Annotated in this window: 206 protein-coding genes, 2 tRNA genes, 2 rRNA genes and 13 pseudogenes (1 of these 223 only partly in view); 107 read left to right on the forward strand and 116 right to left on the reverse strand. The window is 62.6% G+C overall.

The window, feature by feature from the left end; translation table 11 throughout:
- From AC56QP_RS22820 to AC56QP_RS22830, 3 genes are all read left to right on the forward strand, one after another.
- Positions 1–2416 (forward strand): 23S ribosomal RNA (locus AC56QP_RS22820); it begins 394 nt to the left of the window's first position.
- A 154-nt stretch (positions 2417–2570) separates the two neighbouring features.
- Positions 2571–2685 (forward strand): 5S ribosomal RNA (gene rrf, locus AC56QP_RS22825).
- A 160-nt stretch (positions 2686–2845) separates the two neighbouring features.
- Positions 2846–2922 (forward strand) — tRNA-Met (locus AC56QP_RS22830).
- 338 nt (positions 2923–3260) lie between these two features.
- On the opposite strand, the gene AC56QP_RS22835 is transcribed toward AC56QP_RS22830, so the two are convergent.
- From AC56QP_RS22835 to AC56QP_RS22865, 7 genes are all read right to left on the reverse strand, one after another.
- Positions 3261–4550 carry an NAD(P)/FAD-dependent oxidoreductase gene (locus tag AC56QP_RS22835; protein ID WP_489863388.1) on the reverse strand — a complete coding sequence of 430 codons (1290 nt, stop codon included), beginning with the start codon at positions 4548–4550 and terminating at the stop codon, positions 3261–3263.
- On the reverse strand, positions 4543–5292 hold the full coding sequence (locus AC56QP_RS22840; protein ID WP_489863387.1) for an ABC transporter ATP-binding protein: 750 nt from the start codon (positions 5290–5292) through the stop codon (positions 4543–4545). The genes AC56QP_RS22835 and AC56QP_RS22840 overlap by 8 nt, the downstream gene beginning before the upstream one ends.
- A complete protein-coding gene (locus tag AC56QP_RS22845; protein WP_489863386.1) occupies positions 5216–6046 on the reverse strand; it encodes an ABC transporter ATP-binding protein in 831 nt (276 codons plus the stop codon). The genes AC56QP_RS22840 and AC56QP_RS22845 overlap by 77 nt, the downstream gene beginning before the upstream one ends.
- Entirely contained in the window at positions 6043–7038 is a 996-nt protein-coding gene (locus AC56QP_RS22850; RefSeq protein ID WP_489863537.1) for a branched-chain amino acid ABC transporter permease, read from the reverse strand. Before AC56QP_RS22850 ends, AC56QP_RS22845 begins: the two co-directional genes overlap by 4 nt.
- On the reverse strand, positions 7038–7988 hold the full coding sequence (locus AC56QP_RS22855) for a branched-chain amino acid ABC transporter permease (protein WP_244529853.1): 951 nt from the start codon (positions 7986–7988) through the stop codon (positions 7038–7040). Before AC56QP_RS22855 ends, AC56QP_RS22850 begins: the two co-directional genes overlap by 1 nt.
- 127 nt (positions 7989–8115) lie before the next feature.
- Positions 8116–9228, reverse strand: a complete 1113-nt coding sequence (locus AC56QP_RS22860; RefSeq protein WP_489863385.1) for a branched-chain amino acid ABC transporter substrate-binding protein — start codon at positions 9226–9228, stop codon at positions 8116–8118.
- A gap of 140 nt (positions 9229–9368) precedes the next feature.
- Positions 9369–10142 (reverse strand): GntR family transcriptional regulator, encoded by a 774-nt coding sequence (locus AC56QP_RS22865; RefSeq protein WP_091583545.1) that lies wholly within the window; start codon positions 10140–10142, stop codon positions 9369–9371.
- Positions 10143–10252: 110 nt separating this feature from the next.
- Between AC56QP_RS22865 and AC56QP_RS22870 the strand changes: the two genes are divergently transcribed.
- Positions 10253–11005, forward strand: coding sequence for a pyrroline-5-carboxylate reductase family protein (locus AC56QP_RS22870; RefSeq protein WP_489863384.1), 753 nt, complete (start codon positions 10253–10255; stop codon positions 11003–11005).
- A 28-nt stretch (positions 11006–11033) separates the two neighbouring features.
- Here AC56QP_RS22870 and AC56QP_RS22875 read toward each other — a convergent pair whose 3' ends face one another.
- The 7 genes from AC56QP_RS22875 to AC56QP_RS22905 form a co-directional block, all read right to left on the reverse strand.
- The gene (locus AC56QP_RS22875; RefSeq protein ID WP_489863383.1) at positions 11034–11783 is read right to left on the reverse strand and encodes an SDR family oxidoreductase; all 750 of its coding nucleotides are present in this window, start codon (positions 11781–11783) and stop codon (positions 11034–11036) included.
- 24 nt (positions 11784–11807) lie between these two features.
- Positions 11808–12731: a 3-hydroxyacyl-CoA dehydrogenase NAD-binding domain-containing protein gene (locus tag AC56QP_RS22880; RefSeq protein ID WP_489863382.1), complete on the reverse strand. Its 924-nt coding sequence runs from the start codon at positions 12729–12731 to the stop codon at positions 11808–11810.
- Positions 12731–13597, reverse strand: coding sequence for a hypothetical protein (locus AC56QP_RS22885; RefSeq protein WP_489863381.1), 867 nt, complete (start codon positions 13595–13597; stop codon positions 12731–12733). The genes AC56QP_RS22880 and AC56QP_RS22885 overlap by 1 nt, the downstream gene beginning before the upstream one ends.
- Before the next feature lies 1 nt (position 13598).
- Positions 13599–13922, reverse strand: a complete 324-nt coding sequence (locus AC56QP_RS22890; RefSeq protein ID WP_256751702.1) for an NIPSNAP family protein — start codon at positions 13920–13922, stop codon at positions 13599–13601.
- Positions 13923–14026: 104 nt separating this feature from the next.
- Positions 14027–15313 carry an acetoin dehydrogenase dihydrolipoyllysine-residue acetyltransferase subunit gene (locus tag AC56QP_RS22895; protein ID WP_497101016.1) on the reverse strand — a complete coding sequence of 429 codons (1287 nt, stop codon included), beginning with the start codon at positions 15311–15313 and terminating at the stop codon, positions 14027–14029.
- A gap of 11 nt (positions 15314–15324) precedes the next feature.
- Positions 15325–16299 carry an alpha-ketoacid dehydrogenase subunit beta gene (locus AC56QP_RS22900; RefSeq protein WP_489863379.1) on the reverse strand — a complete coding sequence of 325 codons (975 nt, stop codon included), beginning with the start codon at positions 16297–16299 and terminating at the stop codon, positions 15325–15327.
- A 1-nt stretch (position 16300) separates the two neighbouring features.
- Positions 16301–17272, reverse strand: a complete 972-nt coding sequence (locus AC56QP_RS22905; RefSeq protein ID WP_489863378.1) for a thiamine pyrophosphate-dependent dehydrogenase E1 component subunit alpha — start codon at positions 17270–17272, stop codon at positions 16301–16303.
- Positions 17273–17375: 103 nt separating this feature from the next.
- On the opposite strand from AC56QP_RS22905, the gene AC56QP_RS22910 reads away from it, so the two are divergent.
- Positions 17376–18122: an SDR family oxidoreductase gene (locus tag AC56QP_RS22910; protein ID WP_489863377.1), complete on the forward strand. Its 747-nt coding sequence runs from the start codon at positions 17376–17378 to the stop codon at positions 18120–18122.
- A gap of 30 nt (positions 18123–18152) precedes the next feature.
- Here AC56QP_RS22910 and AC56QP_RS22915 read toward each other — a convergent pair whose 3' ends face one another.
- The 4 genes from AC56QP_RS22915 to AC56QP_RS22930 are packed head-to-tail and all read right to left on the reverse strand — an operon-like array spanning position 18153 to position 22017.
- The gene (locus AC56QP_RS22915; protein WP_489863376.1) at positions 18153–19892 is read right to left on the reverse strand and encodes a cobalamin-dependent protein; all 1740 of its coding nucleotides are present in this window, start codon (positions 19890–19892) and stop codon (positions 18153–18155) included.
- Complete coding sequence (locus tag AC56QP_RS22920; protein ID WP_489863375.1) at positions 19882–20694, reverse strand: alpha/beta fold hydrolase; 813 nt, start codon at positions 20692–20694, stop codon at positions 19882–19884. Before AC56QP_RS22920 ends, AC56QP_RS22915 begins: the two co-directional genes overlap by 11 nt.
- Entirely contained in the window at positions 20694–21470 is a 777-nt protein-coding gene (locus AC56QP_RS22925) for an aspartate dehydrogenase (protein WP_489863374.1), read from the reverse strand. Before AC56QP_RS22925 ends, AC56QP_RS22920 begins: the two co-directional genes overlap by 1 nt.
- A 10-nt stretch (positions 21471–21480) precedes the next feature.
- The gene (locus AC56QP_RS22930; RefSeq protein ID WP_256751695.1) at positions 21481–22017 is read right to left on the reverse strand and encodes a cupin domain-containing protein; all 537 of its coding nucleotides are present in this window, start codon (positions 22015–22017) and stop codon (positions 21481–21483) included.
- Between the two features lie 148 nt (positions 22018–22165).
- On the opposite strand from AC56QP_RS22930, the gene AC56QP_RS22935 reads away from it, so the two are divergent.
- Positions 22166–23770: an FAD-dependent oxidoreductase gene (locus tag AC56QP_RS22935; protein ID WP_489863373.1), complete on the forward strand. Its 1605-nt coding sequence runs from the start codon at positions 22166–22168 to the stop codon at positions 23768–23770.
- 159 nt (positions 23771–23929) lie between these two features.
- Here the strand turns inward: AC56QP_RS22935 and AC56QP_RS22940 are convergent.
- Together AC56QP_RS22940 and AC56QP_RS22945 are read right to left on the reverse strand one after the other, a co-directional pair.
- Positions 23930–24016, reverse strand: a pseudogene (locus AC56QP_RS22940) (hypothetical protein); the annotation flags it as partial.
- 64 nt (positions 24017–24080) lie between these two features.
- Positions 24081–24863 carry a hypothetical protein gene (locus tag AC56QP_RS22945; RefSeq protein ID WP_489863372.1) on the reverse strand — a complete coding sequence of 261 codons (783 nt, stop codon included), beginning with the start codon at positions 24861–24863 and terminating at the stop codon, positions 24081–24083.
- Positions 24864–25081: 218 nt separating this feature from the next.
- Between AC56QP_RS22945 and AC56QP_RS22950 the strand changes: the two genes are divergently transcribed.
- Positions 25082–25864, forward strand: a complete 783-nt coding sequence (locus AC56QP_RS22950; RefSeq protein WP_489863371.1) for a DeoR/GlpR family DNA-binding transcription regulator — start codon at positions 25082–25084, stop codon at positions 25862–25864.
- A 27-nt stretch (positions 25865–25891) separates the two neighbouring features.
- Here the strand turns inward: AC56QP_RS22950 and AC56QP_RS22955 are convergent, their stop codons facing one another.
- The 6 genes from AC56QP_RS22955 to AC56QP_RS22980 all read right to left on the reverse strand — a co-directional run bounded on the left by AC56QP_RS22955 (position 25892) and on the right by AC56QP_RS22980 (position 31600).
- Positions 25892–26140 (reverse strand): L-2-amino-thiazoline-4-carboxylic acid hydrolase, encoded by a 249-nt coding sequence (locus AC56QP_RS22955; RefSeq protein ID WP_489863370.1) that lies wholly within the window; start codon positions 26138–26140, stop codon positions 25892–25894.
- Between the two features lie 337 nt (positions 26141–26477).
- Entirely contained in the window at positions 26478–27254 is a 777-nt protein-coding gene (locus AC56QP_RS22960; RefSeq protein WP_489863369.1) for an ABC transporter ATP-binding protein, read from the reverse strand.
- On the reverse strand, positions 27251–28048 hold the full coding sequence (locus tag AC56QP_RS22965) for an ABC transporter ATP-binding protein (protein WP_489863368.1): 798 nt from the start codon (positions 28046–28048) through the stop codon (positions 27251–27253). Before AC56QP_RS22965 ends, AC56QP_RS22960 begins: the two co-directional genes overlap by 4 nt.
- Complete coding sequence (locus AC56QP_RS22970) at positions 28045–28875, reverse strand: ABC transporter permease (RefSeq protein ID WP_489863367.1); 831 nt, start codon at positions 28873–28875, stop codon at positions 28045–28047. The genes AC56QP_RS22965 and AC56QP_RS22970 overlap by 4 nt, the downstream gene beginning before the upstream one ends.
- Positions 28872–29858: an ABC transporter permease gene (locus AC56QP_RS22975; RefSeq protein ID WP_489863366.1), complete on the reverse strand. Its 987-nt coding sequence runs from the start codon at positions 29856–29858 to the stop codon at positions 28872–28874. The genes AC56QP_RS22970 and AC56QP_RS22975 overlap by 4 nt, the downstream gene beginning before the upstream one ends.
- A gap of 131 nt (positions 29859–29989) precedes the next feature.
- Positions 29990–31600, reverse strand: a complete 1611-nt coding sequence (locus AC56QP_RS22980; RefSeq protein ID WP_489863365.1) for an ABC transporter substrate-binding protein — start codon at positions 31598–31600, stop codon at positions 29990–29992.
- A gap of 66 nt (positions 31601–31666) precedes the next feature.
- Between AC56QP_RS22980 and AC56QP_RS22985 the strand changes: the two genes are divergently transcribed.
- Positions 31667–31888, forward strand: coding sequence for a hypothetical protein (locus AC56QP_RS22985; protein WP_489863364.1), 222 nt, complete (start codon positions 31667–31669; stop codon positions 31886–31888).
- 62 nt (positions 31889–31950) lie between these two features.
- Complete coding sequence (locus tag AC56QP_RS22990; RefSeq protein WP_489863363.1) at positions 31951–33141, forward strand: M24 family metallopeptidase; 1191 nt, start codon at positions 31951–31953, stop codon at positions 33139–33141.
- 102 nt (positions 33142–33243) lie between these two features.
- On the opposite strand, the gene AC56QP_RS22995 is transcribed toward AC56QP_RS22990, so the two are convergent.
- The 3 genes from AC56QP_RS22995 to AC56QP_RS23005 are packed head-to-tail and all read right to left on the reverse strand — an operon-like array spanning position 33244 to position 35731.
- Positions 33244–33663: a cupin domain-containing protein gene (locus AC56QP_RS22995; RefSeq protein ID WP_489863362.1), complete on the reverse strand. Its 420-nt coding sequence runs from the start codon at positions 33661–33663 to the stop codon at positions 33244–33246.
- A gap of 6 nt (positions 33664–33669) precedes the next feature.
- Positions 33670–34524, reverse strand: a complete 855-nt coding sequence (locus AC56QP_RS23000) for a phosphoenolpyruvate hydrolase family protein (RefSeq protein ID WP_489863361.1) — start codon at positions 34522–34524, stop codon at positions 33670–33672.
- 10 nt (positions 34525–34534) lie between these two features.
- Positions 34535–35731 (reverse strand): Tm-1-like ATP-binding domain-containing protein, encoded by a 1197-nt coding sequence (locus AC56QP_RS23005; RefSeq protein WP_489863360.1) that lies wholly within the window; start codon positions 35729–35731, stop codon positions 34535–34537.
- A 110-nt stretch (positions 35732–35841) separates the two neighbouring features.
- Here AC56QP_RS23005 and AC56QP_RS23010 point away from each other — a divergent pair, with 110 nt between their 5' ends.
- From AC56QP_RS23010 to AC56QP_RS23040, 7 genes and pseudogenes are all read left to right on the forward strand, one after another.
- Positions 35842–36525, forward strand: coding sequence for a TetR/AcrR family transcriptional regulator (locus AC56QP_RS23010; RefSeq protein WP_489863359.1), 684 nt, complete (start codon positions 35842–35844; stop codon positions 36523–36525).
- A 359-nt stretch (positions 36526–36884) separates the two neighbouring features.
- Positions 36885–38201, forward strand: coding sequence for an ABC transporter substrate-binding protein (locus AC56QP_RS23015; RefSeq protein WP_489863358.1), 1317 nt, complete (start codon positions 36885–36887; stop codon positions 38199–38201).
- A 68-nt stretch (positions 38202–38269) separates the two neighbouring features.
- A complete protein-coding gene (locus AC56QP_RS23020) occupies positions 38270–39175 on the forward strand; it encodes a carbohydrate ABC transporter permease (RefSeq protein ID WP_091583477.1) in 906 nt (301 codons plus the stop codon).
- Position 39176: 1 nt separating this feature from the next.
- A pseudogene (locus AC56QP_RS23025) lies at positions 39177–40135 on the forward strand (carbohydrate ABC transporter permease).
- Positions 40132–40353, forward strand: coding sequence for a hypothetical protein (locus AC56QP_RS23030; protein WP_256751676.1), 222 nt, complete (start codon positions 40132–40134; stop codon positions 40351–40353). Before AC56QP_RS23025 ends, AC56QP_RS23030 begins: the two are co-directional and overlap by 4 nt.
- Positions 40350–41453 carry an ABC transporter ATP-binding protein gene (locus AC56QP_RS23035; RefSeq protein WP_489863356.1) on the forward strand — a complete coding sequence of 368 codons (1104 nt, stop codon included), beginning with the start codon at positions 40350–40352 and terminating at the stop codon, positions 41451–41453. The genes AC56QP_RS23030 and AC56QP_RS23035 overlap by 4 nt, the downstream gene beginning before the upstream one ends.
- Before the next feature lie 106 nt (positions 41454–41559).
- Positions 41560–42645: an ABC transporter ATP-binding protein gene (locus AC56QP_RS23040; RefSeq protein WP_489863355.1), complete on the forward strand. Its 1086-nt coding sequence runs from the start codon at positions 41560–41562 to the stop codon at positions 42643–42645.
- 40 nt (positions 42646–42685) lie between these two features.
- Here the strand turns inward: AC56QP_RS23040 and AC56QP_RS23045 are convergent, their stop codons facing one another.
- Positions 42686–43672, reverse strand: coding sequence for an AraC family transcriptional regulator (locus tag AC56QP_RS23045; protein ID WP_489863354.1), 987 nt, complete (start codon positions 43670–43672; stop codon positions 42686–42688).
- A gap of 184 nt (positions 43673–43856) precedes the next feature.
- Here AC56QP_RS23045 and AC56QP_RS23050 point away from each other — a divergent pair, with 184 nt between their 5' ends.
- Complete coding sequence (locus tag AC56QP_RS23050; protein WP_489863353.1) at positions 43857–45071, forward strand: MFS transporter; 1215 nt, start codon at positions 43857–43859, stop codon at positions 45069–45071.
- Between the two features lie 109 nt (positions 45072–45180).
- Here the strand turns inward: AC56QP_RS23050 and AC56QP_RS23055 are convergent, their stop codons facing one another.
- A complete protein-coding gene (locus AC56QP_RS23055; protein ID WP_489863352.1) occupies positions 45181–45528 on the reverse strand; it encodes a GFA family protein in 348 nt (115 codons plus the stop codon).
- A 121-nt stretch (positions 45529–45649) separates the two neighbouring features.
- Here AC56QP_RS23055 and AC56QP_RS23060 point away from each other — a divergent pair, with 121 nt between their 5' ends.
- Positions 45650–46945, forward strand: coding sequence for an amidase (locus tag AC56QP_RS23060; RefSeq protein ID WP_489863351.1), 1296 nt, complete (start codon positions 45650–45652; stop codon positions 46943–46945).
- Positions 46946–46970: 25 nt separating this feature from the next.
- On the opposite strand, the gene AC56QP_RS23065 is transcribed toward AC56QP_RS23060, so the two are convergent.
- The 5 genes and pseudogenes from AC56QP_RS23065 to AC56QP_RS23085 all read right to left on the reverse strand — a co-directional run bounded on the left by AC56QP_RS23065 (position 46971) and on the right by AC56QP_RS23085 (position 51223).
- Positions 46971–47360 carry a hypothetical protein gene (locus tag AC56QP_RS23065; protein ID WP_489863350.1) on the reverse strand — a complete coding sequence of 130 codons (390 nt, stop codon included), beginning with the start codon at positions 47358–47360 and terminating at the stop codon, positions 46971–46973.
- Positions 47361–47401: 41 nt separating this feature from the next.
- Positions 47402–48381: pseudogene (locus tag AC56QP_RS23070) on the reverse strand (hydroxyacid dehydrogenase).
- A 2-nt stretch (positions 48382–48383) separates the two neighbouring features.
- Positions 48384–49103, reverse strand: a complete 720-nt coding sequence (locus tag AC56QP_RS23075; RefSeq protein ID WP_489863348.1) for a FadR/GntR family transcriptional regulator — start codon at positions 49101–49103, stop codon at positions 48384–48386.
- A 2-nt stretch (positions 49104–49105) separates the two neighbouring features.
- Positions 49106–50275 carry a mandelate racemase/muconate lactonizing enzyme family protein gene (locus AC56QP_RS23080; RefSeq protein ID WP_489863347.1) on the reverse strand — a complete coding sequence of 390 codons (1170 nt, stop codon included), beginning with the start codon at positions 50273–50275 and terminating at the stop codon, positions 49106–49108.
- 60 nt (positions 50276–50335) lie between these two features.
- Positions 50336–51223, reverse strand: coding sequence for a sugar phosphate isomerase/epimerase family protein (locus AC56QP_RS23085; RefSeq protein ID WP_256751665.1), 888 nt, complete (start codon positions 51221–51223; stop codon positions 50336–50338).
- Between the two features lie 400 nt (positions 51224–51623).
- On the opposite strand from AC56QP_RS23085, the gene AC56QP_RS23090 reads away from it, so the two are divergent.
- The 3 genes from AC56QP_RS23090 (at position 51624) to AC56QP_RS23100 (ending at position 55119) form a co-directional block, all read left to right on the forward strand.
- Positions 51624–52679, forward strand: coding sequence for a sugar phosphate isomerase/epimerase family protein (locus AC56QP_RS23090; protein ID WP_489863346.1), 1056 nt, complete (start codon positions 51624–51626; stop codon positions 52677–52679).
- Positions 52680–52825: 146 nt separating this feature from the next.
- Positions 52826–54013 carry a Gfo/Idh/MocA family protein gene (locus tag AC56QP_RS23095; protein WP_489863345.1) on the forward strand — a complete coding sequence of 396 codons (1188 nt, stop codon included), beginning with the start codon at positions 52826–52828 and terminating at the stop codon, positions 54011–54013.
- Positions 54014–54258: 245 nt separating this feature from the next.
- On the forward strand, positions 54259–55119 hold the full coding sequence (locus tag AC56QP_RS23100; protein WP_489863344.1) for a sugar phosphate isomerase/epimerase family protein: 861 nt from the start codon (positions 54259–54261) through the stop codon (positions 55117–55119).
- 351 nt (positions 55120–55470) lie between these two features.
- Here AC56QP_RS23100 and phnE (AC56QP_RS23105) read toward each other — a convergent pair whose 3' ends face one another.
- The 13 genes from phnE (AC56QP_RS23105) to phnG all read right to left on the reverse strand — a co-directional run bounded on the left by phnE (AC56QP_RS23105) (position 55471) and on the right by phnG (position 66384).
- Positions 55471–56838: a phosphonate ABC transporter, permease protein PhnE gene (phnE, locus tag AC56QP_RS23105; RefSeq protein WP_489863343.1), complete on the reverse strand. Its 1368-nt coding sequence runs from the start codon at positions 56836–56838 to the stop codon at positions 55471–55473.
- A gap of 3 nt (positions 56839–56841) precedes the next feature.
- Entirely contained in the window at positions 56842–57798 is a 957-nt protein-coding gene (gene phnE / locus AC56QP_RS23110; RefSeq protein ID WP_489863342.1) for a phosphonate ABC transporter, permease protein PhnE, read from the reverse strand.
- 159 nt (positions 57799–57957) lie between these two features.
- Complete coding sequence (gene phnD / locus AC56QP_RS23115; RefSeq protein ID WP_489863341.1) at positions 57958–58866, reverse strand: phosphonate ABC transporter substrate-binding protein; 909 nt, start codon at positions 58864–58866, stop codon at positions 57958–57960.
- 169 nt (positions 58867–59035) lie between these two features.
- Entirely contained in the window at positions 59036–59893 is an 858-nt protein-coding gene (gene phnC, locus AC56QP_RS23120; RefSeq protein ID WP_269907379.1) for a phosphonate ABC transporter ATP-binding protein, read from the reverse strand.
- Between the two features lie 135 nt (positions 59894–60028).
- The gene (locus AC56QP_RS23125; protein WP_489863340.1) at positions 60029–60739 is read right to left on the reverse strand and encodes a DUF1868 domain-containing protein; all 711 of its coding nucleotides are present in this window, start codon (positions 60737–60739) and stop codon (positions 60029–60031) included.
- 151 nt (positions 60740–60890) lie between these two features.
- Complete coding sequence (locus AC56QP_RS23130) at positions 60891–61508, reverse strand: DapH/DapD/GlmU-related protein (protein ID WP_489863339.1); 618 nt, start codon at positions 61506–61508, stop codon at positions 60891–60893.
- Positions 61505–62212: a phosphonate C-P lyase system protein PhnL gene (gene phnL, locus AC56QP_RS23135; RefSeq protein ID WP_489863338.1), complete on the reverse strand. Its 708-nt coding sequence runs from the start codon at positions 62210–62212 to the stop codon at positions 61505–61507. Before phnL ends, AC56QP_RS23130 begins: the two co-directional genes overlap by 4 nt.
- A gap of 68 nt (positions 62213–62280) precedes the next feature.
- Positions 62281–63057, reverse strand: coding sequence for a phosphonate C-P lyase system protein PhnK (gene phnK, locus AC56QP_RS23140; RefSeq protein ID WP_091583414.1), 777 nt, complete (start codon positions 63055–63057; stop codon positions 62281–62283).
- Positions 63054–63953 carry an alpha-D-ribose 1-methylphosphonate 5-phosphate C-P-lyase PhnJ gene (locus AC56QP_RS23145; protein ID WP_489863337.1) on the reverse strand — a complete coding sequence of 300 codons (900 nt, stop codon included), beginning with the start codon at positions 63951–63953 and terminating at the stop codon, positions 63054–63056. The genes phnK and AC56QP_RS23145 overlap by 4 nt, the downstream gene beginning before the upstream one ends.
- A 5-nt stretch (positions 63954–63958) precedes the next feature.
- Positions 63959–64192: a hypothetical protein gene (locus tag AC56QP_RS23150; RefSeq protein WP_489863336.1), complete on the reverse strand. Its 234-nt coding sequence runs from the start codon at positions 64190–64192 to the stop codon at positions 63959–63961.
- 5 nt (positions 64193–64197) lie between these two features.
- On the reverse strand, positions 64198–65310 hold the full coding sequence (locus tag AC56QP_RS23155) for a carbon-phosphorus lyase complex subunit (protein ID WP_489863335.1): 1113 nt from the start codon (positions 65308–65310) through the stop codon (positions 64198–64200).
- Position 65311: 1 nt separating this feature from the next.
- A complete protein-coding gene (phnH, locus tag AC56QP_RS23160; RefSeq protein ID WP_489863334.1) occupies positions 65312–65923 on the reverse strand; it encodes a phosphonate C-P lyase system protein PhnH in 612 nt (203 codons plus the stop codon).
- Positions 65923–66384, reverse strand: a complete 462-nt coding sequence (phnG, locus tag AC56QP_RS23165) for a phosphonate C-P lyase system protein PhnG (protein WP_489863333.1) — start codon at positions 66382–66384, stop codon at positions 65923–65925. The genes phnH and phnG overlap by 1 nt, the downstream gene beginning before the upstream one ends.
- 121 nt (positions 66385–66505) lie before the next feature.
- On the opposite strand from phnG, the gene phnF reads away from it, so the two are divergent.
- Entirely contained in the window at positions 66506–67255 is a 750-nt protein-coding gene (phnF, locus tag AC56QP_RS23170) for a phosphonate metabolism transcriptional regulator PhnF (RefSeq protein WP_489863535.1), read from the forward strand.
- 101 nt (positions 67256–67356) lie between these two features.
- On the opposite strand, the gene AC56QP_RS23175 is transcribed toward phnF, so the two are convergent.
- The 6 genes from AC56QP_RS23175 to AC56QP_RS23200 all read right to left on the reverse strand — a co-directional run bounded on the left by AC56QP_RS23175 (position 67357) and on the right by AC56QP_RS23200 (position 75019).
- Positions 67357–68376 carry a zinc-binding alcohol dehydrogenase family protein gene (locus AC56QP_RS23175; RefSeq protein WP_489863332.1) on the reverse strand — a complete coding sequence of 340 codons (1020 nt, stop codon included), beginning with the start codon at positions 68374–68376 and terminating at the stop codon, positions 67357–67359.
- A 72-nt stretch (positions 68377–68448) separates the two neighbouring features.
- Positions 68449–69414 carry an ABC transporter permease gene (locus AC56QP_RS23180; protein WP_489863331.1) on the reverse strand — a complete coding sequence of 322 codons (966 nt, stop codon included), beginning with the start codon at positions 69412–69414 and terminating at the stop codon, positions 68449–68451.
- Positions 69411–70964 (reverse strand): sugar ABC transporter ATP-binding protein, encoded by a 1554-nt coding sequence (locus tag AC56QP_RS23185; protein ID WP_489863330.1) that lies wholly within the window; start codon positions 70962–70964, stop codon positions 69411–69413. The genes AC56QP_RS23180 and AC56QP_RS23185 overlap by 4 nt, the downstream gene beginning before the upstream one ends.
- Positions 70965–71118: 154 nt before the next feature.
- Positions 71119–72111 carry an ABC transporter substrate-binding protein gene (locus tag AC56QP_RS23190; protein WP_489863329.1) on the reverse strand — a complete coding sequence of 331 codons (993 nt, stop codon included), beginning with the start codon at positions 72109–72111 and terminating at the stop codon, positions 71119–71121.
- A 344-nt stretch (positions 72112–72455) separates the two neighbouring features.
- The gene (locus AC56QP_RS23195) at positions 72456–73454 is read right to left on the reverse strand and encodes an aldo/keto reductase (protein WP_489863328.1); all 999 of its coding nucleotides are present in this window, start codon (positions 73452–73454) and stop codon (positions 72456–72458) included.
- Between the two features lie 59 nt (positions 73455–73513).
- A complete protein-coding gene (locus AC56QP_RS23200; protein WP_489863327.1) occupies positions 73514–75019 on the reverse strand; it encodes a UxaA family hydrolase in 1506 nt (501 codons plus the stop codon).
- Between the two features lie 266 nt (positions 75020–75285).
- Between AC56QP_RS23200 and AC56QP_RS23205 the strand changes: the two genes are divergently transcribed.
- The 6 genes from AC56QP_RS23205 to gnd all read left to right on the forward strand — a co-directional run bounded on the left by AC56QP_RS23205 (position 75286) and on the right by gnd (position 81144).
- On the forward strand, positions 75286–76188 hold the full coding sequence (locus AC56QP_RS23205) for a GntR family transcriptional regulator (protein WP_489863326.1): 903 nt from the start codon (positions 75286–75288) through the stop codon (positions 76186–76188).
- A 117-nt stretch (positions 76189–76305) separates the two neighbouring features.
- Positions 76306–76662 carry a hypothetical protein gene (locus AC56QP_RS23210; protein WP_489863325.1) on the forward strand — a complete coding sequence of 119 codons (357 nt, stop codon included), beginning with the start codon at positions 76306–76308 and terminating at the stop codon, positions 76660–76662.
- A 98-nt stretch (positions 76663–76760) separates the two neighbouring features.
- The gene (locus AC56QP_RS23215; protein ID WP_489863324.1) at positions 76761–77312 is read left to right on the forward strand and encodes a copper chaperone PCu(A)C; all 552 of its coding nucleotides are present in this window, start codon (positions 76761–76763) and stop codon (positions 77310–77312) included.
- A 29-nt stretch (positions 77313–77341) separates the two neighbouring features.
- On the forward strand, positions 77342–77860 hold the full coding sequence (locus AC56QP_RS23220; protein WP_489863323.1) for a YcnI family copper-binding membrane protein: 519 nt from the start codon (positions 77342–77344) through the stop codon (positions 77858–77860).
- A 52-nt stretch (positions 77861–77912) separates the two neighbouring features.
- Positions 77913–79550, forward strand: coding sequence for a copper resistance CopC/CopD family protein (locus AC56QP_RS23225; protein WP_489863322.1), 1638 nt, complete (start codon positions 77913–77915; stop codon positions 79548–79550).
- Positions 79551–79716: 166 nt separating this feature from the next.
- A complete protein-coding gene (gene gnd, locus AC56QP_RS23230) occupies positions 79717–81144 on the forward strand; it encodes an NADP-dependent phosphogluconate dehydrogenase (protein WP_489863321.1) in 1428 nt (475 codons plus the stop codon).
- An 18-nt stretch (positions 81145–81162) separates the two neighbouring features.
- Here gnd and AC56QP_RS23235 read toward each other — a convergent pair whose 3' ends face one another.
- A complete protein-coding gene (locus tag AC56QP_RS23235; RefSeq protein ID WP_489863320.1) occupies positions 81163–82215 on the reverse strand; it encodes a LacI family transcriptional regulator in 1053 nt (350 codons plus the stop codon).
- A gap of 394 nt (positions 82216–82609) precedes the next feature.
- On the opposite strand from AC56QP_RS23235, the gene AC56QP_RS23240 reads away from it, so the two are divergent.
- The 7 genes from AC56QP_RS23240 to mgrA all read left to right on the forward strand — a co-directional run bounded on the left by AC56QP_RS23240 (position 82610) and on the right by mgrA (position 89954).
- The gene (locus tag AC56QP_RS23240; RefSeq protein ID WP_489863319.1) at positions 82610–83848 is read left to right on the forward strand and encodes an ABC transporter substrate-binding protein; all 1239 of its coding nucleotides are present in this window, start codon (positions 82610–82612) and stop codon (positions 83846–83848) included.
- A gap of 81 nt (positions 83849–83929) precedes the next feature.
- Complete coding sequence (locus AC56QP_RS23245; protein ID WP_256751635.1) at positions 83930–84817, forward strand: carbohydrate ABC transporter permease; 888 nt, start codon at positions 83930–83932, stop codon at positions 84815–84817.
- Complete coding sequence (locus AC56QP_RS23250) at positions 84814–85746, forward strand: carbohydrate ABC transporter permease (RefSeq protein WP_489863318.1); 933 nt, start codon at positions 84814–84816, stop codon at positions 85744–85746. Before AC56QP_RS23245 ends, AC56QP_RS23250 begins: the two co-directional genes overlap by 4 nt.
- A 5-nt stretch (positions 85747–85751) precedes the next feature.
- Positions 85752–86846, forward strand: coding sequence for an ABC transporter ATP-binding protein (locus AC56QP_RS23255; RefSeq protein WP_489863317.1), 1095 nt, complete (start codon positions 85752–85754; stop codon positions 86844–86846).
- Between the two features lie 40 nt (positions 86847–86886).
- Positions 86887–87633: a sugar phosphate isomerase/epimerase family protein gene (locus tag AC56QP_RS23260; protein WP_489863316.1), complete on the forward strand. Its 747-nt coding sequence runs from the start codon at positions 86887–86889 to the stop codon at positions 87631–87633.
- An 11-nt stretch (positions 87634–87644) separates the two neighbouring features.
- A complete protein-coding gene (locus AC56QP_RS23265) occupies positions 87645–88787 on the forward strand; it encodes a Gfo/Idh/MocA family protein (RefSeq protein WP_256751631.1) in 1143 nt (380 codons plus the stop codon).
- Positions 88788–88907: 120 nt separating this feature from the next.
- Positions 88908–89954, forward strand: coding sequence for an L-glyceraldehyde 3-phosphate reductase (gene mgrA / locus AC56QP_RS23270; RefSeq protein ID WP_489863315.1), 1047 nt, complete (start codon positions 88908–88910; stop codon positions 89952–89954).
- 78 nt (positions 89955–90032) lie between these two features.
- Here mgrA and AC56QP_RS23275 read toward each other — a convergent pair whose 3' ends face one another.
- A complete protein-coding gene (locus AC56QP_RS23275) occupies positions 90033–91127 on the reverse strand; it encodes a S1 family serine peptidase (protein ID WP_489863314.1) in 1095 nt (364 codons plus the stop codon).
- A 399-nt stretch (positions 91128–91526) separates the two neighbouring features.
- Here AC56QP_RS23275 and AC56QP_RS23280 point away from each other — a divergent pair, with 399 nt between their 5' ends.
- Together AC56QP_RS23280 and AC56QP_RS23285 are read left to right on the forward strand one after the other, a co-directional pair.
- Positions 91527–92621, forward strand: coding sequence for a trypsin-like serine peptidase (locus AC56QP_RS23280; RefSeq protein ID WP_489863313.1), 1095 nt, complete (start codon positions 91527–91529; stop codon positions 92619–92621).
- Positions 92622–92790: 169 nt separating this feature from the next.
- Positions 92791–94605: an MORN repeat-containing protein gene (locus AC56QP_RS23285; RefSeq protein WP_489863312.1), complete on the forward strand. Its 1815-nt coding sequence runs from the start codon at positions 92791–92793 to the stop codon at positions 94603–94605.
- A gap of 35 nt (positions 94606–94640) precedes the next feature.
- On the opposite strand, the gene amrB is transcribed toward AC56QP_RS23285, so the two are convergent.
- The 5 genes from amrB to AC56QP_RS23310 form a co-directional block, all read right to left on the reverse strand.
- Positions 94641–96407: an AmmeMemoRadiSam system protein B gene (amrB, locus tag AC56QP_RS23290; RefSeq protein ID WP_497108994.1), complete on the reverse strand. Its 1767-nt coding sequence runs from the start codon at positions 96405–96407 to the stop codon at positions 94641–94643.
- 108 nt (positions 96408–96515) lie between these two features.
- Positions 96516–99548 carry a caspase family protein gene (locus AC56QP_RS23295; protein ID WP_489863310.1) on the reverse strand — a complete coding sequence of 1011 codons (3033 nt, stop codon included), beginning with the start codon at positions 99546–99548 and terminating at the stop codon, positions 96516–96518.
- Positions 99549–99550: 2 nt separating this feature from the next.
- Positions 99551–100255: a DUF4760 domain-containing protein gene (locus AC56QP_RS23300; protein WP_489863309.1), complete on the reverse strand. Its 705-nt coding sequence runs from the start codon at positions 100253–100255 to the stop codon at positions 99551–99553.
- Positions 100252–100575, reverse strand: coding sequence for a hypothetical protein (locus AC56QP_RS23305; RefSeq protein ID WP_489863308.1), 324 nt, complete (start codon positions 100573–100575; stop codon positions 100252–100254). The genes AC56QP_RS23300 and AC56QP_RS23305 overlap by 4 nt, the downstream gene beginning before the upstream one ends.
- Before the next feature lie 162 nt (positions 100576–100737).
- A complete protein-coding gene (locus tag AC56QP_RS23310; RefSeq protein ID WP_489863307.1) occupies positions 100738–102942 on the reverse strand; it encodes a caspase family protein in 2205 nt (734 codons plus the stop codon).
- Between the two features lie 242 nt (positions 102943–103184).
- Here AC56QP_RS23310 and AC56QP_RS23315 point away from each other — a divergent pair, with 242 nt between their 5' ends.
- Positions 103185–103589: a transcriptional repressor gene (locus tag AC56QP_RS23315; protein WP_489863306.1), complete on the forward strand. Its 405-nt coding sequence runs from the start codon at positions 103185–103187 to the stop codon at positions 103587–103589.
- Positions 103590–103760: 171 nt separating this feature from the next.
- On the opposite strand, the gene polA is transcribed toward AC56QP_RS23315, so the two are convergent.
- A complete protein-coding gene (gene polA, locus AC56QP_RS23320; protein WP_489863305.1) occupies positions 103761–106724 on the reverse strand; it encodes a DNA polymerase I in 2964 nt (987 codons plus the stop codon).
- Positions 106725–106905: 181 nt separating this feature from the next.
- On the opposite strand from polA, the gene AC56QP_RS23325 reads away from it, so the two are divergent.
- The 10 genes from AC56QP_RS23325 (at position 106906) to AC56QP_RS23370 (ending at position 116694) form a co-directional block, all read left to right on the forward strand.
- Entirely contained in the window at positions 106906–107370 is a 465-nt protein-coding gene (locus AC56QP_RS23325) for a DUF2231 domain-containing protein (RefSeq protein WP_489863304.1), read from the forward strand.
- A gap of 329 nt (positions 107371–107699) precedes the next feature.
- Positions 107700–109085, forward strand: a complete 1386-nt coding sequence (locus AC56QP_RS23330; RefSeq protein ID WP_489863303.1) for a M20/M25/M40 family metallo-hydrolase — start codon at positions 107700–107702, stop codon at positions 109083–109085.
- 79 nt (positions 109086–109164) lie between these two features.
- Positions 109165–109785: a ribonuclease D gene (locus AC56QP_RS23335; RefSeq protein ID WP_489863302.1), complete on the forward strand. Its 621-nt coding sequence runs from the start codon at positions 109165–109167 to the stop codon at positions 109783–109785.
- 84 nt (positions 109786–109869) lie between these two features.
- Positions 109870–110073, forward strand: coding sequence for a hypothetical protein (locus AC56QP_RS23340; protein WP_489863301.1), 204 nt, complete (start codon positions 109870–109872; stop codon positions 110071–110073).
- Positions 110074–110183: 110 nt separating this feature from the next.
- On the forward strand, positions 110184–110438 hold the full coding sequence (locus tag AC56QP_RS23345) for a GlsB/YeaQ/YmgE family stress response membrane protein (RefSeq protein ID WP_091583325.1): 255 nt from the start codon (positions 110184–110186) through the stop codon (positions 110436–110438).
- Between the two features lie 25 nt (positions 110439–110463).
- Entirely contained in the window at positions 110464–110610 is a 147-nt protein-coding gene (locus tag AC56QP_RS23350; protein ID WP_091583322.1) for a hypothetical protein, read from the forward strand.
- Positions 110611–110681: 71 nt separating this feature from the next.
- Positions 110682–112643: an acyltransferase family protein gene (locus AC56QP_RS23355; RefSeq protein WP_489863300.1), complete on the forward strand. Its 1962-nt coding sequence runs from the start codon at positions 110682–110684 to the stop codon at positions 112641–112643.
- A 217-nt stretch (positions 112644–112860) separates the two neighbouring features.
- On the forward strand, positions 112861–113244 hold the full coding sequence (locus AC56QP_RS23360) for a hypothetical protein (RefSeq protein WP_489863299.1): 384 nt from the start codon (positions 112861–112863) through the stop codon (positions 113242–113244).
- 372 nt (positions 113245–113616) lie between these two features.
- Complete coding sequence (locus AC56QP_RS23365) at positions 113617–115884, forward strand: transglycosylase domain-containing protein (protein ID WP_489863298.1); 2268 nt, start codon at positions 113617–113619, stop codon at positions 115882–115884.
- A 57-nt stretch (positions 115885–115941) separates the two neighbouring features.
- Positions 115942–116694: an SDR family NAD(P)-dependent oxidoreductase gene (locus tag AC56QP_RS23370; protein ID WP_091583310.1), complete on the forward strand. Its 753-nt coding sequence runs from the start codon at positions 115942–115944 to the stop codon at positions 116692–116694.
- Between the two features lie 3 nt (positions 116695–116697).
- Here the strand turns inward: AC56QP_RS23370 and AC56QP_RS23375 are convergent, their stop codons facing one another.
- Positions 116698–117879 (reverse strand): MFS transporter, encoded by a 1182-nt coding sequence (locus AC56QP_RS23375; protein WP_497101015.1) that lies wholly within the window; start codon positions 117877–117879, stop codon positions 116698–116700.
- Positions 117880–117969: 90 nt separating this feature from the next.
- A complete protein-coding gene (locus AC56QP_RS23380; RefSeq protein ID WP_489863295.1) occupies positions 117970–118890 on the reverse strand; it encodes a zinc-binding dehydrogenase in 921 nt (306 codons plus the stop codon).
- 91 nt (positions 118891–118981) lie between these two features.
- Here AC56QP_RS23380 and AC56QP_RS23385 point away from each other — a divergent pair, with 91 nt between their 5' ends.
- A complete protein-coding gene (locus AC56QP_RS23385) occupies positions 118982–119791 on the forward strand; it encodes an AraC family transcriptional regulator (protein WP_489863294.1) in 810 nt (269 codons plus the stop codon).
- A 39-nt stretch (positions 119792–119830) separates the two neighbouring features.
- On the opposite strand, the gene ybaL is transcribed toward AC56QP_RS23385, so the two are convergent.
- Positions 119831–121624 (reverse strand): YbaL family putative K(+) efflux transporter, encoded by a 1794-nt coding sequence (gene ybaL / locus AC56QP_RS23390; protein WP_489863293.1) that lies wholly within the window; start codon positions 121622–121624, stop codon positions 119831–119833.
- A gap of 487 nt (positions 121625–122111) precedes the next feature.
- Between ybaL and cysG the strand changes: the two genes are divergently transcribed.
- The 7 genes from cysG (at position 122112) to AC56QP_RS23425 (ending at position 129556) form a co-directional block, all read left to right on the forward strand.
- A complete protein-coding gene (gene cysG / locus AC56QP_RS23395; protein ID WP_489863292.1) occupies positions 122112–123563 on the forward strand; it encodes a siroheme synthase CysG in 1452 nt (483 codons plus the stop codon).
- A complete protein-coding gene (locus AC56QP_RS23400) occupies positions 123560–123853 on the forward strand; it encodes a DUF2849 domain-containing protein (RefSeq protein WP_489863291.1) in 294 nt (97 codons plus the stop codon). Before cysG ends, AC56QP_RS23400 begins: the two co-directional genes overlap by 4 nt.
- A gap of 48 nt (positions 123854–123901) precedes the next feature.
- On the forward strand, positions 123902–125572 hold the full coding sequence (locus AC56QP_RS23405) for a nitrite/sulfite reductase (protein ID WP_489863290.1): 1671 nt from the start codon (positions 123902–123904) through the stop codon (positions 125570–125572).
- On the forward strand, positions 125547–126311 hold the full coding sequence (locus tag AC56QP_RS23410) for a phosphoadenylyl-sulfate reductase (RefSeq protein ID WP_489863289.1): 765 nt from the start codon (positions 125547–125549) through the stop codon (positions 126309–126311). The genes AC56QP_RS23405 and AC56QP_RS23410 overlap by 26 nt, the downstream gene beginning before the upstream one ends.
- A 172-nt stretch (positions 126312–126483) precedes the next feature.
- On the forward strand, positions 126484–127017 hold the full coding sequence (locus AC56QP_RS23415) for a DUF934 domain-containing protein (protein ID WP_091583281.1): 534 nt from the start codon (positions 126484–126486) through the stop codon (positions 127015–127017).
- Between the two features lie 117 nt (positions 127018–127134).
- Entirely contained in the window at positions 127135–128742 is a 1608-nt protein-coding gene (locus AC56QP_RS23420) for a GMC family oxidoreductase (RefSeq protein WP_489863288.1), read from the forward strand.
- A gap of 193 nt (positions 128743–128935) precedes the next feature.
- Complete coding sequence (locus tag AC56QP_RS23425; RefSeq protein ID WP_489863287.1) at positions 128936–129556, forward strand: DJ-1/PfpI family protein; 621 nt, start codon at positions 128936–128938, stop codon at positions 129554–129556.
- Positions 129557–129601: 45 nt separating this feature from the next.
- Here AC56QP_RS23425 and AC56QP_RS23430 read toward each other — a convergent pair whose 3' ends face one another.
- The 3 genes from AC56QP_RS23430 to AC56QP_RS23440 all read right to left on the reverse strand — a co-directional run bounded on the left by AC56QP_RS23430 (position 129602) and on the right by AC56QP_RS23440 (position 131983).
- The gene (locus tag AC56QP_RS23430) at positions 129602–130555 is read right to left on the reverse strand and encodes a phosphoribosylaminoimidazolesuccinocarboxamide synthase (RefSeq protein WP_489863286.1); all 954 of its coding nucleotides are present in this window, start codon (positions 130553–130555) and stop codon (positions 129602–129604) included.
- 75 nt (positions 130556–130630) lie between these two features.
- Positions 130631–131653 carry a fatty acid desaturase gene (locus tag AC56QP_RS23435; RefSeq protein WP_489863285.1) on the reverse strand — a complete coding sequence of 341 codons (1023 nt, stop codon included), beginning with the start codon at positions 131651–131653 and terminating at the stop codon, positions 130631–130633.
- 132 nt (positions 131654–131785) lie between these two features.
- The gene (locus AC56QP_RS23440; protein WP_489863284.1) at positions 131786–131983 is read right to left on the reverse strand and encodes a hypothetical protein; all 198 of its coding nucleotides are present in this window, start codon (positions 131981–131983) and stop codon (positions 131786–131788) included.
- A 240-nt stretch (positions 131984–132223) separates the two neighbouring features.
- Here AC56QP_RS23440 and grpE point away from each other — a divergent pair, with 240 nt between their 5' ends.
- Both grpE and AC56QP_RS23450 read left to right on the forward strand, forming a co-directional pair.
- Positions 132224–132859 (forward strand): nucleotide exchange factor GrpE, encoded by a 636-nt coding sequence (gene grpE / locus AC56QP_RS23445; protein ID WP_091583265.1) that lies wholly within the window; start codon positions 132224–132226, stop codon positions 132857–132859.
- 95 nt (positions 132860–132954) lie between these two features.
- Complete coding sequence (locus tag AC56QP_RS23450; protein ID WP_489863283.1) at positions 132955–133587, forward strand: trimeric intracellular cation channel family protein; 633 nt, start codon at positions 132955–132957, stop codon at positions 133585–133587.
- Between the two features lie 86 nt (positions 133588–133673).
- Here the strand turns inward: AC56QP_RS23450 and olsB are convergent, their stop codons facing one another.
- From olsB to AC56QP_RS23480, 6 genes are all read right to left on the reverse strand, one after another.
- Complete coding sequence (gene olsB / locus AC56QP_RS23455; RefSeq protein ID WP_167365238.1) at positions 133674–134549, reverse strand: l-ornithine N(alpha)-acyltransferase; 876 nt, start codon at positions 134547–134549, stop codon at positions 133674–133676.
- A gap of 185 nt (positions 134550–134734) precedes the next feature.
- Complete coding sequence (locus tag AC56QP_RS23460; protein WP_489863282.1) at positions 134735–137023, reverse strand: response regulator; 2289 nt, start codon at positions 137021–137023, stop codon at positions 134735–134737.
- A gap of 143 nt (positions 137024–137166) precedes the next feature.
- Positions 137167–138156 (reverse strand): acrylyl-CoA reductase (NADPH), encoded by a 990-nt coding sequence (acuI, locus tag AC56QP_RS23465; protein ID WP_489863281.1) that lies wholly within the window; start codon positions 138154–138156, stop codon positions 137167–137169.
- A 56-nt stretch (positions 138157–138212) separates the two neighbouring features.
- Positions 138213–138695 carry a signal peptidase II gene (lspA, locus tag AC56QP_RS23470; protein ID WP_489863280.1) on the reverse strand — a complete coding sequence of 161 codons (483 nt, stop codon included), beginning with the start codon at positions 138693–138695 and terminating at the stop codon, positions 138213–138215.
- A 13-nt stretch (positions 138696–138708) separates the two neighbouring features.
- Positions 138709–139566: a TrmH family RNA methyltransferase gene (locus tag AC56QP_RS23475; RefSeq protein ID WP_489863279.1), complete on the reverse strand. Its 858-nt coding sequence runs from the start codon at positions 139564–139566 to the stop codon at positions 138709–138711.
- Positions 139567–140649, reverse strand: coding sequence for an RsmD family RNA methyltransferase (locus AC56QP_RS23480; protein WP_489863278.1), 1083 nt, complete (start codon positions 140647–140649; stop codon positions 139567–139569). It abuts the gene before it with no gap.
- Positions 140650–140785: 136 nt separating this feature from the next.
- On the opposite strand from AC56QP_RS23480, the gene AC56QP_RS23485 reads away from it, so the two are divergent.
- From AC56QP_RS23485 to AC56QP_RS23495, 3 genes are all read left to right on the forward strand, one after another.
- On the forward strand, positions 140786–141475 hold the full coding sequence (locus tag AC56QP_RS23485; protein ID WP_489863277.1) for a helix-turn-helix transcriptional regulator: 690 nt from the start codon (positions 140786–140788) through the stop codon (positions 141473–141475).
- A 75-nt stretch (positions 141476–141550) separates the two neighbouring features.
- On the forward strand, positions 141551–141946 hold the full coding sequence (locus AC56QP_RS23490) for a VOC family protein (RefSeq protein ID WP_489863276.1): 396 nt from the start codon (positions 141551–141553) through the stop codon (positions 141944–141946).
- Positions 141943–142380 carry an EVE domain-containing protein gene (locus tag AC56QP_RS23495; protein WP_489863275.1) on the forward strand — a complete coding sequence of 146 codons (438 nt, stop codon included), beginning with the start codon at positions 141943–141945 and terminating at the stop codon, positions 142378–142380. Before AC56QP_RS23490 ends, AC56QP_RS23495 begins: the two co-directional genes overlap by 4 nt.
- Here AC56QP_RS23495 and lhpI read toward each other — a convergent pair.
- The 4 genes from lhpI to sppA all read right to left on the reverse strand — a co-directional run bounded on the left by lhpI (position 142377) and on the right by sppA (position 145117).
- Positions 142377–143342 (reverse strand): bifunctional Delta(1)-pyrroline-2-carboxylate/Delta(1)-piperideine-2-carboxylate reductase, encoded by a 966-nt coding sequence (gene lhpI / locus AC56QP_RS23500; protein ID WP_489863274.1) that lies wholly within the window; start codon positions 143340–143342, stop codon positions 142377–142379. The genes AC56QP_RS23495 and lhpI overlap by 4 nt on opposite strands.
- Before the next feature lie 36 nt (positions 143343–143378).
- Complete coding sequence (locus AC56QP_RS23505) at positions 143379–143735, reverse strand: DUF1049 domain-containing protein (RefSeq protein ID WP_489863273.1); 357 nt, start codon at positions 143733–143735, stop codon at positions 143379–143381.
- Positions 143736–143793: 58 nt separating this feature from the next.
- Complete coding sequence (locus AC56QP_RS23510) at positions 143794–144078, reverse strand: integration host factor subunit beta (RefSeq protein WP_006200394.1); 285 nt, start codon at positions 144076–144078, stop codon at positions 143794–143796.
- Between the two features lie 82 nt (positions 144079–144160).
- Positions 144161–145117, reverse strand: a complete 957-nt coding sequence (gene sppA, locus AC56QP_RS23515; RefSeq protein ID WP_489863272.1) for a signal peptide peptidase SppA — start codon at positions 145115–145117, stop codon at positions 144161–144163.
- Positions 145118–145516: 399 nt separating this feature from the next.
- Between sppA and lptC the strand changes: the two genes are divergently transcribed.
- The 6 genes from lptC to ptsN all read left to right on the forward strand — a co-directional run bounded on the left by lptC (position 145517) and on the right by ptsN (position 150819).
- Positions 145517–146230: an LPS export ABC transporter periplasmic protein LptC gene (gene lptC, locus AC56QP_RS23520; protein ID WP_091583233.1), complete on the forward strand. Its 714-nt coding sequence runs from the start codon at positions 145517–145519 to the stop codon at positions 146228–146230.
- On the forward strand, positions 146217–146798 hold the full coding sequence (locus AC56QP_RS23525; RefSeq protein ID WP_091583230.1) for an LptA/OstA family protein: 582 nt from the start codon (positions 146217–146219) through the stop codon (positions 146796–146798). The genes lptC and AC56QP_RS23525 overlap by 14 nt, the downstream gene beginning before the upstream one ends.
- A complete protein-coding gene (gene lptB / locus AC56QP_RS23530) occupies positions 146798–147616 on the forward strand; it encodes an LPS export ABC transporter ATP-binding protein (protein ID WP_091583228.1) in 819 nt (272 codons plus the stop codon). The genes AC56QP_RS23525 and lptB overlap by 1 nt, the downstream gene beginning before the upstream one ends.
- Positions 147617–147914: 298 nt before the next feature.
- Entirely contained in the window at positions 147915–149441 is a 1527-nt protein-coding gene (gene rpoN, locus AC56QP_RS23535) for an RNA polymerase factor sigma-54 (RefSeq protein ID WP_497101014.1), read from the forward strand.
- Positions 149442–149709: 268 nt separating this feature from the next.
- Complete coding sequence (gene hpf, locus AC56QP_RS23540) at positions 149710–150294, forward strand: ribosome hibernation-promoting factor, HPF/YfiA family (protein WP_091583223.1); 585 nt, start codon at positions 149710–149712, stop codon at positions 150292–150294.
- 60 nt (positions 150295–150354) lie between these two features.
- Positions 150355–150819, forward strand: a complete 465-nt coding sequence (gene ptsN, locus AC56QP_RS23545) for a PTS IIA-like nitrogen regulatory protein PtsN (RefSeq protein ID WP_091583220.1) — start codon at positions 150355–150357, stop codon at positions 150817–150819.
- A 65-nt stretch (positions 150820–150884) separates the two neighbouring features.
- Here ptsN and AC56QP_RS23550 read toward each other — a convergent pair whose 3' ends face one another.
- Both AC56QP_RS23550 and AC56QP_RS23555 read right to left on the reverse strand, forming a co-directional pair.
- Positions 150885–151139 carry a BQ00720 family protein gene (locus AC56QP_RS23550; protein WP_013529590.1) on the reverse strand — a complete coding sequence of 85 codons (255 nt, stop codon included), beginning with the start codon at positions 151137–151139 and terminating at the stop codon, positions 150885–150887.
- Positions 151140–151202: 63 nt separating this feature from the next.
- Positions 151203–151628 (reverse strand): Hsp20 family protein, encoded by a 426-nt coding sequence (locus tag AC56QP_RS23555; RefSeq protein ID WP_023760739.1) that lies wholly within the window; start codon positions 151626–151628, stop codon positions 151203–151205.
- Between the two features lie 315 nt (positions 151629–151943).
- Here AC56QP_RS23555 and AC56QP_RS23560 point away from each other — a divergent pair, with 315 nt between their 5' ends.
- Positions 151944–152885 carry a nucleoside hydrolase gene (locus tag AC56QP_RS23560; protein WP_489863270.1) on the forward strand — a complete coding sequence of 314 codons (942 nt, stop codon included), beginning with the start codon at positions 151944–151946 and terminating at the stop codon, positions 152883–152885.
- A gap of 9 nt (positions 152886–152894) precedes the next feature.
- Here AC56QP_RS23560 and AC56QP_RS23565 read toward each other — a convergent pair whose 3' ends face one another.
- From AC56QP_RS23565 to AC56QP_RS23590, 6 genes are all read right to left on the reverse strand, one after another.
- Positions 152895–153155 carry a hypothetical protein gene (locus AC56QP_RS23565; protein WP_489863269.1) on the reverse strand — a complete coding sequence of 87 codons (261 nt, stop codon included), beginning with the start codon at positions 153153–153155 and terminating at the stop codon, positions 152895–152897.
- A 185-nt stretch (positions 153156–153340) separates the two neighbouring features.
- Positions 153341–153616, reverse strand: a complete 276-nt coding sequence (locus tag AC56QP_RS23570; protein WP_489863268.1) for a hypothetical protein — start codon at positions 153614–153616, stop codon at positions 153341–153343.
- Between the two features lie 155 nt (positions 153617–153771).
- A complete protein-coding gene (locus AC56QP_RS23575) occupies positions 153772–154386 on the reverse strand; it encodes a LysE family translocator (RefSeq protein WP_489863267.1) in 615 nt (204 codons plus the stop codon).
- Between the two features lie 113 nt (positions 154387–154499).
- The gene (locus AC56QP_RS23580; RefSeq protein ID WP_489863266.1) at positions 154500–155951 is read right to left on the reverse strand and encodes an amidase; all 1452 of its coding nucleotides are present in this window, start codon (positions 155949–155951) and stop codon (positions 154500–154502) included.
- 1 nt (position 155952) lies between these two features.
- The gene (locus AC56QP_RS23585; RefSeq protein WP_489863265.1) at positions 155953–156858 is read right to left on the reverse strand and encodes a ribokinase; all 906 of its coding nucleotides are present in this window, start codon (positions 156856–156858) and stop codon (positions 155953–155955) included.
- A gap of 187 nt (positions 156859–157045) precedes the next feature.
- Positions 157046–157924 (reverse strand): methylated-DNA--[protein]-cysteine S-methyltransferase, encoded by an 879-nt coding sequence (locus AC56QP_RS23590; protein ID WP_091578030.1) that lies wholly within the window; start codon positions 157922–157924, stop codon positions 157046–157048.
- A gap of 116 nt (positions 157925–158040) precedes the next feature.
- Between AC56QP_RS23590 and AC56QP_RS23595 the strand changes: the two genes are divergently transcribed.
- Positions 158041–158856, forward strand: a complete 816-nt coding sequence (locus tag AC56QP_RS23595; RefSeq protein ID WP_489863264.1) for a class I SAM-dependent methyltransferase — start codon at positions 158041–158043, stop codon at positions 158854–158856.
- Between the two features lie 2 nt (positions 158857–158858).
- On the opposite strand, the gene AC56QP_RS23600 is transcribed toward AC56QP_RS23595, so the two are convergent.
- Entirely contained in the window at positions 158859–159353 is a 495-nt protein-coding gene (locus tag AC56QP_RS23600; RefSeq protein WP_489863263.1) for a DUF2244 domain-containing protein, read from the reverse strand.
- A 22-nt stretch (positions 159354–159375) separates the two neighbouring features.
- On the opposite strand from AC56QP_RS23600, the gene nth reads away from it, so the two are divergent.
- Entirely contained in the window at positions 159376–160188 is an 813-nt protein-coding gene (gene nth / locus AC56QP_RS23605; protein ID WP_489863262.1) for an endonuclease III, read from the forward strand.
- On the opposite strand, the gene AC56QP_RS23610 is transcribed toward nth, so the two are convergent.
- Positions 160176–160631, reverse strand: a complete 456-nt coding sequence (locus AC56QP_RS23610; RefSeq protein WP_489863261.1) for a DUF2214 family protein — start codon at positions 160629–160631, stop codon at positions 160176–160178. The genes nth and AC56QP_RS23610 overlap by 13 nt on opposite strands.
- Positions 160632–160951: 320 nt before the next feature.
- Here AC56QP_RS23610 and AC56QP_RS23615 point away from each other — a divergent pair, with 320 nt between their 5' ends.
- On the forward strand, positions 160952–161056 hold the full coding sequence (locus tag AC56QP_RS23615; protein ID WP_497104090.1) for a hypothetical protein: 105 nt from the start codon (positions 160952–160954) through the stop codon (positions 161054–161056).
- Positions 161057–161154: 98 nt separating this feature from the next.
- A complete protein-coding gene (locus tag AC56QP_RS23620; protein ID WP_489863260.1) occupies positions 161155–161727 on the forward strand; it encodes a GNAT family N-acetyltransferase in 573 nt (190 codons plus the stop codon).
- Positions 161728–161922: 195 nt separating this feature from the next.
- Here the strand turns inward: AC56QP_RS23620 and AC56QP_RS23625 are convergent, their stop codons facing one another.
- From AC56QP_RS23625 to ubiE, 5 genes are all read right to left on the reverse strand, one after another.
- Positions 161923–162399 carry an NUDIX hydrolase gene (locus tag AC56QP_RS23625; RefSeq protein ID WP_489863259.1) on the reverse strand — a complete coding sequence of 159 codons (477 nt, stop codon included), beginning with the start codon at positions 162397–162399 and terminating at the stop codon, positions 161923–161925.
- Between the two features lie 130 nt (positions 162400–162529).
- On the reverse strand, positions 162530–162817 hold the full coding sequence (locus AC56QP_RS23630) for a hypothetical protein (RefSeq protein WP_489863258.1): 288 nt from the start codon (positions 162815–162817) through the stop codon (positions 162530–162532).
- Between the two features lie 220 nt (positions 162818–163037).
- On the reverse strand, positions 163038–164507 hold the full coding sequence (gene coaBC / locus AC56QP_RS23635; RefSeq protein ID WP_489863257.1) for a bifunctional phosphopantothenoylcysteine decarboxylase/phosphopantothenate--cysteine ligase CoaBC: 1470 nt from the start codon (positions 164505–164507) through the stop codon (positions 163038–163040).
- 88 nt (positions 164508–164595) lie between these two features.
- A complete protein-coding gene (gene ubiB / locus AC56QP_RS23640; protein WP_489863256.1) occupies positions 164596–166170 on the reverse strand; it encodes a 2-polyprenylphenol 6-hydroxylase in 1575 nt (524 codons plus the stop codon).
- A 70-nt stretch (positions 166171–166240) separates the two neighbouring features.
- Complete coding sequence (ubiE, locus tag AC56QP_RS23645) at positions 166241–167017, reverse strand: bifunctional demethylmenaquinone methyltransferase/2-methoxy-6-polyprenyl-1,4-benzoquinol methylase UbiE (protein WP_489863255.1); 777 nt, start codon at positions 167015–167017, stop codon at positions 166241–166243.
- A 134-nt stretch (positions 167018–167151) separates the two neighbouring features.
- Here ubiE and AC56QP_RS23650 point away from each other — a divergent pair, with 134 nt between their 5' ends.
- From AC56QP_RS23650 to AC56QP_RS23660, 3 genes are all read left to right on the forward strand, one after another.
- Positions 167152–168126 (forward strand): adenosine deaminase, encoded by a 975-nt coding sequence (locus tag AC56QP_RS23650; RefSeq protein WP_489863254.1) that lies wholly within the window; start codon positions 167152–167154, stop codon positions 168124–168126.
- Positions 168127–168274: 148 nt separating this feature from the next.
- A complete protein-coding gene (gene upp / locus AC56QP_RS23655; RefSeq protein ID WP_010911460.1) occupies positions 168275–168904 on the forward strand; it encodes a uracil phosphoribosyltransferase in 630 nt (209 codons plus the stop codon).
- Between the two features lie 115 nt (positions 168905–169019).
- A complete protein-coding gene (locus tag AC56QP_RS23660; RefSeq protein WP_489863253.1) occupies positions 169020–169583 on the forward strand; it encodes a TIGR02281 family clan AA aspartic protease in 564 nt (187 codons plus the stop codon).
- Here AC56QP_RS23660 and deoA read toward each other — a convergent pair whose 3' ends face one another.
- The 6 genes from deoA to AC56QP_RS23690 form a co-directional block, all read right to left on the reverse strand.
- Positions 169584–170903 carry a thymidine phosphorylase gene (gene deoA, locus AC56QP_RS23665; RefSeq protein ID WP_489863252.1) on the reverse strand — a complete coding sequence of 440 codons (1320 nt, stop codon included), beginning with the start codon at positions 170901–170903 and terminating at the stop codon, positions 169584–169586.
- Between the two features lie 142 nt (positions 170904–171045).
- Positions 171046–171855 (reverse strand): purine-nucleoside phosphorylase, encoded by an 810-nt coding sequence (locus AC56QP_RS23670; protein WP_489863251.1) that lies wholly within the window; start codon positions 171853–171855, stop codon positions 171046–171048.
- A gap of 13 nt (positions 171856–171868) precedes the next feature.
- Positions 171869–172261, reverse strand: coding sequence for a cytidine deaminase (cdd, locus tag AC56QP_RS23675; protein WP_489863250.1), 393 nt, complete (start codon positions 172259–172261; stop codon positions 171869–171871).
- 176 nt (positions 172262–172437) lie between these two features.
- Complete coding sequence (locus AC56QP_RS23680; RefSeq protein WP_489863249.1) at positions 172438–173409, reverse strand: ABC transporter permease; 972 nt, start codon at positions 173407–173409, stop codon at positions 172438–172440.
- Between the two features lies 1 nt (position 173410).
- Positions 173411–174550 carry an ABC transporter permease gene (locus AC56QP_RS23685; protein ID WP_497101012.1) on the reverse strand — a complete coding sequence of 380 codons (1140 nt, stop codon included), beginning with the start codon at positions 174548–174550 and terminating at the stop codon, positions 173411–173413.
- Complete coding sequence (locus AC56QP_RS23690) at positions 174547–176079, reverse strand: ABC transporter ATP-binding protein (protein ID WP_489863248.1); 1533 nt, start codon at positions 176077–176079, stop codon at positions 174547–174549. The genes AC56QP_RS23685 and AC56QP_RS23690 overlap by 4 nt, the downstream gene beginning before the upstream one ends.
- Positions 176080–176291: 212 nt before the next feature.
- Between AC56QP_RS23690 and AC56QP_RS23695 the strand changes: the two genes are divergently transcribed.
- Together AC56QP_RS23695 and AC56QP_RS23700 are read left to right on the forward strand one after the other, a co-directional pair.
- Positions 176292–176501 carry a SlyX family protein gene (locus AC56QP_RS23695; protein WP_489863247.1) on the forward strand — a complete coding sequence of 70 codons (210 nt, stop codon included), beginning with the start codon at positions 176292–176294 and terminating at the stop codon, positions 176499–176501.
- Positions 176502–176519: 18 nt separating this feature from the next.
- Entirely contained in the window at positions 176520–176909 is a 390-nt protein-coding gene (locus tag AC56QP_RS23700; protein WP_489863246.1) for a hypothetical protein, read from the forward strand.
- A gap of 63 nt (positions 176910–176972) precedes the next feature.
- On the opposite strand, the gene AC56QP_RS23705 is transcribed toward AC56QP_RS23700, so the two are convergent.
- From AC56QP_RS23705 to AC56QP_RS23720, 4 genes are all read right to left on the reverse strand, one after another.
- On the reverse strand, positions 176973–177962 hold the full coding sequence (locus tag AC56QP_RS23705; protein ID WP_489863245.1) for a BMP family lipoprotein: 990 nt from the start codon (positions 177960–177962) through the stop codon (positions 176973–176975).
- A gap of 212 nt (positions 177963–178174) precedes the next feature.
- A complete protein-coding gene (msrA, locus tag AC56QP_RS23710) occupies positions 178175–178840 on the reverse strand; it encodes a peptide-methionine (S)-S-oxide reductase MsrA (RefSeq protein ID WP_489863244.1) in 666 nt (221 codons plus the stop codon).
- Between the two features lie 38 nt (positions 178841–178878).
- Positions 178879–179202, reverse strand: coding sequence for a hypothetical protein (locus AC56QP_RS23715; protein ID WP_489863243.1), 324 nt, complete (start codon positions 179200–179202; stop codon positions 178879–178881).
- A 122-nt stretch (positions 179203–179324) separates the two neighbouring features.
- The gene (locus tag AC56QP_RS23720; protein WP_489863242.1) at positions 179325–180044 is read right to left on the reverse strand and encodes a hypothetical protein; all 720 of its coding nucleotides are present in this window, start codon (positions 180042–180044) and stop codon (positions 179325–179327) included.
- Positions 180045–180410: 366 nt separating this feature from the next.
- On the opposite strand from AC56QP_RS23720, the gene AC56QP_RS23725 reads away from it, so the two are divergent.
- Positions 180411–180500 (forward strand) — tRNA-Ser (locus tag AC56QP_RS23725).
- Positions 180501–181317: 817 nt separating this feature from the next.
- Here the strand turns inward: AC56QP_RS23725 and AC56QP_RS23730 are convergent.
- Positions 181318–182048 (reverse strand): annotated as a pseudogene (locus tag AC56QP_RS23730) (putative bifunctional diguanylate cyclase/phosphodiesterase).
- A pseudogene (locus AC56QP_RS23735) lies at positions 181988–183417 on the reverse strand (diguanylate cyclase domain-containing protein). The pseudogenes AC56QP_RS23730 and AC56QP_RS23735 overlap by 61 nt, the downstream one beginning before the upstream one ends.
- Positions 183418–183801: 384 nt before the next feature.
- Between AC56QP_RS23735 and AC56QP_RS23740 the strand changes: the two are divergent.
- The 8 genes from AC56QP_RS23740 (at position 183802) to AC56QP_RS23775 (ending at position 194125) form a co-directional block, all read left to right on the forward strand.
- Complete coding sequence (locus AC56QP_RS23740) at positions 183802–184002, forward strand: hypothetical protein (RefSeq protein ID WP_489863534.1); 201 nt, start codon at positions 183802–183804, stop codon at positions 184000–184002.
- A 531-nt stretch (positions 184003–184533) separates the two neighbouring features.
- Positions 184534–184695 carry a hypothetical protein gene (locus AC56QP_RS23745; RefSeq protein ID WP_489863241.1) on the forward strand — a complete coding sequence of 54 codons (162 nt, stop codon included), beginning with the start codon at positions 184534–184536 and terminating at the stop codon, positions 184693–184695.
- Positions 184696–184965: 270 nt separating this feature from the next.
- A complete protein-coding gene (locus tag AC56QP_RS23750) occupies positions 184966–185421 on the forward strand; it encodes a helix-turn-helix domain-containing protein (RefSeq protein ID WP_489863240.1) in 456 nt (151 codons plus the stop codon).
- 196 nt (positions 185422–185617) lie between these two features.
- Entirely contained in the window at positions 185618–191848 is a 6231-nt protein-coding gene (locus AC56QP_RS23755) for a calcium-binding protein (RefSeq protein ID WP_497101011.1), read from the forward strand.
- A gap of 7 nt (positions 191849–191855) precedes the next feature.
- On the forward strand, positions 191856–192413 hold the full coding sequence (locus AC56QP_RS23760) for an invasion associated locus B family protein (RefSeq protein WP_489863237.1): 558 nt from the start codon (positions 191856–191858) through the stop codon (positions 192411–192413).
- Positions 192414–192426: 13 nt separating this feature from the next.
- The gene (locus AC56QP_RS23765) at positions 192427–193098 is read left to right on the forward strand and encodes a hypothetical protein (RefSeq protein WP_489863236.1); all 672 of its coding nucleotides are present in this window, start codon (positions 192427–192429) and stop codon (positions 193096–193098) included.
- 32 nt (positions 193099–193130) lie between these two features.
- Complete coding sequence (locus AC56QP_RS23770; RefSeq protein WP_489863235.1) at positions 193131–193592, forward strand: DUF4189 domain-containing protein; 462 nt, start codon at positions 193131–193133, stop codon at positions 193590–193592.
- Positions 193577–194125 carry an invasion associated locus B family protein gene (locus tag AC56QP_RS23775; protein WP_489863234.1) on the forward strand — a complete coding sequence of 183 codons (549 nt, stop codon included), beginning with the start codon at positions 193577–193579 and terminating at the stop codon, positions 194123–194125. The genes AC56QP_RS23770 and AC56QP_RS23775 overlap by 16 nt, the downstream gene beginning before the upstream one ends.
- A gap of 748 nt (positions 194126–194873) precedes the next feature.
- Here the strand turns inward: AC56QP_RS23775 and AC56QP_RS23780 are convergent.
- Entirely contained in the window at positions 194874–196217 is a 1344-nt protein-coding gene (locus tag AC56QP_RS23780; RefSeq protein ID WP_489861397.1) for a transposase, read from the reverse strand.
- Between the two features lie 107 nt (positions 196218–196324).
- Here AC56QP_RS23780 and AC56QP_RS23785 point away from each other — a divergent pair, with 107 nt between their 5' ends.
- The 7 genes and pseudogenes from AC56QP_RS23785 to AC56QP_RS23815 all read left to right on the forward strand — a co-directional run.
- Positions 196325–196684 carry a toxin-activating lysine-acyltransferase gene (locus AC56QP_RS23785; RefSeq protein WP_489863233.1) on the forward strand — a complete coding sequence of 120 codons (360 nt, stop codon included), beginning with the start codon at positions 196325–196327 and terminating at the stop codon, positions 196682–196684.
- 281 nt (positions 196685–196965) lie between these two features.
- On the forward strand, positions 196966–197463 hold the full coding sequence (locus tag AC56QP_RS23790; RefSeq protein WP_489863232.1) for a hypothetical protein: 498 nt from the start codon (positions 196966–196968) through the stop codon (positions 197461–197463).
- Between the two features lie 450 nt (positions 197464–197913).
- A complete protein-coding gene (locus AC56QP_RS23795; protein WP_497104091.1) occupies positions 197914–199242 on the forward strand; it encodes a hypothetical protein in 1329 nt (442 codons plus the stop codon).
- A complete protein-coding gene (locus AC56QP_RS23800) occupies positions 199173–199796 on the forward strand; it encodes a hypothetical protein (protein WP_489863230.1) in 624 nt (207 codons plus the stop codon). The genes AC56QP_RS23795 and AC56QP_RS23800 overlap by 70 nt, the downstream gene beginning before the upstream one ends.
- A gap of 648 nt (positions 199797–200444) precedes the next feature.
- Positions 200445–201311, forward strand: coding sequence for a class I SAM-dependent methyltransferase (locus AC56QP_RS23805; protein WP_489863229.1), 867 nt, complete (start codon positions 200445–200447; stop codon positions 201309–201311).
- A gap of 267 nt (positions 201312–201578) precedes the next feature.
- Positions 201579–204233: a bifunctional diguanylate cyclase/phosphodiesterase gene (locus AC56QP_RS23810; protein ID WP_489860850.1), complete on the forward strand. Its 2655-nt coding sequence runs from the start codon at positions 201579–201581 to the stop codon at positions 204231–204233.
- A gap of 82 nt (positions 204234–204315) precedes the next feature.
- Positions 204316–205133 (forward strand): annotated as a pseudogene (locus AC56QP_RS23815) (IS630 family transposase); the annotation flags it as partial.
- Positions 205134–205166: 33 nt separating this feature from the next.
- Here the strand turns inward: AC56QP_RS23815 and AC56QP_RS23820 are convergent.
- The gene (locus tag AC56QP_RS23820) at positions 205167–206783 is read right to left on the reverse strand and encodes an ATP-binding protein (protein ID WP_489863228.1); all 1617 of its coding nucleotides are present in this window, start codon (positions 206781–206783) and stop codon (positions 205167–205169) included.
- 17 nt (positions 206784–206800) lie between these two features.
- Positions 206801–207601: an alpha/beta fold hydrolase gene (locus tag AC56QP_RS23825; protein WP_489863227.1), complete on the reverse strand. Its 801-nt coding sequence runs from the start codon at positions 207599–207601 to the stop codon at positions 206801–206803.
- Between the two features lie 300 nt (positions 207602–207901).
- Here AC56QP_RS23825 and AC56QP_RS23830 point away from each other — a divergent pair, with 300 nt between their 5' ends.
- The 5 genes from AC56QP_RS23830 to AC56QP_RS23850 all read left to right on the forward strand — a co-directional run bounded on the left by AC56QP_RS23830 (position 207902) and on the right by AC56QP_RS23850 (position 214800).
- Positions 207902–210076 (forward strand): PAS domain-containing sensor histidine kinase, encoded by a 2175-nt coding sequence (locus AC56QP_RS23830; RefSeq protein WP_489863226.1) that lies wholly within the window; start codon positions 207902–207904, stop codon positions 210074–210076.
- Entirely contained in the window at positions 210073–210456 is a 384-nt protein-coding gene (locus tag AC56QP_RS23835; protein ID WP_489863225.1) for a response regulator, read from the forward strand. Before AC56QP_RS23830 ends, AC56QP_RS23835 begins: the two co-directional genes overlap by 4 nt.
- A gap of 47 nt (positions 210457–210503) precedes the next feature.
- The gene (locus tag AC56QP_RS23840) at positions 210504–210914 is read left to right on the forward strand and encodes a response regulator (protein WP_489863224.1); all 411 of its coding nucleotides are present in this window, start codon (positions 210504–210506) and stop codon (positions 210912–210914) included.
- Positions 210915–211075: 161 nt separating this feature from the next.
- Positions 211076–211609, forward strand: a complete 534-nt coding sequence (locus tag AC56QP_RS23845; RefSeq protein WP_497103672.1) for an MEDS domain-containing protein — start codon at positions 211076–211078, stop codon at positions 211607–211609.
- Positions 211610–211644: 35 nt separating this feature from the next.
- Positions 211645–214800, forward strand: a complete 3156-nt coding sequence (locus AC56QP_RS23850; RefSeq protein ID WP_489863532.1) for a GAF domain-containing protein — start codon at positions 211645–211647, stop codon at positions 214798–214800.
- A 67-nt stretch (positions 214801–214867) separates the two neighbouring features.
- Here the strand turns inward: AC56QP_RS23850 and AC56QP_RS23855 are convergent.
- Positions 214868–215331: pseudogene (locus AC56QP_RS23855) on the reverse strand (transposase); the annotation flags it as partial.
- Between the two features lie 916 nt (positions 215332–216247).
- On the opposite strand from AC56QP_RS23855, the gene AC56QP_RS23860 reads away from it, so the two are divergent.
- A complete protein-coding gene (locus AC56QP_RS23860) occupies positions 216248–216478 on the forward strand; it encodes a hypothetical protein (RefSeq protein WP_489863222.1) in 231 nt (76 codons plus the stop codon).
- Positions 216479–216542: 64 nt separating this feature from the next.
- On the opposite strand, the gene AC56QP_RS23865 is transcribed toward AC56QP_RS23860, so the two are convergent.
- On the reverse strand, positions 216543–218342 hold the full coding sequence (locus AC56QP_RS23865; protein WP_497101010.1) for a bifunctional diguanylate cyclase/phosphodiesterase: 1800 nt from the start codon (positions 218340–218342) through the stop codon (positions 216543–216545).
- A 719-nt stretch (positions 218343–219061) separates the two neighbouring features.
- On the opposite strand from AC56QP_RS23865, the gene AC56QP_RS23870 reads away from it, so the two are divergent.
- Positions 219062–219286 carry a hypothetical protein gene (locus AC56QP_RS23870; protein WP_489863219.1) on the forward strand — a complete coding sequence of 75 codons (225 nt, stop codon included), beginning with the start codon at positions 219062–219064 and terminating at the stop codon, positions 219284–219286.
- Between the two features lie 490 nt (positions 219287–219776).
- The gene (locus tag AC56QP_RS23875; protein ID WP_489863218.1) at positions 219777–219974 is read left to right on the forward strand and encodes a hypothetical protein; all 198 of its coding nucleotides are present in this window, start codon (positions 219777–219779) and stop codon (positions 219972–219974) included.
- Positions 219975–220059: 85 nt separating this feature from the next.
- Here the strand turns inward: AC56QP_RS23875 and AC56QP_RS23880 are convergent, their stop codons facing one another.
- Positions 220060–220908, reverse strand: coding sequence for a GGDEF domain-containing protein (locus tag AC56QP_RS23880; RefSeq protein ID WP_489863217.1), 849 nt, complete (start codon positions 220906–220908; stop codon positions 220060–220062).
- Between the two features lie 269 nt (positions 220909–221177).
- On the opposite strand from AC56QP_RS23880, the gene AC56QP_RS23885 reads away from it, so the two are divergent.
- Entirely contained in the window at positions 221178–221372 is a 195-nt protein-coding gene (locus AC56QP_RS23885) for a hypothetical protein (protein WP_489863216.1), read from the forward strand.
- 13 nt (positions 221373–221385) lie between these two features.
- On the opposite strand, the pseudogene AC56QP_RS23890 reads toward AC56QP_RS23885, so the two are convergent.
- Positions 221386–222138: pseudogene (locus tag AC56QP_RS23890) on the reverse strand (IS5 family transposase).
- A gap of 274 nt (positions 222139–222412) precedes the next feature.
- On the opposite strand from AC56QP_RS23890, the pseudogene AC56QP_RS23895 reads away from it, so the two are divergent.
- A pseudogene (locus AC56QP_RS23895) lies at positions 222413–222756 on the forward strand (curlin); the annotation flags it as partial.
- Positions 222757–223457: 701 nt separating this feature from the next.
- On the opposite strand, the gene AC56QP_RS23900 reads toward AC56QP_RS23895, so the two are convergent.
- A complete protein-coding gene (locus tag AC56QP_RS23900; protein WP_489863215.1) occupies positions 223458–223880 on the reverse strand; it encodes a hypothetical protein in 423 nt (140 codons plus the stop codon).
- Positions 223881–224138: 258 nt separating this feature from the next.
- Here AC56QP_RS23900 and AC56QP_RS23905 point away from each other — a divergent pair.
- Positions 224139–224588: pseudogene (locus tag AC56QP_RS23905) on the forward strand (IS630 family transposase); the annotation flags it as partial.
- A 95-nt stretch (positions 224589–224683) separates the two neighbouring features.
- A pseudogene (locus AC56QP_RS23910) lies at positions 224684–224770 on the forward strand (ABC-type transport auxiliary lipoprotein family protein); the annotation flags it as partial.
- A gap of 201 nt (positions 224771–224971) precedes the next feature.
- Here AC56QP_RS23910 and AC56QP_RS23915 read toward each other — a convergent pair.
- On the reverse strand, positions 224972–225232 hold the full coding sequence (locus tag AC56QP_RS23915) for a transglutaminase-like domain-containing protein (protein ID WP_489863214.1): 261 nt from the start codon (positions 225230–225232) through the stop codon (positions 224972–224974).
- A 24-nt stretch (positions 225233–225256) separates the two neighbouring features.
- On the opposite strand from AC56QP_RS23915, the pseudogene AC56QP_RS23920 reads away from it, so the two are divergent.
- Positions 225257–226456, forward strand: a pseudogene (locus AC56QP_RS23920) (IS256 family transposase).
- A 110-nt stretch (positions 226457–226566) separates the two neighbouring features.
- On the opposite strand, the pseudogene AC56QP_RS23925 reads toward AC56QP_RS23920, so the two are convergent.
- Positions 226567–227418, reverse strand: a pseudogene (locus AC56QP_RS23925) (transglutaminase family protein).
- A gap of 360 nt (positions 227419–227778) precedes the next feature.
- Between AC56QP_RS23925 and AC56QP_RS23930 the strand changes: the two are divergent.
- Entirely contained in the window at positions 227779–227973 is a 195-nt protein-coding gene (locus AC56QP_RS23930; protein WP_489863213.1) for a hypothetical protein, read from the forward strand.
- The last annotated feature ends 55 nt before the right edge of the window (positions 227974–228028 follow it).

Raw genomic sequence — 228028 nt, forward strand, 5'->3', positions numbered from 1 at the left:
ATGCAAATCATCGTCCTCGAGTAAGGCGGGACACGTGAAATCCTGTCTGAAATTGGGGGGACCACCCTCCAAGCCTAAGTACTCGTGCATGACCGATAGCGAACTAGTACCGTGAGGGAAAGGTGAAAAGCACCCCGACAAGGGGAGTGAAAGAGTACCTGAAACCGGTTGCCTACAAACAGTGGAAGCCCAAGGTTCGTCCTGGGTGACCACGTACCTTTTGTATAATGGGTCAGCGACTTAGTGTGACGAGCAAGCTTAAACCGCTAGGTGTAGGCGCAGCGAAAGCGAGTCTGAATAGGGCGTTCAGTTCGTCGCATTAGACCCGAAACCGAGTGATCTAGCCATGAGCAGGTTGAAGGTAAGGTAACACTTACTGGAGGACCGAACCCATAACTGTTGCAATAGTTCGGGATGACTTGTGGCTAGGGGTGAAAGGCCAATCAAACTCGGAAATAGCTGGTTCTCCGCGAAATCTATTTAGGTAGAGCGTCGACCGAATACCCCAGGGGGTAGAGCACTGGATGGGCTAGGGGTCCTCACCGGATTACCAAACCTAACCAAACTCCGAATACCTGGGAGTACTAGTCGGCAGACACACGGCGGGTGCTAACGTCCGTCGTGAAAAGGGAAACAACCCTGACCTACAGCTAAGGTCCCCAAGTTATGGCTAAGTGGGAAAGGATGTGAGGATCCCAAAACAACCAGGATGTTGGCTTAGAAGCAGCCATCATTTAAAGAAAGCGTAACAGCTCACTGGTCTAAATAAGGGTCTTTGCGCCGAAAATGTAACGGGGCTAAAGCCATACACCGAAGCTTAGGGTTTGGTCCGCAAGGGCCAAGCGGTAGCGGAGCGTTCTGTAAGCTGATGAAGCCATACCCGTGAGGGGTGGTGGAGGTATCAGAAGTGCGAATGCTGACATGAGTAACGTAAGGGGAGTGAGAGACTCCCCCGCCGAAAGACCAAGGGTTCCTGCTTAAAGCTAATCTGAGCAGGGTTAGCCGGCCCCTAAGACGAGGCGGAAACGCGTAGTCGATGGGAACCACGTTAATATTCGTGGGCTTGGAGGTAGTGACGGATCATTGAGGTAGTCCAATCTTATCGGATTGAACGGGCTGCTGCGTGGTTCCAGGAAATAGCTCCTCCTTATAAACCGTACCCGAAACCGACACTGGTGGTCTGGTAGAGTATACCAAGGCGCTTGAGAGAACTATGCTGAAGGAACTCGGCAAATTGCACGCGTAACTTCGGAAGAAGCGTGACCCTTTTCTACGCAAGTAGAGGAGGGTGGCACAGACCAGGGGGTAGCGACTGTTTATCAAAAACACAGGGCTCTGCGAAGTCGCAAGACGACGTATAGGGTCTGACGCCTGCCCGGTGCTGGAAGGTTAAGAGGAGGGGTGCAAGCTCTGAATCGAAGCCCCAGTAAACGGCGGCCGTAACTATAACGGTCCTAAGGTAGCGAAATTCCTTGTCGGGTAAGTTCCGACCTGCACGAATGGCGTAACGACTTCCCCGCTGTCTCCAGCATAGACTCAGTGAAATTGAATTCCCCGTGAAGATGCGGGGTTCCTGCGGTTAGACGGAAAGACCCCGTGCACCTTTACTATAGCTTTACATTGGCATTCGTAGTGGCATGTGTAGGATAGGTGGTAGGCTTTGAAACCTGGGCGCCAGCTCAGGTGGAGCCACCCTTGAAATACCACCCTTATTACTATGGATGTCTAACCGCGGCCCGTTATCCGGGTCCGGGACAATGTATGGTGGGTAGTTTGACTGGGGCGGTCGCCTCCTAAAGAGTAACGGAGGCGCGCGATGGTGGGCTCAGAACGGTCGGAAATCGTTCGCTGAGTGCAATGGCATAAGCCTGCCTGACTGCGAGACTGACAAGTCGAGCAGAGACGAAAGTCGGTCATAGTGATCCGGTGGTCCCGCGTGGAAGGGCCATCGCTCAACGGATAAAAGGTACGCCGGGGATAACAGGCTGATGACCCCCAAGAGTCCATATCGACGGGGTTGTTTGGCACCTCGATGTCGACTCATCGCATCCTGGGGCTGGAGCAGGTCCCAAGGGTATGGCTGTTCGCCATTTAAAGCGGTACGTGAGTTGGGTTCAGAACGTCGTGAGACAGTTCGGTCCCTATCTGCCGTGGGTGTAGGAATATTGAAAGGATCTGTCCCTAGTACGAGAGGACCGGGATGGACGGATCTCTGGTGGACCTGTTGTGGCGCCAGCCGCATAGCAGGGTAGCTATATCCGGACGGGATAACCGCTGAAGGCATCTAAGCGGGAAACCCACCTTAAAACGAGTATTCCCTGAGAACCGTGGAAGACGACCACGTTGATAGGCCGGGTGTGGAAGAGCGGCAACGCTTGAAGCTTACCGGTACTAATAGTTCGATCGGCTTGATCGTTCTCATTCCTTATGCCCATCTGACAAAGTCAGATGGATGGCACAACAAGACCAGCGAACAGCTCCGAGAGAGCACCCGGATAGGATCTCCCTATTGGCTACTCCCTCATCGCTCTTCGCTCAAAAAGCTTCTCGAATAACGTGCGTTTTGCCGACCTGGTGGTTATGGCGGAGCGGCTGCACCCGATCCCATTCCGAACTCGGCCGTGAAACGCTCCAGCGCTGATGGTACTTCGTCTCAAGACGCGGGAGAGTAGGTCGCTGCCAGGTCTGCCAAACGCACGTTAAACTCACATCCAGGATCAAAATGACCCCGGATGAAGAGAAATCTTCTCTCTACGAACAGGCCCGCCAACGGGATCCCGGGCCGCGTAAGCGGCCCTTTCATTTGGCGACATGCTTTCCAGGCAGCGATCGCTGCAAAGGTTGACGCGGGGTGGAGCAGCCCGGTAGCTCGTCAGGCTCATAACCTGAAGGTCACAGGTTCAAATCCTGTCCCCGCAACCAACCTTTCCCTCATAAAATCCAACGAGCTTCGTTGCCTGGCGCATCGGCGCAGCCGATGCTGGACAAGGTAGCTCCTCGTCCCGCGGACCATAACCTGAAGGTCACAGGTTCAAATCCTGTCCCAGCTACCAAATACAACAACAGCCCGGCCCAGCCCGGGCTGTTCTTGTATCTGGCCCACGCTGGCCATCGAACCGGTGGCCATCGATTTGCTCCGGCTCAGGAGCCCGCAAGGAGCCGTCAGACGACGCCGCGGGACAAAAACAAAAACAAATCCTGTCCCCGCTACCAGGCAGCCAAGGCCGACAGGCTTTTTGCCTTGCGACCGGCCAAGGGCTCTAGGAGCCTTGATCCTGCAAGCGGTTCCAGGCGTGCATCCGGTTGGCAACCTGCACCGCGATCGGATGGAACGGGACCGGTTTCATGTTGGTGACCGGCAGCGGCATCTGCCCGTCCGTACGCCGGCCTGCCGCCCAGCGGCCGATGTCCTGGCCAAGCGACATCGAAAGTGCCACGCCACGGCCGGAATAGACGCCACCAAACACAAGACCGGGCGCCAGGCGATAAAGGCGCGGCCTGCGGTCAGGCACCACCGCGAAAGTCCCGTGCCAATACTCCACCATCTCGGGCGCGCCGCCCAACGCCGGAAATGCCTTGCCCAGCATGCGCGAGACCTTGGTCCGGCCGCGATCGGCTTCGTCAAACCAGAAAGTATGCGTACCGCCGCTGACCAGCCGATTGTCGCGGTCATAGTGGAAATAGCGGATGTCGTTGCGCATGTCGGAGACGGCCGGATTGCCGACAAGGATTTTGGCGCGCACCTCCTCCGGCAGCGGGTTAGTCGCCGCCTGGAACACCTTGAGCGGCACCAGCGTCTTCTTGAGCCCTGGCCATATGTCGCCGGTCAGCGCGTTGGTCGCCAGCACGACCTCGGGCGCGGTGACGCTTCCCGACGCGGTGAAGACGCGCCAGCCACCTTCCACCTTCTCGATGCGCGTTGCACGGGAGTTCTCGCAAATAGTCACGCCTTCGCGCTCCAGCGCGTCCGCAAGCCCGATGGTCATGGCAAAGGGATTGATATGGCCTGAATTGTGAACCATCCAGCCGCCGAGATACGGACTGCCGATGCGTGCGGTGGCTTCGGCGCGGTCAAGGCTGGAGACATTCGCGCCGAAGGCCTTCCATTCCTCGTAGAACTGGCGCGTGCGGGCAAGCGTCGCCTCGGTGTGCGCGGGCTGGATCCAGCCTTCCTGCACCTGGTGCGCATCGATGTTGAAACGCTGCATCAGGCCGAAGGCCACACCCGCCGCATCCGCCACCATGCGGTTGTAGCGGGTGCCAACGGTCTTTCCGTATGCCGCCTCGAACTCTGAAGGTGATGCCTTGGAATGGTGGGAGATGACGAGGCCGTTGTTGCGGCCGGACGCCGCCGAACCGATCTCGTTGCCTTCGAGGAGGATCACGTCGACGCCGCTGTCGCGCGCGCCGAGTGCCGCGGCCATGCCGGTGAAGCCGCCGCCGACGATCAGTACATCAGTCTTCAGGTCACCCTGGAGTGCCGGTGCCGTCTGACGAAGATTTGCGGTCTTGCGCCAGAGATGCGGCGTCTTCCAGTCGACGTCAAACATGAAGAACGTCCGTGTTTGCCCCGCCGAGATAGTGCTCGCTCAACGCGGAATGCTCGGCCATTTCCTGTGCAGGGGCGTGAAGCTTCACCTTGCCGGTGTTCAGCAGATAGGCGTAGTCGCCGCATTCAAGCGCGAGCTGAACGTTCTGCTCGACAAGCAGGATGGAAATGCCGTTGCGCGACAGGTCGAGGATGATGCGGAAGATCTGGTGAACGATCTTCGGGGCAAGGCCGAGCGACGGTTCATCGAGCATCAGAAGTTTCGGCTCGGCCATCAGCGCCCGACCAATCGCAAGCATCTGCTGCTGGCCGCCGGACATGCGGCTTGCCATGCCATTGCGTCGCTCCTTCAGCACCGGAAAGAGATCGAAGGCCTCGGCGCGCAGCGCTTCAAAGCTCTTGCCGCCGCGGCCGATATGGGCGGCGACCAGGTTTTCTTCCACCGTCAGCCGCTGAAAGATCTGGCGGCCTTCCGGGCAATGGGTGATGCCGAGGCGCACGACCTGCTCCGGCCGCATGCCGGCGATGTCGCGCCCTTCGAAGGTGATGCTGCCGGCGGTCGGACGGGCAACGCCGGAGATGGAGTTGAGCAGCGTCGTCTTGCCGGCGCCATTCGGGCCGAGAACAACGACGATCTCGTGCGGATCGACGTCGATGTTTATGTCTTCAAGAACGCCGACGCGTCCGTATCCCGAGCTGAGCCCGGCGATCCTGAGCAGCGGCTCGGATGTCGTCGATGTCATTGGCGGTTCCCAGATAGGCGAGTTGGACGTCGGTGCTGGCCTGCACCTCGGCGGGTGTGCCCTGAAAAAGCAGCTTTCCGTGATGCATGACGATGATGTTGTCGCAGAGCGCCATGACCAGATCCATGTCGTGCTCCACGATGATCGTGATCCGGTCGGGCGAGCGTTGGGCGGCGAGCCTGGCGGTCAATTCCGCCGTCTCGTGATGGTTCAGCCCGGCGGCGGGCTCGTCAAGCAGCAGCACGCGCGGATTGCAAACCAGCGCGCGGGCGATTTCCAGCATGCGCTGCCGTCCATAGGGCAGGCTGCCTGCTTCCGCGTCGGCATGGCCTTGCAGGTCGAAGAAACGCAAGATCTCCATGCATTTCTCGCGCCGATGGTCGCGCCGGGACGAGGCATAGGGCGGCCACAGCACTTCTTTCCAGGTGCCGCCGACATCGGTCGGGTAAAAGCAGACCTCGAGGTTTTCGAGCGCCGTCATCTGGTCGAAGAGACGGATGTTCTGGTACGTGCGGGCGACTCCCGAATTGGCGATCTGATATTTCTTGAGCCTGTCGAGGCGTTTTCCGTCGAGCACGATCGATCCGGAGGAGACGGTGTAGGAGCCGGCGGTCATGTTGATGAGCGTCGACTTGCCGGCGCCGTTGGGTCCGATCACACCATGGATCAGCCCGGGGGCGAAAGAGGCCGTCACGTCATCGATGGCGATGACCTGGCCGTATTCCTTGCGCAGTCTGTCAAAGACCAGGGTCATTTGCCGATCAGCCTCCGGATGAGCTTGTCTGGCCCGAAGCTGCGCGGAACGATGCCGGCAGGGCGCACGATGATCAGGAAGATCATCAACAGCCCGAGGAACAGGATCCGCCATTCGGCGAATTCGCGCAGCACTTCCGGCAGCAGGATCAGGATCGCCGCACCGGCGACGATGCCGAGAATGTTGCCGATGCCGCCGACCACGATCATCAGCACGATCAACACGGATTCCTGAAGCGTGAAACTTTCCGGGCTGACGAAGCGCTGGGAGGCACCGAAGATTGCTCCCGCGATCGAACCGATGGTCGCGGAGGTGGCGAAGGCGGCAAGCTTGGCGTTGGTCGTATTGATGCCGATACCGCGCGCGGCGTCCTGGTCTTCTCGGATCGCTGCCCAGGCCTTGCCGAGGATGGAGCGCTCCAGCCGCCAGGCCACAAGTCCGGCCAGCAGCACGACAACAAGCAAGAGCCAGAAGAAGTCGACGGGCCGCGCGATCTGGATGCCGAGGATCGAAGCCTTGTCGAGGCGGGCTATGCCCTTCGGCCCGCCGGTGAGCCAGTCGAGATTGTTGATGATGATGCGGACGATCTCGCCAAAACCGAGCGTGACGATGGCAAGATAGTCGCCGCGCAGCCTCAACACCGGAATGCCAAGCAAAATGCCCGTGATCGCGCCAAGGCAGGCGGCGACGAGCAGAATGAGCAGGAAGGGCAAATGCAGGTCGAGCTGGGGGCTGGCGAGCAGTGCGTAGCTGTATGCACCGACCGCATAGAAGGCGACGAAGCCGAGATCGAGCAAGCCGGTATAGCCGATGACGATGTTCAGGCCGATGCCGAGCAGGATGTAGATCAGCAGGCTGTCGATGACGCGGATGTAGTAGTTGGGCAGGAAGGGCGTCACCGCGATCAGCGCGATGGCGATGGCAAAGACAAGGAACGCGACGGCCCGGCTTGAACGCGGCCTGACAGAAGCGAGGGTCTCGGCGACGGACATCAGAATTCCCTCTTGTACACGATGCTTTCCTCGGACACGGCCTCGCCCAATATGCCGGCGGGACGAACGAGAAGCACGAGTATGAGGATGGCGAAGGTGAGCACGTCGCGATATTCGGTGCCCAGCACGCCATGGGTGACGATGGGCAGCAAGGCGGTTCCACCAACTTCGACGAAAGCGAGGATGAAGGCGCCAAGCATGGCGCCGGGAATGGAGCCGATGCCGCCGAGGATCGCCGCGGTAAAGGCCTTCAGGCCAATGACGGCACCCATGGACGGCGACATGATGCCGTAATAGCTGGCATAGAGGATGCCGCCCGCCGCGCCGAGCAGCGGGCCGACGAAGAACACCATGGAGATCGCGCCGTTGACGTTGATGCCGAGAAGCTGCGCGGTGGGGCGGCTTTCCGACACGGCGCGCACGATGATGCCGATACGGCTGCGGTTGACGAGGAAATAGAGGCCGAACATCAACACGAAGGCGGCAACCAGGATGCCGATCTGCATCGAGGTGATTGTGCCCCCCATCACCTCGTAACGGACGACGGGGAAGAAGCTCGGAAAGGCGACCGGCTGTGGCCCGGCAAGAATCTGTATTCCGGTGACCAGCGAGAGCGAAACGCCAAGCGACGACAGCATCGGCGCAAGCCGGGTCGAGTTTCTCAACGGCTTGTAGGCGACGCGTTCAATGCCGACGCCAATGAAGCCCACCAGGAAGATAGCCACGAGAAAGGCCACGGTAAGCGCGATCGCACCCGCCATGCCGACATCGCCAACGAGCATGCTGAGGACCAGAAAGGCGACATAGGCGCCGAGCATGAACATCTCGCCATGGGCGAAATTGATCATGCGCAACACGCCATAGACCATGGTGTAGCCGAGCGCGATCAACGCGTAGATCGAGCCGATGGTCAACGCGTTGACCGTCTGCTGAATGAGGTTTCCCAGCATGGGCTGGCGTCCTGTGCAATGAGTTCCGATCGACCAGTCGAACCGGCCATCGCATTCTTGTCAGTCGCGGCCGTCAAGAGGCAAGAGGAGCCGCCTTCAAAAGGCAGGCGGCTCCCGCGCCCGGCTGCTATTTTGAGCCGACAAGCTGGAAGGCCGAGCCCTCCACCTTGTAAAGGTAGGATGGGGCGACTTTGAGTTCGCCTGTGTCGTCGAATTCCAGGTCACCCACGGCGGTCTTGACCTTGACCGCGTGCAGCGCCGCGTTGATGTCCTCGCGCGTCAGGCCCTTGGTTGTCTTGAGCACCTGTTCGAGGATCTGCCCCTGCACATAGCCGTAGATCGAGTAGGGACCGGCGTCCTCGCCGTACTTGGCCTTGTAGAGCTTGGCGAAATCGGCGATCGCCGGTGAGGCATCCATCGGCGGCACCTGGATGGCGACGAGCGCGCCCTGGACGTTGGGCTCGCCAGCCTGCTTGATGAAGTCCGGTGTATAGCCACCGTCCGGCACGATCAGCGTGGCAGTGATGCCTTGCTCATGCATCTGCTTTGCAAAGAGCGCCAGCTGCGGCATGACGGCACCGAGATAGATCACGTCTGGTTTCTTCGGCTTGATCTGCGCCAGCACGGCGGCGAAGTCCACGTCGCTCGGCGCGACGGCAATCGTGTCGAGGACCTTGCCGCCACCATCCTGGAAGTTCTTGGCGAAGATCTCGGAGATTCCCTGCCCGAACACCTGCTTGTCGTTGACGATCAGGGCCGTCTTGGCGCCAAGCTTGCCAAGCGCGTATTCAGCCGGCAGCAGCGCGCCCGCCAGATCGTTAGCGACCGGACGCACCATGAACTTGTAGCCCTGCTTGGTCAGCGAAGGGTTGGAGCCGAAGGTCATCGTCGGCAGCGAGCAATCCTCGTAGATCGGCAGGGTGGACTGGGCGACGCCGGAATTGAAGTTGACAAGGCCAAGCACCACCTGGGCATTGTCACAGAACTTCTGCGCAACGAGCGTTCCCTCGCGCGGATCCGCCTTGTCGTCTTCCTGTTCATAGGCAATGGTCACGCCATTGACCCCGCCTTCGGCGTTCAGCTTGTCGATATAGAGCTTGAAGCCGTTATGCCATGTGGTGCCGAAATAGGCCTGCGGGCCAGAGAGTGGAGCGGAGAGACCAATCGTGGTCTGCTCAGCCATGGCCGGGCCTGCGAACAGCGATGCTCCGAGAAGGAGCGTGGCGGTAAATTTCCTCATGATGGTTCCCCTTGGCTACTGGTCACGACAGGAGCGGCCGTTCCGGTCTTCTCTCCCTTGGAACCCATCGAAGCAGACAAAGAGACCGTCGTCAAGAAAGTGTCGACACTATTGCGTTCAATTTTGTGCTCAGATATCGATTATGCGTCGCGAGCCCTTCGCCGGCGCTTCAGGTCGGCGCCGTTGTCGGGCGCGAAAACCTTGAGCAGGGCGTCCTTGAGCGCCTGCTGCGTCGCGGAGACGGTCATTTCGATATGTTCGCGCAACAGTTTCGCGCCGTTCTCGGCATCCCGCTTGACGGCGGCTTCGACGATCGCCGAGTGAGAGGTGATCTGCGCCTTGTCATGCGAGGGGTGCTCGATCTGGATGCGGCGGATGAAGCGGATGCGCGCATTGATGGAGGCGAGCTGGCCGACAAGTTCCGGATTTCCGGACAGTTCGGCGATGAGCAGATGAAAACCTTCGTCCTCGGCCAGGATGATGTCCGGGGGCTGGTCGCGATAGCCATCGACGATCGCCTCCCAATACTGCCGCAAACGGTCGATCTCGCTGTCTTCCGCGCGCTCGCACATCAGCTTGAAAGCCGCCGATTCAATGATGGAGCGCAGTTCGTAAAGGTCGAGCAGACCCTCGGTGCTGAGGCTCCTGACGAAAAAGCCGCGATTGGGTGTGAGCGAAACGAAGCCCTCGGAAGCGAGCCGGTTCAGCGCCTCGCGGATTGGCGTGCGCGACACGCCGAGGCTGCGCGAAAGCTGGACTTCGTTGATGCGTTCGCCAGGCTTCAGCTTGAACTCGACCAGAAGCTTGCGGATGGTGGTGTAAGCGCGCTCGCTGCTGTCGGCGCTGCGGCGCGTCTCGGCCTCATTCGCAAGGGACGGGTCGCTGTCGGCGCTGGTCTCGGCTCGTTCGGTCATGAAGATTCCAATCTGATTTGTCTGCAGGCTGTGTCGACACTTTATGGTGCCTCTTTCTTTCCCAACTTCACGGGAATGGCAAGCCGCAGGTTGCAACCGGGGAGACAACGATGATCATAGGCATTCTTGGCGTCGGGCATCTGGCGGCGTCCATGCTGGCTGGTTTCCTGCGTTCCGGGCTCGACCCTGAAACAATCCTGTTGTCTCCGCGCGGCAAGGCCGCCGCGCTTGCCGCCCAGCATGGCTTTCGGCTGGCGACCGACAATCGCGATCTCGTCGAGCGGGCCGATGTCGTGATTGTCGCCGTACGGCCGGCTCAAGCGCCGGAGACGGTCATGGGCCTGCCCTGGCGAGAGGGGCAACTTGTGGTTTCGGTGTGCGCCGGCGTGCCGCTGTCACGGCTTGAGGTCGCGCCCGCGCGCACTGTGCGCGCCATGCCATTCACCGCCTCCGAGATTGCCGCCAGTCCGACAGTCTATTTCCCCGACCTTGAGCGGGCGCGGGCAGTTCTCGACCGGCTCGGCCCCGCGATTGCTCTCGCCAGCGAAGCGGACTTCGAAGTGGCGACGGTCATCGCCGCCGTCTATGGTTGGGCGCAGGATCTGATCCGCAAGACGGCCGAATGGTCGAGTGCCGAAGGTCTCGATCCGGCAATCGCCCGCCGGCTGGCGGCCTTGACCTTCGTGGCGGCCGGGCAGTTGATCGCGGACAAGAGCGAACCGATGGACCAGATGCTCGAAGAGCTGGTGACACCGGGTGGCATCACCGAGCGGGGCCTGCAGGTTCTTTCGGCACGCGGCGTGCCAGCAGCCTGGGAGGAAGCTTGCGCGGCGGTGCTTGACAAATTGACCGGGCAAGGCTGATGCGCGGCGTCGCTGACGCCACGCGCGCTCACCGCTGCGGCGCGGGCGGATAGACCTGGCCGCCGGCTGCCTGTTCGCTCGGCGCGACGGTCAGTTCGGCGATGTCGACATGGTCCGGCATCCGCAGCGCGGCGACAAGCACCGCGGCAATGTCTGCCGGGCCGAGTGGCCGCTGTTGGGAGTACATGCGTTTGCGCAGGCCCTCGCGGTCGCCGTCGAAGGCCTTCAGGTAGAAGTCGGTTTCAACACGGCCAGGCGCGATCTCGGTCAGCCGCACGCCCGTGCCCGCGAGATCAAAGCGCAGAATACGGCCGGCCTGGGAAAGGCCGGCCTTGGCCGCACCATAGGCTGTCGTGCCGGGAAAGACGGCGCTGGCCGCCGTGCTGGTCAGGTTGAAGATGTGGCCATGCTTGCGTGCGATCATGCCAGGCAGCAACAAGCGTATGAGCTGCAACGGCGCGGTGAGGTTAAGCGCCACCACCTCGGCTGTTTCTTCCGCGCTCTGTTCATGAAGCGGACGCACGGTTGCCAGACCGCCGGCATTGTTGACCAGCACATCGATTTCCGTCGAACCGAGTGCAGAGGCGATCGCCTCGATGTCGCGTACATCGGCGACAAGCGGCTTGACGCTTAGTCCGAGCCGCGCCTGCAGCACCTGCAGTGCGTCGTGGTTGCGCGCCAGCGCATGGACGGTCAATCCTTCCGTGACCAGGCTCTCGACGATCGCCGCGCCGATGCCCTTCGAGGCACCGGTCACGAGGGCAGTACGGTAGTTCATTGCCGTTCTCCTGAACCGTGACGATTAGAGCGCGCCGCGTTCGGCCACCGTTTTCAGAATGCCGACCAGGCCAACCTCCCGCGCGGCCTTCAGGTCGTCCTGGCTGCGTCCGTCCACCGCCGCATTTGTCGAAGCCGTGATCGCGCGAATCGTGTTGTCGTCGAGCTTTGCGTCGAGCAGCGTGTCCCAGATCGCCTGATAGGTCGGGCCATATTTGCGCAGGAAGTCCTCAATGCCATCGGCGTTGAGGCTGTTGGAAATGAACGAGCCTTGCAGGGTCCATTTCGCACCCGGCCCATACATGAAGGCACGATCCACGTCCTCGACGGAGGCGACGCCGTCGCGCACCAGCGCGATTGCCTCGCGCCACATCGCACCCATCAGGCGCAGGGCGATATGGCCGGTCACTTCCCGGTTGAGCGTCACCGGCTTCTTGCCGATTGTTTCATAGATCGCGCGTGCCCGGGCGATGGCTTGTGGATCGGTCGCCTTGCCGCCGACGATCTCGACCAGCGGCATCAGATGCGCCGGGTTGAAGGGATGACCGAGCACGATGCGGCCGGGCCGGCGGCACTCGCCCTGCATGTCGGACACCAGCAGGGCCGAGGAGGAGGAAGCAATGACGACTTCGTCGCCGACATGGCCTTCGATCTCGGCCAGCAGCCGGCGCTTGAGCGGCAGATCTTCCGGGCCGTTCTCCTGCACGAAATCGACGCCTTGGAGCGTCTCGGCCAGCGTCGGGAAAAGATGGATCGCACCGGGCGCGGACGAGGGTCCCTTCAACGCATCGAGATCGGCCATGAGTGCAGGCAGCGCCTCGCTGAAAGCTACCTCGCGCCGCTCCGTCGGGTCGAACACGCGCACCTTGTGGCCGGCATGGGCAAAGCAAGCCGTCCAGCGCTGCCCGATCACGCCGAAACCGACAATGCCGATGGTCAGCTTTTCCACTACCCGGCCCTCCTTCCGTCAAGCGCGGCGCGGAAGGCCTCGTTGAGGTCGTTCCACGGGATGAGAAGATCGAGCCAGGCGCCGATCCGTCCGGCAACCAGGATCGCCTCATCGATCAGGGCATGGAAAGGATAGCCGTCGCCCATCGCCGCCTCGAGCCGGAAAAGCAGCGCGGGCGTTTCGTCCATGTGGCAGAAGTCGCGCAGGCGGGTCGCGGTCTTGTCGAGCGCCAGCGCGGCCGTCTGGCGTCGCACGGCCTCGTCCTTGCCGCGCGCCGCGCGTATCCACCACAGGAACTCGTGCAGCACCCGCGCTTCCGACTCCGCCATGAAGACAGGACCCGCAGGGTGCATGATGGCGCGGGACGCGGTGACCCGGCTGATGTCGGTGGGACATGCCGCCCACAGTGCCTTGCGCGCGGCGATGATGTCCTGCGGCAGTAGCGGTGGTGCCGATGGCTCCGGCACGCCGCCATCGGCTCGGCCGAGTGTGCCTTCCAGGATGCGGCGGCCCTGGTCGCGTTTCAGTGTCGCGGCAAGCTCGGCAATGCCTTCCACCGGCGCGTCGAGGTGGCCGAGAACGGTGATCTCGGCATTTTCCGCCTGGAGCGGCGCGAAGGTGATTTCGAGGAATTGCCGCACCGGCCAGTAGATGAAGGCGCCGGCGGCGGCGGCAAGCACATGCGTCGCCCCCTCCAGATCCTCGACAAAGGGGGCATGCCAATAGATATGGCTGCCGGCGATCTTAGGGGTATGGAGCTGCAGGCGCATGGGCAGGACCGAAAGCAGTGCATAGCGGGTGCGCTCGGCATCGCCGGTGAGGCGCAGCGGCCAGCTGCGTCCCTCGGCAGAGAAAATCAGGTCCATCTTACTTTCCGGGATTGAAGAAGGAGACAGGTTTGAGGATTTGGTTGCGCATGTCGAGAAGGTAGTCGGTCTCGATCACCTTGCGTCGATAGGCCTGCCATTCGGGATCGGCTTCCATGCGGTCGCGCCGCTCTTCCCGATCGGCAAGGCTATCATATTTCCACAGATGCACGGTGCGCGAGAGGTCGCCGATATGCGTCTGGAAGAAGCCGAAGGGTTCGCCCAGATAATGTCGCTGCATCGGCAGGCCGACCTCCTCGTAGAGCGTGAGGAAATGCGACAGCTTGTTCGGGCGGGCGGTGTAGGTGCGATGGTCGAAGATCATCCTGAGCACTCCTTCTGGCATCTTGCTCCGGCGCCCTCGGCGCCGGCGTAACGTGGTCTTGTCTGCCCCCGCGACCGATCCGCGGGATCAAGCGAACTGCCGGCTCAGCCGGCGCTCCGCACGGTCTCGGAGATCAGCCGGGCTGTGAGCGCCGGCGCCTCTATCTGCGGTACATGGCCAATGCCATCGAGAAGATGAACGGCGGCGAAACCCGGCGCGCGGGCCGCATGGGCGACCGGGATGATGCGATCGAGCCTGCCCCAGATCAGCCTTGTCGGGACGTCGAGTTCGGCGAGCGCGGTCGCCAGGTCGAAGCCCTGAGTGCCGTCCGGGAACAGGCTTTCGGCCATCGCCGTGAGTGCCTCTCGGTTGCCGGTCTTTTCCATTTGCCTGAGTGCAGCCTGCGCAAAGCCAGCTGGCAAGGCCGAGGGGGCGCCGACCATGACCGTCAGCCACCGCTCGAGGGCCTGCGCCGTGGTCGCGCGGGCAAGGCCGGCAAGGAAGCCTGCATTGATCTCGGGGCCAAGCCCGCCGGGTGCGAGAAGCGTGACCGAACGCACGGCGAGACGGCCGAGCCGGACGAGCGCGAGAGCCGCCGCACCGCCGAGGGAATGGCCGACGAGATGGGCATTGCCCACGCCCATGGCCTCCAGCCGGTCGGAGAGGTGGAAAGCGATCTCTTCGATGGTACTCGCCGTCCTGACGGCTTCGGTGCCGTGGCCGGGCAGGTCGAGACTGATTGTCTCGATCCCAGGTCCGAGCAACGGGACGACCTGCCGCCATACGGAACGGTCCGCCCCGAAGCCATGGATGAGGACCACGGGTACCGCCCGTCCGGCCGCCGGCGCCGCAACGGTCTGGACCGCGGCTGGAGTCCGCTGGACCATGCCGCCGTGTTCATTCGGGAGGGCGGCAAGCCTGGCATCGATGTCGCGCTTCTTGATGCGTCCGTGGGGACCGCTTCCCGAAATGGTGGCAAGGTCGAGCCCGGCTGCGGCGGCAAGCCGCCGGGCAAGCGGGCTGGCGATCGGGCGGCTGCCGGGCTGCCGGTCGGAGGTACGGTCTTCGTCAGCGGCAGGCTCGCGCGGCTTGGCGGCAGCGGCGGCAGCTATGGCCGGTGCGAGCGAGGCTGGCCCGCCAGCCATCGGCTTCTCGTCCGCGATCGTGCCGAGCACGGCGCCCACCGGCGCTTCCTGCCCCTCCGCGAAGAAGATTTCGGCCAGCCAGCCGTCGCGATCGGCTTCGATCTCGGTCGCCGCCTTGGCTGTCTCGACGGTGACGACGAGATCGCCGGCCTTGACCGGATCGCCTGGCTTCACCGCCCAGGCGATCACCAGCACGGCTTCCATGTATTCGCCGCCGGCGCTGTCGATCGTGATCGGATGGGTCATCGCCGCCTCCGTCACTTGAGCGTCTTCAGCGCGGCGGCGCGGATCTTTTCGGCATTCGGCAGCATCGCCGTTTCCAGCGGTTCGGAGTACGGGATCGGCATGTCCGGCAGCGTGACGCGCGCGACCGGCGCGTCGAGCTCGTCGAAAGCGTGGTCCATGATCGTTGCCGAAAGCTCGGCGGCATAGCCGCAGAAGCGCCAGCCTTCGTTGACCACCACGGCATGGTGCGTTTTCGAGATCGAGGCGACAATGGCGTTGACGTCGAGCGGGCGCAGCGACCGGAGGTCGACGATCTCGGCCGAAACGCCGTCAGCTGCGAGAAGGTCGGCGGCCTTCAGCGCCTCCACCACCATCTTGGAAGTGGCGAAGATCGAGATATCGCTGCCCTCGCGCATGGTCGCGGCCTTGCCGAGCGGCACCGTCACATCGCCGTCAGGCACCTCGCCACGGGTGTTGTAGAGCAGTTTGTGTTCGAGGAAGACCACCGGCTGGTCGTCGCGGATCGCGGCCTTCAGCATGCCCTTGGCGTCGGCGGGCGTAGAAGGGGCAACCACCTTGATGCCGGGTATGTGGGCGAGCATGGAATCGAGCGCCTTGGAGTGCTGTGCCCCGGCCCCGGCTCCGCCGCCGCCCTGCGTGCGCAGCACGAAAGGCATCTTCACCTGGCCGTTCCAGATGTAGTTGTAGATCGAGGCCTGGTTGACCAGCGCGTCGAGTGTCAGCGGAATGAAATCCGCATACATGATTTCCAGCACCGGCCGCGTGCCGGTCATGGCGGCGGTCACGGCCATCGCGGTCATCGCCTGTTCGGAGATCGGCGTGTCGCGCACCCGTGTTTCCCCGAATTCCTCCATCAGCCCTTTCGTCACCTTGAAGACGCCGCCATAGCGGCCAATGTCTTCACCGAAGAGGAAGACGGAGGGGTCGGCCTGCATCTCTTCGCGCAGCGCCGCGTTGAGCGCTTCGGCGTACCGCATCATGGCCATGTCAGTGCGCCTCGCTATAGGGGTTGCACGCCTCGTCGACGGAAAATTCCGGCATGGGATCGGACAGCGCGGTCTCGAAAGCCTCGGCCACCTCGGCCTTGGCCGCCGCCTCGATCGCGGCGAGCTGGGTTTCGCCGACCTTGCCCAAAAGCACCTTGCGCGAGACGAGCAAAGGGTCGCGCGCTTTCCAGGCGGCGATGTCCTCGGGCTTCTGGTAGCCGCCCATGTCGGACGTGGAAAACCCCTCGATGCGGTAGGTCTTGCATTCAACCATGCCGGGACCCTCGCCGCGCCGGGCACGCTCGACCATGGCCGACACGGCGCGGTAGACGGCGACCGCATCATTGCCGTCGACGATCTCGGCGGGCATCGCGTAGCCGGCGGCGCGGATCGACAGATCCTCGACCGGCGACTGGACGTCGGATGGTACGGTCAAGCCGAACTGGTTGTGCTCGAGCACGAAGACGACGGGCAGCTTCCACAGCCCCGCCATGTTCATCGCCTCGTGGCAGATGCCGGTCTGGGCTGCGCCATCGCCGAAGATGCACATGGCGACGTTGCCGTTGCCAAGGATCTGCATGGACAGCGCCATGCCGGTTGCCGCCGGGATGCCGGCGCCAACGATGGCGTTGCCGCCGATCACGCCCTTTTCGGCATCGGCTATCAGCATGTGGCCGGCGCGCCCGCCGCAGGCGCCGGTGGCCCGCCCAAGGATTTCGGCAACCACGGGACGCATGGCCATGCCCTTGCCGATGTAGACGGCATGGCCGCGATGGGTGGTGGCGACCTTGTCGCCCGTCTCCAGCGCCGCCGTGGCCGCGACCCCGACAGCTTCCTGGCCGTCGCAACGATGGATCGGACCGCGCGTGCGCCCTTCCTTGTGGAGCGCGCCAAGGCTCTCTTCCAGATGCCGCACCAGCAGCATCCGGCGATAGATTTCCAGATGTTGTTCGACGGAAGGAGTGTTTTTCACGGCTGTCCCCGATCTCATGCCGAAATTAAATACAAAAGTGTCGACACTTTGCAAGGGCTTCTGCAAGATGGGGGCGAAACAACTCGGGAAAACAGGATCGACAATGCGTTTGAAGGACAAGGCAGCAATCGTGACAGGCGCGGGAGCCGGGATCGGCGCGGCCGTGGCGGAACTGTTCGCGAAGGAGGGCGCGCGCGTTCTGGTCACTGACCTGGATGGCGCCAGGGCGCACGATGTCGCGCGGAGAACGGGCCAACTGGCGATGCAGGTCGATGTCTCGGACGAGGGCTCCGTCGCCGCCATGGTGCGGCGCGCGCAGGAGGCATTCGGGCGGATAGGTGTGCTCGTCAACAATGCCGGTTACGGCATACGCGGCTCTGTCGTCACCACCGCGGCGCAAGACTGGGACGCTCTGATGGCCGTCAACCTCAAGGGTGTCTTCCTTTGCTCCAAATATGCTGTTCCGATCATGGCCGCGGGCGGCGGCGGAGCGATCGTGAACACCGCCTCCAACGTTGCCCATGTCGGGATTGCCGACCGGGCGGCCTATGTTGCATCGAAGGGTGGCGTCGCGGCGTTGACACGCGCCATGGCGCTCGACCACGCGGCGGAGAAAATTCGCGTCAATGCGGTGGCGCCGGGCACCACCTGGTCGAGCTATTTCGACAAGATTCTCGAAACCCATTCCGACCCCCAGGGCTTCGTCACGGCGTTGAATGCACGCGCGCCGATGAACCGTGTCGCCCAGCCGCTCGAAATCGCACAGGCGATCCTGTGGCTTGCCAGCGACGAATCCTCCTTTGCGACCGGTTCGATCCTGACGGTCGACGGCGGCATGACGGCCTGGTGAAGTGAGCGCCCGCCTAGGCCGTGGCAGGTTTCACGGGCCGCTCGGGATCGTACGCAGGGCGCCGAGCATCGCATCGAGATCGGCGCATGGCACGCAACCGAGCTTTGCGATGTCCTGGGTCACATCCACCGGCAGGCCGGAATTGGACTCTTTCGGCACTTCGTTCAGCCGCCCGCCGATGAGTACTGGCAGGACGAGTCCGCGCGCCGCCATCGCTGCCTTCACCGCCTGGACATAACGGAGCGCCACGCCATTGTAGGTGCTGATGGCTATGGCATTGGCCCCGGTCTCCGCCGCGCGGGCAACGAGCGCTTCGGGGTCGACGGCCACGCCGGCATCGGCGATGGCAACGCCCAGGCCTTCCAGCGCCTGTTCGACGAGATACTTGCCGTGTTCGTGGACGTCGGTCGTACCGATGCAGACGGTCAGGGGTTCTTGCCTTGCCAGCGGTCTTTGCGTCGAAACCCAGCTTGCAGCCTTATGATTGAGTTCGCGAGCCCATTCGGCATGGATCAGTGGCGTGCGTCCGCGCGCGCTTGCCGCGCCCGGGCCGAAGAGCGCCTCCATGCGCTTTGGCCCCGTGCGGCGGACGGCGAGCATCAATGCGGCCGGGTCCCCGGTATCCACCCCGCGCTCGGCCAGCCCTTTCATGGCGGCATCGGCAAAGCGGCGTCCGCCCGCGACAAGTACATCGGCCATTGCCTCCACCTTGGTCCAGTCGAAGACCGGATCGTAGAAAGGCGCGTGCAACGTGAGCCGATGCGCGAAGGTCTGTGCGTCGATGATCTCGTCGACATCGGGAATGCGCTGGTTTTCGGTCACCGGCACGGGATTGATCGCATGGCCGGACGGCCATCGCCCGACGGCCAGTATGTCGGCCAGCAGATAGCTTGCCAGGCTTGCGTAATTGCCTGCCGGGGTCGACTGGTAGGAGACGGTGTTGCCGAAAATCATGGTGCCTGGCGTGTCGCTGACCCGCACCAGTGCGGCATGGAACGCGGTGCGCGACAGCGGATCGCTGAAATGGTGGCCGTAGCAATGGGCGAGCCGCGCGCCGATCAGATCCTCGACGATGTGCTTTTCGATCAGCACCATGCCGAGCGCGCAGGCCATGTCGATGAACAGTCCCGCGAATCCGTCGTCGAGATTGGAATGGACAAGGATTTCGGCATCCTGCGCGGCAATCAGGCCGAGCGCGGTGACGGTCGCTTCGGTGGTCGCCACGTCATCGTCCCAGTAAGGCAGCCGGAACGTGAAATACTGCCCCAGATTGCCGACGGCCGTCGCTCCGGCGGCGATGGCGGCGCGGGTGTTTTCCAGAGCGCCCGGCAGTCCGAGCATGAAGTCGCCGAAATGGGCGGCGGCAGGCGCGGCATTGGTGATACGTGCAAAATCCTCGGGGCCGGTGAGCACGATGCCGGTGCCGCGCGCAGCCTTGGCGCGCATGGCCTGCGGATAGCCCATCGACCAGTCGAGGGTGATGCCGAAACGGTCTACTGTCACCCCTGCCTTGCGGCATTGCCCGTGCACCTCGCCGATCGCCGCAATGGTGCGGTCGACGCTTCTGAAGCCGATATGGGCATGCTGCATGACGCGCCTCTCGGCCGCCGCCTTGCGTTTCCATGCGGCCTCGGAAGGCATTCCGGTCTCGGTGAGGAAGCGGCAGCCGCCGAGGCGCCAGTCGCGCGCCATGGCGCGCCCTTCGGCGAGGAGCTCGGCACCCGGCCTGAGGCGTGGGTCGATGAGAGGGGGGACGAGTTCAGCGGTCATGATATTTGCTGTCTGCTACGGCAATGAAACGGCGAATGATGGTGGCAAAACCCTCGGGATCGGCGAGAGGATGAAAATGCGCGCCGGGAACGACCACATGGTCCGCACCCGGTATCGCGGTGGCGATGGCTTCCGAAAGAGCCGGCGGTGTCAGAACATCGCCAGCGGCCGCAATCACCTGGACCGGGGCGGCGATGCGCGGCAGGTCGGCAAGGCGGTCGTGGTCGAGCAGCATGCGCACGCGCGCGGCGCTGATGGCAAGCGGCGCCAGGGTCCGAGGAGCGGCGGCGACCGCCGCCTCGAGCTGCCCGGCATGCGCTTCGAGGTAGGACGGTTCGTGGCAGAGCACATGGCCGAGGCGCTGGTAGGTACCGGCCATGCCGGCCTCCAGCAGTTCGGCGCGAGCGCTGAAGAGCGCACGGAAACGGCTGTCGGCCCGTGCCCAGGAACTGCTGATCGTGTAGCTCAGGCCGAGTTCAGAATGATCGAGCGCCAGCACCTGAGCGATGGCGCCACCGGTGGAGTGCCCGACAATGTGCGCCGGTCCGCCCGTCCGTGCCAGCAGGCCGGCAGTGTCGCTGGCGATCAGGGGGATGGAGTAGGGGCTAGTCGGGCGATCGCTACGGCCCGCGCCGCGATGGTCGGTGACGAGGATGCGATGGTCGGCCTCGAGCAGCCCAACGACGCCGGCCCAGAAGCGGCCGTCGCCGCCGAGCCCGGGGATGAGGATGAGGCGCGGGCCATGGCTGCCGAACGTCTCGTAGTGAATGCGGCAACCATCGGCGGCGGTGAAGAAGGTCATCAACGATGGCTTTCCAGATCAAGCAGTTCCCCAACGGCCGCGACGAGGCTGAGTGCCGTGAGCGCGGAAGTCTTGGGATTGCCGGGCGAGGGCGCGTTAACGAAGCGAAAGGAGGCGGTGCCGGCGGCACTCTCGGCCTCGATTTCGTGTGTGTTGCCGGCCGCCTTCGGATCGGCAATCACGCGCACCGTCACCTTTCCGGCGCCCGCCGCGAGTGCCACGGTGAAAGCCGCGTTGAGGTTTCTCGGATAGAGTCTCGCCGCTTCGGCGGGCGCACCCTCGAAAAGGGTAATGGCGCCATTGTCGGCTGACAGGCCGAGAGCGGCCAGCTCCGCCGCCCAGGCGGCAGGCGGTTTGCGCGAGGTATAGCGCACCCGCGCATCGGGAAGTGCCGCTATGGCTCGCAAATAGTCGAGGCCGCCCAACGCGCCTGATGGCAGGACGAAGCGCGCGCCTCCGTTGCGTGACGCCCCGGCTAGCCGGGCGGCAAGCCCCGGATCGGACAGTGCGCCGACCGAAGCGATGACAGTCGGGATGCCGGCTTCAAGAAGCGCGGGTACGTAGGCTGCAACGGCCTCCTGGCCCGCCGCCTCCACCACCGCCGTGGGGCGCGCGCCGATCAGCGCGTCAAGCTGTGTGACCGCGCCGACATTCGGCGGCAGGGCCGGGCATGCGCCTTCGCGCAGCAGAACCACCCAGCGAACCGAACCCTTTGGGAAAGCGGAGACGATCTCGCGCGCGATCGTGCCGTAGCCGATAAGGCCGAGCGTCACCATCAGGGTTTCTTCAGGGGTTCTGTTTCACGGGATCGAACTTGTCGGCGAGGTCGGCTCCGAAGACCGTCTTGCGCTCGATTTCCAGGACGTTCTCCGGGCGCGGAAAATTGGACGGCACGCGGTCGCCCGGTTTGCGCGGCTTGCCGATAAGGCGAAAGAAGTCCTCGAGCCCGTTCGGCACGATCAGCCAGAGCCAGCGCAGGCGTGTCTCGCCATCGTTGATGAACATGTGCCTGACATTCTTCGGCAGGAACACCACGCTGTCCGGGCCCAGCGGATATTCCTTGCCCTCGACGACGGCGCGGCCATGACCCTCGATGACATAGATCGCCTCCTCGTTGCGGTCATGCGTGTGTTCGCGCACATAGCCGCCCGGCGCGACCGATTGCGTGCCCAGCGCGAAGGGGTGCTCCATGCCGACGATGTGCGGCGCGAGCGCCACGTCGATATGGCCGTTTGCCGGCACCGGCTGCCAATAGCTTTCACGCGTTTGGGAATCGGAAATATGGATGCCGGAGGGTGCGGTTGGAAGGCGGGTATCGTCCATGGTTCTGCCTGTCGAAAGGGCTACGAAGATCATGCCGGGCACGCTGCTGACTTGCACGAGGGTACAGCGCAAAAAGTGTCGACACAAGAGTAGACAGATTTAATTTTCTGCTCCTATAGTGCCGTGGCGATGCAGCAGGGGACCGCCAATGGGTGAATTCGACGTTCTGGTCATCGGGTCGGGGTCGGCGGCCTGTTCGGCGGCATTGAGGGCCGCCAAGGGCGGCCTCAAGGTGCTCGTCATCGAAAAGAGCGAATGGCTGGGCGGCACATCGGCCATGTCCGGTGCCGGGGTCTGGATACCCGCCAATCATGTCGCGGCCGAAGCCGGCGTCGCCGACAGCCGCGAGGACGCGCTCACCTATCTGCGCGCGGTCGCGCCCGAAGGGTGGAAGCCGAAGGAGGACGCGCTCTGGTGTGCGTTCGTCAGGGCCGCGCCGGACATGCTACGCTTCCTGTCCGGCAACACGCCGCTCGATTTCCGCCTGATCAACGAGCCCGACCCCTTTACCGAAGCGCCGGGCGGCAAGCTCTACGGCCGCATGGTGTCGCCGAGGCCGCTCAGCCGCCGTATCCTGGGCAGGTTCGCGCGGAGCCTGCGCCGCTCCACCCTGCCGCACAGCTTCACTTACCAGGAGATCGTCGGCCTGGATCTCTATCACCACCCTGTCCGCGCCGGATTCAAGGTCTGGCCGAGGCTTCTTTGGCGATGGCTGACGAATTCCGGCGGCCAGGGCACGGCCCTGATGACCGGGCTCATCAGGGGCTGCCTCGATGCCGGCGTCACCTTCCGGCTGGAAACGCGCGCCGTGGCCCTGCTTCAGGATCCGGACTCGCGCATCACCGGCGCGGAAGTGGAGAATGAGGGCCGACGAACGAAGATTGTCGCGCATCGCGGCGTCGTGATCGCAACCGGTGGCTTCGAATGGGATGCCGAGATGCGTGGACACCATTTCCCCGGTGCATTCGACCGGATCGGCAGTCCGCGCGGCAATGAGGGCGACGGCCAGAAACTTGCCGCTTCCGTGGGTGCGCAGCTGGACCGCATGGATCAGGCGAACGTCTACCCCTGCCTGCCGACGCGCTACCAGGGAAAGCCGCACGGCTTGCCGATGACCTTCCAGGCCGAGCCGCATTCGATCGTGGTCAATCGCGGTGCAAAGCGCTTTCTCAGCGAAAACGCCTTCAACATCGGCGAGGCGATCGATGCGCGCGGGCCGGACGGCGCCCCCGTCAATCTGCCCTGCTATCTCATTGGCGATCATCGGTTCCTGAAAACGTCACTGCCTTTCCGCTGGTATGCCTCCTATGAGCGCGATTGGGTCAAGAAGGCCGATACAATCGCTGGCCTTGCCGCCAAGCTCGGGCTGCCGGCGGCGGCGCTCGAGGAGACGATCGCCCGCTGGAACGGCTTTTGCGCCAAGGGGCACGATGCGGATTTCCGCCGTGGCGAGAACGGTTGGGAGGACTACAAGGCGCATGGCCCCGAGAACCGGCTGAAGCCGATCGACAAGCCTCCCTATGTCGGCATGACGATCAATCGTTCGATTCTCGGTACCAAGGGCGGCGCCCGCACCAACGAACGGGCGCAGGTGCTGAGGCCGGACGGCTCGATCATCCCCGGCCTTTATGCGGCGGGACTTGCCATGGCCAATCCCATCGGCACACGCGCCGTGGGAGCCGGCACTACCCTCGGCCCCAACATGACCTGGGGCTACATCGCTGCCGAGACGATCCTGCATCAGAACCGATGATCGCGCGGGGCGCTGCAGCCTCGGCGTCACGCCACGGCGACGCCGCGAGATCGCTTTTTTCGGCGGCCGCGAGCAGATCGACGAGGGCGCGCGCCTTGGCGGGCCGGAACCGGGCCGGTGGAAGACGGCATGCATGCCGCCGGTGGCCAAGCTCCAGTCGACAAACACCGGCACCAACCGCCCCTCGGCGATATCGTCGCTGACGCTGTAATCCGGAAACACGCCCAACCCGATGCCGGCGAGCACGCAGGCAAGGGCAGCGGGGCTCTTGTCGCAGATGACGACCGGGTTGGGTTCGGTCAGCCCAGGTTCAGCCGCGCCCGGCCGATGCCAGACGCATCAACGCTTCACGAACGCCGACACGTCGGTAGGTTTCGCTGACGAGGCCGTCCTTTCTCAGCTCTTCGCGGCGGCGTTCGACAAAGGCGCGTTCCTCGCCGGTCAGGTCATGTTCCCGCTTGCGGAGCCATTCCTGGTAGGACGGATCAACTTCCTTGACCGGCTTGGCCGCGGTGGAAACCGAAACCGGCCGGCTGTCGGTGTAGCGCGGCCGCAAGGCACTGTTGGGATTGTATTCGGTTCGCTTGTCGTTGCCTGAAATGACGAGGTCGGGATCCGCTACCCGGCCCGACGGGCTGTAAACGAATGCCGAGGCGATGCGGTCGAGCGCCGCGTCGACTTCCTTCGGCCGATGCACCACCTCGCGCGGCTGGCGATCGGGGACGGCCAGCCGGGTGATGCCGCGATCATTAATGGCATCGAGAACCTCGCGATGATCGCGCGAGGTGATGACCTCGCGCCGGGCAGGCCAGAAATCATAGGGCGCATGCGCCCCGTGGCCCTTGCCGATATGGAAGGCATAGATTTCCGGGTAGACCGTCAGTTCGGTGCGCCGGCTCGGCTTGACGTCGTAGAACGAGGTGATGGCGATCTGCAGCAGGTGGGTGGCGCCGATGCCGCCAAGTGCATCGTCGATCACCAGCCCGAACCGGTCATGTGGGTTCCAGTCCGGCAAGGCCTGCGCGATCGAAGCCGGCTTGCCGTCGATCTCGACGTCGAACATATCCGCCTTCAGCAAAGTCACGACATGCATTGTGGTTTCCCTTCATGAGGCGCTGAGCGCCGATTCGTGCGTCCAATCAGACCAAGGAAGGGTCGCACTGTCATCCTTGTTCGGCTTCTTTCCCAACGGCGCCGGGATCGCTAATGTCTTCGGGTTCGGGATATGGGCCGGGCACCATCTGCCTTAACGCTGGCAGGAATTGATGGATAGGCGGGGCTGCGAACGCGCTGATTGCGGGAGGGGGCGTCATGGAGCAGGGTCGGCTGACGAAAAAGGAGCGGCACGAGCTCATCCTGTCGGAAGTGCGCCGGTCGGCGTCGATCCGCATCTCGAAGCTCGCCAGGCGCATCGGTGTCGCCGGCGAAACGATCCGCCGCGATCTCATTGAGCTTGGCGAGGCCGGGCTGCTCAACCGTACCTATGGCGGCGCGACGATTTCGCTGGTGACGTCCGAACCGGCCATTTCCGAACGTGGCCTGACCATGGTCGAGGAACGTGCCCGGATCGGGCGCGGCGCGGCCGGCCTGATCGAAAAGGGCCAGATCGTCATGATCGACGGCGGTTCGACAACCTACGAGGTGGCGCGCAATCTGTCGCAACTGGCGCGCAACCTGACCGTCATCACCAACTCCACCGGCGTGGCGTCGGTGACCGGCGCCAACCCGACGTTCCGCGTCATCCTTTGTCCGGGAACCTATGACAGCCGCGAGGGCAGCGTGCTGGGCGAAGACACCGTCGAATTCGTCCGCCGCTACAATGCCGACATCGCCATCATCGGCGCGTCTGGTCTGACGGTCGATGGCCCGAATGACATGATATCAGGCGCGGCCGCCGTCAAGCGGGCGATGATCTCGCGCGCGCTGTCGACAATGCTGGTGGTCACCAACGACAAGCTCGGCCGTGCCAGCCTCGAGCGCGTGTGCACGCTAGGCGACATCGCCGACATCGTCACTGACGTCGAGCCCCAGGCCGAGTTGCGCGCGGCGATCGAAGAAGCCGGAACGGAGCTGCATGTTTTTGCAGGCAGCTGACAGCGAGGCACAGGGCAGTGCGCCTGTTCAGGCGCCGTCCCGGTTCGTCAGTGCAATATGGCAACAGCCGGAGCCGTGGCCCGGCGTCCAGGTGACATTTTCGAAACGCACGCCAGTCGCCTCGAACAGGCCACGGTCGAAGGCGCCGGCGATGCGGCAGAGGGTGGCGAGCTTTTCATCACCGAGCCCAGCCTCGATCCAGGCGTCCTTCAGCGGGCAGCGTTCGACCTTGAAGGCGATGCGGTCGTCGCCGCGTTCGACATCGGTCGGGTACATGCGGCCGCCATCCGGGCTGACCGCCAGGAAGGCTTCGCCGATCGCGCCGGCGTCATTGGGGGGCCGAACGCGGCGAACGCAGCCGCGGCCACCTCCCTGCCGCGCTGTTCGATGGCGCGGATCATGATGGCCTCGGCCTTTTCGGCGCCCAGTTCTCCGGTCAACTCATCGAGGAACAAGCGGTAGAGATCGGCCCGGTTGCGAAAGGCGGAATCGAGTTCGCGCGACAGTCTTTCGGCTCTGGCTTCGGGGTCGGTCATTCATGCGTCCTGGTTTTGTTGTCTGCTTGTCCGAAAACCGGATCCCACTTCTCGCTGGCGCGGTCCTTCTTTCGGGATCATGGCCTGGTTCTGTGCAATCTTGGCGCGGTCGCCACCAGCGCCTTGCCAATGGCCGATCGCGGCGCGTCGATGACGGCTCGGGCAGCGCCGCTCTCGGCAATCCGCCCGGCATCGAGGAGGATGACGCGGTGGGCGACTGCCCGGACCACGCCGAGATCATGCGAAATGAAGAGATAGGCGATCCGTTCCTGGTGTTGCAGGTCGAGCAAAAGGTCGAGGATCTGCCCGCGCACCGAAACGTCGAGGGCAGACACCGCCTCGTCGAGTACGATCAGCGACGGTTTCGTGGCGATGGCGCGAGCGATGGCGACGCGCTGCCGCTGGCCACCAGAGATTTCATGGATGGCGCGCGAGGTAAGCCCCGCCCCCAGTCCGACGCGCTCCAGCAAGGCGGCGATCCGGCGCGGGCGCTCGGAACGCGAGGCGATGCCATGGATGCGCAAGGGATCGTCGAGCACGCGTGCCACGGTGGCGCGCGGGTTGAAGGCGGAAAGCGGATCCTGGAACACCATCTGCAGGCGCGCGCGGCGCGCACGCAAGGCGGCGCCACTCAAGGCGAGGAAATCATTGTCTTCGAATTCGATGCGTCCGGCGTCCGGCTCGATCAAGCGCAGCACCAGTCGCGCGATCGTCGACTTGCCGCTGCCGGAGGGCCCGGCCAGTGCCAGCGTTTCGCCGGGGTCGATATGAAAGGAGACGTCGTCGACGGCGGCGATGCTCTTGCCGCCGCGACGGTATCGTTTGGTGAGATTGGAAACCGCCAGCAGGCTCATGTGGCGAGACCGCTTCGGTTCAACAACGGTTCGGCGTCGAGGCCGATATGGGCGTCGAGCAGCGCGCGTGTGTAAGGCTGGGCTGGGGCGTCGACAATCCGCGCCGTCGCGCCAAGCTCGACCAGTTGGCCGTGGCGGAACACGGCGATGCGCTCGGCAAGCTCGGCCGCCAATGCGATGTCGTGGCTGATGAACAGCAGCGTCATGCCGTCCTCGGCCACCAGCCGCCGGATCAAGGCGACGATCTCGGCCTGCACGATGGTGTCGAGCGCGGAGGTCGCCTCGTCGGCGATCAGCAATTTCGGACCGGCCGCAATCGCGGCGGCGATCGCCACACGCTGTTTCTGGCCGCCGGAGAGCTGATGCGGGAAGGCCAGCAGGGCTGAGTCCGGGTCCGGCAGACGGACGCGTTCCAGCAAGTTTTTTGTCCTCGTGTACGCCCGCGGCCATGTGAGGCCGAGATGCGTGCGCGCCACTTCGGCGATTTGCTTGCCGATTGGCATCACCGGATCGAGGCTGGCGGAGGGATCCTGGAAGACGAAGCCGATGTCGCGGCCGCCGAGGAGTGCCCGGCCGAGGCCGGGCCACTCGATCCGCCCATCGATCTGAGACGCCGCCGGCAACAGCCCGGCAATGGCCAATGCCAGCGTGCTCTTGCCCGAACCGCTTTCGCCGATGACGGCGAGGCGTTCGCCAGCGACGATGTCGAGGCTGATGTTCCTCAGCGCCGCCACCTCGTTGCCGTCGCGGCGGTAGGTCACCGTCAGGTCGCGGATCGACGCCAGCGCGGTCACGACAGGCCTCTTCTCACGGCCGTCGTCTCGACGACGCCCTCACCAGCGAGATAGACGCCCAGCACAGTCAGCACCAGTGCAATGCCCGGGACGATCGACAGGAAGGGGGCGGTGCGCAGCACGGCGCGGCCTTCGGCGATCATGCCGCCCCAGGTGACCCGGTTGGGGTCGCCGAGGCCGAGAAAGGACAAGGCCGCTTCGGTGAGGATCGCGGCGGCGACGATCACCGAGGACATCGCAAGCACCGGCGGCAAGGCATTGGGCAGCACCTCGCGAAAGGCGATCTCGAGCGGATGCATGCCGATGGCGCGGGCGCTGGCGACATAATCGCGCTCACGGATGGAGAGGACTTCGGCGCGCGCGACTCGAGCAGGCCCAGTCCAGGTGCCAAGCGCGATGGCAATCACCACGATGCCGAGCGACGGCCCGACGACGCTGACGAAGGCCAGCGCCAGCAGGAAGCTCGGCACGGTCTGGAAGGCATCGGTGATGCGCATCAGCACCTCGTCGATGAGGCCGCCGGCAAAGCCGGCCAGCGTGCCGACCACAGAGCCGACGACGAGCGCCGCCGCTGCCGCCGCGAGCCCGACGGCAAGCGAAGTGCGGGCGCCATGGAAAAGCTCGGCCAGAACGTCGCGGCCGAGCCGATCGGTGCCGAGCGGCAGCGACCAGTCCTGAAATGGTGGCAAAAGTGCGGGGCCGGCGATCGCTTGCGGGTCGCCGGGAAACAGCAGCGATGCCGACAGCGCCATGGCGATCAGCGCCGCCAGGATGACGGCGCCCGCAACTGCCTCAGGCGTGCGCAGAAAGCGGCGGAAGCGTCTCATGCATCGGCCTCGCCGGCGCCGACGCGCGGATCGAGGAAGGCATAGGCGATGTCGACGAGCAGGTTGATGACGACGACCAGCACGGCACTGACGAGGATGATGCCGAGCAGCAAGGGCGTGTCGCGCGCAGCCACCGCTTCCTGCGCCAGCCGGCCGAGGCCGGGCACGGAAAAGACGCTCTCGATGACGACGCTGCCGCCGAGCATCTGTGCCGACTGCAGGCCGAGCATGGTGACCAGCGGCAACAATGCGTTGCGGGCAACGTGGGCGAGCACGATGCGGCGGCGCGAAAGCCCCTTGGCGCGGGCGGCCAGCACAAAGTCCTGGCGCCAGACCTCGGCCATGCCGGCTCGCATCATGCGCAGATAGAGCGCGAGGTAGATGAAGCCGAGCGCCGCCACCGGCAGGACGAGATGGATGGCGATGTCGGCGGCGCGGTCGAGGCCGGTCTTGTCGGAAGCCAGGGTTTCGATGCCGCCGATCGGCAGCCAGCGCAGGTCGACGGCAAAGATGACGATCAGCACCAGGCCGAGCCAAAAGCCCGGCACCGCATAGAGCGCCAGCGAGCCGATCGACAGGATTCGGTCACGGACGCTGCCGGGTCTGGCGCCTGCATAGATGCCGAGTGCCGAGCCCAGCCCGAAGGAAAGCGCTGTGGCGCTGACCATCAACAGCAGCGTGTTGGGCAGCCGTTCGAGGATCACGTCGCGGATCGGCCTGGAGAACGTCACCGACTGGCCGAGATCGAGGTGCAGCAGCGCCCAGAGATAGTTGGCCAGCCGTGTCAGTTCCGACTGGTCGAGGCCCCAGCGGTGGCGCAACAGCTCGATCATGCCGGCATCGCCGCCGGTCGAGACGATATAGGCGTCGACGGCGTCGCCGGGTGCGGCTTCGAGCAGCAGGAAGGTGCCGATGACGACGATCAGCAGCACGAAGATGCTGCCGACGAGGCGGCGACGGAGGAGGATGAGGGCGCGAGTCATGCCACTTTCACCCTCCCCCTTGTGGGGAGGGTGAACCCGGCGGAGATATGAGGCAGGACAGAGGCGGGCGCGAAGGAACTTTCATTATCGAACCTGAGCACCCGGATAGACGTTCTGCAAGCCTGGAGAGGTCAGCCCGCCAGATAGGTGTCCGCCCAGTTCGACACCGCCCAGCGCGGATTGTTGGCGATGTTGCCCACGGTGTCACGAGCGACGCTGATAAAGCTCCATTCGGCGACGTTGATCAGCGGCAGGTCGGCGGCGACCTCCTTCTGGAATTCCTTGTAGAGATCGGTGCGGGCAGATGTGTCGAGGGTTTCCGATGCCTTGGCGATGAGGGCGTCGAGCGCGTCGTTCTTGTAGCCGCCTTGATTGGAGAACGGCACGCCGTCGGGAATGCCGCTCTGCACCAGGATTGTGGTCGAGATCGCCGGGTCGCCGCGGAACACCGGCGGGCCGACGGCAAGGTCGAAGGCGTGGTCGGTGTAGACGGCCTTGATGTGCGCGGCCGAGTCGTTGTTGACCAGTTGCGCGTCGATGCCTATTGCCGCGAGCGCCTGGCGCAGATAGTCGCCGAACTGCTTGGTCTCGTTGAAATAGGGCGCCGGCAAAAGTTTTAGCGTAAAGCGCTTGCCGTCCGGGCCTTTCTTGTAACCGGCCTCGTCGAGCAGCGCGTTGGCCTTGGCGACGTCGAAGGTATAGGCGGGCACGTCGGCGGAGTAGAACTGCGGATCGTTCTTCGGCACCGGGCCGGTGGCGGTGGCGGCATAACCGAGGAACACCGTCTTGACGACGAAATCCTTGTCGATGGCGTGCGCGATCGCTTGGCGCACTTTGAGATCGGCCAATTCCTTGCGGCGATGATTGATCTCGACCACGAGCTGATAGGTCAGCCCTTCATAGCCCTTGGAGATCACCTTCAGGCCGGGCACCTTGGAGATGCGGTCGAGATCGGCAAGCGGCACGGCAGAGAAAGCCGCGAGCTGGATTTCTTCCGCTTCAAGCGCGCTCGCCGCCGACGTGCGGTCAGGCAATACCTGATAAATGATCTCGTCGAGATAGGGCTCGTCCTTGCCCCAGTAATCGGGGTTCTTCGTCAGCCGGTAATATTGGCCGGCCTTGTATTCGCCGAACTTGAACGGCCCCGTGCCGATGGGCGCGTTGTTGGCCGGGTTGTCCTCGATCTTGCCGACCTCGTAGATATGCCTGGGCACGACGCTGCTCAGCGCCGGCAGCGCGTTGCGGATCAGCTGGAATGGTGTCGGCTTGGCGAATTTGAACACGGCGGTGAGATCGTCAGGGGTGTCGACGCTAGCCAGATCCTTGAACACGGTGCGGCCGAGATTCTGCAGCGGCTTCCAGATCTGCAGCGCCGAGAAGGCGACGTCGGCCGAGGTGAACGGCTTGCCGTCATGCCATTTGACGCCATCGCGCAATTTGAAGGTCACCGACAGCCCATCGGCGGAACCTTCCCAGCTCAGCGCCAGTCGCGGCGTGAGCCCGTCCTTGCCGTCGAAGGAGGCTTCGGCCAGCGTTTCGACGATCTTGCTGGAGATGAAAAAGACGCCATTGGAGGCGACAATCGCCGGGTTGAGGTTGCGCGGCTCGGAATCGGCGGCGAGCACCAGGCGGCCACCCTTCTTCGGCGTTTGCGCCCAGCCGATAACAGGCATGGCGGTGGAGGCTAGCAGCATCGCTGAACCGGCAAGCATCGTGCGTCTGGAAATCGTGAAACCTGACATGATCGAACTCCGTCCTCTCCGCGACCCGAACGGGTGCGCCAAGCCAGCATCCTGGCGGTGGCGATTATGAGCCTTGCCGAGGGTTTCGCCAGAGACGGAATTGGCGCATCCTCGCGTGGCTTTGAAATTTTCGTCCGCTGGACCAGTTTGGAGGAAGCGGCTCAATTCGATCAATCTGGTAGGACCAGATTTGTTGGATTGGCGACGGATGGCGCCATGGCGACCTCAGCCGGGGCAGTTTTTCCTATTTCTGGCTGGACCAGAGTGGGCAAGATGGTGCAGATTTGATCTACAGCTTGAGGATCGGGAGCAGAACAGCCGGCGATCCCAGGCAATTCAGGGAGAGAGAGATGAACATTGCCCCGGGCAAGAGTGCCATCAGCAATATCCCGTTCGACCAGGCAAGGGTCGACCGGCTGATGGAGGAGGCCGGCATCGATGTGCTGCTCGCCACCTCCAAGCACAACACGCAATATCTGCTTGGCGGCTACAAGTTCATCTTCTTCGCCGCCATGGATGCGATCGGCCACAGCCGTTATCTGCCCGTTGTCATCTATGAGAAGGGCGGGCCCGATCATGCCGCCTATATCTGCAACCGAATGGAAGGCGGCGAGCACCAGAACAATCCGTTCTGGACGCCGACGCTGCACGCCGCCTGCTGGGGCACGCTGGATGCCGCCAACCTCGCGGTCGAGCACCTACGGAAGATCGGCAAGGCTGGTGCCCGCATCGGCATCGAGCCGGGCTTCCTGCCGTCGGACGCCTTTACGCTGATCCGCAAGGCGCTGCCGGATGCCAAGCTGATCGATGCGACGGCCATGCTGGAAAGCATGCGCGCCATCAAGACCGATGCGGAGCTGGAGAAGCTGCGCACGGCCTCCGAACTGATCACCGATTCCATGCTGGCAACCATTGCCTGGGCACGTGAAGGCACGACCAAGACCGAGATCATCGAGCAGCTGCGGCGTGAGGAAACCAATCGCGGCGAGCATTTCGAATATTGCCTGCTGACGCTTGGCTCCAGCCACAACCGCGCCGCCTCGCCGCAAGCCTGGAAGAAGGGCGAGGTTCTATCGATCGATTCCGGCGGCAACTATCACGGCTATATCGGCGACCTCTGCCGGATGGGCATTCTCGGCGAACCGGATGCCGAACTCGAGGACCTGCTTGCCGAGGTCGAGACGGTGCAGCAGGCGGCCTTTTCGAAGGTGAAGGCGGGCACGCTGGGCGGCGACATGATTGCTCATGCCGAGGGCGTGCTGAAGAAATCCAAGGTCGCGCCCTACACGGATTTCTTCGCCCACGGCATGGGACTGATCACGCACGAAGCGCCATTCCTGATGACCAATCATCCAGTGACCTATGAAGGCACCTACGCGGCAAAGCCGTTGGAAAAGAACATGGTGCTGTCGGTCGAGACGACGATGCTCCACCCGACGCGCGGCTTCATCAAGCTGGAAGACACGGTGGCGGTGACGGATGCCGGTTACGTGATGTTTGGCGATCGCGGCCGGGGGTGGAACAGGGGTGGGACTTTATAAAGTCCAAGGTCGGCGCTGCCCTCATCCGCCTGCCGGCACTTCTCCCCGTGGAACGGGGAGAAATGTCCGGCAGGACAACGAGGGCGGCGCTGCCCGAGAAAGCTATTTCCCACCTGCCGGGATCAGCCTGAAATCCGGCAGTTCCCGCAACACCAGTTCCGGTCCGGCCGGCGAATAGACGACGAAGAGTTGCATCGGTCCGTCACCGGTGTTGAGCGTGGAGTGAAAGCGGCTTTCCGGCACGTAGATGGTGCAGCCGGGACCGACCTTCTCGACTACCGGATTGCCCTTCTCGTCCTCGACCATCTGTTGGCCGTTGCCGGAGATGACGAAGATGATCTCCTCGGCGCCGGGATGATTGTGGCGGGTGTGGCCCTTGCCTGACGGCAAGTCGACGACGCCGCCGGAAAAACGGTTTGCGCCATTCACTTCGGGCGCGACGGTCAGCGCAAGCCGGCCCCAGTCGAAGCCGAAGGCGCTGACGTCCTTCGGATAGACAAACATTTTGTTCTTGTCGGTCATCTCTCATCATCCCTTCTTTTTCTTCTGGTTGTGCAGCGTGACGGCCTTGAAATCGGCCGTCTGCCTGGCGATCGCGGCTTCCGCCGGAAGCCGCTCCATCGAGCTGGCGCCATAGAAGCCATGCAGGCCCTTGCAGCGGTCGAGGATATAGCGGGCGTCGTCCGGCATCGAGATCGGCCCGCCATGGCAAAGCAGGATGATATCCTTGCGCACCGAACGGGCGGCGGCGGCAATGGCGTCGATCTCGACGACGCAGTCGTCAAGCGACTTGGCCGAGGTGGCGCCGATCGAGCCGCCGGTCGTCACGCCCATATGGGCGACGACGATGTCGGCGCCGGCCTTGGTCATGGCGCGGGCCTCGTCGGGGTTGAAGACATAGGGTGTCGTCAGCAGGTCGAGCTTGTGCGCCTCGGCGATCATGTCGACCTCGAGCCCGAAGCCCATGCCGGTTTCCTCGAAGCTTTGCCGCATGTTGCCGTCGAACAGGCCGATGGTGGGGAAATTCTGCACGCCGGAAAAACCCATCGTCTTCAGTTCGGCCAGGAACAGCGGCATGATGACGAACGGATCGGTGCCGTTGACGCCGGCCAGCACCGGCGTGTGTCTGACTACCGGCAACACCTCATAGGCCATTTCCTTGACGATCTCGTTGGCGTTGCCATAGGCGAGCAGGCCGGCGGCCGAGCCGCGCCCGGCCATCCGGTAGCGGCCGGAATTGTAGATGATGATGAGGTCGATGCCGCCGGCTTCCTCGGCCTTGGCCGACAGGCCGGTGCCGGCGCCGCCGCCGACGATCGGCACGCCCTTGTCGATCATTCCCCTGAATTTTTTTAGTATGTCCTTGCGCGGTATGGCGGGCATGTCTGGCCTCTTACTGTCTGGCGATGTCGAGGAAGGCGGCAGTTGCCGCCCCGGCAAATTCGGGATCGTTGATATGCAGCGGCAAACGCGTCACGCGGCGCCTGCCGTTCGGCTTGATGGTGCGCTCGATGGCCTCGAACAGGACGGCGTCGGCTTCGGGATCGAAGAAGGCGCCCCCTTCGATGTCGAGCGCCGAGACGCCTTTTTCCGGAATGAGGAAATGCACCGGCCCCTCGCAGAGGGCGAGCCTGGTGCCGATCCATTCGCCGATCTGGCGGCATTCGTCCGCTGTGGTCCGCATTAGCGTGACATTCGGATTGTGCTCGTAGAACAGCCGTCCGCTATAGCGTTCCGGAATGGTCGACGGTGCCCAGAAATTGACCATGTCGAGCGCCCCGACCGAACCGACATAGGGCAGGCCGGTTCGGGCGATCGCGCCGAAGCGATCCTCCGTCGCCGGCAGCACCCCGCCGAACAGGAGATCGCAGACCTCCGTTGTGGTGATATCGATGATGCCGGACAGCAGGCCGCTGTCGGCCAGCTTCTCCATGCTGCGGCCGCCGGTGCCGGTGGCATGGAAAACCATGCAGTCATAGGTCGAGCGGAGCTGGTCTGCGATGGCGGTCACGCAAGGCGTGGTGACGCCGAACATGGTGAGCCCGATCGACGGCTTGCCGTCGGGTGGCGGCGCTGGCCTGGCCGCCATGCCAGAAATCGCCTGGGCGGCATTGTGCAACACGACACGGGAAAGCCGGTTCAGTCCGGCCATGTCGGTCACCGAAGGCATCATGATGATGTCGGAGACGTCGACATAGGGTGCGGTGTCGCCAGAGGCGAGCGTCGAGACCATGATCTTCGGCAGGCCGAGCGGCAGCGCGCGCATGCCCGACGTGATGATCGAGGTGCCACCGCCGCCGCCAATGCCGATCATGGCGGCGATGTCGTTTCTCGATTGAGCAAAGCGGGCGAAGGCGATGCCCATCGCCGCGACCGCGGCGCCGCGATCATTGCCGCCGAGCACGGCTTTGCTCCCACCGGGGTGATGATTGGCAATTTCCCGCGCGGTGATGTCGACGGGGATGGTCGCGCCGCGCGTTCCGACATCGATGCGGGACACAGCGGCACCGGTGGCGGCGATGGCATCGGCCAGGAAGGCGAGTTCCTCGCCCTTGGTGTCAGCGGTGCCCACCACATAGATGCGCTTCATTGCGTTCCCCAATCCAGGCGGGCTTGGCGTCACGGCCTGCCGCTCTTTTGCCCGCCGTTCGGTCACCCGAAGGCCATTGCAATTTTTTGAGACGCGCGTATCGTATTGACATGGATGTCTCACGTCAACAAGCCGCGGTGAGCGACGACACCGCCGAGGGAGCCGAGCGCGGACCCCGCGCGCGGACCAAACGGCTGATGCTGGAGACGGCGACGAGGCTGATGCAGGCTGGCGTCACGCCGTCGGTCAGTGAGGTGGCGGAAGCCGCGGAAGTTTCCCGCGCGACTGCCTACCGCTATTTTCCGAGCCAGGCCGCACTGGTGCAGGCTGTCGTCGATGAGGGGCTGGGGCCAATCCTGACCTGGCAATCGACCTCCGCTGATGCCGAGCGCCGGGTCGCCGACCTGTTCGACACGGCCATGCCGCGCATCGAGGCGTTCGAGGCGACGTTCAAGGCGGCGCTGAAGCTGTCGCTCGATCAGTGGGCGAGGCGCCAGGCCGGCACGCTGGGTGGCGAGCCGACCTTCACGCGCGGCCACCGCGTCCAATTGCTGAAGGAAGCGATCGCGCCGCTCAAGGGCCGCTTGCCGCCGCGCGATTTCAAGCGGCTGGCGCAGGCGCTGTCGCTGATCTTCGGCGTCGAGGTGCTGATCGTGCTCAAGGATATCTGGGGATTGGACAGCCGCGGCATGATGTCGGTCGCGCAATGGGCGGCCGCGACGCTGGTGCGCGCCGCGATCACGGAATCGATCGGCGGAGGAAACAGCGTCGATCCAACGGCAGTCGTGAAATAGCACCTATCTGGTTAGACCAGATTTGCGTGCTGAGTACTGATATTAACCGCAGTGCGGGGTGCCGCACAACACCTGCGCGTATCACTGAGTAGGAAAATCATGGGAAAACAGGCAGATAAAGCCGGAATCCAGTGGCAATGGACAGGCCGAGCTGCCAAGAAAGGGCTTGACGTGCACGCGAAATTGGTAATACCAGATCAGGAAAGAAAAGCGGATCGAAAGTGAGGGCTGCGATCCATTTTCCGGCAGGGCGAGGAGGCCCGGAACCGGAAGAGCGCGATCACGGGAGGAACTACCGGAGCCGGCCCCGTTGCCGGCTCGCATGACAGGGTAGAATGCGCACAAGGGAGGAAATCATTATGCGCAAGTTAGTGACCAGCGTGCTTGCTGGTATCGGCTTAACGCTTGCCTGCGGAACGTCCGTCTACGCGCAGGAAAAGTCGCTCACCATCTTCTGGGCGGAATGGGATCCGGCCAACTATTTGCAGGAACTCGGCAACGAGTACGAGAAGGAAACCGGCGTCAAGATCACGGTCGAAACGACGCCGTGGTCCGACTTCCAGACCAAGGCCTTCACCGAGTTCAACGCCCATGGCGACGCCTACGATCTGGTCGTCGGCGACTCGCAATGGCTCGGGGCCGGCTCGACCGGCGGCCACTATGTCGACCTCACCGACTTCTTCAACAAGTACAAGCTGAAAGACGTGATGGCGCCGGCGACGGTGAAATACTACGCCGAATATCCCGGCAACAGCGGCAAATACTGGGCCATTCCGCTCGAAGGCGACGCCGTCGGCTGGTCCTATCGCAAGGACTGGTTCGAAGATCCCAAGGAGAAGGAAGCCTTCAAGGCCAAGTACGGATACGACCTCGATGTGCCGAAGGATTTCAAGGCGCTGCGCGACATCGCCGAGTTCTTCTACCGGCCGGACCAGAAGAAATACGGCATCGCCATCTATACCGACAATTCCTATGACGCGATGGCGATGGGCTTCGAGAACGCGCTGTTCTCCTATGGCGGCGAGCTTGGTGACTATTCGACCTACAAGGTCGACGGCTTCATCAACTCCGACAAGGCGGTGGCGGCACTCGACGCCTACAAGGAGCTCTACAAGTTCACGCCTCCGGGCTGGGCCAAGTCGTTCTTCGTCGAGGACAACCAGGCGATCACCGAAAACCTGGCCGCGATGAGCATGAACTACTTCGCGTTCTTCCCCTCGCTGATCAACGAGGCGTCGAACCCGAACGCCAAGAACACCGGCTTCTTCGCCAATCCTCCCGGTCCGAACGGCGACCAGTTCGCAGCGCTCGGCGGTCAGGGCATCTCCATCGTCTCCTACTCGCAGAAGCAGGACGAGGCGATGAAGTTCCTGGAATGGTTCATCAAGGACGAGACCCAGAAGAAGTGGGCGGCACTTGGCGGCTACACCTGTAGTGCCGCCGTGCTGAAGTCACCGGAATTCCAGAACGCCACGCCCTACAACAAGGCCTTCTACGAGACCATGTTCAAGGTGAAGGACTTCTGGGCGGTGCCGGAATATGCCGAACTGCTGCAGCAGCTCAACCAGCGCGTCTACCCCTACATGATCGGCGGCGAAGGCACCGCCAAGGAAACGCTGGACGCTTTGGCCGCCGACTGGAACGCGACCTTCAAGAAGTACGGCCGCGGTCAGTAACAATCATGGCTCACGGAGGGGGCGTCGGTGCCTCCTCCGTTTCTTTTTCTGCAAACGGGAGCAGGGTCTTGGCGACCACGATGATCACCACACTGGACAGGTCTTCAAGAGCGGCCGCGCGCGGCCTCAGCGACATTTCGATCCGCAACCTCTTCATCATCCCGACGGTCCTGTTCCTGATCGTCTTCAACATCTTTCCGCTGATCTATTCGCTCGGCTATTCCTTCACTGACTTTCGCGCGTCGACCAACGCGCCGGCGAACTTCGTCGGCCTGCAGAACTATCGCGACCTGCTCAACGATCCCTATGTGTGGTCCAACTTCGCCATCACCGCGAAGTACGTCATCATCTCGGTCGCCGGACAGTTGCTTGTCGGCTTCGGCGTGGCGATGCTGCTCAACCGCGACATTCCGATGAAGGGGTTGCTGACGACGCTTTTACTGCTGCCGATGATGCTGTCGATGGCCGTCGTCGGCCTGTTCTGGAAGCTGCTTTACGACCCGTCCTTTGGCATCATCAACTATGCGCTCGGCCTCGGTACCTTCGAATGGCTGTCGGATCCGAAGATGGCACTCTATGCCGTTGCGCTAACCGACATCTGGATGTGGTCGCCCTTCGTCATGCTGTTGTCGCTGGCCGGCCTGTCGGCGGTGCCGAAGCATCTCTACGAAGCCGCCGCGATCGATCGCGCCGGGCCGTTCTACACCTTCTTCCGCATCACGCTGCCGCTGGTCGCGCCGATCCTGATGATCGCCGTCATCTTCCGCACCATGGAAGCGTTCAAGACCTTCGACCTTGCCTACATCCTGACCAGCCAGCCGACGGCCGAGCTGATCTCGATCCGGCTCTACAAGATGGCATTCCAGGAATGGCAGACCGGGCGCTCCTGCGCGCTGGCCTACATCGTGCTGATCATGGTGCTGGCGATCACCAACATCTACGTCAAATACCTCAACAAGGTGAAGGAGCGCTGAGATGGCCGCCGTCCGCACTTCTTCCGAAATCGGCTTCAACCGCGTCGCCATCGTCGCCGTGCTGGTGGTGACGATCATCTTCCTGGCGCCGATCTACTGGATCGCCTCGACGGCGTTCAAGCCGCGCAACCTCGCCACCACCATCCCGCCGACGGTCGTCTTCCAGCCGGAAATATCGCCTTTCGTGAAGCTGTTCACCAAGCGCTCGCAAATGCGCAGCCCGCCGTCGCCGGAAGAGTACGCGGCCGCTCCGTGGTGGGAGCGCGTCGTCTTCGACGGCGGCGAAAAGATCGTGCGCGACGGCAAGGGCCAGGTGCAGTGGTCGGGATATCCGAGCCGCTTCCTGAACTCGCTGATCATCGCCATCACCTCGACGGTGCTGGCGGTAGGCATGGGCACGTTCACCGCCTATGGCTTCTCGCGCTTCAAGGTGAAGGGCGAGGCGGACCTTTTGTTCTTCATCCTGTCGACGCGCATGCTGCCGCCGGTCGTGGTGGCGATCCCGATGTTCCTGATGTACCGGGCGGTCGGCCTCAACGATTCCCATGTCGGCCTGATCATCCTCTACACCGCCTTCAACCTGTCCTTCTCGGTGTGGCTGATGAAGGGCTTCATGGACGAGATTCCGAAGGAGTATGAGGAGGCGGCCCTCGTCGATGGCTACACGCGCATGGAAGCCTTCTTCAAGATCGTGCTGCCGGAGGCCGCCACCGGCATCGCCGCCACCGCCGTGTTCTGCTTCATCACGGCGTGGAACGAATATGCCTTCGCGCTGATCATGACCAACCGCCGCGCCCAGACAGCACCCCCTTCATCCCCAGCCAGGTCGGCTCCGGCCTGCCGGACTGGACGGTGATCGCCGCCGGAACCTTCCTGTTCCTGCTGCCGGTCGCGATCTTCACCTTCATGCTCCGCAACCATCTGCTGCGCGGCATGTCCTTCGGAGCGATCCGTAAATGAGCTTTCGCGCCATCAACCAGAAATACCTGGAGCCCGGATCGCAGATTCTGATGGTGCTCGGCATCGTCGCACTCTGCCAGCCCTGGAACATGTTGCTGCACACATATGGCCTGACCATCATCCTGATCGGCCTGATCGGCTTCAACATCACGTCGAAGATCGCACCGGAAGAAAAAGCCGGCACGGGACAGATGCGAAATCCGGGAGCACAGCATTGACCCAGATCGAGCTTCGCGGTGTCCAGAAATTCTTCGGCGCCGTCCAGGTCATCAAGGACCTGAACCTCAAGATCAGCGACAACGAGTTCATCGTGCTGCTCGGCCAGTCTGGCTGCGGCAAGACGACGACGTTGCGCGCCATCGCCGGGTTGGAGACGATCGACGAGGGCGACATCCTCATCGACGGCAAACCCATCCAGCATCTCAAGGCCGCCGATCGCGACATCGCCATGGTCTTCCAGTCGTTTTCGCTCTACCCGCATATGAGCGTCTACGAGAACATCGCCTTCCCCTTGCGAGCCACGCGCAAGAGCAAAAGCGAGATCGACCAGGAAGTGCGCTCGGTCGCCAAGACGCTGCAGATATCGGACCTGCTCGGCAAGAAACCGTCCGCGCTTTCAGGCGGCGACATGCAGCGCGTCGCCATCGGCCGCGCGCTGGTGCGGCGGCCGAAAGCGATGCTGATGGACGAGCCGATCGGCGCGCTCGACGCCAAGCTGCGCGAGGAGATGCGGGCCGAGATCAAGCGGCTGCACATCAAGCAGGGTTCGACCACCATCTATGTCACCCACGACCAGATCGAGGCGATGAGCCTCGCCGACCGCATCGTCATCATGCATGAAGGCGTGCTGCAGCAGGTCGGCTCGCCGGACGAGGTGTATTCGCATCCGGCCAATCTGTTCGTGGCGCAATTCGTTGGCAGTCCGGTGATGAACGTCGCCGACGCTGCAGTCGCCGAAAAGGCTTCGTCGGTCTCGGTGACGGTCGGTGGAGCTGCCGCCGGCTTCGAGTTCCCGCGGGCGCTGCTGTCGAAGCTCAACGGCCATGCCGGTGGCCAGCTGGCGCTCGGCATCCGGCCGGAGGGCGTTCTCATTCGCCACGATGCGGCGGAAGGGTTCCTGCCGGTCGAGACGCAGATCGTCGAGCCGCTCGGCTCCTTCGATATCGTCGACCTCAAGGTCGGCTCCAAGATGCTGCGCGCGCGCACCAAGAGCGGCTTCGTCAGCGGTCCCGGCGAGAAGGTGTTCGCAAGGATCGATCCGGCCCAGGCGCATTTTTTCGACACGGCAAGCGGCAAGTCGCTGGGGGTGAGACTGTGACGGCCAAAGGCCGCGAAGAGCCAACGATCTGGCTTTTCGAACAGTCGAACGCCCGGAGCCATAGCGGAGGGCAGGCCGCCCTCGAACAGAATCGAGACAACTGACCATGGCCCATATCCAGCTCAAGAACATCTCGAAGACATTCGGCAATCATACCGCCTTGACCGGGCTCGATCTCGACATCGCCGATGGCGAATTCTTCGTGCTGCTGGGCGAGACGGGCGCCGGCAAGACGACGACGCTGAGACTGATCGCCGGCCTCGAGAAGCCGAGCGAAGGCCAGGTCTTCATCGATGGCGTCGATGTCGCCGACTGGGGGGCGGCCGAGCGCGATGTGGCGCTGGTGCTGCAGCAATATTCGCTCTATCCACGCTATACGGTACGCGAGAACCTCGAGTTCCCGCTGAAGCCGAAGATCCGCCGGCTGCCCGACGCCGAGATCAAGGACCGCGTCGATCGCGCCGCCCGCACGCTGAGGATCGAGCATCTGCTCGACCGCAAGACCGACCGGCTGTCCGGCGGCGAGATGCAGCGCGTCTCCATCGGCCGCGCCATCGTGCGTAAGCCACGTGTGTTCCTGATGGACGAGCCGCTGTCGGCGCTCGACGCGAAGCTGCGCGAGGCGCTGCGCACGGAACTGAAGAATCTGCAGATGCAGCTCGGCGCCACCTTCCTGTTCGTCACCCACGACCAGATCGAGGCGATGTCGATGGGCGACAAGGTCGGCGTGCTCAACCATGGCCGCATCGTCCAGACCGGCACGCCGCATGAAATCTACAACAATCCGCGCGACACCTATGTGGCGAGCTTCGTCGGCTCGCCGCCGATGAACCTCATCGACGGCAGGCTGGTGAATGGCCGCGCGGTGATGGCGCCGTTGAACTTCGAACTGCCCTTTTCTGGGGGAGCCAGGGCGAGCGGCGCGACCGATGGCCGCCCGCTCGTCTTCGGCATTCGTCCCGAGGACGTCTATCTTGAGAGTGGCGCGCCGGTTGAGGCGCGCATCCACGACGTCGAGAACCATGGCGTCGAGAAGATCCTGACGCTGCGCGTCGGCGACGCTACGCTGCGTGCAACAGTGCCAGCCAGGACCGATGTCGCCATCGAGCAGGCTGTGCGCTTTGCCTGGAACCCGGACAAGGTGGTGCTGTTCGACAAAGGCAGTGGTGTCAGCTTGCGGCACGCCGGGTAGGTCGCCGCGGATTGACCGGGTCGGAGCGAACTCCCCCGACTCAGCCGGCTTGGCGGATGTCAGCCTGTTCTTCGGCGCGAAGGTGGCTGGGTGCCGAGCCGATGACGCGCTTGAAGGCGCGGCTGAAGGCGGCGTCCGATTCATAGCCGAGGCGCGCGGCAACGACTGATATTTTCATCCGGTCGCGGACCAGCCACTGTCGCGCCTGGTGCATCCTGACCTGGGTGACATATCGCGCCGGCGTTTCTCCAACGATGGTGGCGAAACGCTCGGCAAAGCCGGATCGCGAGGCGCCCATCATCTTGGCCAGCGACTCCACGGTCCAGTCGTGGTTCGGTTCGAGGTGGATGGCGGCCAGCACGCGGCCGATTTCCCGATCCCTGACCGCCGCGATCCAGCCGGACGAGTCACCGCAGCCACGTTCGACCCATGAGCGGATGACGGTGGCGGCCAGCACATCGGCCAGCCGCGCCAGAATGCCGCCAGAGCCGACGCGCTCCATCGTCACTTCGCGCGCCATCGCCTCCAACAGATGTGGAATACCCGGTTCGTAGGCTTCGAGCTCGTGCGTGCGCATTACATCCGGCATCATGCCGAGCAAGGGATGCAGACCGTCGAGGTTGAAGTACATGCTGGCGCAGAACAGCAGCGTTCCCGGCTGGCAATCCTTGTCACACATCTCCGCGTTCGACGTACAGAAGACGTCCTTGCAGATCTCCTCGCGCTTGTAACTGTGAATTGGCCAGGCCTGCGCGCCGGGTTCGCTGGCCAGCACATGGGCAGCGCCTCGCGGCAACAGCACGGCATCGCCGGCATTGAGCTCAACCCACTCGCCGGACGGCTGCTTCAACCAGCACCCTCTGCGGCCGACGAAGTGAAACCGGGCGGCGGGATGAGCCGGGAACTGGATGCCCCACGGCTCCTTCAGTTCGCAGCGGCCATACTCGACGCCATCCAGACGTAACCCGCGCAGAATGTCTGTCAGCGGGTCGCCAGTGACGGGAATTTTGGACGAATGGTCAAACATAATGGGGTTTCTAGCATGGAAACTCCAGGTGGTCACGCCCTATGTTGCAGTGCAGCCAAATGTTGCGCCGCAAACAAGGTGGAAGACCGGCCACAGTGCCAAGCCGCGAGGGCAAGGCATGTAACGGGTGGAGCCCCGGTCGGTCATTGCCTATGTGGCGCTGCAAACAGATCGGAGACTGACCATGGCGGAACCCGCGACGGGCGTCATCGACGCCACACTTTTGAACCCTGCTGATTCCGACGAACGAACCGAGCCGGCATGGGGTGCCGTGGTGTCACTTGCGCTCGGGGTGTTCGGACTGGTGACGGCGGAATTCCTGCCCGCCAGCCTGCTGACGCCGATGGCGCGCGATCTCGGCGTCAGCGAGGGCGTGGCCGGACAAGCGGTGACGGCAACCGCCATCGTCGGTGCCATTGCCGCGCCCACCATGGCCATCATCACTAGGCGCATGGACCGCAGGCTGGTGATGTGGATGCTGACGGTGTTCCTGATCCTGTCGAACCTCCTGGCCACCTTTGCCTCGTCGCTTTCCATGCTTCTGCTTGCGCGCGTCGCGCTCGGCGTCGCCCTCGGCGGCTTCTGGGCGATGTCGGCGGCGATGGCGCTGCGGCTGGTGCCGATGCGGCTGATGCCGCGTGCCATGTCGATCATCCTGACCGGCGTTTCGCTGGCCACCGTTACCGCCGCTCCGGTCGGCGCCTATGTCGGCGACATCTGGGGCTGGCGCACGGCGTTCATGATCGCCACCGTCGTCGGCGCGCTTGCACTGCTGGTGCAGATTGCCACTATTCCGAAGCTGCCGCCCGTGGGCGTGGCGAGCTTCCGCACCTTGCTCGATGTGCTCGAACGCCCGTCGATCAGGGTAGCGCTGCTGGTCGTGCTGCTGGTTGCTTCAGGACACTTTGCCGGCTTCACCTATGTCCGTCCCTTCCTCGAGAAGGTCCCCGTACTCGACATCGAGACGATCTCGCTCGTGCTGCTGGCCTACGGCATTGGTGGCTTCTTCGGCAACGTCGCCGGTGGCATCCTGGCCGAGCGCAACCTCAAGGCAGCCGTTGCGCTGGCACCGTTGCTGATTGCTCTTGCAGCCGCCTCGATGCTGGTCTTCGGCGCCTCGCCGACGGTCGCGGCTACCGCTGTCGCGGCCTGGGGCTTTGCCTTCGGCGCGGTGCCGGTCGGGCTGCAGAGCTGGCTGGTGCGGGCCGCACCCGACCAGGCCGAAAGCGCCGGCGGACTGATGGTGGCGACCTTCCAGGTGGCGATTGCGCTGGGCGCGGTGTTTGGCGGCCTGCTGGTCGACCATGCCGGCGTGGCCAGCGCTTTCGCCTATTGCGGCGCGGCGACCTTGCTGGCGGCGATCGTGGTGTTCCTGCGCGGCCCGAAGCAGGCTGAATAGTCTCAGCCCAACGGGGCGACATAGACAAGGCGTCCAGACATTGCGCAACGGCCCGACAACCATCATGGTTTTCGGGCCGTTGCCGTTGTGATGGCAGGGACAAGCGAACTCAAACCGCGCGACCGTCGAAGTCGAAGACCTGTAAGGTGGAGAGGTCGAGATCGGCGACGCAATGGATGTTGATATAGGCACTGCGCCAGCTGCCTTCGCGGACATCCTCGGCGAAGGGATGGATCCCGCAGGTGCGGCAGAAGCGGTGCGCGATGGCGTGACCGCCGAATGTGTAGATGCCCAAATCATCGCCCCAGGCCAGAACCCGCAGCGTCTGGTGCGGGATGGCACACAACAGCGCGCCCTTGCGCGAGCAGATCGAGCAATTGCAGCGCACGGCAACGGTCAGCTCAGCCTTGAACTCGAAGGCGATCTTGCCGCAGTGACAGCTGCCTTTGTAGAGCATCGGGTTATTCCCTCCATCCGGCAGGGGTGCAAAACCGCCTGCGCCGGGTTAAGTCTCGGCAAGCCATGCAACTGGCTTCCGCCCTTAAGACGTTCAACACGTCCGGAGTCCGACACCGACAATGCAACCCGTCCGGGATCATCTGGAAATCATCCTCGCGCGCCTCGCCGCCCGTGCCGGGGAAGAGCGCGTGTTCACGAAGATCTACGCGGAGCCCGCGCGGGCCGCGGCCGACGCCAGCGATGCCCGCAAGCGGGCAGGTGTGACGCTCGGACCGCTCGACGGGACCATCGTCTCGATCAAGGATCTGTTCGATATCGCCGGTGAACCAACCACGGCCGGTTCTCTGATGCTCAGGACCGCGACGCCGGCTCCGCGCGACGCCGCCATCGTCAGCCGGCTGCGGCAGGCCGGCGCGGTGATCATCGGCAAGACCAACATGACCGAATTCGCCTTCACCGCCATCGGCGACAACCAGCATTACGGCACGCCCGGCAACGCGGCGGATGCCAGCCGCATTGCAGGGGGTTCCTCCTCGGGCGCCGGCGTTTCAGTGGGCGAGGGGACGAGCGAAATATCCATCGGTTCCGATACCGGCGGTTCGGTGCGTATCCCGGCATCGCTCAACGGCGTCGTCGGCTTCAAGCCGACGGCGCGGCGGGTGCCGCTTACCGGCGCCTTCCCGTTGTCCGCCACACTGGACTCGATCGGGCCGCTTGCCCGAACCGTCGCCCAGTGTGCTTTCGCTGACGCAGTGATGGCCGGCGAGGTGCCGACCGCGCTGGCGCCGATCCCGCTTGCCGGACTTCGCATCGGCATCCCGCGGGGCGTTCTTTTCTGGAACACGGAAGGCGAGGTCGCGGCGGCATTCGAGCATTGTCTCGGGAAGCTCCAACTGGCCGGTGCTCGGGTCACGGACCTGTCGATGGACGATCTGCTTGCCGATATGCGCGCGACGACCAAGCGGGGTTCGATCGCCGCCATGGAAGGGGCCGAAGTGCATGCCGACTGGCTGGCGACAGGGGTATCAGTGCCGGTCGACCCACATGTCAGCGGGCCTTTGTCGCGGGCGGCCATGTTGCCGACGCCGGTCTATATCAGGGCAATGCGGCGCCGTACGGCGCTCGCCGCCGCCATGGATGAGCGCCTGGCGTCGGTCGATGTTCTGGCGCTGCCAACCACGCCGGTGACGGCGCCGACCATCGTTTCCATGGCCGAGGATGCCGAACTGCGTGATCATACCGAAGGCCTGCTCCTGCGCAACACACAGGTCGCCAACCAGTTCGACCTCTGCGCGATCTCGCTACCGATGCCTGATATGGCGCTGCCGGCCGGACTGATGCTGGTCGCGCGCAACGGCCATGACCGGCATTTGATGCGGATTGCCGCTGAAGTCGAAAGGCTGCTGGGCGGCTGATCGGCAGTGGACCGCGAACTGCGGATCAGTGTGATGAGCAGTGCTTGCGTTCGCTGTCCCTGGCGGTCCGTACGATGCGGGTCGCGACGAGCCAGGACAGGCCGTAGTCCTTGCCGGTGATGGTCTGGGTGCGCTGCTCGATCGAGCCCCTGACGACGATCTTTCCGGCATAAAGCACGTCGGACTGATCGGTTATCGCCTTGTCGGCCTGCGGCAATCCGCTGATGTCGATAGACACACCCTTGATGATCGTGCCGGTGGTAAGATCAAGCGCGCTGTTCGACGGGCAGGGCGCCTTGAAGCAACGCAGCCCATTGTCGCAATAGACATAGCTGCTCTCGGCCGCGGCGAATGCCGGCAAGGTGCAGATGGACGAGGCCGCGGCAATCAGAAATGCGAGGCGAGGACCGGACATGGCTGCAACGTCGCGGAGAATTGGGGCGAAACCGCGATGCGCTATCTGTTGGCCGGAAACCGCCGCCGGTAGTGATCGACCACTTCCGGATTGCGCAGATTGACCGGCAGTTTGCCTGCCAGTACGAGCAAGGCCTCGCCCGCCGCGCCGACGCCCATGCGCATCATCGATTCCTCGGTGATCCCCGCCATATGCGGGGTGATGATGACATTGTCGAAGCCGAAATAGGGATGATTTGATGGCAACGGCTGCGTCGAAAACACGTCGAGCGCGGCACCGCCGATGCGGCGTTTCCGCAAGGCCTCGATCAGCGCGTCGTCGTCGACGACCGGTCCGCGCGAAACGTTGATCAGCAGCGCATTCGGCTTCATGCGCGCGATCCGCTCACGGTTGATCAGGCCGCGTGTCTCCGGCGTCAGCGGGCAACACAGGACGATGATGTCGCTTTGTTCGACCAGCGCGTCGATCGACAGGAAGCCGACCTTCTCAGGTGCCGGCTGCATGCTGCGCGTCGTTGCCACCACCTTCAGGTCGAAGCCGTGTGCCGCGATATGGCCGACAGCCTGTCCGACGGCGCCGAGGCCGACAATGCCGATCGTCTTGCCGGCAAGCTCGCTGTTGGAGTTGGCGTGCTCGCGGCCGGCAAGCCAGCCTTTGGCGCGCAGGTCGCGGTCGACGACGCGGAAGTTGCGCAGCAAGGCGAGGGCCGTGAACATGACGTGTTCGGCAACCGAGCGGGCATTGACCGCCGGCACATTGGCCACCAGCACGCCGGCCGCGAAAGCTGCTTCCATCGGGATCATGTCGAGCCCGGCGCCATGGCGGATCGCGGCCCGCAGCTTCACCGCATTCTCGAATAGCGCTGGCGGCAGGGGGCGCGCACGATGACGATGTCGGCATTCTTCGCCTCGGTGGCAAGCGTGCCTGGATCGAGAGCGGATGCAACGACAAGTTCACCGGCGCCGGCCAGCATCGCCGAGGCGCGCGGATGCAGCGGATGAGTCGACAGGATCCTTGGCACGGTCAGGCCTTTTCGAGCGTAGGGCTTGCGGACGCAACCGCCTTGCCGCCCTCGATAAGGCCCTTCCAGTAGCTCTCCGCGCCTTGCAGATGGGCGCTCATCAGCGCCTGGGCGAGGTTGCCGTCGCGGCGCAGCAGCGCCTCATAGATCTGGATGTGCTCGGCATGCGAGCGCACGCTGCGCTCGGGGTCGTTGAAATAGATCGGCAGGCGCTGTTCGCCCATCATGTAATAGACGCTGCAGACATTGTGGAACACGCTGTTCTTGGTGGCGCGGACGATCTCGAGGTGAAACTCGCGGTCTTCCTTGGCAAGACCCTCGCCTGCGGCGATGCGGTCTTCCGAAGCTTTCAGGATTTCGCGCAGCCGCTCGAAATTCTCCTCGGTGGCGCGCGAACAGGCAAGCTCGGCGGCCTTGATTTCGTGGATCTTGCGCAATTCGACCGTCTCGTAGATCTGGATCGGGTCGAGCGGCAGGCCGGCGCGCGCGAACAGCGCCATCGCTTCGACGCTGGCCTGCTTGGTGTCGATGTAGATGCCGGATTTGGCGCGGCGCTCGACGATGCGCATGGCCTCGAGAATGGCGAGCGCCTCGCGGATCTGACCGCGGCTGACGCCGAAATGCTCCGCCAGCTCGCGTTCCGACGGCGTTCGGCCGGTCTCCTTGTCCGAATGGGAGAACAGGTAGGCGGCGAGTTCCGCGAGAAGGTTCTTTTCTTTCATTGTCAATCGCGTTGCGCGTGCGCCTCCAGGAACCGTTCCGAAATGGTGAATCCCAGACCCGGCTTTTCCGGGATCGCTACCATACCGTCCCGTGCTTCGACAGTCTCTTCGACCAGATCATGGATCATCGGGTTGGCGCCGAGCGAATATTCAACGGTGAAACTCGACGGCGACGCGGCACAAACGTGCAGCCCGGCGAAAAAGCAGGGTGCGCCGGCCCACAGATGCGGGGCAAAGCGCAGGTTGAAGGCGCTGGCGATGGTGCCGATCTTCATCGCCTCGCTGATGCCGCCGCAAAAGGCGGGATCCGGCTGGAAGATGTCGGCGGCCTTGAGCACGGCGAGGTCGCGGAAGGCATAGCGCGTCGCTTCGCTTTCGCCGGTGGCGATTGGAATGGGGCCGGACGCGCGCACTTCAGCCATGCCCGGCTTGTCGTCGGCGATGATCGGTTCCTCGAACCAGGCGAGATCCAAATCGTTGACGAGATGGATGAAGCGCTTGGCTTCGCCCACCGTGTAGGTGCCATGCGCGTCGACCATCAATTCGATATCGGGACCCAGCGCCTGCCGCGCGGCGCGGACGCGCGCGGCGGAGACATGCGCGGCGCCGTCCATGGCGCCGACCCGCATCTTCAGCGCCTTGAAGCCGCCCCTGGCGATATAGGACTTCAATTGCTCGCCGATGGCCTCGGCGGGTGCCCAGCCGCCGGACGCGTAGGCCGGCATGCGATCAAGCTTGCGGCCGCCGAGCAGCCGCCAGACCGGAACTCCAAGCGATTTGCCCAGAATGTCCCACAGCGCGATGTCGACCGCGCTGATCGCCGCGACGCTCATGCCGCGCCGCGCCAGCTGCGGCATGGCGTGGCCGGCGCGCGCGGCACTGTCGTGGCGCACGCCATTGTAGAGCATCTCCCAGATGATCCCGATATCGGCCGGATCGCGACCGATCAGCTGCGGCCCGACCTCGCGGTTGAGCATGTGGACAAGGGCGCCGTAGCTGCCGGCGCTGCCGGCGGCGTTCTTGCCTTCGCCCCAGCCGACCAGCCCGTCATCGGTCTCGATGCGCAGGATGGCGGCGTCAAAGGTCGTCACCTGACCGAAATCGCTGCGGTGTTGCCGTGCGGCTTCGATCGGGATGCGGACCCACCAGGCTTGGACGGTCTTGATACGCATCATCTTCCCCAGCCCTGCCGCCGGTCGGGGCGGAAGGGCGAATTTCCCAACAGCAGTCTACTACTTGATCAGCGGCAGCAACGTTTCGGCGGTGATGCGCATCTGGTCGGTGTAGAATTTCTCCGTCAGCACGCTCGAGCCGTGATCCTGGATGAATTTCAGCTGTTCGGGCGAGATGTCGACCGGATGGCGCTCGACCATGTCGGGATAGGGCGCGGCTGGCGTGCGGTCGACCGGTGCGACGAACTCGTTGGTCAGCGCGCCGTCGTAACCGACCTCCTTCAACGTGGCGACGATCTTTGGCCAATCGATCTGGCCGAGGCCGGCGGCAAAGCGGTTGTTGTCGGCGACGTGGAAGTCGAACAGGCGCTTTCCGACCTGACGGATTGCGTCGTAGACGTTAAATTCTTCCATATGGATATGGTAGGCGTCGAGGCAGACGCCGCATTCCGGACTGACCGCGTCGGCCAGCGCCAGGGCCTGGGCGCCGCGGTTGAACAGATAGGTCTCGAAGCGGTTCAGCGGTTCGACGGCGATCTTGACGCCGACCTTCTTGGCGTGGGTGAAGCATTCGCGGGTCGCGTCGACGACCCACTTCCATTCTTCTTCCTCGGTGCCATCCGGCACCACCTTGCCGACGGTGGCCGGAACCAGCGTGATGATCTCGCCATCGAGTTCGCTGACCATGGTCAGCACGTCCTTGACGTATTGAACGGAGCGTTCGCGCTGGCCCTGGTTCTTGGCGGCGAGGTTGCGCTCGCCTAGCATTAGCGTCACCGCGCCCCAGCAGCGAATGCCATGTTCCTTGAGGAGCGCGCGCGTCTCCCTGGTCTTGTACTGCTCGGGCTCGCCGGAAATCTCGATCGACTCATAGCCGAATTTCTTGATGCGCTTAAGCGTCGTCTCCAAGGGTTCCGCGCGCATCCAGTTGTGCGTCGAAAGATGCATGGTCTGTCCTTCCCAAATTCGCCTGTATGGTTCGCCTGCGACATGCATCACCGAAAGGCGACGCAAGGGTTCCTCCCCAAGGCATCCCCAGCCTTTTCTCGCAAACTGGTTCGACCAATTGGGCCTCAACCGAGGTCTACAGCAAATTCTTCAGGACGGCAAGAAGTGCGGGAATGTAACTTTCGATCCGGGCTACTTCATTGATTATATTGAAATATACAACGTCTCTCAGCGTGCCCGAAGGGCTCCGGCGGCGCATCGCGAGGCTTGACCAAGTCGCCATATTTGGTAATACCAGAATGGCGGCGTGTTCAAGCGCTGCTGTGAAAAGACCAAAGTGGCTGGCCCTGCTTCCAATCGGCGCTATGCTTGGTCGCGATGAAAACGAGGGAGGATGCCGATGCCGACAACGATGAAGGGCCCTGGGCTGTTTCTGGCGCAGTTCGCGGGCGATGCCGCGCCGTTCAATTCATTGGCCTCGATCACCAAATGGGCGGCCGGCCTCGGCTACAAGGGCGTGCAGATCCCGACCTGGGACGCGCGGCTGTTCGATCTCAAGAAGGCGGCCTCTTCCAAGACCTATTGCGACGAAGTCAAGGGCATTTGCGCCGAGGCCGGCGTCGAGATCACCGAATTGTCGACGCATTTGCAGGGGCAATTGGTGGCGGTGCATCCGGCCTATGACGCGCAGTTCGACGGCTTCGCGCCACCCTCGGTGCACAACAATCCCAAGGCGCGGCAGAAATGGGCGGTCGAACAGATGGAGTTCGGCGCCAAGGCCTCGAAGAACCTGGGCCTCAAGGCCTCGGTATCCTTTTCCGGTGCGTTAGCCTTCCCTTACCTTTATCCTTGGCCGCAGCGGCCGGCCGGCCTGATCGAGGAGGCGTTCGCCGAACTCGGCAAGCGATGGAAACCGATCCTGGATGTCTATGAGGACAATGGCGTCGATGTCGGCTACGAGATCCATCCTGGCGAGGACGTGTTCGACGGCGCGACCTTCGAGATGTTCCTCGACGCGGTTGGCGGCCACAAGCGCTGCAACATCAATTACGATCCGTCGCACTTCCTGTTGCAGCAGCTCGACTATCTCGAATTCATCGACATCTACCACGAGCGCCTCAAGGCGTTCCACGTCAAGGACGCCGAGTTCAACCCGACCGGCCGGCAGGGCGTCTATTCGGGCTACCAGAGCTGGACCAACCGCGCCGGCCGCTTCCGCTCGCTCGGCGACGGGCAAGTGGATTTTGGCGGCATCTTTTCCAAGCTGACGCAGTACAATTACGATTCCTGGGCGGTACTGGAGTGGGAGTGCTGCCTGAAGCATCCTGAGGACGGTGCTGCCGAAGGCGCACCCTTCATCGAGCACCACATCATCCGGGTGACGGAAAAGGCATTTGACGACTTTGCCGGCGGCGCCACCGACAAGAAGGTGCTGCGCGGCATGATGGGGATTTAACGCTACTTTCCCTCCCCTCGAGGGGAGGGTGGCCCGACGGGCCGGGTGGGGTCGGTTCACGCCGAGCTCTGCCTCTACGACCCACCCGATCCGCTGCGCGGATCGACCTCCCTTCAAAGGGGAGTGAAACAACGAGGGAGCAAAACATGGTCGGCGCATCGAAGTCGGAAACGGGAGGCGGCCCCATCCGCTACGGCATGGTCGGCGGTGGGCAAGGCGCCTTCATCGGCGCGGTGCACCGGATCGCGGCGCGCATGGACAATGATTTCGTGCTGGTGGCCGGTGCGCTGTCGGCGAATCCTGAGCGGGCCAAGGCATCGGCCGCCGAACTCGGGCTCGATCCGGATCGCAGCTACGCCTCCTACGCCGAGATGGCCAAGGCCGAGGCCAAGCGGCCCGACGGCATCGAGGTGGTGGCCATCGTCACGCCCAACAATGTGCATGTGCCGGCGGCCAAGGCCTTCCTCGAGGCTGGTATCCACGTCATCTGCGACAAGCCGCTGGCAACGACGCTGGCCGAGGCCAAGAAGCTCGCGGCGATCGTCGAGAAGACCGGCAAGGTGTTCGTGCTCACCCACAACTATACCGCCTATCCAATGGTACGGCAGGCGCGCGAGATGGTGGCCAAGGGTGTGCTGGGCGACATCCGCATCGTGCAGTCGGAGTATCCGCAGGACTGGCTGACCGAAGACCTTGCCGCCACCGGCCAGAAGCAGGCGTCGTGGCGCGGCGACCCGAAGCAGGCGGGCGCTGGCGGCGCGCTCGGCGACATCGGCACGCACGCCTATAACCTCGCCCGTTTCGTCTCCGGGCTGGAACTCGATTCCTTGTCGGCCGATCTCGACGCCTTCGTGCCGGGCCGGCTGCTCGACGACAACGTCAACGTCATGCTGCGCTTCAAGCCGGCCGGCAAGACGCATCCGGCCAAGGGCATGATTTGGGCAAGTCAGGTGGCGCCTGGCCATGAGAACGGGCTGAAGCTGCGCATCTACGGCTCGAAGGGCGGGCTGGAATGGGTGCAGGCCGACCCGAACTATCTCTGGTACACGCCGTTCGGGCAGCCGAAGCAGCTGATCACGCGAAATGGCGCCGGCGCGCTGCCGGTAGCGGGGCGTGTCAGCCGCGTTCCGTCGGGCCATCCGGAAGGCTATCTCGAAGGCTTCGCCAACATCTACCAGGAGGCGGCGCGGGCGATCCGCGCGGCACGACGCAAAGGCGGCAAGCCGGCAAAGGATGTCGTCTTTCCGACCATTCAGGATGGCGTCGAAGGCATGGCATTCATCGAGGCTTGCGTGAAGTCGTCGAAGAAGAATGGAGCGTGGACGAAGCTTTAATCGCGCCGCGGGGTCACGAGGGTCCCCCTCGCCCGGATTGCTGACGGCAATTCGGACAATCCGACCTCTCCCCGAGGGGGAGGAGATCGTCGGCGCGGATATTCGCCTCTTCTCCCAACGGGAAAGGTGGCCGCGAAGCGGCCAAGTGAGGGGGCCTGGCCACAGCGAAGCGAAGGCAAGGTGGGGAGACTTTGTGGCAAAACCGGCTGGGGAAACAACCGGCAGTCAAATTGGGAGGGGCGTCGATGAAGATCGGCATGTGCATGTTCTTGTGGACGACGGCGGTGTCGAAGAAACACGAGCCGCTGCTTCGCGACATCAAGGCGACCGGCTTCGATGGCGTCGAGATACCGATCTTTGCCGGCACGCCGGACGACTATAGGAAACTCGGCGAGTTGCTCGATCGCATCGGGCTCGAGCGGACCGCGGTTTCAGCCATGGGCGATCCGGCGATGAACCTGATCTCGGCCGATACCGCGACACGCAAAGCCGGCATCGAATACATGAAATGGGCGATCGACTGCGCGCAGGCGCTTGGCGCGAACACGCTGAGCGGCCCGCTGCATTCGACGCTCGGCGCCTTTTCCGGCTCCGGGCCGACGGCCGCCGAGAAGAAGCGCTCGGTCGCCTCGCAACGCACCATCGGCGACCATGCCGGCAAGAAGGGCGTCACCATCGGGCTCGAGGCGCTCAACCGCTTCGAATGCTATCTTCTCAACACGATGGCGGATCTGTCAGAGCATATCGACGCCATCGACCGGCCGCACATCAAGGCGATGTACGACACCTTCCATGCCAATATCGAGGAGGCCGACCCGATCGGCGCCTACACAAAGCACCGCGGGAATGTCGTGCATATCCACATTTCGGAGAATGATCGCGGCGTGCCGGGGCGTGGCAATATTCCGTGGAGAGAGACGTTCGCGGCGATCCGCAAGAGCGGCTATGACGACTGGCTGACGATCGAGGCGTTCGGCCGCTCACTAAAGGACCTGGCGGCGGCGACCAAGGTGTGGCGCGATTTTTTCGAGAGCCCGGAGGCCGTCTACCGCGACGGTTACAAGCATATTAGGAACGGGTGGAAGGCCGCCGCTCAGGCGCCTTGATCGGGCGATAGTGATGCAAAGGAGACCTGCGTCGACGACCCTGGCGCGAGGCGAGACGATGATTATGCCTAGTCCGTTTTCTATTTGCGTTCGCGGCGAGTGCCAGTGGTCCCCCACTCCGTCTCGGCTTCGCCGAGCCACCTCTCCCCCCTCCGGAGGGAGAGGAAAGGGAGCCTTGTGGCTCGGGAGAGGAAGAAAGCCTCGGCCTAGGAGAACAGGCGTCGGCTCGGACGCCTGACGCCTTTCCTCTACCCCGTCGATCGGGGGAGAGGTGTCGAGCGCAGCTCGACGGAGTGGGGGTCGAGCCTTGGCGCGGTACTTTACGATGCCCACGTTTATGCGTCACAAGGCTTAACCCTGCTCGGCCTGGATCCGGTTGTAGTCGTGAATGGTCCGGCTCAGCCGGCGGCGCAGGAAATTCGATATGTTGTCGAAGACAAAGACGACGACCAGCGTCAGCAGCACCATGTAGAAGACGTTGGCCCAGTTGGAGTTGGTGCGCATCGCTTCCCACAGCTTCAGGCCGATGCCGCCGGCGCCGACGGCACCTATGATGGTCGCGCCCCTGGTGTTGGATTCCCACTGGTAGAGCGTCTGGCTGATGAACACCGGGATCACTTCCGGCAGCACGCCGTAGCGCTGCACCAGAAGGCCGTTGGCACCGGTCGAGACGACACCCTCGCGCGGCTTATCGTCGATGTTTTCGAGCGCCTCGGAATAGGTTTTGCCGAGCGTGCCGATCTCGGTGAAGAAGATCGCGGCGCTGCCCGCCAGGGGACCCGGTCCGAAGGCGCGGGTGAAGAACAGCGCCCAGATCAGCATGTCGATCGAGCGCATGAAGTCGAAGAAGCGCTTGAGCACCTGGTTGACCAGCCGGCTGGGCGTGATGTTGCGGGCGGCGAAGAACGCGAGCGGGAAGGCGACGATGCCGCCAAGCGCGGTGCCGAGAAAGGCCATGACGATGGTCTGCAAGAGCTTGGTCCAGACGTCGCCATGCTGCCACTGGGCGTTGTTCCAGATGTTGTCGCCGGCCAGCGCCAGATTGGACGTGCCCGGCTTGAGTTCGGGCCCGGAGACGATGAGCCAGGCCACTTCGCCCGCCGACTTGCCGAAGAACGGCGAACGGGTATCGAAGACAAAATTCGCCCAGCCGAGGAAGCGCTTGCGTATCTTGACGCGGTCGGCGGCGACACGGACCTCGCCGGCAAATCCCATGTCGGCGACGACCTCGTCCTCATGCGCGATGATCCAGTCGGGAACCGGGCCGGAGATCAGCGGCTTGCCGGTGTCCAGCGCGACTGGCACGGTCTCACCGTTGGCAATGATCGTCGCTTGCATCTTGTTGAAGGTGACCGACTTGGCGGCGCCATCGATCAGGATCGTCACCGAACCGTCGGCATTGGTCTTGACCCAGTCCGGATGTGGGTCCGGGCCGAGCACCGAGAAGCGAGGATATTTGGCGGTGATCTGCGGTTCGTCGAGGCGGAAGATCGGCTGCACGTCGTAGCTGATCCATTGGGTCAGGAACAGCGGCAGGCGCTCCCAGTGCGAGTCCCGCATCACCTGCGGCAGGTTGAAGAACCACAGGGCGTAGAGGAGGTAGACAAGGGTGCCTCCAAGCAACAGCAGCGGTCCGAAACGCTGGTGGAATGGGCGCCGGAACACGTGCGGAAAGCGCTCCTCGATCGACTGGATCTGATCGGCGGTCATGGTGGTCATCGGTTAAGCTCCAACCATGAAGGCTTGCTCGCCGACAAGCTTGCGGCGCAGCCAGGCGGAGAACTGGTCGACGATGAAAATCGTGGTGAACAGGAGCAGCACCAAGGCTATCGTCTTGGCGCCGAAGCCGCGAGAGATGGACAGCTTCAGCTCTTCGCCGATACCGCCGCCGCCGACCGCGCCCATGATGGTGGAGATGCGCACGTTGATCTCGATTCGCAGCAGCGTGTAGGACATGAAGTTGGGCAGCACCTGCGGCAGGCCGGCAAAGCGCATCCGCTCGAACCAGTTGGCGCCGACCGCTCGCAAGCCTTCCTCGGCGCGCATGTCGATGTTCTCGTTGATCTCGTAGAACAGCTTGCCCAGCGCGCCGATCGAATGCAGGCCGATGGCGATGATGGCGGCGATCGGGCCGATCGAGACAATGGCCGCGAACAGACCGGCGATGACGATCTCGGGAAAAGCGCGCAGCAGTTCCATGAAGCGCTTGACGATCAGCCGCAGCACCGGATGCGGCGTCAGGTTGCGCGCCGCGATGAAGGAGAACGGCACGGCAAAGACGAAACCGATGAAGGTCGAGACCAGCGCCACGTTCAGCGTGGTCAGCATCAACTCGAAATATTCGGGGATGTAGAAGCTGCCCCAGACATAGGCGCGGCCGAGCGGGAAGTTGAATTCCTGGGTGCCGGTGTCGTGTGGGGAGGCGACGTCGAACATCGCCCGCCAGACATCGTTCCAGTCCTTGGGGACGAGCCAGCTCAGGAAGTCCAGTATGTGCGGCAGCCGGTCGAAGAAATGCCCGGCGTTGGCTTCGTCGGCGAACCACATGGAGCCGCAGAGCGCGACAATGAGCAGGCCGACACCGATGGCCGTATAGAGCCGGCGCAAGGATGTCTGGCGTCGCCAGGCATCGGCTGCCTGGTGCGTCGCGTCTGAATGAGCGGTCAAGGAAAGGGTCATGATCGGAGATGCAAAAAGGGCGGTGCCGCCGCATCGGCCCGAAAATCGAAGTCCGATTTTCGGAAAGTCCGATGCGGCAATCTAAAGTGCTAAAGCGTACTTTGTGCGTCCAAGTGGACGCACGTCGCTTTAGTAACACCGCCCTTCTTGATTTTACCGTTAGCCGCCGATGGCTGCCTTACGGGCTTCGACGATGACGTTGTAGAAGTCCGGCTTCACCGGGACGTAGCCGGTAAAATCGCCGCCTTCGATGCCTTCGAAGCAGGCCTTGTCCTTCTTGGGGAGCTGCGTGAAAAAGTCGGCAAGCTTCGCGGTCATGTCGTCGCCGAGCGCAGTGCGCACGACCAGCGGGCCGTTCGGGATCAGGCCCGAGCGCCAGACTTCGACGAAGTCGTTGGGGTCGACGGCACCCTTGGCGACTTCCTTGTGGAAGGTGCCGGAGGTGTAGCCATCCTTGAAGTCGCCGATGCCGGAAGAGTCGTCGACCGCCACGTCGACCTTGCCGTCACGCACGGCCAGAACGTTGTTCTCGTGGCCACCATTGAACTGCGTCGAAGCGAAGAAGGTTTCGTTGGAGGCACCGGTGTCCTTCGGAATCTGGGTCAGCGGGATCAGATAGCCGGAGGTCGAATCCGGATCGGCGTAGCCAAGCTTCTTGCCCTTGGCCGACTTGATGTCGGTGATGCCGGAGGACTTGAGCGCCAGGCCGATCGAATAATAGCCGGTCGCGCCGTCAGTCTGCTGGGTGGTGAGGATCGGGGTGACGGCCTTCGGGTCCTTGAGAACGACGCTGGCGTAGCCGGATGCGCCGAGCTCGGCGAAGTCGAGCGTGCCACCGAGCAGGCCCTGGATGACACCGTCATAATCGGCGGCCGGGAACAGCGACACTTTCTCGAAGCCGAATTCTGCCTTCAGGTGGTCGGCGAGGCACTGATAGTTGCGCAGTCGGTCGGTCTCGTTTTCACCGCCGAGAATGCCGACGCGAAATTCCTTCATATCGGCGGCATGGGCAATGCCGGTCGCCATTGCGAGCACCGAAACGGCGCCAAAAACCATCTTCCTGAACATCTGATATCTCTCCTGTAGGTTCCGGCCCCGCGCCGGCAGCGTTCTTGATTTCGACAGGTGCCCTTGACGCGGGCGGGCGATCCCGATCGCTCTTTCCTGGCCCATGGTCTTTCCCAAAAACCGGATTCCAAGTTTCGCTAACGCGGACCTTCGGTTCGGGACCATGGGCTCAGTAACCCGGGAATGCGGGCTCGAGCGGTCCGGCGGATGCGGCGATCTTTTGCTTGATGGCAACGCTGGTCGAGGTGATGGCCTCGGAGATTTCGCCGCCATTGCTGTCGGCGCCATAGACGAGACGCACGGCCTCGCGGTTGAGCTCTTCCGGCGGGCCATCGAAGACGACCTTGCCGGCAGCCATGCCGATGATGCGATTGCAATAGGTGCGGGCGGTATCCAGCGTGTGAAGATTGGTGACGACGGTGATGCCTTCGCGCAGATTGATATCCTGCAGCGAATCCATCACCACCTTGGCGTTGAGCGGGTCGAGCGAAGCGATCGGCTCGTCGGCGAGGATAACCCTGGGCTGCTGCATCATGGCACGCGCGATGGCGACGCGCTGCTGCTGGCCGCCCGACAAGGTGCCGGCGGGCTGCAGTGCCGTGCGGGCGATATCGAGCCGCTCCAGCGCCGCAACCGCCTCGGCGCACTCGGCGCGCGAGAACATACCGAACAGATTGGTGATGGTCGAACGGTGGTTCAGCTTGCCGAGCAGCACGTTGGTCAGCACATCGAGGCGCGGCACCAGGTTGAACTGCTGGAAGATCATGGCGCAGTCGCGCTGCCAGCGCCGCAACGGCGAACCACGCAGCTGGGAAACCTCGGCGCCGTCAAAAAAAATCGACCCCTGGCTGGGATCGATGAGACGGTTGATCATGCGCAAAAGGGTCGATTTGCCGGCTCCGGAACGGCCGATAATGCCGACCATCTGACCTTGCGGGATGGAAATGTCGACATTGCTGACGGCGATGTTCTTGCCAAATCGGCGAGAGACGCCGCGGATTTCGAGCGTGGCTGACGTTGCTGACATGGGCAGGTTCCAGTCCAGTCGCGGTTGAAGGTCTGTTGGCCTTCGCTAGCGCAGCGCCATGAACCTGCGGTGTCGGATTGATGTCAGTTTTGTTACCGCCCACAGACGCGGCGTCTGGCGTCCCTTTCAGAGCGATCAGCCGAGCACAAGCAACTCCTCGAAGTGCTTCATGTCGCGGAATGCACAGAAGGCAGGCGTCCTGATCTCGATCACCGGCGCCTGCCGCGCGAAAAGCGCGAGAGAGTCATCGAACAATGCTTGCCATTCAGCCGCCCTGTCGTCGGCAAGACGCTGGATCTGATAGGCAAAGGTGATGTGGAAGACGTAAGCGTCGTGATCGGGGTGCCGGTATCCGAACGGCACGGCCAAGGCATCGCGCCAGGCACGCATGATGCCCACGTCCTCGTCCGTCGCGCCGGCAACGGTGAGTCCCGTCGGTACGACTTCGACCACCTTGATGTTGAACGGGCCAAGGCCCTCGAAGCCTTTCAGCCGTTCCAGATAGAGGCGGGTCATCGCGTCGATGCTGGTGTCGAGCGGTACGTCACCCGGCCAGTAGGGCAAGCGGCGGCGGTACTCGATGATGCCCTGGAAAAGCGTCATGTGCAGGCTGGAGACGGGCGTGAAGGCGAGCCGGTCGGCGTCGGGCATCGCCAGCATCCGGTCGCGCACCGCAAGCACCACGGCCTCGGATGGCGAACCGCTGACCAGGTGGCTGACAACCGTATTGCCGGGTTCGATCAGGAAATTGCCCGACGTGTCATAGCGGGTGCCGAGATGCACCGGAGGGGTCGGATTGGAGCCGGCAAAGAATCCGGCGAGCGACGGTCTGACAGAAACAGGCATTGCGATCTCCAAGGGAAAGACCGCGTCCTGCCCCGGCGATGTGTCAGGGATATGAAACAGGTTCGCCCATGACGATGATGTGATGGCCTATCTCTCGTTGTCTAACGCAATTCCGGACGGAAAACCGGTTCCCACTTTTCCTGCAATTGCTCTACCCGCCATATTTCTCCAGGAAGGCTTCGGCCTCAAGCGACCGAAAATCATCGAGCGAGGCGCGTAGCCTTGTGTGGTCCCAGTCCCACCAGGCAAGCGCCTGGTAGCGCTCGGCGGTGCGACGGTCGAAGCGCTCGCGGATCGGCCTGGCCGGCACGCCACCGACGATGGTGTAGGGCGCGACATCTTTCGAGACGACCGCTCCGGCGCCGACCGCCGCGCCATCGCCGACAGTGACGCCAGGCAGGATGGTCGAGCCGTGACCGAGCCAGGTGTCATGACCAATGGTGACGCGCTTGGCGCGGCGCTGGGCGAAGAATTCGCTCTCGTGCTCGGCATCGTCCCAATAGTCGGAGGCGCGATAGGTGAAATGGTGCAGCGTCGGCCGCCATGTCGGGTGGTTGGTGGCGTTGATGCGCACGCTTGCCGCAATGTTGGAAAACTTGCCGATCGTCGCGCACCAGACGGCGCAGTCCTGCATCATGTAGGAGTAATCGCCGAGTTCGCTTTCGGAAACCCGGCTGCGGTCGGCGATCTCGGTCCAGCGGCCAAGTGTCGAGTTCTGTATCTCCGCCGTCGGGTGGACCAGTGGCGCTTCCGATAATTTCCTGGTCATGCGGCGATTTTTCCCGGGGCAAAAACGGTGACGTCAATGATGCGGTCGGCAACCGCCTCGCGCACGTCGTGGTCATGGAAGATGCCGAGCAGGGCGACGCCCGCCGTCTTCTTGCCAGCGATGAGTTGGATCACCACGTCGCGGTTCCTGGCGTCGAGCGAGGCGGTCGGCTCGTCGAGCAGCAGGATCGGGTGCTCGGTAATGAAGCCGCGCGCTATGTTGACGCGCTGCTGCTCGCCACCGGAGAAGGTCGCCGGCGGCAGAGCCCAGAGTTTCTCCGGCAGGTTGAGTTGCGCCAGCAAGGCGCGCGCCTTGTCGCGCGCGCTCTCGCGGTCCTCGCCGCGCTCGACCAGCGGCTCGGCGACGACATCCAGCGCCGGGACGCGCGGCACGGTGCGCAGGAACTGGCTGACATAGCCGATGGTCTGGCGGCGCACCGCAAGCACGGTGCGCGGGCTGGCGGTGGCAAGGTCGATCAGGCCGTCGTCATGGCTGACGATGATCTGACCCTCGTCGACGGCGTAGTTGCCGTAGAGCATCTTGAGGATCGAGCTCTTGCCAGCGCCGGACGGGCCGCCAAGCACGGTGCATTCGCCAGCCCTGATCGAGAACGAGACACCGGCGACGACAGGCAATTTGATACCGTCGCGCAGATGCATGGTGAAGCTCTTGGCGACGTCGGAGACGACGAGCGGGGTTGCCATGTCAGTGTCCTTTGCTTTGCCGCATGATCTGGTCCGAAAACCGCCTTCCACTTTTCGGGATCACGCGGCTAGACCTGCAAAATGGAAGAAACGAGAAGCTGGGTGTAGGGCGCGCGCGGGTCATCGAGCACACGGTCGGTGAGGCCGCTTTCGATGACGCGGCCGTCCTTCATCACCATCATGCGTTGCGACAGCAGGCGTGCCACGGCGAGGTCGTGGGTGACGACGATGGCGGCGAGACCAAGATCGGTGACCAGACCGCGCAACAGGTCGAGCAGGCGCGCCTGCACCGAGACGTCGAGGCCGCCGGTCGGTTCGTCCATGAACACCAGGCGTGGCCCGGTGACGAGGTTGCGGGCAATCTGCAGGCGCTGGCGCATGCCGCCGGAAAAGGCGCGGGGCTCGTCGTCGATGCGGTCCTCGTCGATCTCGACGCGCGACAGCCAGTCGACGGCCGTGGCGCGGATCTTGCCGTAATGGCGATCACCCACAGCCATCAGTCGTTCGCCGACATTGGCTCCGGCCGACACAGTCATGCGCAGGCCATCCGCTGGGTTCTGGTGGACGAAACCCCAGTCGGTGCGCATCAAAAAGCGGCGCTCGGCCTCGCTCATGCGGTAGAGTTCGCGGAACTGGCCGTCGCGCATGCGGTAGCTGGCGGTGCCGGAGGAGGGCAGCAGCCGTGTCGACAGGCAGTTGAGCAGCGTCGTCTTGCCGGAGCCGGATTCGCCGACCACCGCCAGAACTTCGCCCGGCCACAGGTCGAAGGAGACGTTGTCACAGCCGACGCGCGAGCCGTAGAATTTGGAAAGCGCCGAGACGCGCAGCAATGGTTCGTCGGTCATTGCGCCGGCTCCATGTTTCCTGGGGCAAGGTGGGTTTCCGGTGCAAGACGGCCGCGATGGCCCTCTTCACGCCGCTTCTCGCAGTGATCGGTGTCGGAGCAGACGAACATGTGGCTGCCATGGTCATCGAGAATGACCTCGTCGAGATAGACATTCTCGGCCGCGCACAACGCGCAGGGTTGGTCGAAGGTCTGCACCTCGAACGGATGATCCTCGAAGTCGAGGCTGACCACGCTGGTGAAGGGCGGCACCGCGTAGATGCGCTTTTCGCGGCCGGCGCCGAACAGCTGCAGGGCCGGCGAGCGGTGCATCTTGGGATTGTCGAATTTCGGCGTTGGCGACGGGTCCATCACATAGCGGCCCTCGACCTTGACTGGATAGGCATAGGTGGTGGCGATGCGGCCATGCCTGGCGATGTCCTCGTAGAGCTTGACATGCATGAGGCCGTATTCCTCCAGCGCGTGCATCTTGCGCGTTTCGGTCTCGCGCGGCTCGAGGAAGCGCAGTGGCTCCGGGATCGGCACCTGGTAGACCAGCACCTGGCCCGCCGTCAGCGGATGTTCGGGGATGCGGTGGCGGGTCTGGATGATGGTGGCGCTGGCGGTGTCGGTCGTCACCGCGACATTGGCGACCTTCTTGAAGAAGGCACGAATGGAGACTGCGTTGGTGGTGTCGTCGGCACCTTGGTCGATGACCTTGAGCACATCGTCGGGGCCGATGATCGAGGCGGTGACCTGGACGCCGCCGGTGCCCCAGCCATAGGGCATCGGCATTTCGCGCGAAGCGAACGGCACCTGATAGCCGGGGATGGCGATGCCCTTGAGGATCGCCCGGCGGATCATGCGCTTTGTCTGCTCGTCGAGATAGGCGAAGTTGTAGGTGGCGATGTCGGTCATGGCGATCACATCCGCTCTATGCTATTGAATTGACTTCCAATGCGCGGAAACAGGGCCAAGTTCAGATGACCCAAACCGGATGGATACACATCGGAATCCTGCTGCTGGTTTTCGCCGGCGTGGTTGCCTTTGTCCTTCGAAGAATGGTTCTTCCCACGCCGAAAGATGGCGCGCAGGGCGAGACTGTTGCCGGCGCAAGTGGTGGTTACGGCGGCGGCTTGGTTGATGGCGGCGGCCATTAGCATCACTCCGCAGCCTCCCTCTTCTCTTCCGCCTTCACTGGGTTTTCACGGGCTTCATATTCGGCGCGCATGCGGCGCACGAGGTCGAGTTCGGCCTGGAAGTCGACATAGTGCGGCAACTTCAAATGCTCGACGAAGCCGGTCGCCTGGACATTGTCGGAATGCGAGATGACGAACTCCTCGTCCTGGGCGGCGGCGACGACATCCTCACCCAACTCGCTGGCGCGCAACGCCCGGTCGCAGAGCGCCATCGCCATCGCCTTGCGCTCGCTCTGGCCGAAGACGAGGCCGTAGCCGCGGGTGAATTGCGGCGGCGCCTTGGCGGAACCCTTGAACTGGTTGACCATCTGGCATTCGGTGACCCGCACTGTGCCGAGCGGCACGGCGAAGGGCAGTTCGGGCACATCCAGTTCCAGCTCGACCTCACCGATGCGGATCTCGCCGACGAAGGGGTGGTTGCGGGCATAGCCGCGCTGGGTGGAATAGCCGAGCGCCAAAAGGAAGCCTTCGTCGCCGCGTGACAGCGCCTGCAGGCGGATGTCGCGCGCCATCGGGAACTCCAGCGGCTCGCGGGTGATGTCGCCGGGGACATGATCCTGCGGCATCTCGCCGTCGGGCTCGATCAGGCCCTCGCGGGCGAGGATCGCCGAGACGCGCGGCATGGCTTCTGCTTCCGTCTCGCGTTGTAGCGGCTCGGCAACATCGGCGCCGGCGGCAAGCTCGGGATCGAGCAGCCGGTGGGTATAGTCGAATGTGGGCCCAAGCAGCTGGCCGCCGGGCAGGTCCTTGTAGGTTGCCGACACGCGCCGCTCGACCAGCATGTTGGTGGTGTCGATCGGCTTTGTGTAGCCGAAGCGCGGCAGCGTGGTGCGATAAGCGCGCACCAGGAAGATCGCCTCGATCATATCGCCGCGCGCCTGAACGATGGCCAGTGCCGCCAGTTCGCGGTCGTAGAGCGAGCCTTCGCTCATCACCCGGTCGACGCCGAGCGCCAACTGCTCGACGATCTGATCGAGCCGAAGTGCGGGCACCGAACGGTCGCCGCGCCGGCGGTCGGCAAGTAGGCCGTGCGCGTTGGCAATTGCGGCTTCGCCACCTTTTACCGCGACATACATCCTACGCCTCCATCGTTCTAATGCGCGTCGTGCGCGGCAGGCAGGCGATGCCGTCAGCGGTGGCGAGGATGATGTCGACGCCGCGCGGAAAGCGCTTGATATTCTGCTTCCACTGCTCGACGAAATGACGCGGCATCCGGGCCGGTGCGATCGTGGTGCTGGTCTCGATGCCAGGGCCTTCGAGCAGCAACGGGGCGCCCGAAGCGAGATCGCCGACTTGCAGGATCAGGGTGGTCGAACGATCGGGATAGTCCTGTGTGCCTTGCGAAAAACCATCGAGCGCCATCATCTCGGCCGGCGTGGCGACAAATGCGAAATGGGCATCGGCCGGTGTGTTGGCCAGTGGTGCGCCAGAATGGAAACCGAGCCAGGATTTGATCGCAGCGGAGGTTTGCAGCACCGGGTCGAGCCAGAGCGGGGTGTCATTGTCGCAGAGCGCCAATGCTATGGCGCCGGCGGTTGCCGAGAGCGGCGCCGGCGGGCGGGCGAAGGCGGGCAGCGGCTGCACGCTGCCCGGCCGCGCCATCGCGTCCATGACGGCGCGGAACACGGTCTGGGCGTTGAAGACCGGATCGGCGAACCCGCCCTCGATCGATTGCACAGCTGCGTCCATCAATCTTCTCCGCGAACCATTGTGAAGAAATCCACCTTCGTCGCCGCCGTCTCGGCGCGGCGCCGTTCATGCGCTGTGGTCAGCGCCGCCTGCAGGGGTGCGATGATTTTGGTCTCGATCTCGTTGCGGCGGGCCGGGTCCTGCCACAGCGCGTCGGCGATGGCCGCCAGCCTTGCCTTCTGCCTGTCGCGGCCAAGCGCATAGCAATGGCCTACCTGCCCGGACGGCAGCCTGACGGTGGCGCGGGTTACGGTCGCCTCGCCGACATTGAAGGGCGCGCCGCCACCGCCGATGCGGCCGCGCATGGTCACCAGGCCGGTCTCGGGGCCGCGCAGCAGTTCAGCTTCCGAGGGCAGGCCGGCCTCGTTCCAGAGCCGGACGATGTCATCGCCGCTGGATTGCGCCAGTGTTGCCATGGCGGCCTTGCGCTCGGCCTGGTCGCGGGCTTCCTGTCCTCGCATGAGCGACATTCCTCTTGTCTGAATTTGTCTATTGATATAGACATCTATACAAATTATACCCATTATCTAACGCGTGTCCATGACGGGTGGATGACAAGCGATAGAAGGTTGCGGGCAAATGATGATCGGGCGGCTGGCAGCTGACAGAATCGAGCGGCGCAGTGGCGTCTCGCTCTGGCGGCAGATTGCCGACAAGATCCTGCACGCGATCGCCATTGGCGATTTTGTCGAGAATGCCGCGCTGCCGCCGGAGGTGGCGCTGGCCGAGCGCTACGGCGTCAACCGTCACACCGTGCGCAGCGCCATATCCGCCCTTGTGCAGGAAGGAGTACTGCGGGCCGAGCAGGGGCGCGGCACCTTCGTGCTGTCGCGCAAGCGGCTGTCCTATCCGATCGGTGCGCGCACGCGTTTTTCGACGGGTCTGCAAGGGCAGACGTCGGAAAGGCACATCGTCCTGCTCGCTTCGTCGGTCGAGCCGGCCAGCCAACGCGTCGCCGAGGGCCTTGGCCTTGCCAGGGGGGCGGATGTGATACGGCTGGAGACGCGCGGCGAAGCCGATGGGCGGCCGGTGTCGCGCGCCGCCGGCTGGTTCGAAGCCCGGCGCTTCGCCGGCATCGATGCCGCGATGGCGGAAACCGGTTCGATCACCGCATCGCTGGCGCGGTTCGGCATAGACGATTATCTGCGGCAGTCGACCGTGCTGTCGGCGCGCCATGCCGACGCCGCCGATCTTGCCGATCTCGACCTGCAGCCGGGTGCCATCGTGCTGGTCACGGTCGCCGTCAACGTTACGCCCGACGGCCAGCCGATCCAGTTTTCCGAGTCGCGCTTCCCGGCCGAGCGGGTGGAACTGAAGCTGTCGGCGCTGTAGGAAGTGCCGGCCTTATACGAGACCAGCGGCTTGGCGTTTGAGGACCGTCTTCGACCTGCGTGGGGCGTCGTCAATTCCGGCCGGGCTCACCGCCTGCCGTGTTATGACCCGACCTCGATCACAGCCTTGATCAGGCCGGATTTCTCGTGTGCCCAGCGGGCGAGATCGCGCGGCGTTTCGGTGAGCGATGTGCGGTGGGTGACAAGCTTGGCCAATGGCACCGCGCCGTTGCGGATCGAGGCCGCGACGTGATCGAAGTCGGCGCGCAGCGCATTGCGGCTGCCGATCAGCGTCATCTCTCGCTTGTGGAATTCCGGATCGGAAAAGACGATGTCGTCCTTGACGACGCTGACCAGCACCAGTGTTCCACCATGGGCGACATGGGCGAAGGCCGACTGCACCGACTGGGTGTTGCCGGTGGCGTCGAAAACCATTTCGAAGCCTTCGCCGCCGGTTGCTTCCTCGACCAGATCTGGTACCGCGCCGCGCGAGCCGTCGAGGGTCTGGAAGCCGAGCTCGCTCGCGGCGAAGGCGAGCCTTTCGCTGCTCATGTCGAGCAGCGTCACGTCGAGCCCGGCGATGCGGGCGAAGATGGCCGTGCCGAGCCCGATCGGACCGGCTCCGATGACCAGCGTGCGGGCGCCGGGATCGGCGCGTGAGCGCCGCACGGCATGCGCGCCGATGGCGAGGAACTCGACGGCGGCGGCGTCCGCCAGCGACAGACCGTTTGCCGGATAAAGATTTTGCGCCGGCACCAGGATCCGTTCGCACATAGCGCCGTCGCGATGGACGCCGAGCACCTCGATGCTGACGCAGCAGTTCGGCTTGCCGTGCCGGCAAGCGATGCACTTGCCGCAGGAAAGATAGGGGTTGATGACGACTGGCTCGCCAACGACCAGATCCACACCTTCACCGGCCTCGACCACGGTTCCCGACACTTCATGGCCCATGATGCGGGGATAGGCGAGGAACGGGTGCTTGCCCTCGAAGATATGGTAGTCGGTGCCGCAGATGCCGACATGGCTGACCGCCACCAGCGCCCAGCCGGGTGGTGGCGAGCCGGGTGCGGGACGATCTTCCAGGACAAGATCGCCGGGCGAGCGGCAGATGACGGCTTTCATGCTTCAATCCAGTCTTGTCATGAAATCGCCGGCCCGGCAGTCATGTCGGGCCGACGATTGATTGAGGGCGGTCTACTTGCCGCGGCGGCGCAGCCCGTCGAAGTAGACGATGATGATGATCAGCGCGCCGGTAATGATGCGCTGCCAGAACGAGTTGACGTTGAGCAGATTGGCGCCGTTGTTGATGGTGGCGAGGATGAAGGCGCCGAGCAACGGGCCATGGACGGAGCCGACGGCGCCGAACAGCGAGGTGCCGCCGATCACCGACGAGGCGATGGCCTGCAGTTCCCAGCCTTCGGCCTGGGTCGGATTGCCGATGCCGATGCGGGCGGCAAGCAGCACGCCGACGAAGGCCGCGCAGAGGCCCGACAATGTGTAGGCCATGTAGATAGTGCGCTGGACGTTGACGCCGGAAAGGCGCGAGGCCTCGGCGTTGGAGCCGACCGAGAACAGATACCGGCCCCAGCGGCTGTGGTGGAGGAAAACATAGGCCGGAATGCCGACCAGGATGACCATCCAGAACAGATTGGGGATGCCGATGAAGGAATTGCGCGAGAACGCGGTGAAGGTGTCGCTGTTGATGTTGATCGAGTTGCCATTGGTCATCAGCAAGCCGATGCCGCGCAGCGAGGTTAATGTCGCCAGCGTGATGATGAAGGGTGGCAGGCCCATCTTGACGATGCCGAAGCCGTGAAACATGCCGATGCCAACGCCGACCAGCAGCGTCACCAGAATGGCGAGCCAGATGGGGAAACCGGCATTGATCATCATGGCGACGACGACGGTGGCGAAGCCGACCACGGCGCCGACCGACAGGTCGATGCCACCGGTGATGATGACGAAGGTCTGGCCGACCGCCATGATGGCGATCATCGAGCCCTGGCGCAAAAGATTGGCCAGGTTGTTGCCCGAGGCGAAGCTTGGCGTCGCCACTGAAAGCACGATCCACAGCAGAACCAGCAGCGCCAAGAGCGTCAGCCCAAACAGCACGTTGTAGTTGCGCTTCGGTTTCTCGACAGCAATCGCCTCGGTGCTCATATCTCTCCTCCCAGCTTTTCTTGTTTCTCGGCGAGCGCCTGCGTGAGAATGTCCTCGTGGCTGGCGGCGCGAAAACCGTGCGTCGCCACCAGTTTGCCGCGCCGGAAAACGTGCAGCGTGTCGGCGAGCTCGTAGACTTCCGGCAGGTAGGACGAGATCAGGATGATGCCGGCGCCTTTCGACAACAGTGCGCCGAACAGGCGGTAGATCTCGGCCTTGGTGCCGACATCGACGCCGACCGTCGGTTCGTCGAAGATGAACAGCTTGGCGCCATGGGCCAGCCATTTGCCGATGACGATCTTCTGCTGGTTGCCGCCCGAAAGGCTGGAAGCCAGCGCGCCGCGCGTCGGCGTCTTGATGCGAAGATCGGCGATCTGGCGGTCGGCTTGGGTCTTTTCCTGCGCGTTCGAAATCAACAGATTGTTCGAAATGCGCTTGTAGATCGGCAGATTGAGATTGAGCCCGACCGACAGGTTGAGACAGAGACCCTGGTCGCGGCGGCTTTCCGGCGCCAGCGCCATGCCGAGCTTGATCGCATCATGCTCGGAATTGACCTGGACCTCCTTGCCTTCCCAGAAAATCTGGCCCGCTGATTTGCGGTGGCGGCCGTAAAGCGTGGTGACGAACTCGCTGCGCCCGGCGCCGATCAGACCATAGAGCCCGACGATCTCGCCGGCGCGAACCGTCATCGAGACATCCTCAAAGCCCTTGCCGGACAGGTTCCTCGCCTCGAGGATCGCGGCGCCGGGGGTGAAATGCTCCTTGTGATAGACCTGCTCGATCGAGCGGTTGATCATCATCTTGACCAACTCGGCATCGTTGGTCTCGGCGATGTTGCGGGTGCCGACCAGGGTGCCGTCGCGCAGCACGGAAACGCGGTCGGCGAGTTCGAACACCTCCTCCATGCGATGGCTGATATAGATGATCGTCACGCCTTCGCTTTTAAGGCGACGGATCAGGGTGAACAGCTGGTCGGCCTCCTTGCGGGTCAGGTAGGCCGTGGGTTCGTCGAAGATCAGGAACTTGGTTCCGCGCACGGTGGCGCGGGCCGCCGCGATGAGCTGCTGCTGGCCGATGGTGAGGTCGCCCAGCGTGACATGCGCCGGCAGGTCGAAGCCGAGATCGTCGATGATCTTCTGCGCGTCCTTGACCATGGCCCGCTGCTGCAGGATGCCGAAGCGCGAATTCTCCTCGCCGAGGAACATGTTGGCGGCGACCGTCAGGTGGCGGCAGAGCACCACTTCCTGATGCACGGCATTGATGCCGAGCGCCATCGCCTCATGCGGTGTCGCCAGGGCTGCCGGCTGACCTTCCCAGATGACCTCTCCGGAGGTGCGCGGCATGACGCCGGTCAAAAGCTTGATGAGGGTCGATTTGCCAGCGCCATTCTCGCCGACGATGGCGTGGATCTCGCCAGACTTGAAGGCGAGGTTGACCGGCTTCAGCGCGTGGGTGCCGGGATAGCGCTTCTCCAGCCCCCGCAATTCGAGGATGGTCCGCCCTGGTGCCAGCACCGGTGCCGGATGCAGTTCCTGCGCCGTCGACGTCATGACAATCCTCCCAGATTGGCCTCACGATTGGCACGCGGCAGGGCAAATATGCCCGGAAAACAGCCTAGCCTAAGCCCGCGGATTTCCAAGCAGCTTGTGCCGGCGGCGGATGTTTCCGGGGCCTGGGCCCCGGAAACCATTGCGGATGCGATGCTCAGAGCTTCGGGTTGAGCAGCGCGTCGATCTTCGGTTCTTTCATGTTGTCCTTGGTCACCAGATTGGCGCCGGTGTCGACATTGGCCTCGACCTTCTCGCCTTTCGAGGCAGCGAGCGCGGTCTTGATGCCGTCATAGCCCATCCGGTACGGATCCTGGACGACAAGGGCGGAAATGACGCCGTCGTTGAGGAACTTGATCAGCTTCTCGTCGCTGTCGAAACCGACCAGCGCCAGCTTGCCGCCGAGGTTGTTTTCGGCGACGGCCTGACCGACGCCCTGCGCCATGATCAGGTTGGAGGCGAAGATGCCCTTGAGGTTCGGGTTGGCGGTGATCAGGTCGGTGGCGATGTTGAGGCCGGTGGTGGCCTGGCCGTCGGCATATTTGTCGGCGACCAGCTTCAGGCCCGGATATTTTGCCTTGAGCTGTTCGGTGAAGCCCTGCTTGCGCTGTTCGAGCGAGCCGGCGCCAGGTGCGTTGGTGATCAGGGCGACGTCGCCCTCGATCTTGCCGCCGTTGGCGGCGCCGATGGCGGCTGCGAGGCCGTCGGCGGCGACGCGGCCACCCTGCACGTTGTCGGTGGTCAGGAACGAGGTGAACGCCTTGGAGTCGGCGCCGGAGTCGATGCCGATAATCTTGACCTTGGCGGCGGCTTCATCGATCGGCTTGCCAAGCGCCTTGAATTCGGTCGGTGCGATCACGATGGCCGCCGGGTTGCTGGCAACGGCGTTCTCGAGGATCGACACCTGGCCGTTGACATCGGTTTCGGCCTGGGCACCGAGCTCGGGCACGTTGACGCCGAGATCCTTGCCTGCCTTGCGGGCACCGGCCAGAACGATCTGCCAGTAGAAGGACGTGGTGTCCTTGACGATGATCGGAATGGTCACGTCCGCCGCCGAAACCGGCGCCGAATGCATGACGCCGGCGAGCATCGAAGCTGCTGCCAGCGCCATCACAGCGCGGCGGTTGAGAATGCTGGTCACGAATTTCATTAGGATTCCTCCCTAAGTCGCCCGTTGAACGTTACGGTAGCTCCGTCCGGATAGGCGCGGCCCAAACAGAACTTTATCAATAAAAAACAGTTACGATGTTTTGATAGTGCATCGATCCTGTCGATGCAAGCGGTGTTTCGCGCCAATCCTCCCGAGGTGTGGCGGAGGCACATCGACCGCACCGCTTCTCCCTTGCCGCGGTCAAGCGCTTCCCGTTCCGTTCCTTGAAGATATGGAATATTAATTCCATACCTTAGTCAATATGGAATATTCGTTCTTCCTTGGCATCGCAAGTTTGTGAAGCCGGGGCCTGCGAGAGCGGGCGTTTCGGCGGGGCGCCAGCCTCATCCCAACTCCTGCACCACCGTATAGGGACGGTATCTGGCATAGTCCGTGTCCGGCACTTCGATGTCGAGCAGTTCGAGGTTGCGCGTCAGGTTTGCCAGCTTGGCGGTGCCGGTCAGCACCGTGGCAACCGCCGGTTCATGCAGAGGAAACTGGAAGGCGGCAGCGGCGAGGGGATAACCGCCTTCGGCGGCGATCCTTTCCATCGCTCCGACGCGGTCGAGCACATCGTGGCTGGCGGGCTGGTAGTCGAAATGCGCGCCCTGGACCGGCCCGGTCGCCAGTATGCCGGAGTTGAACACGCCGCCGATGACCAGTGACGTCTGTTGCGCCCGGCACAGCGGCAGCAATTCCGCTTCCGCGCTGCGGTCGAGCAAGGAATAACGGCTGGCGAGCAGGATACAGTCGAGCGGCGCCCGGCGCATGACGTCGAGGCAGATATGGACTTCATTGACGCCGAGTCCATAGGCGGAAATGACGCCAGAGGATTTCAGCTCCTCCAGCGCCTTGAGACCGCCATCCATCAGCTGGCGAAAGTACAGCTTGTTCTTCTCGACGCCATGCGTGTAGGCGCCGATGTCATGCACGAACAGGATGTCGATCTTGTTGAGGCCAAGCCGCGCGTAGCTGAACTCGACCGAGCGCATGATGCCATCATAGGAGTAATCGTACTCCAGTGCGAAGGGCAGCGGATCGACATAGGAGTGATCGGGAACCTGGTCATCGGGCACCGGGTGGAACAGGCGGCCGACCTTGGTCGACAACACATAGGAATCGCGTGGCTTGTAGCGCAGGAAGTCGCCGAAGCGTCGTTCCGACAGGCCGAAACCGTAGAAGGGCGCGGTGTCGAAGTAGCGCAAGCCCGCTTCCCAGGCGCCTTGCAGCGTCTCCATCGCCGCCTCGCGCGTACAGGCGCGGTAGAGGCCGCCGATCGCGGCGCCGCCAAAGCTGACCTCGCTGACCTCGAGCGCAGTCTGACCGATGCGGCGTTTTTCCATGCACGACCTCCCGTTCCCGACCGTTGTCCGGCCTGGCAGTCTTCAGATATCGGTGAAATCTAGAGCGTTGCGCCAAGATGCCAGGGCACGAACTCGTTGTCGCCGTAACCGAAATCCTCGCTCTTGGTCTTGCGGCCCGAAGCCGTCTCGACGATCAGTTCGAAGATCTCGCGGCCCATGCCGGCGATGGTCTTTTCGCCGGAGGCGATGACGCCGCAGTTGACGTCCATGTCCTCTTCCATCTGGTGGTACATGGTCGAATTGGTGGCGACCTTGATCGACGGCGTCGGCCGGCAGCCGAAGCAGGAGCCGCGGCCGGTGGTGAAGACGATGACGTTGGCGCCGCCAGCCACCTGGCCGGTGGCCGAGACAGGATCGTAGCCGGGCGTGTCCATGAACACCAGGCCGTGCCCGGTGACCTTTTCGGCATAGCCGAACACGCCGTTGAGCGGCGTCTGGCCGCCCTTGGCAACCGCGCCCAGCGACTTTTCCAGGATGGTGGTCAGGCCGCCGCGCTTGTTGCCGGGCGAGGGGTTGTTGTCGATCGAGGCGCCGTGCTTGGCGACGTGATCCTCCCACCATTTCACGAACCCGTCGAGTTTCTGCGCGACCTCCGGCGTTGCCGCGCGATAGGCAAGCAGATGCTCGGCGCCGTAGATTTCCGTGGTTTCGGAGAGGATGCCGATGCCGCCGACGCCCGCCAGGATATCGACAGCCGCACCCAGCGCCGGATTGGCCGTGATGCCCGACATGCCGTCGGAGCCGCCGCATTGCAGGCCGACGACGATCTCGCTGACCGGGATCGGCTCACGCTTCAACTGACCGATTTCCTCGGCGATCTCGGCCAGCACGCCCATCGCCTTTTCGACCGATTTGCGCGAACCGCCGGCGTCCTGGATGTTGAAATGGCGTTTGCCGGCAGCGACGCCCTTCTGGCCGTAAAGGGTCAATTGATTGACCTCGCAGCCGAGACCGACCATCAGCACGCCGCCGAAATTCGGATGGCGGGCATAGCCGGCGAGCGTGCGGTGCAGCACCATCATGCCGTCGCCGGTGGCGCTCATGCCGCAGCCCTGGCCGTGGACGATGGGGACGAAGCCGTCGATGCCGGGATATTTCGGCAGCAGCGTGCGGTTGGCTGTGTCGGCAATGGAACGGCAGACGGTGGCCGAGCAGTTGACGCTGGCGATGATGCCGATGAAGTTGCGCGTGCCGGCGCGGCCATCGGCGCGGCGATAGCCCATGAAGGTGCGGGCGCGGTCCGCTTCCGTAGCATGCTCCGCCTCGCTCGGCGGCACCACCGGCAAGCGGCCGGATTCGAAAACCAGATTGTGCGAATGGACATGCTCGCCGGGCGCGATGTCCTGCGTGGCGCGGCCGATCGCCTGGGCGTATTTGACCACGGCCGAGCCGGCGGGAATGGGCTTGATCGCCACCTTGTGGCCGGGCTCGATGACGGCGGTGGCAAGCGCGCCGCCCGGCAGCGTGGTGCCGATCTCGATGCGGCCGTTGGCGACAGCGACATTGTCGGCGGCGGAGAGAAGAATGCTATTCGAGGCGTTCACGGGCGGTTTCCTGGGTGATCCTGGGATGCGCGGGCGGATTGACACGCGCCTGTTAAGAGATAATGTCTTTTATCGTGAAAAAACATTTTTGCGTCAATTGTTTTTTCGCCGCAGCTCCGCATGGCTCTGGGTGAGGGGTGCGTCAAGCACTGAGCCAGACCATGGATTGCCGAAAAGCGATTCCGCTTTTCGGGGCCATGCGTTAGGAACGTCATATTGCGCTTCAAGCCGGCCACCGCAAGCGCCGGGCGTGCAACGGGTCAGGGATGTCGAAGAGCAACAACGTCTACAAGGATGCCTACAATCGCTGCCTCAGGCTGCTCGACGAAACGCGCAGCCTGCCGTCGGAGCCGGAGCTGGGTACCTTGCTTGGCGTCAGCCGTACGACCGTCCGCAGCATCCTTTCGCGCATGGAAGAGACCGGGCTGATCACCTGGAACAAGCGTGCCAAGACGGTGCTGCGCGAACCGCGTCCAGATGACTTCTTCCCGGAGGAAGAAACCGACACGCTGGCAGAGATCATCGAGCGGTCGTTCATGCGACGGCTGCTTGCCGGTGGCGCCGAGGCCGGCATGCAGATCAACGAGCTCGAACTGGCGCGCGAGATCGGGGTCGGCACCACCAGCGTGCGCGAGTTCCTGATCCGCTTCTCCCGCTTCGGCCTGATCGAGAAGCGCCGCAACAGCCATTGGGTGCTGAAGGGCTTCACCCGCGCCTTCGCGCTGGAGCTGACCGAAATCCGCGAGATGTTCGAACTGCGCTCGGCGGCCGCCTTCGCCGCCTTGCCGCAAGACAGTACCGTCTGGGTCGATCTCGACCGTCTGGAAGACGAGCATCGCCTGCTCGCGCGCGAGATCGCCACCCGCTTCAACGAATTCTCGGAGCTGGACGAGCGCTTCCACCGGCTCATCCATCGCGCGTCGCGCAACCGCTTCATCGTCGATTTCTATGACGTCATCGCCATGATCTTCCACTATCACTACCAGTGGAACAAGGCGCAGGAGCGTGAGCGCAACGAAGTGGCGGTCGGTGAGCATCTTGCCTATATCGAGGCGCTCAAGTCGCGCGACCTCGGCAAGGTCGACGCGGCCTGCCGCAAGCACCTGAAGTCGGCGCGTCACACCTTGCTGACCTCGATCCCTGAAAACCGGCCGCTGCCAAAGTCCTGATCGCGCCGCGTTGCCGCAGCATCGAATTGCCGATTTTCCACCCGCCAGCCGCGTGCTAGACATGTAGCATTGCTGCACAGAGGCAGGGCTTTGAGCGTATCGAGAAGACGGTGGAGCATGCCGGTCGCGCTTGTCGCGGCCTATCTGCTGCTGCTCCAGTCGACGCTCGGCGCGTTCGCCTTTGGCGCCGGGCCGACTGCAGCGCAGATCGACGCTTTCGGCAACGTCATCTGTACCCATGAGGGTGCGGCCGAGCTTCCGGGCGGCAATCCGCAACCGTCCCATATGCCGGCATGCTGCGTGCTTGGCTGCAGCATGGTTTCGGTGGCCTTCGCGCCGCCGCCCGACACGGGCCTGGCGCTGGGCAGCCTGTCCTTTGAACCGGTCGCTTTTGTCTTCCCGGCGACGACGCACCTGGACTTCGCGCGTGAGCGCTCGCCGTCGAACCCGCGCGCGCCACCGCTGACGGCCTGAGCCTGTTTGCCCTGCGGAACCTTTCGCCGGCGTACCCATCCAAAGATCAGAACTGCTCGCGACCGGTACCGGCGCGATCATCCCTTCATGGAGCAACCATGTCCTATTTTTTCCTTACCGCGGCGCGGCCTACGCTCGGCCGCAACAGATTCTTCCTGCGTAGCTTCGAGGAGCGTCTCGGCATTGCCGTGCTGGCTTTTGCCCTGTTGTTCGCCGGCGCCCCCACTGTCCTGGCGCATGAGTTCAAGGTCGGCGATCTCGAGATCGGGCATCCCTGGTCGCGCGCCACGCCGGCCGGTGCCAAGGTGGCCGGCGGCTATTTCACCATCACCAACAATGGCAGTGCGCCGGACCGGCTGCTGTCGATTTCCTCCGATGTTTCGGACAAGGCCGAGCTGCATGAGATGGCGGTGAAGGACGGTGTCATGACGATGCGGCCGGTTGCCGGCGGCCTGGAAATTCCGGCTGGCGGCAAGGTGGCCCTTGCGCCTGGCGGCTATCACCTGATGTTCATCGGACTGAAGCGGCAACCCAAGCAAGGCGAGAAATTTTCCGCCACGCTGACTTTCGAAAAGGCTGGCACGGTCAGCGTCGATTTCGCCGTCGAAGGCATGGGCGAGATGGGTGGCATGGACGACCACGCCAATTGATCGCGCCAGCAAGTTTCAGAGGGACCATCATGAACAAGTATCTTTTGTCGGCTGGCGCGCTTTTCGTGCTGGGGACAAGTGCCGCCTTCGCGCACATAACGCTCGAAACCCAGGAAGCCGCGGTCGGCTCGACCTACAAGGCAATCCTGCGCGTGCCGCATGGCTGCGACGGCAAGGCGACGACCGCGGTGCGGGTACAGATCCCAGAAGGGGTGATCGCGGTGAAGCCGATGCCTAAGCCGGGTTGGACATTGCAGGCCAAGAAGGGCAAATACGAAAAATCCTACCAGCTCTACGGCCAGGCGGTGACCGATGGGGTGAAGGAAGTCGATTGGAGCGGCGGCAGCCTGCCGGATGAATTCTACGACGAGTTCGTCTTCCGTGCACAGTTGACCGCGGATCTGCCGGCGGGTGAAAAACTCTACTTCCCGGTGGTGCAGGAATGCGATGGCGTCGCCGATCGCTGGATCGAGATCCCGGCGGCCGGCCAGGATGAAGATGCGCTGGAGTACCCGGCACCCGGCATCAAGCTGTTGCCCAAGAAATGATTTTGGCGGCGCGCTCCGGATCGGAGCGCGCCGCTCTTTCAGGGGTGATGACATGAACGCGGCATTTGTCCTGGAGCAGGCCTGCACCACCGGCCGTGGCGTCGGCCGGCTGGCTGCTGGCCTGCTGCTTGGATTTCTGCTGCTTGCCGCGACACTGATGCCGGACCGGGCCTTTGCCCATGCCGCCCTGATCAAGACAGATCCAGCCGACGGCGCGGTGCTGGCGCAGGCTCCGGCACGGTTCTCTTTGACCTTCAGCGAGCCGGTGTCGCCGCTGGTGCTGACGCTGGTGAAGCCCGACGGCACGCCGGTTGCACTGACATCCTTCCGTCTCGGCGACCAGACGGTCGAGATCGACAATCCGCAGACCCTTGGGTCCGGTACGCATGTGCTGAGCTGGCGGGTCATTTCCGCCGACGGTCATCCGGTCGGCGGTTCGCTGCTGTTTTCCATGGGCGCGCCAAGCGCGCCGCCCGCCGTGCCCGAATTTGTCGACTGGCAGTTGCGCTCGGCAATCTGGGTCGGCAAGGTCTTTCTCTACATCGGCCTTTTCCTTGGCGTCGGTGGCGCCTTCGCCTTCGCCTGGTTGGCCCGGGGCGGACAGGCCGGTCGGCGTTTCGTCATCGCTGCCATCCCGTGCGGGCTGGTCGCGGCATCCTTGTCGCTCGGCCTGCAGGGGTTGGATGCACTCGGGGCACCGCTCTCGCATCTGGCGCAGCCGGTCATCTGGCGGACCGGGCTCGGCACCAGTTTCGGCTGGACGGTGCTGATTGCGCTGATGGCGCTCGGCCTCGGCCTGCTGTCGCTGGTCGGGCCGCGCGCGACCGCCAAGCCATTCGCCCTGGCAGGGCTGGCCGGCGTGGGTGCCGCGCTTGCCGCAAGCGGCCACGCCAGTGCCGCCGAACCTCAATGGCTGACGCGGCCGATGGTGTTCCTGCATGGTGTCGGCATCGCTTTCTGGGCTGGCGCGTTGATGCCGCTCGGCCTGGCGCTGAAGGGTCAATCGGCCGAAGCCGTGCCATTCCTTCGCCGGTTTTCTTGGCTGATCCTGCCTGTGGTGGCCGTGCTTGCGGCCGCCGGCATCATGCTTGCCATCATCCAGGTGCAGACACCCACAGCGCTGGTCGATACCGCCTATGGCCGGCTGTTGCTGATCAAGCTCGGGCTTTTGGTCTTCCTGTTCACGCTCGCCGCCGTCAACCGCTGGAAACTCACGGCGTCGGCCGAGGCGGGAGCGACGGAAGTGCAACGCAGGCTGTCTCGCTCGATCGGCGTCGAAATGCTGATCGTGCTGGCGATCTTCGGCGTTGCCGCGGGATGGCGCTTCACGCCGCCGCCACGGGCACTGGCGATCGCGGCGGCGCAACCCGCCTCGGTCCACATTCACGCGCTGAAGGCGATGGCCGATCTCAGCATCACGCCCGGCCACGCCGGGCCGGTCGTTGCCTCGCTGATCATCATGACCGGCGATTTCGGGCCGCTCGACGCCAAGGAGGTGACGCTGGTGCTTTCAAAACCGGATTCCGGCATCGAGCCGCTGAAGCGCGCCGCGACCAAGCCCGGCGACGGCAGCTGGCGTGTCGACAACCTCGTCATCCCGGTCCCCGGCAAGTGGACGGTACGCATCGATATCCTGGTCTCGGACTTCGAGATGGTGAAGATCGAAGCGCCTGTAGACATCAGGCCGTAGAGCCGGACTGCCAGGCGTTGGCACGAGCCGGCCCCACAATCCGGGCAACACAATTCGGCGAGGCGGTTGACGTGACCCGAAAGGCCCGTCAATCATCTCGCCAAGAATGGGCATCCGCGCAAATCGCGAGCTCGAACCAACAAGATCCGAAAGCAGGGAAGAAACGATGGAAAAAGCCGAAATCGGCCTGATCGGCCTTGGCACGATGGGCTCCAACCTGGCGCTCAACATTGCCGAGCATGGCCACCGCATCGCCGTCTTCAACCGCACCAGGGCACGCACCGACGCTTTCGTCGAGAATGCCGGCGCGCTGAAGGAGATGGTGGTGCCTTGCTACAGCCTGGAAGAGCTCGCCGCGGCGATCCGGCCGCCGCGCCCCATCATCATCATGGTGCTGGCCGGCAAGCCGGTCGACGAGCAGATCGCGGCTTTGCGTGGCGTGCTGTCGGCCAATGACATCGTCATCGACGCCGGCAACGCCAATTTCCGCGACACAATGCGGCGCTTCTCCGAACTTTCCGGTTCAGACCTCACCTTTATCGGCATGGGTGTTTCCGGCGGCGAGGAGGGCGCGCGCCACGGACCGTCGATCATGGTCGGCGGCACCGAAGAGAGCTGGAAGCGCGTCGAGAAAGTGCTGACCGCCATTTCCGCCAAGTTCAAGGATGAACCCTGCGCGGCATGGCTCGGCACCGACGGCGCCGGGCATTTCGTCAAGACCATCCACAACGGCATCGAATATGCCGACATGCAGATGATCGCCGAAATCTACGGCATCCTGCGCGACGGCCTCGGCATGGGGCCGAAGGACATCGGCACGGTGTTTTCCAACTGGAACAGGGGCCGGCTCAACTCCTACCTGATCGAGATCACCGCCAAGGTGCTGGCCGCGGACGATGCGAAGACCGGCAAGCCGGTGGTCGACATCATCCTCGACCGCGCCGGCCAGAAAGGCACCGGCAAATGGTCTGTCATCGAGGCGCAGCAGCTCGGCATTCCGGCGACGGCGATCGAGGCGGCGGTGGCGGCACGCGTTCTGTCGTCGATCAAGGACGAACGCCTGGCGGCGGAAAAAGCCTATGGCAATGTCGGCGTGGCGAAGATTTCGGGCGACAAGGACGCGCTGCTGAAAGACCTTGAACTGGCGCTGTTCGCCGGCAAGATCGCCGCCTATGCGCAGGGTTTCGCGGTTATGAGCGGCGCATCCAAGGAGTTCAACTGGAACCTGCCGATGCCAACCATCGCCAAGATCTGGCGAGCCGGCTGCATTATTCGTTCGCAACTGCTCGACACCATGGCCGAGGCCTTCGGCAAGGGCAGCGCTTCGACCAATCTGTTGATGGCCCCAGCCTTCATCGCCATGATGCAGGAAGCGCATCCGTCGCTGCGGCGCGTCGTGGCAAGAGCATCCGAGGCCGGTGCTCCGGTGCCGGCGCTGTCTTCGGCACTTGCCTATTTCGACAGCTATCGCCAGGGACGCGGCACCTCCAATCTGATCCAGGCGCAGCGTGATTTCTTCGGCGCGCATGGCTTCGAGCGCATCGACGGGCCGGGCGCGTTCCATGGTCCGTGGGGCAGTGGCGCGACTGGCTGATCAGGGCGTCGGACCAGATCAGTCGACTGGACGCTGATAGGCCAGCACCTCGCCTGGCAAGCTGAGCGACTGCAGCGAGCCGGGCGCGGCGCCGCCGATCCAGCCGAGCACGGAGCGGGCGAGTTCGGAGCCCGCCAGCCGGAAGTTCTCGTTGACGACGAGCAGTTCCGGCCGGAACAGGTGCAAAAGGTCCGACGACTGCTTGGACACCACATCGACGTCGCGGCCGAGCTTGAGGCCGGCATCCTCGATGCCGGCGACGATGGCGAGTGTCGCGGCGGCGGCGCTGCTGACAAAACCGTCCGGCCGGTTTTCACGGCGCATCAGTTGCGCGGTCCGGCTCCTTATCTGCTCGATCGAATGATCGATCGAAACGGTGTTGAACGGGATTTCGCTGGCGCCGACCTCGCTCAGCGCATCGGCAAACCCGTTCAGCGTGTGGCTGTAATAGGTCAGCCCGGGCGGCGGTGACAGAAGCGCGAGCTTGCGCCGGCCCATGCTCGCCAACCGACGCACGGCCTCGATCGCGAAAGCATGGTTGTCGAAGTCGTGGTAGGGGTGGACGACACCCATGTCAGTGCGGCCATGCGTGGCAAAAGGCATGCCGTGCTCCAGCATGTAGCGGGCGCGCGGATCGTTCGGCTGGGTGCGTGAGATGATCACGCCATCGGCAGAGCCGGTCTCGACGAGATAGCGGATTGGCTCCATCGGGTCCTGGGAGCGGGAATAGGGCGTGACGATCAGGTGATAGGGCGTTTCGGCGAGTACTTCCGAAACGCCATAGATGATGTCCGAGACGAAGCTCATGATCTCGCGATCGGTGTTGAGCACGAGGCTGATGACGTTGGTCCTGCCGGTGCGCAGGCGCACGCCGGCGCGGTTCGGCCGATAACCGATCTGCTTGGCCACCAGCTGCACGCGTCGCCGGGTTTCGGCGCCGATTTCCGGTGCATCCTTCAAGGCGCGCGACACGGTGGTGACGCCGAGCCCTGTCATGAAGGCAAGCGTCTTCAGCGTCGGTCGCCCCTGCGTCGACGCCCCTTCCTTCTTGTCCCTGCGCTGTTTGTCCATTCGTCCCGCCCGTCAGGCGCATAGCAGCCGCCGGGCAGGTCGGCAATCACCGCCCCTGCGATACGACATGCGCTCCAGCCCTGGTAGAATCTAGATATACTGAAACGTTACAGATTGCCAATATCGAGATGCCGACCGCCTGTCGCGACGGGACGGCTCCTGTGCGAAACCCATTGGGATTCCAGAAGAAATCACGCTCCTTCCCGGATTTCACGCGCCATTCCGGCGTTTTGCACTGCAGCGAGCATGTTGCGGTGCACATAGTGATTGCCGTTCGCGCGAATTTGTTCGCGGCCCGAAAAAATGTCGAGCTCGTTTCGTTCATGGGGTTGCGCAGCCCACGCAATTGCCGTATCGAAAATCTGTAACGTTTCAGATTCTGGGAGGAACCGAAATGCGATATAAACTTTTGACCGCTGCGCTGGCCGCGACGGCTGCCCTGCAGTTCGCCGGTCCGGTTGCCGCGACCGATCTGGAAGTCACCCACTGGTGGACTTCTGGCGGCGAGGCGGCGGCGGTCGCGGAACTCGCCAAGGCTTTCGACGCAACCGGCAATCACTGGGTGGATGGCGCCATCGCCGGTTCCGGCGGCACGGCGCGGCCGATCATGATCAGCCGCATCACCGGCGGCGATCCGATGGGCGCCACCCAGTTCAACCACGGCCGCCAGGCTGAAGAGCTGGTGCAGGCCGGTCTGATGCGCGACCTCACCGACGTCGCCACCAAGGGCAAGTGGACGGAGATCGTGCGACCGAAGAGCCTGCTCGACAGCTGCACCATCGACGGCAAGATCTATTGCGTGCCCGTCAACATCCATTCCTGGCAGTGGCTATGGCTGTCGAACGAGGCTTTCCAGAAGGCCGGCGTGCCGGTGCCGAAGAATTGGAATGAATTCGTGGCCGCCGCCCCCGCGCTGGAGAAGGTAGGTATCGTCCCGCTCGCCGTCGGCGGGCAGGCATGGCAATCGTCCGGCGCCTTCGATGTGCTGCTTGCGGCGGTTGGCGGCTCGGATGCCTTCCTCAAGGTCTACAAGGACAAGGACGCCAAATTCGCCGCCGGACCCGAAGTCGCCAAGGTTTTCAAGGCCGCGGACGATGCCCGCAAGATGGCAAAGAACACCAATGTGCAGGACTGGAACCAGGCCACCAACATGGTCATTACCGGCAAGGCCGGTGGCCAGATCATGGGTGACTGGGCGCAAGGCGAGTTTCAGGTTGCCGGCAAGACCGCCGGCAAGGATTATACCTGCCTGCCGGGCCTTGGGCTGAACGAAGTTATCGCCACCGGCGGCGACGCCTTCTACTTCCCGCTGCTCAAGGATGCCGACAAGGCCAAGGCGCAGGAAGTGCTGGCCCAGACGCTGCTCGATCCCAAGACGCAGGTCGCCTTCAACCTGAAGAAGGGCTCGCTGCCGGTGCGCGGCGACGTCGATGTCAATGCGGCCAACGACTGCATGAAGAAGGGCCTCGCCATCCTCGCCAAGGGCGCCGTCATACCATGGACGGACCAGTTGCTCTCGCAGGACACCCAGAAGCAGAAGGAAGATCTTTTCTCCGAATTCTTCGCCAAGCCGGAGCTGACAGTGGAAGACGCGCAGAAGCGCTTCGCCGACCTCATCGCGTCGGCAGACTGACGTTGGAGGCAACCCACCTCGGTCCCGGCCTTGCGAACGCAAGGCCGGGACTACACCGCCCTTACCCAGCCGGCTGACGAGATGAGCAAGAGCGAACGCCCCAACCCGCTGTTCCGCAACCTCAATGCGAAGGTCGCCTCGATCCCGATGATCCTCACCGCAGGGGTGGTTTTCGTCGGCGGTACTCTTTGGACGGTGCTCTATTCCTTCACCAATTCGAAGCTCTTGCCGCGGCTGAATTTCGTCGGGCTCGACCAGTATTACAGGTTGTGGGTGACGCCGCGCTGGCTGATCTCGATCGAGAACCTTCTGATCTACGGCGCGATCTCGCTGGTTTTCTCACTCGTCATCGGCTTCCTGCTTGCCGCGCTGCTCGACCAGAAGATCCGCTTCGAGGACACGTTCCGGACCATCTTCCTCTATCCCTTTGCGCTCTCTTTCATCGTCACCGGCCTTGTCTGGCAGTGGCTGCTCAATCCGGATTTCGGCATCCAGCATGTTGTGCGGGGGCTGGGTTGGGAGAGCTTCAGCTTCGACCCGCTCTACAATTCCAGCATCGTCATCTACGGCATATCGATCGCGGCACTGTGGCAGGGCACCGGGCTCATCATGTGCCTGATGCTGGCCGGCCTGCGTGGCATCGACGAGGACATCTGGAAGGCCGCGCGGGTGGACGGAATACCGATGTGGAAGACCTATCTGTTCATCGTCATCCCGATGATGAGGCCGGTCTTCATCACCACGCTCGTCATCATCGCCTCAGGCATCGTCAAGGTCTATGACCTCGTCGTGGCCCAGACCAGCGGCGGCCCGGGCATCGCCTCCGAGGTGCCGGCCAAGTACGTGTATGACTACATGTTCTTCGCCCAGAATCTCGGCCAGGGTTTTGCCGCCTCGACCATGATGCTGCTCTCGGTGGTGATCGTCATCGTGCCATGGGCCTATCTCGAATTCGGGCGGCGCAAATGAGTATGGCAAACACCACTGCTCCAGCAATCGCTGCCGCCAGCCAGTACGTCGCCGGGCCCTACGGCCCAAAACCGCGCCGCATGTTTTCGCGCCGTAACATTTTCCTCTACGGCACACTCTTTGTCATCGCGGCCTACTACCTGTTGCCGCTCTATGTGATGGTCGTCACTTCGCTCAAGGGCATGCCGGAAATCCGGCTTGGGAACATCTTCTCCCCGCCCCTCGAAATCACCTTCGAGCCGTGGGTCAAGGCCTGGTCGACGGCCTGCACCGGACTCAACTGCGACGGGCTTTCGCGCGGCTTCTGGAATTCGGTGCGCATCACCGTGCCGTCGGTGCTGCTGTCGATCGCCATTGCCTCGGTGAACGGCTACGCGCTGGCCAATTGGCGCTTCAAGGGCGCCGACACCTTTTTCATCATCCTGATCGTCGGTGCCTTCATTCCCTACCAGGTGATGATCTATCCGATCGTCATCATCCTGCGCGAGATCGGCCTCTACGGTAGCCTCAGCGGGCTGGTGATCGTCCATTCCATTTTCGGCATGCCGATCCTAACGTTGCTGTTTCGCAACTATTTTTCCTCCATGCCGGAAGAGCTGTTCAGGGCGGCGCGTGTCGACGGCGCCGGCTTCTGGGGCATCTTCCTGCGCATCATGCTGCCGATGTCACTGCCGATCTTCGTCGTCGCCATCATCCTGCAGGTGACCGGCATCTGGAACGACTTCCTGTTCGGCGTCGTCTACACCCGGCCCGACACCTATCCGATGACGGTGCAGCTCAACAACATCGTCAACTCGGTGCAAGGCGTGAAGGAGTACAACGTCAACATGGCCGCCACCATCCTGACCGGGCTTGTGCCGCTTATCGTCTATTTCATTTCCGGCAAGCTTTTCGTCCGCGGTATCGCCGCCGGCGCGGTGAAAGGGTGATGGCGATGACGGCAGCCAACGGCACCAGCGTTTCGATCCAGAACCTGTCGCTGAATTTCGGTGCGGTGACCGTCCTGGAGACGCTCAATCTCGATGTCGCCGATGGCGAATTCATCGTGCTGCTCGGGCCCTCCGGCTGCGGCAAGTCGACCTTGCTCAACTGCATCGCCGGCCTGCTCGATGTCTCGGAAGGCCGCATCTTCATCAAGGGCAAGAACGTCACCTGGGAAGAGCCCAAGGACCGCGGCATCGGCATGGTGTTCCAGTCTTATGCGCTCTATCCGCAGATGACAGTGGAGAAGAACCTGTCCTTCGGCCTGCGCGTCGCCGGCACACCGAAGGACGAGATTGCCAAGCGGATCGCGCGGGCCGCCGAAATCCTGCAGATCGAGCCGCTGCTGCAACGCAAGCCGGCGGCGCTCTCCGGCGGCCAGCGCCAGCGCGTGGCAATCGGGCGCGCGCTGGTGCGCGATGTCGACGTGTTTCTGTTCGACGAGCCGCTGTCCAATCTCGATGCCAAGCTGCGCGCCGAACTGCGTGTCGAGATAAAGCTGCTGCACCGTAAGCTGCAGAACACCATGATCTACGTCACCCACGACCAGATCGAGGCGATGACGCTGGCCGACCGTATTGCAGTCATGAAAGGCGGGGTCATCCAGCAGCTCGATGCGCCGCAGACCATCTACAACCGCCCGGTCAACCGCTTCGTCGCCGGCTTCCTCGGTTCGCCGGCGATGAATTTCATCGACGGGCAGGTGTCGGCCGGCACTGCTTTCAAGACCGGAGATGTCTCCATACCGCTCGACCGCTACGCTTTCGACGCGGCAGGCAACAGCGGCGGGCCTTGCGTTTTCGGTATCCGGCCCGAGCACGTCGCCTTTGGCGAGGCGGCCAACACCATGCCCTTTGCCACCGATGCCGCCGTCGAGATCGTCGAGCCGATGGGCTCCGACACGCTGGTGTGGACGAAGCTCGGAGGCCACAATTTCTCCTTCCGCGTCGAGGCGGAAAAGACGCTGCGCAATGGCGAGCCAATCCGGATCGGCTTCGATCCCGCCCGCGCCTCGCTGTTCGACAGCCAATCCGGCAACCGCATGTAGCCCCAAGACCCACCATCCCCAAGCAGAACGGACAGAGACGATGAACTGGTCATTCCAACTGTACAGCGCCCGCAATTTCCAGCCCTGGGAAGGCGTGCTCAACACGCTCGGCAAGCTCGGCTACACCGAGGTTGAAGGCTTCGGCGGCGTCTATGACGATCCCAAGGCCTTCCGCGCCGAACTCGACAAGAATGGCCTCGCCATGCCGACCGGACATTTCTCGATCGATGCGCTCGAGAAGGATTTCGACGGTGTGCGCAAAACTGCCGACGCGCTTGGCATCACGCTGCTCATCTGTCCCTTTCTGATGCCCGACCAGCGGCCATCCGACGTCGCCGGCTGGCGCGGCTTTGGCGAACGCCTGGCCAAGGTCGGCGCCGCCGCGAAAAAGGCCGGCTACGGCTTTGCCTGGCACAACCATGATTTCGAGTTCAAGAAACTTGCCGACGGATCGGTGCCACAGGACCATATCCTGTCCTCCGCGCCTGACATCGGCTGGGAGATGGACGTCGCCTGGGTGGTGCGCGGCGGCGACGATCCGCTGCCCTGGATCGAGAAACACGGCAAGCGCATCAGCGCCATTCACGTCAAGGACATCGCCAAGCCCGGCGAGGGCCTGGACGAGGATGGCTGGTCGGATGTCGGCCACGGCACCATCGACTGGGCAGGCCTGATCAAGGTGCTGCGCGCCAAGAGCGCCGCCAAGTACTTTGTCATGGAACAGGACAACCCGAACGACATCGAGCGCTTCGCCCGCCGTTCGATCGCAACCGTAAAAAACTACTAGGAACAATCAGCATGGCAAAGAAACTGGGTATCGGCGTCATCGGCTGCGGCAACATCTCGAAGGCGTATTTTTCGCTGGCGCCGCTGTTTCGCGGCATCGAGATGCGCGCCTGCGCCGACATCAACATGGATGCCGCCAGGGCGCGGGCAAAGGAGTTCAAGCTGCGCGCCGAGACAGTCGACGGATTGTTGAAGGCCGACGACATCGACATCATCGTCAATCTGACCATCCCGGCGGTGCACTACGAGGTGTCGAAGCAGGTGCTCGACGCCGGCAAGCACGTCTATTCGGAAAAGCCTTTCGTGCTGTCGGTCAAGGAAGGCCAGGACCTCAAGGCGCGAGCGGAGAAGAAGGGGCTGCGCATCGGCTCGGCGCCCGACACCTTCCTCGGCGGTGCGCATCAGCTGGTCCGCGAGCTGATCGACGAGGGAAAACTCGGCAAGATCACCAGCGGCACGTGCCACGTCATGGGCCACGGCATGGAGCACTGGCACCCCAATCCCGACTTCTTCTTCCAGCCTGGCGCGGGACCGGTGCTCGATATCGGACCGTATTACATCACCAACCTGATCCAGCTGATCGGACCGGTGAAACAGGTCGCGGCCTTCGCGACGACGCCGGCCAAGGAGCGCACCATCAGTTCAAAGCCGCGCGCGGGCGAAAAGATCCCGGTCAACACGCCGACGACCATCCATGGCCTGCTGGAATTCGAGAACGGCGCCGTGGTGACGCTGAACACAAGCTGGGATGTCTGGGCCCACGGCCATGCGCCGATGGAACTCTATGGCGAGGCTGGCACGGTGTTCGTGCCGGATCCGAACTTCTTCGGTGGCGATGTGCGCTTCACCGAGGACAGCAAGCCGGTCAAGAAGCTGCCGAAATGGAAGCATCCGTTCGGCGTGCCCAACGAGATGCATTCGCAAGGCATGATGGCGAACTACCGCACCGCCGGCCTCGCCGACATGGCGCTCGCGATTACCGAAGGCCGGCCGCACCGCTGCTCGATGGAACTGGCGCTGCATGCCGTCGACGTGATGACCGGCCTGCTGCGCTCCGGCGAGACCGGCAAGTTCGTCGCCATGCAGACGACATGCGAGCGGCCAGCCGCACTTGGCGTCAAGGAAGCCAAAGAACTGCTGGCAAAGAAGAAATAGGCCACGCGCCGCCTCCCTCTCCCCGTTCCTGCGGGGAGAGGGTAAGGGAGAGGGGCTGAGCCGACTCGCCGCGTTGTCGCGGTGGCAGCCGACGGGCTCGCTTCCATCTGAGGATTTCCCATGCCCTACACCCCCGCAGAAAACCGCTACGAGAACATGGTCTACAACCGTTGTGGTCGCTCCGGCCTGAAGCTGCCGGCGATCTCGCTTGGGCTGTGGCACAATTTTGGCAATGATACGCCGCACAAGACCAAGCAGGCGATCGCCCGCAAGGCCTTCGACCTTGGCATCACGCATTTCGACCTTGCCAACAATTACGGTCCGCCGCCCGGTTCGGCGGAGACCGCTTTCGGCGAAATCCTGCGCACCGATTTCGCCGGCTATCGCGATGAGATGATCATCTCGACCAAGGCCGGCTACGAGATGTGGGCCGGCCCTTATGGCGAATGGGGCGGACGCAAATACATGCTGGCCAGCCTCGACCAGAGCCTGAAGCGGATGGGGCTCGACTATGTCGACATCTTCTATTCACACCGCTTCGATCCCGATACGCCGCTGGAAGAAACCATGGGAGCGCTCGATCATGCCGTGCGCACGGGCAAGGCACTCTATGCCGGCATCTCGTCCTACAATTCGCAACGCACCCGCGAGGCCGCCGATATCCTGAAGCAGCTCGGCACACCCTGCGTCATCCACCAGCCGAGCTATTCGATGCTGAACCGCTGGGTCGAGGAGGACGGCCTGCTCGATACGCTGGAAGGGCTCGGCGTCGGCTCCATCGTGTTCTCGCCGCTGGCGCAAGGCATGCTGACCGACAAATATCTCGGCGGCATCCCGCAGGGCAGCCGGGCCTCCCAGGGCAAGTCGCTGAAGACGGCGTTTATCAATGACAGGACCATCGCCAACATCAAGGCGCTCGACGCCATTGCCGGCAAGCGCGGCCAGACACTGGCGCAGATGGCGCTAGCCTGGGTGCTGCGCAAGGGCAAGGTGACCTCGGCGCTGATCGGCGCCAGCCGGCCGGAGCAGGTCGAGGACTGCGTCGGCGCGCTCAAGGTGCTCGACTTCAGCGATGCCGAACTCGCCGAGATCGATACCTACGCGCGCGAGTCCGACATCAATCTGTGGGCGGCATCGGCCGAACGCGAAGGCCCGCCGAGGAAATAGGCTTCTTGGTTGGCCGGCAAAGCGAAACGGCAGGAGTTTCTCCCGCCGTTTTGATAGACAAGCGAAATGGCCGTATTTTCAGGGTGTTTTCGGCTTCTGGGCAGTGCCGAGCCCGACCTTGGGCTTTTCCGGAGCCGGAGCCGACGTCTTCATCTTCGCCTCGATCCAGCTCGTGTAGTTGGCCAGCCGCGTGTAGATGCCATAGGCGTCCTTGTGGCCGCAGGCAGCACTTCCGTCCGCCGGCCCTTCGCCCCAGCTGACGACGCCGACCTGGACCGGGCCGCCGGCGCCGGTCATGAACAGCGGGCCGCCGCTATCGCCATTGCAGGCGTCGCGCACGCCGCTGGTGGTGCCGGCGCAGATCATGTTGTTGGTCAGCGGGTCGGTCATGTCGGCGGCGATCGCATTGGCGGCGGCTTCGATGCCCTTTTCCGAGTAGCGCATGCGGTGGGACAGATCGCCCAATGCTGCCTTCAGATCATGCGCATAGATGGCCTTGATGCCGCTGTTGCAGGCGCTGTTCGGCTGGAGGTCGAGGTCGGCAACCATCAGCGTGGTGGGAAAGGTCCCGTCCTGCATCTTGCCCCAGCCGGTGACGGTCGTCTTGCCGGTATCGGGGGTAGCCTCATGGGTAAGCTTGATGGTCGGTGCATCGGCCGGCTCGGCAAGCCGGAGCAGGCCGAGGTCGTTGTCGAGTGTCTGCTCGCTGTAGCCTTCGTTGACGATGACCTCCACCACCTTGTGGCGCTTGCCCTCGCTCAGCTCGGAGGCGCCGGTCAGCACGGTGACAGAGTCTGGCGAAATCGGCTGGCCCTTGTCGTTGAGGCAGTGCGCCGCGGTCAGCACCCATTGCGGCGCGATCAGGCTGCCGCCGCAGAATTGTGCATTGGCCTGCGAGGCCGGGTTCTCGTCCAGCCTGTCGGTGGTAAGCAGCGCGACCTGGAACGGGTAGGCGCCCTTTTCGGCCTGGTTGCCGCCATAGACGCGGTCGGTGCCTTCGGGATTCTCCGCCGCTGCCTTGGCCCTGGCATCCGCGACACGTTTCATCGGCGAGACCGCCGCTTCGGGCCTGGCGATGTCATCCGCCCGGCTGGTGTTGATTGATATAACGGCAGCGGCGATGCCAAGCAGCGAAGCGGCAACGATTGGCCCGAACCGACTTGTGATGTGCACCTGAACCCTCCTGAGACCATTTTCCCGTGCAGGCCGGCGCCGGGACATGATGCAATAAGGCGGCGCCGGTTTCGAGATCCGGACGCGTGCCACTTTCAATTGGCGCGCGATCGGTCACAAAACCGAATCCCACTTTTGCTAACCGTGCCCGCGAGCAGAACCCGCACAAACCCTATAGCCCCCCACGGGCTACGTGGAAGTGATTTGTCATTGCCAATGTTGGATTATTTTAGGCAGTATATCGCCGCGGGCGTTTTTTGGCGGGGGCCTTCAAATGACCGTGCAGAACAACGATCGGGCCGAACGCCGGGGGGAAACTCATTTTTCGGCGTCACCACGATCTCGACAATATTTCTGTATTTTGATCCAGTCCTTGCTGACTTTTGGGAGAGTCTCACCATGACAAAACTGACAAACGCACTCATTGCGTCCGCATTGCTTTCCACGGCGATGTGGACGGCCCCTGTATTCGCCGCCGACCCTGGCTCCGCCAATGCCGGCAACGGCGAAAGCATGCGGGACGTGACTTCAGGCGACTACAAGCCCGGGCGGGCAAAACCAATCGCGCCACCGAAGCTGACTGACGAAGACAGCCGCGCCGCGCCGCTTGCCGACGAGGCAACGGCGGTCAAATCCTATGGCATCGTCGGACGTTCCGCCGATGGCAAGGAGATCAAGATCGAACCGAGCGAAGCGCTGCGGGACCTTATCATCAAGGAACTGAACGCGCCGGCCAATGGAGCTGAAGGTGGTCCGCGCAAGACCGAGGATCCGGGGCTTGGCGAAGGCGAAGCCGGCCGTCAGGTTTTCGGCACCGACGATCGCGAGCAGGTCAGGAACACCAAGACCTATCCGTTCTCGGCAATCGGCTATCTCGAAGCCAAATCGGCGAAGACGGGCAGCTACGGCAGCTGCTCGGCAACGCTGATCGGCCCCCGCACGGTGCTCACCGCGGCGCACTGCCTCTACAGCCATGAGGACAAGGACTGGCTCTCCGAATATCTGTTCGTTCCAGGCCTCAATGGCAGCACCGCGGATGACGCGCCGTTCGGCGCCTTCACCTATGAAAGCGCCTATGTGCTGCAAGGCTTCATCGACAACTATCAGGGCTATTATGGTTCGGTCATCCCGTGGGATCTCGGCATCATCACGCTGAAGCAGGATGTCGGCACCAACCTCGGCTGGCTGGGCTATGCCAATTATGACGATCTTGGCGACTTCACCGCCAACCTCGTCGGCTATCCCGGCGACAAGCCGATGGGCACGATGTGGAAAGCGAACTGCGAGGTTCATGCCGAGAACATCGCCCCTGAATATTTCCAGTATGACTGCGATACGTTCCCGGGATCGAGCGGCAGTTCGGTCTATGCCTACGACAACAGCTCCAAGCAGCGCATCATCACCGGCGTCAACGTGGCGGAAAGCCCGGAAGCGAATACGGCCGTGCGCCTGAACGCCGCGAACGTCCAGTGGATCAACAGCCTCTATAAATAGTCCTTGCGCATTCGCAGTGGAGACATGGGCGGCGGACCAGTTCCGCCGCCCTTTTCATGCCAGCGCTTCCTTTGCGGCTTCTCTTGCACGAGGCTGGCCCGCCGACTACGCTTGACCGGCCAAGGGGTTGGCATCCGAAGGGGCTCAAGGGATGAGGCGGGCAAGGGCAGTGTTGGGGATCTCGGCCGCATCGATGCTGGCCGCGCTGATGCTTTCACCAGCCTTCGCCGATCCGGCGGCCGCACCCGCCGGCGGTGCGTGGGCGGAACGGGTGCAGATACTCTACCAGGCAGAGACGCGCTCGGTGCTGCGCAAGACGGTCCGGGTATGGGACTTCCATCCGGAAAAGAATCTCGACTTCGTCTGGGAGCCGGCGGTGGGCCAGTCGCCCGACAGGACGATCGCCGAGGACGGCACCATCAACGGCAAGGGCCGGCTGGTCTGGCGTGTGCGCGGCTCGGCGAACTACGATCCGAAGACCATCTATTCCAGCTACTTCGGTGACGTCAGGAATGGCCGCCCCGACGGGCAAGGCCGGCTCGAACTGCGTTCGGGCGAGGTTTTCGACGGGCATTGGCTCGCCGGCGCACTCGATGGAACCGGTATCCATGTCGATGCCGATGGCAACCGCTATGAGGGTCGGTTCGTCAACGGCATCCCGAATGGCAAGGGTCGGCTGCTGTCGACCACTGGTGAAATATTCGCAGGCTCATTCGTCGAGGGCCTGAAGAACGGCAAGGGCCACACTCGGCTGGCCGGCGGCACGGTTTACGAGTCGCAGTGGGTGATGGGCAGGGAGGTCGGCGGCTCGCGTCCCGACGTGCTGGCCGATGCCAGGATCGGCGGGCTCATCAAGGCGCAGGCCGGCGGTGGCGATGCCGACAAGGTTGAGATCGGCGTCGTCGTCGACCAGCGCATGACCCAGCAGTCCGACATGCAGTACCAGCATCTGGTGCGCGACGAGGACATCGCGATCTATCCGCTGTCGGATGAGTACAATGACAGCTGGAACGGCACCGGGCAGGTCACCACCAACAATGTCTATGGCAGCACGGACTGGGAGGACACGCCGGCCTTCGCCGAGGTCGATCTGAAGACGTCAGACCAGTCCAGGGTCAAGCTCGACAGCCTGGAGATGAAGGTCGCCGCCAGCGACGCCTACCGCAAACCGATGCTGTCGATATCGGAGCATTTCGGCTGCGTCGGCTTCCGGCCGGATTTCTCCATCATCAACAATGGCTGGGGCGGGGCCAAGGACATGAAGATGTCGATCCAGTTCACAACCGTGGACGTGGAAGGCAACCCGACTGGCGACCCGAGCCGCATGTTCAGCAAGGACATCGGCAGTTTCGGCGAGGGCGTCGACGTGTCGATCAAGAGCGTGCTTACTGAAGCGGGCGTCGATACGGCCAGCCTGGAGACCGGGCGTTTTCCCTGTCCGTCGGTGGACAGTCTCAATGTCTGCCGCAGCCAGCTTACCAACAAGATCAAGTTCGGTGAGGTCGCCGACTATCTCGGCAGCATGCAACAGGCGATGACGCTGAATGCGATCGGTAAGTTCGACTATTCCTGGGCGGATGACGAAGGTCATGTCTACCAGCAGAGCGAGCCGTTCAGGACCTCCGTGACCATGGCGGTTTTCGAGACGCCGGAATCGATGGCCGAGTGCGGCGATGGCGGGGGTGGTACTCCCGAGGCGATGCGCTACCAGAACATCGAGTTCCCGATCGGCAAGCACGACTATACGATCGCCATGCCGGTGCGTGGCAACAAGAACGTCAGCGCCTACACGGCGCGGCTGAAAATGTGGTCGTCGATGTCGTCGATCCACCGCTTCAGCATTGCCGCGCATTTCGCCGATGGCAGCGTGCGCGAAAGCAAGCCGGTGAGCTTCTTCTATTTCCGGCCGAAGCAGTCGCTGTTCGAGACCAAGACCGAACCGGCGGTCTGCTATTTGCCGCGGGAGATGGTCGGTTGCGGCTAGGGTAAGTTGATATTCAGCCGGCCCGCAAAGCGTAACTATTTCTGTCCCATTTCGAAATAGTTGGGCAACGGAATGAGCCTTGTGAAGATGGTGCCCTGGGCGAAGATGCGCAGTTCCAGCATCGATCCTGATGACCGTTCCGCACTTTGGTCGAACAGGAAATTGCCAAGCGAATAGACCTCCGCCACATCGCCGCCGGCGAGCGGGACGATCGCTTCGCTCGACACATGCGGATGGCCGCCGACAATGACTGATACGCCACGCAGCCGCATCTGGTCGGCAAGCATGTCTTCGCGCGCCGATGGTTCGGTCTTGTATTCGCGGCCCCAGTGGACGAAGGCGACCACCGGCCGCTCGGCATTTTCGTGCAGCAGCCGGTCGAGCAGCGCCGGGGTGAGCAAATCGGTGTTCTTCGTACCATTGGTGTCGATGTCGGTCAGGCCGACAAGGTCGAGATCGGCAAGCGCCAGCGTCTCGCCCTGGCCGAAATGCGGAATGCCGGCTGCGTCGAGGGCGCGCAGCGTCTCGGCATAGCCTGACGGGCCGAGATCGTAAGCGTGATTGTTGGCCAGCCCGACGCCGGCGACATGCAGCCTCTTCAGCATGTCGACAGCCAGGCCTTGCGGCATCGCCAACGTCATGTCGTCGATCGCTTCCGGCACGTTGGGCAGGACGACGCCTTCGAGGTTGACGATCAGCGGCCGCGATCCGGTCAGGGTCAGCACGCTGTCGACGATCCGGTCGGCAACCCCGTCGCGTAGCAGGATCTTCTTCATGGCGCGGCCGAAATTCACGTCTCCGGCGAGATAGTAGATCCGGTCCTTTGGCCGTGCCGGGTTGTTGAAGCCTGGACCGAAGGCGCCGAACAGCGCCACCACATAGCTGGTGGTCCGCTCGACATAGTCCGACGTGTGCTCCTGCGAGTTTTCGTTGGCGACGACGAGCGGCTGGGTGCCGAACAATTCGCGCTGCAGCCTGGTCTGGATGTAGAGCGCGCCGACGGAATCGGCATGATCGGGCTGGCGTAGCGCGGCGATGCCGTCGAGCGACCCGGCTGCCAGCATGTTCAGCGTCTGCTGGTCGAAGCGGCGTGCATTGTGCTGGGGCAGATAGTGCGAGAAATCGGTCGATTCGACGATCAGCGTGTCCTGGTCGACAATCGGCTTCAGAGCCTCTGCCAACCTGTCCCAGTCGCCACGTCGCGCCTTGACCGACATCGCGACGGGCACGATTTTCGCCTCGGGAAAATAATGATGGAGGAAGGGGAGCATGGCGCGCACGCCATGCTCCTTGTCGAACAGGCAGGACTCCTCGACCATGTCGCTGTTTGTTTCCAGAAGGCGCACGGCGTTGGTGTCGGTGGCGACCGGACCAAGCACGGTATCGAAACCACGCAGCGTTGTGGCGTAAAGCTTGTGCGTCTTGTGGAAGTGGTCTGGCGATAGGATGACGATGCGCTTGTAGCGGAAGCCGGACGCTGCCCGGAACCCCAGCGCCACCAGGTCGGCGGCCAGGAGATGATGCGGCACAGTGATGCCGGTCAAGCGCTGATTGGAGGGTTCGACGGTGGCGACGCTGGCGATGGCATCCTTGAACAGCGTGGCGTCGTCGTAGAAGATCGGAAAGTTATCGGTTCCTGGCGGGCAGACGATGGGATTGGCGAAGGCTTGAAGGGGGAGGAAGGTGAGGAGCGTGACTGTGAAGATCAGCAGGATGCTGGTCTTCGCCCAGGCACCCCCTCTGTCCTGCCGGACATCTCCCCCGCAAGGGGGAGATTGTTCTCTTCGCCATTGGCACATCATTTGAAACGTCGACGATTGGCGAAGGCGACGATGACAGCCGATCTCCCCCATTGCGGGGGAGATGTCCGGCAGGACAGAGGGGGGTGTCTTGGCGCAGGCCTGGCCTCCTTATGGCTCGGCGAGCACGATGTTCTCCACGCCGCCGACATAATAGAACGGCTTTTGCCGCGACGACGTCAGCCGCACCACCTCGCGCGAAATGAAATCGGCAAGCCCGAACAGCGTGACGCCGCCATCGGAGGTCCTGGCTTTTCCGCGCAAGCCTTCGAGGATCGAATAGGTGAAGACGCCGTGGCCAAGTTCCGGCAGTTCGGCGGCGGTGTTGTTGGCGGCGGTGGCGGAAAACACGACGATGCGCGCGTCCTGCGCATCCTTTTCCAGGCGGGGATTGAAGGCGTTGGCGGCATGGCAGGTGTCGAGCAGCATGAAGCGCATGCCCTTGGCCCGCTCGACGGATTTCTGGATGTCCGACCAGTCGACAAGCGAGGAGCGCTTCCAGCGCTCGGCATCCTGTTTGCGGCCATCGGTAGGGATGAAATAGTAGTCCTCGTCGATGTTGATGCCGTGGCCGGCGACGAAGATGATGGTGGTGTCGTGCTCGCCCGGTCTGTCGAGGAAATCGGCGAGCTGATCGTCGATCGTGTGCGAGTCAGGCTCCATGACGCCGTCGGCACTGGCGATGGTGTAGGTCTGTTTGGCCTTGTCGGGGGCCTCGTCGAGCGCCTCGCGGTTGACCAGCACCAGCGATTCCATCGAGGAGAACAACGGCGCCGATTTCTGCGCAATCACCTTGAGGAACTCGGTGGCATCGTCGACGGGGTAACGCAGGTCGCAGGCGTGGCCAGAACAGGCGTCGGTCAGGAACGGATATCTGTCGACACCGATGACCGCGACATAGAGCTTGCCCCTGGCCTCGGCCTTCTCGGTTTTCCTTGCCAGCGCCGTCACGCTGCGTTCGGTCAGATAGCCATACTCGTTGGTGCCGGTGATGCGGATGGTGTTCTGGCCATCCTCGACCGGTACCTCGACGATGGTGCTGTTGCCGTCCACCGAGCGGGCGGTGACGTCGCCGACATTGCGGCTGTTCGACAGGATCGAGAAGCCGGCGACATCGGTCCCGGCCTCCTTGGCACCTGATATCTCGACGGCGACATAACCATCGCGGACCTTGCTCTGGTCGTCGGCAAGGCGAACGCCGAACTCCGGCGGCTTGCGCTGCAGCAGCTTCTGCAATTCGTTGTCGACGCCTGGCCGCATCTCCTTGACCGCCTGCCTGGCGCTGCGCAGGATGATTGCGCGGCGCACCATTTCCGGGCTCCAGAGATATTTCTTCAGCTGGCCGGCGCGGATGAAGCGGCCTTCATGGTCACGGCCCTGGTTGACCTGCCAGCCGATCAACTTGTCGCCTTCATCCGAGGAATAGTAATAGCCCTGCGGCATCCAGGCGATCCATTGCGAGCCGGCAAAGAACATCGACACGATCAGCTCGTGTGTCTTCAGGTTCCACAACCTGAGCGTCTGGTCGGCGCTGCCGGTGACCAGCAGGCCGGCTTTCTCCGCGGCAACCATGGCGTTGATTTCGCCGGTATGGCCGGTGAACTCACCCGACACTTTCGTGGTCGCTGTCCGGTATTCGAGCAGCGTGCCGTCATTGCCGCCGGTGATCACGCCAAGGCCGTTGTCGATCAGCGTATAGGCGGAATGGACGAAGCCGTTGGTGGCATCGTTCTCGATCGAGTGCACCACCTTGCCGCCATTGGCGATCTCCAGCACCGCGTTCTCCAGGGCATCCTTGCCACCCGTCGTGGCGTGCAGCGACCACTGGCCGTCGGCAAGCGTGGCGCGGGCAAACGGGCCCGGCTCGGCCAGCGGTTGCGGATCATCGAAGAAACGCTCGGTGGTCGGCAATTCGAGCTTTTTGTCCAGTGCGCCCTGTTGTTCAGGACAGGCCACGCGATCGGGACAAGGGTTGGCGTTGCCCCAGGCGATGATGCCGTTCGCCGCGTCGAAGCCGACCGCGGTCACCGGCTCGCCCAATCCCTGCAGCAGAGCCTTGCGCTCGCCGGTCGCTGGGTCCCAGACCTGGATGGCGTTGCGGGTACCGCCGGCCGTCGCCACCAGCGAGCCATCGGCGTTGGCGGCGCTGGCATGGACCGTGCCGTCATGGCCGGAGTAGTCGAGTGTCTTTTCTCCGGTATCGGTGTTCCAGGCGGTCGAGCGATGCTTGTCGGCGCAGCGATAACCGCAGGAGGCGACCAGCCGCGACCCCTTGGCGAAGGTCAGCGAGCCGATCAGAAAATCCTGCTTCGGCAGGGCGCGCGCCAACGAACCGTCCGCCGCGTGCCAGAGCTGAACCAGGCCGTCCTGGCCGCCGGTGGCAAACAGGCTGCCGTCCTGCGAAGCGGCGAGCGCCATGACGCTGATATCCCTGAGTGGCTCGGCCTCTGCCGGCAGCGCGATCTCCTCGCCCTTCACGACATCCCAGAGCCGGATGCCGTTGTCGGTGGTGGTCGCCGCCAGCCGGGTTCCCGCGGCGGCGAAGGCAAGCTTGTCGATGTGCCAGGAATCGGCGTCGAGTTTCTTGTCCAGGGTCCAGCCGGTCGCTGATTTGTCGTCCAGCCGCCAGAGATAGACGAAGCCGTCGGCACCACCGGCGGCCAGGATCTTTCCATCGGGCGAGAAGGCAAGGTCGTAGGTCGCGTAGTCGGCGGCCTTGAGCACGGCCCTCATCTTGCCGGTGGCGAAATCGAACAGCCTGATGTCGCCATAGGGCGGTTTGTCGCCGAGACTGGCGCCGAAATAACCGCCGGCGGCGATCGTCTTGCCATCCGGCGAGACCGCGACCGCGAAGATCTTGCCGTCGCTGCCATTGCCGAGATAGCCGCGGATGGTGCGCAGCGTCACCCCGCTCCGCCAGTCCCAGATGCGGATAGTCTTGTCATCGGATGCCGAGACGAGGTCCTCGCCATCGGGCGTGAAGGCGAGATCGGTGACCTGAGCGCTGTGGCCGCCGGTGTCGAGGTCCAGATGGAAGTCAGGCGCCTCTTCGGCGCGGACAGCAGATGCGACAACAAGCGACCCCGCCATGGCCAGCCAGCGGCAGGCGCGCACAAGGCGGACTCTGATCTCGGCTTTTCCCATCGCTATTTCGCTTCGGCGGGCGAGCCACTGCGTACATAGGTCTCGATCGGCAGCGCGAATGTGGGGGAACCCGCCTTGCGCTGCTTGTCGACATAGCCGGCGAAATAGCTCCAGAACGAGACGGCATAGTCGCGGAAATAGGCATCGCTCACTTTGCGCGAACACAGATTGCCGTCGACGCAGAAGGACAGGCGGTTGAGGAAATAGACGATGCGGTCGAAATTGTCGCTGAAATCGGCGATCGGCATGTCGCCACCGGAAGCGGTCATCGCCTCGATGCCGATGCGCTGCCGGAAAACCTGTTCCTCGGTCGGCGACGGGTTGGCGCTGAGCAGATTGTCGTATTTGGCGTTGAGCGCCGCAAGACGATCCTTCAGGGCGCGCTGCGCCTGCTGGTAGTCCTTGGTCTCCCAGAGCTCGACCAGCGACATGGTCTGCTCGACGCGCTTCTGCTCCTGGTTGGCCAGGAACTGGTAGATCGAGAACATCAGGGTGAAGATGATGGCGAACCGCACTGCCATGCCCGACCAGGCATAGACCAGCATGCGCCAGTCGCGGTCGGTGAAGGGGTTGCTCTCCTTCTTGATCTCATGGCTGCTCGGCCACGGAAAGCCCTCGGTGGTCTCGGGCAACGCCGCCTTCGCCGCTGGCGCCTTTGCGGTCGCGGCCGATGCTGCCTGCCTGGTAGTGCCCGCCGGCTTCTTCATTGGCAGCTGTCCAGTTTGATAGTGGCGGAGGGATCGAGAACGATGCCGGGCGCTTCCAGTTGCTTTTTAAGGCAGTCGAGCTGCGGTCGCGAAATCATGAACTGCACGTCCGGCTGCTGCACCGTCTTGTTCGGTGACGGCAGCGCCTCGACCACGCCGCGCGAGGCGCAGCTGCTGAGGTCGACCACGACAGCGTCGCTGCTGCTTTTGGCGATCTGGTCGTACTGATCGAGAAAGCAGCTCGCCAGTTCCGAATTGGTGACGATCTGCTTGGCGCACAGGCCACAAGCATCCTCCGCCGAGGCATTGGCGATCAGCAACAGGCCGCCTGCAAGTCCAGCAACCGTTCCGCGCCAGGAAAAAACAGTATTCTTCAAGACCAATCCTATCTGCTTCATCTAGCCGCTGTGCGCCATGGACGGGCGGGAATGTTCTCATATCGCGCCAATCGCGCAAGAGCCGGCCCTTTTTCCGGCATCCGCTCAGGCGCGCGGCACGGTTTCCATCGGGAAGATCATCACCGCGCCCTTCGGACCACTCTTGTCGGCAAGCCGCATCACCGAGCGGGTCGGCGGCGCCATGCCGATGTCGGTCAGCATGTCGGAAAAACTGGCGGGTCCCAGCCCGCGCGTCTTCGACGCCACGCCATCCTGCGCCAGGAAGCTCAGATCCTCCTTCTCGCTCTCGGGCGGCGCCTCGGTCAGCACCGCGATCATCCTTTCCATGCCGAAGCTGGTGTCGGTGAAGGCCAGCAGCCCTTCCTCGAGCGTGGCCTGCGGGGCGAGGCGCTCGGCAACGATGTGGGTGATCGAATAGTCGCTGCCGACATAGAGCACGTTGATGTCGACCAACTGGTCCGAGCCGTTTTTCGCCAGCACATGCACCTCGTCGCCCGGCGAGACGCGCGGCACCACCGAAGCCTGCAAGGGTTCGAGACCGTCCTTGTCGCGGCGCTTGACCTGGAACTGGACGTCGACGTCCTCGGGCTTGTAGTCGGAGGCCGCGGCCAGCCGCGAGAGACCGGTGGCGCGGAAGATGGTGCGCAGGTTCCTGGACGTGACATCGACCAGCTTCTGGCGGTCATCCATGTGGATGATGATCAGCGGCGGCCTGCTGCCGTTCTTCAAGGTCACATCACCCGACGCCGGCAGAAACCACAGCGCCGGCTTGTCGGTCGCGTCCTTGGCGGCACCGGCGATGGCATTCTCGCGCATCACGGCAAAGCGAAGCTCGGCGCTCTTGCCCGCGTCGACCAGCTCGATGTTGAAGCCGGTCTCCTTGGCTGTGGCCAGTTCGTCGAGAACCGAATTGACGAGAGCGGTTTCCTTCTCAAGTCCCTTGGTCGCCGCCGGCCGCGCGACAGTGAGCTTGTAGTCGACGGCGATTTCGGCCACCCGCGCATAGGCATTGGCGGGAATGTCGGCCACCTTCAGCGCCGGCTTGTTGTCGAATTCCACCGGCGTGACACGGCTCTCGAGGTTCTTCGCCGATTGCACCTCGAGAAAGCCGACCGCGTCGGAAAGCGACGACAGCGCCGACGGCAGGATGGCGAGCTTGCTGCCTGGGGTGAGGCGATGCAGCAACCCGGCGCCGATCGTCGCTTCGCCGTCCTTGATGACGACAGGCCACTGCATGACGGCGTCCGTCTTGTCCGTGCCGAACACGCGCGCATCGAGCTCTCCCTCGAACAAGGGGGTCGGCCGTGTCCGGCTGTCGGCCGAATATTGCTGCAGAACGGCCTGGCCAAGCTGGCGATAGGTGACGTTGGGGTTCTCGGCCAGCTTCGACAGGATGGTGAAGGTGAACAGGCCGAACCGTGGTGCGTCCGTCGTGCCCTTGGGCAGCGGCATCTCCGGTGTCGTCTCAACCGTCTGCGCGGCATAGAAGGCGACCAGCTTGCCCTTGCTGATCGGCTCGCCGCCGGTCGGGGTCAGGTTGAAGGCGGGCTTGCGCGTGCCGTTCTCGTCGACGCCGCGCGACCCGGCGGCGGATGTCATCTCCTCATAGGCCTTGATCGCAGCGGCCCGCTCGGCCTCGCTGCCGCCCACCAAGTCGGCGAACTCGACCTTGCGCTCCATCTCGTCGTCGACCTCGACGGCGCGTGTCGCGGTGCCGGAATGGCAGCAGTCGAACACAGCCCAGACGAAGGCGCCCTTGTCGCGGATGGCGTCGAGCGCGGCGCCGATCTCGTTGTCGACCAGCGCATTCGGTACGCCAGCATCGCGGTTGATCCATTTGTCGATGTCGACGGGCAGGAAAATCTCGTCGAGCCCGTCGGTCTCGTCGCCCTTGACCCTCTCCGGCTGCTGGGCGCCGTGGCCGGACAGGTGCAGATAAACGAAATCGTCGCGCTGTACCTTGGCGGCGAGGTCGGCGAGTGCCGCCTTGATCGCCGCATGGGTCGGCAAGCCATTGGCGCCGGGCACATCCTTGGCGAGCAGTGTGACATTGTCAGGTGCGAAGCGCACCGGATCGGGCACATTCTTCAAAAGATATTCGTGGACGAGGCCGGCATCGTTCTTCGGCCCGATCAGCCAGTTCCTCTGCGGCAGGTTCGGATATTCCGTGCAGGCAACCAGCAGCGCATGGTAGGTGCGCGATGCGGCCAGCGCCCGAAACGAAACCGTGCCGGCCGCCATCAGCGCCGACGTGCCGACAAGCAGCGTCCGGCGTGTCAATTTGATCATATTGCTTCCCCAAGCCCGATCGAATTTCCCAAGCGAGGCCACCCTCGTCGAGGATTTTGTCAGTATTTTGAATGTCGCCTCGCCATCAACCTACCATCACCATTGTGCCGTCGCGCCATCGAATGGTCGGGACAGCAACAGAAGAGTAGCAAAGGCGCCGGTTCGTCGCTATCTGAATAGGCTCAGGTCGTTTGTATGCGCAAATGGCCTGCGGATGGCGCAAGGCAGGTTGGAACAGGATCATGGCGGCAAGGGATGTGCTGACGAAGAACCAGCTGTGCGTGCTCGAGAAGCTCGAGACGGCCAGCGGGCCGCTCAGCGCCTACACATTGCTCGACCAGCTTCGTGAGCGGGGTTTTCGGGCGCCATTGCAAGTCTATCGGGCGCTCGACACGCTGGTGAAGTCCGGCTTCGTGCACCGGCTGGAAAGCATCAATTCCTTCGTCGCCTGCGCCGAGCCGCATGACCACAGCCATTCGATGACCGCCTTCGCCATCTGCGATACGTGCGGGCAAGTGACCGAAATGTCCGACCACGATGTCGACCATCGGCTCAATGAGTGGGTGCGCTCCACCGGCTTCGCCGCCAAGAAGGCGGTGATCGAATTTCGCGGGACGTGTGCGAAGTGTTTGGCGGAAGCGGCCTAAGGCCTGCCCTTCGTCATCCCTGGGCGAGGCAGGAGCGAAGCGACGTCGCGGAGACCCTGGAATCCATGCCGTGACATGAGAGCGCCGCTGCGGTGCGGACCTATAGGTCTTGGCACCGCGTATGGATGAATCACCGCAGAACGGCTTTTATTCTGCACCGCCGAACCAAGGCTAATGCGCCTCGTCCCAGTTGTTGGCGGCGCGGGCATCGACATGCAGCGGCACCGACATCGATACAGCCGGCATCGCCGCGTTCTCCATGACATGGCGCACGACGGGGATTGTCGCCTCGACTTCGGCCTCGATCGTCTCGAAGATCAGCTCGTCGTGCACCTGCAGCAGCATGCGGGCGGAGAGCTTTGCTTTTTCCAGCGCCTCGTCCATGCGCACCATGGCGCGGCGGATGATGTCGGCCGCCGTGCCTTGCAGCCGGGCGTTGATGGAGGCGCGCTCGTTGAATGCGCGGACCGACGGGTTTGACGATCTTATCTCTGGATAGTGGATGCGGCGACCGAAGATCGTCTCGACGAAGCCGTGCTCGCGGGCATAGGTCTTGGTCTCCTCGATGTAGTCACGGATGCCGGGGAAACGCTCGAAATATTTCTTGATGTAATTGCCGGCCTCCTCGCGCGGGATCGACAGCTGGTTGGCGAGGCCAAAGGCGGAAATGCCGTAGATGATGCCGAAATTGATGGCCTTGGCGCGCCGGCGTATCTCCGAAGGCATGCCCTCTACAGGCACGTTGAACATTTCCGACGCGGTGATGGCGTGGATGTCGGCACCATCGGCGAAGGCCTGCCGCAGTTGCGGGATTTCGGCGACATGGGCGAGCACCCGCAACTCGATCTGGCTGTAGTCGGCCGAGACCAGCCGGTTGCCCTTGTCGGCGATGAAAGCCGTCCTGATCTTGCGGCCCTCGGCCGTGCGCACCGGAATGTTCTGCAGGTTCGGGTCGGAGGATGACAGCCGGCCCGTCGTCGTCGCGGCCAGCGCGTAGGAGGTGTGGACCCGCCTGGTGTCGGGATGGATGAAGCCGGGCAGCGCATCGGTATAGGTCGATTTCAGCTTGGTGAGCTGGCGCCAGTCGACGATCTTGCGCGGCAGTTCGTGGCCTTCGGCGGCGAGGTCTTCCAGCAACTGCGCCGAGGTCGACCACTGCCCGGTCTTGGTTTTCGAGCCGCCGGGCAGGCCCATGCGGCCGAACAGGATGTCGCCGAGTTGCTTGGGCGAGCCGATGTTGATGCGCTCGCCGACGAGCTGGTAGATTTCCTCTTCGAGGCGGGCAGCACCTTGCGCCAGTTCGCCGGAGAGCCGCGACAGGATCTGCCGGTCGACCGAGATGCCGCGCTGTTCCATGCGTGCCAGCACCGGTACCAGCGGCCGCTCCAGCCGCTCATAGACCGACACCAGCCCCTTTGCGGCAAGCCTAGGCTTCAGCACCAGCCAGAGCCGCAGCGCCACATCGGCATGGCCAGCGGCGTAGGCGGTTGCCTTGTCGATACCGACCTGTTCGAAGCCGACAAAGTTTTTCCCGGATCCCGCCAGTTCCTTGAGCGGCGTCGTCGCGTGGCCAAGCCATTTTTCCGACAGCGCCGCCAGGCTGTGGCCGCCTGACGTGCCGGCGTCGAGCACGTAGGAGATCAGCATGGTGTCGTCGAAAGGTGCGACGTCGATGCCGTGGCGGCTCATGACGACGAGGCTCGATTTCAGCTCTTGCGCGATCTTGAGAACCGATTTGTCCTCCAGCAGCGGCTTCAGCAGTGCGAGAGCCTCGCGGACCGGGATCTGGTTCTCAAGCGCGCCGCCGCCGAGCAGGTCGCCGTTTCCGCTCTTGTGGGTCAGCGGCACATAGGCGGCGCGGCCGGGTGCGGTGGCCAGCGCGAAGCCGATGAGGTCGGCCTGCATCGGATCGGAAGACGTGGTTTCGGCGTTGAAGGCGACGATGCCGGCTTCCCTTGCTTCGTCGATCCACACCTTCAGCGTTGCCGCGTCGCGGATGGCGATGTAGGCGCCGGTGTCGATCTTGCGGGCGGCCGCGGCCTCGAGCCGGAGCGCGGCGAGCAGGGAAGGGGTATCGCCGACCTTGGGTTTTTCAGCCGTCGGCACCTGGTCCGCCATGCCGTCTTCACCGGCCCGGTCAGGTCGCGTCTGCGCGGCACCGGGCGTCCCCGCGCCGACATCCGGCCCATGCGCCGAGTCCGCGCGTTCGACGGTCACGGCGACAGCCTGGACATCGCCAGCCTCGGTTCCGGTCGCTTCCGCCACGCGGCGGGTCAGCGAGGTGAACTCCATGGTCTTGAGGAAGCCGATCAGCTTCGGCCCGTCAGGCGCGTGCAGGACGAAGTCGTCCAGCCCCTCGGCCACCGGCACGTCGTTCTTCAGCGTCACCAACTGGCGCGAAATGCGCGCCTTGTCGGTATTGGCGATGATCGATTCGCGTCGCTTGTCCTGCTTGATCTCGCCGGCGCGGGCCAGCAGCGTGTCGAGGTCGCCGAACTGTTCGAGCAGTTGCGCCGCCGTCTTCGGCCCGATGCCGGGCACGCCGGGCACGTTGTCGACCGAGTCGCCGGTCAGCGCCTGCAGGTCGACCATCTTTTCCGGCGGCACGCCCCATTTCTCGATGACTTCGGGAATGCCGATCTGGCGGTCCTTCATCGGGTCGTACATACCGACCGTGTCGCCGACCAGCTGCATCAAATCCTTGTCGGAGGAGATGATGGTGGTGTCGCCGCCCGCTTCACATGCAAGCCTGGCATAGGTGGCGATGAGATCGTCCGCCTCGTAGCCCTCGATCTCGACGCAAGGCAGGTTGAACGCCCTGGTCGCCTGGCGGATCAGGCCGAATTGCGGGATCAGGTCTTCCGGCGGCGCCGTACGGTTGGCCTTGTATTCGGGGTAGAGATCGTTGCGGAAGGTTTTTGACGAATAGTCGAAAATCACCGCGAAATGCGTCGGCACGATACCGACATCGGTGTTGCGGGCATCCAGCATCAGCTTCCACAACATGTTGCAGAAGCCGGAAACGGCACCGACGGGCAGACCATCGGATTTGCGGGTCAGCGGTGGCAGCGCGTGGTAGGCGCGGAAGATGTAGCCGGAGCCGTCGACAAGGAAGAGATGATCGCCTTTTTTCATGTCGGCAGGGATAGCGCGGGGCCGGCATCGCGTCCACTGACAAGGCTGGTTTTTTGCTGCCATCCAGCTTCGCGCATGGCAGTCGCGACTGACAGCGAGTTGACAGGTCCGCGTTGCTAGTGGGGCCGGTAGCCGGTCCTGCGGACGGAACCGGTAGACAACCGGAACCCGAGGTTACGATATGATTTCACTGCAGCATGTTCATCCTGTTCTCGTCCATTTTCCCATCGTCTTCTTCCTCACGCTCGCTGCGTTCGACATGGTCGCCGCATTTCGCGGCAAAGCGGTGACCGGGCGTTCATCCGCGGCAAATGCCTCGACCGGGCTGGCCCTTCTGGCCGGGCTTTCCGCTATCGTCACGTACTTCTTCGGCGATCTGGCACTCACAATTGCCGAAAATGGGGGATTCTCGAGCGAGATCGCCGAGATTCATGAAAGTCTCGGCATGGCCACCGCGACCGCCTTTGTCATCTGGGCCGCCGTGCGTGCCTTTCTGTGGTGGCGCGACATTCGCTTGAGCGGCCGGCTTGCCGCGGCGGTGCCCGCCTTGGAATTTCTGGGCGCGGCCCTCGTCATGACCACCGCCTACTATGGCGGCCAGCTGGTTTATGAACTGGGGGTCAATGTCGCCCACGCCGCTGGCTGACCAGCAGCGTTCACGGCCATGTTACAAAAGTGTAATTTTCGCGCCCTTGAATCGCCACGTTCCAAGACACAAATAGACGTCATCGGCAGTTTTCGCCGAAGTCCGGAGTAAGGCCCGTCCCCCGCCTATCCCGGGCAATTGCGGCAGCCTATCCCCCCTCTCCGGGCTGCCGCATCGTTTCGAGTAGAGACCGCCGTGGTTCCCCCTCCACCACGGCGGTCTTTTTTTGTCGTTCGCCAGGCGTTGCGGGCCGTGGTCCAACGGTCTCGGGCTTTTCGTTTTCCCGGTCTGCCTTTACGGTTCCGGCACTGAATCGAAAGGCTTCGCAAATGTCCGCAGTTTCCCCCGTCCTCGACCGTCTCGACAAGAACCTCGACCAGAGCCTCGAACGGCTGTTCGGCCTGCTCAGGATCAAGTCGATCTCCACCGACCCGGCCTATGCCGCCGACTGCCGCAAGGCCGCCGAATGGCTGGTGGCCGACCTCAAGCTGATCGGCTTTGACGCCAGCGTGCGCGACACGCCAGGCCATCCGATGGTCGTTGCGCATCATGACGGACCAGCCGGTTCGCCGCATGTGCTGTTCTACGGCCATTACGACGTGCAGCCGGTGGATCCGATCGAATTGTGGGAAAGCGATCCGTTCGCGCCGGCGATCAAGGAGGTCGAGCCCGGCCACAAGGTGATCACGGGCCGCGGCTCGGCCGATGACAAGGGCCAGTTGATGACCTTCGTCGAGGCTTGCCGAGCCTGGAAGCAGGTGCATGGCAATTTGCCGTGCCGCGTCACCATCCTGTTCGAGGGCGAGGAGGAGTCCGGCTCACCGTCGCTCAAGCCGTTCCTCGAGGCCAATGCCGACGAGCTCAAGGCCGACTTCGCGCTGGTCTGCGATACCGGCATGTGGGACCGCGACACGCCGTCGATCTGCGTCGGCCTGCGCGGGCTGGTCGGTGAGGAGATCACCGTGAAAGCCGCCGACCGCGATCTGCATTCCGGCCTCTACGGCGGGGCGGCAGCCAACCCGATCCGTATCCTGACCAGGGTGCTGGCCGACATCCATGACAAGGATGGCCATATCACCATCCCCGGCTTCTACGACGGTGTCGAGGAAACGCCGTCGCAGATCCTGAAATCCTGGGAGACGCTGGGCGAGACGGCCGAGACCTTCCTCGGGCCTGTCGGTCTGTCCATCCCATCCGGTGAAAAGGGCCGTTCGGTGCTGGAACTGACCTGGGCGCGGCCGACGGCCGAGTTCAACGGCATCATCGGCGGCTACACCGGCAAGGGTTTCAAGACGGTGATCGCGGCGGAAGCCTCGGCGAAGGTGTCCTTCCGCCTCGTCCACAAGCAGGATCCAAAGAAAATCCGCGCCGCCTTCCAGAAATTCGTCAAGGAGCGCATTCCGGCCGACTGTTCGGTCGAATTCCACCCGCATGGCGGTTCGCCGGCGATCCAGCTTTCCTACGACTCGCCGTTCCTGGCCAAGGCCAAGAACGCGCTGTCCGACGAATGGCCGAAGCCGGCGGTGACGACGGGCAGCGGCGGCTCGATCCCGGTGGTGGGCGACTTCCAGACCTATCTCGGGATGGAATCGCTGCTGGTCGGTTTCGGCCTCGACGACGACCGCATCCATTCGCCCAACGAGAAATACGAGCTCAACTCCTTCCACAAGGGCCAGCGCTCCTGGGCGCGTATTCTGGATGCGTTGACGCGCTAAAGGAGCGTGAGAATCAACTTTATGTTGATTTTTCTGCGGATCGCGGCGAGGACGGAGCGCGCCGCGACCGGAGAAGACAATGGCCGACATCCGTTTCCACAAGAATGACCTGCCCGACCTTTCGCACTACGATGTCGGGGCGGTGGCCATCGACACCGAGACGCTCGGGCTGAACCCGCACCGCGACCGGCTGTGCGTGGTGCAGATTTCGCCGGGCGACGGCACAGCCGACGTCATCCAGATCGCGCCCGGCCAGAAGAAGGCGCCGAACCTGGTCAGCCTGCTGAGAAACCGCGGCATAACCAAGCTTTTCCATTTCGGCCGTTTCGACCTCGCGGTGCTCTACAACGCGTTCGGGGTGATGCCCGAACCGGTGTTCTGCACCAAGATCGCCTCACGGCTGACCCGCACCTACACCGACCGCCACGGGCTGAAGGACATCTGCTTCGAACTTCTCGGCGTCGGCCTGTCCAAGGCGCAGCAATCGTCGGACTGGGCGGCCGAAACACTGTCGCCCGAACAGCTCGAATACGCGGCGTCCGATGTGCTCTATCTGCACCGGCTGCGCGATGTGCTGGCCGGACGGCTGGCGCGAGAGGGGCGGACAAAGGAGGCCGATGCCTGCTTCCGCTTCCTGCCGACGCGTGCCAAACTCGATCTGATGGGCTGGGACGAAGAGGATATCTTCGCCCACAGCTGACGGCCCTGGCGACCTTCCGCGGCCGACGGCCGGTTTGGAACCAGATGCGAGCCGCCGCGTTCTGTCGGCTCAAAAGGGGATGACATGGCGGACAGAAAACCGATAGCGACCGCGCCGACCGACGGCTCCAAGGTCACCGTGACCTGGAAGGACGGCGACGGCGTCATCAACGAATCCATCGCGCAATACCGCGACGGCGGCTGGTGGGTCTACACCGACAGCCACACGCAGAAGAAGGTCGAGCCGACCAGTTGGCGCCCTGCCGCAAGCGACGATGATGATCAATGAGCGCACCGCTGGCGAGGCGGACTGCTTTCGAATAGCCTGAGACCGTTGATATCGAGGCCGATTCGGAGCTTTCGGCTCTGCCGTCGCCCTCTAGCTCGGAGGAAATCGTTATGGCTGTCGAAAGCCTTCTCGTGTTCATCATCATCGGTGCCATCGCCGGCTGGCTCGCCGGTCTCATCGTCTCGGGTTTCGGCTTCGGCCTGATCGGTAACATCATCGTCGGCATTGTCGGCGCCTTCATCGCCGGCTGGCTTTTTCCGCGGATCGGCTTCTCCATCGGCGGCGGCATTCTCGCCTCCATCATTCACGCAACGATCGGCGCCATCATCCTGCTGGTGCTGGTCAAGGTCCTGAAACGAGCGTGAGGCTCGACAAAGAAAAGAGCGCGCCGTGAAGCAGAACACACTCTATCTCGTCATTGGCGCGCTCATTGTCGCGGTCATCGCGCTTGGCATCTATGTCTATCGTGAGGAAAGCAAACCCAAGGGGGTTGAGCTCAAGATCGACGACAAGGGCATTTCCATCCAGCAAAACTGACGGCATGGCCGGGGCCGCTATGGCGCCGAGGGTCTCGACAGGGGTCTCACCTGATCACTCCAGACGTCACCGTGCCTGTTGAAAAACACGGAGTCCGGCCAGAGATTCAGGGGCTGCGCGGCGTTGCCGTGGCTTTCGTGGTGATTTTCCACCTCTGGCCGGCGGCTCTTCCCGGTGGCTATGTAGGGGTCGACGTTTTCTTCGTCATCTCGGGCTTCCTCATCACCGGCTTGCTTGCCCGCATGGCGATCGCCGGTGGCCACGTGTGGCTGATCGCATTCTATTCACGGCGGGTGCGGCGACTGCTGCCGGCGGCGCTGCTGGCCCTTCTCGCGACGCTGGCGGGAACGCTGGTCTTCCTGTCCAGGGCGCGATGGGAAGAAACGGCAATCCAGGTCGCCGCCAGCGCGCTCTATGTGCAGAACTGGCGACTTGCGTGGCAGGCGGTCGACTATCTCGGAGCGGAGGAAGCGGCGAGCCCGGTACAGCACTACTGGTCGCTCTCGATCGAGGAGCAGTTCTACATCGTCTGGCCGTTGCTGATGGCGGCAACCATCTGGCTGGCTCGACGCCTAGGACAGTCCACGAAAGGCGCTTTGCGCGCGGCGCTCCTCCTCGTTTTCATTGGATCACTGCTTGCCTCGGTGCTGATCACCCGGACCGATCCGGCCGAAGCCTATTTCGTTACCCACACCCGCCTCTGGGAACTGGCGCTCGGCGGGCTCTTGGCGCTGACGATCGACCGTTTCACGGCAGCGTTGCCATTGCGTGCGGCGATGATGATGATTGGCATTGGCGCCATCGTGGTTGCAGCGATTTTCTTTTCCGCTTCGACGCCATTTCCGGGCGCATACGCGTTGCTGCCGACGCTCGGGACGGTGCTGATCATTGCGGCCGGCGATATCCGGGTTGGCCGGTTTCGCGGACTCGACGTCGCCGTGCTTCGCTATATCGGCGACCGCTCCTATTCGATCTATCTGTGGCACTGGCCGTTGATCGTTTTCTATTCGGCACACCGCCCTACGATCGGGCTCCTTGCGGGCCTCGGGCTGGTCGTGGTGACGCTTGCGATCTCGCACCTGTCCTACCGATACGTCGAACAGCGGTACCGCCGGCCGCGGTCAGACGTTGAATGGCGCCCCCTGATCTACGGTTCGGCCGCCATTGCCGTCTGCGTGATGGCGGCCGGCGGCCTCGGCTACGCGCCCGACCGTCAAGACCTCGATATCAGCCTGATCGGAACCCCCAACTACCCGGGGCCGGCCGCGCTGCTTGCCAACGCCGTCGTTCCGCCCGGCGTGGACCTGATTCCACCGCTGGGCAAATTCAAGAATGACGTGCCGATCGTCTACCGCTCGAAATGTCATCAGCAGCAGGATAGCACGCAGGCCGTCGGCTGCCAGCTCGGCGACCCGAATGGTGCCAGGACCGTGGTCGTCGTTGGCGATTCGCACGCCGCGCAATGGATCCCGGCCATCGACAAGATTGCCAGGGACCACAAATGGAGACTGGTCACCTTCACCAAGGCGGCTTGCCCTTTCACCCGTGTGATGGTGACGGACAACGGCAAGCCGTATGAAGCCTGCGCGAAGTGGCGCGACAATGTGCTGGCCGAGATCGGGAAGCTGCGGCCGAATCTGATGTTTACCAGCCAGTCCAATTATACCAGCACCCCGGAGCCGGCGATGGTTGAAGGTCTGCGCGGCATCTGGAGCGAGTTGAATGCGGCGGGCGTGCACATCATCGCCATCAGGAACACGCCGTTCGTCAAGTTCGACCCCGGCGACTGTCTGGCCGCCAATCCCGACAAATGCGTCACCGCGCGACAGGAAGTGGAGGCTAGAAACATCTTTGCCCTCGCCGCCGAGACGCTGCCGGGGGTCCGTGTCATCGACATGAACGATGCCCTCTGCACCAGGGACAACTGCTCGGCCGTCGTCGGCAACATCATCGTCTGGCGCGACTACCACCACATGACGGCGACCTACGCGCTGGCGCTGGCGCCGTATCTGGCAAGGGCAGCGGGTCTCTAGCGTGCGCACGAAGATACCCTCGATCGACGTCAGGGCCAGCGAAGCGTCGGTGCTCGGTGGCGTTGAAAATTGCCGGCAAGGCGAGGCCATTGCATCGGCGCAGCGACGCAAGAGAGGCCAACCCGGCATGGAATTAGAATGACGGATCGACGCTTCGGCGCTATGATGCTGACATAGGGCGTTTGGGGCCAACCAACCTGACCATTAGGAGGTTGCCATGAAGCACCAAACACTGGACCAACTGCATGCAGTGGCCGAGATCAACACGACACAGCCGGTAATGAGCCGAACCCAGCGTCTCGTACGTTGGGCCGAACTCCTTGAACGTGAGCCCAGCCGGCTCCTGACCGCGCTTGCCGGGACCGAATACCGTGCACCGCCGGAGCGCGATCTCATGCGAGGCGATGGCTCGCCGATAGCGGTTGCCTTCACGGACCCCATTTTGCATGACGAGGGTCTGAAAGACGACAGCTATGGCGAAGCCAAGCGCTTCTTCGAACTGACTGACCACCAACTGCACGAGATCGTCTGCTACTGCCATGTCGGCGAGGTGATGCAATCGTCCAGGGCAGCGCTTTCCGTTCGTGCGGCGATTGGCTGACGCATGTCCACCAGGTGATCACCTGGTACCGGGATGATTTAGGGCGCGGTCGAACGCGAAGCTGCAACCGTGTGCGATCGCGCCCTAACGAGGAACAAGTTTGCGACTGCCTGCCAAAGGTTTATCCGCGCAACGGCTGGCTTTGGCCGGGCTTGGCGCCCGGACAAAATGTTACGGTTTCTGATTGCTCTGTTCTCGAGGTGTGACTGCCTGGCAGCGTCAAAATCGGGGTCACGAACAGACCGGTAACGGGCAGCCTACCAAGCATTTGATTATCAATCGCTTTGAATTTTTCCGACTTAACCCGCCCTTAAATCGCCGCATCTACTCTTCAACCCGACGCCATAGTCACCGGGACAGACAGCACAGCGCATGGCGAACCGCAGGGACAGCCGCATAGAACCCAGTTTCGAGGGACCGCCGCGAGCGGGATCCTCGACAGGTCTTTCGGTGAGCGAGGAGGATCGCGTCGTGCCAAGCAACCGCAAAGCCCCCGCAAAACGCAAGCCAGCCAAGGGGAAATCATCGCGCGGCGGGCGCGGCAGGAGCCGGCGCGGCCTGTTCGGCGTGCTCGGCCGGCTGTTCTACTGGTGCTTCGTGCTAGCCATCTGGGGCGGCATCGCGGTGGCCGGCATCGTCGTCTATTACGGCGCCAAGATGCCGGCGGCGACGACCTGGTCGATCCCCGACCGCGCGCCCAACATCAAGATCGTCTCGGTCGATGGCCAGTTGCTGGCCAATCGCGGCATGAGCGGCGGCGAGGCCGTCGGCCTGCACGAAATGTCGCCCTATATCCCCGAGGCCGTCATCGCCATCGAGGACCGCCGCTTCTACTCGCATTTCGGCATCGACCCGATCGGCCTGTCGCGTGCGATGGTAACCAACCTGGTTGGCGGGCATTTCTCGCAAGGCGGTTCGACGCTGACGCAGCAATTGGCCAAGAACCTGTTCCTCACGCCCGACCGCACGCTGGAGCGCAAGGTGCAGGAGGTGCTTTTGGCGCTGTGGCTGGAGCACAAGCACACCAAGGACCAGATCCTCGAAATGTATCTCAACCGGGTCTATTTCGGTTCCGGCGCCTATGGCGTGGAAGCGGCTTCGCGGCGCTATTTCGGCAAGAGCGCGCGCGACGTCACCCTGTCGGAAGCCGCATTGCTTGCCGGCCTGCTCAAGGCGCCGTCGCGGCTGTCGCCGGCGCGCGATCCGAAGGCTGCAGAGGAGCGCTCGCAGCTGGTGCTCGCCGCCATGCGCGACGAGGGCAAGATCAGCGACAAAGAACTGAAGATGGCGCTGAGCGCGCCGGCGACGCGCTCGCCGTCTTACTGGACCGGCTCGGAGAATTACGTCGCCGACACCATCATGGAAGAACTGCCCGATCTGATCGGTGACGTGCGCGGCGACATCGTCGTCGACAGCACCGTCGACCTGACGCTGCAGAAGCTGGCCGAACAGTCGATCCGCAGGCTCATCGACGAAAGCGGCAAGAAGCTCAACGTCACCCAAGGCGCCCTGGTGTCGATCGACGATTCCGGCGCGGTGCGCGCCATGGTCGGCGGCTACGACTATTCGACCAGCCAGTTCGACCGTGCCTCGGAAGCGCGACGCCAGCCGGGTTCGGCGTTCAAGCCGTTCGTCTATATGGCTGCCCTCGAGGCCGGCCGCACGCCGGACAGTGTGCGCAACGACGCGCCGATCAAGATCGGCAACTGGACGCCCGATAATTACGGCGGCAAGTATTTCGGCAAGGTGACACTGGCCACCGCATTGGCCAAATCGCTGAACTCGGTCGCTGCCCAATTGACCATGGAGGTCGGGCCGAACGCCGTGGTCGAGGCGGCGCACCGCATGGGCATCCAGTCCGACCTGCTGGCCAACACCTCGATCGCACTTGGCACCTCGGAAGTGACGCCGCTGGAATTGACCTCGGCCTATGTGCCGTTCGCCAATGGCGGCTACAAGCCGGACATCCATTTCATCCGCCGCGTGACCACCACCGGCGGCAAGGTGCTCTACGACAGCGGTGGCGGCAGCGCGCCGCGTGTCGTCAAACCCGAGATCGTCGGCATGATGAACTCGATGATGACGGGCACGGTCGAGACCGGTACGGCGAAGAAGGCGGCTTTCGCCTGGCCGTCGGCCGGCAAGACCGGCACCAGCCAGAATTCGCGCGACGCCTGGTTTGTCGGCTATACCGCAAATCTCACCACCGGCGTCTGGTTCGGCAACGACGACGGCACGCCGATGAAGAAGGTCACCGGCGGCGCGCTGCCGGCGCAGGCCTGGCACGAGTTCATGGTTGCCGCGCATGAGGGCGTGCCGGTTCGGCCGCTGCCCGGCACCTGGAAATCGACACCGGCCGACACCATCGTGCCAGACGAGATACCGTCGGCAGACAACTCGCAGCCGGCACCGGTGCCGTCCGCGTCCGTCGGCCAGCAGGCGCCCGCGGTTTCCGCGGCACCGCCACCCGCGCCGGTTCGCGTGGCGCGCCCGGCCCAGACCGTCGATGCCGAGGGCCTCGGCATGCCGGAGGACGGCGGCGCCACCGCGTCGATCAAGCACCCGGTGCCTCCGGGCAATGTCGGTGGTCCGCTCAAGAAGCGGCAGACCTCGATCCTGGATATCCTCGGCGGCGGTTGATCCGCCTCTCGCCAGCGCGGCGTGGTTCGGCTACACCTCCGGCCCGGAGACCGCGACATGGCTGAACTCGACACCAGAAAGACCATCGTGCTGACCGGCGCCAGCCGGGGTATCGGCCACGCCACCGTCAAGCGCTTTTCGCGTGAGGGCTGGCGCGTCATCACCTGTTCGCGGCAGGCCTTTGCCGAGGACTGCCCGTGGCCGGCCGGCCCCGAGGACCACATCAAGGTCGATCTCGCCGACCAGGAAGACGTCGGCATCGCCGTCTCGGAAATCCGCCATCGGCTCGAGGCGCATGGCGGCCAGCTGCACGCGCTGGTCAACAATGCCGGCATCTCGCCGAAGCTCAAGGACGGCAACAGCCGCATGGACTCGATCAACACGCCGATGCATGTCTGGCGCGATGTCTTCCAGGTCAATTTCTTCGCGCCGATCATGCTGGCGCGTGGGCTGTTCAAGGAACTGGCGGCGGCCAAGGGTTCGATCGTCAATGTCACCTCGATCGCGGGCACCCGCGTGCATCCCTTCGCCGGCACCGCCTACGCCACATCGAAGGCCGCACTTGGCTCGCTGACACGCGAAATGGCGCACGACTTTGGCCCGCATGGCATTCGGGTCAACGCCATCGCGCCGGGCGAGATCGACACCGCGATCCTGTCGCCGGGCACGGACAAGATCGTCGAGACGATTCCGCTCAGGCGCCTTGGCACCACGGCCGAGGTCGCCGACATCATCTTCTTCCTGTGCTCACAGCAGGCGTCCTACGTGACGGGCTCGGAAATCCACATCAATGGCGGCCAGCACGTTTAGACGTCAGATCGTCTTGGCGCGTCCCGCAAGGCTTCCCAGGACCGCCATCAGCAAGGTGGCGATGGCGCAGGCGCCCAGAGCCAGGCTCCAATTCCCGGTCGCGTCATGGGCAAGACCGGCTAGCGGCGGGCCCGCGGCCGCCAGCGAATAGCCAAGGCATTGCGCCATTCCCGACAGCGCGGCTGCCTCCTGGCTGTGCGAGACCCTCAGGCTGACGAACGAGAGGCCAAGCACGAAGGCGGCACCCGCGCCGAAACCAAACAGCGCGACCCACAGTGCCGCAAGGGCCGGAATTTGCCAAAGGCCCAGCAGTGAAAGGCAGGTGATCAGCGCCACGCCGATGGCCATGGCTCGCTGGTCCTTCATACGCTTGACGGCGGTGCCGAGCAGCAGACCGGGGATCGCGATTGCCAGTTGACACAGCCCATGCAGCGAACCCGCGGTCGCCGCCGGATAACCTGCCTCCGCCAGGATCGAGGGCAACCATCCGACGATCACGTAGAAGACCAGCGAGGTGAGGCCAAGAAAGCCCGTCACCTGCCACGCAAGAGCCGAGCGCCAGATGTGCCCCCGGTCATGCATGGACGATGCTTCCCGCTCCGGGGCGGCCGGCATCCGAAGCTGAGGAGCCCAGGCAATCAGGGCCGCGAATGGAAAGATCAGTGTGCAGGCAAGCGACAGGTGCCAACTCGATCCCGGCAGTTGAGCAAGCGGGATCGCCGCTGTCGATGCCAATGCTTGCGAAAGCCCGGACACGGCATAGCCGCCGGTCAGGCCGGCGATCCGGTTGGGAAAATCGCGTTTCAGCAGGCCCGGTAGCAGGACGTTGGCAACAGCGATCCCGGCCCCAAGCGTGCCGGTGCCGACGAACAGCGCCCAGAGAGGGCCGGTCGAGCGCAAGGCAATACCGGTCGCAACAACAAGCAGCGCGCCGAACAAGGACCTTTCGATGCCGTATCGGCGCGCCAATCCGGCCGCGAAGGGTGAGATCACCGCGAACGCCAGCAAGGGGAGGGTTGTGAGCCCCCCTGCTTCGGCGGCGCTGATGCCGGTGGTTTCGCGGATCATGCCGAGCAACGGCGCCACCCCGGTGATGGGCGCGCGAAGCGTCGAAGCGATCAGCATGATGCCGACCAGGAGAAGTCCCTGGCCTCCGGTTGTCCTGACAATTTCTCTTGCCGTCATGGGAGGGCTCTCCTGAAAATGATCGCTGAATATCGTCAGCCGTTTCCAGCTCCGGCTGGAACGCGGCGTCATTGACCGAAAAGGGTCAGCTCATTCGGTTATGGTGAGAACGGCCTTGCCGCTGAAGCTGCGCTCTCGCAGTGCGTCCAGGGCCTGGGCGATGTCTGTCCACGGCAGGTTCAAGGCCACGCGGGTTTCCAGCCGGCCAGCGGCGACCAGAGCGAGCAGCGAGGCGATGTCCGCGCCTATGCCCGAGCCGGACGTGTAGTAGGCGAAAGTCTGAAGCCTCGCGCCTTCGTGACCCGGAACGAACTGGCGGAACCCGATGGGCGTGAGTTCGCCGCTGCTCGAGCCGAACATGACGATGGTGCCGCCAGGGGCGACGCGTTCGATGGCGTGGGCGAGGCTCTGGCCACCGACCGACTCGGTGATCAGCGAAAACGGCCCCTCGGCCAGCTCGATCGATTCGACAACCTGCTCGGCGCCAAGGCCGCGGAGATCCTCGGCATGCCGGGCGGCGGCGATCGCGGTCGCCGAGGCGCCCTGCTCGCGGGCGATCTGGACCTGGAAACGACCGACCGCGCCGCTTGCACCGGTGATCAGGACCCGCTGGCCGGCGAGGTCGCCGCCGAGGCGCAGGGTCCGCAGCGCCGTCGTGCCCGCGACCGGAAGCGTGGCGGCGGAGGCGAAACTGACGTCGCCCGGCAGGACGGCTAGGCGATCGGTTGGAACGGCGACACGTTCGGCCCAGCCGGCCTGGTCGACCAGAGCCGCAACCCGGGCGCCCGTGGCTGGCCCGGAGCCATCGGTTGCTGCGCGTTCGACAACCCCAACGATATCCTGGCCTGGTATCCAGCCTTTCGGGCGTATGGCGAGCAGGCGCAGTTCGCCGCGGTTCAACGAGGTCGCGAGGACCGAGATCAGTGCTTCGTTAGAGGCGGGCTGAGGCTCGGCGAACTCCACGAGCCTCAACCCGGCAGCGCTTTCAGGAGAGATGACTAAGGCGAGCATGGTTTGGCCTCTGATTGGAAGCCAAGCCTATCGACTTTCCCGGTCGGTTAATTTAGCTATTATGGCATATGGTCGCTAAAAACCGTCTATCATGAGACAGCCTCTCCGCTATCCCTGGCTCAATTTCGATGTGGATGAGCTTTTCGCGCTGGCGATTGCCGTGCGCGTTGATGTCCCCGAAACCAGGGCCGAGGTGCCCGACCATTGGCATCGCAAGGGGCAACTCGTCTTCGCGCTGGGCGGCGGGGTCACCTGTCGCGTTCCCAGTGGCTTGTGGATGGTGCCGCCGCATTGCGGAGTGTGGATTCCCGGCGGCATGGAGCACAGCAACATCGCGACCGCCAATGCCCGGATTTTCTTCGTCTACATTGAGCCGGGAGCCGCCGATCTGCCGGACCGGTGCTGCACGCTTTCGATCTCGCCGCTGCTGCGCGAACTGATCATCGAGCTCGCCGATCGCGTGGAGGATGATGAGGCGAGGGGCGAACTCTTGACCAGGATCCTGCTCACCGAACTGCCGCGCATGCCCGTCCAGCGGCTTCATCTGCCGATATCGTCCGAGCCGCGCCTGAAGCGGATCGCCGAAGCGTTGGCGCAAGATCCTGCCGACCGCAGCACGCTGGCGGAATGGGCCAGTCGCGTTGCGCTCAGCGAGAGCAGTCTCGCCCGTCTCGTCGTGAAGGAGACTGGCTTAAGCTTCGGCCGCTGGCGCCAGCAATTGCACTTGATCGTCGCAATACGGGAGCTGGCCTCCGGCGCGAGCGTGCAGCAAGTTTCGGGCGATCTCGGCTATGAGTCCGTCACGGCCTTCATCACCATGTTCAAGAAGGCGCTTGGGAAGCCCCCTGCAAAATATCTCAGCAGTGTCGCGCAAAATGGCGGCTCTGCATTCGTCGCGTGATTGGCCGCGCCTGCGATCACGTTGCAAACAGGGCTTGGCTTAGGCCACGGACGGCGCAGCGGTCTCGGATCGCAGCACCGGCTTTTGCCCGAGCACTTCTTCAACAATGCCCCGCGCGATCTCGCGCTCGCCCATGATGACAGTGTCGGCGCCGAGGCCCTTGAGATGCTCGACCTCGGCGTCGGAATGGGCGCGGGCGATGACGTTGATGCCGGGATTGGCGGCACGTGCGCGCATCACAATCTGTCCGGCCTCGAAGGCATTGGGAATGGCAAGGATCAGGCGCTTGGCGCCTTCCGGATTGGCGGCGGCGAACACTTCGGCGTTGGCCGCGTTGCCGGAGACGGTCTCGATGCCGTCGGCCTTCAGCCTGGCCAGTGTCTTGTCGGCGTCCTCGATGACGAGGAAGGGCAGGGTGGCCTGTTTCAGCGCCGCGCCGACGAGGCTGCCGACACGACCATAGCCGATCAGGATGGCGTGGTTGGTGAGGCTTGTCCTCGGCGGCGGCCCATCCTCCCCGTTGGCTGTTGCCACGACCGAGGCCACTTGGCCCGGCTCCGTCGCTGGACCGACCGGCTTTGCCTCGACCGGCGCCGTCCTGGCGGCGCGGGCTTCAAGCCACGGCTTCATCCAGTCGATGGCCAGGAACATCAGCGGGTTGAGGACGATCGACAGGATGGCGCCGGCCAGGATGAGGTCGCGGCCCTGTTCGGGCAGAAGCTTCAGCCCGACGCCGAGTTCGGCCAGGATGAAAGAGAATTCGCCGATCTGGGCAAGGCTCGCCGAAATCATCAGCGCGGTGGCCAGCGGATAGCCGAAGGCAATGACGATAACGAACGCCGCCAGCGACTTGCCGATGACGATGATGGCGAGCGTCGCCAGGATCGGCCAGCCATTGCTGATCAGGCTGAACGGATCGAACAGCATGCCGACCGAGACGAAGAAAAGCACCGAGAAGGCATCGCGCAGCGGCAGCGATTCTTCCGCCGCGCGATGGCTGAGCTCGGACTCGCTCATGATCATGCCGGCGAAGAAGGCACCGAGCGCCAGCGAGACCCCGAACAGTTTTGCGGCTCCGAAGGCGACGCCGAGCGCGATGGCCAGCACGGCCAGCCGGAACAATTCGCGCGAGCCGGTATGGGCGACATAATGCAGGATCCAGGGAATGACCCTGCGGCCGACGACAAGCATGACGACGACGAAGGCGGCGACCTTGGCCAGCGTGATGCCGACAACGCCCCAGATGCCGTAGCTTGCCGGCAGCGACAGCAAGCCGCTCACGTGGGCGTCAGTCTGTTCCTGGCCGCCGAGCACGCCGGCAAGTGCCGGCAAAAGCACTAGCGCCAGCACCATGGCCAGATCCTCGACGATCAGCCAGCCGACGGCGATGCGGCCGCGCCCCGTCTCGATCAGGCGGCGCTCCTGCAAGGCGCGCAGCAGCACCACGGTCGAGGCGACCGAGAGTGCCAGACCAAAGACCAGTCCGGCTCCCATCGACCAGCCGAGCATCCAGGCAAGCCCGGCGCCAAGCGCGGTGGCAAAGCCGATCTGGACGATGGCGCCGGGCACGGCGATGGCGCGCACCGACAGCAGATCCTTCAGCGAGAAATGCAGGCCGACGCCGAACATCAGGAGGATGACGCCGATTTCGGCCAGCTCGTTGGCAAGCCCGGCATCGGCGACGAAGCCCGGCGTGTTCGGTCCGACCAGCACGCCGGCTACGAGATAGCCGACCAGGGGTGGAATGCGGAAGCGGTTGGCGAGAGCGCCGAAGACGAAAGCCAGCCCCAGACCGGCAACGATGGTGGCGATAAGGGGCGTGTCATGCGGCATTGTCTATGGAGCGCCTTTCAAATCTGAGATGTCGGATGTGCGCCGCCCAAAGCCGCCGCCTGTTTGCAATATGGTGGATGGGATGACGGCGATGCAACCCGCAAGAGGCGAAATCGGCCACGACAGGCGCAAAAAGCGAATGGCCGCTGGAATTGATGCGGATCATTGTCACCGTAGACCGGAAAGGGGCAGCATTTTTGCTGTCCTTCGCCAATCTGGACGCGGGCGACTTTAATCTACTAAATTGGTAGAATTTAGAAAAAACTGTTTTGCGACATTTGTCGCGAAGCGCTAAAAGAGCCGGAATTCAAGGCCTGTGGCAGCAGCTTGAATCCGCTCCATGAGCGAAAGAGAAATATTTTTCTCTTGGCCGCGACGCTTTCAGAAAAGCGATTGCATCCCGACAAGCGATGCGCGAGTGCGTTCCTTCTGGTTTTCCGCGCTCGCGCGTAGAACTGCAAGCCAGTTGAGGATTCCGCTCGCATCCATGCCGCACGCTGCTCCCAAGCTCAATGCCTTTCCCGTCTTCATGCGGGTCGAGGGCGAAGCCGTGGCCATCGTCGGCGGCGGCGAAGAAGCGCTGGCCAAGGCGCGGCTGCTCGGACAGTCGAGCGCGGTGCTGTGCATCATCACGGACAATGCCGAGCCGGACCTTTTGGCGTTCATCGCCCAGACAGGCGCGAACCATGTGACCGCCGCTTACGACACCGCGCATCTCGAAGGCGCGGTCATGGTGTTTGCGGCCAGCGGCAACGAGGCACTCGACCGCCTCGTTGTTGAGGACGCACGCCGGCTGGGCATTCCGGTCAATGCCGTCGACCGGCCGGAGCTCTGCGATTTCTTCACCCCGGCGCTGGTGAACCGTGCACCGGTGGCTATTGCCATCGGCACGGAGGGCGCCGGCCCGGTGCTTGCCCAGATGCTGCGCGCTCGCATCGACCGCATGCTATCGCCCTCGCTTGGATCGCTGGCAGTGCTTGCCACTTCGTTCCGTGGCGCTGCCGAGAAGCTGCTGCCGAGGGGCAATGCCCGCCGCCGTTTCTGGAATGATTTCTTCGCCGGCGCCCCTGCCCGCGCGGCTGAAGCGGGTCAGCTGTCTCGGGCACATGATGCAGCTGTCGGCCTGTTGCTTTCGAATGCGCCGGCGTCGGGCCATATCGCACTGGTCGGTGCCGGTCCGGGCGCCGAGGACCTTCTGACGCTGCGCGCGCACCGCCTGCTGATGGAAGCTGACGTGATCGTCCACGATGCGCTGGTGCCGGAGGCGATCGTCGCCATGGGCCGCCGCGATGCCGAGCGCCTGCCGGTGGGAAAACGCAAGGGCTGCCACAGCAAGAGCCAGGCCGAGATCAATGCGCTGCTGGTCGAACTCGGCCGCGAAGGCAAACGCGTCGTGCGGCTGAAGTCGGGCGACCCGCTGGTGTTCGGCCGGGCCGGCGAGGAGATGGCCGCACTGCGCGATGCCGGCATCGCCTATGAGGTGGTTCCAGGCGTCACCGCGGCCTTCGCCGCCGCCGCCGATTTCGAACTGCCGCTGACCTTGCGCGGCGTGTCGTCGTCGATGGTGTTCACCACCGGCCACGACCTCAAGGGCAATTCGTTGCCCGACTGGGCCAAGCTCGCCATTTCCGGCGCCACCGTCGCCGTCTATATGGGCCGTTCGGTGGCGGCCGAGGTTGCCGGCCGGTTGATCGAAGCGGGCCTGTCGCCGGATACGGCGGTCGCCGTGGTCGAGAATGCGAGCCTTGCCAATCGCCGTCGCTTCCACGGCACGCTTGCCGACCTGCCGTCGCTCGAAGCGCGTGCCGATCTGACCGGCCCGGTCATGACCATCATTGGCGACGCGGTCGCCGGCGCAAACTTTGAACGGTCCGAGCCACTCGCGGCACACAGGCATGAAAGCGCGGCAACTGCCGCTGCCGAAGGAGTTGAACAATGAAGATACTGACCGCCAACCGCCTGACCGACGGCATTGCCGTCTGGTACGCCGATGGCGGCTGGGCCGAGACGGTGGACCATGCCGACCTCGCCCATGACAAGGCGGCGGAGGATCGCCTGGAGGCGATCGGCGCCAAGGCCTATGCCGACAATGAAGTGGTCGACGTCAATCTGATCGACGCGGATGTTGTCAACGGCGCTGTCGAGCCGGTGCGGCTGCGCGAGAAGATCCGCGCCGCCGGCCCCACCATCCGCAACGATCTCGGCAAGCAGGCTGCCCACTCGGCGTAAGCCAAGACATTAGTGAAACACGGGCGGACGCGCCCGGAAAGACCAAGCATGTACCGTTACGATGAGTTCGACCACGATTTTGTCCAGGCCCGCGTCGCCGAGTTCAGCGACCAGGTCCAGCGCCGGCTTGCCGGCGAGATCACCGAGGACCAGTTCCGCCCGCTCCGGCTGATGAACGGCGTCTATCTTCAGCTGCACGCCTATATGCTGCGCATCGCGGTGCCCTATGGCACGCTGAACGGCAAGCAGTTGCGCATGCTCGGCCACATTGCCCGCAAATACGACAAGGGCTACGGCCACTTCACCACGCGCCAGAACATCCAGTTCAACTGGCCGGCGCTGTCGGACATTCCGGCGATCCTGGCCGATCTGGCAAGCGTGGAGATGCACGCCATCCAGACCAGCGGCAATTGCATCCGCAACGTCACCGCCGACCATTTCGCCGGTGCGGCCGCCGACGAAGTCGCCGATCCTCGCCCCTATGCCGAAATCCTGCGCCAGTGGTCGTCGGTGCATCCGGAATTCTCGTTCCTGCCGCGCAAGTTCAAGATCGCGGTGACCGGTGCCGAACGCGACCGTGCGGCCATCCAGACGCATGACATCGGCCTGCACCTGAAGAAGAACGCCGCCGGCGAGCTCGGCTTTGCCGTCTATATTGGCGGCGGCCAGGGTCGTACGCCGATGGTGGCCAGGAAGATCCGCGACTTCCTGCCGGAAGCCGACCTTCTGTCCTACTGCACGGCGATCCTGCGCGTTTACAACCTCTATGGCCGCCGCGACAACAAATACAAGGCGCGCATCAAGATCCTGGTCCACGAAACGGGCGTCGACGAAATCACCCGCCAGGTCGAGGCCGAGTGGCGGGAGTTGAAGGACGCCGAGCTGAAGCTGCCGGAGGCCGACATCCGTGCCATCGAGGCCTATTTCGCGCCGCCGGCGCTGGCCGATCGGCCGGATGGCGACCAGGCGGTCAAGCTTGCACGCCTGGATTCGAAGGGCTTCTCGCAGTGGCTCGACCAGAACGTGGTGACGCACCGCCATCCTGACTACGCGGCGGTGACCATTTCGCTGAAGGGCATCGGCGAGGTTCCGGGCGACGCCTCGGACAGCCAGATGGAAGCGGTCGCCGACATCGCCGAGAAATACGCCTTCGACGAACTTCGCGTCAGCCATGAGCAGAACCTCATCCTGCCGCATGTGGCGCGTGCCGACCTCAAGGCGGTCTATGACGCGCTGGTCGACATCGGGCTGGCGACGGCCAATTCCAACCTGATATCGGACATCATCTCGTGCCCGGGCCTCGATTACTGCGCGCTGGCGACGGCACGCTCGATCCCGATCGCGCAGGAAATCTCGCGCCGCTTCGCCTCGCTGGAGCGCCAGCGCGAGATCGGCGAACTGAAGCTGAAGATCTCCGGCTGCATCAATGCCTGCGGCCATCACCATGTCGGCCATATCGGCATACTGGGTGTCGAGAAGAAGGGCTCGGAGCTCTATCAGGTGACGCTTGGCGGATCGGCCGACGAGAACACGTCGGTCGGCGAGATCATCGGCCGCGGCTTCTCGTCGGAAGAGATCACCGACGCCATCGAGCAGATCGTCGAGACCTATCTCGGCCTTCGGCTCAACCCCCAAGAGAAATTCATCGACGCCTACCGCCGTGTCGGTCCCGCGCCGTTCAAGGAGGCGCTCTATGCTGGCGAAGCCAAGGCCGCTTGACCGTATCGTCGACGTCGATGACGGCATCGCCGCCAGGGCGGCGGGACTCGATGCGCTTTACGGTCATCTGAATCCGCTCGAGATCATCGAACGGTCGGCCCGTGAATTGTTCCACGACGAGATCGCCGCGGTGTCGTCCTTCGGGGCGGATTCGGCGGTGCTGCTGCACATGATCGCCAAGATCGACCGCACGCTGCCGGTCATCTTCCTCGACACCGGCAAGCATTTCGAGGAGACGCTCGGCTATCGCGACGCGCTTGTCGCCGATTTCGGGCTGACCAATATCCGGGTGATCAAGCCCGAGGAGGCTGCGCTCGAACGGATCGATCCGACGGGCAATCTGCACCAGAGCGACACTGATGCCTGCTGCGACGTGCGCAAGGTCGAGCCGCTGGCGCGCGGTGTCGCGCCGTTTCGTGCCTGGCTCACCGGCCGCAAGCGCTTCCAGGCCGCGACGCGGGCAGCGCTTCCGGTGTTCGAGGCGGTCGGCGCGCGTATGCGCATCAATCCATTGGCGCACTGGACGACATCGGACCAAGCCGACTACATGCGCGCGCATGCACTGCGCGAAAATCCGTTGGTCGCCTATGGCTATCTGTCGATCGGGTGTTTCCCGTGCACGCAGCCTGTGCAGCCGGGCGAGGACGCGCGCAGCGGCCGCTGGGCAGGCCATGCCAAGACCGAGTGCGGCATCCACCTTTCGGGGTTGGAAGTGTCGCTGACCGATGCATCCCTTTAGGATGTGTTGAGATTCAGGTGAGGCTGGCCTGCAAACGGCAGCTTCCTGCGCTTCCGGTGCTCACGTACTTCAGGTACGCTTCGCACCGGTTCTCGGAAGCCGCCATTTTTCGGCGCAGCCTGACCTGAATCTCAATACATCCTTGGCCCGTTTGAATATTTAGGAACTTTTGATGACTGAACCGACGACACCGGAGACCCGCCTGTGGACCCCGACGGGTTTTCGTGAGGATGAGTGGGCTCATGCCGAAAGCGCCGAAGCGCTTGCCGGCAATGGCCGTTTCATCCTGCCGCTGCAGGCGTTCCTCGACCTTGACCCGCAAGTGCGCCGCTCCGCCAAGGAGCGGCTCGGCGTCGTGCTGCAGCCAGGCGATCAGCTCGAGAAGATAGCCGACCTGCTCGACCAGCTGTCGCTGGTGGCACTGGCCTTCCCGGCCTTCAGCGACGGCCGCTCCTTCTCCAAGGGCGAACTGCTGCGCGGGCGCTATCATTTCGAAGGCGCGGTGCGCGCCACCGGTCAGGTTCTCGTCGACCAGTTGCCGCATATGCTGCGGCTCGGCTTCGACGAGTTCGAGATTTCGAATCCGGTGCTGTTGAAGCGCCTGGAAGAGGGACGCACCGGCGGGTTGGGGCTCTATTACCAGCCAGCCGCCGTGCCGGAGCCCAAGGGCCCAAAATATTCCTGGCGGCGGGTGCGGGCCGGCTGAATCTCAATGATCCCTGGGTTGACGCAACGGTAATTCCGAGCGGCTTTACATCAGCGGTGATCAGGCCTTCTCTTGGGCGTCCGGACGGAAACATCCGCCGGGTGCCAGGAGAAGATCATGGATTTCGATTATGTCATCGCCGGTGGCGGGTCCGCCGGCTGCACGCTTGCCGCGCGGCTCTCCGAAGATCCATCGAAAACGGTCTGCCTGATCGAAGCCGGCGGCGAGGGCAGGAGCCTGGTCATCCGCGCCCCGGCGGGCCTCATTGCCCTGCTGCCAGGCAGGCCGAAGATCGACAACTGGGCATTCGAGACGGTGCCGCAGCAGGGGCTTGGCGGCCGCAAGGGCTACCAGCCGCGCGGCAAGGCGCTGGGTGGCTCCAGCGCCATCAATGCCATGCTCTATACACGCGGGCACCGTGGCGATTATGACGAATGGGCCGATCTCGGCTGCGACGGCTGGTCATGGGACGAGGTGTTGCCCTATTTCCGGCGCGCTGAAGGCAACCAGCGCGGCAGCGACGCCTTGCACGGCGGCGACGGGCCGCTGCGGGTCGCGGAGCAGCAGGAGCCGCGCCCGGTCTCCCGGGCCTTTGTAGAGGCCTGCGGTGAAAACCAGATCCGTCGCAACGATGATTTCAATGGACCAGAGCAGGAAGGGGCGGGGCTTTATCAGGTCACGCAATTCTGGGGCGAACGCCGCAATGGCGAGCGCTGCTCGGCGGCCGCCGCCTATCTGCATCCGGCGATGGACCGGCCGAACCTAACCGTCGTCACCGGTGCGCATGCCACGGGAATCGTCCTTGACGGCAAGCGGGCCACCGGCGTGCGCTATCGCGCGGGCAAGGACGAAGTCGTTGTGAAAGCCAGGCGCGAGGTCATCGTCTGCGGTGGTGCCTTCGGCTCACCGCAACTCTTGTTGCTTTCCGGGATCGGCCCGGCTGTCGAGCTTGCAGCGCACGGAATTCCGATCGTTCATGAACTGCCCGGCGTCGGCAAGAACCTGCAGGATCATCTCGATTTCATCATGGGCTGGACGTCAAGGGATGCCGACATGATGGGCATCGGCCTGCGCGGCCTGCCTGGCCTGCTGCGGCACCTGCGGCGCTGGCGCAAGGACGGCGGCGGCATGATCGCGACGCCTTACGCGGAGGGTGGCGCCTTTCTCAAATCCGACCCGGCGATAGACCGGCCCGACCTGCAATTGCACTTCTGCATCGCCATCGTCGATGATCATGGCCGCAAGCTGCATATGGGTTATGGCTTTTCCTGCCATGTCTGTGTGCTGCGGCCGCATTCGCGCGGCGAGGTCGGGCTGTCGACGCACGATCCGCTGGCGCCACCGCGCATCGATCCGCGCTTTCTCTCCGACGAACGCGACGCCGAGCTGTTGCTCAAGGGCGTCCGAATGATGCGCGGCATACTGGAGGCGCCAGCGCTGGCCAAATACCGCGACAAGGAGATCTACACCGCCGGGGTTTCGAGCGACGCGGAGCTGATGGCGCATATCCGGGCCCGTGCCGATACGATCTATCACCCGGCGGGCACCTGCAAGATGGGCACCGACGATATGGCGGTGGTCGATCCGGAGCTGCGCGTGCGCGGCATCAAGGCTTTGCGGGTCGTCGACGCGTCGGTGATGCCGACGCTGATCGGCGGCAACACCAATGCACCGACCATCATGATCGCCGAAAAGGCGGCGGACATGATCAAGACGGCTGCCTGACTGGAGTTCTGGTCGAACCAGTGGCGTCATTTTTGCCTACTGTGAAACGTCCTGCGGCGGCGCTGTAGGCAATTGACATGAATTGGTCTTACCAATTGTGCGATTTATGCTTTCCCTTTCACCGCGCTGCCCTTAGGATAGAGCTATTATTTCGCGATCCGAAATAAATATGGCCACAAGGGAGGAACCGGGAATGGCTGGCAAGAAGATATTGATGCTCGTTGGCGAGTTCAGCGAGGAGTACGAGATTTTCGTCTTTGAACAGGCCATGCATGCCGTTGGCCACACGGTGCATGTGGTCTGTCCGGACAAGAATGCGGGCGACATATTGAAGACGTCGCTGCACGATTTCGAAGGCCACCAGACCTATACGGAAAAGCTAGGCCACGACTACATCCTCAACAAGACGTTTTCCGAGGTGGACCCGGCCAAATATGACGCCGTCTATGCGGCGGGCGGGCGCGGGCCGGAATACATCCGCATCGACAAGCGCGTGCAGGCGCTGGTGCGGCATTTCCATGAGGCCGGCAAGCCGATCTTCACCATCTGCCATGGCGTGCAGATCCTGATTGCCGTCGACGGCGTGGTGCGGGGAAGGGAAGTCGCGGCGCTTCATTATTGCGAGCCGGAAGTGACACTGGCCGGCGGCATCTATATCGACGTCGCGCCGACCGGCGCGCATGTCGACGGCAATCTCGTTTCAGCCAAGGGCTGGCCGGGCCTGTCCAACTTCATCCGTGAATGTCTGAAGGTGCTGGGCACGGAGATCCGCCATGGCGAGATATTGATGCGCGATGAGCGCCAGGCGGCTTGATCCAGGAGTTTGCCAATGGCGCCGCGCCGCATGGCGCGGCGGCAATCATTGGTAGTAACGCTTGAGATTGCCGCGGATGCGATCCAGTACGGTGGCTCCGGAGAGGTCAGGCAAGAACTCCTTGCCGGTGATCGCTTCATAGGCCTGGGCATAAACCCGCGAGGCCTGATTGACGATCTCGTCAGGAATCTTCGGGATCGGTTCCTTGTACGGGTCGCATCGGGCCGAGACCCACGACCGGATGAAATCCTTGTCGAAACTGTCCGGCCGCGTGCCGTTTTCGAGCGCCTGTTCATACGTCGACGCGATCCAGTACCGGCTGCTGTCAGGCGTGTGGATCTCGTCGGCGAGCACGATCGTCCCGTGCTTGTCGACGCCGAACTCGTATTTCGTGTCGGCGAGGATCAGGCCGCGCTCGGCGGCGCGCGCCTGGCCTCGGGCGAACAACCGCAAGGCGTAGCTCGACACGGTCTGCCATTGCGCCGGTGTGAGAAGACCTCGTTCGATTATTTCGGCTTCGGACAGAGGTTCATCATGACCGCCATCAAAAGCCTTGCTCGTCGGGGTGATGATCGCTTCGCGAAGCTTCTCGTTTGCACGCAACCCGTCCGGCAGGACAGTTCCATACATATCCCGCTCGCCATTCTTGTATTTGGTCAGGATTGACGTGCTGGTGGTTCCCGCCAGATAGCCACGAACGACAATTTCGACAGGCAGGATCTCGAGCCGGGTGCCCACGACAACGTTGGGGTCGGGATATTCGAGAACATGGTTCGGGCAGATATCGGCGGTCTCTTCAAACCAGTACCTGGCGATCTGAGTCAGGATCTCTCCCTTGAACGGGATTGAGGTCAGGATGGTGTCGAAGGCACTGATGCGGTCGGTGGCGATAATGATGCGCCGCCCGTCCGGCAGGTCGTAATTTTCCCGTACCTTGCCGCTGTAGCGGTTTGGAAGTTCGGGGATGAAGGCATCTGAAAGTACGCGCGGATCGCTCATTGGTGCATGTCGTTCGCCGATGGTCGCCGCAAATTGCCCGAAGCTCGATGCTTGACCGATGAATGTCGATTGGTTTTAGATCGCCGCCCGTGCCTCGCGGAACGACACCAGCTTCCGGCGGTTTTCATCCCACAACGCCAGCTTGACGCAGCGCAGGCTTTCGAGGAGCGTGACGCGTCCGATACCGCGCAGTTCCGGATAATCCCGCAGCACTTCCTGCAACCGGTAGCCCGGTACCCTGGCGGAGAGGTGATGGACATGGTGGACGCCGATATTGCCGGTGAACCAGTTCAGCACCGGCGGCAGGTCGTAGTAAGATGATCCGTGCAGGGCCGCATGCTGGAATTCCCATTCGGAATCCTTTGCCCATTCGGTCTCCTCGAACTGGTGCTGGACGTAGAACAGCCAGATGCCGGCCGACCCGGCGAGGATGACGATCGGCAGATGGACCACCAGGAACGCGCCGGGGCCGACAAACCAGATGAGAACGGCTGCCGCAACCGCGATGGCGAGATTGGTGGTCATTGACGACACCCAGGGCGTCAGGCCGCCCCGCATCATGCCGATTGGCAGCCTTTGCTCGAAGATGAACAGCCAGATCGGTCCAAGGCCGAACATCACCAGCGGATGGCGATAGAGACGATAGGCAAGGCGGCCCCGCCAGGACATTTGCCGGTATTCGGCAACGGTCAGCGTCCTGATGTCGCCCATGCCGCGCTCGTCAAGGTTGCCGGCGCTGGCGTGATGCGTGGCGTGGGCGCGCCGCCAGCAGTCGTACGGCGTCAGCGTGAGGACGCCGAGCGCGCGGCCGATCCAGTCGTCGGCATAGCGATTGGCGAAGAAAGAGCCATGGCCGCAATCATGCTGGATCATGAAGATCCGCACCAGGAACCCGGCCGCGGGAAGGATGAGGATCAGCCCCCACCAATGGCCATAGGCATAGGCGGCCGAGGAGAGGCCCCAGAGCAGGGCGAAAGGAATGAGAGTGATGGCGAGTTCGAGGGCGCTGCGACGCCTGTCCGGCTTCTTGTAGCGCGCCAAAATCTTCAGCCACGCACGTTTGCTGCTGGCCGCCGTCTCAGGGGAAATCATGTTCATCAGGGAATATAGACGCCGGAGGGTGGCGCCGCAAGGCGATGTTCACGTGAAATTACTGCGCGTAATTGTCGCGCGACAGCCATGTGAGGCCGGCCTTCTGGTGCTGGAACGTTGAAATGCCGGAGGTTCTGGCTACCGGCGCCCGCCGCTGGCGGTGCTGCTTTCCACGCTGTCCAGGCGGTCAAGCAATTTCCTGAAGCGGTCGGGAATATCGGCTTCGGCACGGAAGGCCGGCAAGGTTCGCAGAAAGCGCGTCGTCGACTCGGCGCCGAATTGGCGTTTGACTTCGGCAGCCAATCTTTCTGTCTTTTCGCCCTTGTTGCGGGTCATCTGTCAAAATCCTGTGTCGGCTTCGAAACTCCTCCAGCAAGGGAATGGTTCCGCGATCACTCCTTTGTGGCAAGCAAAGCTGGCGGTTAAGGTAAAGTTTGAATTAAAATTGAAATGTCTTGCCATGCCTCGCTCGGCCCTGCCGACAGCCTCCACTCTTGCTTACCCCTTGATTTTTGGCCGCCAAACCTCGATATCGGGCACAAAATCCACACCATTCCAGATTGACGGGAAACGGCGATGAGCGACCAGGCAAAAGACGAACGCGCGCCCGACGAAGCCGAGGCGACCGAGGCCAATGCCGAGCGCACGGAAGGCAGCATCGACGGCGATTATGAAGCGCTTGTGCGGCTGCTGAAGGAAAATGAAGAGCTGAAGGACCGCGCGCTGCGCGTGGCGGCCGAGATGGAAAACCTGCGCCGCCGCACCGCGCGCGACGTGCACGACGCGCGCACCTATGCGGTCGCCAATTTCGCTCGCGACATGCTGTCGGTCTCGGACAATCTGCGCCGCGCGCTGGATGCGATTCCAGCCGAGGCCAAGGCATCCGGCGACGCCGGCTTCAAGGCGCTGATCGAAGGCGTAGACCTCACCGAGCGCGCCATGCTGTCGGCGCTGGAACGGCACGGGGTCAAGAAGCTCACGCCGGAAGGCGAGAGGTTCGATCCCAATTTCCACCAGGCGATGTTCGAAGTGCCCAATCCGGATGTCCCGGCCAATACCGTGGTCCAGGTCGTGCAGCCGGGTTATTCTATCGGCGAGCGGGTGTTGCGCCCGGCCATGGTCGGCGTCGCCAAGGGCGGTCCGAAGCTTGCAGCCGGCGAAGCGCAGGTCGAGCCGGGTCCGGTGAATGACGAGGCCGAGAAGGACGCGTGAACGGACAAGGGAATAGCGAGTAGCGAATAGGGAAATACGCAATAGCAGCTTCGTGCTATTCGCTATTTTCCACTTACTCTTTCATTGTTCGCTGCATGAACCCCATTGCGCTTCTCGACTATGCTGGTGTCGCCGTCTTTGCTGCGACCGGGGCGCTTGCCGCTTCGCGCAAGCAGCTCGACATTATCGGTTTCCTGTTCCTGGCCAGCGTCACCGGCATCGGCGGCGGCACCTTCCGCGATCTCATCCTCAATGTGCCTGTCTTCTGGGTGGGAAACCGCGACTATGTGCTGATCTGCGCGGTGGTGGCGGTGGTGGTGTTCTTCACGGCACATCGCGTCGAATCCCGTTACAAGCTGCTTTTGTGGCTCGACGCCATCGGCCTTGCCGCCTTTTCAGTGATGGGCGCGGCCAAGGGACTTGCCATCACCGGCTCGCCGGCGGTGTCTGTGATCACCGGCATGCTGACCGCCACATTTGGCGGCATCCTGCGCGATCTCCTGGCGGGGGAGCCTTCGGTGCTGCTGAGGCCGGAAATCTATGTGACGGCGGCTCTCGTCGGGGCAGCCGTCTTTACCATAGGCGATGTCGCCGGACTGCCGCAGATTGTTTCAGGACTGGCCGGCTTCGCCGCGGCGTTTGCCGTGCGCGGCGGCGCACTCCGTTTCGGCTGGGCGTTTCCGTCCTACAAGAGCCGGCCCGGCCGGCGGCCGGAAGATATTCCGTGAAGGTGAAGTGAGTGGCCAATAGGGAGTAGCGAACAGGGGGATGGCAGTCCGCAGGATTGCGGCGTGGCTTTCGCTGTTCGCTAACGTCAGGCAGCGAAGCGCTGGGCTTCCCCACCATAGTAGTTGACGTAGCGGGCGCCGATTTCCTTGACCGGCATCACCACGAACACGTCGACCGTCGAGAACTCGCGGTCGATGACGCAGCCGTCGCCGATGCGCGCACCGACGCGCAGATAGCCCTTGACCAATGGCGGCATTGCCGCGATCGCCGCCTTGGCGTTGACCGCCTCGATCGGCATCAAATCCATCGAGCAGTAGCGCCCAGAGACCGCGCGCACGTCCCAGGCCGAGTTCGTCCGGCAGTGATGGGCGAGGTAGGTGAACGCCTCGGCATGCGCCGCCGGCACCGTGCCGTGGAAAGAAGCGCAGCCGGTCATCACACCGATTTCGTAATGGTTGATGTAGGCCCAGATGCCTTGCCACAGCGCCTCGATGGTGCGCTTCGAGCGGTACTCGGGCAAGACGCAGGACCGGCCGAGCTCTAGGAAACGCTGGCCGGGGTGACGGGCGATGAGCTGGGTCAGCTCGAACTCGCCTTCGGAATAGAACCCGCCGGCCGCGGCCGCGATTTCTTGCCGCAGCAGGCGATAGGTGCCGACGATACGACGATGCTCCGGGCCCGAAAGCGAGGTATCGAAGACAAGCAGATGGTCGCAGAGCGGATCGAACCGGTCGGCGTCGCGGCGGTCATGCGCCTGGAACAGCTCCTTCCTGGCGCCGAGCTCGTCGTAGAACACGCGGTAGCGCACTTCCTGCGCGGCCGCGATCTCGGCCTCGTTGCGGGCGAGCCGCACTTCGAGATTGCCGATACGGCCGAGTGCCGCGCCCTTTATGACGGAATCGACGTTACGGCCGGCAAGCAATGCGCTGCTGGCGTTCGGCCGAGTGTCACATTCCGGCATAACTGTATGCACGAGTGATTCTCCTTCGAGCCATCCCTCTTGGCACGGGGATACGGTGTAGGTGCAACAGGATTGTGACAGTACCGTGATACGAGGTCGCGGGCAATACTTCGTCGGCTGGCGAAGACGGTCAACCGGCTACGCTTCGCGAGGATACGGGTCGACGCGGAGGAAGGAAAGGAGGCTCAGGCGGCGACCTGTCCCTCGACGGCGGCGACCAGCGCATCGGGGTCGAGCGGCTTGGTGACGAAGCCGCTGGCGCCATGGGCGAGGACCGCATGGCGCGTCTTTTCCTGGCTGTCGGCCGACAACACCATGATCGGCACAGGCGGCGCGGAGGTCTCCTCCTCATGGCGGCGGATGGCGGCAATCGCGTCCAGCCCGTCCATGACCGGCATGTGCAGATCCATCAGCACGACGTCGAAGCGGTGCTTGCGTCCGGCGCCGGTGACAGCTTCCACAGCGGCCTTGCCGTTGCCGACAACCTTGACGCGATGCCCGGCCTTCAGCAGCGTGGCGCGGGCCAGCATGGCGTTGATGTCATTGTCCTCGGCGATCAGCACCGACAGGCCCTGCTGGCGGTGGCTGACGGCACGAAACGCCGGCGCGCGGTGCGTTTCCGGCTGCGGCTGGGCGAGGGCGGCGGCATTGCTGCTCAACAGCACACGCAGAAGTGTTCCGCCACGCACTGGCCTGGCAAGAAAGGTTGCGTAGCCGCTGGCGCGGAACTCGCCAAGCATGCCGCGGTCGGTCGGCGCGATCAGCGTGATGGCCTCGCAGTCGGCGAAGCCGCTCTGGCGCAGGCGCTTGAGCAGCCTTCCATCGCTCTCCTCCATCGCGGCATCGACCAGAAGCACGTCGCAGCCGGCGGCGAAGGGCGCGGCCTGTGCCGCGGTGGTGGCGACATCGACCGCGCCGCCATTGGCACGGATGGTGCGGGCGATGGCATCGGCCTCGACGGCGTTTTTCGACAGGATCACCGCGCGCCTGCCCGACAGCGCGTTCTGCCGGCTCTGCGGTGCCTCGGTGGCAGATATCGCCGGTATTTCGAAGACGAATTCGGATCCCTGGCCAAGCCGGCTGGATACCGAGATCGCACCGCCCATGGCGATCACCAGGCGTTTGGAGATGGCAAGACCGAGTCCGGCTCCGCCATGCGCACGCGTCGACGTGCCGTCGGCCTGCTCGAACTCCTCGAAAATGCGCTCCATGTCCTCGTCGCGCAGACCCGGACCAGTGTCGGCGATGGTGAAGCAGATGCGATCGGTGGTCTGGGTGCGGGCGCGCGCGATGCTCACCAATACGCCGCCGCTGTCGGTGAACTTGATGGCGTTGCCGATGAGGTTGAGCAGCACCTGCCTGACCTTGCCCGGATCGGCGGTGATCAATTGCGGCACATCGGGTTCGACATGGCAGCCGAGGCCGATATTCTTGGCGAAGGCTCGCGCGGCCAGCAACTCGATGATGTTGTCGGCGATCTCACGCACCGACATCGGCTGCGGCTCCGGATCGAAGCGTCCCGCCTCGATCTTGGAGTAGTCGAGCAGATCCTCGATCAGGGCGAGCAAGGCGCTGGCCGAGGTCGAGACGGCGCCGACATAGGTCTGCTGCTCCGGCGACAGGCTGGTGTCGGCCAGCAACCTTGCCATGCCCATGATGCCGTTCATCGGCGTGCGGATTTCATGGCTGACGGTGGCGAGGAAGCGCGATTTGGCCTGGCTGGCGTATTCGGCCCGTTCACGAGCGGTGATCAGCGAGGATTCGGCACGTTTGCGGGCGGTGATGTCGCGGGCGATGGCGCGATGCGAAACGGCGCCGCTGTCCTTGTCGCGCACCGACAGTTCGATCCATGAAAACCAGCGCGGACCGCTTGGCGTGCGGATCACGACATCCGTGGAACTCAGGCATTCATGATCGGAAAAGGCGGCATCGGGAACGATGCCGACATCGATGCCGAGTTCCGCCAGGGTCTTGCCAGCAAGGTGGCGTTGTTCGGTTTCGACGAGATCCGCGAAGACCTTGTTGGCATAGACGATGTAGCCGTCGCGATCGCGGTGAATGACGAGGTCGCCAAGTGCGTCGATCAGGCCGCGAAAGCGCTCCTCGCTTTCCTGCATTTCCCACATGCGGTCGGCCAGCGTCTCGATCTCGGCGCGGCTGCGGGCGGTGGTTTCGTCGAGAAGTGCCGCGGTGCGGTGTTCACTCCGCCTGGTGCGCAGGTGCACGGCGAGGCCGGCAAGGCCGGTTGCCAGCAATGCGACGCTGATGAAGATCGGCGCCCCGGTCAGATGCGTCAGGCCGGCCAGCACGACGATGGCGACGAAGGTCATGAACGGCAGGCCTTCGCGGCTGGCGGGCTCCGGCTCGGGCACCAGCGGCGGCGCGGCAACAAAGCGCCGCGTCGGCGCCGGCGGGGTCGCCGCATCGACGTCTTCGCCAGTGTCCGCCTGTTGGCTGCCGGATTCCGCGATCATGCGAAACCCTTGCCAGACAGAGATTATGGAAGATTGTGGCGGATCGTTCGAATTTTAGCGGATGGGCATTTTCCGCCGCGGCGGCCGGGAATTTGCCGTCGGCGTGGCGGTTCCATCCGCGTTCCGCGGGTCGTCGAACAGGTTCACATATCGACGACGACACGCCCGCGGATCTTGCCGTCGACGATGTCGCGCGCGGCATCGATGATGCCGTCGAAACCGATGGTCGTCGACAGGCTGGCGAGCTTCCGCAGATCGAGGTCGGTGCCGATGCGCCGCCAGGCCTCGAGACGGACCGCCTTCGGCGCCATCACCGAATCGATACCGAGCAGTGAGACGCCGCGCAAGATGAAAGGGGCGACGCTGGTCGGCAGGTCCATGCCGCCGGCCAGGCCACAGGCGGCAACGGCGCCGCCATAGGAGGTCATCGACAGGACATTGGCCAGCGTGTGGCTGCCGACCGCGTCGACGCCGCCGGCCCAGCGCTCCTTGGCCAGCGGCTTGGCCGGCTGGGCAAGTTCGTCGCGCGATATCACTTCGGCGGCGCCAAGGTTGATCAAATAGGGGCTTTCGGCATTGCGGCCGGTGGCAGCAACGACATGGTAGCCGAGGCTGGACAGGATCGAGACCGCGACCGAGCCGACGCCGCCGGCCGCCCCCGTCACCACCACCGGGCCGCGATCGGGCAGGATGCCGTGCCGCTCCAGCGCCATGACGCAGAGCATGGCGGTATAGCCCGCGGTGCCGACCGCCATCGCATCATGCGGGCTCATGCCTTGCGGCAGCGGCACCAGCCAGTCGCCCTTGACGCGAGCGCGCCCGGCATAGGCGCCGAAATGGGTTTCGCCGACGCCCCAGCCATTCAAGATCACCTTGTCGCCCTTGCTCCAACCTGGATTGGAAGACGAGATGACGGTCCCGGAGAAGTCGATGCCCGGCACCAGTGGCCAGCGGCGGATCACCGGCGCCTTGCCTGTGATCGCCAGGCCGTCCTTGTAGTTCACCGTCGTCGCCTCGACCGCGACGGTGACATCGCCTTCCATCAGGTCGGCTTCGGTGAGGTCCGTCACCGCTACCGACTGCTTTTTCTCGGCGTCACGCGAAACGAGGATGGCTTTGAAGGTTTCGGGCACTTTTCTCTCCGCGATCTTGGCTGACGACATGACTGTGCGGCGATGGCCGCGCGGGGTCAATCGTTCGAAGGTCTGGGCTCACGCCGCCAGCCGAAGAGTTCGTCGAAGACGACCAGCACCGCACCCACCGAGATGAAGGCGTCAGCGAGGTTGAAGACGGCGAAGGACCAGACCGGCGTGTGGAACAGGATGTAGTCGATGACGTGGCCATAGATGGCGCGGTCGATCAGATTGCCGAGCGCGCCGCCGACGATCAGCGCAAAGCCGGTGCGGGCAAGGATCTGGGACGGCGCTATCCGCGTCGCCAGGAACAGCACGAAGGCAACGACCGCAAGCGAGATGACGATCAGCCCGATGTCGCCGAAGGAGGAAAACATCGAGAAGGCGATGCCGGTGTTGTAGGTGCGGAACAACGCCAGGAATGGCACGAGATCGAGCTTTTCCTGGAAGGGCAAGCCGGTCTCGACCAGGTATTTTACCCACTGGTCGAGCGTTATGGCCGCGACGACGAGCAGCGCGTAGGGGGACCATGATCTCACGGGCGGGTAACCTTCATTGCTGGTCCACGATTGGTTCGAGCTTCAGCGCGGCGCGCCGGATCTCGAACAGCATGATGCCGGTGGCGACCGCAAGATTGAGCGAATCGGCGCGGCCCGCTTGCGGAATCCGCAGCAGCCTGTCGCAACTTGCCGCCAGGCTTTCGGGCAGTCCCTGCTGCTCGTTGCCCATCATCAGCAGCACCGGGCCGCGGGAAAAGTCGACCGAGCGGTAGTCGACGGCGCCTTTCAGGTGGGTGCCGGCGACGAGGCCTGAAAACCCTCCTCGCCAGGCAAGGAAAGCCTCGGTCGTCGCCTTGACCACCGGCACGGCAAAGATCGAACCCATGGTGGCGCGCACCGTCTCCACGGAAAAAGGATCGGTGGTGTCGCCGACCAGGATGACGCCCCTGGCGCCGACGGCATCGACGGTGCGGATGACGGTGCCGAGATTGCCGGGATCGCGCACCCGGTCGAGCGCCACCCAGACATCGTCGCTCTGGGCACGGATGTCCTTCAGCGGCAGGAACTTTTGCGAAAAGACGCCGACCACCATTTGCGGATTGTCGCGGCGCGTGATGGCGACAAGCACCTTTTCCGACACTTCGAGCACCATGCCGCCGGCGGCAACGGTGCGCGCCGCGACCTTCTCGATCGCCGCGTTGCCGCGTCCGGCCTTGGCGAAAACCAATGTCCTGATCTGCCAGCCGAGATCGAGCGCATCGATGACCAGCTTCAGGCCCTCGGCCATGAAAGCGTTCTGCTGGTCGCGGAATTTCTTCAGCGCCAGCGCCTTGATGTCCTTGACCAGGGGGTTGGCGAGGCTGGTGACTTCCTTCACCTGGCCGGGTGCGCCTGCGTGCCGCTCGTTCATTCAGGCCACCCAGCGCGAGAAAAGCGACGTGGAAAGCGCGCGGCCGGCGGATTTCTCGCGAATGATCAACTCTCCCGATTCGACCTTGCCGCCCATGCCGGCAAAGGTGTCGCGCATCAAGGCATGGATGGCGAAGAACGAGGCGCGGATCGAATAGGCGGTCAGCACCACGGCGAGCGGCTTCGGCGTCAGGATCGAACGGCAAAGGTCGGTCAGCCCCGGCAGGTCCTCGAACAGTTGCCAGACCTCGCCCTTGGGCCCGCGGCCATAGGCCGGCGGATCGAACAGGATGATGTCGTAGCGGCTGCCGCGGCGCTCCTCGCGCTCGGCGAACTTCACCGCGTCGTCGACGATCCAGCGGATCGGCTTGCTGCCGAGCCCGGCCATTTCCTGGTTTTCACGGGCCCAGCCGATCGCCTTCTTGGAGGCATCGACATGGGTGACCTCGGCGCCGGCGCGGGCCGCCACCAGCGAGGCAAGACCGGTATAGCCGAACAGGTTCAGCACCTTGACCGGCCGCTTCGCCGCCGCGATCAGCCCGGCCATGTGGTCCCAGTGCGAGGCCTGCTCGGGAAACACGCCGACATGGCGAAACGAGGTGAAACGGCCGAGATAGTCGATGCCGTCATGCTTCATCGGCCAGGTCTCGCCCAACGGCGTCCCGGGGAAGCGCCAGCGGCCGATGCCTTCCTCGTCGGTGTCGCCGGTGAAGATCGCGTCGGCGCGCTCCCAGTCCTTTGCCGGCAAGGCCTTTTGCCAGATCGCCTGGCCCTCGGGTCGCACGATTCGGTAGGGGCCGTACTGCTCGAGTTTCTGCCCGGCGCCGCTGTCGAGCAGCGCATAGTCGGCATTCGGCGCCACTTCCAGGATCAGCGGGAGGTGTTCGGCAGGCAGGGCACCGTCGCGGCGAGCAAGGATGCGCGGTGCGGATTTCGGCTCGGAGCGGTCATCGGCTCTGGCCTCCCGTTCGCGCGGCCTGGTGTCCGGCCGTGCCGTTGCGCGCCCCTCATGCGGACGCGCCTCTCCGGCTCCGCCCTTGGCGGGCGGGCGGTTGTCGCGGCGTTTGTCGCGAAAAGACTTCAAGCAGGAGCATCTCCGAGCGGCGTGGCCGCTTTTGGCATAGGGCAACAGGCTTCGCAACCAAGTCCGCCGCGCCAGCCTCTCCGGTTCATGTCGTCTGGTGATGGACCAATGTCAAAGAAACAGGCAAATCTACCAGATGTCCCGCTCAGAACGCCTGCTCGACCTGATCCAGTGCCTGCGCCGGCACCGCCGGCCGGTGAGCGGGCAGGCGCTGGCCGATGAACTCGGGATTTCGATCCGCACGCTCTACCGCGATATCGCCACGCTGCAGGGGCAGGGCGTGCCGATCGAGGGTGAGGCGGGGCTGGGCTATGTGCTCAAGCCCGGCTTCATGCTGCCGCCGCTGATGTTCAGCGACGAGGAGATCGAAGCCATCGTGCTCGGCTCGCGCTGGGTCGCCAAGCAGCCGGACCAGCGTCTTTCGGCCGCCGCCACCAACGCGCTGGCCAAGATCGCCGCCGTGCTGCCGGACGATCTGCGCGGGGACCTCGATGCATCGACGCTGCTGGTCGGGCCACCCGCCAAGGCTGTCGAAGGCATCGATCTCGGCTTGGTGCGGCAGGCTATCCGCAAGGAACGCAAGCTTGGCTTTCTCTACCGCGATGCCGGCGGCGCCGCCTCCGAACGTGTGGTCTGGCCGTTTGCACTGGCCTTCTTCGACAAGGTGCGGGTGGTGGTGGCGTGGTGCGAGATGCGGCAGGATTTTCGCCATTTTCGCGCCGACCGCATCGCGGAACTCGAAGCCACCGACATGCGCTATCCGCGCCGTCGCCACGCGCTGCTCAAGGAATGGCGGGCAACGCTCGACAAGTCGCGCGACTCATGATGGCTACTGCCAGAATCTGACAGTAGCCTGCCCTAGCCTCGCCAAGTCGAAACGCCGAACCTTGGAGAGCAATTCATGACATCCCCGAATTTCGTCATCCTTTATGTCGACCAACCGCAGCGGAGCGGCGCCTTCTACGGCGCGCTGCTCGGACGTGAGCCGGTCGAAAGCTCAGCCACTTTCGTCCTGTTCGTGCTCGATAACGGCTTCAAGCTTGGCCTCTGGTCGTGCCACACGGTGGAGCCGGCGGCGTCGGCGGCGGGTGGCGGCGCCGAGATCGTGTTTGCGCTGGATACGCCTGACGCGGTCGATGCCGCCCATGCCGATTGGGCCGGGCGCGGGCTGAAGATCCTGCAGACCCCGACCAACCTGGATTTCGGCCGTACTTTCGTTGCGCTCGATCCCGACAACCACCGCCTGCGCGTCTACTGGCTGTCCGATAGGGAACAGGCCAATGGGGAGCAGAAATGAGCGCCTACTGGATCGCGGTGGCGTCGGCCGAACATGTCCGGCGCGGCCGCGCCGCCGGCTTCATGCAGGTCAATCACGGCAAGGCCGCACCCCTGCGCCGCGTCAAGCCCGGCGATGGCATCATCTACTATTCGCCAACCACCATTATGGGCGAGAAAGACGGCCTGCAGGCCTTCACGGCAATCGGCACCGTGCGGGAAGGCGAGCCCTATGAGGGCGATATGGGCGGCGGCTTCACGCCGTTCCGCCGCGATGTCGAGTGGGCGAGGGCTGAGGAAACATCGATCAAGCCGCTGCTCGACCGGCTGGAATTCACCGCCGGCAGGTCGAACTGGGGGTATCAGCTTCGCTTTGGCCTGTTTCCGATCAGCGCGGCTGATTTCGCCCTGATCGCAGAGGCGATGGGCGCCCAAAAGGTCGCGGCGGTGAACTAGGCCTTGAGCGCCTTGTAGACGGCGATGCCGGCGGCAAGATCCTCGAGCGCCGCGCCGACCGACTTGAACAGCGTTATCTCACTTGTGCTCTCACGGCCCTTCTTCTGGCCACGCGCCAGTTCATGCAGGTCGGCGACGATGGCTTCCGGCTTCAGCACGCCGGAGGCCAGCGGCTGGACGATGTCGCCGGCTTCCTTGGTGGCGCCGGCGCGGGTGTCGACGTAGACGCGCGCGCGCCTGATCGCGTCGTCATCGCTTTCGCGCATCGTTGGCGTAAACCCGCCGACCAGGTCGACATGGGTTCCCGGCCGCAACAGCGCGCCCCTGATCAGTGGCGTCGTCGTGATCGTCGCAGAGGAGACGATGTCGGCCTGCCCAAGTTCGGCATCGAGGTCACTCGCGGCGCTGGCCGCGAAGCCCTCGGCGCGCAGGTCGGCCGCGACCTTCTCGGCATTGGCCTGGGTGCGGTTCCAGATGCGGATGGTCTTGACCGGCCGCACGGCGCAATGCGCCTTGGCAAGGAACGGCGACAGGGCGCCGGCGCCGACCACAAGCAGCCGCGAGGCATCGTCGCGGGCGAGATAGGAGGCCGCCAGCGCCGAGGCGCAGGCCGTGCGCCACTGTGTCAGCCGTTGGCCGTCGATCAAGGCTTCGGGTTCGCCGGTGGCGCCATCGAGCAAGAGATAGAGCCCCATCACCGCCGGCTTGCCGATGGCGTTGTTGTCGGGCGAGACGGTGACGATCTTGACGCCGACGTGGCCACCGGCCGAACTCCCAGCCGCGTGGAAATCGGTCCAGGCCGGCATCAGGAGCAAGGTCGAGGCGGCGCCGTCAGGCCGCTCGACCGTATGATGATGCCTGACCGGCTGCACCGCACCCTCGCGAAACGCCGTGCGCAGCGTCTCGACCAGTCCGGGAAAGGTCAGCGCACGATCGACCTCGGCGGCCGAAATGGTCAGCATGGAAAACTCCGTGGAAAGAAACCGCCGAGCGGCGGTTCAAGTGGTCGGCTTCGGCAATGCGGGTCCTTGGGCCGATCCCGGGGCCGGGCCTTGTGGTGCCGAGGGGGCGCGGCTGACCGCTTGACGCAGGTTTTCGGCTTCGACGCCGCGCTGACGCGCCAGCTTGCGGTAGCGGCCCTGCTTGACCCAGGTCGCCAGGCTGCCGACGACCATGCCGATGGCGAGAGCCAGGAACAGGAAGATGAACAGGGGCAGGGTCAGCGTCAGCTTCGGATTGCCGGGATTGAACGGGTCCAGGGTGAAGGCGACCAATTCGCGGTTGGCGACGGCGAGCGCGATCAGGATGATCGCCAGGGGCACGAAGACCACGATGAGCATGAAGCGATTGAACATGATGTTTTCCGTCGGAAGCTGGCCTGTCCGATAAGGCCGTCTGGCGCTGACGCCGCGCCTACTTGCCGCCGTTCAGCCTTTCACGCAACTCCTTGCCGGTCTTGAAGAACGGCACCCATTTCTCCTCGACCTCGACGGATTCGCCGGTGCGCGGATTGCGGCCGGTGCGGGCAGGGCGGTTTTTCACCGAAAAAGCGCCAAAGCCACGCAACTCGACCCGGTTGCCTTCGGCAAGAGCATCGGTGATCTCGTCGAAGATCGCGCCGACGATGTTTTCGACGTCGCGCAGGAAAAGATGCGGATTGCGCGTGGCAATAATCTGCACAAGTTCGGACTTGATCATGAGACGTGTCCCCGTGAAAGCAGTGCGGTCAAAATTATGAGGATGATTTTATTTGCTTTTTTCACTCGCCCCAAACGGCATCTCAAGGGTGCCAGACGGAAACGAGACCGTCAAGAAACAAGCGGTCGGCGCCAAGTTCGCGAATAACGTCGCCACTGAAGGCCGGCAGACCGAGTGCGCTGCCGATCGTTTGCGCCATCGCCTTCGAGAACAGGAAACCACCACGCCGTTCCGTATTTTTCCATTCGACCACCTTGAGCTTGGCATCGACGCCCTTGGTCGCCAGCCAGTCGACCGCCTCGGTCTCGCCGCCGACAGCGTCGATCAGCCCGTTGGCGACGCCCTGGCGGCCGGTGAAGATCGAACCGTCGGCCAGCGCCAGCGCCTGCTCGCGGGTCATCTTGCGGCGCTCGGCGACGATGCCGACAAACCAGTCATAGCTGTCGAGGATGAGCTTGCGGACCATGGCGCGCTCGTCGTCATTGGTCGGCTTGAAAGGGGAGGGCGAGGCTTTCAGCGGCGAGGATTTCACCTCCTCCAGCTTGACGCCGAGCTTGTCCATCAGGCCGCTGACGTCGGGATACTGGATCAGCACGCCGATCGAGCCGACAATCGAGGTCTTGCGGGCAACGATGTGATCGGCGGCACTGGCGATCATGTAGCCCGCCGATGCGGCGAGCGTGCCGACTTCCGCCACCACCGGCTTGTCGGCGGCCAGCTTGCGCACCTCTTCATAGATCGATTCACCGCCGACCGTGGTGCCGCCAGGCGAATCGATGGACAGGATCACGCCTTTCACCTTCGACGACAGGCGGATGGTTTCCAGCCGCTTGATCAGTTCCTCGTCCTCGGTGATGGTGCCTTCGATCCTGACCTTGGCGATATGATTGACGGCGGAGCCGCTGAAATCGTCGCCGTAGAACCAGGATGAAAGCGCAATCACCCCGAGTGCTACGATGCCGATGGCGACAATGCGCCAGAATGTCACTTTGCGCCGCAAGCGGCGGCGGTCGATGAGGTCGTCGGCTCTCAGTGCCATGGTCAGCCTTTCAGTCGGCGGGAGGAGACGCTTTTAGACCATGATCCTCCCATCTGGAAGCAATTCTCTTTTCTGTTCGACGAGGCAAGCCGCGCCGAGGATCAATATATAGCGATTACATGGCCATACAGATCCCCGATCGATCGGGGCCGGCCATCTCTCTTCACGAATTTGTGCGATCGATACGGGCTCGGGGCGCAAGACCGACAGCCGATAAATTTTACGCTGTGCATCCGTTTCTGCTATGAAGCGCGGGCAGTTGTGCTGATCTGGTTTTCGTCTGTACAAATGCGGCTGTCACATTTTTGCAGTTTTCGTCGGCTTGTGCTTGCTTGAAGGCGCCGGCGTCCCACCTATAGGCGGTGCTGCCCGGCGGGCAGGGTTTAGAAGAAAGCAGTCATGTTAGCGCGACCGATTGAACCGACCAGCGCCGAGACGGAGTTGGCTCCCCCGGCGGACGGCCGGACGCGGGGCGATGCGTTCGACCTCGCGCAGCGTCATTCGCGCCGCGTGCGCGTTCTCAAGTTCGCCGTGCCGCTGGCAGCCGCGTTGATCGCCGTCGCTTTCCCGATCTATTCCTATCTCGCCGCGCCCGTCTCCGTCTCGGTCCAGGCGGAAGGCACCGCTTTTTCCAACGGCAAGCTGGTGATGGCCAACCCCAAGCTCAACGGTTTCACCAAGCAGAAGCAGCCCTATTCGATGACGGCGCTCCGCGCCATTCAGGACGTCAGCACGCAAGGCATCATCGAACTCGAGGGCATCGACGCCAAGGTGCCGATCGCGCCCGACAATGTGGCTGCGGTCAAGGCCTCGCACGGCACCTACGATCGCGACGGCAATACGATGAACCTGACCAGCGACGTGACCATCACCACAACCGACGGCATGCAGGCCAAGTTCAAATCGGTCTTCCTCGACATGGGCAAAGGCACTATGAAGACCGCAGATCCTGTCGATGTCAGCCGTGGCGGGTCGCGGATCACGGCGGATTCGATGTCGGTCCGGGACAATGGCAGGGTTCTGGTGTTCGAGAACAAAGTGCGCGTCAACATCGATTCCGCCGCCTTGAAGACGGCAGAGGGAAACAGCGGAGAAACCAATGCGGCTCAGTAGTTCGACGCGGCTTGCGGCTGCAACTTCGGCGTTGCTGCTGCTCGGGCTGGTGCCGTCATCGGCGCAGTCCACCAGCCAGTCAGGTCTCAAACTGTCCGGCGACAAGCCCATACAGATCGAGAGCGACAAGCTCGAGGTCCGGCAGGCGGAGAGTGTCGCCGTGTTCACGGGCAATGTCAGCGTCGTCCAGGGGCCGACCCTGCTCAAAGCCGGCAAGATGACAGTGTATTACGTCAAGGATCCCAATGCCGCGGCCAAGGGCACGGAAGCCACCGGAGCGGCGATGACCGGCTCGGCCAACATCGATCACCTGGAGATTTCCGACAAGGTTTACATCAAGTCCGATGCGCAGATCGCGACCGGCGATCAAGGCAGCTTCGATATGAAGAGCCAGGTGCTGGTGCTGTCGGGCAAAAAGGTCGTTCTGTCGCAAAACGACAACGTGCTGGTGGGCTGCAAGCTCACCGTGCAGATGAAAAGCGGGCTGGCCCAGGTTGATCCATGCGCCGGCCAGCGCGTCCAGATGTCGATCACCCCGCCGCCGAAATCGGGAGCGACGAACCCCTGATGGCCAGCCTGTCGTCGCTGACGGCGCGTCTTCCGGGGCGGGCCGCTGGCAAGATTTCGGCGCCGTCCACGGTGACCGTCGATGCGGGAAAGTTCAAGGGAACCCTGATCGCCAAGGGTCTGACCAAGAGCTACAAGGGCCGCAAGGTCGTCAGCGGCGTCACCATCGGTGTGCGCGCCGGCGAAGCGGTCGGATTGCTCGGCCCCAACGGCGCCGGCAAGACGACCTGCTTCTACATGGTCACCGGCCTGGTGCCGGTGGATGAAGGCACGATCGAAATCGACGGCTTCGACGTCACCTCGATGCCGATGTATCGTCGTGCGCGCCTCGGCATCGGCTATCTGCCGCAGGAGGCCTCGATCTTTCGCGGCTTGAGCGTCGAGCAGAACATCCGCGCGGTGCTGGAAGTGGTCGAAAAGAGCCGCAAGGAACGCGACCGCATTCTCGACGAACTGCTCGAGGAATTCCACATCAGCCATCTGCGCAAGGCGCCGTCCATGTCGCTTTCCGGCGGCGAGCGGCGACGCCTGGAGATCGCACGCGCGCTGGCGACGCGCCCGGCCTACATGCTGCTCGACGAGCCCTTCGCCGGCATCGATCCGATCGCCGTCGCCGATATCCAGCAACTGGTGCGCCACCTGACGGCGCGCGGCATCGGCGTCCTCATCACCGACCACAATGTGCGCGAAACGCTCGGCCTGATCGATCGCGCCTACATCATCCATGCCGGCCAGGTGCTGACCCATGGCCGGGCCGACGAAGTGGTGGCAAATCCTGACGTGCGGCGGCTTTATCTCGGCGAGGGTTTCACGCTCTGAGCGGTTCGCCGTTTCACGGAAACGCCAAACCGCTCCATCTTTTGTCTTCACGCAATTCCGGACGTAAAACCGTCTCACACTTTCCTGGAATTGCTCTTAGGCGTGAAATTTGTTTCCTGACACGATTTTTGGCGCCTCGCGGGGCCTTTTTCTTCGATTTTGTCGCCGAATAACGCTCCGGTAAGCGAGTTTTGCTAGCCTTTGCCTTGACAAGCAAAAGCCGGGCCAGTTTCTATGATCGGCTCAGAAATTTCTTCCGGAAGTCCGGATGCGTAGACGAGGCGTTTGAACCCGAACCATGGCGTTGGCGGCTAAACTACAGCTACGACAATCGCAGTCGCTGGTGATGACGCCGCAGCTGATGCAGTCGATTCGGCTGCTGCAGTTCACCCATGTCGAGCTCGAGCACTTCATCGACGAGGAAATCGAGCGCAACCCGCTGCTGGAGCGCGCCGAACCGCAGGACGACGCGACCAGCGACCAGGCGCAGAAGATCGAGGCCGCGCCCGAAGCGGCCGCCGATGGCGACTGGTTCGAGAACGAGACGCAGTGGAGCGCCGAGGCGATCTCGGAAAAGCTCGATACGTCGCTGGAAAACCTGTTTCCCGACGATCCAGGGACAAGCGAGCGGCTCGGCCCCGACCTGACGGCGCAATGGAAGTCGGCTTCGGGCAATGGCGGCGGCTCCTCGTCCGAAGGTTTTGACGCCGGTGATATGGCCGCCGCGGCGATCACGCTGCGCGACCATGTCGGCGAGCAGATCGCGCTCGCCTTCGCCGACCCGGCGCAGCGGCTGATCGCCGGCGATCTGGCCGATGGCCTCGACGAAACCGGCTACCTGCGCGCCGACATGGCCGAGATCGCCGCGCGCCTCGGCACGGACGCCGCCACTGTGGGCAAGGTCCTGGCGGTGTGCCAGGCCTTTGAGCCTACCGGCCTTTTTGCACGCGACCTTGCCGAATGCCTGTCGCTGCAACTGGCCGTGCGCGACCGGCTTGATCCGGCGATGAAGGCTCTGGTCGCCAATCTCGAACTCCTGGCGCGGCGCGATTTCCATGCGCTGAAGCGGATCTGCGGCGTCGACGACGAGGACCTGCTCGACATGCTGGCCGAGATCCGGGCACTCGATCCTCGACCGGGCATGGTGTTTTCAGGTGGCGCCAGCGACGCCATCGTTGCCGATGTCGAGGTGCGCGCGGCCAATGATGGCAGCTGGACGGTCGAGCTCAATGCCGAAACGCTGCCGCGCGTCCTGGTCGACCATGTCTATTTCGCCCAGGTCTCGCCGCAGGCGAAAAACCAGGCGGAAAAGGATTTCCTGGCCGAATGCCTGCAAAACGCCAACTGGCTGACGCGAAGCCTCGACCAGCGGGCAAAGACCATCCTCAAGGTCGCCTCGGAGATCGTTCGGCAGCAGGACGCATTCCTGGTCCATGGCGTGCGCCAGCTGAGGCCGCTCAACCTGCGCACGGTGGCCGACGCCATCGGCATGCACGAATCGACGGTCAGCCGGGTCACCGCGAACAAGTACATGCTGACGCCGCGCGGCGTGTTCGAGCTTCGGTACTTTTTCACGGCCTCGATCGCCGCGTCGGGCGGCGGGGACGCGCATTCCTCGGAATCGGTGCGTGACCGCATCAAGCAACTGATCGATGAGGAAAAACCCGTCGACGTGCTTTCCGACGATGCGATCGTCGACATGCTGCGCGAGAACGGTGTCGATATTGCCAGGCGCACGGTCGCCAAGTACCGGGAGGGTATGAATATTCCTTCGTCGGTGCAGCGCCGGCGTGAAAAACGCGCACTCGCCAGCGCCGGGCGTTAGGGCCGCCCGATTTTCCACAGCTTCTGAGCTTCATTGACAAGCCGCGGCGAAGTGGCTAGAAGCCCGCCCGCATGAGACGGGCTAGATGCCCGCATGCGGATGGTCCGTCACGACGTTGGCCTCGGGACGGCCCAAAAGGGCGGCTCGTGATCAATCGGAAAGTTCGGATTTAAAATCGGCGCGAGTGACGCCGCAAAGCTTGTGCGCGCGGACCACGAGTATAAACTCGGGCCAGTTTGAAGCCTGAGCAAGGAAGGTCAGTTTTCAGATGAATCTGCGCATATCGGGAAAACATATGGATATCGGCGATGCGTTCCGGACACGCATCAACGATCGCGTCGGCGAGGCGATCGGGAAGTATTTCGATCGCGGCTTTGCCGGACACGTCACGGTCATCAAATCGGGCTCGCGCTATTCGGCGGATTGCATGATCCGGCTGGATTCCGGCGCTTCGCTGCAGGCCACGGGCGATGCCCAGGACCCGACGCTCGCCTTCGAGGCGGCGGCGGATCGTCTGGAAACCCGTCTGCGGCGCTACAAGCGCCGGCTGAAATCGCACAATTCGGGCGCCGCCAACGGCGAACCGACCGACATTGCCTACACGGTGATGGCGCCGCTTGCCGATGATGACGAGGACATCCCGGAGAATTTCGCGCCGGCCATCGTCGCCGAATCGACCATGACGCTGAAGACCATGTCGGTGGCGTCGGCGGTTATCGAACTCGATACCAAGGACACCCCGGTCTTCGTCTTCCGCAACGCCGGAAACGACCATCTCAACATCGTCTATCGCCGGCCCGATGGAAACATCGGCTGGATCGACCCGTCCACGACCAAGGTCGCACAGGAATAAAAAGCCGGCCGCACGAGGGGTGGGGACTGGTGACGGCAGGCGAACAAGGGATTTTCAAGCATGGGTCTGAGCGATCTTATCAACGTTCCGGCGATAATGCCGGCGTTGAAGGCGAACTCCAAGAAGCAGCTTCTGCAGCTGCTATCCGAACGGGCAGCGGCGATTTCGGGCATTCCGGAGCGGGAAGTGTTCGACACCATCCTGCAGCGCGAGCGGCTGGGCTCGACCGGAGTCGGCAACGGCATCGCCATCCCGCATGGGAAGCTGGCCGGCGTGAAGCGCATCGCCGGGGTGTTCGCGCGGCTGGAGACCCCGGTCGATTTCGAGGCGCTGGACGATCAGCCCGTCGATCTGGTGTTTCTGCTGCTGGCGCCTGAAGGCGCGGGCGCCGATCATCTCAAGGCGCTGTCGCGTATCGCCCGGGTGCTTCGCGACGCCGATACGGTGGCCAAGATCAGAGGCACGCGCGACGCTGTTGCGATCCACGCGCTGCTGTCCGACACCCAGGCCTCCCACGCGGCCTGAACTTTCCGGAAGAAACCGCCATACGGGCCGCCATGGGCGGCCCTGTCCGTTTCAGCGGGTTGCTTTCAGTGAATGGCGACCGTGGTCAGGTCGTTTTCCATCGCGCCGGCCAAAGCACGGTCACGCGCATCCGAAAGCAGGATCGGCTGGCCATTGGCGGCAAACAGCGCCCACAATTCCATGCCAGGTGCGATTTCGCCGAGATTCGGGAAGCGGCCGAGCAATTCGTCGCTCGAGACCTTGCGCAGATAAGCGACCGAGCCCTCGCCGAGATGGGCGAATTCGCCATTGGTCATGGTGATAGTTTCAGTTCTGGTCATTTCAAGCCTCCTTGGCGCGAGACGCCGCTCAAGGCCATCTCGCATGAGAGCCATCGGTAAAGATCAGTCTTTCACCGATATGTTTATTTTCCGTACCAGCCGTTCGGACTCCGGCCGATCGAGATCGATCGACAAAAGGCCGTTCTTCAGCTCCGCCGCGATCACCCGCATGCCGTCGGCCAGCACGAAACAGCGCTGGAACTGGCGTGCGGCGATGCCGCGATGAAGGAATTCGCGCTCGGTGTCGTCGGTCTGACGGCCGCGCACGACCAGCTGGTTTTCCTCCGTTGTGACATCGAGATCGCTTTCGGCGAAACCGGCGACGGCCAATGTGATGCGCAACCTCTCGGTCTTGCCGTCGGCGCCGCTGAGGCGTTCGATATTGTAGGGAGGGTAGCTGTCACCGGATTTCGCCAGGCGTTCCAGTGTCTTTTCCATGGCGTCGAAGCCAAGGAGAAGCGGGCTGGAAAAAGGCGTCATTCGGCTCATGTTACACTGTCCTCTCAAGAGCGACATAAAGTGGAAAAACCCGGATGGCATTTTTCCCGATGGTCTTGATATGGTCCGCCCCGGGGCCAAGTTCAAGCCATCAAAAAGCCCGCCCAAAAAGACCACGTCGTGGACTCACAAGAATGATCGACATGGCGCTTGAAACGGCAAGCAGATGCAACGAGAAGCGCGACGGTCGGGATTATCTCCCCCGGTCGAGCGGTTCGACGTGGCAGCTCGCTGTCGCTGTAGCGCCCTTCGGATGTTGCGACCGGATTCATTCAAGTGCATGGCCTAGCCAAACAAGGAATTGAAATGCCCCAATCACGCAAGATCATCATCGACACGGATCCCGGCCAGGATGATGCCGTCGCCATTTTGCTGGCGCTCGGCAGCTCCGAGCTGGAGATCGTCGGCATCACCGCCGTTGCCGGCAACGTGCCGCTGAGGCTTACCGAAAAGAATGCCCGCAAGATTTGCGAGCTGGCTGGCCGGCCGGATATCAAGGTCTACGCCGGCGCCATCCGGCCGCTGCTGCGCGAACTGGTCACCGCCGAGGAAGTGCATGGCAAGACCGGCCTCAACGGGCCGCAATTGCCCGAACCGACGATGAAGCTGCAAAAGGAGTACGCGGTCGATTTCATTGTCGAGACGCTGATGAAGGAAGAGAGCGGCACCATCACGCTTTGCCCGCTCGGCCCGCTGACCAACATCGCGCTTGCGCTGATCCGCGAACCGCGCATCGCGCATCGGATCAAGGAAATAGTGCTGATGGGCGGCGGCTTCTTCGAGGGCGGCAATGTGACGCCGGCGGCCGAATTCAACATCTATGTCGATCCGCATGCCGCCGATATCGTGCTCAAATCCGGCATTCCGATCGTGATGATGCCGCTGGATGTCACCCACAAGGCGCTTACAACCGCCAAGCGCACGCAGGCCTTCCGCGCACTTGGCACCAAGGTCGGCACCGCGACAGCGGAGATGCTGGAGTTCTTCGAGCGATTCGACGAGGAGAAATATGGCACCGACGGCGGGCCGCTGCACGACCCCTGCGTCATCGCCTATCTGTTGAAGCCGGAGCTGTTCAAGGGCCGCACCTGCAACGTCAGCGTGGAAACCGCCTCGGAACTCACCATGGGCATGACCGTGATCGACTGGTGGGGCGTCACCAAGCGGCCGAAGAACGCCATGGTGATGCGCGACATCGACCATGATGGCTTCTTCGCGCTGCTGGTGGAGAGGCTGGGGCGGCTTTAAGCCCCATCCTCATCCATGGGGCAGTCGGTAGGTGTCGGCGCCGTGCTTGTGACGTTGCCGCTCCACTCGGACTTGCGAACCGATCATGTGCGGCGTCTCCACCTCACCGTCGACAAACACCAGTTCGGCGGTGTCCTCGAGACGGATTTCATATCTGTAGTGAAACCCCTGACCGACGGCACTTTTTGGATTGAGAGGCATCGTCGTAACGTATTCGATCTTGCCTCCCACCGATTGTGTGCCGACAATGGGGTCAGCCTGCCTCATCATGACAGGGACCAGAGGCCCAAGGGCGAGAGCACAAAACATGGCTACGCCAACAGCTGCTTCGCCAAATTCTTCCTGAAGCAAAAGCAGGCGATTTCTAAAAGAAAACCCGGATGTGCCCATACTCAATAGGTAAGTAGGCTATCGATTTTACTTCAAGGGAGCTTTTTAAAATTAATCCCGATGGTTCAATTCGCAAACCGGTAGGAAACGGAACCATTGTCGCGGGTAACGCGCTCAATCCTGGCGTTTGAGCCGATGAGGTGCGGTTGCTCATCGTCGACAAGTACCAACGAGTTGTCGTTGAGTGACAGGGCGTAAGTGGGGCCGTCATTCTTGCCCCAGTAGACGCTCCTGATCGTTCCATCGATCGCGTCAACCGACCGGATCGGGGTTGCGTCGTTGGCCCATTTGCTTGCCGCCAACACAACCATGATCGCAAACACACCGACGAAGAGTATCACGCTAGGCGCGTTCCTCTTCAAACCATCCCAGGTCCAAAAGACAGACATGAATCCCTCAACATGGATTCATGTGGTAGGGGTAGAACACACTTTCAATCGGTTGCCATTCCAGAACACTGCAACTCTTCGTCACGCCGGCCTCGCGGCTCCTGCCGTTACTTCGACCGCGAAAATGCCAGCCACAGGCCGCCGCCGACCAGGAAGCTGCCGCTGATCCTGGACATGAGCTTGATGCGGCTGGCTGACAACAGGCGCCCGGCGCGGCCGGCCGCCAGCGCGTAGGTCGAATCCGAGACGGCCGCGAAGATCATGGCGGTGAGGCCCATGACGACGATCTGCAGCGAGTAGTTGCCCTGCGGCGCGATGAACTGCGGAAAGAAGGCGCCGAAGAACACCAGCGTCTTGGGGTTGCTGAGCGCCACCAGCAGGCCCTGCAGGAAGAAGCCGCCGCGCGGCTTCCTCGCCGTTCCATCGGCGTTCAGCTTGCCCTTGGAACGGAACATCTGCACCCCCATCCAGATCAGATAGGCGGCGCCGATCAGCCGCACCCATTCGAACCAATGGCCCATGCCCGCAATCAGCGTGTTGAGGCCGATGCCGACAATGGCGATCATCACGGCCAGCCCGGCCTGCGTGCCGGCAACATTGGCGAGACCGGCACGGGAGCCATGGCGGATGCTGTTGGCGATGATCAGCGTGACTGTCGGGCCGGGCACCAGGATGATGACGATACAGGCGAGGACATAGGCGGCGTAGAGTTCCAGCGACATGATTTTCCCTCGGAATGCCGCCGATGCGGCGCGGCTGGCGACAATCAATGCATGACAAGAATGCTCGCGCAAGCCTGCCCCGCGAGGCACTGTGATCCGCCAGTGAACCCGGGTCAGGCGCCGGCGGGCCAGGGCAGGATCGCCTCATAGGCCGCCGCCGCCTTCAGCACGGCGAGGTCGCCGCGCGGCCGGCCGATCAACTGCATGCCCATTGGCCGGCCTCTGTCGTCGAAGCCGACCGGCACGTTGACCGCCGGGCAGCCGCCCAGGGTGGCGAAGGCGGAAACCTGCATCCAGCGATGGTAGCTGTCCATCGCTCGTCCGGCGACTTCACGTGGCCAGTGCGTGCCGACATCGAAGGGGAAGACCTGCGCGGTCGGCAGCGCGATGAGATCGAAGCGGTCGAAGATCGACAGCAGCGTTCGATGCCAGGACGTGCGGATGACCGAGGCCGCGCGGATCCGCGGCGCCGTCAGCCGCATCGCGTTCTCGACTTCCCAGATGGCTTCCGGCTTCAGCAGGCCGCGCTTCGAGGGATCGTCATAATGGGTCTTGAGCGCACAGCCGCTGCTGGCCTGGCGCAGCGTCACGAAGGCCTGCCACAGCGCTTCGAAATCGACATCCGGCAGCAGGGGTTCGGTCAGGAAGGATGCATCAGCGAATCGGTTCAGCGCGGCCTCGCACAGTTCGAGGATGCCCGGTTCGACCGGCAGGTGACCGCCGAGATCACGGAGCCAGGCAATGCGGCCGCCAGTCGCTGCCGTTGCAAGCCCTTCGAGGAAGGAGCCTGGTTTCTCGTAGGACAAGGGCGCGTGCGGATGATAACCCGCCTGCACGTCGAGCAGCAGCGCCATGTCGCTGATATTGCGGCCCATCGGCCCGTCGACACCCATCTGCGCATGGAAGACTTCAGGGTCCGGCCCGCCGGGGACAAGCCCTTGCGACGGTCGGAAGCCGTAGACATTGTTCCAACCAGCCGGATTGCGCAGCGAACCGCCGAAGTCGCTGCCATCGGCGACAGGCACCATGTCGAGCGCCAGCGCCACCGCCGCGCCGCCGCTCGAGCCGCCGGCGGTCAGGGCAGGGTCGAAGGCGTTCAGTGTCGGCCCGAAAACGGTGTTGTAAGTGTTGGAGCCAAGGCCGAATTCGGGGACATTGGTCTTGCCGATGATGATGGCGCCGGCGTCACGGATACGCTCGACGAAGAAGTCGTCTTCCTGCGGCACGAAATCGGCAAAGATCGGCGAGCCGAACGAGGTCCTGAGGCCGGTGGTCGAGGCGAGGTCCTTGATGGCGATCGGCAGGCCGAAGAGCGGACCGGTTTCGACACCCGCCTGCCGCCGGGCATCGGCCGCATCGGCCTCGCGCAGGATATCGCCACGGTCGCGCAACGAGACGATGGCATTGACCAGCGGGTTGACCGCCTCGATCCGGTCGAGGAATGCCGTCACCACTTCGCGCACGGAGAGCTTCTTCTGCCGGATCGCGGCGGCAAGCGCGACAGCGGACATACGGCAGATGTCGCCGGCCGACGGCACGGCATGCTTCGTCCGAGGGCGCATCATCTCAACGGGTTTCCAGCAGCGCCTGGTCGACATCCTTGGCCAGCGGGATCGCCGGCTGGGCGCCCGGCTTGAGGCAGGCCAGCGAACCAGCCGCGCCGGCGCGCGCCAGCGCCTGTTCGAGCGTGAGGCCGGACGAGAGGCTGGCGGCGAAATAACCGCAGAACGTATCGCCGGCGCCGACGGTGTCGACAGGGGTGATCTTCATTGCCGGAATGGTCAGGAAATCGGTCGGTGTCGCCGCCATCACGCCGTCACCACCAAGCGTGACGACGATGGTGCGGCCGGTTTTCCCGGCAAAGTCGCGCATGCGCGCCGCCCGGTCGCGGCCGCTCAACTTGAGCGTCTCGCCGTAGAGGTCGAACTCGGTCTCGTTGGCCACGATATAGTCGGCCTTGCCGAGCAAGGCGGCGGCCTCGCCCTGGAAGGGTGCAGTGTTGAGCACGGTGATGGCGCCTCCCGCTCTTGCCTGATCAAGGGCTGCGCCGACGGTCGCAAGCGGGATCTCATGCTGCAGCAGCACGACATCGCCTTTCTTCAAGAAGGCCTTGGAGAGGTCGCCGGGCAGGACGGACGCGTTGGCGCCCGGCACCACGGCGATGATGTTCTCGCCGTCGTCGCCGACCATGATCAGCGCCGTGCCCGTCGAGGCAAATGTCTCGGCGACACCGGACAGGTCGACCTTGCCCTCGCGCAGCAATGCCAGCGCCTCGGGAGCGAAGCTGTCCTTGCCAACGGCGCCCACCATGCGCACGGGGACGCCGGCGCGAGCCGCGGCCAGCGCCTGGTTGGCGCCCTTGCCGCCGGGCGCAGTGGTGAAGCTCGAGCCGCCCACCGTCTCGCCGGGGCTCGGCAAGCGGTCGACTTTGGCGATGAGGTCGAGGTTGATCGAGCCGATGACGATAATCAAGGAATGCCTCCTGCTGAATGCGCGGGAAGCTACCCTGTAAGACCGCTGGTTTCCAGAGCTTGCTGATGTCGCAAGCGCCATGGTGTTGGGCCATTCGCTGAGGTCAGCGAGGTGACGTCATTTCCCACACGACGTGAAAACGCCGACGAAAGGATCTCGCCGGCGTTGCAGCAGTATCCGAGCCAATTCAAGATGTGACTTGCCCTGCTTCCCAGCCCAGGATGGCGCGCTTGCGGGTCAGGCCCCAGTGATAGCCGGTGAGGTCGCCGGATTTGCCGATGGCGCGATGGCAGGGCACCACGAAGGAGAGCGGGTTGGCGCCGTTGGCGGCGCCGACCGCGCGGCTGGCGCTCGGCGCGCCGATGCTAGCGGCGATCGAGGAATAGGTGCGGGCCCTGCCCATCGGGATGTTGAGCAGCGCCTCCCAGACACGAACCTGGAAGTCGGTGCCGATCATGACGACATGCAGCGGCTGGTCGGGGCGCCACAGTGTCGGGTCGAAGATGCGCGCGGCATAGGGCCCCGTGGCGGCCATGTCCTCGACATAGATGGCGTTCGGCCAACGGCTGGACATGTCGGCGAAGGTGGCGCGCTCCTCGCCCGGGTCACTGAAGGCGAGGCCGGCAAGCCCGCGATCGGTGGCCATGATCAGGGCGGTGCCGAACGGCGAGGGATGGTAGCCATAGCGCATGGTCAACCCGGCGCCGCGCGTCTTGTAGTCGCCCGGCGACATCGCCTCATGGGTGACGAAGAGGTCATGCAGCCGGCCAGGGCCGGACATGCCCAATTCGAACGACGTTTCGAGCAGCGGCATGCCGGAATCGAGCAGCCTGCGGGCATGGTCGAGCGTCACCGCCTGCAGGAAAGCCTTGGGCGACAGGCCGGCCCAGCGGGTGAAGAGCTTCTGCAGGCCGGTCGGCGTCTCGCCGACCTCCTCGGCCAGTTCTTCGAGCGACGGCTGGTCGCGATAGTCGAGGCTGATTTTCTCGATGGCGCGGCGCACGATTTCGTAGTCGCTGCCTTCGGGCGTGATGTCCTTCTTGAGGACTGCTGTCTGTGTGCTCATCGAACTGTCTCCTCGGTCAGGAATATCGCCCCTTGGGGCGTCGGTCGCCACCCGAAACTTGCCTTCTTGCCGCGCATACCCAGATAGACACGGAATTTCGAGCCCAGGAGGCGCCGATGGCTGGCGAGAAAGTGCATCTGACGGGGGAAAAAGAAACCTTGCTGATGACGCTCTACGGCAAGGCGCTGGAGAGCAGGTTGCCCAATTCGCTGCTCGGGGATCATTTCGCCGACGAGGCGGTGCGCAAGATCGACTATGATTTCTCCAGGCTCAAGGTCGACGCCAATCTCGGCGTTGGCCTGGCGATCAGGGCAAAGACGCTGGACGTCCGCGTTCAGGACTTTCTCGCCAGAAATCCCGACGCCATCGTGCTGCATCTGGGGTGTGGGCTCGATACACGCATCTTCCGTGTCGATCCGCCAGAAGGCGTGGAGTGGTTCGATGTCGACTACCCGGAAGTGATCCAACTCAGGCGCAAGCTCTACCCGTCCCGGGACCACTACCACCTGATCGGTTCGTCGCTGACCGAACCGGATTGGCTGACTGAGGTGCCGCGCAGCCGACCGGCCGTCGTGGTGGCGGAAGGGCTGACGCCCTATCTCCCAGCCGATGAAGGGCCACGCCTGCTAGCGCGGCTTGTCTCTCATCTTGCCAGCGGCGAGCTGATGTTCGACGCCTACAGCCATTTCGGCCTGAAGCTGCTTCGTCTCAATCCGACCATCAAGGCGACGGGCGCAGAAGTTCACTGGGCGATCGACGATCCGCATGACCTGGAGCGGGCCGTTCCGAAGCTGCGATTCGTCGAGGACATCTCGGCCTACAAGCCCGAACACGCCGCCCGCATGGGCTGGTCCGCCAAGCTGTTCGTTCGGCTTTGGAGACACATTCCCGCATTGCGCAAGGTCGGCAGGCTTTTGCGCTACCGGTTCTAGAATCAACGCGCCCTGGCGGTCGCCAGAGCCCGCGAAAAGGCGGTGGCGAAACTTTCGCGAGAGTCGGGGTCCAGGAAAGACCCGATCGGCACGTTCTGGCCCTGCGCTTCGACCGTCATCCTGGTGATGCCGATCTCGGCATGACGGGCGACTGAAAACCGTGCCCAGAACGGGTTGAAGCGGTGTGCTTCCGATTTTCCCGAGGGCGCGGTCTTGCGGATGTCGAGGCTGGTGCGGGAAACCGACACCTCCTCGCGGGCGCGGGCGGCCCGATAGTTGGCACGGAAGGCAATGTAGACGGCGACCACGTCGAGGCCGAAGAAGCCGAACACCGGCCAGGCGCCGCGCGACAGGAAAAACGCGCCAGTCACCAGCCAGCCAAACAGCAGCGCGCCCATGAGGATGAAGAAGCCAGTCCTGCCCAGCGACCGGTGCGGGGTCAGCAGTGCCTGAAAGAATGGTTCGTCAGCCTGAAATGAGGCGTTTGTGTCGCTCATGACTGGACATTATAGGAAGAGAATGGCGAGCCCCAAGTCCAAAGAGTCTTCGATGCCCAAAAAAGAGCTGCCGGCCGGACGGCGCGACGGTTCGAACGCCAAACCGCGGCCGAGGCCGGTGCGACGCTCGTCGCGCTACAGCGCGGCCGAAGTGCACGAGATCTTCCGGCGCTTCTCCGTCCAGCGGCCGGAGCCAAAGGGCGAGCTCGAGCATGTCAACGCCTTCACGCTGCTGGTCGCGGTGGTGCTTTCGGCGCAAGCGACCGACGCCGGCGTCAACAAGGCGACGCGGGCGCTGTTCAAGGCCGCCGACACGCCGCAAAGGATGCTGGCGCTCGGCGAAGCCAAGGTCGGCGAGTATATTCGCACCATCGGACTCTGGCGCAACAAGGCCAAGAACGTCATCGCGCTGTCGGAGGCGCTGATCCGCGAACATGGCGGCGAGGTGCCCGGCGACCGCGACCAACTGGTCAAGCTGCCAGGCGTCGGGCGCAAGACCGCCAACGTCGTGCTCAACATGGCCTTCGGCCAGCACACGATGGCGGTCGACACCCATATCTTCCGCATCGGCAACCGGCTCGGGCTGGCGCCCGGCAAGACGCCGGAACAGGTCGAGCAGGGGCTGTTGAAGATCATTCCGGACGAGTACATGCGCCACGCGCATCACTGGCTGATCCTGCACGGCCGCTATGTCTGCAAGGCGCGCAAGCCGGATTGCCCGGCCTGCGTGATCGCCGACATCTGCAAGGCGCAGGAGAAGACGACCAGCATTCCGGCACCCTTGGTGCCGATCGCTCCTCTTGAAACGGTTGCCGCTGAAGATCAGGTGCCGTAGCCGCGCGCCATCGCCGCGGCGAAGACCGGAATCAGCAGGAAGATGAACGCCTCGGCGCGGATGTAGGTCTTCACCGAAGCAAGCTCGGCTGCCGGCACCAGGAACGAGGGATTGGCGCTTGCCTGCCTGTTCCAGGAAATGAAGCGGACGGTCGGGATGATCGACAGCAGCCCCACGACCGCAAACGCCGCCATCTTGGCCCAGAACACCCAGTTGTAGATGTAGAATTCCCAGCCCTTGAGGCCGTAAAAGACGCGGCCGATGCCGACGACGATGATCAGCGCGGCGATGATGCCATAGTGACGGTCGATGCCGGCGAGCCGCTTGAGCGTGGTGGCGGGCAAATCGCCGCGGATCAGCACGAATTCGGCGCCGATGATCCCCGCCAGGGAAAACACCAGCAAATGATGGACGATGGCGAGCACAAGATCGGTGGTGTCCATGTCTTTTCCCTCGAACGAAGAGGCCGGCACGCGGGTCGCGGCGGCTGAATCACGCCTTGGAAAAGTAGCATCATTGACGGAAAATCCCATCCCGAAGCTTGAGCAGAAGAGGGCCCGTCATTATCGCTGAATGTCGGTCGTGCCTCGCCATCAGCAGCGTTGACGCTGGGTTTCGGCACGGTAGGTTCGGTCACATGACTGGATTGAAACGCTCCCTGAACCCGATGCCTGACGATGTCCGCGCCGCCCTGACGGAGCGCGGCCTGATGGCGACGTAAGGGGCCCGGCCGGAGTACCAGAAGAACGATTATCTCGGCTGGATCGTCCGCGCCAAGCGACCGGACACCAGGAAGAAGCGGCTCGATCAGATGCTGGACGAGTTGCAGCGCGGCGGCGTCTACATGAACATGGCCTGGCGCGGCTGAGAAAGATTGTCCCGCCTGGAGGATGACATATCCTGCCTTGGCCCTTGCTTGACCCTGGCCATTTGCTACGCGCCGGGTAGGCAAGCGAGGCAGAGTCCATGAGCAGTCCAAAAGCAACCGGCGTCCCTGTCATCGAGACGGAGCGAACCATCCTGCGGTCGCACCGAATGGAGGATTTCGACGCCTATGCCGCCATGTGGGTCGATCCGGTCGTTACCCGTTTCATCGGTGGCAAGCCGCGCACGCGCGAGGAAAGCTGGATGCGCTTCCTGCGTCATGCCGGCCTGTGGTCACTGCTCGGCTACGGTTTCTGGGCGATCGAGGAAAAGGCGACAGGCCGCTTCGTCGGCGAGGCCGGGTTTCACGATCTGAAGCGCGATATGGAGCCGTCGATCGAAGGCATTCCCGAGGCCGGGTGGGCGCTCGTTCCGGCCGTGCACGGCGCCGGTCTTGCCACCGAGATCGTCAGCCGTGTGCATGCCTGGGGCGACGAGACGTTCGGACATGCGAGAACCGTCTGCATCATCGATCCGGAAAACACGGCTTCGCTTAATGTCGCGGTCAAATGCGGTTACCTGGAAGTGACGCGGACCCTTTATCACGATGCCCCGACCATCCTGCTTGAGCGGCAACCTCAAGGCGGCCTGTCGGCCAAAGCCCAAGGCGCCTAGCCGACGTTGCGGCGCAGCTTCCGTGCCAGATCGGCCCTCGAATCTGCGGTGTCGCCCGCGACAGGCGTGGCGCCCCGGCCGCGCAGCACCGTCGTGGCATCGAAAGGCCGCGGCCTGGCGATCGCAAAGCCTGGCGCCAATACCGGCACGCGGTGCGGCCGTTTCCTGAAGGGGACGACACCGGCGAGCGAGGTCTTACGTCGGATCGACCGGCAGGGGCTGGGCAATCGTCAAGGTCTTCACCAGCGTCGAAAGGTCCGGTTCATCGATGAGCATCGCCGCGTCGGCCGGCGACAGCCAGGCCCGTTGCCGTCTCCTGGCTTCCTGCCAGTCGGCCAGTTCCTCCGTCACTTTCAGCAGATAGACGATGACGTCGACGCGGACAAAGCGGTTGGCCAGCCGCTTCCAGTAGGAATAGGTGCCCGCCGGCTCCTTCAGCGTCTTGCCGAGCACGCCGGCTTCCTCCTGCGCCTCGATGGTGGCCGCCTTGCGCCCGCTCTTGCCTTTCATCGGCCAACCCTTGGGCACGATGAAGCGCCTGGTCGTTCGCGACGTGACCAGCATCACCTCGATATCGCCGCGGGCGTTCAGCCGAAAGGGGATAGCCGCCACCTGGCGGATCCTCTCGCCCTTCTTTGCCTTGCGCGCGGCCTTTTTCTTGGTGGCTGCCATTCGTAAACGATCCAGTCGAAGCAATGCCGCATAGCGCGACGGGGACACCGGTGCAAAACCAAAACGTCCGCCGGCGCCGCGAGGCATCCGAATACATAAGTCGGCTAAATAAATGAAAAACGCCGGCTTGTCAGCGGCAATTGGTTACAGCGGTGTTGCCGATTATCTGCGTCTGGCAGCTTGGCTCGAGTTGCGGCACGACCGGACGCGGCTGCGGCACGATCTGGCGGTCCTGGTCACGATACTGCTGCTGCTGCTGCTGGTATTGCTGCCGCTGCACCCTGTTCTGCAATATCTGCAGGTCGTTCTGCCGGATCAGTGCATTGCCGGTGGAGTCGAGGACCTGCGCGGAGGCCGGCAAGCCAACGCCTGCCAGCATTGCCGCCATGAAAACCATCGATGGTCGAAGCGCCGACATCCACTCATTCCCACTCAACAGATACTTACCCCTAATATAGGTCGTCCGTCCGGTTCTGCCATATGCGGGCGACGATCGAAACGAAATCGGTTTGTCGTCGTGATCTCGCCGAGGCAAGGCAAAGGTGGCATCTTCCAAAAGTGTTCGATGAGCGGCGGTCGCGGCGCGCCTCACAAGCGGCAGAATGTTTGGGTAGCGGGTGTCCCTCCGCCGGCAATGCTCACACGACAATCGTTTTCAACCGTTCGGCGATCAGCGCGGCGAGCCGCGCGGCCACCTCGTCCTTGCCCATCTCCGGCCATTCCTCGATGCCAGCCTTCGACACGATCCGCACCCGATTGCGATCGCCGCCCATCACCCCCGAAGGACCGATGCCGCTGGTCTGCGACACGTCGTTGGCGACGATGAAATCGGCGCCTTTCTTCCTGAGCTTGGCCTCGGCGTTGTGCAAAAGGTCCTGTGTCTCGGCGGCGAAGCCGACGACCAGCATCGGTCGCTGCCTGTGATGGCCGACGCCGGCGAGGATGTCGGGGTTTTCGACCATGCGCAGCACCGGCGGCCCTTCGCCGGCGACCTTCTTGATCTTCTCACCGGCCGAATTCTCGGTACGCCAGTCGGCAACGGCGGCGACGAACACCGCCGCGTCGGCGGGCAGAAGCTGTTCCACCGCATCGCGCATCTCTTGCGCGCGTTCGACATGGATGGTCTTCACGCCGGTAGGGTCGGCGATGCCGACGGGGCCGGAGACGAGGCGCACATCGGCGCCGAGCCTCGCCAATGCCGCCGCGATGGCGTGGCCCTGCTTGCCGGACGAACGGTTGGCGATATAGCGCACGGGATCGATCGGCTCATGTGTCGGGCCGGAGGTGACGATGATCTTGCGGCCCGACAATGGTTTCGGGCTCACATCGAGCAGCGCCTCGATCGCGGCGACGATCTCCAGCGGCTCGGCCATGCGGCCTTCGCCCGCCTCGTTGCTCTCGGCCATCTCGCCTCTGGCCGGCCCAACGAAGGTGATGCCGTCCTTCTGCAACGTCGCGCGATTGCGGCGTGTCGCAGGATGTGCCCACATTCTGGGGTTCATCGCCGGTGCCATCAGCACCGGCTTGTCGGTGGCGATCAGCACTGTTGAGGCAAGATCGTTGGCGTGGCCATTGGCAAGCTTGGCCATCAGGTCCGCGGTGGCAGGCGCCACCACCAACAGGTCTGCCTCTCGCGACAGTCTGATATGGCCGACATCGTGCTCGTCCTTGCGGTCGAACAGTTCGGTGAAGACATGGTCGGCGGAGAGGGCGCCGACCGACAGCGTGGTGACGAATTCCTGCGCCGCCGCGGTCATGACCACCCGCACCGCGGCGCCGCGCTCGCGCAGCCGGCGGATCAGATCCAGCGCCTTGTAGGCAGCGATGCCACCGCCGATGATGAGCAGGATGCGTTTGCCTGAAAGCGTGCCTCGCGGAAAGATCTTGCCTGCGGGGGCGCCAGCCGGGATCGCCGCGCCGTGCGCGCTGGTCAGTTCGCGCAGTGTTTTCTCGATCTGGTCGATACGGCCCGGACCGATCTCACCGTCAACAGCGGCCCGGATCATGACCCGCGCCTGCTCTTCCATGGAACGGTCGTTCTCCGCCGCCAGTCGACGCAGCAGCTCCTTGACCTCATCGTCAAGGTTGCGGATGGTGATGCTGGCCATTTGATTGCACTCTGCCGCTACTACCGATCTCAATGATAGCAATGCAATCAAATCGCTGCAAGTTCCGAAGCAGGATTCCGCTTTGGCGCTAGATGATCTTCCAGGCGATATAGACCAGCGTCAGCGCGATCACCCACAACGCCAGGCGACCGGAACGGCTGTAGCGCGCCTCGGCCTTGCCGATGGCACGGGCAGTGGTCTCGTCGAAGCGCAGGCCGTGCTCGGCCATCAGGTCGATCTCACGCGACAGCCGCTCGGTGCGCGCGGCGAGCTCCGGCGCCTGGCGGGCCAGCGTCAGCAGCGCCTTGGCGCTATCGCGTACATCGATCATCATACCGCGCGGGCCAAGGTTGCCGGCGATCCAGCCGCCGACCACCGGCTCGGCCGTCTTCCACATGTTGAAGGCCGGGTCGAGCGTGCGCGCCACACCCTCGACCACCACCATGGTCTTCTGCAACAGGATCAGTTCCGGCCGCGTCGCCATGTCGAAGAGTTCGGTCACTTCGAACAGCAGCGTCAAAAGCTTGGCCATCGAAATGGTCTCGGCCGGCTGGCCGTGGATCGGCTCGCCGATGGCGCGGATCGCCTGTGCGAAAGCCGCGACATTGTGCTGGCGCGGCACGTAGCCTGCCTCGAAATGCACCTCGGCGACACGCAGGTAGTCGCGTGTGATGAAGCCATAGAGGATTTCGGCGAGGAAGCGGCGCTCCTTCTTGCCAAGCCTGCCGGCAATACCGAGATCGACGGCGACGATGGTGCCGTTCGCCTCGACGAACAAATTGCCCGGATGCATGTCGGCGTGGAAGAAGCCGTCGCGCAAAGTATGGCGCAGGAACGACTGGATGAGGTTGGCAGCGATCGCCTTCAGATCGTGCCCGGCAGCCTCCAGGCCGGCAATATCGTTCATCTTGATGCCGTCGACCCATTCCATGGTCAACACGTCGCGCCCGGTGCGCTCCCAGTCGACGGATGGCACACGGAAGCCAGGATCATCCCTGGTGTTCTCGCCGAGCTCCGAAAGAGCGGCCGCCTCGAGGCGAAGATCCATTTCGATCTTGGTGGTCTGCGCCAGCGTCTCGGTCACCTCGACCGGCCGCAACCGGCGTGACGACGGGATGTATTTCTCCTGAAGGCGAGCGGCGAGGAAATAGCTTTCGAGATCCTGGAAGAAGCGGCGGCGCACGCCCGGCCGGATGACCTTGACCGCCACCTTAGTGGCAACGCCGTCATGGATGGTGTCGGCGGCATGGACCTGGGCGATGGAGGCGGCGGCAACCGGATCACCGAATTGCGCATAGAGATCGCCGACCTTGCGCCCGAGCGAGGCTTCGATCGCCGCGATCGCCTCGGCCTTGGGGAAGGTGTGCATCTTGTCCTGCAACATGGCGAGATCGAGCGCCATGTCATTGCCGACGACGTCGGGCCGTGTCGCCAGGAACTGGCCGAGCTTGACATAGGACGGCCCGAGCCGGACCACCGCCTTGGCCAGCCGGTCGCTGCGCTCATAGGCGAGCGCGCGGCGGCGGGTGAACAGCCGCGCCAGCCGCCAGCCGAATTTGGGCAGGCCGTTCAGTTCCTCGCCCGGCAAGGCGGCGACGACGCCCTCGCGGACCAGCACCCAGCCGGCCCGCACCAGCCGAAATCCTGCGCTGACAGTGCTCATGGCTGCACCCGTCCCGCCGGGTTCTTCAACCGGCGCAGGGCACATCGATCATGAGAAATGCTTGACGGCCTCAAAGCTTCCAGCCCGAATGCAGCGCCGCGATGCCGCCGGAATAGTTGCGGAAAGAGACGCGATCGAAGCCCGCGCGGGTGATCATGGAAGCAAAATTCGCCTGGTTGGGAAACCTGGCGATCGATTCGACCAGATAGGAATAGGGCTCGCCGTCGCCGGTGACCATCTTGCCGATCCTTGGGATGGCGTTGAACGACCAGGCTTCGTAGGCCTTGTCGAGCAGCGGCATCTCGACTTCGGAAAATTCGAGGCACAGGAACCGCCCGCCCGGCTTCAGCACGCGGAATGCCTCGCTGAGCGCGACATCGATGCGCGGCACGTTGCGAATGCCGAAAGCGATGGTGTAGGCGTCGAAGGTGGCGTCAGCGAAGGGCAGTTCCTCGGCGTTGGCCTCGACGAAATCGGTGTTGCCGGACAGGCCCTTCTTTTCGGCCCGGTCGCGGCCTACGGCAAGCATCGAGCCATTGATGTCGAGCACCGTGGCATGGGCCTGACCGTTGCTGGCCTCGACGATGCGGAAGGCGATATCGCCGGTGCCGCCGGCAACGTCGAGCACGCGCCAGCCCGCCCGCTTTGGCGGATTGAGCCAGGTGACCATGGCATCCTTCCACAGCCGATGCAGGCCAGCCGACATCAGATCGTTCATCAGGTCGTAGCGGTTGGCGACCTTGTGGAAAACATCGTTGACCAGGGACTGCTTGTCGCCAGCCCCTACACGCTTGAAACCATAGGAGGTCTCCATGCCGCCCGCGGCCGTGGTTCTCTCAACTGACATTTTTTTGATCCGTCATAAAACCGGCGGGACCATAGCCGATCGATGGTGCGGGCGCTATTGTTTAAGGCGCGGTGTTCGGCCGCGCTTCCAGGTGGTGGGTTTTCAAGACCTGGACTGACCGACGGGATGATTGAATGCTTTTGAAAGCGGAATTGCACTGCCACATTGAAGGGGCAGCGGCGCCCGAACTCGTCATCCGCCAGGCGCAGAAATACGGCAAGGACACCTCCCCCTATATCCGGAACGGTTCATTCGTCTGGCACGATTTCACGTCCTTCCTCGCGGCTTACGACTTTTCCTCCGATCTGTTCCGGACGGAGGAGGACTATGCGCGGCTGGCCGATCATTATCTGACCAGCCTCGCCCGCGACGGGGCGATCTATTCCGAGGTTTTCACCTCGCCGGATCATGCCAAGAAGGCCGGCCTGTCGCCCAAGGCCTACACCGATGCGCTCGGCGAAGGCATGGCGCGGGCCAAGGCCAAGACCGGCATCGAGGGCCGCATGATCGTCACCGGCGTGCGTCATGTCGGCGTCGAGTCGATCGAGCAGGCGGCACGCTTCGCGGCGCGCTGCGGGCATCCGCTGGTCACCGGCTTCGGCGTCGCCGGCGACGAGCGGGTAGGCGAGATGGAGGACTATGTCAGGGCTTTCGAGATCGCCCGCGAAGCCGGGCTCGGCATTACCGTCCATGCCGGTGAACTGACGGGCTGGGAGACTGTCCAGGCGGCGCTCGATCACATCCGCCCGTCCCGCATCGGCCATGGCGTGCGCGCCATCGAGAACCCGGACCTTGTCCGGCGCATCGCCGACGAGGGCGTGGTGCTGGAATGCTGTCCCGGCTCCAACATCGCGCTCAAGGTGTTCGACAGTTTCGCCGATCATCCCTTTCCGGCCCTGCGGGCCGCCGGCTGCAAGGTGACACTGAATTCCGACGATCCGCCCTATTTCTGGACCTCGCTGAAGCGCGAATACGACATCGCCGCCGAGCATTTCTCGATGAACGAAAAGGCGCTCACCGCCGTTACCCGCACCGCCATCGAAGCCGCCTTCGTCGACAGGAAGACCAAGACCGCGCTTCTTGCCCGCCTGAACGGCGCCTCCCGCTGATTTCTTCCGACAAAGCTGTGGTCGGTGCAGGCCAAGCGGTTCCTTGGCCGGCGCATTGCCGCTAGGGTTCGCCCAAGCAGCTTGAAGCGCGGCGCGTCCGAAAGGGTCCATGCGCGCGCTTTCGGGCGACACGCATCAGGAGAATATCATGAAGGGCGTCACCGTCGTCGACCATCCGCTTGTCCAGCACAAGCTGACCATCATGCGCAAGAAGGAAACTTCGACGGCCGGCTTCCGGCGGCTGCTGCGCGAGATCTCGCTGCTGCTCGGCTACGAGGTCACGCGCAACCTCGAATTGACGACGACGACGATCGAAACACCGATCGAGACCATGGAGGCGCCGACGCTGGAGGGCAAGAAACTGGTCTTTGCCTCGGTGCTGCGCGCTGGCAACGGTTTGCTGGAAGGCCTGCTCGACCTGGTGCCGGCGGCCCGCGTGGCCCATATCGGCCTCTACCGCGACCACGAAACGCTGGAGGCGGTCGAGTATTTCTTCAAGGCGCCGAGCGATCTCGCCGACCGGCTGGTCATCGTCGTCGATCCGATGCTGGCGACCGCCAATTCGGCGATCGCGGCGATCGACAAGCTGAAGGGGCGCGGCGCCACCAACATCCGCTTCCTCTGCCTGCTGGCGGCGCCCGAAGGCATCGAACGCTTCACCAAGGCGCATCCGGACGTTCCGGTCTTCACCGCTTCCATCGATCGCCAGCTCAACGAGAAGGGCTACATCATGCCTGGCCTCGGCGACGCCGGCGACCGCATGTACGGGACCAAGTAGTACCAAGTTGCCTGGTACGATTTACCAAACGTTTACGCAAAGGGCCGGTTCTGGCGCGCGTTAAAGCGGCAAACACCATCCGGGATTAAGGATTGGCGGTCACAAAGGCCGATCCATGCTGCGCAAGTTTCTCATCCTTGGCGTTTTTGCCGGTGCATCGGCATCGATACCGATTGTGTATCAGTCGAATCCGCGGATCCTCGAAAACCTGCTGAAATCGACGGCGACGAGCAAGCCCGCGGTGGAGGCCCAGCCCGACGTCAACCTGGCATCGGTCCCCGGCAAGCCGGCGGCGCCGCTGCCGCTCGGCCGCAAGGTTGTCGTTACGGCGGACGAGCGCGGGCACTTCTCGTCGGCCTTCAAGCTGAACGGACGTCAGGTCGACGGCATGATCGACACCGGCGCGACACTGGTCGCCATCAACACCTCAACGGCACGCAGGATCGGGTTGTCGCTCAACCCTTCCGATTTCAGCCACCAGGTCAACACCGCCAACGGCACGATCAAGGCTGCCGTGGCATCGATCGACCGGCTACAGATCGGCACCATTACCGTTGATGACGTCCAGGTCATCGTGCTCGACGACAGGGCTTTGCACACCAACCTGATCGGAATGAGCTTCCTCAATAGGCTCAGTAAATACCAGGCCGAGAACGGCACGCTGCTGCTTGTCCAGTAATTAGCCGCGCGGCAGAATCCGCCTGATCACCGACTTGTCGGCGGCCGGTTTCGAAGCGCCGATCGCATAGGCCGAAAGCACGGCGTCGGCGGCGGCCTCGGCATCGGACGGCGAACGGGCGTGGATCAATGCGAGGGGCTCGCCAGTCCTGACCTCGGCGCCGATGGGCAGCAGCCTGGTGATGCCGACCGCGGGGTCGACCTTGTCGTCCGGCCGTGTGCGCCCGCCTCCCAGGCCAACCACGGCGAGCCCGATGTCGCGGGTCGCGATACCGGTGACGAAACCGTCTTCGGTCGCCTTGACGGCAAATTCGGTCGCTGCCGTCGGCAAATATTTCTCCGGCTTCTCGATGAAATCGGCGGGGCCACCGAGAGCAGCCACCATGCGCGCGAAGGTGGCGGCGGCACGGCCGCTGGCGAGCGTTTCGCTGGCGCGGCGCATGCCATCCTGGTTCGATGACACCAGTCCCGCCAACTGCAGCATCTCAGCGGCCAGCGCCAGTGTCACGTCCTCCAGCCGACGGTCACGAAGACGACCGGTGAGGAAATCGACGGCATTGCGCACCTCTACGGCATTGCCCGCAGCCGAGGCCAGCGGCTCGTTCATGCCAGTAATCAATGCCGAGGCCTTCAGACCGGCGCCGCTGGCGATTTCGACCAGGCTGTTGGCGAGGGCCGTCGCGTCGCGCGACTTTTCCATGAAGGCGCCGTTGCCGACCTTGACGTCGAGCACCAGCGACTGCAGGCCGGCGGCCAGTTTCTTCGACAGGATCGAAGCGGTGATCAGCGGCACCGATTCGACCGTGCCGGTAACGTCGCGGATTGCATAGAGCCGGCGGTCGGCGGGGGCGAGATCGGCGGTCTGGCCGATGATGGCGCAACCGGTTTCGAGCACCGCCTTGCGAAACAGCGCGATATCGGGTTGGCTGACATAGCCGGGGATCGCGTCCATCTTGTCCAGCGTGCCGCCGGTGTGGCCGAGGCCACGGCCGGAAATCATCGGCACATAAGCGCCGCAAGCGGCGACGATTGGCGCCAGCATCAGCGAGACATTGTCGCCGACGCCGCCTGTGGAATGCTTGTCGGTGACCGGGCCGGGCAGGTCCGACCAGTCGAGGACGTCGCCGGAATCGCGCATGGCCAGCGTCAGCGCCACCGCTTCGTCACGGTTCATGCCGTTGAAGAACACCGCCATGGCGAAGGCGCCGACCTGGCCATCCGAAACGGCGCCGTCGGTCACGCCCGTGACGAAGCTGGTGATCTCTTGCGCCGACAGTTTCAGGCCATCACGCTTGCGGCGGATGATTTCTTGCGGGAGCATGGCGCTTTACCTTTCCCCTTGCGGGGGTCCGAAGGACGCGCAAGACCAGTGGCTTGCCCGGGAAGGCCGTTCCACACAGCGGAGCGGGGCGGACAGGGCCCGCTCGTCGACCCTCTCCACAAGGGCGAGGGCAAAAACCGCTTCACCCATCCAGCAAACCTTCCTGGAACAAATGCTGCAGGATCGTCGCCAGCCGCGCACCACCGACCGGCGCCATGTCCTTGGTCTCCTGGTGCGAAAGCTCAGCCCCGGTCATGCCGGCCGCCAGGTTGGTGATTACGGAGCAGGCCGCGACACGCAGCCCAAGGAAGCGGGCGAGGATGACCTCCGGCACGGTCGACATGCCGACGGCGTTGGCGCCCATGATGCGCGCCATGCGGATTTCGGCGGGCGTTTCGAAGCAGGGACCGGAAAACCACATGTAGACGCCCTTGTGAAGCGCGGTGTCGGTCGCCTTCGCCGCGCGTTCGAGCGCCTTGCGGATACCGGCATCATAGGCTTCGGTCAGGCCGACGAAGCGGCGGTCGCTGGGCTCGCCGATCAGCGGATTGGTGCCCGAGAAATTGATGTGGTCGGTGATCAGCATCACCGAGCCCGGCAGCATATCCGGATCGACCGAACCGGCGGCATTGGTGAGGATCAGTTTTGTGATGCCGATACCGGAAAGCACTTCCAGCACCGGCCGCATCGCCGCGGCGTTGCCATGCTCGTAATAGTGGGCGCGGCCGGACAGCGTCAGCACCGGCACGCCGGCAAACAGCCCCGCCACCACTTCGCCGGCGTGGCCGGTGACGCCGCTTCGGGGAAAACCCGGCAAGTCGGCATAGGGGACACGGATCGGATCCTCGATCTGGTCGACCAGCCCGCCCAGGCCCGAACCCAGCACCAGCGCGGCCGTCGGTGCCAGGCCGTCCAGCCTTTCGACGAGATGGTCCAGCGCCTTTTCCATCATTGCACCCAGCTCTTCATTTCAGGATATCGCCCCGGAAGCCGTAGGGCAGCATCTCGCCCATGGTCACAGTTTCGGCGACGCCGGTATTGTCACAGAGATAGAGCTTTGTGTCCGGCCGGCAGAATTCGGCCAGCCGCTGACGGCAGCCGCCGCAAGGCGAGCATTTCGCCATGCGTTCGGCAACGACGGCAATTTCGACGATCTTGCCGCCGCCACCCATGATGTAATGGCCAAGCGCGGTGGTTTCGGCGCACCAGCCTTCCGGATAGGAGGCAATTTCGATGTTGGCGCCGGCAAAGACGCGTCCATCCTCGGTGCGAAGTGCTGCCCCCACCGGAAACTTAGAATAGGGCGCATAGGCCTTGGCCATGGCCGCCTTGGCCGCCTCGAACAGATCATGCGACATTCAGTTGTTCTCTCCGATGATCGTGTCCAAAACCCGACATCCCGCTTGAAGCGCGTCGCGTCGAAATGGATTCATTCGACGCGCTTCAAGTATTGTTTCCAGCTTGTCGTCGTCTCAAGATCGGGGCCATTTTTCGAGCGACATGCATTAGCCTGAGCGGACCCCGCAGTTTGGGCTCAGCGTTCCTTGACGTAGGGCACACCACCGGCACGCGGCGGAATCGCCTTCCCGATGAAGCCGGCGAGCAGGATGACGGTGAGGATGTAAGGCAGCGCCTGCATGAACTGCACCGGCACCTTGCCGATGATGGGCAGTGGCGAGCCCTGGAGGCGGATAGACAGCGCGTCGAGGAAGCCGAACAACAGACAGGCGAACATGGCGTTGACCGGCTTCCACTTGGCGAAGATCAGCGCGGCCAGCGCGATGTAGCCCTTGCCGGCGGTCATGTCCTTCACGAAGCCGCCATTCTGCACCATCGACAGGTAGGCTCCGGCGATGCCGGTCAGGATGCCAGTGCAGATCAGCGCCCGGTAGCGCAGCCAGGCAACGGAAATGCCGGCCGTGTCGACGGCGGCCGGGTTTTCGCCGACGGCGCGCAGCCGCAGGCCAAAGCGGGTGCGGAACAGCACCCACCAGGTGAAGGGCACCATCAGGAAAGCGAGATAGACCAGGATCGAGTGGCCGGAGATCAGTTCCGAATAGATCGGTCCCAGGATCGGCACCTCCCTGACCGCATCGGCGCCGGGCCAGACAATCGCGTCGAACCGCTCGCCCGGCTGCAGCGCCGGCGTGCGCCCGCCTTGCTGGAACCAGGCCTGGCCGAGAATGATGGTCGACCCGGCGGCGATGAAATTGATCGCCACGCCGGAGACGATCTGGTTTCCGCGATGGGTGATCGAGGCAAAGCCGTGGATCATGGCAAACGCGACCGAGATCAGGATGGCCATGCCGAGGCCGAGCAAGGCCGAATGGAAAACGGAAGCGGCCGCGGCACCGGCAAAAGCCCCGACCAGCATCTTGCCCTCCAGCCCGATGTCGAAGATGCCGGCGCGCTCCGAATAGAGGCCGGCGAGGCAGGCGAGCAGCAGCGGCACCGACAGTCGGATGGTCGAGTCGAGTATCTGCACGATGGCAATGAAGACACCCATCTCAGGCACCCTTCCCTTTGACCGCTTCCATGCCGACTGTTCTCGGACTGAACGAAGCGAACAGCGCCTGGATGTAAGGCCGGAACATATGCTCGAGCGCGCCGGCAAAGAGGATGACCAGACCCTGGATGATGACGATCATGTCGCGGCTGATTGCCGGCATCTCGAAGGCGAGCTCTGCGCCGCCCTGGTAAAGCATGCCGAACAGGATCGCCGCCAGCACGATGCCGACAGGGTGCAGACGGCCCATCAGCGCAACCGCGATGCCGACGAAACCGGCGCCGCTGACAAAATCGATCGCGACATTGTGCTGGTCGCCCATCACCGGGTTGAGCGCCATCATGCCGGCCAGAGCCCCCGAGATCATCATGGCGGTGATGATGATGCGGGTCTCCGAAATGCCGGCATAGCGAGCCGCCTTCGGGCTGTGACCGTAGGTGCGCATCTCGTAGCCGAGCTTGGTGCGCCAGATCAGCAGCCAGACCAGGAAGGCCATGATCAGCGCCAGCAGGAAGGTGATGTTGAGGGGGGCCGAATGGATCTTGGCGCCGAACAGTTCGATGACCCAGTTAAGCTTCGGCAGTTCCGCGCCTGCGAGGAAGTTGCGCGTCTGCGGCGCCTGCGACCCTGCCGGCTTCAATGGGCCTACCAGCAGGAAAACCATGATCGAGGCGGCGATGAAGTTGAACATGATTGTGGTGATGACGATGTGCGAGCCGCGCTTGGCCTGCAGATAGGCCGGGATAAGCGCCCACAACGCTCCGACGACCGCCGAAGCGACGATGGCCAGTGGGAAAGTGAGCCACCATGGCAGCACGCTGTCGAAGGCAAGACAGACGATGGCGATACCAAGGCCGGCGATGTAAGCCTGCCCCTCGGTGCCGATGTTGAACAGGCCGCAATGCGCTGCCACCGCCACCGAAAGCCCGGTGAATATGAATGTGGTGGCATAGAAAAGGGTGAAGGCGATGCCGGTTCCCTTGCCGAAAGCGCCTTCGACCAGGATGACGGCGGCGCGGAACGGATTTTCGCCGACTAGAAGCACGACGAAACCGGCGACGACGAAGGCAACGAACAGATTGATCAGCGGGATCAGGCCATAATCGGCCCAGGCCGGCAATTTGGCGTAAGGCGTGCTCATTGCGCGGCCTCCTGGTGCTCGACGCCTGCCATCAGGAGACCCAGTTCACCCTCGCTTGCCTCGGGACCGCGTTCGCCGACGATGCGGCCGGCGAACATCACCAGGATGCGGTCGGAGAGCGAACGGATCTCGTCGAGCTCGACCGAGACCACCAGCACGGCCTTGCCCTGGTCGCGCATGGCGATCAGGCGCTTGTGGATGAATTCGATGGCGCCGACATCGACGCCGCGCGTCGGCTGGCCGACGATCAGTACGCCGGGGTCTTGTTCCATTTCCCGCGCGAGCACGATCTTCTGCTGGTTGCCGCCGGAGAAATTGGCCGTCTTCAGCCGGCAATCCGTCGGGCGGATATCGTATTTGGCGATCTTGTCCTTGGCATCGTTGCGGATGGCGTCGATGTTGAGGAACGGCCCTTTGAGGTAGCGGGGGTCGTCGTGATAGCCGAGAATGGAATTCTCGTTCTCCTCGAAGGCCAGCACCAGCCCGACATGATGGCGGTCCTCCGGCACATGGGCGAGGCCCCGGTCGCGCAACTCACCGGGATCGGCCGCACCTGTGAGGTCGATCGGTTTGCCGTCGAGCATGACCGAGCCGGAAACGGCGCGCCGGATGCCCGAAATCGCCTCGAGCAGTTCGGATTGTCCGTTGCCGGCGACACCGGCGATGCCGACGATCTCGCCGGCTCGAATGTCGAAGGAGATGTCGTCGACCATGGTGACGCCGCGAGAATCCCTGACGGTCAGGTTCTTGACCGCGAGCTTGACGTCGCCGGCGGCGGCTTCGCCTTTTTCGACCCGGAGCAGCACGCGGCGCCCGACCATGAGTTCGGCCAGTTCCTCCACCGTTGTTTTCTTCGTCTCGCGCGTCGCCACCATCGTTCCCTGGCGCATCACCGACACCGTGTCGGTGATGGCCATGATCTCGCGCAGCTTGTGGGTGATCAGCACCACGGTCTTGCCCTGTTCCTTCAACTGCTTGAGGATGCGGAACAGGTGGTCGGCCTCGGCGGGTGTGAGCACGCCCGTCGGTTCGTCGAGGATCAGGATCTCTGCGCCGCGATAGAGCGCCTTGAGGATCTCGACGCGCTGCTGCAGGCCGACCGGCAATTCCTCGACGATCGCATCGGGGTCGACTTCCAGCCCGTATTCGCGCTCGAGACGCTCGAGTTCCGAGCGCGCCTTGGCGATGCTCCTTTTCAGCAGCGCATCGCTTTCGGCGCCGAGGATGATGTTCTCCAAGACCGAGAAATTGTCGACCAGCATGAAATGCTGATGCACCATGCCGATGCCGAGCGCGATGGCATCGTTGGGCGTGCTGATCGATGCCGGCTGGCCGCCGACGCGGATCTCGCCGCTGTCGGCCTGATAGAAGCCATAGAGGATCGACATCAGCGTCGACTTGCCAGCGCCGTTCTCGCCGACAATGCCGTGGATGGTGCCGCGCGCGATCTCCAGATTGATGTCGCGGTTGGCGCGCACGGCGCCAAAACTCTTGTTGATGCCGATCAGCTCGATTGCGGCTTGCGCCATGCAGCCTGTCCCACTCTTATTTTTTTATCGCTTGGTCAAAACGCCTAGCATGACGCTCCGCCCGTGCCAATTGCCGGAGCGGCGTCCACTCTCGACAAATCCCGGTGCGCTTGTCAATTTCCAACGTGGCCGGGGCCTACACATTTGCTAATATGGCCAAGCCGTCGCAACGCCGCGGCGCGAGGCATTGCGGTGCAGACTGGGGATTTGGAATGACCATGCCCGCCGATCGGCTGACGACGCTGGAAATTCGCGCCGCCGAACAGGAACAGACCATCGAGGAACTGTCGGGCCAGATCGCCGAGCAGTGGAAGGTGATCGAGCGCATGCAGCGCAAGCTCGATGCGCTGGCCGACCGTTTCCTGGCGCTGGAGGAACAGGCGGCACCCGACGTGCCGATCACCAAGCCGCCGCACTGGTAGGGAAGGGGAGCACAAGCCATGAGCGACCGCACAGCAAGGGCCGGCGATTATGTGCTCGGCCTGATGAACGACGCGGACCGCGAACGGGCCGAGCGCGATCTGGAGATAGACCCCGCCTTCCGCGATGCGGTGGTGCAGCTTGCCGAACGCATGCACATGTTCGACCGCGCGGAAAAACCAGGTGGCCTGCCCGGCAATCACTGGCAATTGGTCACGCAGCGTATTGCGGAATTGCCGCAGATGCGTACGTCCGGACTGGGCAATGCCGGATCACCAGCGGTGATCCGCGGCCTGCCCCAGAGGCCGCATGGCATCGGCCTGCAAGCACTTGGTGGCCTGCGCGGATTTGCCGTCGCCTTCGGACTGATAGCGGCCTTCGGGTTGGGTTATCTGGCGGGCAAGCTGTAGGCCTACGCAAAACCGCCGGGCTTGCACCCGGCGGTTTGCAGTTCTGTTGAATATATGTGCCGCTTAGTACGGGCAGGCGTTGTCAGCCGTATAGTCGTGCACTTCGAGCTTGCCGGCGATGATGTCGGCCTTGGCCTTTTCGACCGCCGCCTTCATCTCGTCGGTCACCAGCGCCTTGTTGTTGTCGTCCATGGCGTAGTCGACGCCGCCCTCCTTGAGGCCGAGATTTTGCAGGCCGCCCTTGAAGGTGCCGTTCTTGCCGTCCATGAAGGCGGTGTAGACGGCAACGTCGACGCGCTTCATCATGGAGGTAAGCACCTTGCCGGGCTGCAGGCCGTTCTGGTTGGAATCGACGCCGATGCCGAGCTTGCCGGCATCCGCCGCCGCCTGCAGCACGCCGACGCCAGTGCCGCCGGCCGCGGCATAGACCACGTCGGAGCCCTGGTCGATCTGCGTCTTGGCGATCTCGCCGCCCTTGGCCGGGTCGTTCCAGGCAGCCGGCGTGTCACCGGTCATGTTCTGGATAACGTCCGTCGCACCGGCCGACTTGGCGCCGCCGACATAGCCGCATTCGAATTTGCGGATCAGCGGGATGTCCATGCCGCCGATGAAAGAGACCTTCTTCGACTTCGAGGCCATCGCCGCCAGGATGCCGACGAGATAGGAGCCTTCGTTCTCCTTGAAGACCAGCGAGCGGACATTGGGCAGGTCGACGGCATCGTCGATGATGGCGAAGTTGAGGTCAGGATATTCCTTCGCGACCACCTTGAGCGCATCCTCCCAGGCAAAGCCGGCCATGACGATCGGGTTGCGTCCGTCCTCGGCGAAGCGGCGCAGCGCCTGCTCGCGCTGCGAGGCGTTGGACACTTCGAACTCGACATAGGGCGTGCCAGTCTCGGTCTTGAACTTCTCGGCGCCATGGAAGGCGGCCTCGTTGAAGGATTTGTCGAACTTGCCGCCCAGATCATAGAGGATGGCCGGCTGGACATCCGCGGCGAAAGCCGGAAGAACCATTGCGGTTGCGGCCAGAAGGCCGAGAACAATACGTTTCATGTGATCCACACCCTGTCGGTTATTTTTTCCGTTACGCACCGCCCGCCTGCCCGGTTCGCCGGCAGGCATGCGACGTCAGCCTGGAGTGTATTCCCCTCCCGCTCGGGGGCAATCTGGCACGGCCCGAAACAAATTTCACGCGGAATTTTGACCTTTTGGAAAAGCATGGCGCGGGGAGGCCGCGCCGCGGCTTGATCCTTGCGCGGAAGGCTTCAGGCCGAGGCGGCGGCCGGCATGGCGCAGGCGACGCCGGTGCCCTTGAGGTTGCAATAGCCATAAGGGTTCTTCGCCAGATATTGCTGGTGGTCGGCTTCGGCGAAGTAGAAATCCGGCGCCGGCGCGATCTCGGTGGTGATCTTGCCGTGGCCTGCAGCACGCAGCGAGGCCTCATAGGCCTCGCGCGAAGTACTTGCCGCGCTGAATTGCGCATCATCGAGCGTGTAGATCGCGGAGCGGTAGGTGGTGCCGACATCATTGCCCTGGCGCATGCCTTGCGTCGGATCGTGGCTTTCCCAGAACAGCTTCAGAAGCTCGGCATAGGAAACGACCTTGGGATCGTAGACCACCAGCACCACTTCAGCATGGCCGGTGAGGCCGGTGCAGGTTTCCTGATAGGTCGGATTGGACGTGAAACCGCCGGCATAGCCGACCGCCGTGACCCAGACGCCTTCGAGCTGCCAGAACAGCCGCTCGGCGCCCCAGAAGCAGCCCAGCCCGAACATCGCCGTGTCCAGCCCTTCCGGATAAGGTCCCTTGAGGGGCCTTTTCAAGACGTGGTGTCTGGATGTCGTCGGGATTGCCCGGGCGCGGCCCGGCAAAGCTTCGGACGGCTTCGGCAAATGAAGCTTCTTGTTCAGCATGTCGCTGAGAAAGAACATGCGCGGTCTTCCTTCTCTGGGTGGACGCAGGAAGTGGATCAGGTGGCGGCGAATTGTCCGGTGCGTCGTTGCCGCCGGTAACCGATCGCATAGAGCAGGAAGGCCAGCACGGCAAAAACCGCGAAGCCGGGCTGGTTGAGCACCCAGGCGATGACGCTGTCCCAGAGCAGCGGGCCGGCCTTGGCCCGGACGAAGGTTTCGAAAGCCGCCCGGGTGTCCGGCGAGACGGCCAGCCAGCTGGTGTTGAGCGGGGTCAGCACGAGCGCCGAAGCAGCCACGGTGCGCGTTGCGTTGAGCACCGCCATGATGACGGAGATCGACAGCGCCACCATTGCGGCAAGACGAAAGATGAAGCGAAACATTCGAGACCTTTCCCCCGGGCCAGTGCTCAAGCTCCTCCCGAGGACCTTTCGGCGCGTTTCAGAACGAGAGATAGAATGCGCAGGCCGGGTTCGCAATCGCCATACGCGAATTTGAAGCCGATCTATGCCACTGGCTTGCGCCTGCGCCGGTGAACAAGCCAGACCGCGACGATGCCGCCGCCAATGGCACCGACCACCAAGCCGGCCAGGCCGATGAACGCGGCGAAATAGCCGCAGGCGCCTTCGAAGCAGCTCATGCTGGTGACATCTGAAATCACCGAGCCGGCGAAGAAGCCGGCGACGGCACCGATGACCGCGCCAAGGATGATGCCGAGCAGGGCGGCGACGATCGAAACGAAGACCGGCGGCGCTTCGGGTTCCGGCTTGGCGTAGACGGTCTCGGCACCTGAACCCCGGCGCAGAAGGTAGATACAGAGCAGGCCGATGGCGATTTCGGCACCGGTGATGGCCAGGCCTCTGGCCGAGAAGACGAAATCAGGCACGGCAAGCACATAGGCTTGCCTTGCCAGCAGCCAGATGATGATGGCGATCTGCCAGATGGTGAAATGGCGCGGGAAACGCGCCGAGCGGCCGAAGGCGAGGCCAAGCAGGTAAAGTCCCCACAGGATGGTGACGACGTTGGCGGCGAGCCCGCCAAGGACGAGATAGAAGATCTTGTCCGGCAGGCTGGAATTCCCGACCAGCCACCAGGCCGACGCCAGGCCATAGACCGACCACGCCATGACGAAGATGAGCCAGCCCACCGGTACGAAGGACAGCCCGCTGTCCGGCCGTCTGGCTGGCGTCTGTTCATTGCCCGGATTTCCACTGCTCGATGTCATGTCCGGACGATGCCCCCCCGCAAAGCCTGCATCACTCGACAGACGGCGGGGGGCGAAGTCAAGCGCGGCTGGCCTTGCCGCCTTACCTGTGCACATCATTCGAGGACAGCGCCTCAAGACGGGGCTCCGGCGGCGTCGTGAAACGCTGTGTGGCCGGCAAAGCGAATAGACCGCCGTTATGGCTTGGCATTCGGCGCGGGATCGACTAGATGAGCCCCGCGCCTGTTGCTTTGACGGCTCAGGTGCAGGGGAAGGGTGTCCGCTGGTTGGCGGCATCCATGGAGCGGAATTTCCGCACCGAAGCCCCAAGGGAGATGCGTATCCCCAACCCGCGTGGCGAAACCGGCCGGCGCGACATGCAAGGACGGAGAGGTGGCCGAGTGGTTGAAGGCGCACGCCTGGAAAGTGTGTTTACGGGAGACCGTAACGCGGGTTCGAATCCCGCTCTCTCCGCCAGTTCATCAACAAAATCAATAGCTTAGAGCGAAGATTAGGGCTTACCCCCCAAAAAGCCCGTCATGGAGGTTGCGATTGATTTAGACAGCATGCGACGGCATGAGGCATCCAGCCCGGTTGGAGGCTGTCCTTCGCGTCGCCCGGAGCGTACAGCACGCGGACGCTTGGAAGCGGCCATCATGCTTTCGCCCCGGCACCGGGAAACAAGCAGAGTCAAGAAATCTGCTGACGCCCTGAAATGACGAGCATATTTCGGCGCGGTGTTTTTTATATCGGGATCGCTTTTCTCCCAACCCCTCAAGCTTTTGCCGGTGTGTGCCGGGACATGATCGATGCAAATCGGACCGATGTTATCAGCAAACGCCCATCTCCAAGCGGATCCGAACGGGTTCCAAGTTCTACTCTCACAGGCTACAGGCGACCACCAACAAAGCCTATCATATCAGGAAATCGCTTCCATCGATGTGACTGGGTCGCTCAGTTCGGCCTTGGAACTTCTGATCGAATGCTATCCCGACGCCACTTGTGGTTCTGCAGCGGCGCTGAAACCGACATCAAAAAGATCGACCCAGACGGGCCATATGGGTGCCAGTGCGATCTGCCGGGGCCGGCGGCTCACGGTGCTGGTTGGAGACCAGCGATTGCAGTCCTCGATACGCTTCTCGTCATAACGGAGTGGCACCTCATACAACATCGGGAGACGCAATCCTCGAATATCCATATCGATCGGATCGTCACGTGCTAAGCGTGGTTGCGATATGCATCTTCAGGAGACCAACTGAGCGTTCCCGCTGGCAGGATGGTCAGGAGCAGCCATCTAGGCCAAAACCACTTGGGGCACCCCCTCAAGGAGCCGGTGGATTTCCTCCTTTGCGACTGGCCTGGAGAGCAAGAACCCTTGTAGTTGGTCGCAGCCGAGCTGGCGCAGATAGTCTCGCTGACTCTCAGTCTCAACACCTTCCGCAGTGGTGCTGAGTCCAGTGGCACGCGCCAAGTTGATGATTGCCTGAACAATGGCCTCATCACCGTTGGAGCGGCCAAAGCCCTGCACGAAGCTTCGATCGATTTTGATTCTATCGACATCCAGATTTTGCAGACGCGCCAGTGACGAGAACCCAATGCCGAAATCATCTAGAGCGCAGCGCACCCCAATCCCCCGCAGCGCCTCAATGTTGTGCTTGCATTCGACGCGCGCCCCGCGAGTGCACTTTCGGTCACTTCCAGTTCAACGCGGCGAGGATCAATGTGCGCGTCCAGCAAGATGCTAGTTACCTTCATGGCGAAGGCCGGGTTGTTCAGCTGCAAGGCCGAAACGTTGACCGCCAAGGTGTCGATCGGCCAATGGACCGCATCTCGGCACGCCTGCCGCAAGACCAGCTCGCCTAGCTGGTCGATCAGCCCGATTTCCTCGGCCAATGGTATGAACAGGTCCGGGGCGACCCAACCGCGCTCGGGGTGGGACCAGCGGACCAAGGCTTCGACACCCGCTATCCTGCCCGTGTCGGCAACGTAAAGAGGCTGGTAGTGGACCCGAATTTGCCCAGGCACATGCAGCGCTCTCGAAGGTCGCGTTCCAGCCCTTTACGCATGGCCATTGTATGGTCCATTTCGACTCCGAACAACGCGTAGCTGCTACGTCCGGCAGCCTTGGCGTGATAGAGCGCGACGTCAGCTTTCCTCACTAATTCGACCCGATCCAATCCCTCCTTCGGCGCCAAAGCGGCTCCGACACTGACCCCTACAAAACCTTGGTCCCCGCGACTTCGAACGGCCGCCTGGCGGACTCAATCAACTGCTGGCACAGGGCTTTGACGTCATCTTCGTCTTGGACGGCGCGCAAGATAATGGTGAATTCGTCGCCACCCATGCGGACGACCGTGTCCGACTCGGTGGTAAGCCGTCGAAGGCGGTCTGCGAACTCCCTCAGCAACTCATCCCCGGCGGAATGTCCCAAGCTGTCGTTGACCTCCTTGAACCGATCAAGGTCGAGATACAGCACAGCAATCTGTTCGCCGGTCAACGGCAGGCGCCTCAACTCATCACTGAGACGCTCGTCGAACTGGATGCGATTGGGCAGCGCCGTGAGCAGGTCGTTATGGGCCAAATGGTAAATCCGCTCCTCGGATTCGACCAGTTTCAGGGTGCGTTTGCGAAAGCCCACCAGGACCAAAATGACACCGCACAACGCCATCCCGAACAGCGCTGCCAGCATAGGGGCCAATCGGGAAAGCACATGCGCGCCAGGCCGGTACGGCTGCCAGACCAAGAATCCGACAGTGGAGCCGGATCGGTCGACAAGGGCGTAAGATGCTTCTCCAGGGGACAGCCTGTTGATCCATGAGAAGCGCGCGCCGTCGAGCAGGTAGTCCTGGCGCAGGGATGCAAGAAGACTACCATCGAGGTAGCGGACTGCGACGTGTAGAAACTCCCGACCTTTTTCTTGGAGAACATGGCCACTGTCGGAAACGATAGGCTTGATGCTCACGACGGCGGGGTGGCCGGAGATAACCGCCGTATCGGAAGCACCGATCGACAGCACCTGCTCCGTGACGCCGTCAGTGTCGCCGCGTTTTAGCCTTGTCCTGAGTTTCGCGATGAGAGGCGCTGTGATCGGGCGTGTCGAATCGTAGGCGTCGGGCCTGACAGTCGCGTCTTTGACGAACGCGTAAACGGGCGCGTCGCTAGGATCGAGAACATAAACCTCGTCATGACCGAAGTAAGTATGCATCCAGATGCCGAGATTGGTGTCGATCCATTTCGTATCCCGGTTGCGCAGCGCGCCAACTGCGTCGTCCCAAACGGTGACGCTCTCATGGTCGTGGGCTACTCCGCTCTCTAGTTTGGATATGACCAGCGCGGCCAAACTTTCCTGCCGCGACGCAGCAACGGTGTCAGTCTGGAACGTGGACCATAGCAAAAGCCCTGTGGTGGTGATCGCAACAAGCCAAGCAGATCAGTGGCATCGCCCGTGCCGAAGGCGGTATCGAGGCTTCAGCGACGGTGCGGTACCTTCGTCGGAGCGGAGGGCGATCACTTTAGCCAGGATGCTCGTGTCTGACTTGAGCAACAGGACGACGACATTGGCATCACGACCGCGAGCCGGCAATACGAATCGGAAGATGGCGCTCGGAGCAGTTGCCCCTAAGCAAATAGGGTGCAAAATTTTGCTCGATTTTGACCATTTCGCAGCAAAAGGAGTGTTCGATACGGCATTGTCCATCGCAGGCACACGTCCAATAAATTCTGGGTTTAGTGCCATCTATCATATATATGCGGGCGGAGAGAATTCGAGGAGCCCTAAATCGTGAAGTTTGACTTCCATGGACCATCCTTCGGTGGCGCCGCCGCCGACCTACCAGCTGAATGCCAGGCGCAGTTGCTGCCTCTCGTCCGTGAAATTGTCCAGGCGGCGGTCGCGGCTGGCTGGAATCGGGACGATGTTCTTCTAGCTTTTGTGGAACTCGCCTGGGATTTGTACGAGAGACGGCGCGGTGATCTGTAATAGTACGCTGCGACCCTACTGGCTTAATGCCGCATCATTGATGCCGTCTATCTCGGCGGCGAACTAAGCTGTCGATCTGGCCGCACTCAACCCGGTCTTAGCGTCTGAGAATCAATGAAAAACACAGATCTGGCAGGCTGATGCGCTGAACTCTTACATGGCGAAGACACGCCATCCGGCTGAAGTAGCTGCTCGCCGGCTTTCTCGCATCGGGTATTTTTTCCGTTTCTTCCCGAAAAAGAATTCTTTTGCGCGTGGGAGTTCTTCCCTTTCCGGGGCCCGTGCGCTACGTTGATTTGGGTTTAGCATAGGGGATGGAGTAGCGGCGAGGCGGTTGAGGCGATGCGAGTGAAAAATGCTGACGGGACTCGGCGAAGCGGCGTCTGCCGAGGTGTCGATCGTATAGCTCGATACGTCTTGAGCAATATTCTAGAATGTGCCGGGCAAGAAGAGCAGCCGCGCACGGCAGCGTCATCCATGCCGTCCACGTGGCCGAAGTTGCGTCGGTCATGGGGGCCACCGAGTCAATTCATGGCAAGGTTCGCCCGGGCGTCTAGGATACCGCCGCATCGCCGCCCGATCAATCTGCGCCTGCACTTCGCAGAAAAGCTGCTCGGCGACGGCGAGTTCGCGATTGCCCAACTCCCTTACCTCGCCGTCTTTTCGGCTAAAGGCTTCTTGGCCGCCACATGAAGTGCGAGAGAAGAACGCCGACCGTCTATGCTCCAATCAAGACCTGAAGGCGCCAATATGCAAAGTGGCCACAGCTGATGGCTGGTTATCAAAAGACTGGAATTTTTCACAAAACTTCTAGAATTCCCAAGTTCCGTCCCCACAAGGCCCTTCGCTACGAGGTTCTGCCATCTGGTCAGGTCGATCAAATGAATCAAATGAAAAGGACTGGCGTTGCTGGCCTGATGCGATCAATCACGAATTATTGGGGACGGGGAGGACAGCCATGGATTGAAGTCTATCTGGGATGTACCAAAAGGCCTGGAAATGCGGCGTGATAATGGTTCCGCGGCATCGGCTTCCGGAACGAATTCTGGCCAACAGCCGATGATACACTCGCAAGGCAGGCTGCCCAACAGCAGCGTGAGCAAGTTGCAGGATTTCCTGCATCAAAATTTTACTCGCAAATTGGCGATTGCCGAGATGGCTGCGATTTGCGGGCTTTCACCCCATCACTTCGTGCGCGCCTTCTCCAGGACGTTCGGGATGCCACCGCACCAATATGTGCTCGATCTGCGGCTCGACTTCGCCGAAAAGCTGCTTGCGGACAGCCAGATAACAATCGCCGATATTGCCCACCTGGCCGGGTTTTCAACCCAAAGCCATTTTACCGCGGTTATGAAGAAAAGCCGGCAGGTGACGCCCCTGCAGGCACGGATGGGCAAGCTTAACGCCAAGCTTAAATAAGGCAGCGCTTGCGGTATTCTTTAGGTGCTTGATTTTATAAGCATTGGCTAAGGTAACGAGCCGTTAACCTCTGTCGGTTTGTTCAAATTTTTTTCGCAAAACAGCAATTTCCTGATATACCACTGGCTGGAATCATGTCTTTCTCCTGGTGAGCGGTATTGTCAGACATTTCGCGCCGGCCAGCGGAGAGGAAACCATGACCGACAATCACATTTCGAACGGCTTGGTTGTTCAGCGTCGCGCGGCGCATTTCGCCGGGCACTGGATCGCGGGGGCCGATCATGGTTTGCGATCGGTTCGCCGCCGCCTGATGGCCGTGCTGCGCATGGCGCATCGTGCGCTTGGCATGGGGCGCAAGCGCCTGGGGTTGGGAACGTTGGGCATCGGCAGCAGCGTGCGTTCGGCTCTGGCTTGCGGCGTCAGCCTGGCCAACATCGTCGGCGGCCTGGCGGCGATCGCCGCGCTCAGCCTCGCCACGCCGGCCCAGGCACAATACCAGGCCGGCGGCGGGTCCGCGACAGGCGGCAACGCCGTCGCCATCGGTAACGGTGCCACGACGAATGGCAATAACGCCGTGGCGTTGGGCACCTCCAACAGTGCAACGGGCGACGCTTCGATCGCCATCGGCTATTCGATGAGTGTCAATGGCCTCAACGCCATCGGCATAGGGGTCTTTGCAAGCGCGACCGGCATTAACGCGCTCGCTGTGGGCGGAAACGCCCATGCTAACGCCGGCGGGGCAAGCGCCTTTGGCGTCAACAGCACCGCAAATGCGGCGAACGCGACTGCCATCGGCTCCACGGCTACTGCTGGCGCCGCCGCGACGGCCGTTGGCGTATCGAGCCAAGCGACCGGCGGCAATTCCGTCGCTATCGGCAGCGTAAGCCAGGCTTCGGGGAACAGTTCGACCGCCCTCGGCACGGGGACCGTCGCCAACAGCTTTGGTACCGCGGTTGGATCGACCAGCCAAGCAACCGGCGGCAACGCGACCGCAATGGGAGCGGGTAGTAACGCAAGCGGCGGCAATTCGATAGCGCTGGGAGTGGTCAGCCAGGCAACCGGCGGCAATTCTCTCGCCGCCGGGAACGGCGCCAACGCCAGCGGAGTCTCGGGCGTCGCCGTCGGCAACGCTGCTAGGGCGACTGGCAACAGCTCAACGGCACTCGGGGTGCAAGCGGTGGCGATCGGCGACAGCACGGTTGCGGTCGGGCAAGGTGCGGGTGCCGGCTCGACCACCGCCAATAACAGCTCGGTCGCGGTTGGCATCGCGGCCGGGACGCTGGTGAGCGGCGCGCAGAATACTGCGCTGGGCGGCGGCATCCCCAGCGTGATGCGAGGCGCCGGTTCCGGTGTCACGGGGACGCGCAACGTCGCGCTCGGGACCGGCGATGGCGGTGTCGCCTATGACGGTACGCTCTCCGCCTCCGCGGGCAATCTGGTCACCGGCAACGACAACATCGCGATCGGAACCAATGCCGGTATCGGCGTCGCCGCCAGCAACACCGCGTCGATCGGCCACAACGCTCAAGCCAGCCAGACCAATGCCGCCGCCATTGGCACCGGATCCATCGCAAGCGGCGTGAATTCCATCTATCTGGGCGCACGCTCCGCTCCCGGAACGGGGGCTCTCGCTCAGAGCGCGATCGCTATCGGCGTGGACGTGACGGCAAACGTGGCTGATGCCACGGCGATCGGCCGTACAAGCGTGGCATCGGCCCAGTTCGCCGTTGCAATCGGGGTAAATTCCCGTGCGACGGGGATAAGCTCGTCAACGCTCGGCCCCAACGCACTCGCTTCAGGCAATTTCGCATTGGCTTTCGGCAATGCCGCTCTGTCGAGTGGAATCGGCTCGGTCGCGATTGGGTCGGGTGCCCAGGGCACGGATGTTGGCGCCGTGGCGCTCGGCAATGGCGCCCGTGCGACCCTCGCGCGCGCAACGGCGCTGGGCGTTAGCGCATCGGCGAGTGGCGCGAGCGCGCTGGCGATGGGCGATACCGCGAACGCGAGTGCCCAGAACGCGATCGCCGCCGGAACGAACGCGGTCGCAAACTCCGCCGATGCCGTCGCCATCGGCACCAATGCGGTGGCGACCGGCGGCAAGGCCGTCTCCATCGGTTCCGGCAACACCGCCTATGGCGATGGCGCGGTCTCGATCGGCGATCCGAGTTTTGCCAGCGGCACCGGCGCCTTCACCGGCGGCGCCAACAACATCGCCAACAGCGACGGCACGGCAACCGCCACCGCCGCCAACCAGGCGGCGGGCGCCGTCGCCATCGGCAACAACAACAAGGCCATCGGACAGGGCTCCGTGGCGCTGGGCAACGGCACCACGGCGGGTGCCGCCGGCCTTGCGGGCAATGTCGCGCTCGGCGATGGCGCCACCGCGGCGGCGAGTTCCGGCGACGTGGCGCTTGGCTCTGGCTCGGTGACCACGGCGGCGGTCGGCACCAGCGGCACGACCATCGGCGGCACGGCCTACAGCTTCGCCGGCACGACGCCGACCAGCACCGTCAGCGTCGGTAGCGGGACCAATCAGCGCACCATCACCAATGTTGCGGCAGGACGAATCGCGGGCAATTCGACCGATGCGATCAACGGCTCACAGCTGTTTGCGACCAATCAGGCATTGCAGTCGGCCATCGCCGGGGCGGCGTCGCATTATGTCAGCATCAATGATGGCGGCACGGCGACCGGGAACTATGGCAACAATGGCGCGACGGGCGCCCAGTCTGTGGCCATTGGCACCAATGCCGGCGCGACGGGCGGCCGCGCGATTGCGTCCGGCAGCGGCGCGAAAGCCCTGGGCGACTTCGCGTCGGCTTATGGCGATAATGCCAGCGCGACCACTGCGGGTACCGCCATCGGCGGAGGCACCAACGCCTCCAACCAGTTCGCCTTCGCCGGGGGTTTCCAATCCACGGCGTCCGGGGTTTCGTCCGCGGCATTGGGCCTGCACGCCAATGCGACCGCCGACAACGCGATCGCCATAGGCACGAGCACGACTGCCAACGCCGTCGATGCCGTCGCCATTGGCGATAGCTCGACCGCGACCGGCGCCACCTCGACGGCTCTCGGCAGCGGTGCCAGCGCGTCGGGTGGACGGGCGATTGCGTCCGGCAGCGGGGCAAAAGCGCTGGGCAACTTCGCGTCGGCTTATGGCGATAATGCCAGCGCGACCACCGGGGGTACCGCCATAGGTGGAGGCACCAACGCCTCCAACCAGTTCGCCTTCGCCGGGGGTTTCCAATCCACGGCATCCGGGGTGTCATCCACGGCATTGGGTCTGCACGCCAATGCCAGCGCCGACAACGCGATCGCCATGGGCACGGACACGATCGCCAATTCCGCCGATGCCATTGCCATCGGCCATGGCTCGACCGCGGCCGGCGGCAAGGCAACCGCGATCGGCGCCGGCAACACCGCTTTCGGGGACGGCGCGGTGGCGATCGGTGATCCGAGCTACGCCAGCGGCACCGGCGCCTTCACCGGCGGCGCCAACAACATCGCCAACAGCGATGGCACGGCGAGCGCCACCGCGGCCAATATGGCGGCGGGCGCTGTCGCCATCGGCAACAACAACAAGGCGATCGGGCAGGGCTCCGTTGCCCTGGGCAATGGCTCGACTGCTGGTGCTGCCGGCCTTACGGGCAATGTCGCGCTGGGCAATGGCGCGACGGCGGCTGCGAGCTCCGGCGATGTGGCGCTTGGCTCTGGCTCGGTGACCGTCGCAGCGGTGGGCACGCCCAATGCCGTGATCAACGGCACAACCTATGCCTTCCAGGGCATCAATCCGATCTCGACGGTCAGCATCGGCGCGCCGGGTGCGGAGCGCACGCTCACCAATCTGGCGGCGGGGCGGATCAGCGGGTCCTCGACCGATGCGGTCAACGGCTCGCAGCTCTTCGCCACCAACCAGGCGGTCGATGCCATCGGCACCACGCTCAACAACATCAATGTCGGCGGCGGCATCAAGTATTTCCACGCCAATTCGGCCCTGCCGGATTCCCAGGCCCTGGGAACGAATTCCGTCGCTGTCGGACCCAACGCCGTGGCCAACAATGCTGGTGACGTCGCGATCGGCCTGAATTCGGCGTCGGGTGCCACCACCGCCGTTGGCGGCACGACGATCGGCGGCGTGAACTACACCTTCGCCGGCGGCACACCGGCCGGCGCCTTCTCGGTCGGCTCGGCGGGCGCCGAGCGCCAGATCCAGAACGTCGCGGCCGGACAGTTGAACGGCGGCTCGACCGACGCGGTCAACGGCTCGCAACTTTTCGCCACCAACCAGCAGGTCACGCAGAACACCACAGACATCGCCAATATCGGCAGTGGCGTCACCAATCTCGGCAACACGATCAACAACATCGCCGGCGACACCTCGACCGCCTATACCGACGTCAACGGCATCGGCATCCGCTACGCCCGCACCAACGAGGCAGGGCTGGCGCAGACCGATTCTTTCGCTCAAGGCGTCGGCTCCACCGCCGTCGGCTATCAGGCGACCGCGACCGGCGTCAGCGCGCTGGCGCTCGGCCGCGACAGCGCGGCCAGCATCGACGGCAGCGTGGCGCTTGGTTCGGATTCGGTGTCCGACCGCGCGCTGGCGCCGGCCAGCGGGCAACTCCCGGCCGGTCCGTCGAACTTCATCCAGTACAACACCACCGACAAGGTATTGCTCGGCGCCGTTTCGGTCGGCACGGACACGTCTTACCGGCAGATCACCAACGTTGCCGACGGTACGCAGGATCAGGACGCGGTGACGGTGCGCCAGCTCGCCGGCGCCATCGCTTCCGTATCGGTGACGTCGACCAAGTATTTCCATGCCAATTCGGCGGCGGGAGACTCGCTCGCGGTTGGGGCGGAATCGGTCGCGGTCGGTCCGACGACGGTCGTCAACGGCGACAACGGCGTCGGCATCGGCAACGGCGCTATCGTCGACCAGACAGCGCCCGGCGGCACGGCAATCGGCCAGAACGCCCATGTCATGCTGGCCGACGGCCTTGCGCTCGGCACCAATTCGCTGGCCTCCGGCATCCAGTCGGTGGCGCTCGGCGCGGGCGCCCAGAGCACCTTCATCAACAGCGTCGCGCTGGGCTCGCAGTCCATCACCTCGGTCGGCGCCCAGACCGGCTACACGGCCTTTGCCCTGACCGGCGCGCAGACCTCGTTCGGCGAGGTGTCGATCGGCTCCGCCGGAGCCGAACGCAAGCTCACCAATGTCGCGGCCGGTTCGGCCGATACCGACGGCGTCAACGTCTCGCAGCTGCGCGGCGTGTCGCAAAACATCAGCAACCTGTTCGGCGGCGGCACCACGGTCAATCCCGACGGCTCGATCACCGGCCCGACCTACACCGTCCAGGGCAATAGCTACACCACCGTCTATGACGGGCTCACGGCGGTCGACAATGCCTTGACCAGCATCAACAATGGCGGCGGCATCAAGTATTTCCATGCCAATTCGACGCTGGCCGACAGCATCGCCGGCGGCACCGACAGCGTCGCGATCGGACCGGCGAGCGTGGCCAGCGGCACCAACAGCCTGGCCGCCGGCAATGGCTCGACAGCCACGGGCGATGGCGCGGTGGCGCTCGGCCAGGGCTCCAAGGCCAACAATGCCAATGATGTGGCGCTCGGTTCCGGCTCGGTGACGCAGGCTGCCGTCGGCACGTCCAGCACCACCATCAACGGCAAGACCTACGACTATGCGGGAACCACCCCGACCGGGACGGTCAGCGTCGGTGATGCCGGCGCCGAGAGGACGATCACCAACGTCGCCGCGGGTCGCGTCGATTCCGGCAGCACCGATGCGATCAACGGTTCGCAGCTCTACGCCACGAACACCGCGATCGAGGATCTGAAGGCCGGCGTCGGAACGCTCACCCAGAACGCGGTCACCTATGACACCCAGGGCGGCGCCAAGACGAACACGATCACGCTGCAGGGCGGCGACGTCAACGCGCCGGTCGTGATCTCCAATGTCGGTCCGGGCGTCGCCGGCACCGATGCGGTCAACGTCAACCAGCTCAACCAGGGCCTGACCGCGGGCAAGAGCTATACGGACACCCAGGTGAACTACGCCATCAACACCTCCAACACCTATACCGACAAGGTGGCGGCCACGACCCTGCAGCAGGCCAACGACTATACCGACCAGAAACTCGGCCAGCTCAACTCGGACCTGGGCGGCATACGCGACGAAGCACGGCAGGCCGCAGCGATCGGGCTCGCCGCCGCCTCGCTGCGCTACGATGATCGTCCCGGCAAGCTGAGCGTCGCGGCAGGCGGCGGCTTCTGGCGGGACGCGAGCGCCTTGGCCTTCGGTGCCGGCTACACCAGCGAGGACGGCCGCATCCGCGGCAATCTGTCCGGCACCGCCGCCGGTGGGCACGTCGGTGTCGGCGCTGGCATCAGCTTCACCTTGAACTGAGGCCGGAATGAAAGGACTTGCTGCCCTGACTTTCCTGGCGCTCTGCGGCGGCCTAGCGCCGGCTGCCGGGCAGGTCGCCTCGCCATACAGGATCAAGCCTTCGGATGTGGTGCTGCCGCCCGACGTGAAACTGGGTGACTATCAGCGCACCATCCGTCCGTTCGAGAACTGGACGCTGATCTGCGACGAGAACCTGAAGGCCCGCAAGAAGGTCTGCAACGTCTCGCAGGTGATCGAGGACGCGTCGGGCAAGATGGCCTTCAGCTGGTCGCTTGCCGCCACCCAGGACGGCAAGCCCTACATGATCCTGCGCACCGCGCCGAATGCCAGGAGCGACGGCCTGGTGTCGCTGAAGTTCGATGGACAGGCGCAGCCGATCGACGTGCACCTGAACGGCTGCAACGAGATGGTCTGTGTCGGCATGCTGCCGGTGGGGCCGGTGATGCGCCAGCAGATTTCGCGCAAGGCGACGCCGGCCATCTCCTATCCGACCGTCGACGGCCAGACGATCACCGTGACAGCAACACTCAAGGGGCTGACGGAAGCCCTTTCACCAGTCAAATAACCGGGGCAGCATCATGAGCCAGCAGGACCAGTTCTTGTCCGCAAAACGCAGCAACCCGACCGTCGAGGCGGATCGGCAGCGGCCCGTCGAGCCCGCGCGGCGGCGCCGGTGGCCGCGCGTCGTCGGATTTTCGCTGCTGGGGCTGGTGGTGGCGGGGCTTGGCTTTGCCGCCGGCAATTACGCCGCGATCGCCAATCTGGTCGGCGGCGCGACGGCTGCGCCGGTCGAGGCCGCCGCCCCCGCGCTGCCGGACACGCCTTTCCTCGAGCACGTCAAGCAGGCCGGGGTGCAGGCCTGTTCGACCGTCTATCCGGTGCTCGGACAAATCCTGACGACCGGCACGAAATACAGCGTCAAATCGCTGTGGAACGACCAGGCGGCCGACAAGCATGCCGTGCAGGCCTTTGTCGGCATGGACTACGCGTCGGAACGCTATAGCGGGCCGGCGGCGGGCGTGGTCTTCGCATCGCCCACCGCTTCGGGCTGCGAGGGGACGATGGTGCGGGTGGCGCCGTTCGCCAGCCCGTGTGCCGACATCCCGTCCATCCTTCCGCAGGGCAGCAAGATCACCGACCATCTTGGGCAGGTCGAGGTGTACGAACTCGGCGGCAACGCCGGGGAAGCCCTTCTGTTGCCGACGGGCAAAAGCTGCGTGGTGATCTCCGTGGCTTCGGCGGCGAAATAGGACGAAGGGAATTTAGGAAAGGGGTGCCGACCATGAGATTGCGGGCTTTGGCAGTTTTGGGCTTGACCTTGCTGTGGAGCGGACAGGTCGTCTCGGCCGACCTGGTGGCGCCGTCGGAGCCGCAGCAGGAGGAAAAAGGCATCTGGGCGGCCATCGCCTATTCGCAGGCCGACAGCAAATACGGTTTCTTCTGGGGCGCCGACAAGCGGCAGGAGGCGAAGGACATCGCGCAGAAATATTGCGAGAACGCCGGCGGCAAGGCGTGCAACGTCGTCTCCGTGTTCCGCAACCATCGCCATTGGGACGATGACGACGAGACCGGCTTTCCCTACAAGCACTGCGGTGCGCTGGCCATGGCAGACAAAGCCGAGAACCGTTTCACGCCCTGGGGCGTGAACTCGGCCGAGACCCGCCGCGAAGCCGAGGACCTCGCCTTGCAGGCCTGTGAGGCGTCAGGGGCCAAATGCAAGATCCGTGAATGGGTCTGCACATGAAGCGTGGCTTCAAGGCCGCCTGCGCATACGGGGCAATCGCATTCTCGTTGATGTCGCCAGCGACGGCTCAACAACAGGCGGCGGCTGCTCCAGATGGGCCGTCATCGCTGCGCGAAGTCTATCAGGACTGGAGCGTGGCCTGTTCCGTTCAGCAGAATGCGAGGGTCTGCTCGCTTTCACAGGACCAGGTCCAGAAGAATGGCCAAAGGCTGCTTGCCATGGAGATACAGAGGCGCGCGGACGGCTCAACGATGGCCACCTTGCTTCTGCCCTTCGGCATCCTGCTCGATCCGGGCGTGACGCCTCAGATCGATGATCAGCCGCCATTGGCCCCGCAGCGCTTCAGGACCTGCCTGCCGACAGGCTGCATCGCGGTGTTTGCCATCGACCGATCCGTGCTCGGAAAGCTGAGGGTAGGCGAGGTGCTGAAGCTCAATGTCACGACAGATGCAGAGACGCCACTGACATTCCCGGTGTCGCTGCACGGCCTGACCGCGGCGCTCGACCGCATGGTGGCGTTGAGCGCACGGTAAGGCAGGCGGCCGGCCGCCGGAAACGGCGAACCGCTCCAGCTCCTTGTTTGACGCAATTCCCGGGAAAGCGCCTACGCGCTTTTCCTGAAACAGGCCCATGGAACGTTGGGGCGCCGAAGCTAATGCCGGTGCCACCATTGCCCGGTGATCATGAAGAAGACTTACGTCAAACCCAACTTGACGCCGCAACCCGGCGCGCAGCCGACGATCCAAATCGATTGCTACCCGTCCAACCTGGTCGAAAAGACCTGAAACAACGCGTCTCCCTTCGGGGTAAGCGATGGTAGCGGGAGACCGCTACATCGCAATACCCACTATTGAGGAGGCTCTCTTTTGCTATCGTCGGCGCGCGGCATGACAGCAAGTTGAAGCCTTTCGAACTTTCTGGGTCGCGTCCCAGGCCGAACTACATGCGCTTACGGTAGAAATTCGAAATTCGAATATCCGATTCGGCTTTAGGAACTTGACGAGACATAGCGGCTTGGAATTGTCGGCATCGCCCAGTAAGGCCCATGTACGAATTCCGTCGGTGTGGAATTAACGGCCATGTGAAGTTTGGATTGTGGAGTGTTATCTGCACAATAGAATTCCGCACATGGTTTCCATACACGAAACCGTCCTCCGGACCGCGATTCGGGCGCCACCTAGGCGATGTGCGGAAATCGGTCGAGACTGTTGAATAACTAGCCGGAACGACCGCAGGGCACTGGAGCATAGGTTGGCGCCATGTCTGCCGAACCGGTCCACTTCAGGCAGCGGCTGGTCGTCTTGCCAACAGTTGGAGGTTCTGAACCGCTGCGGCGAGAAGGAATTCTTCTTTTGCCCCGCTCAGGCCTCGTAGCCTCAATCGTCGAAACGCGATGTTGCGCTTGAGGTGGCCAAAGAGCCGCTCGATCCTCTTGCGCAGTCGCCGTGAGCGGGCATAGCTAGGTGTGTCGCGCAACGCTCGTACCTGATCACGCGCATCCTCGTCGAAAGATCGTGTAATTCGTCGCGCTGATCCGTCTGTGCAATCCAGCTTTGAGCGACAGGCGCCGCAGTCGGACGGGCGAGCGAAATAGACATTGGCGCGCGCGCCGATGTCCCTTCCCCGATAGGTCAATTGCCGACCTTCAGGACAGGTAAAGCTGTCGCTCTGCCTGTCATAGGAGAAAGCGTCGCGGGTCAGTTTGCCGGCGGTCTGGTGTTGGCGTTCAATCACCGGGATATGCGGTTCGATACCCTGCTCTAAAAGCCAGCTCAGAAGACCGGCGCTGCCGTAAGCCTTGTCAGCTGCCAGCCGTTCAGGCGTCAGTCCGAGACGCTCGCGCGTCCGAACCACCATTATCTTGGTGGTGTTCACCTCCGCAGCGAAGCGAGCCGGACTGGCCTCGATGTCAAGAATGACGCTCGACTCAGTGTCGATGTAGTAGTTGGTTGAATACCCGAAACGGCCACGTCCATGCTTGTTTGACCAGCCAGCTTGCGGATCAATCTGCGATATATGTTTCGGCGTCGAAGGTTCACGCTCATCTGGGGCCTGCGGCAGCGCTGCGTCGAGCGCGGCTAGATACTCATGCACTGGCCGCGAGATCGTGCCACCGTCGGACCAGGCGGTCGCATTGGCGTCACCAGGAAGTTTCTTCTCCCAGCTCGCATCCGCCTCGATGAAGCTGGCATCGACTGCAGTATCCGTGCCTGAGACCAACCCAGCCGTGGCACAATTACCGACGATCTCCTCGAATAACTTTCGAAACAGATCCCCTTGGCGAAAGCGTCCATAGCGGTTTTTGCTGAACGTTGAGTGGTCCGGCACGGCTCCGTTGAGGCCGAGCTTGCAGAACCATCGGAACGCCAAGTTGAGATGAACGTCCTCGCAAAGCCTCCGCTCTGACCGAATGCCGTAGAGATAACCCACGAGGAGCATTCGTAGCATCAACTCGGGATCGATCGAAGGCCTGCCAGTGTGGCTGTAGCTTGCGGCGAGGTGCTCATGCACAAAGCTTAGATTAAGCGTCGCATCGATGCGTCTGAGTAGGTGACCGGCAGGTACGTGCTCATCAAGCCGAAACTCGTAGAAGAGTTGTTCTTGAAGATCGAGCCTGCCCATCATGACAAATCATCTCCAGCGCTCAGCAGAGAGATGGAATCACGTGTTGGGCGGCCATTCAAGCCGAGTTTTTCAACAGTCTCGGTCGTTTTCCGTACATGCAGTTATGAATGCAGCGCGACCGCATCGCGATTGCCTCCGGCAAGCTGCCGGCGAATGCCGAGGAGGGGCCGATGGTGGGCATGGCGATCTGGGCGAAGGTGTCGGAAGCCGTCAGTGCCAGGATCGAGGAGCAGGCCCGCGCCGGCAACTTCCCGGTCCGGCTCAAGGGCAATGACTGGGACAGCGGCGACATCGTTTGGCTCCTCGACGTAGTGGCCGCCAACCGCGCGCTGGCCACCAGCGTGCTGATCAATTTCGGCCAGCTCTCCAAGGGCGCACCGGTTCGCGTCCATCCACTGGTTCGGCAACTGGTCGATAAGGAGGTACTAGAAAAGCTCAGTGAAAAGCGTACCCCCGTGCCGTCGTGAACTTTCGAAATGGCAGCGTTGGTCGCCTGTTGACGGAATATTGTTCCGCACGGCCTTCAATATGCAAGGCAATATTGCTGTCGGCGATCGGAAGTCCGCCTCATCCATACATGTACAGTAGATAGAAGTGTAAATTAGACATCGCTTATAGAAATAAGCAGGAATTTCTTAAGTTGTTTTCCCGTGAGCTCTTAATAGTCGATCACGGCTATGTTACCAAACTCGCTGCGGGGGTAACGCGACGGTGATCGTCGCGCGCCCATGAAAGCGGTGAGGGTTTGATGGTGTCGGGCGTCACGCTTGGCATTGCGCTGGTTGTGGGTGCTGAAGCGGGAGAGATTGGAGCATTCCAGCCTTTGTCCAGCATCGGCCAGCGCCTTGCGCTTTTACTGACGCGAAGCGCCATCGTCATGCCTGCATTCCTTCTTGCCTCGTGTGGGATGTTTGCAGACGTGTGGGAATGGAATCAGAAATTGACTGTCGAGGTGCTGGTCGACGGCAAAGTGGTTTCAGGCTCGGCCGTGTCGCACGTATGGTGGCAGGAAGCAAACGCGCTAGGGGTTTATCCGTCGGGATATAAGGGTGAGGCGACAGTGGTTGACCTTGGGCAGCGAGGCCAGCTCTTCGCGCTGATCGGCGAAGAAACCAAATTTATTGCACAGCACACGCTCATGGTGATCTGGGTTATGGCCGCGGTGAATACGAGCGACTTCTGCCGGCCATCGTGCGTTTCCGCAGCACGAAGGACGTGCCTCGCGACCATTATCCGCTGCTTGTGACTTTCACAAACCTCAGCGATCCAACAACTCTGCGTAAAGTAGATCCAGAGGACCTCGCATCAGTATTTGGCTCAGGTGTTTCTCTAAGAGGGATCACGCTTGAGGTGACCGACGAGCAGGTTACTGAAGGGGTGGTCGAGAAATATCTTCCATGGCTTGAGACTGTTGGGCGTTCAAGGGCTACGTTATTGCCGAACCCGCCTAAATTTCTAAAAGATGAATCTGATATTCAACGAGTCAGTTCGGGAAACTTCAGTACGGAGCTCTTCAAATGAGCATGAACAAAGATCTTTTTCTATCAATTTTAGCGATGGACTCTTACAATAGAGATTATGAAGCTGGAATATCTATTGATGGCGCCAGCGTTGGGGGGCTGCAATACTGAGCCGCGACGCTCTTGGCGTCACTTCGAGCGAATATCAGCAATGGCAGGATTCTGGTTTTTACGCGATAGCCTATGAGGTTGGCTCAGGGGTGGAGGGCATCGAGGCTGGTGCAACGGTCATTTCCTATAGAGGCACCAACAGCTTCGGTGGCCTCTTTCCCAACGATATTTTCTCCGGCTGGGCAGTAGGGGCAGGCATTCTCAGCCCGACCACTTACGCGCCTGGCGCGCAGGGACAACTCGCGCTCGATTTCTATCAAAGCGTGACAGGCCAGAATGCGCTGTCTACCGAGGGCGGCAATGCCATTCTGACCGGCCATTCGCTCGGTGGCGGCCTTGCTGGTCTGATTGCGTCACTTTCCGGTGATGAAGCTGTGGTTTTCGACAGCATGCCCTACGGCGCAGCAGCCACCGCGCTCAGCATTTGGTGGGATGCGGCACAAGCAGGCATTGACCTGGCGTCTTACCTTGTCGACGGTGTTCCGCCGGCAAATTATGTGTGGCCCACGGCTGGGAACATTTCCTCACACAATGTCGCGGGCGAAGTCCTGACCGGTGTTCGCGCGATCGAGCCCTTTGTTTCAGCAGCGCTGTTTTCAGCCTTGTCACCTGTCTATGGAGCACTGATCGGCACCAATGCGGGCTATATCTACGGTTCGCAGCCTGTGGAAGTGCTTGAAACCCATCTCGGCATTTCGGGGCTGATTGATCCAATTTCAATGCATTCTCAGCAGCTTCTGCCTATTCTTTTGTTCGCGAAAGAGGACGTGCACGAAGAGAACGGTACGACTGTAACCGGACATACAGACTGGACATCGATTGCCCCGAATCTTTTCAAAGTATGGTTCGACACAGGGTTCGCCAGTTCGATCGTTGAGTTGGAAAGCATCAGGGGTGCAGCCACGCTAGATAGCGCGTTGCGCTATGTCATCGCCTATTCTGCGCTTGATGAAGGCATGGCAGCGGCAGGAAAGCCATTCGGGGATGCTGCAATACGCATCATGTTCGATGACGCCGATGAACTAGGCAAGCTTGTTTCGAGTGGTGGGGCCTCAGCTACTCTCTCGGACGCTACCGATGGCCTTAGCCAAGCGATTGTGCATTTTGCTACTCTCATGGGGTTGCGAAAGATCGAGCTGGCGGATCATCCGGAAATCCGAGACGGCATCCTCCACATCAGCGAACCCGGTGAGAGCGGATACGCTGGCGTCGACCGCATTCTGACGGTCAATTTCGACAGTATGTTGTGGGGGGCGGGCGCGGGCGAAAACGGTGCCAACGCTGAGTATACGGTGATTGCCGCCGCAAATACGTCCGCGAGGAAGTGCTCGACCAGAAATTCGCCACCCTGCTTGACCGGTTGCATTTCGACGAAGAGATACTGGAATGGGTAAAGGCAGCCCTCTTGGCCAGCCATGCCGACGAGCGCCGCGAGCATGAACAGGCGATCCATCGATGCCAGGTCGAGTACAAGCGGCTCGAGGATCGGCTGCATGCCATGTATCTCGACAAGCTTGATGGCCGCATCGACAACGCCTTCTACGATCGGATGTCAGGACAGTGGCGGACCGAACAGATGCGGCTGCTTCGCGAGATAGAGCGTCATGGTAGCGCCGAGGAATCGTACATGGAGGACGGCATCCGGCTGTTGGAACTGGCACGCAAAGCCAGCCGACTGTTTGCGAAACAGCCTGCGCACGAGAAAAATCGACTCTTGAATCTGGTGCTGTCGAACTGCAAATGGGACAAAGGCGAAGTTCACGCCGTCTTCAGGCGACCGTTTGATCTACTTGCGGAAACGGTCGTGGCCGGCGCAGCAATGGGTGCACAGCAGGCAGCTTTATCGACAGGGAGTCCAGTTTGGCTGGGGTTCCTGGAAGCTTTTCGAACTTTCTGCATCGCGCGTCAGCCCGAATTTCTGTTGCTTATGGACAAAGTGGGACACTAGGTTCGGTTTTGGATAGCTTTAAGGCGGCGACTCGGCGGGGTCTCGTTTCACTACGGCACGGCCTCGTCCGACATCTCAGCCCGAATTGCGAGTGCCTATGGCCCAAAGATTCGGTTGGAGAAGTCTGAGGCATCGATACTCTGGCGCGGGTGACTTCGCAGGTCGTCACCGTCAGCAGCACGAAACGCTACGTGTTAGATGACAGCTGTGCGTCTCAATCTCGGTCGCTAAGCGCGGATCTGCGGTCCACAACCAAGGCGGCGATCGGGAATGAGCACCGTCGAACTCAAAAAGGAGGGAAACTGACTTGATCCAGGAACCGCCAAGCATCTGACCGGCCAAACGACTACAAGTCGCTTCCCGCGGAGCCGTTTAGCGTTGTCACCGGAAACCGTCTACGCTGCTGCTGGAACGCCCGACGCCAGAGGTTGGCGCGTTTAGGCCATCACCGGGGCGATTTTGAGGAGCCGCCGCCGCTATCCTCCACGACTGGATGCTGAGCTGACACCGGCCGCAGAGGCAGGGTGGGCTTTGCGACGTAGGCGCACCCGCCCGCCGGCCCACATTGACGCGCGACTCTTTCGCTGCAAAGGTATATTAACGATTTGTTAACCAAGTGTCAGTCGCCGCTGAAAGCAGGGGGGTAATTTGGAACCGTTTCTGGGAGCAAATCGCCTGAATTGGGATGATCGGGCCGAACTGCATTCGACCGACACGACGGGCAGCTACCAGATTGAAAATGTGCTGGCAGGCGGATCCAATCTCTATGAGCTGGAAACGGGCGAGGTCGGCGATATCGTCGGCAAGGATATCGTCCATTTGCAATGTCACATCGGGCTCGACACGATCAGCTTGAAGAATCTCGGTGCTGGCAGCGTGATCGGTCTCGACTTTTCACCGACCGCGATCGCAGCTGCGCGGGATTTCGCCGCGAAGGCAGGTACTGATGTGCGCTTCGTGGAAGCGCCACTATTCGAGGCAGTTGAAGCGCTCGGCCGGACCTTTGACATCGCCTACGTTACCTGGGGTTCGGTAAATTGGCTGGACGATGTGTTCCGATGGGCGCGGGTCGTTGCGGATCTCCTGAGACCAGGTGGCCGGCTCTATATGGCCGAGGGCCATCCGTTGATGTTTCAGTGTGATCGTAAGGCCGCGGCGCTGGAGTTTAAGCACGATTGGAGAACGCCTATAGCTCGGCCGCTCGCATGGAACGAGGAACGGACCTATACCGGCGACGACCGCATTTTGAAGCATCCTCGGTATTATGAGTGGATCCATCCGATCAGCGACGTGGTGAACGCACTGATTTCGGCGGGGCTGACGCTCGATTTTCTGAATGAGCATGACACGGTTTCGTGGCAGCACTTTTCATTTGCAGTGAGGGCAGGCAAGGATATGTACGGCCTGCCAAACAACTCCCCCAAGATCCCAATGGCCTATTCCATTGGCGCGACGAAGCGAAGCGTCGGCAAGATACCATACCTTGTTGCTCCTAAGGTTATCGAGGGACACTAGGGCCGCACCCCAAGTAGCTCCAGTGCTCACCGCTAGCCGAGGGGCTGGCTGGAAACGCACGGCTCCTCGAGACCGATGGCTGCTCCTGCGTCAAGTGCCGACGGCGGCGTGTCCATCCTGGCTGTTCCTGCATGGACAGTGGTGTCGACACACGGTCGGAAGTGCAAAGTTTTCACGACTAAGAAGTTCAAAATTAATTAATGGAAGCTAATGTTCTGTCGGCGGGTCGATCCGAGAACCTGATTAACACAGGGGAGTTCCACCCTATTGGCTCTTTTCGGCGGTAGGTTCAGCGGCATAAAGGAAGCTGTTTTTTCGTCGGCAAATATTCCGGCCGCAGTGGCGATTTTGGTTATTGCCATCAGCGCGGCCTATGCGGACCATCAGAACAAAATCGTTTCGGACCAGGCCGCTCGTGCGGATGTCCTGGCCAAGGTCAATCTGATCCGCGCCAAGCTAGAGGGGAACATCAACGGGAACCTCCAACTCGTGCATGGGGTTGTCGCGACGGTCGTGACTGAACCCTATATGGGACAGCAGCGCTTCGCTTCGCTCGCGAGCAACCTCTTTGGCGGCGACTCGCAATTGAACAATATTGCTGGCGCGCCCGATCTGGTCGTTTCCTTGATGTACCCTCTGAAGGGCAACGAGAAAGCGATAGGCCTCGATTACCGAATGGACGATCGGCAGCGTAACGCCGCGCTGCGGGCGCGAGACGAGCGCAAGTTGATTCTTGCCGGTCCGGTCGACCTGAAGCAGGGCGGCCAAGGCTTCATCGGCCGCTTTCCGGTTTTTGTGCCGAGCGCGGGCAACACTGAAAGATTCTGGGGCATCATTTCCGCCGTTGTCGACGTGCAGCGCCTTTACAAGGCGAGCGGCCTGCTTGACGATGATCTCGGGATTGACGTCGCGCTCATTGGTAAAGACGCCCTCGGCCCAAGCGGAGATCAATTCTTCGGCGATGTGGGCGTCCGCAAAAACAATCCAGTGACGGCCGAAGTTCTGCTCCCGTCAGGATCGTGGCAAATCGCAGCAATCCCCAAAAACGGCTGGCCTTCGACTCCCAGCAACGCGTGGTTCCTGCGCGCAATCATGGCCGTGGCCGGGGCGCTGATTGTGATCCCATTCTTGGTCACAGGTCGTCTGATTGGCGAGAGACAGCGTAACTATGCGGAACTGCGTCAATTGTCGAGACGACTAGAACTCGCTTTGGAGGCATCGGCTATTGGCGTTTGGGAACACGATCTCGCGACCAATGACCTGTCGTGGGACGATCGGGTCAATGAAATATATGGCAGACCCAGCGATGGAGGACGTCGAGGCTACTCGGATTGGGCAGGCGCAATTCACCCCCTGGACTTGGCCGCCGCCCACGCAGATTTCGACCATGCCGTGGCCAGCCGCGGAACATATTCGTCGGAATACCGAATTGTTCGTCCGGATGGCGAGATTCGTCATGTCCGATCTAAGGCGACCATATACCAAGCCCCAAATGAGACGCCCAAAATGATTGGTGCGGAATGGGACGTCACAGCCGACGTCCTGCTAAACAGCGATCTGGTTCGCTCGAAACAACTGTCCGAGTCGAGAAATGTCGAACTCGAGGCGGCCAAGGCCCGCATCGAGCATATCGCGCTTCATGATTCGCTCACCGGTTTGCCCAACCGTCGTTACCTCGACCAGGTAATGGAACAGTACGCAGCCAACTGCAGGCGCGACGGCGGTCAAGCGGCCCTGCTTCACATCGACCTGGATCGGTTCAAGCACATCAACGATACGCTCGGCCACGCTGCGGGCGACGCGATGTTGGTTCACGCATCCACCGTCCTTCGATCCAAGGTCGAGGATGGAGGATTCGTCGCTCGGATCGGAGGAGACGAATTCGTCATCCTGTGCACGGTGAATGACGATATCAAGCGACTGGCACTGCTGGCCGACCGCCTCATCAGCCAGATGAGCGAGCCCGTCTACTACCAAGGCCACCGATGCCGGTTTGGTGTTAGCGTGGGAATTGCGGTCGACAACGGAAAAGACGTCGAAGCCAAGCACCTCCTGGTGAACGCCGACATCGCGCTTTACCGAGCAAAGAACCGTGGGCGCAATCGGCACGAATTCTTCACTGAAGCGATGCAAAGCGAAATCGTCGACACAAAGCGGATGGCCGACGAAATTCTTGGCGGCCTTGAGCGCAATGAGTTCATAGCCTTCTACCAACCCCAATTTGGTGCAAAAACTCTCGAAATTGTCGGAGTCGAGGCGCTTGCGCGATGGAGGCACCCAAAGAAGGGCATCTTAGCACCGGATGTCTTTCTAAGGATTGCAGAAGAACTAAACGTCGTTTCGATGATCGATCGAACCATACTGGACCAAGCGCTTTCAGATTTTGAAAACTGGTCTGCTGCGAATCTTCATATACCGCGTGTATCAGTCAACGTTTCGGCACGGCGGCTCCAAGATGAAGAACTCATAAAGAGCTTGCGAGATATGAATATCAAGAAGGGAACAGTTTCATTTGAGCTTGTTGAGTCCATTTTCCTTGACAAAAACGATGATTTGGTGACATGGAATGTCGATCAAATCAAGCAACTGGGCATTGATATAGAGATAGATGATTTTGGTACGGGCTATGCCTCCATAGTCAGCCTGCTCAAGATACAGCCGCGCCGACTGAAGATTGATCGGCAGCTGGTCATTCCAATAGTCGAATCTCCGCAACGAAGGCAGATTGTCTCGTCGATCATCGAGATCGGCAAATCCCTAGGTATCAAGGTCATAGCGGAAGGCGTCGAGACGATGGAGCACGCTCGCATACTGAAGGAGTTGGGCTGCGACATACTGCAGGGTTATGCCTTCGGGCAGGCGTTGGATTCCGAGGGGCTGAAGGTCTTGGTTCGCTCTCAACGCCTGCGCGCGGCCAGCTAGAGCGGCTCACGACTTGATGGAATCGAAAGGGATTGCTGGTTTTGTGATTCAAGATGCTGGCTGGAGTGGAGGCCAGCATCTGATGACTCGACCTCTTTCCAATGATCTTCGCGAGCGGGTTGTGGCGGCGGTTTTGAGTGGCGAGAGTCGCCGGTCGGCCGCGAAACGGTTCGGCATTTCGGTTTCGGCCGCGGTGAAGCTGTTGCAGCGCCATGGGACGACCGGCTCGGTGGCGCCGGGCAAGATAGGCGGACACCGCAAGCGGATTCTTGAGCCGCATCGGTCCTTCATCGTGGAGCGGATCAATCAGACTTCTGATCTGACGCTGCATGGGCTGAAGGACGAGTTGGCCGCGCGCGGGGTCAAGGTCTCGCACAACGCGGCTGGATGTTCCTGCGCCGCGAGGGGCTGAGTTTCAAAAAACGCTGTTCGCCCTTGAGCAGGCGCGTACTGATATCGCCCGCAGGCGCCAACGATGGCGATCCTGGCAGGTCAGCCTGGACCCGCAGAGACTGGTCTTCATCGATGAAACCTGGATCAAGACCAACATGGCTCCGCTGCGAGGTTGGGGGCCGAAGGGCAAGCGGCTGCGCGGTTGGCTCCGCACGGCCACTGGCGCACGCTGACCTTCCTCGGCGCGCTGCGCTGGGACCGGCTCGCAGCACCTTGCGTCTTCGACGCGCCGATCAACGGCCAGTGCTTCCGCGCCTATGTCGAGCAGCAGCTCATCGCCGTGCTGAAGCCCGGCCACATCGTCGTCATGGATAATCTTGGAAGGCATAAGTCGGCGGCCATCAGGCAGAGATCAAGGCTGCCGGTGCCAGGCTTTGGTACCTGCCGCCCTACTCTCCGGACCTCAATCCGATCGAGCAAGCCTTCGCCAAAATCAAACAATGGATGCATGGCCGGTCTGTGTAGCATGCCGTCATCAGATTAATCCGGTCCATCCAAAATTTCTCTCACTTTTGCCGCCAACTGCTCCAAGGAGGCTGGCTTCTGCAGCAGGGGCACGTCCGGGTCCGTGTGGCGTGCGTAGCCCGTAGTAAAAAGAATTTTGAGGTGGGGTCGGCGGTGTCGCGCTTCGTCGGCGAGACGAAGGCCGTTCAAGTCGGGCAAGACCACGTCGGTGAAAAGAAGGCAGATGTCGGGGTGCTGCGCGAGCGCGTTCAATGCTTCGGCAGCAGCCCCTGCTTCGATCACGCGATAGCCCAGTTCACGCAGCGTCTGAGCCGTCAGCGACCGCACCTGATCGTCATCCTCGGCCAGGAGTATGACCTCATTATCGGAGGCTGACGCCAAAGCGCCTGTGGGCGGAGGCTTCGGTATTTCGGTAGTGGAACGCAGCCGAGGCAGGTAAAGTTTTATCGAAGTACCATGCCCAACCTCGGAGTAGATCTTGAGGTGACCATTCGACTGCTTGACGAAGCCGAACACTTGGCTCAATCCCAAGCCTGTACCCTTGCCTACGCCCTTTGTGGTGAAGAAGGGCTCAAAGGCCTTGGCCATGACCTCGGAAGTCATGCCGGTACCGGTGTCTGTAACGGCTACCATGACATATTGCCCTGATGTAATAGCGTGCTCCGCGGCGTAATTCTCATCGAGGTCGCAATTGGCAGTCTCGACGGTCAATCGTCCACCCTCCGGCATGGCATCGCGCGCATTGATCGCGAGATTCAAGATAGCGCTTTCGAGGAGGTTCTTGTCGGCGTCGATCTGCCAAAGCTCGCTCCCCAAGGCGGTCTCGAGGTGTACCTCTTCGCCTAACGTGCGGCGCAGAATCTCCGACATTTCGGAGACCATCTGATTGGGTTGGATCGCTTCAGGTGCAAGGCTCTGCTGACGCGAGAAGGTGAGCAGGCGGCGTGTCAATCCGGCGGCGCGATTAACGCCTTCTTGTGCCGCAGAAATGAAGCGCGCAACGTCCTCGCCCTTGGCCAGCCGTCTCTCAAGCAGACTGAGCGAAGAGCCGATGACGGCGAGCATGTTATTGAAGTCGTGCGCTATACCGCCAGCCAGCTGGCCCACGGCTTCCATCTTTTGCGCCTGATGAAGGGCCTCTTCCGCTTTTAGGCGCGCTTCGACGGCTTCGGCTACACGTTGTTCAAGCGTGAGGTTAAGTTGGCGGAGTTCAGCACTCGCCTGGTCCGCGGCTCGACGGGCTTCGAGAAGCTCCCGCTCGTAACGCCGGCGATCGGAAGCGTTGAAGATGGTGATGCGAATGAAGAGCAGGTCACCCGCCTCATCGCGCCGCTCGACCGCATTGACGAGAACTGGAAGCGGCGATCCATCGGCTCGCACCAAGTCGAGTGCGACCTCGTTGAAAAAACCTTGCATGCGCATCAGCGGCGCAAAGTGGGTTTCGTAGTAGATCTTCCCTGCGATGTTCAGGAAGTCCTGAAATCGTTGTCCCAGAAGGGAAGCTTTGTCGCGACCAAGCCATTTCGAAAACGTGCAGTTGACCTTGGTGATACGTCCGTCCGCGCCAGTGGCGACATACCCGCATGGAGCATTGTCGAACAGATCGTCAAGATCCGCAGCCGTGTCGGTCATGGGCTCCGCGACCTCAATCAGCGTCGACCTTCAAGGAAGGCCCTCATAGCTGCAACAGTTTCGTCAGGCGCGCTGAGATTCGGGCAGTGGCCAGTTGCGTTGAGCAGCATGAAACGGCTGTTCGACAGCCGGTCAGCGACATACTTGCCGACAGTCTGCGGCGCAATCACATCTTCCGAACATTGCAGGACAAGACAGCGGGCCTTCACTGAAGGCAGGTCGCTGCGGTTGTCGGAAAGAAAAGTAACGCGCGCAAACTTTTTTGCGATTTCTGGATCCGTCATGCAGAACGAATTGGTAAGTTCTTCCCCGAGCTCCGGCCGGTCGGGATTGCCCATGATGACGGGCGCCATAGCCTGCGACCAGCCCATGTGGTTGTCATCAAGGAAATCCAATAGCTCATGAATTTGCTGCTCGCTGAAGCCGCCGGTGTAGTCACCGTCGTCGACGTAGCGAGGCGACGGACCAATCATGATCAGATCGTCGAATATCTCGGGAGCCTTTAGCGAAGCGAGGGCGCCGATCATTGCGCTGACGGAATGCCCGACGAACACACCATGGGTGACGCCTAGCGCGTGGCAGACATCGACGACGTCGGCGGCGTAGCCACCTAGAGACGCATACTTCTCCGGCTCGTAAGCCGAAAGGTCGGATCCTCCGCAGCCCACGTGATCGAAAAGAACGATGCGATACTCTGCGGAAAAGGTGGGCCAAACGAAGCGCCACATGTTCTGATCGCATCCAAAGCCGTGGGCGAAGACCATCGCGCGACTACCGGAGCCCACGACCTTAACGTTGTTGCGCTGCACAATGTTCAAGATAACTTCCTTTGCAGGCCGACCGCAAAACCGCTGGGTGCACAAGGCGTTTCTCGGCACCGTGCCTTATCCGGCATTCACAGGCCTGATCGGCGGGAGCGTTACCCCCGTGAGGCCGTAACGGGGAATGTTCGCGCTTGTGTATCCTAGATCTTGCTCCGACGAAACCAATTTGGAACCAATCTTGAGGCGCGGCGTTTTGAGGGGCTTGGCTTGGGGGGAATCGCGATGTCCAGTTCGGCGCTGCCCCTTCAGCATGTGGGACAGGGGTTCTCGCTCGCCAACTGAAGGGGTCCAAAGATGTCGAACGTCGAAGACTTTCCCATACAGCGTCAACTTACAGAATTTGATGCACTTGTCGCCGCGGCTCCGACGGCGCTGGAAGCCATCCCCGGCGCTGTATACCTTTGCGACCAAAATGGCTGGCTGATCCGCTACAACTCGGAGGCAGCTGTTCTGTGGGGACGCACTCCGAACCTGAACGGACGAAAAGAGCGCTTCTGCGGATCGCACCGGCTGTTCTTGCCCGACGGCACACCGCTCCCGGCGCAGGACTGCCCGATGGCGGATGCCGTGCGCATGGGGAGGACGACCCGCAATGCCGAAGTGATAATGGAGCGCCCGGACGGCACGCGTTTCACTGCATTGGTCAATATCCGCGCCTTGAGGGACCACCAAGGCAACATCCAGGGCGCGATCAATTGCTTCCAGGACATCTCGTCGCACAAGGCAATGGAGGAAGAGGTTCAGCGCAGAACCAGCGACGTTGAGGATTTTTTCGAGAACAGTGCTGTCGGCCTTCATATAGTGAGTGGCGAAGGCATTATCTTGCGCGCGAACCAGGCCGAGCTCGATCTTCTGGGATACACGGCTGAGGAGTATGTCGGGCGCCATATTGCAGAGTTTCATGCCGATGCTCCAGTTATCGGCGACATCCTCCAAAAGCTCTCCTGCGGCGAACGGCTCGACCGCTATCCTGCGCGTCTTTGGGCAAAAGATGGCTCCGTCAAGGACGTCCTCATTACGTCGAACAGCCGGTTCAGTGACGGGAAATTTGTGAACACTCGCTGCTTCACGATGGATGTCACGCACATGCGTCAAGCGGAACGCGCTCGCCGCGAAAGCGAAGAACGTCTGGCCGCGACTTATGAAGCGGCGACGGTCGGTATCGCAGAGGCGGATAAGACTGGCCGCTTGCTGCGTGTCAACGACGCTCTTTGCAAGATGCTCGGGCGTTCACGCGAGCAGCTTTTGGCCATGACATTTTTCGATTACACGGACGAAGGCGACCGCGCCGAAGATGCTGCAAACTACGCCCGCCAAGTCAGGGGCGAACTGGACAGCTACTCGATCAGAAAACGAGCCCGCAAGCCGGACGGTGCCACGGTGTTCCTGGACGTTTTCGGATCCGCCGTTCGTGACCAAGAAGGACAGTTCCTGTACGGCGTACGTGTGCTGCAGGACGTGACGGATGCCAAGCGTATGGAGGATCGCATTCGCGAGAGCGAGCAGCATATGCGCGATCTTCTGGAGGGCTTGCCGGCCGCAGTCTATACCACCGATGCAAATGGCCGGATCACTTTCTTCAACAAGGCCTGCATCGACATGGCGGGGCGCACACCGCAACTGGGTGACGAGTGGTGCGTGACGTGGCGGCTCTACACGCCTGACGGCGCGCCGCTGCCGCACGATCAGTGCCCCATGGCGGTTGCTCTTAAAGAAGATCGGGCCGTCCGCGGCGTCGAGGCCATCGCGGAGCGACCCGATGGCTCGTTTGTGCCCTTCATACCGTATCCGACGCCTCTACATGATGCAGATGGCACGCTAATCGGCGCAATCAACATGCTCGTGGATATCACGGAGCGCAAGCAGGCGGAAAACCGCCAGAAGACGCTGATCGATGAACTGAATCACAGGGTGAAGAACACATTGGCGACCGTGCAGTCCTTAGCGGCGCAAACCGCGCGGCATTCCGACGACCTTCAAGATTTTAGCAAGCGATATGAAGAGCGGCTGCTGGGGCTGGCCCGTGCACACGATCTGCTGACGAAGCGCCATTGGGAAGATGCCCCGCTGGACTTTTTGGCCCGCGAGGTCCTCGCCCCCACGAGCTTTGGCGAGAGGATCCGGATCGATGGGCCATCCGTACCGGTGAATTCAAGGGCGGCCCTCAGCCTGACGATGGCATTGACCGAGCTGGCCACGAACGCGACGAAATACGGCGCACTGTCTTCCGAAACGGGAGTGCTGGAGCTTACTTGGCACATAGGAAAGTCCGCGACGCAAAACACACTGGATTTGCTTTGGCAGGAAAGCGGCGGACCGTCCGTTCAAGCGCCAACCCGACGCGGTTTCGGCACTCGGCTGATGGAAAGGTGTATCGAGCGCGATTTGAGCGGCGAGCTCGACCTCGTCTTCAATTCACAAGGATTGCGCTGCCGCATTGTTGTCCCGTTGGGGACCGCCGCGGAATGACTGAGCTTGCTGGGCTGCGTGTGCTTGTGGTCGAAGACGAGGGCAGTGTAGCGCTGCTCATCGAGGGCATGCTTGAGGATTTGGGATGTGAGGTTGCGGCTTCGGTCGCGACTTTGGCAAAGGCGTTGAACGCCGCCCGAACCGAGACATTGGATTTCGCGGTGCTCGATGTCAATTTGGCTGGAGAGCTTGTCTTTCCTGTAGCGGAGATTTTGAAGGGACGGCAGTTGCCCTTCATTTTCAGCACGGGATATGGGCGTGTTGGCGTGCCGGAGACCTTCAAGGATTGCGAAGTTCTGAACAAACCATACACCATTGACGATCTGAAGACGGCGTTGTTCTCGCTACTTACCAGGCGCGCCCCGTCCCGGGACGAATGAACCGGGGCTGAGCACTACAAGATAGAGTTTTGTGACGGAGGGCTCTCATGGAATTGGAAGGATTGCGCGTTCTTCTAGTCGAAGACGATGGCCTGGTGGCCATGTCTGTCGAGGACATGTTGTCGGATCTGGGCTGTACCGTTGCGGCGCAGGCGAGCAACTTGCCGGAAGCGATGGAAAGGGCGGCGGCAGGTGGCTTCGAAGTTGCTCTGCTGGACGTGAGCCTGAACGGCAAACAGGTTTTCCCCGTCGCTGAGTTCCTCTCCGATCAGGGTGTTCCCTTCGCTTTTGCAAGCGGATATGGCCGTGCGGGACTGCCGGAAGCTTTTCGCACCAGACCTGTCCTACCCAAGCCATTTCAGCTTGAAGAACTTTCGGCCGCGCTTACGGCCGCCTTGTTGGGTAGTAAGGGCGATCCAACGACGTTATCGGCAGAACTCCACCAACAAAGAAGATGATGAAATCCTGTGGGTCGTTTCAGTGCAACGGAGATCGTTCTATGCCTAAGGTTCATCAAGCAGCGCCGCTCAGTCGGTCAGTTAAACTCGCGGGCTCGGAACTTACTTGTTCCTGTCACGCTTGTGCATTCTTCAGCTCCGACGATGAGGAGCAGGCAATCTTGGCGCCGTTCGTCAAGGATGGGCTGGCGGCTAACGACCGGCTCGTTCAGATCATCAACAATCGGCACCGCGATGACCGCGCCCGAAGGCTAAAGGCGGAGGGGATCGATGTCGACGCGGCCACGGCCCGTGGCCAACTGGAAATGAGGCCATGGGAACAGGCCTATTTGAGTGGCGGCAAAGGTTTTGACCAGGACGCCATGCTCGCCTTGATCCAGGACGTCCTCAAAGAGGGCCGGAGCAGCGGATTTGGGATGACCCGCTTGTGGGCCAATATGGAATGGGCACTGGAAGACCTTCCGGGCGTCGAAAAAATTGTCGAATACGAGACACGGCTAAATCACGTTCTCCCGAAATACGATGACGTGGTCGTTTGCACATACGACCTCAATAGGTTCAGTGCTGCCACGGTGATGGATATATTGCGCACGCACCCACAGGTCATCGTCGGCGGGGTCCTTCAGCAAAATCCATTCTTTGTTCCCCCGGATCAGTTTCTGGCCGAGCTCCAGGCTCGCAGGACGCCCGTGTAGACGGCTCAGACCTGGGGGACGGATATTTGAATAAGGTGGATCAACTTGACGACCGCGAGTTGCGAGCATTGCGCCGCGCTCTCGGCGATATGGCGGCCCTGTCTTCTCTTCCGGCAATGTGGGTCAACGCCGATGAGGACCGAATAGCGGCGAACCTCGCCGATGCGCTGGTTCAGGTGCTTGATCTTGACGGCGTGCGGGTGTCCTTTCGCACCGAGCGGGGCGAAACCCGTGAAGTCAGCCGGTTTCCCAATGGTCAGCCTCCGGATCTGGCCCATCTCCTCCAGACAGCCTTCCCGGAGCCAGGGGCGGCGGCCGACGGCGAGCTTGGCGTCGACGGAAATCTCCGTGGATTTTGTACTGCTATTGGATTGTCCGGCGCCGGCCGTCTTGACGCGGTGTGCGCTCGGCAGAGCTTTCCAACTCAGGCCGAGCACTTGGCGCTCACGATGGCCGCCAATCAAGTGGCCGTTGCTTGGCAGAGGGCGCGTGCGGAACGGGCGCTCCGCGCCGAGACTGAGGCCCTCAACCGGGAGCGGCACGCGGTGGAGGTGCTTAACCGGAAGCTCGAAAGCGAACGGGACCAGCTGCAGCGGCTTTTCGGGCAGGCCCCGGGCTTTATGGCGGTCATGCGCGGTCCCCAGCACGTCTTCGAACTCTGCAATCAAAGCTACTTTCGCCTGGTCGGGCAGCGCGACATCCTAGGTCGGTCCATTCGCGACGTATTTCCAGAGCTGGAGGGGCAAGGCTTCTTTGAGATTTTGGACAGGGCCTACACGACCGGCGAGCCCTACGTTTCGACGGCCGCAGCAATCGACCTCCGGCGAGAACCTGGTGGGCCGCTGGAGCGGCGTTACCTCGACTTCATCTACCAACCGATATCCGATGAGAATGGGGAGGTCACCGGCATTTTTGCCGAAGGACACGATGTCACCAATCAGGTCCAAAGTCAGGCGCAGCTGGCCCTCAATGAAGAATCGTTTCGCCTGGCTATCTCAGCCGCGGATGTTGGAATCTGGGACCTCGATCTGACCACCGATCGCTTGACCTGGTGCGACCGTACCAAGGCGATGTTTGGGATCTCGCCGGGGACGCCATGCAGCATGACGGACTTCTATGCCGGGCTGCATCCTGACGATCTCGACGCGACGAGCCAGGCCTTTGCCTCCGCTCTCGATCCTCAGCGTCGCGCCATTTATGACGTCGAATACCGGACGATCGGCAAGGAAGATGGAATCGTCCGGTGGGTAGCGGCCAAGGGCAAAGGCCTGTTCGACGGAGAGCGCTGCACTCGTGCTATCGGGACGGCCCTTGACATCACGGCGCGGAAAGCGGCCGACGAAGCCCTTCGCCAAACAGAGAACGAACTTCGTACAGAAACCCGCGCGCTTCAGATACTCAATCGCGCCGGTGCGTCGGTTGCGGCGAACCTCAATTTGGCCGATGTCGTACAGATCGTGACGGATGCCGGCGTCGAGCTCACTGGCGCCAGCTTCGGTGCGTTCTTTTACAATGTCGTCAACGATGCGGGTGAAAGCTACACGCTCTACACGCTCTCCGGCGTGCCCAGAGAGGCATTTGCCAAGTTCCCGATGCCGCGCAATACAGCCATCTTCGCGCCCACCTTCAACGGTGAGGGGACGGTGCGATCTGATGATATTTTGAAAGACCGCCGCTACGGGCACAACGCGCCGTACAAGGGCATGCCTGATGGTCATCTGCCCGTCAGAAGCTATCTCGCCGTTCCTGTTCGCTCGCGTTCGGGCGAGGTCCTAGGGGGCCTGTTTTTCGGTCATCCGGAGCCGGGGGTGTTTAACGCACGCTCGGAAGAACTCATGACCGGCCTTGCCGGCCAGGCGAGTGTCGCCATCGACAATGCTCGGCTGTTCCAGGCGTCGCAGAGGGAAATAGCGCAGCGGAAATCCGCTGAGGAGATGTTGCACCAGTTGAATGCGACCCTTGAAGACCGCATTGCCGAAGAAATCGCCGAGCGTGGAAAGGCAGAAGAGGCTCTTCGCCAAGCTCAAAAGATGGAGGCAGTCGGGCAACTGACCGGCGGGGTCGCCCATGACTTCAACAACCTCCTCACAGTAATAATTGGCGGCCTTGATACAATCAGGCGCAGCAAGCCCGGCGACGAAATTCGCGTTCGCCGTGCGGTCGAGATGTCTTTGCAAGGTGCCCAGAGGGCCGCAAGCCTCACGGCCCGTCTGCTCGCCTTCTCAAGACGGCAGCCTCTTACCCCGCAACCCTCCGATCTCAACTTGATTATTCGGAAGATGACGGATCTCTTCCACCGCACGCTCGGCGAGACCATTGAATTGGAGGGGGTTCTGGCGCCCCGGCTTTGGACCGTGGATGTCGATCCAAACCAAGTAGAGAGCGCAATTCTCAACCTCGGTATCAATTCCCGAGACGCGATGCCCCAAGGCGGCCGTCTGACGATCGAGACGGCCAATGTCGTTCTCGATGAGCAATACGCCGCCACGGACGCCGAGGTGGTCCCCGGCCAATATGTCATGGTGTCGGTAAGCGATACCGGCAGCGGCATGGACAAGGAGACTCTGGGCCGGGTGTTCGAACCCTTCTTTACGACCAAGGAGGTCGGCAAGGGTACAGGCCTTGGCCTCAGCATGGTATATGGCTTCGTGAAACAGTCGGGCGGCCATGTCACCATTTATAGCGAGCCGGGCGCCGGCACGAGCGTGAAACTGTACTTCCCCCGCTATCATGGAGTTGCAGCCTTGAGCACGGAAACTCAGGAGCGCCTCGCGCCGCGCGGCCATTCCGAGGAGGTGATCCTGGTCGTCGAGGACAATGCGGACGTGCGCGCATACAGCGTCTCGGTACTGGTCGAACTTGGCTATAACGTCCTGGAAGCGGAACACCCTGATGCTGCGCTGAGCATCCTGCGAACATCGGACAGGATAGACCTGCTGTTCACTGATGTCGTGCTGCCGGGAAGAAGCGGGCGGGAGTTGGCGGAGCTTGCCAAGCAAATGAGACCCGGGTTGAGGGTGCTGTTCACGACGGGGTATTCGCGAAATGCCATCGTTCACCATGGACGCCTCGATGCCGGCGTACAACTCATCAGCAAGCCGTTCACGTTTGAAGGGTTGGCTACTCGCGTCCGGGATATGCTGGACGCTATACCAAGCATTGCTGAAGGCCTCACCGGCAGCGAGCTGTGAGCCGATAAATGTTTGCCCTTCTAATGTCATGCATGCTAAATGTGACTGCCGCTCTTCTATCCCATCTTAGGGAGGCGAATTTGGAGATCGAGTGGAGCTTGGCGAGATGTTCCTTCGGGAAGGTCATGTAGGCCAGCACATCGGGCTCGGCGTCGTCCATGATTGTCGCCAGCGTCGGCCCCTTCGGCCGGATCTGGTCGGCGACGGCGCGCCATTGGGTGCTGGCGGCTTCCGAGGGTTCCAGGGCAAAGGCGGTCGCGATGAAGGCTGAGACAACCCTGCGGCCGCTCTTGCCGGCATGGGCCAGCACGTTCCTCATGAAGTGGACGCTTCAGCGCCTGCCATGCCGCGCACAGCATTGGTGACGGCGGCCTTGAGGCCTTCGTGCGCACCGCAGACGACGAGCTTGACGCCGCGCAGGCCGCGGACGTGTCAGCTTGCGCAGGCCTCCGAGGTGCCAATCTCCATGCCCAGTAGCTCGCGCCAGCCGTCCGCGTTGACGCCCACGGCGATGGCTAAACTACAATGCACTGGGGGGGTGGCAGGCAGCGTGTCCTATCGGGTGGCAGCGAAGATCCTCTCAATGGCTGAATAGGGCGCAAAGTCGCCGTTCAGCGCGTAGAACTACCGGAGGTTCGTGCTAACACGACCGGGAGGAACGCGTCGCCAGATCGTCGATCCCTCCTCAAATTTTTCCTAGAACTGAATCCAATTCCCCAATTTGTCCCAGAAGCGCACGCAATTCGGGCTGAGCCGCCAAGGGTGGCGCCCCTAAAAGAGGGGATAAAACGCCTTAAGGCAGAACAGGACTACAGAACTTGGCTCCGCGGTCATTCCCCACCCCATTGCGACCAGGCAAACTTTGCATAAGCGCCGATAGCTCCAAACGGTTCCGGCATTACCCGGCTATGACGCCGGGGTGAAGGCAATAAGCGCTCCGTATCCGCCGAAGTCATGAACGCGGTGCGTTATGTCAAACCACCGGAAGAAAGCGCAAACTGCTGCCTAGAGGCTTCAGGGGGTGGGGTAGTCGCACCAGCTGACGCGAAAGCGATGTGGACGCAGCTTCGCCCGCCCGGCCGCATGGATTAAACGGGAATGCAGGCCTTCAACCTCATCGGGTTAAGATGTCGTCTATATATCGAACAAATTCGAAAGTTTATGTCAATATTTATATATAGATAGCGGATCTCGCGCCAATAGCAGGAACGTCGGCCACTTCCGAACGTTTATGTTGTAGAAGGAAGAAGATTATAAGTCCCCCGTGGCCTCGACTTCATCCGCACATGGCAAACAACGTCGACGTGCAGCTCCACATGCTTGCCATCACGGGCCGTGTGGACGCCTGTGCCTTGTAGCTTGAAAGAGATGGAAGATTAGGTTGGGGACAGTCGCCTTCATCAGGTTCATCGAAGGCCGTCCGACGATGCTGTGAAGAGGGAAGCAGATGTCCATCGCCGCCTCGAACTTTCTGGAGAAATGGATCGGCGACAACATCTTCGACAAGCCGTGGAACGCGGGAGGCGGCCCGCTCGCCCCCATCGCCGCGCGTCTCGCCAAGCGGTGCGGCCAAGACGCGGTGGCGAAGGGGCTTACGGTCAAGGCGATCGAAGACAATGTCGGCGGCCTTAGCGACTTCATGACAGAGGCGATGGGATGGCGCCGCAAAGAAGGGTAACAAATCGGGGGTGTGCGAGAGAGAACAGCCGACGATGAGACAAGGGCTGTCCTGACACTTCCGTTTAGGCGATTGCCGTGATGGGAACGTCGCTTCCCGTGTGACGACGCTGGTCGAATGGCGGCTTTTGAGCAAAGCTTCGTAGCAGGCGCGTGGTGGTCAAAGCATCCGCAGGTCGGGCAAAATGAAATCCTTGACCGAATGTACAGCCGAGCTCGCGGAGACGCTCGTGCTGCGCCGAGCATTCGATGCCTTCGGCGATAATTTTCTTGTTCAGTTTTCGCGCAATGTCGATGAGCGCTTCGACAATCACCTCGCTCGGCCGGTCGATCAAGATACGATCAACGAAGGATTTGTCGATTTTTATGATATCGACCGGAAAACTGAGAAGATGGGTCAACGACGCATATCCAGTGCCAAAGTCATCGAGCGCGACAAGCATTCCTTTTTCTCGAAGACGCTCCACAGCTCGGACCGTTTCGTTGCCGGGATCGCCCATGAGCACTGTCTCGGTGACCTCGAGCACAACATGCTTCAATGACACTTTGGCTGCATCGAAAGCTTTCGAAAGACGGGTTTCAAGATCGTTCCGTCTGAAATCGGCAGCCGACAAATTGATGCCGACGTGCTGGAATGGAATGCCGTTCGCGATCCAGGATCGAACGTCGTTCGCGATCTGTGAGAGAATGCTGTCGGTCAGACGGCAGGCAACCTCCCGATCTGAGAGCGCTGCCTGAAAGTCACCGGCCGCCACAATACGGCCGTCAGCCGTTTTGATGCGAGCCAACGCCTCGAGACCGATGATGTCTCCGGTGTCGAGGCGAACGAGTGGTTGATAATAAGGGACGACCCGCTTGTCGGCGAGCGCATGGTCGACCTCTCTGATCGTTTCTATCCGGCAGGTGATGGCCGTGCGGAGGCCCGGCTCGAATTGAACATAACCGCCGCGGTTCGTCTCTTTGGCGTGATAGAGGGCAAAGTCTGCATTTTGACGAAGCAAATCGGCATTCGTCCCGTCAATACCGTACACCACGCCCCCCATCGTTACCTGAGGGACGATCGTATTTCCGTCGCTATGGAAAGGTTCCTTCATGGCGTCTCGAAGGGCCGACACCACGACGTATAGAGCAGCATGGTCCGGACATGGATCGACGGCAATGGCGAATTCATCGCCTCCGAGGCGACAGGCTAAATCGAGTTTCGCGTATCGCAATCGCGATGCGACTTCCTTTATGAGGGCGTCCCCCACCATGTGTCCCATCGTGTCGTTGATGAACTTGAGATGGTCAATATCGAGCAGGAGCAGGCCGAAGGATGTGGAACCGGGCCGTGGCTTGCGGCTGATCAACTCGTCGAAACAGCGTCGGTTCGGCAAGTCCGTGAGCTGGTCGTAAAACGCCAGTTGGTGGTTTCTCCTCTGAATTTCCATTTGCTCAACGGCGATGGCGCATAGATGGACGCAGGTTAGGACGATCTGCCGCTCCAGATCGCTTGGGCCGCGTTTCGTGCGATAGTAAAAGGCGAATGTTGCAACAACACGCCCCTCCCGGGCCTTGATAGGGCTTGACCAGCAAGCCATCAGACCAAGAGGTAGGGCCAACCCGGTGAATGGCGCCCACAACGGATCGATGGAGATGTCAACGACCTCAATTGGTTTTCCGAAATGGGCCGCTGTGCCGCACGATCCGACGCTCGGACCAATCGCAAGACCTTCCAATGCCTCGGAGTAGTGTTTTGGGAGGCTCGGGGCGGCGACGGGATGCAAACGCCCCTCGATGTCGACAGACAGGATTGAACAGATTGCGGTCGGGGCAAGCCCCTCGGCGCGGCGGCACAAGAGTTCGGCGACAGCGTCGAACTCCATGCCCGTGGCAATGCCTCCAGAATTTCGTTCTGAAGAGCCAACATGTGAATATTTGGATTTTCGTTCACCGCAATCCCCAATGACGTGGCGGGGATTAGGTCACGTTGAAGTTATTAAAACATGCTGAAGTTCTGGACAAATTGAGCAGGCCAGGCGCCAGCGTCTCCTTCCGTGTTTGTCAAATGGTCGTCAAACTACAGACCTCGCGAGCTATTGCCTTGGCTAATGATAGAGCTGCCAGAGTTTGTTTTGGGAGAGCGATCACTGCATGCGCATCGTGCCCTCGTTCCTCAAATCAGCAAAGCTTCCTCTACCCGAGCGGCCTTGTTGCTAATCATGGATAGGTCCGCCTAGGCCGGGTCTAGCGCTTAACCTTCGGGGTAATCTCTTCGACCCTGGGGGCCAATCAATTTGCAAAGAGTGCTCGAATGCCAGTGCGTCAATTCAAAAAGCCACCCCCGATCAACCACTTGCCTGGTCAGGCTTGGCGTATGCCCTATTTTATTCAGCGACTGTGACATGGAGGACCGGAATGGGGCCGGCGAAAACAGATGACGTGCAAGTCAATTAGGGGGCGTGGACGGTTCAGATTGCCGAAGGAGGCAACAGACGTTTGAGAACCAGGCCGCTGGGGAGCACTTCGCCGAAGGCCAGCGACTAGGGCTTGGCCTCCCCGGCAAGAGGCCCATTGGCGATCGGTGTTGATTGAGGAGAGAGCTGTGAACGACATTTCCGAGGCGGCCGGCGAAGCGCCCGACTTCATCGTCAACGACGTTCTCAACGTTGCTGAATACACGGATCTAGGCGTTGTAGTGACATTGGTTAATGCGCAAGGAGGTCGCGTCCGTCTTCACCTAAAAATCGGCATGGGTGAGCTGCTCTGCGAGCGAATTGCCAACGCCCTGGAATGCCGGTATGGCGAGAATTCCCAGAATACGACCTAGGCCCGCTAGCACCATCGTCTTGCCGCCAGGGCGCTGCGGTACACAAACACAGCCGCAGCCTTGAGAAAGCTTATAGCGGTATGGTGAATGACCGGTTAATAGGCCTAGCGTTTCGAGGCGCCGGTACGGCTGAGAGCCAGGCGCCAGGCGCTGGGAGTAAGCCTGGCACAGCGGGTGCCATAGGCGGGGCAAGCTGGCGAAGGAGAGGGCCGGCATCATCGAAAAAAAACGAATGCAGGCGGTCTCGCTTTGCTCCTGCCTTCAACCCAGGAGCGATACCGCCTTTATGGTTTCTTTTACAAATGACCGAGTAATTTTACCAGGCTAGGCGTTTGATGACACTCTCGTTTGGCAAGCAGGCCCGGTGTCCTCGTGGTCGTGGGCACCGGCCCCAACGACACAAAATACGTGGACGCCTCTCGGCTCGTTCCGTGCTTTCGATGCGGTGCTATTGGATCTTGATGGGGCGAGATCAGCCAGGGCGCAGACTATGACCAAAATCACCAAGCGCTACAACATGCAGCGAGCACATAGCGGGGTCTGGTCGATCATCGACATGTTCACAGGACAGCCGGCGATTCTCGACGGCGTTCTGTTGGTTGGTCTGAAGCTGCTAGAGGCCGACGACATACTGTATGAGCTCAATAACATGGACTTGAGCCACAGGAAGGCTAAAGGAATAGCCTGAAACTACTGGCGTGTAGTGCCATATAACTCATCTGCCTGTCGCTTTTGGTCTGCTAGGCACTGCTTATTGGCAGCGGCGGGCCTGTTTATCTGCTGCGTGTTTCGCTCACCAAACCTTGCGGCCTGGATGGGTGATAGTCGAACGAAACGCGGTTCCGCCCACGTTGCTTCGCTTCAAAAAGGCAGCGCCCCGCAGTGCGTAGCACATCCTGAGGATCTGCATCGCGAGCAATTTCCGCACCACCGATGCTGACAGTCACCTTCACGCTGTCTTGTTGCCCTTTGATCCAGGGAAGCCCCTCGATATGTCGACGAATGTTATCCGCAATTGTAATCGCCCGGTCTTTGCGCAGGTCTCGCAGCAAGACCCCAAACTCTTCGCCACCAAGGCGGCCAATTGAGTCACCGGGGCGTGTCGTATAGACGAGCGCCTTTGCAATCCGAAGCAAAGCCTCGTCACCCTTGGAATGTCCGTGCTCGTCATTGATTAAGGAGAAGTGATCGGGGTCGATCAGGAGAAGCGTGTCGTATTCTCCTTCGTCGCGCCTTCTGTCCATCCTTGCGATGAATTCACCGCGGCTCAGGAGCCCCGTCATCTGGTCGTGGCTCGTTACGAACGTCAGCCTGTCGTGCGCCTCTTTCAAGGCCGTATGCGACTTTTCCAACTTGTCATATGTATCCTGGATCGTTTCGGACTGGTTGAAGATGTAGGAAGCGACGGGCATTCCAATGAAAATGGGTATGAAGGTGCATTCCACCCAACTCAGCCAGTCGATTGGCATCTGCAGCGCAAGTCTCACGGTAAACGACAAACCGAAGGTCGCGACGACTGCAATTACCGTCACGACCAATGATTTGCCCAGGATACGTTTGGTGCGCGGCGTCATATTGCTTGTGTAGCCCTTGGCGCTGAACAGGCCGTTACCAAGTCGCATAAAATCACTCTGGTCCTTGAGACACAGACGCGTGAGTGACGTGCCAGGCAAGTATGCGTTGCGGTTCGGACGTGCGTAAACCCAGAAGATCTGTGATGTCGATGAAAAACGGGTATCTCCTATCCTTTTTCATCAGCCTGTTAGCTGATGTTAAAGGTTTTCTGCCCAACGATAAGAATCGAAGCAGCCGATCAACTAGCGCGGGGTGAACCACACGAATTGGCCTGGCTCTAAGTTGATGGAATGCCAAGCCTCGGCAGGAGGATGTTATGAAACTAGCTGCAGCAATCCTCCTGGCCACGGCGACTATGATCGGCGTAGCCATGGCGGACGAGGACGACGATTATATCGACTGCGTGCTCAATACGGCGGCAAAGATCATGAAAAACCAAGTGGACAAGGACGCCGCCAAGGCGCTTGAGGAAGCACGTAGAAAGTGCCGGCCTGCACCGCGTCTAACCTAAGGCTTATTGAGATTCATCGTGAGTTAATGACGGCAGCCGCGAGATTGATGAAGGCTGCAAAGCTATGGTCGGTTTTGTCGGCACGCATGCGATGCGCTTGTAACTCATTGAGTTTGCAGAAGAAGTTCTCGATTAGGTGGCGCCATTTGTAGAGTTCCTTGTCGAGCGGCAGGGGAGAAGCGCGACGGGAGTGCTGTGAAATAACGATCTTGGCGCCGCGCTCGTTCAGATCGGCAATGATGGTCTTGCTGTCGAAGGCTTTGTCGGCGATCAAGCCGCCGAAGCAGACACCATCAATGAGCGGTGCAACGCCCACCGTGTCGAACCGCTGGCCGGGCAAAAGGACAAAGCGCACCAGATTTCCAAGTGCATCGGTGAGCGCCGGGATTTTGGTGGTCATGCCGCCCTTGGAGCGGCCTATGGCCTGGCTTTGAGTCCCCCTTTTGCGCCCTGTCCATGCCGGTGGACCTTGACGATGGTGGCATCGACCATGGCGTATTCCATGTCCGGTTCATCCGAGCAGGCCTCGAAAAAGCTGCATAAAAACATCGGCTTTGACCCGATCGCGGTAGCGCTTGAAAACGGTGTTCCAGCTCCCGAAGAAGGCGGGAAGATCTCGCCACGGGCTTCCTGTCCGCACGATCCAAAGCAACGCTTCAATGAAGCGGCGATTGTCACCCCCCCTTCGTCCGGGGTCGGTTGGTTTACCCAGACAATGCGGTTCCATCTTCGCCCATTGGGCGTCCGTCAGCACGAATCGGTCCATCCAAAGCTTGAATCACAACCAAGCCAAAACTGGAATCCTGAATCTCAACAAGCCTTAGAGCGCGCCAAATTCGGACCGCCACAAAACATCAAGGAGCTCCCCATTTCCGTACCCTAGAGCGGGATGAATTGAGCCTGAACCGACGGCGCATTCCCTTGGGCAGGCAAATCTGATTGAACTAACCGCTGCCGCGTTAGATGGAACGCGGGTCTGGCCTGAGGAGGCTCCTGCCTGAGAAACGGTGTGCGCCTTGCGTTCTTTTACGGCGTGACGCTCGGCCGGCGGCGCCCAGAACGGCTTCAAGAACCGTATCCGGGTCTACTAGAACGGCCGCTTCAGTAAGGTGAGGGCCAGCAACGTGGCCGCCACAACCTTTCGGCCATCGGCCAGGAAGGCGCCGGCAACTATGGCGCCACCTACCAGAACGGCGACCGCAACGTGGCCGGGGTCGGCCAGTGTGGCCGGGGACGGCCAGTTCGGCTCCAACCATACCGCCATCCTGACCCAGGATGGCAACGGCCCATCACTGCCGGCGTGCAGGTTGGCCATGGCTGTGATGCCAATGTTAGTCAGAGTGGCAGCGGCAATGTCGCCGCTTTCGTCCAGGCCTGCGAGTAATCGGCAGCACGAGCAGGGCGACCGCGGGAAGGGCCGCGGTCGCGGCCAACGAACGCCAAGGAGACGAACCATGCCACGCATAACCAAACATCCCCGCCGCGTCGCGGCACTCGCCTTGGTCCTGGTCTCGGCCAACGCGCGGGCAACCATGGCCACCGCCAACCAGCCCGTCGGGCCGGTGCGCTGCGAGATCCGTGTCACGCCGAAAGGTGGCATGGTTTCGCTTGAGGCGCTCGCCCATGTCGACAGAAACGTGCGAACGCACTCTGCCGACCGCTTCAATGCGGATGTTCGCCGGGATGTCCCGGAACCTCATTGTCCGCCGCAGAGTCCAGTTTGCCGCCTTTTGCGCCTCCAGCAGAATTGCGCTTTATGAAGGAAGTTGGCGGGTCTGGATCCGCAATGGTGCAAACTTGATCGAACGGGGGTTCGAGTCGGAAGACCGCTACATCGCAACACCCATCGAGGGGCTCTCTTTTGCTATCTGCGGCGAGCGTGACAGCAGGTCAGGATTGAGCGTCACGAGGTCGAAAACCACTTCTCGCCGCAATGAGAGGCGGGAAAATAGGTAAACAAAATCAAGTATTTATCACAAATCATACGCAAAAGCCGCACACGAAGTTCGTCCTCTCTTCCAGGCTCCTGCGATCGACGGCCGGACGGCTTGCAACCGACAGATCGTCCGGCCGGAATCCGATCTATTAGGCAGGTATCAGGACGGCAATACGATGGATGCCAACGACCTTGCTTGTATTCGTCGCCTCGTCGGTCTTGCCTTTGGCGCACGTGTACATGTCGCCTTCCTTGAGTTTGAACTCCTTGTCCGCTTTCTTGATCGTAAACGCACCGGCCGTAATCGTACAAACCATGTCGTTGTCCATCACGGTTTGAGGAGCATGTGCACCGGGCTGAAAGACCACGTCGACAATGGCAATGCTCTTGTAAGCAGGAATGTCGGCGTTCCCGGTGCCGATCTCAACCACTCTGACACCGGGCGCAATCTCCTTGCCATCCTTCGGACCGTATTTCTTGGCTTTGGCGGATGCCGCCATACTGAACAGAGGTGTTACTGCCGCGGCCGTCACACCGAGCGCAATTGCAGACCTGCGATTCATTGTTTTCATCGCGTCCTCCCATGTTTTGGTCACGCACGAAGTGCATGGCCAAAACATATTAGCACAGACGAATTTACTTGTACGCGAAGCGACAGTGGTCGCGCGGGCAAGTGGGAGCTTTTTTGCAAGGGCCGCCTCTCTGCACCATAGCTTCTCCGGCTAGTTCGTCGATGATCGGGCTGTCCGGCCTGTCATCGTCCTGGAGCGCGGCAAGACGCGCGCCGAACTGATCGAACTGGCTGACAATGTCACGGTCGAGGAGATCACCAGAAGCTTCACAATGTGGTCGAGCTCTACATCTCGCCGCCTGCGCATGCCGTCGTGCTGTCGGTCGACGAACAGAGCCAGATACAGGCGCTTGATCATACTCAGCCGGGGTTGTGTCGTGGGGCGACCATGACGCACGACTACAAGCGCAACGGCACCACTACCCTGTTCGCCGCGCTCAACATCCTCGATGGCTCGATCATCGGCCGCAACATGCAGCGCCATCTGCATCAGGAGTTCATCCGCTTTCTCAATGCCATCGAGGCTGAAATGCCCGCCGAGAAGACTGTCCACGTGATCCTCGACAACTATGCCACCCACAAGCAGCCGAACGTCCGCGCCTAACTGGATCGCCATCCGCGCTGGACATTCCACTTCGGGCCGACCTCATGTTCATGGCTCAACGCCGTCGAGGGCTTCTTCGCCACATTGACCCGGCAGTGCCTGAAGCATATGACAAGGGCACCTACGCGCAGAATCGCGACAAACAGCGGATCATTGTTGGCCAGTAGACCCCAGCGTGGCCCGCGCTCTTAGGCGCGGGCCAGTCGCGGCTGGCCGAGACGTTCCAGCGTTCGGGCAGCGTTGCCGGCGTCGGCATGCCGGGCGAGGGCTTGGCGATCGATTATCAGCGTTCGATAATGGCGGGTTGGGCTGGCAGGAGCTTGCCTCAGCCGGCGTATACTGCTGGGAGACTCCGGCTACAAAATCTCATTGGGCGGTTGCAAGATTTCTAGCCGCAATCTCTTCGGCAATACCTTCGAAGTTTGCCAGCCTCGACGAACCAAAGCTGGTCGAGAGGGCGACATCAGTCGCGTCCCGGCCGGTCGCCATCAGGATTCTTCCGATGCGCGTGTGATTGTGCCTTGCGTCGGATGTGAACCAATGACCGCTAAGGTAGCCTTGGAGCCACGCGCTGAAATCCATCGGATCCGGAACGGGGGGATTCCGATATCGCCGAGATAGCCGGTACAATAGCGCGCGGGGATGATATTCATGCAGCGGCTCAAAGATATTGCAAGATGGGCGAAGTCGCGACAAACACCGGTTCGATCCGGTGAAGCCGCTATGCGCGGTGTGCAATGCGTCGGCATCCTCTGTTCCTGGAAGGACCACCGATGACCGACGACATGATGAACCTGCGCATGCTCGTGGAGAAGAGCGCGGATGCTGATCTTTTGCGTGAGATGATCGGCTTCGCGGCCGAGCGGCTGATGGAGATGGAGGTGGGTGCCGTGACCGGCGCTGCCTATGGCGAGAAGAACCCGCTCCGGACAGCGCAGCGCAACGGCTACCGCGACCGGACTGGGAGACACGGGCGGGGACCGTCGAGCTGCGCATCCAGAAGCTCAGGAAAGGCTCTTACTTCCAGGGCTTTCTCGAGCCGCGCCGCATGGCCGAGAAGGCACTGACGGCCGTCATCCAGGAGGCTTATGTCAAGGGGATATCGACACGCTCGGTCGACGACCTGGTCAAGGCGATGGGCATGTCGGGGATATCGAAGAGCCAAGTCTCGCGGCTCTGCGAGGAGATCGACGGCAAGGTGAAGGCCTTCCTCGAACGGCCGATTGAGGGCGACTGGCCGTATCTGTGGATCGACGCCACCTACCTGAAGGTCCGCCGGGGCGGACGCATCGTCTCCGTTGCCGTCATCATAGCCGTCGGCGTCAACACCGACGGCCGCCGCGAGGTGCTGGGCATGGAGATCGGCACATCCGAGGCAGGAGCCGATCTGGACGGAGTTCCTGCGCAAGCTCACCAGACGCGGCCTGCGCGGCGTGAACCTGGTCGTCTCCGATGCACATAAGGGACTGAAAGCGGCCGTCACAAAGGTTCTCTCGGCCACATGGCAGCGCTGTCGCGTCCACTTCATGAGGAACGTGTTGGCGCATGCCGGCAAGAGTGGGCGCCGCGTCGTCTCGGCCTTCATCGCCACCGCCTTCGCCCAGGAGACACCCGAGGCAGCCAGCGCCCAGTGGCGCGCCGTCGCGGATCAGACCCGGCCGAAGGTCCCGAAGCTCGCCGCCATCCTCGACGACGCCGAACCCGATGTGCTCGCCTACATGACCTTCCCGAAGGAGCATCGGGCAAAGCTGAACTCGACCAACCCGATCGAGCGCCTCAACGGCGAGATCAAGCGGCGCACCGACGGGGTCGGCATCTTCCCCAACGACCACGCCATCGTTCGACTCGTCGGCGCATTGCTGCTCGAACAAAACGACGAGTGGGCCGTCCAGCGTGCCCGCTACATGACGCTGGAAAGCGTCGGCCAGTTGAGCGATGATCCCCTCATCAGCCTGCCCGCCGTGGCCCGCTGATCAGCCCGGCCCTGCCGGACAGCAAGGCGACCAATGCCGCCAGCTACACCACGCGGTGGGACACCATCAAATATCAAATAGCTGCAACTTTCGTACGCTCTATTCCTTGGTCACTTTCGCCTCAACGTGCATCCCAAAAAGCTTGATGCGGGACAAGAATAGCTGCCGGAAAGAGGAATGGTTTGTGGTGGGTGGCGAGCGACTGCCACCCTGATCGGTTGCCGACAATGCCATTGGTCGGATCGAACCGGACCCAACCGGCTCCGGGCGAATAGACTTGGCACTAGGCATGCGTTGAGCCTCCGCCCCGCACATCCGCACTATCTCGGGTTGGGACATAGACATATCCCGTCACGGAGCGGGCGGCGAAGCCAAGCGATCGAACTGCTTCCATCATGAAAAGTGCCAAGTCACGGCACGTGCCCCGCCGCAGAAGTAGCGTGACCAGGGCGGGCTGCGTCCCAGGTTCAGTCCGACGAGAATACACAAAGCTTTCGTGGATGGCATAGCAGAGCGTCATCAACAGCTTGCCTGTCTCGGTCTGCCCGGCGGCGCTCAAGAACTGGCGCGCCCATTTCGATTTCGTCGCCATCGTCTGGATGCTGGCGTTCGATGGTCTGCGAGAGGTCGAGGGCTTCGTCAGGCTCATAGGAAAAGGGATAGCTGAGTGCCGCCTTGTCGATGCGGAAGTCTGGCGTAAGCTGAGGCGTGTGATCAAGCCGAATGGCGGTTTCGAAGTGCAGTTTCTAGGGAGACTCCGCAAAATCGATCACCGCAACGCAGTTTCCGAAAACGTCGTGAATCTATCGAACCTCCTTGGGCTCCGTAACGACGACGAGGGCGTGGTCGAGAAGCCTTTGATCGAAGCTGTCGCGTGGCCTGAACATCAACCGGTGTTCGCCAAACCTCACCGGTCGCTGTACTGGTAGAACGGTTGGGTGCCTCACTGAAAAAATAGGCATAGCGTCCGAGTACCACATTCTACATACACACGGGTTCGCGGCACAATTATGCCTTCGGCGTGGTGTCGACCTCAGGGCGGCAGATCCGCCATCGAGAACAGTCAGATACCTCGCAATAGACTTGACGCTTGGCACGGAAAACGCGCGCTGGCGAGGCTGCTAAAGGCCCAAATAAGAAAAGCCCGGCGCGGGGAGCTCCGGGCTTTCCGTTGTAGGAGAGTGTGTGTCGCACTACTCAAAACTGGCCTCTGCGACGGCCATCAACGTATATTAGAATCTATGAATAATTAGTTTCCGCGTTTCTGAGGTGGTTCGGTCGCCGAGCGGACGACGACGACGACCAGTGCCGACAAGCTGACGGTGACGACGGCGCTCGACCAGGATGTCGACGGCGCTGCCGATCAGACGCAAGTCTATGTCAGGAATGCTAACGGCTCGACCACAACCACAGATTCGGAAAACAGCGTCAATGGCACTTTGCTTCGCAAGGCGGTGACATCAGCGTCGGCCGAATGGCTTGATTCAGAGCGATTCCACCGGCAACGGCGTTTTTGATCTGACCAGCACAGAGACCACTGTGGTTGAGCCACCGCAGCGACCAGGCGGGTTC

This window comes from Mesorhizobium sp. RCAM 05104 (assembly GCF_059683645.1).

Coding starts and splice junctions, on each gene's coding strand:
- AC56QP_RS22835 (WP_489863388.1), bottom strand. CDS start 4,550: ATGTTTGACGTCGACTGGAAGACGCCGCATCTCTGGCGCAAGACCGCA.
- AC56QP_RS22840 (WP_489863387.1), bottom strand. CDS start 5,292: ATGACATCGACGACATCCGAGCCGCTGCTCAGGATCGCCGGGCTCAGC.
- AC56QP_RS22845 (WP_489863386.1), bottom strand. CDS start 6,046: ATGACCCTGGTCTTTGACAGACTGCGCAAGGAATACGGCCAGGTCATC.
- AC56QP_RS22850 (WP_489863537.1), bottom strand. CDS start 7,038: ATGTCCGTCGCCGAGACCCTCGCTTCTGTCAGGCCGCGTTCAAGCCGG.
- AC56QP_RS22855 (WP_244529853.1), bottom strand. CDS start 7,988: ATGCTGGGAAACCTCATTCAGCAGACGGTCAACGCGTTGACCATCGGC.
- AC56QP_RS22860 (WP_489863385.1), bottom strand. CDS start 9,228: ATGAGGAAATTTACCGCCACGCTCCTTCTCGGAGCATCGCTGTTCGCA.
- AC56QP_RS22865 (WP_091583545.1), bottom strand. CDS start 10,142: ATGACCGAACGAGCCGAGACCAGCGCCGACAGCGACCCGTCCCTTGCG.
- AC56QP_RS22870 (WP_489863384.1), top strand. CDS start 10,253: ATGATCATAGGCATTCTTGGCGTCGGGCATCTGGCGGCGTCCATGCTG.
- AC56QP_RS22875 (WP_489863383.1), bottom strand. CDS start 11,783: ATGAACTACCGTACTGCCCTCGTGACCGGTGCCTCGAAGGGCATCGGC.
- AC56QP_RS22885 (WP_489863381.1), bottom strand. CDS start 13,597: ATGGACCTGATTTTCTCTGCCGAGGGACGCAGCTGGCCGCTGCGCCTC.
- AC56QP_RS22890 (WP_256751702.1), bottom strand. CDS start 13,922: ATGATCTTCGACCATCGCACCTACACCGCCCGCCCGAACAAGCTGTCG.
- AC56QP_RS22895 (WP_497101016.1), bottom strand. CDS start 15,313: ATGACCCATCCGATCACGATCGACAGCGCCGGCGGCGAATACATGGAA.
- AC56QP_RS22900 (WP_489863379.1), bottom strand. CDS start 16,299: ATGGCCATGATGCGGTACGCCGAAGCGCTCAACGCGGCGCTGCGCGAA.
- AC56QP_RS22910 (WP_489863377.1), top strand. CDS start 17,376: ATGCGTTTGAAGGACAAGGCAGCAATCGTGACAGGCGCGGGAGCCGGG.
- AC56QP_RS22915 (WP_489863376.1), bottom strand. CDS start 19,892: ATGACCGCTGAACTCGTCCCCCCTCTCATCGACCCACGCCTCAGGCCG.
- AC56QP_RS22920 (WP_489863375.1), bottom strand. CDS start 20,694: ATGACCTTCTTCACCGCCGCCGATGGTTGCCGCATTCACTACGAGACG.
- AC56QP_RS22925 (WP_489863374.1), bottom strand. CDS start 21,470: ATGGTGACGCTCGGCCTTATCGGCTACGGCACGATCGCGCGCGAGATC.
- AC56QP_RS22930 (WP_256751695.1), bottom strand. CDS start 22,017: ATGGACGATACCCGCCTTCCAACCGCACCCTCCGGCATCCATATTTCC.
- AC56QP_RS22935 (WP_489863373.1), top strand. CDS start 22,166: ATGGGTGAATTCGACGTTCTGGTCATCGGGTCGGGGTCGGCGGCCTGT.
- AC56QP_RS22945 (WP_489863372.1), bottom strand. CDS start 24,863: ATGCATGTCGTGACTTTGCTGAAGGCGGATATGTTCGACGTCGAGATC.
- AC56QP_RS22950 (WP_489863371.1), top strand. CDS start 25,082: ATGGAGCAGGGTCGGCTGACGAAAAAGGAGCGGCACGAGCTCATCCTG.
- AC56QP_RS22955 (WP_489863370.1), bottom strand. CDS start 26,140: ATGTACCCGACCGATGTCGAACGCGGCGACGACCGCATCGCCTTCAAG.
- AC56QP_RS22960 (WP_489863369.1), bottom strand. CDS start 27,254: ATGAGCCTGCTGGCGGTTTCCAATCTCACCAAACGATACCGTCGCGGC.
- AC56QP_RS22970 (WP_489863367.1), bottom strand. CDS start 28,875: ATGAGACGCTTCCGCCGCTTTCTGCGCACGCCTGAGGCAGTTGCGGGC.
- AC56QP_RS22975 (WP_489863366.1), bottom strand. CDS start 29,858: ATGACTCGCGCCCTCATCCTCCTCCGTCGCCGCCTCGTCGGCAGCATC.
- AC56QP_RS22980 (WP_489863365.1), bottom strand. CDS start 31,600: ATGTCAGGTTTCACGATTTCCAGACGCACGATGCTTGCCGGTTCAGCG.
- AC56QP_RS22985 (WP_489863364.1), top strand. CDS start 31,667: ATGAGCCTTGCCGAGGGTTTCGCCAGAGACGGAATTGGCGCATCCTCG.
- AC56QP_RS22990 (WP_489863363.1), top strand. CDS start 31,951: ATGAACATTGCCCCGGGCAAGAGTGCCATCAGCAATATCCCGTTCGAC.
- AC56QP_RS22995 (WP_489863362.1), bottom strand. CDS start 33,663: ATGACCGACAAGAACAAAATGTTTGTCTATCCGAAGGACGTCAGCGCC.
- AC56QP_RS23000 (WP_489863361.1), bottom strand. CDS start 34,524: ATGCCCGCCATACCGCGCAAGGACATACTAAAAAAATTCAGGGGAATG.
- AC56QP_RS23005 (WP_489863360.1), bottom strand. CDS start 35,731: ATGAAGCGCATCTATGTGGTGGGCACCGCTGACACCAAGGGCGAGGAA.
- AC56QP_RS23010 (WP_489863359.1), top strand. CDS start 35,842: ATGGATGTCTCACGTCAACAAGCCGCGGTGAGCGACGACACCGCCGAG.
- AC56QP_RS23015 (WP_489863358.1), top strand. CDS start 36,885: ATGCGCAAGTTAGTGACCAGCGTGCTTGCTGGTATCGGCTTAACGCTT.
- AC56QP_RS23030 (WP_256751676.1), top strand. CDS start 40,132: ATGAGCTTTCGCGCCATCAACCAGAAATACCTGGAGCCCGGATCGCAG.
- AC56QP_RS23040 (WP_489863355.1), top strand. CDS start 41,560: ATGGCCCATATCCAGCTCAAGAACATCTCGAAGACATTCGGCAATCAT.
- AC56QP_RS23045 (WP_489863354.1), bottom strand. CDS start 43,672: ATGTTTGACCATTCGTCCAAAATTCCCGTCACTGGCGACCCGCTGACA.
- AC56QP_RS23050 (WP_489863353.1), top strand. CDS start 43,857: ATGGCGGAACCCGCGACGGGCGTCATCGACGCCACACTTTTGAACCCT.
- AC56QP_RS23055 (WP_489863352.1), bottom strand. CDS start 45,528: ATGCTCTACAAAGGCAGCTGTCACTGCGGCAAGATCGCCTTCGAGTTC.
- AC56QP_RS23060 (WP_489863351.1), top strand. CDS start 45,650: ATGCAACCCGTCCGGGATCATCTGGAAATCATCCTCGCGCGCCTCGCC.
- AC56QP_RS23065 (WP_489863350.1), bottom strand. CDS start 47,360: ATGTCCGGTCCTCGCCTCGCATTTCTGATTGCCGCGGCCTCGTCCATC.
- AC56QP_RS23075 (WP_489863348.1), bottom strand. CDS start 49,103: ATGAAAGAAAAGAACCTTCTCGCGGAACTCGCCGCCTACCTGTTCTCC.
- AC56QP_RS23080 (WP_489863347.1), bottom strand. CDS start 50,275: ATGCGTATCAAGACCGTCCAAGCCTGGTGGGTCCGCATCCCGATCGAA.
- AC56QP_RS23085 (WP_256751665.1), bottom strand. CDS start 51,223: ATGCATCTTTCGACGCACAACTGGATGCGCGCGGAACCCTTGGAGACG.
- AC56QP_RS23090 (WP_489863346.1), top strand. CDS start 51,624: ATGCCGACAACGATGAAGGGCCCTGGGCTGTTTCTGGCGCAGTTCGCG.
- AC56QP_RS23095 (WP_489863345.1), top strand. CDS start 52,826: ATGGTCGGCGCATCGAAGTCGGAAACGGGAGGCGGCCCCATCCGCTAC.
- AC56QP_RS23100 (WP_489863344.1), top strand. CDS start 54,259: ATGAAGATCGGCATGTGCATGTTCTTGTGGACGACGGCGGTGTCGAAG.
- phnE (WP_489863343.1), bottom strand. CDS start 56,838: ATGACCACCATGACCGCCGATCAGATCCAGTCGATCGAGGAGCGCTTT.
- phnE (WP_489863342.1), bottom strand. CDS start 57,798: ATGACCCTTTCCTTGACCGCTCATTCAGACGCGACGCACCAGGCAGCC.
- phnD (WP_489863341.1), bottom strand. CDS start 58,866: ATGTTCAGGAAGATGGTTTTTGGCGCCGTTTCGGTGCTCGCAATGGCG.
- phnC (WP_269907379.1), bottom strand. CDS start 59,893: ATGTCAGCAACGTCAGCCACGCTCGAAATCCGCGGCGTCTCTCGCCGA.
- AC56QP_RS23125 (WP_489863340.1), bottom strand. CDS start 60,739: ATGCCTGTTTCTGTCAGACCGTCGCTCGCCGGATTCTTTGCCGGCTCC.
- AC56QP_RS23130 (WP_489863339.1), bottom strand. CDS start 61,508: ATGACCAGGAAATTATCGGAAGCGCCACTGGTCCACCCGACGGCGGAG.
- phnL (WP_489863338.1), bottom strand. CDS start 62,212: ATGGCAACCCCGCTCGTCGTCTCCGACGTCGCCAAGAGCTTCACCATG.
- phnK (WP_091583414.1), bottom strand. CDS start 63,057: ATGACCGACGAACCATTGCTGCGCGTCTCGGCGCTTTCCAAATTCTAC.
- AC56QP_RS23145 (WP_489863337.1), bottom strand. CDS start 63,953: ATGACCGACATCGCCACCTACAACTTCGCCTATCTCGACGAGCAGACA.
- AC56QP_RS23150 (WP_489863336.1), bottom strand. CDS start 64,192: ATGGCCGCCGCCATCAACCAAGCCGCCGCCGTAACCACCACTTGCGCC.
- AC56QP_RS23155 (WP_489863335.1), bottom strand. CDS start 65,310: ATGTATGTCGCGGTAAAAGGTGGCGAAGCCGCAATTGCCAACGCGCAC.
- phnH (WP_489863334.1), bottom strand. CDS start 65,923: ATGGACGCAGCTGTGCAATCGATCGAGGGCGGGTTCGCCGATCCGGTC.
- phnG (WP_489863333.1), bottom strand. CDS start 66,384: ATGCGAGGACAGGAAGCCCGCGACCAGGCCGAGCGCAAGGCCGCCATG.
- phnF (WP_489863535.1), top strand. CDS start 66,506: ATGATCGGGCGGCTGGCAGCTGACAGAATCGAGCGGCGCAGTGGCGTC.
- AC56QP_RS23175 (WP_489863332.1), bottom strand. CDS start 68,376: ATGAAAGCCGTCATCTGCCGCTCGCCCGGCGATCTTGTCCTGGAAGAT.
- AC56QP_RS23180 (WP_489863331.1), bottom strand. CDS start 69,414: ATGAGCACCGAGGCGATTGCTGTCGAGAAACCGAAGCGCAACTACAAC.
- AC56QP_RS23185 (WP_489863330.1), bottom strand. CDS start 70,964: ATGACGTCGACGGCGCAGGAACTGCATCCGGCACCGGTGCTGGCACCA.
- AC56QP_RS23190 (WP_489863329.1), bottom strand. CDS start 72,111: ATGAAATTCGTGACCAGCATTCTCAACCGCCGCGCTGTGATGGCGCTG.
- AC56QP_RS23195 (WP_489863328.1), bottom strand. CDS start 73,454: ATGGAAAAACGCCGCATCGGTCAGACTGCGCTCGAGGTCAGCGAGGTC.
- AC56QP_RS23205 (WP_489863326.1), top strand. CDS start 75,286: ATGTCGAAGAGCAACAACGTCTACAAGGATGCCTACAATCGCTGCCTC.
- AC56QP_RS23210 (WP_489863325.1), top strand. CDS start 76,306: ATGCCGGTCGCGCTTGTCGCGGCCTATCTGCTGCTGCTCCAGTCGACG.
- AC56QP_RS23215 (WP_489863324.1), top strand. CDS start 76,761: ATGTCCTATTTTTTCCTTACCGCGGCGCGGCCTACGCTCGGCCGCAAC.
- AC56QP_RS23220 (WP_489863323.1), top strand. CDS start 77,342: ATGAACAAGTATCTTTTGTCGGCTGGCGCGCTTTTCGTGCTGGGGACA.
- AC56QP_RS23225 (WP_489863322.1), top strand. CDS start 77,913: ATGAACGCGGCATTTGTCCTGGAGCAGGCCTGCACCACCGGCCGTGGC.
- gnd (WP_489863321.1), top strand. CDS start 79,717: ATGGAAAAAGCCGAAATCGGCCTGATCGGCCTTGGCACGATGGGCTCC.
- AC56QP_RS23235 (WP_489863320.1), bottom strand. CDS start 82,215: ATGGACAAACAGCGCAGGGACAAGAAGGAAGGGGCGTCGACGCAGGGG.
- AC56QP_RS23240 (WP_489863319.1), top strand. CDS start 82,610: ATGCGATATAAACTTTTGACCGCTGCGCTGGCCGCGACGGCTGCCCTG.
- AC56QP_RS23245 (WP_256751635.1), top strand. CDS start 83,930: ATGAGCAAGAGCGAACGCCCCAACCCGCTGTTCCGCAACCTCAATGCG.
- AC56QP_RS23250 (WP_489863318.1), top strand. CDS start 84,814: ATGAGTATGGCAAACACCACTGCTCCAGCAATCGCTGCCGCCAGCCAG.
- AC56QP_RS23255 (WP_489863317.1), top strand. CDS start 85,752: ATGACGGCAGCCAACGGCACCAGCGTTTCGATCCAGAACCTGTCGCTG.
- AC56QP_RS23260 (WP_489863316.1), top strand. CDS start 86,887: ATGAACTGGTCATTCCAACTGTACAGCGCCCGCAATTTCCAGCCCTGG.
- AC56QP_RS23265 (WP_256751631.1), top strand. CDS start 87,645: ATGGCAAAGAAACTGGGTATCGGCGTCATCGGCTGCGGCAACATCTCG.
- mgrA (WP_489863315.1), top strand. CDS start 88,908: ATGCCCTACACCCCCGCAGAAAACCGCTACGAGAACATGGTCTACAAC.
- AC56QP_RS23280 (WP_489863313.1), top strand. CDS start 91,527: ATGACAAAACTGACAAACGCACTCATTGCGTCCGCATTGCTTTCCACG.
- amrB (WP_497108994.1), bottom strand. CDS start 96,407: ATGATGTGCCAATGGCGAAGAGAACAATCTCCCCCTTGCGGGGGAGAT.
- AC56QP_RS23295 (WP_489863310.1), bottom strand. CDS start 99,548: ATGGGAAAAGCCGAGATCAGAGTCCGCCTTGTGCGCGCCTGCCGCTGG.
- AC56QP_RS23300 (WP_489863309.1), bottom strand. CDS start 100,255: ATGAAGAAGCCGGCGGGCACTACCAGGCAGGCAGCATCGGCCGCGACC.
- AC56QP_RS23310 (WP_489863307.1), bottom strand. CDS start 102,942: ATGATCAAATTGACACGCCGGACGCTGCTTGTCGGCACGTCGGCGCTG.
- AC56QP_RS23315 (WP_489863306.1), top strand. CDS start 103,185: ATGGCGGCAAGGGATGTGCTGACGAAGAACCAGCTGTGCGTGCTCGAG.
- polA (WP_489863305.1), bottom strand. CDS start 106,724: ATGAAAAAAGGCGATCATCTCTTCCTTGTCGACGGCTCCGGCTACATC.
- AC56QP_RS23325 (WP_489863304.1), top strand. CDS start 106,906: ATGATTTCACTGCAGCATGTTCATCCTGTTCTCGTCCATTTTCCCATC.
- AC56QP_RS23330 (WP_489863303.1), top strand. CDS start 107,700: ATGTCCGCAGTTTCCCCCGTCCTCGACCGTCTCGACAAGAACCTCGAC.
- AC56QP_RS23335 (WP_489863302.1), top strand. CDS start 109,165: ATGGCCGACATCCGTTTCCACAAGAATGACCTGCCCGACCTTTCGCAC.
- AC56QP_RS23340 (WP_489863301.1), top strand. CDS start 109,870: ATGGCGGACAGAAAACCGATAGCGACCGCGCCGACCGACGGCTCCAAG.
- AC56QP_RS23345 (WP_091583325.1), top strand. CDS start 110,184: ATGGCTGTCGAAAGCCTTCTCGTGTTCATCATCATCGGTGCCATCGCC.
- AC56QP_RS23360 (WP_489863299.1), top strand. CDS start 112,861: ATGAAGCACCAAACACTGGACCAACTGCATGCAGTGGCCGAGATCAAC.
- AC56QP_RS23365 (WP_489863298.1), top strand. CDS start 113,617: ATGGCGAACCGCAGGGACAGCCGCATAGAACCCAGTTTCGAGGGACCG.
- AC56QP_RS23370 (WP_091583310.1), top strand. CDS start 115,942: ATGGCTGAACTCGACACCAGAAAGACCATCGTGCTGACCGGCGCCAGC.
- AC56QP_RS23375 (WP_497101015.1), bottom strand. CDS start 117,879: ATGACGGCAAGAGAAATTGTCAGGACAACCGGAGGCCAGGGACTTCTC.
- AC56QP_RS23380 (WP_489863295.1), bottom strand. CDS start 118,890: ATGCTCGCCTTAGTCATCTCTCCTGAAAGCGCTGCCGGGTTGAGGCTC.
- AC56QP_RS23385 (WP_489863294.1), top strand. CDS start 118,982: ATGAGACAGCCTCTCCGCTATCCCTGGCTCAATTTCGATGTGGATGAG.
- ybaL (WP_489863293.1), bottom strand. CDS start 121,624: ATGCCGCATGACACGCCCCTTATCGCCACCATCGTTGCCGGTCTGGGG.
- cysG (WP_489863292.1), top strand. CDS start 122,112: ATGCCGCACGCTGCTCCCAAGCTCAATGCCTTTCCCGTCTTCATGCGG.
- AC56QP_RS23400 (WP_489863291.1), top strand. CDS start 123,560: ATGAAGATACTGACCGCCAACCGCCTGACCGACGGCATTGCCGTCTGG.
- AC56QP_RS23405 (WP_489863290.1), top strand. CDS start 123,902: ATGTACCGTTACGATGAGTTCGACCACGATTTTGTCCAGGCCCGCGTC.
- AC56QP_RS23410 (WP_489863289.1), top strand. CDS start 125,547: ATGCTGGCGAAGCCAAGGCCGCTTGACCGTATCGTCGACGTCGATGAC.
- AC56QP_RS23415 (WP_091583281.1), top strand. CDS start 126,484: ATGACTGAACCGACGACACCGGAGACCCGCCTGTGGACCCCGACGGGT.
- AC56QP_RS23420 (WP_489863288.1), top strand. CDS start 127,135: ATGGATTTCGATTATGTCATCGCCGGTGGCGGGTCCGCCGGCTGCACG.
- AC56QP_RS23425 (WP_489863287.1), top strand. CDS start 128,936: ATGGCTGGCAAGAAGATATTGATGCTCGTTGGCGAGTTCAGCGAGGAG.
- AC56QP_RS23430 (WP_489863286.1), bottom strand. CDS start 130,555: ATGAGCGATCCGCGCGTACTTTCAGATGCCTTCATCCCCGAACTTCCA.
- AC56QP_RS23435 (WP_489863285.1), bottom strand. CDS start 131,653: ATGAACATGATTTCCCCTGAGACGGCGGCCAGCAGCAAACGTGCGTGG.
- AC56QP_RS23440 (WP_489863284.1), bottom strand. CDS start 131,983: ATGACCCGCAACAAGGGCGAAAAGACAGAAAGATTGGCTGCCGAAGTC.
- grpE (WP_091583265.1), top strand. CDS start 132,224: ATGAGCGACCAGGCAAAAGACGAACGCGCGCCCGACGAAGCCGAGGCG.
- AC56QP_RS23450 (WP_489863283.1), top strand. CDS start 132,955: ATGAACCCCATTGCGCTTCTCGACTATGCTGGTGTCGCCGTCTTTGCT.
- olsB (WP_167365238.1), bottom strand. CDS start 134,549: ATGCCGGAATGTGACACTCGGCCGAACGCCAGCAGCGCATTGCTTGCC.
- AC56QP_RS23460 (WP_489863282.1), bottom strand. CDS start 137,023: ATGATCGCGGAATCCGGCAGCCAACAGGCGGACACTGGCGAAGACGTC.
- AC56QP_RS23475 (WP_489863279.1), bottom strand. CDS start 139,566: ATGAACGAGCGGCACGCAGGCGCACCCGGCCAGGTGAAGGAAGTCACC.
- AC56QP_RS23485 (WP_489863277.1), top strand. CDS start 140,786: ATGTCCCGCTCAGAACGCCTGCTCGACCTGATCCAGTGCCTGCGCCGG.
- AC56QP_RS23490 (WP_489863276.1), top strand. CDS start 141,551: ATGACATCCCCGAATTTCGTCATCCTTTATGTCGACCAACCGCAGCGG.
- AC56QP_RS23495 (WP_489863275.1), top strand. CDS start 141,943: ATGAGCGCCTACTGGATCGCGGTGGCGTCGGCCGAACATGTCCGGCGC.
- lhpI (WP_489863274.1), bottom strand. CDS start 143,342: ATGCTGACCATTTCGGCCGCCGAGGTCGATCGTGCGCTGACCTTTCCC.
- AC56QP_RS23505 (WP_489863273.1), bottom strand. CDS start 143,735: ATGTTCAATCGCTTCATGCTCATCGTGGTCTTCGTGCCCCTGGCGATC.
- AC56QP_RS23510 (WP_006200394.1), bottom strand. CDS start 144,078: ATGATCAAGTCCGAACTTGTGCAGATTATTGCCACGCGCAATCCGCAT.
- sppA (WP_489863272.1), bottom strand. CDS start 145,117: ATGGCACTGAGAGCCGACGACCTCATCGACCGCCGCCGCTTGCGGCGC.
- lptC (WP_091583233.1), top strand. CDS start 145,517: ATGTTAGCGCGACCGATTGAACCGACCAGCGCCGAGACGGAGTTGGCT.
- AC56QP_RS23525 (WP_091583230.1), top strand. CDS start 146,217: ATGCGGCTCAGTAGTTCGACGCGGCTTGCGGCTGCAACTTCGGCGTTG.
- lptB (WP_091583228.1), top strand. CDS start 146,798: ATGGCCAGCCTGTCGTCGCTGACGGCGCGTCTTCCGGGGCGGGCCGCT.
- rpoN (WP_497101014.1), top strand. CDS start 147,915: ATGGCGTTGGCGGCTAAACTACAGCTACGACAATCGCAGTCGCTGGTG.
- hpf (WP_091583223.1), top strand. CDS start 149,710: ATGAATCTGCGCATATCGGGAAAACATATGGATATCGGCGATGCGTTC.
- ptsN (WP_091583220.1), top strand. CDS start 150,355: ATGGGTCTGAGCGATCTTATCAACGTTCCGGCGATAATGCCGGCGTTG.
- AC56QP_RS23550 (WP_013529590.1), bottom strand. CDS start 151,139: ATGACCAGAACTGAAACTATCACCATGACCAATGGCGAATTCGCCCAT.
- AC56QP_RS23555 (WP_023760739.1), bottom strand. CDS start 151,628: ATGAGCCGAATGACGCCTTTTTCCAGCCCGCTTCTCCTTGGCTTCGAC.
- AC56QP_RS23560 (WP_489863270.1), top strand. CDS start 151,944: ATGCCCCAATCACGCAAGATCATCATCGACACGGATCCCGGCCAGGAT.
- AC56QP_RS23565 (WP_489863269.1), bottom strand. CDS start 153,155: ATGATGAGGCAGGCTGACCCCATTGTCGGCACACAATCGGTGGGAGGC.
- AC56QP_RS23575 (WP_489863267.1), bottom strand. CDS start 154,386: ATGTCGCTGGAACTCTACGCCGCCTATGTCCTCGCCTGTATCGTCATC.
- AC56QP_RS23580 (WP_489863266.1), bottom strand. CDS start 155,951: ATGATGCGCCCTCGGACGAAGCATGCCGTGCCGTCGGCCGGCGACATC.
- AC56QP_RS23590 (WP_091578030.1), bottom strand. CDS start 157,924: ATGAGCACACAGACAGCAGTCCTCAAGAAGGACATCACGCCCGAAGGC.
- AC56QP_RS23595 (WP_489863264.1), top strand. CDS start 158,041: ATGGCTGGCGAGAAAGTGCATCTGACGGGGGAAAAAGAAACCTTGCTG.
- AC56QP_RS23600 (WP_489863263.1), bottom strand. CDS start 159,353: ATGAGCGACACAAACGCCTCATTTCAGGCTGACGAACCATTCTTTCAG.
- nth (WP_489863262.1), top strand. CDS start 159,376: ATGGCGAGCCCCAAGTCCAAAGAGTCTTCGATGCCCAAAAAAGAGCTG.
- AC56QP_RS23610 (WP_489863261.1), bottom strand. CDS start 160,631: ATGGACACCACCGATCTTGTGCTCGCCATCGTCCATCATTTGCTGGTG.
- AC56QP_RS23620 (WP_489863260.1), top strand. CDS start 161,155: ATGAGCAGTCCAAAAGCAACCGGCGTCCCTGTCATCGAGACGGAGCGA.
- AC56QP_RS23625 (WP_489863259.1), bottom strand. CDS start 162,399: ATGGCAGCCACCAAGAAAAAGGCCGCGCGCAAGGCAAAGAAGGGCGAG.
- AC56QP_RS23630 (WP_489863258.1), bottom strand. CDS start 162,817: ATGTCGGCGCTTCGACCATCGATGGTTTTCATGGCGGCAATGCTGGCA.
- coaBC (WP_489863257.1), bottom strand. CDS start 164,507: ATGGCCAGCATCACCATCCGCAACCTTGACGATGAGGTCAAGGAGCTG.
- ubiB (WP_489863256.1), bottom strand. CDS start 166,170: ATGAGCACTGTCAGCGCAGGATTTCGGCTGGTGCGGGCCGGCTGGGTG.
- ubiE (WP_489863255.1), bottom strand. CDS start 167,017: ATGTCAGTTGAGAGAACCACGGCCGCGGGCGGCATGGAGACCTCCTAT.
- AC56QP_RS23650 (WP_489863254.1), top strand. CDS start 167,152: ATGCTTTTGAAAGCGGAATTGCACTGCCACATTGAAGGGGCAGCGGCG.
- upp (WP_010911460.1), top strand. CDS start 168,275: ATGAAGGGCGTCACCGTCGTCGACCATCCGCTTGTCCAGCACAAGCTG.
- AC56QP_RS23660 (WP_489863253.1), top strand. CDS start 169,020: ATGCTGCGCAAGTTTCTCATCCTTGGCGTTTTTGCCGGTGCATCGGCA.
- deoA (WP_489863252.1), bottom strand. CDS start 170,903: ATGCTCCCGCAAGAAATCATCCGCCGCAAGCGTGATGGCCTGAAACTG.
- AC56QP_RS23670 (WP_489863251.1), bottom strand. CDS start 171,855: ATGATGGAAAAGGCGCTGGACCATCTCGTCGAAAGGCTGGACGGCCTG.
- cdd (WP_489863250.1), bottom strand. CDS start 172,261: ATGTCGCATGATCTGTTCGAGGCGGCCAAGGCGGCCATGGCCAAGGCC.
- AC56QP_RS23680 (WP_489863249.1), bottom strand. CDS start 173,409: ATGGGTGTCTTCATTGCCATCGTGCAGATACTCGACTCGACCATCCGA.
- AC56QP_RS23685 (WP_497101012.1), bottom strand. CDS start 174,550: ATGAGCACGCCTTACGCCAAATTGCCGGCCTGGGCCGATTATGGCCTG.
- AC56QP_RS23690 (WP_489863248.1), bottom strand. CDS start 176,079: ATGGCGCAAGCCGCAATCGAGCTGATCGGCATCAACAAGAGTTTTGGC.
- AC56QP_RS23695 (WP_489863247.1), top strand. CDS start 176,292: ATGACCATGCCCGCCGATCGGCTGACGACGCTGGAAATTCGCGCCGCC.
- AC56QP_RS23700 (WP_489863246.1), top strand. CDS start 176,520: ATGAGCGACCGCACAGCAAGGGCCGGCGATTATGTGCTCGGCCTGATG.
- AC56QP_RS23705 (WP_489863245.1), bottom strand. CDS start 177,962: ATGAAACGTATTGTTCTCGGCCTTCTGGCCGCAACCGCAATGGTTCTT.
- msrA (WP_489863244.1), bottom strand. CDS start 178,840: ATGTTCTTTCTCAGCGACATGCTGAACAAGAAGCTTCATTTGCCGAAG.
- AC56QP_RS23715 (WP_489863243.1), bottom strand. CDS start 179,202: ATGTTTCGCTTCATCTTTCGTCTTGCCGCAATGGTGGCGCTGTCGATC.
- AC56QP_RS23720 (WP_489863242.1), bottom strand. CDS start 180,044: ATGACATCGAGCAGTGGAAATCCGGGCAATGAACAGACGCCAGCCAGA.
- AC56QP_RS23745 (WP_489863241.1), top strand. CDS start 184,534: ATGGCAAGGTTCGCCCGGGCGTCTAGGATACCGCCGCATCGCCGCCCG.
- AC56QP_RS23755 (WP_497101011.1), top strand. CDS start 185,618: ATGACCGACAATCACATTTCGAACGGCTTGGTTGTTCAGCGTCGCGCG.
- AC56QP_RS23760 (WP_489863237.1), top strand. CDS start 191,856: ATGAAAGGACTTGCTGCCCTGACTTTCCTGGCGCTCTGCGGCGGCCTA.
- AC56QP_RS23765 (WP_489863236.1), top strand. CDS start 192,427: ATGAGCCAGCAGGACCAGTTCTTGTCCGCAAAACGCAGCAACCCGACC.
- AC56QP_RS23770 (WP_489863235.1), top strand. CDS start 193,131: ATGAGATTGCGGGCTTTGGCAGTTTTGGGCTTGACCTTGCTGTGGAGC.
- AC56QP_RS23775 (WP_489863234.1), top strand. CDS start 193,577: ATGGGTCTGCACATGAAGCGTGGCTTCAAGGCCGCCTGCGCATACGGG.
- AC56QP_RS23780 (WP_489861397.1), bottom strand. CDS start 196,217: ATGATGGGCAGGCTCGATCTTCAAGAACAACTCTTCTACGAGTTTCGG.
- AC56QP_RS23785 (WP_489863233.1), top strand. CDS start 196,325: ATGCAGCGCGACCGCATCGCGATTGCCTCCGGCAAGCTGCCGGCGAAT.
- AC56QP_RS23790 (WP_489863232.1), top strand. CDS start 196,966: ATGGTGTCGGGCGTCACGCTTGGCATTGCGCTGGTTGTGGGTGCTGAA.
- AC56QP_RS23820 (WP_489863228.1), bottom strand. CDS start 206,783: ATGACCGACACGGCTGCGGATCTTGACGATCTGTTCGACAATGCTCCA.
- AC56QP_RS23830 (WP_489863226.1), top strand. CDS start 207,902: ATGTCGAACGTCGAAGACTTTCCCATACAGCGTCAACTTACAGAATTT.
- AC56QP_RS23835 (WP_489863225.1), top strand. CDS start 210,073: ATGACTGAGCTTGCTGGGCTGCGTGTGCTTGTGGTCGAAGACGAGGGC.
- AC56QP_RS23840 (WP_489863224.1), top strand. CDS start 210,504: ATGGAATTGGAAGGATTGCGCGTTCTTCTAGTCGAAGACGATGGCCTG.
- AC56QP_RS23860 (WP_489863222.1), top strand. CDS start 216,248: ATGTCCATCGCCGCCTCGAACTTTCTGGAGAAATGGATCGGCGACAAC.
- AC56QP_RS23865 (WP_497101010.1), bottom strand. CDS start 218,342: ATGGAGTTCGACGCTGTCGCCGAACTCTTGTGCCGCCGCGCCGAGGGG.
- AC56QP_RS23875 (WP_489863218.1), top strand. CDS start 219,777: ATGACCAAAATCACCAAGCGCTACAACATGCAGCGAGCACATAGCGGG.
- AC56QP_RS23880 (WP_489863217.1), bottom strand. CDS start 220,908: ATGCGACTTGGTAACGGCCTGTTCAGCGCCAAGGGCTACACAAGCAAT.
- AC56QP_RS23885 (WP_489863216.1), top strand. CDS start 221,178: ATGAAACTAGCTGCAGCAATCCTCCTGGCCACGGCGACTATGATCGGC.
- AC56QP_RS23900 (WP_489863215.1), bottom strand. CDS start 223,880: ATGAAAACAATGAATCGCAGGTCTGCAATTGCGCTCGGTGTGACGGCC.
- AC56QP_RS23915 (WP_489863214.1), bottom strand. CDS start 225,232: ATGCCGACGCATTGCACACCGCGCATAGCGGCTTCACCGGATCGAACC.